General features: G+C 68.6%; 216 protein-coding genes and 4 tRNA genes (2 of these 220 cut by a window edge). 89 read left to right on the top strand and 131 right to left on the bottom strand.

Features of this window, described 5'->3' with window-relative positions:
- A protein-coding gene (locus IE302_RS19415; protein ID WP_191255914.1) for a DUF2470 domain-containing protein crosses the window boundary here: on the top strand, positions 1-390 show its 3' portion. Its footprint begins 399 nt before the window's first position; 390 of the gene's 789 nt are visible here — the last part of the coding sequence; its start codon lies off the left edge, out of view; the stop codon is at positions 388-390.
- Here the strand turns inward: IE302_RS19415 and IE302_RS19410 are convergent.
- Positions 387-848 carry a PPOX class F420-dependent oxidoreductase gene (locus IE302_RS19410; protein WP_191255913.1) on the bottom strand — a complete coding sequence of 154 codons (462 nt, stop codon included), beginning with the start codon at positions 846-848 and terminating at the stop codon, positions 387-389. The two genes, IE302_RS19415 and IE302_RS19410, sit on opposite strands and share 4 nt — an antisense overlap.
- Positions 849-871: 23 nt before the next feature.
- Here IE302_RS19410 and IE302_RS19405 point away from each other — a divergent pair, with 23 nt between their 5' ends.
- The 3 genes from IE302_RS19405 (at position 872) to IE302_RS19395 (ending at position 3603) form a co-directional block, all read left to right on the top strand.
- The gene (locus IE302_RS19405; RefSeq protein ID WP_191255912.1) at positions 872-1669 is read left to right on the top strand and encodes a CPBP family intramembrane glutamic endopeptidase; all 798 of its coding nucleotides are present in this window, start codon (positions 872-874) and stop codon (positions 1667-1669) included.
- 13 nt (positions 1670-1682) lie between these two features.
- The gene (locus tag IE302_RS19400) at positions 1683-2894 is read left to right on the top strand and encodes an arginine deiminase (protein WP_077241282.1); all 1212 of its coding nucleotides are present in this window, start codon (positions 1683-1685) and stop codon (positions 2892-2894) included.
- Between the two features lie 157 nt (positions 2895-3051).
- Positions 3052-3603 carry a ferritin gene (locus IE302_RS19395; RefSeq protein WP_191255911.1) on the top strand — a complete coding sequence of 184 codons (552 nt, stop codon included), beginning with the start codon at positions 3052-3054 and terminating at the stop codon, positions 3601-3603.
- Between the two features lie 88 nt (positions 3604-3691).
- Here the strand turns inward: IE302_RS19395 and IE302_RS19390 are convergent, their stop codons facing one another.
- The 4 genes from IE302_RS19390 to IE302_RS19375 form a co-directional block, all read right to left on the bottom strand.
- Entirely contained in the window at positions 3692-4534 is an 843-nt protein-coding gene (locus IE302_RS19390) for a hypothetical protein (RefSeq protein WP_191255910.1), read from the bottom strand.
- Positions 4531-5043 (bottom strand): SigE family RNA polymerase sigma factor, encoded by a 513-nt coding sequence (locus IE302_RS19385; RefSeq protein ID WP_191256297.1) that lies wholly within the window; start codon positions 5041-5043, stop codon positions 4531-4533. Before IE302_RS19385 ends, IE302_RS19390 begins: the two co-directional genes overlap by 4 nt.
- Positions 5044-5247: 204 nt before the next feature.
- The gene (locus IE302_RS19380) at positions 5248-5601 is read right to left on the bottom strand and encodes a DUF952 domain-containing protein (RefSeq protein WP_191255909.1); all 354 of its coding nucleotides are present in this window, start codon (positions 5599-5601) and stop codon (positions 5248-5250) included.
- 80 nt (positions 5602-5681) lie between these two features.
- The gene (locus IE302_RS19375; protein ID WP_191255908.1) at positions 5682-6566 is read right to left on the bottom strand and encodes a DUF5926 family protein; all 885 of its coding nucleotides are present in this window, start codon (positions 6564-6566) and stop codon (positions 5682-5684) included.
- Between the two features lie 326 nt (positions 6567-6892).
- Between IE302_RS19375 and IE302_RS19370 the strand changes: the two genes are divergently transcribed.
- Positions 6893-7105 (top strand): hypothetical protein, encoded by a 213-nt coding sequence (locus IE302_RS19370; RefSeq protein WP_191255907.1) that lies wholly within the window; start codon positions 6893-6895, stop codon positions 7103-7105.
- Positions 7106-7167: 62 nt separating this feature from the next.
- Complete coding sequence (locus tag IE302_RS19365; protein WP_191255906.1) at positions 7168-8337, top strand: cytochrome P450; 1170 nt, start codon at positions 7168-7170, stop codon at positions 8335-8337.
- A gap of 38 nt (positions 8338-8375) precedes the next feature.
- Here the strand turns inward: IE302_RS19365 and IE302_RS19360 are convergent, their stop codons facing one another.
- From IE302_RS19360 to IE302_RS19305, 12 genes are all read right to left on the bottom strand, one after another.
- The gene (locus tag IE302_RS19360; RefSeq protein ID WP_191256329.1) at positions 8376-8531 is read right to left on the bottom strand and encodes a hypothetical protein; all 156 of its coding nucleotides are present in this window, start codon (positions 8529-8531) and stop codon (positions 8376-8378) included.
- Between the two features lie 27 nt (positions 8532-8558).
- Positions 8559-8831 carry a hypothetical protein gene (locus tag IE302_RS19355; RefSeq protein ID WP_191255905.1) on the bottom strand — a complete coding sequence of 91 codons (273 nt, stop codon included), beginning with the start codon at positions 8829-8831 and terminating at the stop codon, positions 8559-8561.
- Between the two features lie 74 nt (positions 8832-8905).
- Positions 8906-9844 carry a DUF4328 domain-containing protein gene (locus IE302_RS19350; RefSeq protein WP_191256296.1) on the bottom strand — a complete coding sequence of 313 codons (939 nt, stop codon included), beginning with the start codon at positions 9842-9844 and terminating at the stop codon, positions 8906-8908.
- A 35-nt stretch (positions 9845-9879) separates the two neighbouring features.
- On the bottom strand, positions 9880-10230 hold the full coding sequence (locus IE302_RS19345; protein WP_191255904.1) for a rhodanese-like domain-containing protein: 351 nt from the start codon (positions 10228-10230) through the stop codon (positions 9880-9882).
- Positions 10231-10277: 47 nt separating this feature from the next.
- Positions 10278-11909: a monocarboxylic acid transporter gene (locus IE302_RS19340; RefSeq protein ID WP_191255903.1), complete on the bottom strand. Its 1632-nt coding sequence runs from the start codon at positions 11907-11909 to the stop codon at positions 10278-10280.
- Positions 11906-12250, bottom strand: coding sequence for a DUF485 domain-containing protein (locus IE302_RS19335; protein ID WP_191255902.1), 345 nt, complete (start codon positions 12248-12250; stop codon positions 11906-11908). The genes IE302_RS19340 and IE302_RS19335 overlap by 4 nt, the downstream gene beginning before the upstream one ends.
- A gap of 139 nt (positions 12251-12389) precedes the next feature.
- Positions 12390-14180, bottom strand: coding sequence for a sodium/solute symporter (locus IE302_RS19330; protein WP_191255901.1), 1791 nt, complete (start codon positions 14178-14180; stop codon positions 12390-12392).
- Positions 14181-14211: 31 nt separating this feature from the next.
- Positions 14212-14736 (bottom strand): hypothetical protein, encoded by a 525-nt coding sequence (locus IE302_RS19325; protein WP_191255900.1) that lies wholly within the window; start codon positions 14734-14736, stop codon positions 14212-14214.
- A 6-nt stretch (positions 14737-14742) separates the two neighbouring features.
- On the bottom strand, positions 14743-15579 hold the full coding sequence (locus IE302_RS19320; protein WP_191256295.1) for a LytR/AlgR family response regulator transcription factor: 837 nt from the start codon (positions 15577-15579) through the stop codon (positions 14743-14745).
- Positions 15580-15751: 172 nt separating this feature from the next.
- Positions 15752-16711, bottom strand: coding sequence for a glycoside hydrolase family 16 protein (locus IE302_RS19315; RefSeq protein ID WP_229907849.1), 960 nt, complete (start codon positions 16709-16711; stop codon positions 15752-15754).
- A gap of 187 nt (positions 16712-16898) precedes the next feature.
- A complete protein-coding gene (locus IE302_RS19310; RefSeq protein ID WP_191255899.1) occupies positions 16899-17744 on the bottom strand; it encodes a S49 family peptidase in 846 nt (281 codons plus the stop codon).
- 19 nt (positions 17745-17763) lie between these two features.
- Positions 17764-19059, bottom strand: coding sequence for a histidine kinase (locus IE302_RS19305; RefSeq protein ID WP_191255898.1), 1296 nt, complete (start codon positions 19057-19059; stop codon positions 17764-17766).
- A 169-nt stretch (positions 19060-19228) separates the two neighbouring features.
- On the opposite strand from IE302_RS19305, the gene IE302_RS19300 reads away from it, so the two are divergent.
- A complete protein-coding gene (locus tag IE302_RS19300) occupies positions 19229-20353 on the top strand; it encodes a serine hydrolase domain-containing protein (protein ID WP_191255897.1) in 1125 nt (374 codons plus the stop codon).
- Positions 20354-20431: 78 nt separating this feature from the next.
- Here the strand turns inward: IE302_RS19300 and IE302_RS19295 are convergent, their stop codons facing one another.
- The 3 genes from IE302_RS19295 to IE302_RS19285 form a co-directional block, all read right to left on the bottom strand.
- Positions 20432-21295 carry an Fpg/Nei family DNA glycosylase gene (locus IE302_RS19295; RefSeq protein ID WP_191255896.1) on the bottom strand — a complete coding sequence of 288 codons (864 nt, stop codon included), beginning with the start codon at positions 21293-21295 and terminating at the stop codon, positions 20432-20434.
- A gap of 32 nt (positions 21296-21327) precedes the next feature.
- The gene (locus IE302_RS19290; RefSeq protein ID WP_005161585.1) at positions 21328-21768 is read right to left on the bottom strand and encodes a hypothetical protein; all 441 of its coding nucleotides are present in this window, start codon (positions 21766-21768) and stop codon (positions 21328-21330) included.
- Between the two features lie 105 nt (positions 21769-21873).
- A complete protein-coding gene (locus tag IE302_RS19285; protein WP_191255895.1) occupies positions 21874-23418 on the bottom strand; it encodes an RNA polymerase sigma factor in 1545 nt (514 codons plus the stop codon).
- A gap of 197 nt (positions 23419-23615) precedes the next feature.
- On the opposite strand from IE302_RS19285, the gene IE302_RS19280 reads away from it, so the two are divergent.
- Together IE302_RS19280 and IE302_RS19275 are read left to right on the top strand one after the other, a co-directional pair.
- Positions 23616-23688: transfer RNA gene (locus IE302_RS19280), tRNA-Gly, on the top strand.
- Positions 23689-24001: 313 nt separating this feature from the next.
- On the top strand, positions 24002-25759 hold the full coding sequence (locus tag IE302_RS19275) for a hypothetical protein (RefSeq protein ID WP_191255894.1): 1758 nt from the start codon (positions 24002-24004) through the stop codon (positions 25757-25759).
- On the opposite strand, the gene IE302_RS19270 is transcribed toward IE302_RS19275, so the two are convergent.
- The 6 genes from IE302_RS19270 to IE302_RS19245 all read right to left on the bottom strand — a co-directional run bounded on the left by IE302_RS19270 (position 25756) and on the right by IE302_RS19245 (position 29000).
- A complete protein-coding gene (locus tag IE302_RS19270; protein WP_005161591.1) occupies positions 25756-26043 on the bottom strand; it encodes a YiaA/YiaB family inner membrane protein in 288 nt (95 codons plus the stop codon). The genes IE302_RS19275 and IE302_RS19270 overlap by 4 nt on opposite strands.
- Before the next feature lie 66 nt (positions 26044-26109).
- A complete protein-coding gene (locus tag IE302_RS19265; RefSeq protein WP_191255893.1) occupies positions 26110-26592 on the bottom strand; it encodes a DUF4262 domain-containing protein in 483 nt (160 codons plus the stop codon).
- A 49-nt stretch (positions 26593-26641) separates the two neighbouring features.
- Positions 26642-27043: an immunity 7 family protein gene (locus IE302_RS19260; RefSeq protein WP_191255892.1), complete on the bottom strand. Its 402-nt coding sequence runs from the start codon at positions 27041-27043 to the stop codon at positions 26642-26644.
- A 38-nt stretch (positions 27044-27081) separates the two neighbouring features.
- A complete protein-coding gene (locus IE302_RS19255) occupies positions 27082-27621 on the bottom strand; it encodes a DUF2716 domain-containing protein (protein WP_191255891.1) in 540 nt (179 codons plus the stop codon).
- 188 nt (positions 27622-27809) lie between these two features.
- The gene (locus IE302_RS19250) at positions 27810-28418 is read right to left on the bottom strand and encodes a hypothetical protein (RefSeq protein ID WP_191255890.1); all 609 of its coding nucleotides are present in this window, start codon (positions 28416-28418) and stop codon (positions 27810-27812) included.
- A gap of 75 nt (positions 28419-28493) precedes the next feature.
- Positions 28494-29000, bottom strand: coding sequence for a hypothetical protein (locus tag IE302_RS19245; RefSeq protein ID WP_191255889.1), 507 nt, complete (start codon positions 28998-29000; stop codon positions 28494-28496).
- Positions 29001-29228: 228 nt separating this feature from the next.
- Between IE302_RS19245 and IE302_RS19240 the strand changes: the two genes are divergently transcribed.
- The 6 genes from IE302_RS19240 to IE302_RS19215 all read left to right on the top strand — a co-directional run bounded on the left by IE302_RS19240 (position 29229) and on the right by IE302_RS19215 (position 37445).
- Positions 29229-30434 carry a hypothetical protein gene (locus tag IE302_RS19240; RefSeq protein ID WP_191255888.1) on the top strand — a complete coding sequence of 402 codons (1206 nt, stop codon included), beginning with the start codon at positions 29229-29231 and terminating at the stop codon, positions 30432-30434.
- A 142-nt stretch (positions 30435-30576) separates the two neighbouring features.
- Positions 30577-31902 carry a flagellar basal body-associated FliL family protein gene (locus IE302_RS19235; RefSeq protein WP_191255887.1) on the top strand — a complete coding sequence of 442 codons (1326 nt, stop codon included), beginning with the start codon at positions 30577-30579 and terminating at the stop codon, positions 31900-31902.
- 3 nt (positions 31903-31905) lie between these two features.
- Complete coding sequence (locus IE302_RS19230; RefSeq protein WP_191255886.1) at positions 31906-33249, top strand: methyltransferase; 1344 nt, start codon at positions 31906-31908, stop codon at positions 33247-33249.
- Positions 33246-35147, top strand: a complete 1902-nt coding sequence (locus tag IE302_RS19225; protein WP_191255885.1) for a glycosyltransferase family 4 protein — start codon at positions 33246-33248, stop codon at positions 35145-35147. Before IE302_RS19230 ends, IE302_RS19225 begins: the two co-directional genes overlap by 4 nt.
- Entirely contained in the window at positions 35140-35679 is a 540-nt protein-coding gene (locus tag IE302_RS19220) for a hypothetical protein (protein ID WP_229907848.1), read from the top strand. Before IE302_RS19225 ends, IE302_RS19220 begins: the two co-directional genes overlap by 8 nt.
- Positions 35676-37445 (top strand): glycosyltransferase family protein, encoded by a 1770-nt coding sequence (locus IE302_RS19215; protein WP_191255883.1) that lies wholly within the window; start codon positions 35676-35678, stop codon positions 37443-37445. The genes IE302_RS19220 and IE302_RS19215 overlap by 4 nt, the downstream gene beginning before the upstream one ends.
- A gap of 344 nt (positions 37446-37789) precedes the next feature.
- Here the strand turns inward: IE302_RS19215 and IE302_RS19210 are convergent, their stop codons facing one another.
- From IE302_RS19210 to IE302_RS19185, 6 genes are all read right to left on the bottom strand, one after another.
- Entirely contained in the window at positions 37790-38518 is a 729-nt protein-coding gene (locus tag IE302_RS19210) for a Crp/Fnr family transcriptional regulator (RefSeq protein WP_191255882.1), read from the bottom strand.
- The gene (locus tag IE302_RS19205) at positions 38518-38679 is read right to left on the bottom strand and encodes a hypothetical protein (RefSeq protein WP_191255881.1); all 162 of its coding nucleotides are present in this window, start codon (positions 38677-38679) and stop codon (positions 38518-38520) included. Before IE302_RS19205 ends, IE302_RS19210 begins: the two co-directional genes overlap by 1 nt.
- 563 nt (positions 38680-39242) lie before the next feature.
- A complete protein-coding gene (locus IE302_RS19200) occupies positions 39243-39911 on the bottom strand; it encodes a response regulator (RefSeq protein WP_191255880.1) in 669 nt (222 codons plus the stop codon).
- Positions 39908-41032, bottom strand: a complete 1125-nt coding sequence (locus IE302_RS19195) for a sensor histidine kinase (protein WP_191255879.1) — start codon at positions 41030-41032, stop codon at positions 39908-39910. Before IE302_RS19195 ends, IE302_RS19200 begins: the two co-directional genes overlap by 4 nt.
- A gap of 58 nt (positions 41033-41090) precedes the next feature.
- Complete coding sequence (locus IE302_RS19190; RefSeq protein WP_229907847.1) at positions 41091-41954, bottom strand: hypothetical protein; 864 nt, start codon at positions 41952-41954, stop codon at positions 41091-41093.
- Positions 41955-42017: 63 nt separating this feature from the next.
- Positions 42018-42851: a helix-turn-helix transcriptional regulator gene (locus IE302_RS19185; protein ID WP_191255878.1), complete on the bottom strand. Its 834-nt coding sequence runs from the start codon at positions 42849-42851 to the stop codon at positions 42018-42020.
- A 108-nt stretch (positions 42852-42959) separates the two neighbouring features.
- On the opposite strand from IE302_RS19185, the gene IE302_RS19180 reads away from it, so the two are divergent.
- The 3 genes from IE302_RS19180 to IE302_RS19170 are packed head-to-tail and all read left to right on the top strand — an operon-like array spanning position 42960 to position 45833.
- Positions 42960-44390, top strand: a complete 1431-nt coding sequence (locus IE302_RS19180; RefSeq protein ID WP_191255877.1) for an MFS transporter — start codon at positions 42960-42962, stop codon at positions 44388-44390.
- 53 nt (positions 44391-44443) lie between these two features.
- The gene (locus IE302_RS19175) at positions 44444-44962 is read left to right on the top strand and encodes an RNA polymerase sigma factor (RefSeq protein WP_191255876.1); all 519 of its coding nucleotides are present in this window, start codon (positions 44444-44446) and stop codon (positions 44960-44962) included.
- Complete coding sequence (locus IE302_RS19170) at positions 44955-45833, top strand: VOC family protein (RefSeq protein ID WP_191255875.1); 879 nt, start codon at positions 44955-44957, stop codon at positions 45831-45833. The genes IE302_RS19175 and IE302_RS19170 overlap by 8 nt, the downstream gene beginning before the upstream one ends.
- A gap of 233 nt (positions 45834-46066) precedes the next feature.
- Here the strand turns inward: IE302_RS19170 and IE302_RS19165 are convergent, their stop codons facing one another.
- From IE302_RS19165 to IE302_RS19155, 3 genes are all read right to left on the bottom strand, one after another.
- Complete coding sequence (locus IE302_RS19165) at positions 46067-47830, bottom strand: gamma-glutamyltransferase family protein (RefSeq protein ID WP_191255874.1); 1764 nt, start codon at positions 47828-47830, stop codon at positions 46067-46069.
- 32 nt (positions 47831-47862) lie between these two features.
- Positions 47863-48027 (bottom strand): hypothetical protein, encoded by a 165-nt coding sequence (locus tag IE302_RS19160; RefSeq protein WP_229907846.1) that lies wholly within the window; start codon positions 48025-48027, stop codon positions 47863-47865.
- A gap of 103 nt (positions 48028-48130) precedes the next feature.
- A complete protein-coding gene (locus tag IE302_RS19155; protein WP_191255873.1) occupies positions 48131-49324 on the bottom strand; it encodes an FAD-dependent monooxygenase in 1194 nt (397 codons plus the stop codon).
- 114 nt (positions 49325-49438) lie between these two features.
- On the opposite strand from IE302_RS19155, the gene IE302_RS19150 reads away from it, so the two are divergent.
- Positions 49439-50017: a TetR/AcrR family transcriptional regulator gene (locus IE302_RS19150; protein ID WP_191255872.1), complete on the top strand. Its 579-nt coding sequence runs from the start codon at positions 49439-49441 to the stop codon at positions 50015-50017.
- 66 nt (positions 50018-50083) lie between these two features.
- Here IE302_RS19150 and IE302_RS19145 read toward each other — a convergent pair whose 3' ends face one another.
- Positions 50084-51394 (bottom strand): UDP-glucose dehydrogenase family protein, encoded by a 1311-nt coding sequence (locus IE302_RS19145; protein ID WP_191255871.1) that lies wholly within the window; start codon positions 51392-51394, stop codon positions 50084-50086.
- A 160-nt stretch (positions 51395-51554) separates the two neighbouring features.
- Here IE302_RS19145 and IE302_RS19140 point away from each other — a divergent pair, with 160 nt between their 5' ends.
- Entirely contained in the window at positions 51555-52313 is a 759-nt protein-coding gene (locus IE302_RS19140) for an SDR family NAD(P)-dependent oxidoreductase (protein ID WP_191255870.1), read from the top strand.
- Between the two features lie 69 nt (positions 52314-52382).
- On the opposite strand, the gene IE302_RS19135 is transcribed toward IE302_RS19140, so the two are convergent.
- The 3 genes from IE302_RS19135 to IE302_RS19125 form a co-directional block, all read right to left on the bottom strand.
- On the bottom strand, positions 52383-53057 hold the full coding sequence (locus IE302_RS19135) for a class I SAM-dependent methyltransferase (RefSeq protein WP_191255869.1): 675 nt from the start codon (positions 53055-53057) through the stop codon (positions 52383-52385).
- Between the two features lie 119 nt (positions 53058-53176).
- Entirely contained in the window at positions 53177-53785 is a 609-nt protein-coding gene (locus tag IE302_RS19130) for a PadR family transcriptional regulator (protein ID WP_191255868.1), read from the bottom strand.
- An 81-nt stretch (positions 53786-53866) separates the two neighbouring features.
- Positions 53867-55549 carry a TM0106 family RecB-like putative nuclease gene (locus IE302_RS19125; protein ID WP_191256292.1) on the bottom strand — a complete coding sequence of 561 codons (1683 nt, stop codon included), beginning with the start codon at positions 55547-55549 and terminating at the stop codon, positions 53867-53869.
- Between the two features lie 54 nt (positions 55550-55603).
- Between IE302_RS19125 and IE302_RS19120 the strand changes: the two genes are divergently transcribed.
- A complete protein-coding gene (locus IE302_RS19120; protein ID WP_005161672.1) occupies positions 55604-56068 on the top strand; it encodes a DUF6474 family protein in 465 nt (154 codons plus the stop codon).
- Positions 56069-56363: 295 nt separating this feature from the next.
- Here the strand turns inward: IE302_RS19120 and IE302_RS19115 are convergent, their stop codons facing one another.
- From IE302_RS19115 to IE302_RS19100, 4 genes are read right to left on the bottom strand one after another with little or no spacing between them, the layout of a single operon-like run.
- Positions 56364-57323: a glycine betaine ABC transporter substrate-binding protein gene (locus tag IE302_RS19115; protein WP_191255867.1), complete on the bottom strand. Its 960-nt coding sequence runs from the start codon at positions 57321-57323 to the stop codon at positions 56364-56366.
- 1 nt (position 57324) lies between these two features.
- A complete protein-coding gene (locus tag IE302_RS19110; RefSeq protein WP_191255866.1) occupies positions 57325-58101 on the bottom strand; it encodes an ABC transporter permease in 777 nt (258 codons plus the stop codon).
- Entirely contained in the window at positions 58098-59282 is a 1185-nt protein-coding gene (locus IE302_RS19105; protein WP_373308007.1) for an ABC transporter ATP-binding protein, read from the bottom strand. Before IE302_RS19105 ends, IE302_RS19110 begins: the two co-directional genes overlap by 4 nt.
- Positions 59269-59916, bottom strand: a complete 648-nt coding sequence (locus IE302_RS19100; RefSeq protein WP_191256291.1) for an ABC transporter permease — start codon at positions 59914-59916, stop codon at positions 59269-59271. The genes IE302_RS19105 and IE302_RS19100 overlap by 14 nt, the downstream gene beginning before the upstream one ends.
- A 293-nt stretch (positions 59917-60209) precedes the next feature.
- Between IE302_RS19100 and IE302_RS19095 the strand changes: the two genes are divergently transcribed.
- The 4 genes from IE302_RS19095 to IE302_RS19080 all read left to right on the top strand — a co-directional run bounded on the left by IE302_RS19095 (position 60210) and on the right by IE302_RS19080 (position 63148).
- Entirely contained in the window at positions 60210-60710 is a 501-nt protein-coding gene (locus IE302_RS19095; protein ID WP_191256290.1) for a hypothetical protein, read from the top strand.
- Between the two features lie 72 nt (positions 60711-60782).
- Positions 60783-61556, top strand: coding sequence for a YcnI family copper-binding membrane protein (locus IE302_RS19090; RefSeq protein WP_191255864.1), 774 nt, complete (start codon positions 60783-60785; stop codon positions 61554-61556).
- A complete protein-coding gene (locus tag IE302_RS19085; RefSeq protein ID WP_191255863.1) occupies positions 61557-62120 on the top strand; it encodes a copper resistance CopC family protein in 564 nt (187 codons plus the stop codon).
- Positions 62117-63148 (top strand): CopD family protein, encoded by a 1032-nt coding sequence (locus tag IE302_RS19080; protein WP_191255862.1) that lies wholly within the window; start codon positions 62117-62119, stop codon positions 63146-63148. The genes IE302_RS19085 and IE302_RS19080 overlap by 4 nt, the downstream gene beginning before the upstream one ends.
- Here IE302_RS19080 and IE302_RS19075 read toward each other — a convergent pair.
- Positions 63145-63741 carry a dihydrofolate reductase family protein gene (locus IE302_RS19075; protein ID WP_191255861.1) on the bottom strand — a complete coding sequence of 199 codons (597 nt, stop codon included), beginning with the start codon at positions 63739-63741 and terminating at the stop codon, positions 63145-63147. The two genes, IE302_RS19080 and IE302_RS19075, sit on opposite strands and share 4 nt — an antisense overlap.
- A 198-nt stretch (positions 63742-63939) precedes the next feature.
- On the opposite strand from IE302_RS19075, the gene IE302_RS19070 reads away from it, so the two are divergent.
- Positions 63940-66030, top strand: coding sequence for an ATP-binding protein (locus IE302_RS19070; protein ID WP_229907844.1), 2091 nt, complete (start codon positions 63940-63942; stop codon positions 66028-66030).
- Positions 66031-66242: 212 nt separating this feature from the next.
- On the opposite strand, the gene IE302_RS19065 is transcribed toward IE302_RS19070, so the two are convergent.
- Positions 66243-67181, bottom strand: a complete 939-nt coding sequence (locus IE302_RS19065; protein ID WP_268246762.1) for a phosphotransferase family protein — start codon at positions 67179-67181, stop codon at positions 66243-66245.
- Positions 67141-68559, bottom strand: coding sequence for a helix-turn-helix transcriptional regulator (locus tag IE302_RS19060; protein WP_191255860.1), 1419 nt, complete (start codon positions 68557-68559; stop codon positions 67141-67143). The genes IE302_RS19065 and IE302_RS19060 overlap by 41 nt, the downstream gene beginning before the upstream one ends.
- Before the next feature lie 318 nt (positions 68560-68877).
- On the opposite strand from IE302_RS19060, the gene IE302_RS19055 reads away from it, so the two are divergent.
- Positions 68878-69252 (top strand): hypothetical protein, encoded by a 375-nt coding sequence (locus IE302_RS19055; protein ID WP_191255859.1) that lies wholly within the window; start codon positions 68878-68880, stop codon positions 69250-69252.
- A 13-nt stretch (positions 69253-69265) separates the two neighbouring features.
- Positions 69266-69679 carry a hypothetical protein gene (locus IE302_RS19050; protein ID WP_191255858.1) on the top strand — a complete coding sequence of 138 codons (414 nt, stop codon included), beginning with the start codon at positions 69266-69268 and terminating at the stop codon, positions 69677-69679.
- 312 nt (positions 69680-69991) lie between these two features.
- Here IE302_RS19050 and IE302_RS19045 read toward each other — a convergent pair whose 3' ends face one another.
- Positions 69992-71248, bottom strand: coding sequence for an MFS transporter (locus tag IE302_RS19045; RefSeq protein WP_191255857.1), 1257 nt, complete (start codon positions 71246-71248; stop codon positions 69992-69994).
- Entirely contained in the window at positions 71241-72563 is a 1323-nt protein-coding gene (locus tag IE302_RS19040) for a GH1 family beta-glucosidase (protein ID WP_191255856.1), read from the bottom strand. The genes IE302_RS19045 and IE302_RS19040 overlap by 8 nt, the downstream gene beginning before the upstream one ends.
- 126 nt (positions 72564-72689) lie before the next feature.
- Here IE302_RS19040 and IE302_RS19035 point away from each other — a divergent pair, with 126 nt between their 5' ends.
- Positions 72690-73334, top strand: a complete 645-nt coding sequence (locus IE302_RS19035) for a TetR/AcrR family transcriptional regulator (RefSeq protein WP_191255855.1) — start codon at positions 72690-72692, stop codon at positions 73332-73334.
- 402 nt (positions 73335-73736) lie between these two features.
- Here IE302_RS19035 and IE302_RS19030 read toward each other — a convergent pair whose 3' ends face one another.
- Positions 73737-74921 carry an amino acid deaminase/aldolase gene (locus IE302_RS19030; RefSeq protein WP_191255854.1) on the bottom strand — a complete coding sequence of 395 codons (1185 nt, stop codon included), beginning with the start codon at positions 74919-74921 and terminating at the stop codon, positions 73737-73739.
- Between the two features lie 101 nt (positions 74922-75022).
- On the opposite strand from IE302_RS19030, the gene IE302_RS19025 reads away from it, so the two are divergent.
- Positions 75023-76327, top strand: coding sequence for a D-arabinono-1,4-lactone oxidase (locus tag IE302_RS19025; protein WP_191255853.1), 1305 nt, complete (start codon positions 75023-75025; stop codon positions 76325-76327).
- A gap of 11 nt (positions 76328-76338) precedes the next feature.
- Here IE302_RS19025 and IE302_RS19020 read toward each other — a convergent pair whose 3' ends face one another.
- The 5 genes from IE302_RS19020 to IE302_RS19000 all read right to left on the bottom strand — a co-directional run bounded on the left by IE302_RS19020 (position 76339) and on the right by IE302_RS19000 (position 83521).
- Positions 76339-77286, bottom strand: a complete 948-nt coding sequence (locus tag IE302_RS19020) for a ribose-phosphate diphosphokinase (RefSeq protein ID WP_191255852.1) — start codon at positions 77284-77286, stop codon at positions 76339-76341.
- Between the two features lie 61 nt (positions 77287-77347).
- Positions 77348-77998, bottom strand: a complete 651-nt coding sequence (locus tag IE302_RS19015; RefSeq protein ID WP_191255851.1) for an NAD(P)H-binding protein — start codon at positions 77996-77998, stop codon at positions 77348-77350.
- 19 nt (positions 77999-78017) lie between these two features.
- Positions 78018-78668, bottom strand: coding sequence for a hypothetical protein (locus IE302_RS19010; RefSeq protein ID WP_191255850.1), 651 nt, complete (start codon positions 78666-78668; stop codon positions 78018-78020).
- Between the two features lie 351 nt (positions 78669-79019).
- Positions 79020-81290 (bottom strand): serine/threonine-protein kinase, encoded by a 2271-nt coding sequence (locus IE302_RS19005; RefSeq protein WP_191255849.1) that lies wholly within the window; start codon positions 81288-81290, stop codon positions 79020-79022.
- Complete coding sequence (locus IE302_RS19000; RefSeq protein WP_191255848.1) at positions 81281-83521, bottom strand: serine/threonine-protein kinase; 2241 nt, start codon at positions 83519-83521, stop codon at positions 81281-81283. Before IE302_RS19000 ends, IE302_RS19005 begins: the two co-directional genes overlap by 10 nt.
- A 118-nt stretch (positions 83522-83639) precedes the next feature.
- On the opposite strand from IE302_RS19000, the gene IE302_RS18995 reads away from it, so the two are divergent.
- Entirely contained in the window at positions 83640-84710 is a 1071-nt protein-coding gene (locus tag IE302_RS18995; protein WP_191255847.1) for an HpcH/HpaI aldolase/citrate lyase family protein, read from the top strand.
- Complete coding sequence (locus tag IE302_RS18990) at positions 84707-85561, top strand: HpcH/HpaI aldolase/citrate lyase family protein (protein WP_191255846.1); 855 nt, start codon at positions 84707-84709, stop codon at positions 85559-85561. Before IE302_RS18995 ends, IE302_RS18990 begins: the two co-directional genes overlap by 4 nt.
- Here IE302_RS18990 and IE302_RS18985 read toward each other — a convergent pair.
- The 9 genes from IE302_RS18985 to IE302_RS18945 all read right to left on the bottom strand — a co-directional run bounded on the left by IE302_RS18985 (position 85558) and on the right by IE302_RS18945 (position 94779).
- A complete protein-coding gene (locus IE302_RS18985) occupies positions 85558-86265 on the bottom strand; it encodes an Abi family protein (protein ID WP_191255845.1) in 708 nt (235 codons plus the stop codon). The genes IE302_RS18990 and IE302_RS18985 overlap by 4 nt on opposite strands.
- Before the next feature lie 200 nt (positions 86266-86465).
- Positions 86466-87845: an amidase gene (locus IE302_RS18980; RefSeq protein WP_191255844.1), complete on the bottom strand. Its 1380-nt coding sequence runs from the start codon at positions 87843-87845 to the stop codon at positions 86466-86468.
- A gap of 11 nt (positions 87846-87856) precedes the next feature.
- Positions 87857-88615: an SDR family NAD(P)-dependent oxidoreductase gene (locus IE302_RS18975; protein ID WP_191255843.1), complete on the bottom strand. Its 759-nt coding sequence runs from the start codon at positions 88613-88615 to the stop codon at positions 87857-87859.
- Positions 88612-90033 (bottom strand): aldehyde dehydrogenase family protein, encoded by a 1422-nt coding sequence (locus IE302_RS18970; protein ID WP_191255842.1) that lies wholly within the window; start codon positions 90031-90033, stop codon positions 88612-88614. The genes IE302_RS18975 and IE302_RS18970 overlap by 4 nt, the downstream gene beginning before the upstream one ends.
- The gene (locus tag IE302_RS18965) at positions 90026-90796 is read right to left on the bottom strand and encodes an ABC transporter ATP-binding protein (protein WP_191255841.1); all 771 of its coding nucleotides are present in this window, start codon (positions 90794-90796) and stop codon (positions 90026-90028) included. Before IE302_RS18965 ends, IE302_RS18970 begins: the two co-directional genes overlap by 8 nt.
- Entirely contained in the window at positions 90793-91539 is a 747-nt protein-coding gene (locus tag IE302_RS18960) for an ATP-binding cassette domain-containing protein (RefSeq protein WP_191255840.1), read from the bottom strand. Before IE302_RS18960 ends, IE302_RS18965 begins: the two co-directional genes overlap by 4 nt.
- Positions 91536-92348 (bottom strand): ABC transporter permease, encoded by an 813-nt coding sequence (locus tag IE302_RS18955; RefSeq protein WP_191255839.1) that lies wholly within the window; start codon positions 92346-92348, stop codon positions 91536-91538. Before IE302_RS18955 ends, IE302_RS18960 begins: the two co-directional genes overlap by 4 nt.
- Positions 92348-93292 carry an ABC transporter permease gene (locus tag IE302_RS18950; RefSeq protein WP_191255838.1) on the bottom strand — a complete coding sequence of 315 codons (945 nt, stop codon included), beginning with the start codon at positions 93290-93292 and terminating at the stop codon, positions 92348-92350. The genes IE302_RS18955 and IE302_RS18950 overlap by 1 nt, the downstream gene beginning before the upstream one ends.
- On the bottom strand, positions 93289-94779 hold the full coding sequence (locus IE302_RS18945) for an ABC transporter substrate-binding protein (protein ID WP_191255837.1): 1491 nt from the start codon (positions 94777-94779) through the stop codon (positions 93289-93291). Before IE302_RS18945 ends, IE302_RS18950 begins: the two co-directional genes overlap by 4 nt.
- A gap of 60 nt (positions 94780-94839) precedes the next feature.
- Between IE302_RS18945 and IE302_RS18940 the strand changes: the two genes are divergently transcribed.
- Together IE302_RS18940 and IE302_RS18935 are read left to right on the top strand one after the other, a co-directional pair.
- Positions 94840-95583, top strand: a complete 744-nt coding sequence (locus IE302_RS18940) for a FadR/GntR family transcriptional regulator (RefSeq protein ID WP_191255836.1) — start codon at positions 94840-94842, stop codon at positions 95581-95583.
- Between the two features lie 56 nt (positions 95584-95639).
- Positions 95640-96683, top strand: coding sequence for a patatin-like phospholipase family protein (locus tag IE302_RS18935; protein ID WP_191256287.1), 1044 nt, complete (start codon positions 95640-95642; stop codon positions 96681-96683).
- 86 nt (positions 96684-96769) lie between these two features.
- On the opposite strand, the gene IE302_RS18930 is transcribed toward IE302_RS18935, so the two are convergent.
- The 4 genes from IE302_RS18930 to IE302_RS18915 form a co-directional block, all read right to left on the bottom strand.
- Positions 96770-97372: a class F sortase gene (locus IE302_RS18930; protein WP_191255835.1), complete on the bottom strand. Its 603-nt coding sequence runs from the start codon at positions 97370-97372 to the stop codon at positions 96770-96772.
- Positions 97373-97375: 3 nt separating this feature from the next.
- Positions 97376-98041: a hypothetical protein gene (locus IE302_RS18925; protein WP_191255834.1), complete on the bottom strand. Its 666-nt coding sequence runs from the start codon at positions 98039-98041 to the stop codon at positions 97376-97378.
- Between the two features lie 551 nt (positions 98042-98592).
- Positions 98593-99633, bottom strand: coding sequence for a trans-sulfuration enzyme family protein (locus IE302_RS18920; protein WP_191255833.1), 1041 nt, complete (start codon positions 99631-99633; stop codon positions 98593-98595).
- Between the two features lie 60 nt (positions 99634-99693).
- The gene (locus IE302_RS18915; protein ID WP_191255832.1) at positions 99694-100569 is read right to left on the bottom strand and encodes a DNA-processing protein DprA; all 876 of its coding nucleotides are present in this window, start codon (positions 100567-100569) and stop codon (positions 99694-99696) included.
- Positions 100570-100917: 348 nt separating this feature from the next.
- Between IE302_RS18915 and IE302_RS18910 the strand changes: the two genes are divergently transcribed.
- Complete coding sequence (locus IE302_RS18910) at positions 100918-101583, top strand: phosphoribosyltransferase (RefSeq protein ID WP_191255831.1); 666 nt, start codon at positions 100918-100920, stop codon at positions 101581-101583.
- A 9-nt stretch (positions 101584-101592) separates the two neighbouring features.
- On the opposite strand, the gene IE302_RS18905 is transcribed toward IE302_RS18910, so the two are convergent.
- On the bottom strand, positions 101593-101943 hold the full coding sequence (locus tag IE302_RS18905; RefSeq protein WP_191255830.1) for a hypothetical protein: 351 nt from the start codon (positions 101941-101943) through the stop codon (positions 101593-101595).
- 189 nt (positions 101944-102132) lie between these two features.
- On the opposite strand from IE302_RS18905, the gene IE302_RS18900 reads away from it, so the two are divergent.
- Entirely contained in the window at positions 102133-103047 is a 915-nt protein-coding gene (locus IE302_RS18900) for a hypothetical protein (RefSeq protein ID WP_191255829.1), read from the top strand.
- 64 nt (positions 103048-103111) lie between these two features.
- On the opposite strand, the gene IE302_RS18895 is transcribed toward IE302_RS18900, so the two are convergent.
- Entirely contained in the window at positions 103112-106348 is a 3237-nt protein-coding gene (locus IE302_RS18895; protein ID WP_229907843.1) for a penicillin acylase family protein, read from the bottom strand.
- A 142-nt stretch (positions 106349-106490) separates the two neighbouring features.
- On the opposite strand from IE302_RS18895, the gene IE302_RS18890 reads away from it, so the two are divergent.
- Positions 106491-106865, top strand: a complete 375-nt coding sequence (locus IE302_RS18890) for an FKBP-type peptidyl-prolyl cis-trans isomerase (protein WP_191255828.1) — start codon at positions 106491-106493, stop codon at positions 106863-106865.
- 69 nt (positions 106866-106934) lie between these two features.
- Here IE302_RS18890 and IE302_RS18885 read toward each other — a convergent pair whose 3' ends face one another.
- The 3 genes from IE302_RS18885 to IE302_RS18875 all read right to left on the bottom strand — a co-directional run bounded on the left by IE302_RS18885 (position 106935) and on the right by IE302_RS18875 (position 108944).
- A complete protein-coding gene (locus IE302_RS18885; RefSeq protein ID WP_191255827.1) occupies positions 106935-107978 on the bottom strand; it encodes a helix-turn-helix domain-containing protein in 1044 nt (347 codons plus the stop codon).
- The gene (locus tag IE302_RS18880) at positions 107975-108586 is read right to left on the bottom strand and encodes a hypothetical protein (RefSeq protein ID WP_191255826.1); all 612 of its coding nucleotides are present in this window, start codon (positions 108584-108586) and stop codon (positions 107975-107977) included. The genes IE302_RS18885 and IE302_RS18880 overlap by 4 nt, the downstream gene beginning before the upstream one ends.
- A 275-nt stretch (positions 108587-108861) precedes the next feature.
- Positions 108862-108944: transfer RNA gene (locus IE302_RS18875), tRNA-Leu, on the bottom strand.
- 129 nt (positions 108945-109073) lie between these two features.
- On the opposite strand from IE302_RS18875, the gene IE302_RS18870 reads away from it, so the two are divergent.
- The 7 genes from IE302_RS18870 (at position 109074) to pknB (ending at position 118574) form a co-directional block, all read left to right on the top strand.
- Positions 109074-110336: an FHA domain-containing protein gene (locus tag IE302_RS18870; protein WP_191255825.1), complete on the top strand. Its 1263-nt coding sequence runs from the start codon at positions 109074-109076 to the stop codon at positions 110334-110336.
- 160 nt (positions 110337-110496) lie between these two features.
- Positions 110497-110964: an FHA domain-containing protein FhaB/FipA gene (locus tag IE302_RS18865; protein ID WP_007030429.1), complete on the top strand. Its 468-nt coding sequence runs from the start codon at positions 110497-110499 to the stop codon at positions 110962-110964.
- The gene (locus IE302_RS18860) at positions 110961-112355 is read left to right on the top strand and encodes a PP2C family protein-serine/threonine phosphatase (protein WP_191255824.1); all 1395 of its coding nucleotides are present in this window, start codon (positions 110961-110963) and stop codon (positions 112353-112355) included. Before IE302_RS18865 ends, IE302_RS18860 begins: the two co-directional genes overlap by 4 nt.
- Positions 112355-113833 (top strand): FtsW/RodA/SpoVE family cell cycle protein, encoded by a 1479-nt coding sequence (locus tag IE302_RS18855; protein WP_191255823.1) that lies wholly within the window; start codon positions 112355-112357, stop codon positions 113831-113833. The genes IE302_RS18860 and IE302_RS18855 overlap by 1 nt, the downstream gene beginning before the upstream one ends.
- Positions 113830-115293 (top strand): peptidoglycan D,D-transpeptidase FtsI family protein, encoded by a 1464-nt coding sequence (locus IE302_RS18850; protein WP_191255822.1) that lies wholly within the window; start codon positions 113830-113832, stop codon positions 115291-115293. The genes IE302_RS18855 and IE302_RS18850 overlap by 4 nt, the downstream gene beginning before the upstream one ends.
- Before the next feature lie 3 nt (positions 115294-115296).
- Entirely contained in the window at positions 115297-116604 is a 1308-nt protein-coding gene (locus IE302_RS18845; protein WP_191255821.1) for a protein kinase domain-containing protein, read from the top strand.
- The gene (gene pknB, locus IE302_RS18840; protein ID WP_191256285.1) at positions 116601-118574 is read left to right on the top strand and encodes a Stk1 family PASTA domain-containing Ser/Thr kinase; all 1974 of its coding nucleotides are present in this window, start codon (positions 116601-116603) and stop codon (positions 118572-118574) included. The genes IE302_RS18845 and pknB overlap by 4 nt, the downstream gene beginning before the upstream one ends.
- A gap of 46 nt (positions 118575-118620) precedes the next feature.
- On the opposite strand, the gene IE302_RS18835 is transcribed toward pknB, so the two are convergent.
- From IE302_RS18835 to IE302_RS18820, 4 genes are read right to left on the bottom strand one after another with little or no spacing between them, the layout of a single operon-like run.
- Positions 118621-119160 carry an AAA family ATPase gene (locus IE302_RS18835; RefSeq protein ID WP_191255820.1) on the bottom strand — a complete coding sequence of 180 codons (540 nt, stop codon included), beginning with the start codon at positions 119158-119160 and terminating at the stop codon, positions 118621-118623.
- Positions 119160-119804 (bottom strand): hypothetical protein, encoded by a 645-nt coding sequence (locus tag IE302_RS18830; protein WP_191255819.1) that lies wholly within the window; start codon positions 119802-119804, stop codon positions 119160-119162. The genes IE302_RS18835 and IE302_RS18830 overlap by 1 nt, the downstream gene beginning before the upstream one ends.
- Positions 119792-120604 (bottom strand): ATP-binding cassette domain-containing protein, encoded by an 813-nt coding sequence (locus IE302_RS18825; RefSeq protein WP_191255818.1) that lies wholly within the window; start codon positions 120602-120604, stop codon positions 119792-119794. The genes IE302_RS18830 and IE302_RS18825 overlap by 13 nt, the downstream gene beginning before the upstream one ends.
- Positions 120601-121245, bottom strand: coding sequence for an aminodeoxychorismate/anthranilate synthase component II (locus IE302_RS18820; RefSeq protein ID WP_191255817.1), 645 nt, complete (start codon positions 121243-121245; stop codon positions 120601-120603). The genes IE302_RS18825 and IE302_RS18820 overlap by 4 nt, the downstream gene beginning before the upstream one ends.
- A 111-nt stretch (positions 121246-121356) precedes the next feature.
- On the opposite strand from IE302_RS18820, the gene IE302_RS18815 reads away from it, so the two are divergent.
- A complete protein-coding gene (locus tag IE302_RS18815; protein WP_191256284.1) occupies positions 121357-122676 on the top strand; it encodes an FAD-dependent oxidoreductase in 1320 nt (439 codons plus the stop codon).
- A 293-nt stretch (positions 122677-122969) separates the two neighbouring features.
- On the opposite strand, the gene IE302_RS18810 is transcribed toward IE302_RS18815, so the two are convergent.
- Positions 122970-123632 (bottom strand): response regulator transcription factor, encoded by a 663-nt coding sequence (locus IE302_RS18810; protein WP_191255816.1) that lies wholly within the window; start codon positions 123630-123632, stop codon positions 122970-122972.
- Positions 123572-125407 carry a sensor histidine kinase gene (locus tag IE302_RS18805; RefSeq protein ID WP_191255815.1) on the bottom strand — a complete coding sequence of 612 codons (1836 nt, stop codon included), beginning with the start codon at positions 125405-125407 and terminating at the stop codon, positions 123572-123574. The genes IE302_RS18810 and IE302_RS18805 overlap by 61 nt, the downstream gene beginning before the upstream one ends.
- A 132-nt stretch (positions 125408-125539) precedes the next feature.
- Here IE302_RS18805 and IE302_RS18800 point away from each other — a divergent pair, with 132 nt between their 5' ends.
- The 3 genes from IE302_RS18800 to IE302_RS18790 all read left to right on the top strand — a co-directional run bounded on the left by IE302_RS18800 (position 125540) and on the right by IE302_RS18790 (position 127503).
- Positions 125540-126250 (top strand): ABC transporter ATP-binding protein, encoded by a 711-nt coding sequence (locus IE302_RS18800; protein WP_191255814.1) that lies wholly within the window; start codon positions 125540-125542, stop codon positions 126248-126250.
- A gap of 15 nt (positions 126251-126265) precedes the next feature.
- Complete coding sequence (locus tag IE302_RS18795) at positions 126266-127000, top strand: ABC transporter permease (RefSeq protein ID WP_191255813.1); 735 nt, start codon at positions 126266-126268, stop codon at positions 126998-127000.
- Positions 127001-127110: 110 nt separating this feature from the next.
- Entirely contained in the window at positions 127111-127503 is a 393-nt protein-coding gene (locus IE302_RS18790; protein WP_005161845.1) for an SCO5389 family protein, read from the top strand.
- A gap of 8 nt (positions 127504-127511) precedes the next feature.
- Here IE302_RS18790 and IE302_RS18785 read toward each other — a convergent pair whose 3' ends face one another.
- From IE302_RS18785 to IE302_RS18775, 3 genes are all read right to left on the bottom strand, one after another.
- Entirely contained in the window at positions 127512-128516 is a 1005-nt protein-coding gene (locus tag IE302_RS18785) for an LLM class flavin-dependent oxidoreductase (RefSeq protein ID WP_191255812.1), read from the bottom strand.
- A 105-nt stretch (positions 128517-128621) separates the two neighbouring features.
- Complete coding sequence (locus IE302_RS18780; protein WP_005161850.1) at positions 128622-128777, bottom strand: hypothetical protein; 156 nt, start codon at positions 128775-128777, stop codon at positions 128622-128624.
- Positions 128777-129895 (bottom strand): class E sortase, encoded by a 1119-nt coding sequence (locus tag IE302_RS18775; RefSeq protein WP_373308006.1) that lies wholly within the window; start codon positions 129893-129895, stop codon positions 128777-128779. The genes IE302_RS18780 and IE302_RS18775 overlap by 1 nt, the downstream gene beginning before the upstream one ends.
- Positions 129896-130090: 195 nt before the next feature.
- Here IE302_RS18775 and crgA point away from each other — a divergent pair, with 195 nt between their 5' ends.
- Positions 130091-130357: a cell division protein CrgA gene (gene crgA / locus IE302_RS18770; protein ID WP_005161856.1), complete on the top strand. Its 267-nt coding sequence runs from the start codon at positions 130091-130093 to the stop codon at positions 130355-130357.
- A 118-nt stretch (positions 130358-130475) separates the two neighbouring features.
- Positions 130476-130853 carry a PH domain-containing protein gene (locus IE302_RS18765; RefSeq protein WP_191255811.1) on the top strand — a complete coding sequence of 126 codons (378 nt, stop codon included), beginning with the start codon at positions 130476-130478 and terminating at the stop codon, positions 130851-130853.
- Here IE302_RS18765 and IE302_RS18760 read toward each other — a convergent pair.
- From IE302_RS18760 to IE302_RS18750, 3 genes are all read right to left on the bottom strand, one after another.
- Entirely contained in the window at positions 130838-131326 is a 489-nt protein-coding gene (locus tag IE302_RS18760; RefSeq protein ID WP_191255810.1) for a hypothetical protein, read from the bottom strand. The two genes, IE302_RS18765 and IE302_RS18760, sit on opposite strands and share 16 nt — an antisense overlap.
- A 100-nt stretch (positions 131327-131426) precedes the next feature.
- Positions 131427-132392, bottom strand: a complete 966-nt coding sequence (locus tag IE302_RS18755) for a rhomboid family intramembrane serine protease (RefSeq protein WP_191255809.1) — start codon at positions 132390-132392, stop codon at positions 131427-131429.
- 43 nt (positions 132393-132435) lie between these two features.
- The gene (locus IE302_RS18750) at positions 132436-132996 is read right to left on the bottom strand and encodes a peptidylprolyl isomerase (RefSeq protein ID WP_191255808.1); all 561 of its coding nucleotides are present in this window, start codon (positions 132994-132996) and stop codon (positions 132436-132438) included.
- Positions 132997-133085: 89 nt separating this feature from the next.
- Here IE302_RS18750 and IE302_RS18745 point away from each other — a divergent pair, with 89 nt between their 5' ends.
- A complete protein-coding gene (locus tag IE302_RS18745) occupies positions 133086-133799 on the top strand; it encodes a hypothetical protein (protein ID WP_191255807.1) in 714 nt (237 codons plus the stop codon).
- Positions 133800-133878: 79 nt separating this feature from the next.
- On the opposite strand, the gene IE302_RS18740 is transcribed toward IE302_RS18745, so the two are convergent.
- Positions 133879-134262, bottom strand: coding sequence for a nuclear transport factor 2 family protein (locus IE302_RS18740; protein ID WP_191255806.1), 384 nt, complete (start codon positions 134260-134262; stop codon positions 133879-133881).
- Here IE302_RS18740 and IE302_RS18735 point away from each other — a divergent pair.
- Positions 134218-134820 carry a TetR/AcrR family transcriptional regulator gene (locus IE302_RS18735; protein ID WP_308436890.1) on the top strand — a complete coding sequence of 201 codons (603 nt, stop codon included), beginning with the start codon at positions 134218-134220 and terminating at the stop codon, positions 134818-134820. The genes IE302_RS18740 and IE302_RS18735 overlap by 45 nt on opposite strands.
- Positions 134821-134926: 106 nt before the next feature.
- Here IE302_RS18735 and IE302_RS18730 read toward each other — a convergent pair whose 3' ends face one another.
- Both IE302_RS18730 and IE302_RS18725 read right to left on the bottom strand, forming a co-directional pair.
- Complete coding sequence (locus IE302_RS18730; protein WP_191255805.1) at positions 134927-135379, bottom strand: DUF6918 family protein; 453 nt, start codon at positions 135377-135379, stop codon at positions 134927-134929.
- A gap of 167 nt (positions 135380-135546) precedes the next feature.
- On the bottom strand, positions 135547-136071 hold the full coding sequence (locus IE302_RS18725) for a DUF2020 domain-containing protein (RefSeq protein ID WP_191255804.1): 525 nt from the start codon (positions 136069-136071) through the stop codon (positions 135547-135549).
- Between the two features lie 97 nt (positions 136072-136168).
- Here IE302_RS18725 and IE302_RS18720 point away from each other — a divergent pair, with 97 nt between their 5' ends.
- The 3 genes from IE302_RS18720 to IE302_RS18710 all read left to right on the top strand — a co-directional run bounded on the left by IE302_RS18720 (position 136169) and on the right by IE302_RS18710 (position 138904).
- Positions 136169-136891 carry a hypothetical protein gene (locus IE302_RS18720; protein ID WP_191255803.1) on the top strand — a complete coding sequence of 241 codons (723 nt, stop codon included), beginning with the start codon at positions 136169-136171 and terminating at the stop codon, positions 136889-136891.
- Positions 136891-137532 (top strand): pyridoxine/pyridoxamine 5'-phosphate oxidase, encoded by a 642-nt coding sequence (locus tag IE302_RS18715; protein WP_191255802.1) that lies wholly within the window; start codon positions 136891-136893, stop codon positions 137530-137532. Before IE302_RS18720 ends, IE302_RS18715 begins: the two co-directional genes overlap by 1 nt.
- A gap of 94 nt (positions 137533-137626) precedes the next feature.
- The gene (locus tag IE302_RS18710; protein ID WP_191255801.1) at positions 137627-138904 is read left to right on the top strand and encodes a M14 family metallopeptidase; all 1278 of its coding nucleotides are present in this window, start codon (positions 137627-137629) and stop codon (positions 138902-138904) included.
- Between the two features lie 3 nt (positions 138905-138907).
- Here IE302_RS18710 and IE302_RS18705 read toward each other — a convergent pair whose 3' ends face one another.
- Positions 138908-140095: a DNA glycosylase AlkZ-like family protein gene (locus tag IE302_RS18705; protein WP_191255800.1), complete on the bottom strand. Its 1188-nt coding sequence runs from the start codon at positions 140093-140095 to the stop codon at positions 138908-138910.
- A 59-nt stretch (positions 140096-140154) separates the two neighbouring features.
- Here IE302_RS18705 and IE302_RS18700 point away from each other — a divergent pair, with 59 nt between their 5' ends.
- The 6 genes from IE302_RS18700 (at position 140155) to IE302_RS18675 (ending at position 145205) form a co-directional block, all read left to right on the top strand.
- Complete coding sequence (locus IE302_RS18700) at positions 140155-141153, top strand: AraC family transcriptional regulator (protein WP_191255799.1); 999 nt, start codon at positions 140155-140157, stop codon at positions 141151-141153.
- Between the two features lie 10 nt (positions 141154-141163).
- Entirely contained in the window at positions 141164-142015 is an 852-nt protein-coding gene (locus tag IE302_RS18695; protein WP_191255798.1) for an ADP-ribosylglycohydrolase family protein, read from the top strand.
- A gap of 60 nt (positions 142016-142075) precedes the next feature.
- Complete coding sequence (locus IE302_RS18690) at positions 142076-143140, top strand: sensor histidine kinase (protein ID WP_229907841.1); 1065 nt, start codon at positions 142076-142078, stop codon at positions 143138-143140.
- Positions 143131-143790 (top strand): response regulator, encoded by a 660-nt coding sequence (locus IE302_RS18685; RefSeq protein WP_191255796.1) that lies wholly within the window; start codon positions 143131-143133, stop codon positions 143788-143790. The genes IE302_RS18690 and IE302_RS18685 overlap by 10 nt, the downstream gene beginning before the upstream one ends.
- 64 nt (positions 143791-143854) lie before the next feature.
- The gene (locus IE302_RS18680; protein WP_191255795.1) at positions 143855-144787 is read left to right on the top strand and encodes an alpha/beta hydrolase; all 933 of its coding nucleotides are present in this window, start codon (positions 143855-143857) and stop codon (positions 144785-144787) included.
- A 19-nt stretch (positions 144788-144806) separates the two neighbouring features.
- Positions 144807-145205 carry a MerR family transcriptional regulator gene (locus IE302_RS18675; RefSeq protein ID WP_191255794.1) on the top strand — a complete coding sequence of 133 codons (399 nt, stop codon included), beginning with the start codon at positions 144807-144809 and terminating at the stop codon, positions 145203-145205.
- Here IE302_RS18675 and IE302_RS18670 read toward each other — a convergent pair.
- The 17 genes from IE302_RS18670 to dnaA form a co-directional block, all read right to left on the bottom strand.
- Positions 145120-146592, bottom strand: coding sequence for a DHA2 family efflux MFS transporter permease subunit (locus tag IE302_RS18670; protein ID WP_191255793.1), 1473 nt, complete (start codon positions 146590-146592; stop codon positions 145120-145122). The genes IE302_RS18675 and IE302_RS18670 overlap by 86 nt on opposite strands.
- Positions 146589-146756, bottom strand: a complete 168-nt coding sequence (locus IE302_RS18665) for a hypothetical protein (protein ID WP_191255792.1) — start codon at positions 146754-146756, stop codon at positions 146589-146591. Before IE302_RS18665 ends, IE302_RS18670 begins: the two co-directional genes overlap by 4 nt.
- A complete protein-coding gene (locus tag IE302_RS18660) occupies positions 146753-148078 on the bottom strand; it encodes an amidase (protein ID WP_191255791.1) in 1326 nt (441 codons plus the stop codon). Before IE302_RS18660 ends, IE302_RS18665 begins: the two co-directional genes overlap by 4 nt.
- 84 nt (positions 148079-148162) lie before the next feature.
- Entirely contained in the window at positions 148163-148666 is a 504-nt protein-coding gene (locus IE302_RS18655) for a YbaB/EbfC family nucleoid-associated protein (protein ID WP_229907840.1), read from the bottom strand.
- 9 nt (positions 148667-148675) lie between these two features.
- Complete coding sequence (locus IE302_RS18650; RefSeq protein ID WP_191255790.1) at positions 148676-149710, bottom strand: hypothetical protein; 1035 nt, start codon at positions 149708-149710, stop codon at positions 148676-148678.
- 7 nt (positions 149711-149717) lie between these two features.
- Positions 149718-150089 (bottom strand): hypothetical protein, encoded by a 372-nt coding sequence (locus IE302_RS18645; RefSeq protein ID WP_191255789.1) that lies wholly within the window; start codon positions 150087-150089, stop codon positions 149718-149720.
- A gap of 167 nt (positions 150090-150256) precedes the next feature.
- Positions 150257-150329: transfer RNA gene (locus IE302_RS18640), tRNA-Ala, on the bottom strand.
- 36 nt (positions 150330-150365) lie between these two features.
- A complete protein-coding gene (locus IE302_RS18635) occupies positions 150366-150554 on the bottom strand; it encodes a DLW-39 family protein (RefSeq protein ID WP_020632660.1) in 189 nt (62 codons plus the stop codon).
- 368 nt (positions 150555-150922) lie between these two features.
- Positions 150923-150996: transfer RNA gene (locus IE302_RS18630), tRNA-Ile, on the bottom strand.
- Positions 150997-151043: 47 nt separating this feature from the next.
- The gene (locus IE302_RS18625; protein WP_191255788.1) at positions 151044-151730 is read right to left on the bottom strand and encodes a DUF3566 domain-containing protein; all 687 of its coding nucleotides are present in this window, start codon (positions 151728-151730) and stop codon (positions 151044-151046) included.
- 36 nt (positions 151731-151766) lie between these two features.
- Positions 151767-154289 (bottom strand): DNA gyrase subunit A, encoded by a 2523-nt coding sequence (gyrA, locus tag IE302_RS18620; RefSeq protein ID WP_191255787.1) that lies wholly within the window; start codon positions 154287-154289, stop codon positions 151767-151769.
- A gap of 52 nt (positions 154290-154341) precedes the next feature.
- The gene (gene gyrB, locus IE302_RS18615; protein WP_191255786.1) at positions 154342-156309 is read right to left on the bottom strand and encodes a DNA topoisomerase (ATP-hydrolyzing) subunit B; all 1968 of its coding nucleotides are present in this window, start codon (positions 156307-156309) and stop codon (positions 154342-154344) included.
- A 219-nt stretch (positions 156310-156528) separates the two neighbouring features.
- Positions 156529-157020 (bottom strand): DciA family protein, encoded by a 492-nt coding sequence (locus IE302_RS18610; protein WP_039916669.1) that lies wholly within the window; start codon positions 157018-157020, stop codon positions 156529-156531.
- A 273-nt stretch (positions 157021-157293) separates the two neighbouring features.
- The gene (recF, locus tag IE302_RS18605) at positions 157294-158448 is read right to left on the bottom strand and encodes a DNA replication/repair protein RecF (RefSeq protein WP_191255785.1); all 1155 of its coding nucleotides are present in this window, start codon (positions 158446-158448) and stop codon (positions 157294-157296) included.
- 26 nt (positions 158449-158474) lie between these two features.
- Complete coding sequence (gene gnd, locus IE302_RS18600) at positions 158475-159362, bottom strand: phosphogluconate dehydrogenase (NAD(+)-dependent, decarboxylating) (protein WP_191255784.1); 888 nt, start codon at positions 159360-159362, stop codon at positions 158475-158477.
- 39 nt (positions 159363-159401) lie between these two features.
- A complete protein-coding gene (gene dnaN / locus IE302_RS18595) occupies positions 159402-160535 on the bottom strand; it encodes a DNA polymerase III subunit beta (RefSeq protein ID WP_005154513.1) in 1134 nt (377 codons plus the stop codon).
- 923 nt (positions 160536-161458) lie between these two features.
- Positions 161459-163093, bottom strand: a complete 1635-nt coding sequence (dnaA, locus tag IE302_RS18590; protein WP_191255783.1) for a chromosomal replication initiator protein DnaA — start codon at positions 163091-163093, stop codon at positions 161459-161461.
- 602 nt (positions 163094-163695) lie between these two features.
- Between dnaA and rpmH the strand changes: the two genes are divergently transcribed.
- The 10 genes from rpmH to IE302_RS18540 all read left to right on the top strand — a co-directional run bounded on the left by rpmH (position 163696) and on the right by IE302_RS18540 (position 170339).
- Positions 163696-163839, top strand: coding sequence for a 50S ribosomal protein L34 (gene rpmH, locus IE302_RS18585; RefSeq protein ID WP_005154511.1), 144 nt, complete (start codon positions 163696-163698; stop codon positions 163837-163839).
- Positions 163840-163862: 23 nt separating this feature from the next.
- Positions 163863-164273, top strand: a complete 411-nt coding sequence (gene rnpA / locus IE302_RS18580; RefSeq protein WP_191255782.1) for a ribonuclease P protein component — start codon at positions 163863-163865, stop codon at positions 164271-164273.
- Positions 164274-164277: 4 nt separating this feature from the next.
- Complete coding sequence (gene yidD, locus IE302_RS18575) at positions 164278-164583, top strand: membrane protein insertion efficiency factor YidD (protein ID WP_016338357.1); 306 nt, start codon at positions 164278-164280, stop codon at positions 164581-164583.
- A 4-nt stretch (positions 164584-164587) separates the two neighbouring features.
- Complete coding sequence (yidC, locus tag IE302_RS18570) at positions 164588-165691, top strand: membrane protein insertase YidC (RefSeq protein ID WP_191255781.1); 1104 nt, start codon at positions 164588-164590, stop codon at positions 165689-165691.
- Positions 165692-165721: 30 nt separating this feature from the next.
- On the top strand, positions 165722-166279 hold the full coding sequence (locus IE302_RS18565) for a Jag family protein (RefSeq protein WP_007032243.1): 558 nt from the start codon (positions 165722-165724) through the stop codon (positions 166277-166279).
- A 235-nt stretch (positions 166280-166514) separates the two neighbouring features.
- Complete coding sequence (gene rsmG, locus IE302_RS18560) at positions 166515-167195, top strand: 16S rRNA (guanine(527)-N(7))-methyltransferase RsmG (protein WP_191255780.1); 681 nt, start codon at positions 166515-166517, stop codon at positions 167193-167195.
- Between the two features lie 64 nt (positions 167196-167259).
- Positions 167260-168189: a ParA family protein gene (locus tag IE302_RS18555; protein ID WP_005154505.1), complete on the top strand. Its 930-nt coding sequence runs from the start codon at positions 167260-167262 to the stop codon at positions 168187-168189.
- Positions 168186-169202, top strand: coding sequence for a ParB/RepB/Spo0J family partition protein (locus IE302_RS18550; RefSeq protein WP_191255779.1), 1017 nt, complete (start codon positions 168186-168188; stop codon positions 169200-169202). The genes IE302_RS18555 and IE302_RS18550 overlap by 4 nt, the downstream gene beginning before the upstream one ends.
- 64 nt (positions 169203-169266) lie before the next feature.
- On the top strand, positions 169267-169959 hold the full coding sequence (locus tag IE302_RS18545; RefSeq protein WP_308436888.1) for an HAD family hydrolase: 693 nt from the start codon (positions 169267-169269) through the stop codon (positions 169957-169959).
- Complete coding sequence (locus IE302_RS18540) at positions 169932-170339, top strand: hypothetical protein (RefSeq protein WP_229907838.1); 408 nt, start codon at positions 169932-169934, stop codon at positions 170337-170339. Before IE302_RS18545 ends, IE302_RS18540 begins: the two co-directional genes overlap by 28 nt.
- Positions 170340-170388: 49 nt before the next feature.
- On the opposite strand, the gene IE302_RS18535 is transcribed toward IE302_RS18540, so the two are convergent.
- Complete coding sequence (locus IE302_RS18535; RefSeq protein WP_191255777.1) at positions 170389-171339, bottom strand: D-alanine--D-alanine ligase family protein; 951 nt, start codon at positions 171337-171339, stop codon at positions 170389-170391.
- Positions 171340-171376: 37 nt separating this feature from the next.
- Entirely contained in the window at positions 171377-172696 is a 1320-nt protein-coding gene (locus tag IE302_RS18530) for an aminotransferase-like domain-containing protein (RefSeq protein ID WP_191255776.1), read from the bottom strand.
- A 195-nt stretch (positions 172697-172891) separates the two neighbouring features.
- Here IE302_RS18530 and IE302_RS18525 point away from each other — a divergent pair, with 195 nt between their 5' ends.
- Positions 172892-173536 (top strand): GNAT family N-acetyltransferase, encoded by a 645-nt coding sequence (locus IE302_RS18525; protein WP_007032251.1) that lies wholly within the window; start codon positions 172892-172894, stop codon positions 173534-173536.
- A gap of 383 nt (positions 173537-173919) precedes the next feature.
- Here the strand turns inward: IE302_RS18525 and IE302_RS18520 are convergent, their stop codons facing one another.
- The 9 genes from IE302_RS18520 to IE302_RS18480 all read right to left on the bottom strand — a co-directional run bounded on the left by IE302_RS18520 (position 173920) and on the right by IE302_RS18480 (position 185032).
- Entirely contained in the window at positions 173920-175068 is a 1149-nt protein-coding gene (locus IE302_RS18520; protein ID WP_007032252.1) for an N-acetylmuramoyl-L-alanine amidase, read from the bottom strand.
- A gap of 251 nt (positions 175069-175319) precedes the next feature.
- Positions 175320-175646: a thioredoxin gene (gene trxA, locus IE302_RS18515; RefSeq protein WP_005154472.1), complete on the bottom strand. Its 327-nt coding sequence runs from the start codon at positions 175644-175646 to the stop codon at positions 175320-175322.
- 41 nt (positions 175647-175687) lie between these two features.
- A complete protein-coding gene (gene trxB / locus IE302_RS18510) occupies positions 175688-176683 on the bottom strand; it encodes a thioredoxin-disulfide reductase (protein WP_005154470.1) in 996 nt (331 codons plus the stop codon).
- 164 nt (positions 176684-176847) lie between these two features.
- The gene (locus IE302_RS18505; protein WP_191255775.1) at positions 176848-177633 is read right to left on the bottom strand and encodes an RsmA family anti-sigma factor; all 786 of its coding nucleotides are present in this window, start codon (positions 177631-177633) and stop codon (positions 176848-176850) included.
- A complete protein-coding gene (sigM, locus tag IE302_RS18500; RefSeq protein ID WP_026467183.1) occupies positions 177630-178289 on the bottom strand; it encodes an RNA polymerase sigma factor SigM in 660 nt (219 codons plus the stop codon). The genes IE302_RS18505 and sigM overlap by 4 nt, the downstream gene beginning before the upstream one ends.
- Before the next feature lie 31 nt (positions 178290-178320).
- On the bottom strand, positions 178321-179880 hold the full coding sequence (locus IE302_RS18495) for a protein kinase family protein (RefSeq protein ID WP_191256278.1): 1560 nt from the start codon (positions 179878-179880) through the stop codon (positions 178321-178323).
- Between the two features lie 120 nt (positions 179881-180000).
- The gene (gene murJ, locus IE302_RS18490; RefSeq protein ID WP_229907887.1) at positions 180001-181737 is read right to left on the bottom strand and encodes a murein biosynthesis integral membrane protein MurJ; all 1737 of its coding nucleotides are present in this window, start codon (positions 181735-181737) and stop codon (positions 180001-180003) included.
- A gap of 617 nt (positions 181738-182354) precedes the next feature.
- Positions 182355-184511 (bottom strand): DUF6049 family protein, encoded by a 2157-nt coding sequence (locus IE302_RS18485; RefSeq protein WP_191255774.1) that lies wholly within the window; start codon positions 184509-184511, stop codon positions 182355-182357.
- Positions 184508-185032 (bottom strand): NUDIX hydrolase, encoded by a 525-nt coding sequence (locus IE302_RS18480; RefSeq protein WP_191255773.1) that lies wholly within the window; start codon positions 185030-185032, stop codon positions 184508-184510. The genes IE302_RS18485 and IE302_RS18480 overlap by 4 nt, the downstream gene beginning before the upstream one ends.
- A gap of 148 nt (positions 185033-185180) precedes the next feature.
- Between IE302_RS18480 and IE302_RS18475 the strand changes: the two genes are divergently transcribed.
- The 3 genes from IE302_RS18475 to IE302_RS18465 all read left to right on the top strand — a co-directional run bounded on the left by IE302_RS18475 (position 185181) and on the right by IE302_RS18465 (position 188895).
- The gene (locus IE302_RS18475; protein ID WP_191255772.1) at positions 185181-186602 is read left to right on the top strand and encodes a CCA tRNA nucleotidyltransferase; all 1422 of its coding nucleotides are present in this window, start codon (positions 185181-185183) and stop codon (positions 186600-186602) included.
- Between the two features lie 117 nt (positions 186603-186719).
- Entirely contained in the window at positions 186720-188027 is a 1308-nt protein-coding gene (locus IE302_RS18470) for a sensor histidine kinase (protein WP_191255771.1), read from the top strand.
- Positions 188028-188043: 16 nt separating this feature from the next.
- Complete coding sequence (locus IE302_RS18465; protein ID WP_191255770.1) at positions 188044-188895, top strand: class I SAM-dependent methyltransferase; 852 nt, start codon at positions 188044-188046, stop codon at positions 188893-188895.
- Between the two features lie 80 nt (positions 188896-188975).
- Here IE302_RS18465 and IE302_RS18460 read toward each other — a convergent pair whose 3' ends face one another.
- The 10 genes from IE302_RS18460 to IE302_RS18415 all read right to left on the bottom strand — a co-directional run bounded on the left by IE302_RS18460 (position 188976) and on the right by IE302_RS18415 (position 208246).
- The gene (locus IE302_RS18460) at positions 188976-190901 is read right to left on the bottom strand and encodes a TNT domain-containing protein (protein ID WP_191255769.1); all 1926 of its coding nucleotides are present in this window, start codon (positions 190899-190901) and stop codon (positions 188976-188978) included.
- 40 nt (positions 190902-190941) lie between these two features.
- Positions 190942-192030, bottom strand: a complete 1089-nt coding sequence (locus IE302_RS18455) for an ADP-ribosylglycohydrolase family protein (protein ID WP_191255768.1) — start codon at positions 192028-192030, stop codon at positions 190942-190944.
- 4 nt (positions 192031-192034) lie between these two features.
- The gene (locus tag IE302_RS18450) at positions 192035-194101 is read right to left on the bottom strand and encodes a YrhB domain-containing protein (RefSeq protein ID WP_191255767.1); all 2067 of its coding nucleotides are present in this window, start codon (positions 194099-194101) and stop codon (positions 192035-192037) included.
- A 72-nt stretch (positions 194102-194173) separates the two neighbouring features.
- Positions 194174-196420: an ADP-ribosylglycohydrolase family protein gene (locus tag IE302_RS18445; protein ID WP_191255766.1), complete on the bottom strand. Its 2247-nt coding sequence runs from the start codon at positions 196418-196420 to the stop codon at positions 194174-194176.
- A complete protein-coding gene (locus IE302_RS18440; protein WP_191255765.1) occupies positions 196421-197890 on the bottom strand; it encodes a TNT domain-containing protein in 1470 nt (489 codons plus the stop codon).
- A 37-nt stretch (positions 197891-197927) separates the two neighbouring features.
- The gene (locus tag IE302_RS18435) at positions 197928-198395 is read right to left on the bottom strand and encodes a hypothetical protein (RefSeq protein WP_191255764.1); all 468 of its coding nucleotides are present in this window, start codon (positions 198393-198395) and stop codon (positions 197928-197930) included.
- Positions 198392-205939: a WXG100-like domain-containing protein gene (locus IE302_RS18430; protein ID WP_191256276.1), complete on the bottom strand. Its 7548-nt coding sequence runs from the start codon at positions 205937-205939 to the stop codon at positions 198392-198394. Before IE302_RS18430 ends, IE302_RS18435 begins: the two co-directional genes overlap by 4 nt.
- A gap of 10 nt (positions 205940-205949) precedes the next feature.
- Positions 205950-206279, bottom strand: a complete 330-nt coding sequence (locus IE302_RS18425; RefSeq protein WP_005154422.1) for a WXG100 family type VII secretion target — start codon at positions 206277-206279, stop codon at positions 205950-205952.
- A complete protein-coding gene (locus tag IE302_RS18420; RefSeq protein WP_229907837.1) occupies positions 206279-206902 on the bottom strand; it encodes a YbaB/EbfC family nucleoid-associated protein in 624 nt (207 codons plus the stop codon). Before IE302_RS18420 ends, IE302_RS18425 begins: the two co-directional genes overlap by 1 nt.
- 54 nt (positions 206903-206956) lie before the next feature.
- Positions 206957-208246 (bottom strand): MFS transporter, encoded by a 1290-nt coding sequence (locus IE302_RS18415; protein WP_191255763.1) that lies wholly within the window; start codon positions 208244-208246, stop codon positions 206957-206959.
- A 208-nt stretch (positions 208247-208454) separates the two neighbouring features.
- Between IE302_RS18415 and IE302_RS18410 the strand changes: the two genes are divergently transcribed.
- Positions 208455-209036, top strand: a complete 582-nt coding sequence (locus IE302_RS18410) for a YqgE/AlgH family protein (RefSeq protein ID WP_039916602.1) — start codon at positions 208455-208457, stop codon at positions 209034-209036.
- Here the strand turns inward: IE302_RS18410 and IE302_RS18405 are convergent.
- Positions 209033-209455 carry an SdpI family protein gene (locus IE302_RS18405; protein ID WP_191255762.1) on the bottom strand — a complete coding sequence of 141 codons (423 nt, stop codon included), beginning with the start codon at positions 209453-209455 and terminating at the stop codon, positions 209033-209035. The two genes, IE302_RS18410 and IE302_RS18405, sit on opposite strands and share 4 nt — an antisense overlap.
- 65 nt (positions 209456-209520) lie before the next feature.
- On the opposite strand from IE302_RS18405, the gene IE302_RS18400 reads away from it, so the two are divergent.
- The 3 genes from IE302_RS18400 to IE302_RS18390 all read left to right on the top strand — a co-directional run bounded on the left by IE302_RS18400 (position 209521) and on the right by IE302_RS18390 (position 214533).
- A complete protein-coding gene (locus tag IE302_RS18400; RefSeq protein WP_191255761.1) occupies positions 209521-210672 on the top strand; it encodes an esterase-like activity of phytase family protein in 1152 nt (383 codons plus the stop codon).
- A gap of 170 nt (positions 210673-210842) precedes the next feature.
- Positions 210843-213689, top strand: coding sequence for a leucine--tRNA ligase (gene leuS / locus IE302_RS18395; protein WP_191255760.1), 2847 nt, complete (start codon positions 210843-210845; stop codon positions 213687-213689).
- 106 nt (positions 213690-213795) lie between these two features.
- Positions 213796-214533, top strand: a complete 738-nt coding sequence (locus IE302_RS18390) for a 3-oxoacyl-ACP reductase family protein (protein WP_191255759.1) — start codon at positions 213796-213798, stop codon at positions 214531-214533.
- A 1-nt stretch (position 214534) separates the two neighbouring features.
- Here IE302_RS18390 and IE302_RS18385 read toward each other — a convergent pair whose 3' ends face one another.
- Positions 214535-215254, bottom strand: a complete 720-nt coding sequence (locus IE302_RS18385) for a TetR/AcrR family transcriptional regulator (protein WP_191255758.1) — start codon at positions 215252-215254, stop codon at positions 214535-214537.
- Between the two features lie 17 nt (positions 215255-215271).
- On the bottom strand, positions 215272-215664 hold the full coding sequence (locus tag IE302_RS18380; RefSeq protein WP_191255757.1) for a hypothetical protein: 393 nt from the start codon (positions 215662-215664) through the stop codon (positions 215272-215274).
- A 189-nt stretch (positions 215665-215853) separates the two neighbouring features.
- On the opposite strand from IE302_RS18380, the gene IE302_RS18375 reads away from it, so the two are divergent.
- The 9 genes from IE302_RS18375 to IE302_RS18340 all read left to right on the top strand — a co-directional run bounded on the left by IE302_RS18375 (position 215854) and on the right by IE302_RS18340 (position 224607).
- Positions 215854-216402: a YbaB/EbfC family nucleoid-associated protein gene (locus IE302_RS18375; protein WP_191255756.1), complete on the top strand. Its 549-nt coding sequence runs from the start codon at positions 215854-215856 to the stop codon at positions 216400-216402.
- A gap of 24 nt (positions 216403-216426) precedes the next feature.
- Complete coding sequence (locus IE302_RS18370) at positions 216427-216765, top strand: hypothetical protein (protein ID WP_191255755.1); 339 nt, start codon at positions 216427-216429, stop codon at positions 216763-216765.
- Complete coding sequence (locus tag IE302_RS18365; protein WP_191255754.1) at positions 216758-217768, top strand: histone H3 family protein; 1011 nt, start codon at positions 216758-216760, stop codon at positions 217766-217768. Before IE302_RS18370 ends, IE302_RS18365 begins: the two co-directional genes overlap by 8 nt.
- 17 nt (positions 217769-217785) lie before the next feature.
- The gene (locus IE302_RS18360; protein WP_373308005.1) at positions 217786-218940 is read left to right on the top strand and encodes a DUF6346 domain-containing protein; all 1155 of its coding nucleotides are present in this window, start codon (positions 217786-217788) and stop codon (positions 218938-218940) included.
- Positions 218941-219053: 113 nt separating this feature from the next.
- Positions 219054-219269 carry a hypothetical protein gene (locus IE302_RS42785; protein WP_229907836.1) on the top strand — a complete coding sequence of 72 codons (216 nt, stop codon included), beginning with the start codon at positions 219054-219056 and terminating at the stop codon, positions 219267-219269.
- A 50-nt stretch (positions 219270-219319) separates the two neighbouring features.
- Positions 219320-220195, top strand: a complete 876-nt coding sequence (locus tag IE302_RS18355; RefSeq protein WP_229907835.1) for a hypothetical protein — start codon at positions 219320-219322, stop codon at positions 220193-220195.
- 318 nt (positions 220196-220513) lie between these two features.
- Entirely contained in the window at positions 220514-221374 is an 861-nt protein-coding gene (locus tag IE302_RS18350; RefSeq protein ID WP_191255752.1) for a ribokinase, read from the top strand.
- A gap of 68 nt (positions 221375-221442) precedes the next feature.
- Positions 221443-223077: a phosphoenolpyruvate--protein phosphotransferase gene (gene ptsP, locus IE302_RS18345; protein WP_191255751.1), complete on the top strand. Its 1635-nt coding sequence runs from the start codon at positions 221443-221445 to the stop codon at positions 223075-223077.
- Between the two features lie 111 nt (positions 223078-223188).
- Positions 223189-224607, top strand: coding sequence for an MFS transporter (locus IE302_RS18340; protein WP_191255750.1), 1419 nt, complete (start codon positions 223189-223191; stop codon positions 224605-224607).
- Here IE302_RS18340 and IE302_RS18335 read toward each other — a convergent pair.
- Positions 224604-225278: a DUF1707 SHOCT-like domain-containing protein gene (locus IE302_RS18335; RefSeq protein ID WP_191255749.1), complete on the bottom strand. Its 675-nt coding sequence runs from the start codon at positions 225276-225278 to the stop codon at positions 224604-224606. The genes IE302_RS18340 and IE302_RS18335 overlap by 4 nt on opposite strands.
- Positions 225279-225362: 84 nt before the next feature.
- Between IE302_RS18335 and IE302_RS18330 the strand changes: the two genes are divergently transcribed.
- The gene (locus IE302_RS18330; protein WP_229907834.1) at positions 225363-226394 is read left to right on the top strand and encodes a hypothetical protein; all 1032 of its coding nucleotides are present in this window, start codon (positions 225363-225365) and stop codon (positions 226392-226394) included.
- A 1-nt stretch (position 226395) separates the two neighbouring features.
- Here IE302_RS18330 and IE302_RS18325 read toward each other — a convergent pair whose 3' ends face one another.
- Positions 226396-227053, bottom strand: the 3' portion of a protein-coding gene (locus IE302_RS18325; RefSeq protein ID WP_191255748.1) for a response regulator. 5 nt of this gene lie beyond the right edge of the window; 658 of the gene's 663 nt are visible here — the last part of the coding sequence; its start codon lies off the right edge, out of view; its stop codon occupies positions 226396-226398.

The raw sequence follows: 227053 nt of genomic DNA, 5'->3' as shown, positions 1-227053 counted from the left end.
CTGCTGGACGTCGGGCACGGCCTGACCCTGCTGAGGCTGACCCCGGCGTCGCTGGTCCTCGCCGACGCCGAGGGCACGCACTCGCTCCGGCCGCATATGTTCAGCGCCGCGCCGCCGGACCCGTTCCACGACTACGAGGCCGCGTGGCTGCGGCATCTGGAGACCGACCACGCCGACGTCGTCCAGCAACTCGCCAAGCACGTGCCCGCCGAACTGCGCGACGGCTGGATCCGGCCGCTCGGGCTGGACCGCTACGGCCTGCGGCTGCGGGTCGAGGCCGACTCCGGCGACCACGACGTCCGGCTCGCGTTCTCACGTCCGGTCGAAGGCCCGCAGCAGCTGAGCGGTGAGATCCGCAGGCTCGTCGGTTGCCCGTATTCGTTCGGCTAAGCGAGTTCCGCGGGAAAGCCGCCCTTGGCGACCGGGCCCCACGATTCGATGGTGACGCGGATGATGCTCTTGCCCTGCTTCACCATCGCTTCGCGGTACTCGTCCCAATCGGGGTGCTCACCCGAGATCGCGCGGAAGTAGTCGACCAGCGGCTCGACCGAGTCGGGCAGGTCGAGCACCTCGGCGGTGCCGTTCAGCTGGACCCACTGGTCGTTCCACTCGTCGGACAGGACGCAGGCGGACACCTTCGGCTCGCGCCGGATGTTGACCACCTTCGCGCGCTTCGGATACGTGGAGATGACGAGGCGGCCTTCGGCATCGGTCCCGCAGGTCACCGGGGAGAGCTGCGGGCCGCCATCGGCCTTGGTGGTCATCAGGATGGCGCGGTGACGGGTGGACAGGAAGTCGACGAGCGCGGCCCGGTCGACGGTTTCGTTGGTCGCGATACTCCTGGGCATGACCCGACGGTAGCTTGTGCGGGATGAGCTGGCTGCGTCCCGAACGCCCGGCGCTGCCGGAGTTCGTGGAGGACCCGGCGCGCCGTCGCGCGATCGTCATCGAACTCGTCGTGGTCTTCGGCATCACCCTCGGCCTTTCCGGGCTGCGCAGCCTGCTGTCCCTTGTGGACTCGCTGCTGCAGCCGGTCCCGCTGGCGCAGCAACAGGCGCAGCTCAACGTCCCCCAGGCGACGCTGAGCCTGGTCGACCTGCTCAAGCAGCTCCTGAGCGCGGGACAGCTGGTCGGCTGGGGCGCGCTCGGGCTGTACCTGTTGTGGCGCGGCGGGATGAAACTCGCGGAGATCGGGCTCGACAAACAGCGTCCCGGCCGCGACGTCGTCCACGGTCTCCTGCTCGCCGCGGTGATCGGGATTCCGGGGCTGGGGCTGTACTTCCTGTCCTACAGCCTCGGGTTCAGCCTGTCGGTGCAACCGTCCACTTTGGGCGAGACGTGGTGGCGGCCGATCACGCTGACGTTGTCGGCCTTCGGGAACGCGTTCGCCGAAGAGGTGCTCGTCGTCGCGTACCTGCTGACCAGGCTGCGGCAGCTGGGGCTGCGCGAGAACACCTCGCTGGTCGCGTCGTCGGTGCTGCGCGGGTCGTATCACCTGTATCAGGGATTCGGCGGTTTCGTCGGCAACGTCGTGATGGGCCTGGTGTTCGGCAGGCTGTGGCAGAAGACGAACCGGCTGTGGCCGCTGATCGTGGCGCACACCGCACTGGATTTCGTTTCCTTCGTCGGATACGCGCTGCTCAAGGGGCGAGTTTCCTGGCTTCCCTAGCTAGTGTGAAACGGTGATTGACGAGACGACTCCACCCCGAGTTGACAGCGAAGTCGGCCCCCTGCGCGCGGTATTGCTGCACCGGCCCGGCAACGAGCTCAAAAGGCTCACGCCTCGCAACAACGACCAGCTCCTGTTCGACTCCATCCCCTGGGTGGACCGGGCTCAGGAGGAACACGACGCGTTCGCCGAGGTGCTGCGCGGCCGCGGTGTCGAGGTGCTGCTGCTGGCCGACGCGCTGCGCACGGCGCTCGGTGACACCCGCGCCCACGCGGCCGGCGTGCACGCGGCCGTCGACGAGCGGCGGCTCGGTCCCGATCTGGCCGATTCGCTGCGCTCCCATCTATCGAGCGTCTCCCCCGCGGTGCTGGCCGAGGTCCTGATGGCGGGGATGACCTTCGAGGAGCTGCCCGCCGCCGAGGGCGCCTCGCTGGTCCGGCTGATGAACCACCCGAACGACTTCGCCGTCGATCCGCTGCCGAACCTGCTGTTCACCCGTGACTCGTCGGCGTGGATCGGCAACCGGGTCGCGGTCTCCTCGCTCACCATGCCCGCGCGCGTCCGCGAGACCGCCGTGCTGGACCTGATCTACGCCTACCACCCGTGGTTCCGCCACGCGGCCCGCGCGTACGGCGCGCATTCGGCGCCGATCGAAGGCGGCGACGTCATGCTGCTCTCGCCGGGCGTCCTGGCCATCGGCGTCGGCGAGCGGACCACCGCCGCGGGCGCCGAGTCCCTCGCCCGGTCGGTGTTCGCCGACGGCATCGCGCACACCGTGCTCGCCGTCCCGATCCAGCAGACCCGCGCGACCATGCATCTGGACACCGTCTGCACGATGGTCGCGGCCGACGCCGTCGTCATGTATCCGCTTTCCCGCGATTCCCTGACCGCGTTCACCATGCGCCCCACCGACGACGGTTCGGTGAAGGTGGAAGGGCCTGCCCCATTCCTCACCGCGGCCGCCGAAGCGATGGGAATCGACCGGCTCCGCGTCATCGACACCGGACTCGATCCGGTCACCGCGGAACGCGAGCAATGGGACGACGGGAACAACACCCTCGCGCTCGCCCCCGGCGTCGTCGTCGGGTACGAACGTAATGTGGAAACCAACGCCCGCCTGGCGGAGGCCGGTATCGAGGTACTGGCCATCACCGGCTCCGAGCTGGGCTCCGGCCGCGGCGGGCCGCGCTGCATGTCGTGCCCGATCCGGCGCGAAAGCATCTGAGAAACACATTAAGTAAGCCTTCCCTAATTGATCGCAATTAATTAGGGAAGGCTTACTTAATTAAGGTGGACCTATTGTCGGTAATGGTAACCTAATAGGGGGGAGATCACCAGGAAAAAGTGGAAATCGAATAGGGACATGACGTATCTTCGAATACATGGCCCTCACCAAGAAGCAACCGCGCTCGAAGTTCTACGAACTGCTGCAGGCGCAGATCCACAACGAGTTCAACGCCTCCCAGCAGTACATCGCGCTGGCGGTCTGGTTCGACGCCGAGGACCTGCCGCAACTCGCGAAGCACTTCTACAAGCAGTCCGTCGAGGAGCGGAACCACGCGATGGCGCTGGTCCAGTACATGCTGGACACCGACCACCATGTGGAGATCCCCGGCACCGGCGACGTCCGCAACGACTTCTCCGACGTCCGTGAGCTCATCGAGCTCGCGCTGCAGCAGGAGAAGGACGTCGCGACCGACATCCAGCAGCTGGCCAAGGCCGCCCGCGCCGAAGAGGACTACATCGGCGAGCAGTTCACGCAGTGGTTCCTCAAGGAGCAGGTCGAGGAGATCTCCCAGATGTCCACGCTGCTCAACATCGTCAAGCGGGCCGACGGCAACCTGTTCGAGGTGGAGAACCACCTGCACCGCGAATCCGTCGGCGACGGCGGCGCCGACTCGAGCATGCCCCCGGTCGCGGGCGGCGCGCTCTGACGCACTGACCAACGCTCCCACCACAGGAAAACCCGGGCTCTCCCCCTTGGAGCAGCCCGGGTTTCCTTTCGCGTGGACGGCCTCAGCCTCAGCTGAACTGGCAGTCCTGGTTGTTGCTGGTCAGCAGGATGCTGACGGCCGAACCGTCCTTGGCCACGGAGATCCGGTACGCGCTCACCGCGCTGGCGGGCGCGACGTACGCGCCGCCGTCCTTGGTGGTGCCGGGATAGGCCGCGAGGATGTCCGCCTCGGTCGAACCGACACCGATCCCCTCCGGGGTGTGCACCGTGCCCGACGGGTTGATGACGGTGATCCCCTCGGCCTCGGTCAGCGAAACCGACGCCGGCCCCGGAACGACGGCCGTTCCCTCCGCGTAGCCGTACGTGCAGGTGCCCCGGACTTCTTTCGCCCGCAGCGGACCGGCGGTGGCCTCCGCCTCGGACTCGCTCATCCCGAGCCGGAGCTTGCCGAAGCCGGCGGCCGTCAGCAGCGAGCCGGTGGTCACCTTGCCCTGGGCGGGCGGCTTCGTGGCGGCGGTGCTCTTCGGCGGCTTGACGGGCCCGTCGGAGGCCGTCGAATGCATCGGCGTGGACGTCGTTTCCGACGGCTGCGTGGGCGGGGACTCCGGCGGCACCGAGCTCCCCGGCCCCGGCAACGGCAGGCTCGACGAGGCCGCGCCCATGGTGAGCTGGTCGCCGGGGAAGGCCGCGCCGTTGTCCCTGTCGTGGATCGTGAAGACCGTGAGCCCGCCGCCCACCATGATGACCGCGGCGGCCATCCCGCTCGTGGTCTGCATCAGCTGGCGGCGACGACGGCGGCGACGGGCGCCCGCGACGATCGTCTCGGGATTCAGCGTGGATCCCGCGCCCAGCCGCTCGTCGGAGAACAGGTCGCGCAGCTTCTGCTGCACGTCCTCTTCGGACATGTTCATCCCGCTTCCCTCCCTTCGTCCTTGGGCTCGAACAGCGCGAGCTTCGTGCGCAACGAGGCGATCGCCTTGCTCGCCTGGCTTTTGACCGTGCCCTGGCTGACGCCGAGCGAATCCGCGATCTCCGCTTCGGACAGCCCCTCGTAGTAACGCAGGACCATCACCGCGCGTTGCCTCGGCGGCAGCGCGCGTAACGCCTGCCACAGCGGCTCGTGCTCGAACGGGTCGGCCGGACTGTACGGCTGGGTGTCCGGCAGGTCGGCGACCAGGCTCTCCCGTTTGGTCCGGCGCCAGCGGCTGATGTGCGCGTTGGCCATCGAACGGCGGATGTAGGCCATCGGGTCGCCGGTCTTGTGCTGCACGTAGGACCAGCGGGAGCCGATCTTCTCCAGCACGGTCTGGACCAGGTCGGCGGCGTCGTGTGGATTCCCGGTGAGGGCGTGCCCGTACCTGAGCAGGCCCGGAAGGCTGGCCTGCACGAAGTCGCCGAAGTCGGTGAGCTCGGCAGGCACGGCTCTCCCTCGGCTCTCGCCGTCCCCCCAGACGTCCGTCCCCGGGATGACCGTCGCGGCAGCGGTCACCGTATCGCCTCCTCCCGGGGTCACGCGGCCAGGTTCGCCTGGCTCACCTCTTCCGAAACGCATGACCGCCCCCACAGGTTGTCTCTCGCCGCGAACACTTTCGGGAGACGCCCGGCCGGATGAGGAGTTGCCTGCTCAACGTCTCGACACGGACTCGGGAATTCTGAACGAACCGTCCCCCTGAACAGGGAATTCGTGCACGGCCACCACGGCGTTACGGGGTATCGGACCGTACACGTGCGGGAACTGGATCGCGGCCGGATGCGGCGGGTCGCCGTCCTCCCAGACGACGGGCGCGCCGACGAGCGCCGGGTCGATCTCCAGCAGCAGCAGATCGGTGCGGCCGGCGAACACGGCGTTGGCCGGGATGTGCGCGGTTCCCGGGTCCGAGCAGTGGATGAAGCCGTCGGTTTCGAGGGACGCGGCGGTGTAGACGCCGCCTTCGGGCACCGCGGCCCAGTCGCCCTCGGGGCAGATATGCAGGATCACGCGACCATCCTCGCGCAATTCGTCCTCTGGATGCGGTGGTTGCGCGGGCAACTACCGCATCCAGAGGACGAAACGCGAGATCAGCGGATGGTGAGCTGGCGGCCGATCAGGCCGTCGCGCGAGCGGCGCTCGGCGGCGTTGAGCGGCTCGGAGTCGAGGGACTTCAGCGCGGCCTCCAGGCGGACGCCGAGCTGGTCCTTCGCGTCGGCCCATTCGCGGGCGTGGGCCTCGGGGTCGAGGTCCCACACCGGGACGAGCAGCCCGTGCGCGCGGAACGAACCGGCGTAACGGGAGCCCTCGCCGAGGCCCAGCTCACCGGCCGCGGACAGTCGCGCAAGCGCTTGCAGCAGCAGGTTCTCCGGTTCGGGGCGGACCCAGCGCAGGTGCGCCTTCTCCCCGGCGAGCACCCAGTAGGCACCCGCGCCGAGGCGCTCGGTCGGCATGATCGCCGCGTTCGCGCGTTCGAGGGACAGCGCGACGTCGCCGCTCGCGTCGGCGTCCTCGGGCAGCCACCAGGCGAAGTCGTTGTAGAGCGTGGCGTCGAGTTCGACGGTCGTGTCGAGCAGGTCCTGCAGACGGGCCTTCTCGTCGGCCGTCGGCGGCGTCGTGGTGTCCGGCACGGACAGGACGTCACCCTCCTTGGCCTCCAGCACCCACTGGAGCGCGCGGCCGAGGTCGCGGCTGATGTCCGAGGACCGGGTCTGCACCTGCATGCCGACGTAGCGCTCGCCGTCGGACCGGACGAAGGCGGCCGCCGCCATCGGCAGCACCGTGCCGAGGGTGACCTTCTCGCCGGAGCCCGCCAGCGTGAGCGCCGCCGTCGCCGAAGGGACGAACTCGCGCAACGCGATCAGCTCGGTCTCCGCCGCGAGTCCCTCGAAGGGCTGGCCGACGAAGACGTCGCGCACCTTCGGCTTGCGGTCAGAGGTCGTCTTGGGACCCTTCTTGCGCGAACCCTTGCCCACGTCAGCCTCCTCAAGCTCGGTTCGAAACGCTATCGCGGGAAGGACGCGGGCCTCGTAAGACCCCCGCCCTTCCCGCGCGCGATCAGGACCGCGAGGCCGGCGGGGTCGGTGACGAAACCGTCGTGGACGACACCCCGCCGCCCACGGGATTGACCGGATCGGCCGGTTTCAGCGGCCGTTCGTGTATCACGCAAACGTGCCTGAAAACGGTTGTCATCATCCGGACGATCGAATCGCGGGTGATCAGCCTGCCGTTTTCCCCGCACCGCACCGAATACTCGATCTCGGCGCCATACCGGCGTCGTCGTGCGGAGAAGGGATCACAGATGAGCACCTCGAAACGCCGGGCCGCGCTGGCCGCGTTTCCCGTGGCACTCGGGCTGATGCTGGCCGGCCCCGCCGTGGGCACGGCTTCGGCCGCGCCACAGTCCGACTCGACCGTCCAGGCCCGCCACTGCCTGCTGCTGTGCGTCGGTCACCACCACGGTCACCATCACCACGGCATCGGCCTGCACCTGGGACTCTGGCTGCATCTGTAGCTCCCTTGCCGCGCCGGGGCCGACCACCCCGGCGCGGCACCCGGCCGGGTTACAGTCGGCGGGTGTTCAACCTCGCCGACCCGGCCTTCCTCGCGAATCCGTATCCGTCCTTCGCCCAACTCCGCGAGCGCGGCGAAGTGCACCGGCACGACGGCCTCGGCATCGCCGTGGCGGTGTCGCACGCGGCGTCGGCCGCCGTCCTGCGGCATCGCGGGCTCGGGCGGATCTGGCAGGACGCGCTGCCGGTGGAGCGGTTCGCGTCGTTCAACCTGCTGCACCGCAACTCGCTGCTGGAGAACGAGCCGCCCGCCCACACGCGGCTGCGGCGGGTGATCGCGGGCGCGTTCGGCCGCGGGCACGTCCAGCGGCTGCGGCCGATGGTCGCCGAACTCGCGGACGGCATGGTCGACGCCCTCGCCGCCGAGATCGCCGAGACCGGTTCGGCGGATCTGCTGGCGCACCTCGCGCAGCCGCTGCCGGTCGCGGTCATCGCGGAGTTCCTGGGCGTCCCGGTGACGGACGGGCCGAGCATGGTCACATGGTCGAACCACATCGTGAAGATGTACGAGTACGGACTGGCCGAAGACAAGCGCGACGCCGCCGAGGCCGCGGCCGCGGAGTTCGTCGACTACCTGCGTGACGTCGCGAAGCGGCGCGCGGACTCCCCTGGCGAAGACATCGTCAGTGACCTCCTGCGCAGCGAACTCACCGAGGACGAGCTGGTCGCGACAGCGGTCCTGCTGCTGATGGCCGGGCACGAGGCGACGGTGAACGTCATCGGGAACGGCGTCAACGCACTGCTGACCCACCGGGACCAGTGGGAGCGGCTGGTGGCCTCCCCGGAACTGCTGGACCCGTGCGTCGAGGAGCTGATCCGCTTCGACGCGCCGCTCCAGCTCTTCGAACGGACGGCGACCGCCGACGTCGAGATCGCCGGATTCCGGCTCGCCGAGGGCGAGAAGATCGGCGCGCTCCTCGGCGCCGCCGCGCGGGACCCGAAGGTGTTCGACCGGCCCGACACCCTCGACATCGGCCGCACGCCGAACGCGCATCTCGGCTTCGGCATGGGCATCCACTACTGCGTCGGCGCCCCGCTCGCGCGGGTGGAGATTGCGGCCGCGCTGACGTCGCTGGCCGGGAAGCTGCCCGGCCTGGAGCTCGCGGAGACACCGGAACGACGGCCGGAGTTCGTGATCCGGGGCCTGCGCTCGCTCCGCGTCACCACGCGATAGCAAAGGTCCCTTGCTCTCCCGGCGCGCAAGTCCGCAGGTCAGCGGGCAGAGGCGGCGGGGTAGAGCGTGAAGTGGGAGACGTGCACCGGCTTGATGTGCTCGAAATGCCGACGGTCCACCGTCGCCACCTCGACCGTCTTCAGCCTTTCCGCGGTGGCCACGACCGCCGCGTCCACCACGATCGGACGTGCCATCGATTTTCGCTTGTCCCCGTCGTGAACTCAGGCGACATCCTGGCCGCGCACCACGGCCTTCACGCGCTCGGACGCGTCGGCGGGAAGATCGAACATCCCCAGGAACGACGGCGGCGAGTACGGCTTCGACGTCTCGTCCGCGACCGGCTCAGGCCTGCGGATTCCGTGGCCGGCGAGCCTCGTTTTCATCCCAGGTGAAAAACGCGCCGTAGCGGACGGCTTGTACAGACCGAGCACAGCAGACCTGGCCCGGCCGGCCTCCCCGGCAGGCAGGTCGTACTTCTGCTGCTCGCTGCTCATGCCCCATGTTACAGACCGATCAGCCTTCGGAGGAGTGCGTAGATCCGCATTCAACAGTTGGTGGAAAAGTTGCGTCAGCGCACTGAGGAAGCGGGGCGGTCGCGGCGTTCCGGGTCCGGAGCGCCCTCCACCTTCAGCACGCGAAGCAGGCGAAGGCGCTTCTCAGCCACAGGCGCGAGCAGACCGGACATGCGCTTCACGAGCAGCGCCGTCACCACCGCCAGCCCGGCCGCCGCCAGATCGGTCAGCGCGATCAGCACGACGCCGTCGGCCAGCGCCTGGACGCCGTCACGGAACCGCCACACGATGACGAGCGCGAGCAGCACCCAGTTGAGCGCCCAGACGCCCCACCAGGCCAGCACGAGCCGTGACGGCTTCGGCCGCGTTTCCCGGGTCCGGCGCAGGACGGCGTGTTCGAGTTCGGCGACGATCGGCAGCACCATGATCAGGTTCACCACCGGCACCAGCACGAACACCAGGACATGCCACAGCCGCCTCGGCGGGACCTCGCCGGAGGCGTCCGCGGCGGCGTGCCTGGCCACGAGCAGCCACCACACGGTGAGCCCGGAAGGCAGCAGCGAAAGAATCGTCGTGAGCAGGCCCGCGGTGATCACGAAGCTGTCGGACACCGACACGACGGACGTCGACAGCGCGGAGTCGCGGCTCTGCACGAGCAGGACGTAGCGCCAGATCTCCGCGGCCGACGCGATGACGGCGAGCGCGGCGAAGGTCCACAGCACCGGCAGGAGACTGCGCGTGATGACCCGCAGCCGTTCCCCGGCGGTGACCTCGCCGGACGCCGTCCCGGGGACCGCGGTCGGGCGGCGCCAGACCAGGTTCGGGAAGCCCCAGCGCGGCGGGACCGGGTAGGACGGCGGACCGGAGTAGCGCTCGGCCACGGGTTCACGCCGCCGCGGCCAGGCGCCGGGAGGCGGCGAAGCGACCCAGCGGACGCGATAACGCGCCGGCTGGGGCCGCGGCTGCTGCATCGGCGCCGGACGCACCGGCGGCACCGGGGTTCTCGGCGGGTAGTGGCCTGGCTGCACGGTTACAGCACTTCGGGGTCGACGCCGGGATGGTCGCCGACCATCGGGCGCCCCTCCTGGTTCCAGGAACCCATCCCGCCGGCGACGTTCACCGCGTCCCAGCCGCTCGCGTTGAGCCACGCGGCGGCGCGGGCGGACCGGCCGCCGCTGCGGCAGATCACGTAGACCGGCTGGTCGTCGGGCAGGTCGTCGAGTTCGCCGACCCGCGCGGGCAGTTCACCCATCGGGATGTGCTTGGCGCCCGGCGCGTGCCCGGCGGCCCACTCGTCGTCCTCACGGACGTCGAGCAGCGCGACACCGTCCTTGGGCAGATCACGGACGGCGACGGTCGGGATGTCAGCAGGGCTCACCACCGTTCCATCCTCGCATCCCGGCCCGTTGCGCGCGCGTGAAGAACAACTCAATGCTGAACGGCTTTTTCCGCCCCGGCGCCGGTGAGGGAACGAACCTCCATCTCCGCGTACTTCTTCTGGTCGTGGTCCTTCGAGAGCACGGTGCCGAGCCAGCCGAGGAAGAACGCGACCGGGATCGAGACGATGCCGGGGTTGTCGAGCGGGAACCAGTGGAAGTCGACGCCCTGGATCATCGAGGCGCTCTTCCCGGTCTTGGCGTCGACGGGCTTACCCGAGACCGCGGGCGAGAAGATGATCAGGATGACGCACACGATCAGCCCGCCGTAGATGCTCCACAGCGCGCCCTGGGTGTTGAACCGCTTCCAGAACAGCGAGTACAGGATCGTCGGCAGGTTCGCCGACGCCGCCACCGCGAACGCCAGTGCCACCAGGAACGCCACGTTCTGGTTCTTCGCGAGGATCCCGCCGACGATCGCGAGCGCCCCGATCACCAGCGCGGTGATCCGCGCGACGCGGACCTCGCTGTCGGGGTCGGTCTTGCCCCTCTTGATCACGTTGGCGTAGACGTCGTGCGCGAAGGACGCCGACGCCGTGATGGTCAGGCCCGCGACCACCGCGAGGATCGTCGCGAACGCCACCGCCGCGATGAACCCGAGCAGCACCGGGCCGCCCAGTTCGAGTGCCAGCAGCGGCGCCGCCGAGTTGGTCGTCCCCGGCGCCTTCGCGATCACGTCCGGGCCGACGAGCGCGCCCGCGCCGTAGCCGAGCACCAGCGTGAACAGGTAGAAGATGCCGATCAGCGCGATCGCCCAGACCACCGAACGGCGCGCGTCCTTCGCGGTCGGCACCGTGTAGAAGCGCATGAGCACGTGCGGCAGGCCCGCGGTCCCGAGGACCAGCGCGATGCCGAGCGACAGGAAGTCGAGCTTCGTCGTGCCGGTCTTCCCGTACTGCTTGCCCGGTCCGAGCAGCGCCTCCCCCGCCTTGCCGCCCTTGTCGACGGCCGCCTGGAACAGGTTGGAGAGGTTGAAGCCGTACTTCCCGAGCACCCACAGCGTCATCGCGAACGCGCCCGCGATGAGCAGGACGGCTTTGATGATCTGGACCCAGGTGGTGCCCTTCATCCCGCCGATCAGCACGTACAGGATCATGATCACGCCGACGACGGCGATCACCAGGTCCTGGCCGAGGTTCCCTTCGATGCCGAGCAGCAGGTTCACCAGGCCGCCCGCCCCCGCCATCTGCGCGAGCAGGTAGAAGAACGAGACGGCGAGCGTGGAGATCGCGGCCGCCGCGCGGACCGGGCGCTGCTTCATCCGGAACGCGAGCACGTCGCCCATGGTGAACTTGCCGGTGTTGCGCAGCAGTTCCGCGACCAGCAGCAACGCCACCAGCCACGCGACGAGGAACCCGATCGAATAGAGGAAACCGTCGTACCCGTTGATCGCGATCGCACCGGCGATACCCAGGAAAGACGCCGCGGAAAGGTAGTCGCCGGAGATCGCGATCCCGTTCTGCGGCCCGGTGAACGCGCGTCCGGCGGCGTAGTAGTCGGACGCGGTCTTCGTATTCCGGCTCGCCCGGAAAACGATCACCAGCGTGATCGCGACGAACACCGCGAAAATGGTGATGTTGAGCGCCGGATTACTGCCCTGGACGCCCGCTGCCAGCGTTTTCACCGTTCGGTCCCCTCGATCTCGTGCCGGATCTTGTCGGCGAGCGGATCAAGCTTTCGGTTCGCGTACCGGACATAAAGGCCGGTGATGACGAAGGTGGACACGAACTGCAGCAACCCGAAGACCAGGCCGACGGTGATGTTGCCGAAGAGCTTGGTGCTCATGAACCCGGTCGCGTAGTCGGCGAGGAGCACGTAGAGCAGATACCAGAGGAGGAACAGGGCCGAGACCGGGAAAACGAATACCCGGAGCCGTCGTCGCAACTCGGTGAATTCCGGACCGGCCTGCACTTTTTCCCAGTCGGATTCCGGATCGGACCCGAGGCCTTGATCGGTATCACTCACTTCGGACCTCCCATCTACCGCACCATCCGGTGATTTCGATGTCACGGAAGATCATGCCCCTCATGGAGCGCGAGAGGGGCAATCCATTTGAGTGAACGGGACGACTCTGCGTAGAGAGTCGAACCTCGAAAGAGTGACTTTACTTGCGGTGGCGTCCCTTACCGGTGGTCCGCGTCTTCTCTTCGGCCTGCCCGAACCGGGCGACCGCGCGATCGCGCATGAACCCGAGCGGATCGGGCGCGTGCAGCCGAAGCATGACGCCGTGGACGTCGTCCGGCCGTCCGTACCCGGTCGCGCGGCTCACCACGTAGGTGGTCAGGAACGCCGCCGGCACGGTGATCAGCGCGGGCTGGTTCGAGAACCACGGCGCCCAGCCGCCGGTGTACTTGCTGACGATGTTGACCACCAGCGCGGTCAGCACCAGGCCGCCGCCGACGAGCATCCCGGCCAGCGCGCCCGGCCAGCTGAGCTTGCGCCACCAGACCCCGAGCAGGAGCAGCGGGCTGAACGTCGAAGCGGCCAGCGCGAACGACATCCCGACCGAAAGCGAGAGGTCCTCCGACGGCAGCAGGACCGCCAGCGCGACCGGGATCAGCGCCACGATCAGTGTCGCCAGCCGGAAATCGCGGACCCGGCCGGGCAGCACGTCGGTGGACACCACCCCGGCCACGCTCACCAGCAGCCCGGAGGAACTCGACAGGAACGCCGCGAAGGCACCGGCCGCGGTCACCGCGCCCAGGATCTGCCCCCCGATCCCGGGGAGGACCGCGGACGGCAGCAGCAGCACGGCGGCGTCGGTCTTCCCGGTCACCAGCAGTTCCGGGACGTACATCCGCGACAGCGCGCCCAGCAGCGTCGGAAACAGGTAGAACAGCCCGAGCAGGAGGAGGACGTGCACCGTCGTGCGGCGCGCGGCCTTGCCGTCGGGGTTGGTGTAGAAGCGGACCAGGACGTGCGGCAACCCCATGGTGCCGAGGAAGGTCGCGAGGATCAGCGAATAGACCTGCAGCAGATCGGTGAGACTGCCCGAACTCGGCCGCAGCCAGTCGCCGTTGGACGTGGGCGCGTCGCTGACCACCGGGACCGGGGTGCCCGCGGTGAACTTCAGCGTCGTGCCCTTGGCGACCTTGTGCCCGGCCTCCGGCGTCCACACCGCGAAACCGTTGGCCCGCGCGCCTTCCACCTGGCCGTACGCCTCCAGAACGGTCACCGAAGTGACCTTCAGCGTGACGTCGGCCTGCACCGAGACCGTGGTGTTCTCGGGGAACGCCGGCGGGGCGGGCTGTCCCAGCGGGCGCGCGCCGCCCGGCGGGCCGGCGCCGAGGAACACGATGCACAGGATGAACGTCGGCACCGCGATGGCGAACAGTTTCAGCCAGTACTGGAAGGCCTGGACGACGGTGATGGCCCGCATCCCGCCCGCGATCACGTTGAACCCGACCACGCAGGTCACCAGGATCGCGCCCGCCCAGGCGGGCACCGGCAGGATGGTCGCCAGCGTCAGCCCGGCGCCCTGCAGCTGCGGGACCATGTAGAGGATCCCGATGAACACCACGAACGCCGTCGAAACCCGGCGCAGCATCGTCGAACCCAGCCGCATCTCGACGAAGTCCGGCAGCGTGTACGCGCCGGACCGCCGCAGCGGCGCGGCGACGAACAGCATCAGCGCGAGATAGCCCGCGGTGAAACCGATCGGGAACCACAGCGCGTCGGCGCCGTCCTTGAGCACGATGCCGGCGACACCCATGAACGAGGCGGCGGACAGGTACTCACCGGAGATCGCGGCGGCGTTGCGCCGGGAACGCACGGTGCGCCGGGCGACGAGGAAATCGTGCGTGCTGACGGCCGACCGGGAGGAGCGATGTCCCAGGTAGAAGGTCAGGACCGCCACCAGCACGATGCCGGCCATGGCCCACGGATTCAGCTGCACAGGTGGGATCCTCGCATGTGCAGCTCCGCAATCAGTTCTCGATCATGTCAACGAAGTCGCGTTCATGACGTTCGGCGAGCCGGTTGTACCAGAGCCCGATGCCGAACAGGAACGGAAAGGGCGCCACCCCGAGGATCAACCACGGCAACGGAATGCCCACGACGATCACTCGTCCGAAGGACGGGATCAGGTAGAAGAGCACCGGAAGTGAACACAACGTGACCATCACCAGTAGCGCCAGCAGGGAGGCCGTCCGCAGCTGGATCTTCACCAGATCCCGGACCAGGAGTTTTCCCCAGCTGGTCTGTTCTTCGAGTTCGACCCGGGACCTGAGGGTGCTCGTGGCCTGTCTCGGATCGGCGAGGATCACCCGCTGCCGCTTGGGTTTCGCGTGATGTTCGGGTTTGGCCTGTTCGTGCTTCGGACCGGTGGGCGCGCCGGGCACGGGCTCGACGGCGGCGCCCTCGGGCGGCGCGGGTTTTTTGGTCCTGCCCTTGCCGAGCGTCGGGTCCGGTTCGCGAACCCCGTTGACCCGCCGGTAGAAGTCGTCGGTCATACGCCGCTACGTCGACCGGTTGGCGCCGACCAGCCGGTCCTTGAGCGCCCGCGTGTGGCGGCGGCTCACCGGCAGCACCTTCTCCTCGTTGCCGATCACGACCTGATAGCCGCCCTGGCCCATGCGCAGCTCGGTGATCAGCGGCAGCGAGACCAGGAACGACCGGTGGATCCGGACGAAACCCGCCTTCTCCCAGCGTTCTTCGAGCTGGGCGAGCGGAATGCGGACCAGGTGGCTGCCGTCGGTGGTGAACAGCCGGGCGTAGTCACCCTGTGCCTCGACCCAGCGGACCGAAGAACGCGGGATCAGCTTCGTGGTGCCGGCGAGTTCGACCGGGATGACCTCGTCGTCGTTCTTGACCAGCCCCGGACCGCCCTCCTGACCGTACTGCGGGGCGGCGTTCGCGGCGAGTTTGTCGATCACGCGGGTGATCGCACGGTCGAGCCGATCCTGTTGGTACGGCTTGAGCACATAGTCGAGCGCGCCGAGGTCGAAGGCGTTGACCGCCTCTTCCGCGTGCCCGGTCACGAACACCAGCGCCGGCGACGGGCGCAGCGCGGCGAACACGCGGGACATCTCCATTCCGGACAGGCCGGGCATGTCGATGTCGGCGAACACCGCGTCCACGATCGGCAGGCCCCGGGCCTTGCGATCGGCCAGCCTCGGGTCGTCGGCGGACAGCAGGCGCAGCGCCTCCGAAGCGTCGATGGCCGGGTAGACCAGGGCGACGTGCGGACTGTTCCGGAGACAGTGGACGAGTTCGTCTAGCCCTTTGGGCTCATCGTCCACCGCCAGGACAATGAGCTTCCGGGTGTCATCGTGAGCACTCACAGTGAGACGCATCCTGCCCATTGCCGGGTTCCTTGTCCAGCCCGCTTCACGAAAGTCGAACGAAAAGGACGGCACCGGCACCCCCGCGCCCGGGGTGGCCGGTGCCGTCATCTTTTCCGGTGACACGAACCGCCTCGCCGTGCCACATCTCTCCCTTCACCGGGTGAAGGAAACCGGTCGGCGTTCAGGCGCCGCGGGTCAGGACGGTGACGTAGTCGACGAGCATCGGGTGTCCCGGCGCGATCCCGGGTCCTGGCGTCGTGGTGCCCGAGTTGTTGTTCGGGAACGCCCCGCCGATCGCGAGGTTGAGCAGCACGAAATAGCCCGCGTGGTTGGTCATGTTCGCCCAGGTGGTCGCGTCGACCTGATTCTGGGCGACCGCATGGAACTGCTGGCCGTCGACCAGCCAGCGGAACACGTTGGGACTGACGCTCGTGTCCCATTCGAACGTGTAAGTGTGGAACGCGCTCTGGCAGCTCGCGCCGGGGCAGGCCCGGCTGCCGACGAGACCGGTGGTCTCGTTGCACGGGCCGCCGGGGTTGACGCCGCAGTGCAGCACGCCCCAGACCGAATTGATCCCGTTGACGTTCTCCATGATGTCGAACTCGCCGACGGCGGGCCAGTTCCAGTAGTTGCCGCGATACGGCGAGCCGAGCGCCCAGAACGCGGGCCAGTAGCCGAGTGCCGCGCCGCCGGTGACGTTCGGCATCTGGACGCGGCCTTCGATGCGGAGCGCGCCGCCCTGCGGCGGTTTGAAATTCGCCCGCTGAGTCTCGATCCGCGCCGACGTCCAGTTGCCCGCGCCGTCACGCAGCGGCGTGATCCGCAGGTTGCCGGAACCGTCCTGGGCGAGGTTGGCGGGGTCGGCCGTGTAGTTCTGGATCTCGCCGGTGCCCCAGTTGGCCGGGCCGCCGGGATACGCGTGGCCGGTGTCGATGATCCAGTTCTCGTTCGAGGGGAGCGAACCGGCCGCACCGGTGAAGTCGTCGGTGAACACGGTGGTCCAGCCGGACGGCGGGGGCGGGACGGCGGCGGCCGCCGGGAAGGCCAGGGGGACGGCCAGCAAGGCCGCGCCGAGCGCGGAACCGAGCGCGGTCTTCCAGCGGCTCCGGCTCGTGTTCCGGCGGGGATAATTCACGGACATCGGACCTCCTCGTCAACGCTGTCGAGGTTTGTTGCCGTTCACAACAAAGCGGTATGTCCGATATGAGACCTGGTCTGAACCACCTAGGCCTACCACCATTCGGGTGAACCCCACGCGGCCGCACGCGCAATGAAGGGGCCTTTCATCGCAAATTTTGCGATGAAAGGCCCCTTCATTGCGCGTGGGGTCAGAGGCCGAAGCGGCTCCAGGCGGCCTTGTGCTGGACGGCATCGAGCAGCGCGCTCGCCGCGGCCGGGGCGCCGATGCCGAGCCGCGCCAGCAGCGGCTTCTTCGGTTCGGCGACCGAGATCTCGGCGTCCGGGTACCGCTCGGTGATCACCTGGCGCAGACTGCCGACGCCGTCGATCAGGCCGAGTTCGACCGCGCGGGCGCCCAGCCAGACGTCCCCGTTGAACAGGTCGTCGGACCCGGACAGCCGCTCGCCCCGGCGTTCGGTGACCCAGTCGACGAACAGGTCGTGGAGCTGGCCGTGCATCTTCTTCAGCCACTCGACGTCTTCCGGCTTCTCCGGGCTGAACGGGTCGAGCCGGGACTTGTTGGCGCCCGCGGTGTGCAGCCGCCGCTCGATGCCGAACCGCTCCAGCAGGCCGGTGAACCCGAACCCGCCGCTGATCACGCCGATGGAACCGACCATCGACGTCCGATGCGCGTAGATCTCGTCGGCGGCGCAGGCCAGCCAGTACCCGCCGGACGCGGCGACGTCCTCGGCGAAGGCCAGGACCGGCACGTTCTTCTCGTCGGCGAGCTGGCGGATCCGCTCCGCGACCAGGCCCGACTGCGTCGGCGCCCCGCCCGGCGAGTTGATCTGCAACGCGACGGCCTTCAGCCGCTCGTGCGCGAACGCGCGGGTCAGCGCCGATTCGACGGCGGCGAGGTTGATCGACCCCCTGGCCAGGGGTGAGGGGGTCGGCGTGATCACCCCGTGCAGCTTGACCACGGCGACGACGTCCTTGCGCTCACCCCGTTCGCCGATCATCGGGAGACGGGAGGTCAGCTTGTCCGCAACGCTCATACCCCCAGGTTACCGACGTTCAGGAGGGCAGCACGCCGCTGCGCGAACCGCTCACCCCGCTGGACTCGTTCGAGCCGCCCTGGGGCGGGACGGCGGCGCTGTCGGCGGAGAAGTCCGGCAGGTTCGGCCGCACGCCGGGCATGAACTTCGGCACCCGCAGGGTCACCTTCATGCCGGCGCCGGGCGCCGTCTCGACCATGAGCGCGTAGTCGCGGCCGAACACCTGCTGCATCCGCTGGTTGATGTTGCCGAGGCCGACGTGCGCGCCCGTGCGGTGCTGGCTGCGGAGGTCCGCGAGCTTGGCCGGCTCCATGCCGATGCCGTCGTCCTCGACGCTGATCAGCGCCTCGGCGCCGTAGTCCTCCGCGATCACCGTGACGCAGCCGCCCGAAGGCTTCGACGCGAGACCGTGTTTGACCGCGTTCTCCACCAGCGGCTGGATGATCAGGAACGGGACGACCACCGAAAGCACCTCGGGCGCGATCTTCATCCGCACTTCGAGCCGTCCGCCGAACCGGGCGTTCTCGATGGTCAGGTACCGGTCGATGTTGCGCAGTTCCTCGGCGAGCGAGGTGAACATGCCCGACGTCCGGAACGAGTAGCGCGTGAAGTCCGCGAAGTCCTGAAGCAGCTCTCGCGCTTCCTCCGGGTCTGTCCGGATCAGCGACGAGATGGTGTTGAGCGCGTTGTAGACGAAGTGCGGCGAGATCTGCGCGCGCAGCGCCTTGATCTCCGCCTGCTGAAGCTGGTTCTTCGATTCGTCCAGGCGCGCGAGCTCGAACTGGGTGCAGACGAACTGCGCGACCGCGTCGGCCATCTGCACCAGCCGCCCGCGCGTGCGCCCGACGACCAGCAGCGCCGCCTCGGTCTCGCCTTCGACGATCAGCGGGACGATCACCGCGGTCCGCATCCGGCAGGTGCCGCGGTGGTTGCACGGCATCTTGTCGTGCGCGACGACCTCGCGGCGGTGCTTGCGGATCGCGTTGCCGATGGCGTCGACGAGGTCGACGTAGTGGTCGTTGGCCTCGCCGTCCCACGACAGCAGCGTGCCCTCGCTGTCGGTGATGCCGACGGCGACGCAGTCGAGCATCTCCAGCAGCTGGCTGGTGATCTTGTCGGCGACCTGTTCGTCCAGCCCCTCGCGGAGGTCCGGTGTCGCCTTCGACATCCGGTGGACGGCCTGCAGGACGGCGTTCTCGACGATGCTCGCGGGACGCCTCAGCTTGATCAGCAGGACGACGACGAGGATCGCGAGCAGCAGCGCCACACCCCACGGGATGATCTGCGCGATCTCGAGCCCGGACACGGCGTCCATGCTCTGCGCTCGACCAACCGGGTGCAAGGTTTGCTCCCCACTTTCCGTTGAGTTGTGACAACCGAGGGTGGGGCCGACCCTACCCAAGACCGGGGTGTTCTCCCCATGGTCACTCCCCGTGGCGCGGAGAAGACTGTCCGCAGGCAATCGCTTCCGGGGGAGGAACACAATGCGCGGATCGGGGAAACTCGCGGCGGGCGTGCTGGCGGGGGTCCTGCTGACGGGCGCGTCGGCGGGGACGGCGGCCGCGGCCGGGGATCCGGTGCGCGCGGCTGTCGGGGACCTGGTCGCCGAAGGGGGTTTCCCGGGAGCGGTCGCCTTCGTCCGGAACGGTGAGGCGGTCTCGCGCTTCGGCGCCGGGTACGCGAACCCGGCCACACGCGAAGCCGCGGGGCCGCATCACCGGTTCCGGATCGCCAGCAACACCAAGGCGTTCGTCGCCACGGTCGTCCTGCAGCTCGCGGGCGAAGGCGCGCTTTCGCTCGACGATTCGATCGAGCGACGGCTGCCCGGTGTCGTGCGTGGACCGGGCTACGAGCCGGGAAAGATCACCTTGCGCATGCTGCTGAACCACACGAGCGGCGTGCACGATCCGCTGGATCCGCACTTCTTCGACCCGTACCTCGTGCGGGGGAACCGGGCGTACGTCTACCCGCCGTCCGAGGTGATCCGGCGGTCGCTGATCGATCCGCCGTCGTTCGCGCCCGGCACGGAGACGGACTACTCGAACACGGGCTATCTGTTGCTGGGCAAGGTGATCGAGAAGGTCACGCACAACGATGTCCGCGAGGAGATCCAGCGGCGGATCCTCGATCCGCTCGGCCTCGGCCGGACGTCCTTTCCGCTGCGGTCGCCGTTCCTGCGCGGCCCGCATCTGCACGGATACGACCTGAGCGGGCAGGACATGACCGTGTTCAGCCCGTCGTACGACTGGACCGCGGGCGCGATGGTCTCGACCGTCGACGATCTCGCGACGTTCCATCGCGCGCTGCTGGCAGGACACCTGCTGGAGCCCGCGCAGCAGGCCGAACTCGAGCGGCTCGTGCCGTCCGGCGAGTTCGGGGCGTACGGCGCCGGCGTCGAGACGCTCAACCTGCCCTGTCCGGGTGGGCCGAAGACGGTCTGGGGCAACACCGGAGCCGGGCCGGGGTTCTACAGCGTCTCGATGAGCACCGAGGACGGCTCGAAGCAGATCGTGCTGGCGCTCAACGTGTACGACCTGGCGAAGGATGTGGCACACGAGAACCCGCTGCCGCGCAGCTCGCTTCCCGCGGTCGCCGCCGCCCTCTGCTGATCCCCGCATTTCGTCCTCTGGATGCGGTACTTGCGTGCGCAAGTACCGCATCCAGAGGACGAAATGCGGGGTGGCGGGTCACTTCAGCAGGCGCGACATCCGCCGGTCCGCGAGGGGTTTCCCGCCGGTCTGGCAGGTCGGGCAGTACTGGAAGGACTTGTCCGCGAACGAGATCTCGCGGATCGTGTCACCGCAGACCGGGCACGGCAGCCCGGTCCGCGCGTGCACCCGCAGCCCGGACCGCTTCTCGCCCTTGAGCCGGGCCGCGGACTGGCCGACCGAGCGCGTCACGGCACTGGTCAGCACTTCGCGGATCGCCTCCGAAAGCCCGTCGAGCGCCCCTTCGGACAGCTTTCCGGTTGTGGCGTAAGGGGAAAGCTTCGCCCTGTGCATGATCTCGTCGGAGTAGGCGTTGCCGATCCCGGCGATCAGCGACTGATCGGTCAGCGCCGTCTTCAGCCGCTCGGTGCGCCCGGCGAACAGCTTTTCGAGCCCCGTGCGGTCCAGCGAAAGCGCGTCCGGCCCGAGCCGCGCGATACTGGCGACCTCCTTCTCCGGGTCACGCACGATCCAGACCGCCAGGCCCTTCTTCGTACCGGCCTCGGTGAGGTCGAAGCCCGGTCCGGCGGCCGCGTCGAGGTGGACGCGCAGCGAGATCGGGCCCTTTCCGGGTTTGAGCGGCGTCGGCGACAACGCGTCGGACCAGCGCAGCCAGCCCGCCCTCGCCAGGTGGACGACCAGATGGAGATCCCCGGCGACGAGGTCGAGGTGCTTGCCGAACCGGCCGGCCCCGGTGACCTCGCGGCCGTGCAGCTCGGTCCACGGCGGTGTCGCCGTCTTCAGCACGCTGAGAGACGACACGTCGACACGGAAGACCGTCTTGCCCACCGCGTGTTCACGCAGGTGGTGAGCGAGCGCTTCGACCTCGGGTAACTCGGGCATGGCCCCAGTCTCGCGCGTTCAGGCCGCCGCGACTACTCCACCGGGTGCAACGGGCCGTCGAAATCCGGCAGCGAGTGCTTCTGGATGGTCTTGGTGATCTTCGAGACCTCGCCGCGCACGGTGAACATGCCGCGGATGGTGCCCACCCAGCGCTCGGACGGCCTGTCGCCCGCCAGATCGCCCTCGGTCTCGGCGACCACGGTCCACGGACGGCGCAGGATCCACCGCAGCGGGAAGAACAACGCGATCAGCAACAGCGCCAGCGGAACCCAGGACGGGATCATCACGTCGGCGGGTGTCCACATGATGAGCACGATCGCGAGCAGCGCCGTCACGGCGATCATCGCGATACCCGGGCCATAGCTGCCCGCCACGTCGTGCTCGAAATCGTCCGCAGTCGCGGGAGCACGCCATTCCATCTGGGCTCGGACCACCCAGTCACGGCCGTCCTCGCCGTGCACCAGCCGGTTCATTCAGTCGCCTCCCGCGCGGCCGCTCGCTCGTCGTGAGCGAGTTCCACCGTACCGTGATGGCGGCCGGATTCGCGAGAGTTCGGGGGCGATATGCCCGCTCGGGCGTTATGGGCACGTCGGGTAGTCGACACCCGGTTCCGGATAGTGAGAAGTGGGCTTCACCGGGCTCGGCTCGTCCTCCGACGGCTGATCGGACGACGTCCCGGTCGTGCTTTCGGGAGTGCCCGTCACCGGTGAAGAAGACCCTTCCGGGTCAGTCGTCGACTCCGGTGTGTCCGCCTCGGTGGAGTCCCGCGTCGTCGTCGTGGTCGGGCTCAGCGACTCTTCGGTCGGGTTGAGCGATTCCGGCGGAATGTCGTCCCGCTTCGAGGTGGTCTGGTTCGTGCCCGTGTCCGGAGGGACCTCGTTCCGCGGCGAGGTCTCCTGCAACGGCTTGCCCTCGGACTCCGACGGCGGCCGCGCGACGTCCCCGCCACCCAGCTCCTTCCGCGGCGTGCCCACACCGGGCAGGCTCGGCATGTCGGACACGCCGAGCTCGGCACTCGGCCCCCGCCCGGTCTCGGACGGCTGGGAACCCTTGCCGTGCAGCTTGTCCTCGGCGATCCGCTGCGGCGGGATCTCGATCGGCTGATCGTGCGCGGGCGGGGCGACCTGCGCCGGCAGCAACGCCAGCTCCGGCAGCCCACCCCCGGACAGGCCGACGGTGTGGGAGACATCGGTACCGAACACGGCCGGACCGGCCACGATCCCGACCGCGCCCGCGGCGGCCGTCGACGCCACCGCCAGACCGACCTTCACCTTCGACCCGAGCAGAAGACCCTTGACGGAAGCCGCGAACCCGGACAGTGCCCCGCTCGCGTGGGCCCCGACGGCCGCCGGCACCAGCAGCGCCACCACCCCGGCGTGCGCCCGCAGCGAGGAACAGACGTCACGCAGCTCGTCGTGCGTCGCCCGGCAGGACTGGCACGCGATCAGATGGGTCTTGATCCGGCGAGCCTCGGCCCCGGTGACACTGCCCGCGGTGAACCCGCCCAGCTTCTCCACCACCGCACGACACGAATCCGGCCCGCGGTTCACCGACAGATGCGCCTGCAGATACGCCGCCCGCAGCCCCTGCCGCGCCCGCCGCGCCAAAGCCGCCGTCGCGTTCGCGCTCAACCCGAAATGCGGCGCGACCATCGCCGGCTGCTCGCCCTCGACCTCCGTCTGCCACAACACCGAACGCCAGCGCTCCGGCAAACTCGTGAAAGCGGTCGTGATCAGCGAATGCTCGGCCGTACGGGCATGCGTGTCCGCCCCCGCCCCGGCCCGGAAAGTCAGCTCGTCGTCGCTCACCGGCACATCACGACGCGCCCCGTGCCACTCCCACGAAACCCGGCGGGCCACCGTCAGCAGATACGCCCGCACGTAATCCCGCGGCCCCGCACCCCGGCGCAACGCCTGAAGCACCCGGAAGAAGGTCTCGGCCGTGATGTCCTCCGCCTCCGACCGATCGGAGGCCAGACTGCGCGCCAACCGCCGCACCGCCGCGGCGTGAAGTTCGAAAAGCTCCCCGAAGGCGGCGTCCTCCCCATCACGGAGCCGCTGGAGCAATGCCTGCTCGTCGGATTCCGAGGCCGCCTGAAGCGGCACCGTGCCCTGCTCGGTCATCCGGCCAGGCACCTCCTCCCCGAAGGACTCACCATTCGGTCGAATGGGGACACCATACGGAGGTATGCAGCCGTCGTCACCCCTTGTACGCCAGGTGTGACACCGAAGCACCTGGAGGGGTGGGTCAAAACCGCTACAGACGGTCGGTGTATGGTTGTTCCACTGCTTCAAACGAGTGCTGAAGCAGAGAGTCACATGCGGATGTAGCGCAGCTGGTAGCGCATCACCTTGCCAAGGTGAGGGTCGCGGGTTCGAATCCCGTCATCCGCTCGCATGCGGGCGTAGTGTGTCCAGGGAACACCTGGACCGGGGCCTGCTCACCATAATTCCCGGGGGCCGAGCCCCCGGACCCCCACGGTGCCTCCACCTCACCTTCTCGGGTGGGTACTTTTGCCCGTGGGGTTTTTTGGGTTTTCTTCGCTGTGGTCTCTGATCTTGATGGTTACTACGTGCTACATGATCGGTGAGCGGGGTCACACGACCGTAGTAATTCGGATTTGTGCATATGTCGACCCGCTGACGACGGCCGTCACCTGGGCGTTCGGTACCTTGTGGACCGGATCTTCGAGGTGGGGAAAGACGGATGAGCGAGAGCGCGCGCGACGGCGGACCCGTCGCGACCATCGAAGCCGAGCAGCGGGCACCTGAGCCCGGCAAGCCCGCGAAACGAGGCCTGCTCGACAGACTTCCCTACTGGGCGCTCTGGGCACTGACCGCGGTACCGATCGTGCTGTCGATCGCCGAGGTCGTCCGCGCCCCCAAGATCAACCACGCCGACTATTGGGTCGTCCTCGGCCTGGTCGCCGACACGAACGGCAAGCTCGACGTCGCCCAGCTGTTCCACCTCTATCACGAACACCCGATCGTGCTGGTCGGCCTCGTCTTCTGGCTCGACGCGAAACTGTTCGCCGGGACGCAGCCCCCGCTCGGCTTCCTCAGCGTCGTCCTCGCCGCCGGCATGTTCGCCGCGCTGTGGAGCATGCTGCCCCGCACCCTCACCGGCCTGCGCCGCGCCGGCGTCGTCGCCGGACTCTCCGGCCTGGTGTTCTCCGCGGGCACGGTCGAATACTTCGGCGACGGCATGATGGGCGTCCAGTGGCTCCTCGGACTCGCCCCCGCCGTCATCGCGATCGCCTTCGCGCACCACGGCAAGCTCGTCCCCGCGTTCCTCTTCGCCTTCATGGGCAGCCTCGGGCACGGGGTGGCCTTCCCGGTCTGGATCGTCCTCGCGCTCGTCCTCTGGCTTCGCGGCGAGAGCCGCGTCAAGACCGCCCTGCCGCTCGGCCTCGGCCTCGTCGTCTTCATCCTCTGGCGCGTCGCGCCGTGGCCGCCGAGCTACCAGAAGCCGAATGTCGTCGGCGCCGACACCTACCTCGGCGCGATGACCAGCACCATCGGCCAGTCCTGGTCCAGCAAATCCCCCGATCTCGCGTTCCTCGCGGGCGCGCTGACCGTCGGCCTCTTCGGTGTCCTGATCGTGGCGGCCGTGAAGCAGCGGCTCGCGGCCAAGACCGAGGACTTCACCGGCGTCCCTGACGGCCCGGCGCCGGTCGCGGCCGTCGCGGGCTGGTTCGGGCTCGCCGCCCAGGTGACGCTGAACGGCGCGATGATCGGCGTCAGCCGGGGCGGCTACAACGCCACCGAAGGCATGTCCTCCCGCTACGTCGGGATCGGGCTGCTGGGCGTGTGCGCGGTCCTCGTCCTGCTCGTGACCCGCGGCCCGCGGGCGGTGCGGCTCAAGGCGATCCCGCTGGCGCTGGTCATGGCGCTGTGCGTCTACGCGATCGGGAACACGGCCGCGGGGGCGACCCGCTACCGCTACGCGTACCAGCCCGTCCTCGGGGTGGCGATGCAGGTCAACGCGGGCTCGGTGATCACCAAGATGTACGCCTACACCGACTTCCTCGACCAGGAACGGGCCATGGGCATCTACCCGTTCACCCCCGACTTCACCCTGGGGTGCGGCGCGGGCGGACCGGAACTCGGGACGACCGTCGACCTCGCCAAGGCCGTCGAGCTCAAGGGCCCCGGCTACGGCACCAAGGACACCGCCGGCGCCGTCGACGCCGTAACCGTGACCGGGGACAAGCAGATCGACGGCTGGGCGCTCATCGGCGGCAGGCAGGCCCAATGCATCCTGATCGCGGACGGCGCGGGCAAGATCGTCGGCGGCGGCACGGTCGGCCTCCCCCGCGACGACATCTCGCAGTTCATGAAGGGCACCGGCCGTTCCGGCTGGCAGGCCGTCGCGGCCCCCGAGGTCAAGGACGCGGTCGTCCTCGCCTATCTCGACGGCACCTACCACCGCATCACGACGTTGAAGGACGCCGGGAAGGGCTAGGCCGCTTTGAACGGGTCGTGCTCGGCGAGGAGTTTGTCGACGCGGGCCTGATCGACCCTGCCGACGACGGAGTTCTCGTCCTGCCGGTCACGGATGCACTTGGCGAGCGTGAACGCCGACGTCGTCAGGAAGAGCATGCCGAGGGCGAGGAAGCCGCGGACCCAGCCGTCGACGGGCAGGTACCAGATGCCGACGACGACCGCTAGCAACGCCAGACCGAACGACAGAGCGGCCTGGACGAAGAAGGCGACGGTGGTGGGCGGCGCAGCGGAGGTTTTCGTCATGGGTACCAAGGTCGCGCCGGGCACCTCATGATGTCTTGAGTACGGCTACTCAAGAAGGGTTGCGATTCAGAACTCGTGGTCGTCCGCGATCGGCGGCCCGGACGGGAACAGTCCATTCTCGTCGGGCAGACACACCACCAGTACCGAAAAATCTTCCCCCCGATAGAAGTTCACGGCCTGCTGCACATACTCCGAATAGAGATTCTTGGCCAAGGAACGGAAGCAGACTTTCTTGCCTTCCAGAACAGAATCCGATCGGCTCATGTTCCCGAACTCTGCACCGGCTCTCACCAGTGCGACCAGATTGTCGATGATCGCGAACTCTGTCGAGATTTCGAGCCCCACGACCAAGAACTCGGGATGCCCCAGCGAGTGTTCGAGCCCGGTCGTATAGCTGAAGTCCGGCTCATCGGCATCTTCCGAGAAGACTCCGACTTTATGGTAGCCATGGTCTCCAATGTCGGATATCAGACGCACAGCCTGCGGAATTCCGGCCACCGAGCGCTTTCGATCGGTACCGCAAAGAGCACATGAGTCGTCATGCCGCATGCTGGTCACCCACTTGTCCGATCGTCCTCGAAGGCAGCAGGCAGAGGGCTCAGAACTCGTAGCCGTCCAGCACGGTCGGGGCGACCGGGGACAGGTGGTCGTCGCCGCGTTCGGTGACCAGGCCGCGGGCCATCCGGTACACCTTGAACTCGTTGTCATGCTCGGGGTCCTGGTCGTCCCAGACGTGCAGGAGACCGTAGGAGCCGGGTGCGAGGTCGCCGACGCGGGTGAACAGGTCCACCAGCTCGGGCCCGATCGTCGTGCCGTGCTTGTCCATGCCGCCCAGGTGCAGCACCGGCACCCCGGCGGCCCAGCGCAGGTCCACCAGATCGCCGTCGTCGAAGTCCCGGACGGCGCGATGCACCCGCTCGACGATGCGCTCGAGCAGCGCCGCGTCGTCGTCGCCGGAAGGGCTCGCTTGGATGGTCACCCACCCGTGGTATTCGAACACCCGCCTCAGTTTAGGCAGGTCCGCTCGCCGGACGGTGGTCAGCCCGCCATCGCGGCCGGTGCCCCGTTACGGCGCAGGGCGTTCTTGAAGACCTGCTCGCCGTGCTTCTCGAAGGCGGGCATGAGCTTCTCGCCGTAGACGCACAGGGTCCGTTCCCAGGGGTGCCCGAGCGTGCCGAAGCGGAAGTCGTTCGCGAGGAACATGTGATAGTCCGTGCGCGGGAACACCGGGACCGGCCACGGGTCGAGCGCGGCGTGCCGATGCGGGTAGAAGCGGTACGACTGGTGCTGCCAGTGCAGCACCCAGACCCACTCGTCCTCGGCGACGCAGTCCTTCAGTGCCGAGAGCGCGACACGGGCGACGTCGTTCTGCTCGACGGCGTACGGGCCGAGCCGGAACTCGGCCGACGCACGGTCGAGGCCGCCGGGCGCGAGATCCCACGCGACGGAGGGAGCCGGTTCACGGAAACCGGGCCAAGCGTGCGCGTAGGTGCTCGGCCAGAACGCGAGCTTGTCGTAGACCCAGTACCAAGCGGGCTCATCTGCGACCCTGGAGATGGCTTCCCAAGCGTTGTTCACGAGCGACCCTCGGTGGTTCGGCCGGTTAAGACTGGGAAAGCTTCGTGTTCAGGGCCTGAGTTGTCCAGCTCGTGGGCATACTCCGCGAAACTGTCACCTGATCAGGTGTCTTGCGCCGCCACCGGAACCGTGAGAATGACGGTGCGTGAACGGCGAGCCCGCCAAACGGCGGGCTCGCCGTCGTTCGATCATGCGGCCGCCTCCCAAAGGCTCATGAAGGCCGAAGCCTCACTCCGGACCCACGGCTTCACCTTGTCGCGGTCTCGCGGTGACAACGCGAATTCCTTCGACCGGCGGACGTCGATCACCAGCGGGCGCCCACCCGGCCGCAGGTCGTCCATGGTCTGTTCGAGCAGCCACAGCACCATCTGCGCCGCGTCCCGGCTCAACGGCTCCTCCTTGAAGTAGAGCCAGGTCGCGTAGACGGGGCCGTCGCCTTTCCGCAGGCCGAGGTGCGGGTTGATGCCCACTTCGAGGGCGCCGAGCCGCCATCGTGACCGGCCGACCTCGGCGAGCCGCAGGTCACGCCGCCCCACGTAGCGCAGCCAGCCCTCGGCGATCTCGGTGTAGTGCGGCCGCGTGCGCTCGTCCGCGTTCTCGACCAGCGCCCGCAGTACCTCGCGATCCCGCCCCGAGATCCGTCCGGCACGGATCGCGTTCGCGGCGCGGAGGTAGAAGTTGAACCCGCCCCGGGCCGGGTCCTCGTACTGACGGCGCCAGCGCCGGACGAACGAGGAACGCGAGGGACCCGAGCTCGTGCTGTACCCCACGAACGTGGGCAGGGTGATGTAGGCCATCCGTGTCTGCCTTTCGCCGCTGTTCCTGCTGTACAACGACCATTTTAGAACACATGTACGACAGAAAACGGGGCTTTACGGGTGACGTGGGGAAGGAGGCCACGGGCCTTCGAGCAGTTCGGCCGACTCCTCGAGGATCGGCACCTCGCAGACGTCCCTCGGGGTGAGGTCGGTCGGGATCCAGCTGTCGAGCATCGCCGACCAGCGCGTGATCCCGCGCAGCGACGACGGAGACCCGAGCAGCTCGCCGACCTCGCTGACCAGCGCGCCGCCGGCCGCGGGCGAGAGACGGCCCTCGACCATCGCGGTCAGCCAGCCGTGGATCAGCGACCAGCGGGCGGCCGTCGGATCGGCGGGCAGTTCGAGCTCGAGTTCGTCGACGACCTGGGTGAACGCCTTGTCGACGGCGTCTTCGGCGGAGGATTCGAGCCCGGCGAGCAGGGCGAGGGAAGGGGTGTCGAGTCCGGCGACGATCGCGTCCAGACCGGCCTCGACCAGGTGGGAGGTGCGGACGTCACGTCCGGCGAGCCTGCCGATGGCCAGCTCGCGCAGTACCTCGCGACACGCGTCGACTTCCGTCACCCGGGACTTCCCACGTCCGCCACCGTACCGGCGAAGGGGGCCTTGCCCGCATCTCACGCGGTGAAAGACGCTTTCGCCACGTGTCATGCGGGGAAAGTCCCCTTCACCCGCCGCAAGATCGGTGCTGGACCAGGTCGTGAGTGGACGCGAGAATGTGGAAAGACCACATCAACCACCCATAAGGGTGCATGCAACACTGGCTGCCCACACCCGGCGGCAGGGGGCTGAATGAGCTGGCAAGACGAGCTTCGACTGCTGGACGTCGAGCTGGCCGCGGGTCGTATCGGACACGCCGAACACCGCCGGAAACGCGACGAACTCCTGGCGGAGGCCTCCGGCGGGACGATGCCGTCGCCGGTCCCTTCACCGTTGCGGCGCCCGGGCGGGGAGTGGCACAGCGCCAATCCCGCCGCGCGGCCGGTCGAGCAGCCGACCGTCACGGTCCAGCAGCCGCCGCAGTTCCAGCAAACCCAGCCGTACCAACAACAAACGCAGCCGTACCCGCAGCAGACGCAGCCGGTGCACACGCCGCCGCCGGTGACCGTCGAGCAGCCCAAGCCGCCCGCGGAGAAGAAGACCGCCATCCCGCGGATCGCGGACCACAAGACCACCGCGCCTTCTCCCGCCGACATCAATCCGACGGTCTACCTGCGCGCCGAGCCGCCGCCGGTGAGGGACAGGCCGCCGGCCCGCCAGCCGAACCGACCGCTCCCGCCGCTGGCCCCCGAACCCGGCCCGCGCCACCACGCTCCTCCCGAGGACCACCAGGACTACGCGGTCGTCGGCAAACGCAAGCCGACCTGGCTGTTCATCGGCGCCGGCGTGCTGGTCGTGCTGGCGCTGATCATCGGCGGGACGCTGTGGCTGGGCTCGTCACAGTCCTCGAACGTCGCCGACCAGCCGCCCGCGCCGAGCGTCGCCGCGCCGCCGGACGGTCTCGCGCCGTCGGGCCCGCCCAACAGCACCCAGACGCCGTTGGAAGACCGGCTGCCCGCGCTGCCCGGGACTCCGTCGAAGGACAACTCGACGATGTCGGTCGTGAAGGGTGTCGAGCTCAACCTCTACTCGAAGGCCGCGGGCGACTACCTCACGTCGAAGAACGTCGCGTCCGTCACCTACAAGGGTTCGAACGAAGGTGCGAACAGTTACCTCGTCCTGGTGATCCCGGCCAACGACCCGAAGGACGCGGCGGCGATCGTCAACTACTTCCGGGAGAACTCGGTCAACGCCGGACTACGCGAACAGCGCGTCGGCGATCGGCTCGCGCTCGTCGGCGCGAACCAGAACGGCCAGCTCAGCGGCGTCGGTTACGTCTCGGGGACGATGGCCGTGACCACTTGGGTCTCCCAGCCGCTCGGCGGCGACCCGCAGGCGCTCGACACCCGCCTGGAGCAGACGCTGACCTCGTTGGACACCGTTCTCCCGGCGAGCTGAGACGCACAGGTCGCGGGGAGATCACGATTCGACCCGCGAGGGCGCAGCCAGTCCGGGCAGTGCAGAATGTGCGAGGTCACCGCAGTGGTGGTATCGCGACGGCCGGGAGCCTTCTCCCGCATTGATTCGGATAAGGGGGCCGGTGGTGTCCTGGCAGGAAGAGCTGCGCAATCTGGACGAAGAGCTCGCATCTGGACGGCTCTCCGCGGACGATTACCGGCTCCGCCGTGACCAGGTCCTGTCCTCGGCGGTCGCGTACGGCGACCCCGCCCAGCAGCAGGTCCAGCAGCCCGGCCAGCAGCCGCAGCAGCCCTTCCAGCAGCAGCCGCCCGCGCAGCCGCAGCAGCAGGCGCCGCAGCAGACCGGTCAGCCCAACAGCGCCGACTCGACCCAGATCATCGCGCCGGTGAACCAGCCGCCGCAGAACGGCGAGGCCGAGCGCACCCAGGTCGTCCCGAACTGGCAGCAACAGCAGGCCGACCCGAACCGCACCCAGGTCGTGCCGCCGATGGCGTCGCCGCCGGGTGGTTTCCCGCAGCAGGGACAGTCGTCCCCGGCGGGCGGCTTCCCCCAGCAGGGCCAGGCCTCGCCCGCGGGCGGCTTCCCGCAGCAGCACCAGGGTTACCAGCAGCAACAGCCGCAGCAGCAGGGCTGGACCGACACCGACGCCAGCCCGCCGTGGGGTGGTTCGGACTTCCCGCCGATCTCGCCGGTCGGCAGCACGGAGTGGGTCAAGCAGGGCCCTGAGCTGTTCGAAGACAAGCCCAAGGGCAAGGGCGGCAAGATCGCCATCATCGCGATCGTGGCCGTCCTGGTGCTCGCCGGTCTGGGCGTCGGCGGTTACTTCGCCTTCTCCGGCGGCGGCGACACCCCGCCGGACCCGACGGCCGCGCCGCAGTCGAACCAGCCGCCCGCTCCCCCGACGTCCTCAGCCAAGCCGAAGACGCCCGAAGAGCTGCTGTTCGAGAAGATCCCGGAGCAGTCCGGCGACGAGGACCAGAAGAGCGGCGTGATCACGGCGGCCCAGCTGGCCGAGATCACCGGCATGGAGAAGGGCGAGGCGGATCTGGTCATCGCCGCCGGCGTGAAGCAGGTCGCGTACCGGGGCTCGCAGAAGCAGCCGGACGAGACCGGGCCGCAGCCGGCGAAGATCTCGATCACGGTCATCCCGCTGACCAGCCCCGGTGCCGCCGGTGACCTGGTCAAGCAGCTGCGCCAGTTCCAGACGAGCAACGGCTTCGTGCAGATCACCGAGCCGCTGCCGGGGATGCCGCCGAAGCTGAACTTCCAGAAGAAGATCGACGGGGACAAGGGCAGCTACCGGGGTACCTGGATCAGCGGCAACAACATCGTCCGGGTCGACATCCTGCAGAACCCGCTCGGCGGGGAAGAGGGCGAGAAGGCGCTGAGCGGCACGTACCAGCGTGCGGTGAAGAAGACGCTGGAAAACTACGCCGTCACCAGCTGATCGATGCCTGCTGAGACGGCACGGCTGCTCACGACCCTGCTTTCCCTGGCCGAAGACACCGGTTCGCTGTCCGACGAACTGCACTTCGCCGGCTGGGACACCGCCGAGCGTGCTCCGCTCGATCACGGCGCCGCGAACGTCCTCCGGGCGCTCGTGCTGCCGAAGGCTGCGCGGGTGCTGGAGGTCGGTGCCGGTTTCGGCGGGCTGACGCGGTATCTGGGCGAGGTCGCGGCGACGGTGGACGCCGTCGAGGCCGATCCGGTCCGCGCCGCCGCAGTGCGGTTCCGCACCCGCGGCCTCGCCACCGTGAAGGTGCACGACAAGTTGGTCCCCGGCGCCTACGACCTCGTCGTCGTCCAGCAGCCGTACGCGACGCGGAACCTGCTGTACTGGGTTCGCGAGCGGCTGTCCCCGACGGGTGCTCTCGTGGTGTTGACGGCTTCGCGCGGTGTCGCCCGGACGCTCGCGGCGGCGGGCCTCGAAGTGCGGCGTGAGCTGCTCTGTTCTCCCGGTCACGAGGTCGCCCGCGCGGTGCGCGGCGCCCAGATCGACACCGAACTGCCGCGGCTGTCCGCCGCGATCGCCGGCGGTCCCTCGAACGGTCTCGCCCTGCTCTGTGGTCCCGGCGCCGCCGCGCTCTGGCCCCCGTACCGGCTCGCGACCTACTTCAACACCGCCGAGCGCGCCGCGTTCGCCTGCACGCGTGCCGACGTCGTCCGCACCGGGGAGGGCGCCGAGGTCCGCCGCGTGCCGCTGGTCCCGTCGCCGCCGGTCGGCGGGATCTCGGTCGGGCCGTGCGCGGACAAGGTGTACGACGCCCCGACGATGGTCGAGGTCCTGCTTGACGAGCCGGAACGGGTCGCGGAACTGCTCACCGGATGGCGGGATCTCGTCCGCGCGGAGGCCTCGCGCGGGGTCGAGGCGCTGTGGGATCTGGTGCCGCACAACGTCCTCGTCGACGGCGCGAGGCTGCGCCCGATCGACCTCGAGTGGCGGAACGCGGGCGCCGGGGTGTCCGAAGTGGTCGAGCGCGGAGTGCTGGTGCTGGCCGACAAGCTCGCGGACGCGGGCTGGTCCGCGGCGGCGGACGGCGGCTCGATGCGCGATCTGGCGGGCTGGCTCGGTGTGCTGATCGGTCTCCATCCCTCCTTTGTGGACAGTGCGATGGAGCGTGAGGTCGCCTTCTCGACGATCGCCTCCAGCGGCACCGTCCACGGCACGGCAGAGGTGCGGGAGGCCATCGCCGAAATCTGGCGAAAGCGCCTGGCGAGAACCGTCCACGAGTACCGTTCAACGAAGGTCGGCGCCGGTGTGGCGACGAACGAAGACGAGGTAGCGAAGCGATGACGAGCCTGCATACCGCCGGCATCCTGACCCCGGACCGGCCGGTCGGGCACCTGTTCGAGCTCCGGGGCTGGACGACCGGGATCAGCCGGATCGACGAGATGTCCGTGTCCATCGCGGACGTCGAGGCGAACCTGTTCCCCGAGCCGTGCCCCGGCGCGCCCGAAGGCACCTTCGGCTGGCGTGCGGTCCCGGCCACCTGGGTTCCCGCGGGCACGCAGGACATCGTCGTCACCGGCCCGGACGAGCGCGTGCTGAACCAGGCGACCGTCCACGTCGGAACGCTGCCGGGCGAAGAACCGCTATGGCTGGGCGAACTCGAAGCGCCGAAGCAGGGCAAGGTCACCGAAGGACACGTCGTCTACGTGACGGGGTGGGCGATGCTGCAGGGCCGCGCGCCGAGCCTGATCGAGGTCATGGTCGAAGGCGGTGGCACGGTCAGCGCGCGCACCCGCCTTCCGCGCAAGGACGTCCCCAAGGAATTCCCCGGATTCGACGACGCCGCCGTGAGCGGTTTCGAGGCCTGGGTGCCCGTCGACCTCCCGTACGGCGAAGAGCGGACGCTGTCGCTTCGCGTCCGGTACCGCACCGAAGGCGTCGGCGAGGTCGTGTCGGCGAAGCGCACTTTCACGCTTCGCAACCCCGTCGCGGACTTGGACGACGCCGAACTCGCCGACGAGCTGGCCGGTGACACCGCCCGCGCGATGGCGCGCGTGAACATCCCGACCGATCCGAAGCACGTGCTGGTGTTCACCCACAGCCTCGGCGTCGGCGGCGGGCAGCTGTGGCTGCAGGAACTGCTGAGCCGGATGGTGACCGACCACGGCTGGCAGGTCAGCCTGGTCAGCGAAACCGACGGGCCGCTGCGCGCGGACTGCCACGAACTCGGCATCCCCGTGCACGTCACGACGCACTACCGGAACCAGACGGTGCCTGCCTACGAAGGTCACGTCGCCGAGCTGGCGCGCTTCGCGAAGTGCTCCGGAGCGGGCGTCGCGCTCGTCAACACTCTCGGCGGCTTCGTCGGCGCGGACGCGGCGAAGCGGGCCGGGATGCCTACGGCGTGGGTCATCCACGAGAGCTTCTCGCTGCCCGCGTTCGCCTACCAGAACTGGGGCCCGGTGAAGCCGCCCGCCGCGGTGTGGAAGCGCTGGGAGAGCACGCTCGGCGAGGTCGACAGGCTGCTGTTCGTCGCGGACGCGACGCGCGAGATGTTCCTCCCGTACAGCAAGCCGGAGCGCTGCCGGACCGTCCGCTACGGCACGCCGATGCACAAGTTCGGCGGCCGGACGCGGTCGGAGACGCGGCGGCAGGCGCGGAACATGCTCGGCTACTCGCCGGACGACATCGTGCTGGTCAACATCGGCATCGCGGAATCCCGCAAGGGGCAGGCGCCGCTGATCTCCGCGATGGAGCGGATCCACAAGATCCACCCCGAGGCGAAGCTTTCGATCGTCGGCCTGCACCCGTCGCCGTACGGGCTGGCGATGGAGGAATCCGTCGAGCGCGCCGGGCTGGAGAAGTCGGTCAACCTGGTGCCGATCCAGCCGGATCCGCTGCGCTGGCTCCAGGCCGCGGACATCTTCGTGAACAGCTCCGACATCGAATCGCTGCCGCGGTCGATCCTCGAAGCTGTCTGCTGCGGCATCCCCGTCGCGGCGACCGACGTGTTCGGCGCGCGGGAGATGATCGTCGACGGCGAGACGGGCTGGCTGTTCGAGACCAACGACGTCGACGCGCTGACGGCGGCGTTGCTGCGTGCGCTGGGCACGCCCGCCACGCGCCGCCGTGAGATGGCGAAGGCCGCGCACGAGAAGCTGTTGCCGTGGCTCGACCCGGCGGGTTACGCGCGTGAGTACTCCGAAATCTTGACCGAACTGAGTGGGGGCGTTCATGTCTGACACCGACATTCCCGGCCGTGTCCAGGCCGAGCTGACCCGGCTCCGGGCCGAGCGGCAGGTCTTCACCGCCGAACAGGACCGGCTGAAGGCCAAACTGGCCGACACCGAGCACGAACTGCGCGAGGCCACCGCCGCCGCGCCGAACGAAGGCGAGTCCGCCGCTGTGGACCAAGAGCTCGCCTCGCAGCGGGAAGAACTCGATGTCGCGAAGGCGCGGCTGCGGGCGCTGGAGGCCGAGGTCCTGCTCGCGCACCAGCAGCGTGATTCGCTGCGCGCGGAGCTGAAGACCTGCCGCGAGGAGCGGGACAAGCTGCGGCTCGCGCTGCTCGACGCCGAACTCGTGGTGTCGGCGGGCGTCGTCGACGCGGACGTCCTGCCCGGTGGCGAACCTTCGGCCGACCGGCAGCGGCTGCTCAACGCCGAACGGCTCGCCGCCGAGATGGCCAGGGAACTCGACGCCACCCGCCGCACCGTCAGCTGGCGGGTCACCGCGCCGCTGCGGGTCGTGCGGAAGAAGATGGACCGGCCGTGACCGAACTCTGCTTCGTCTCGGCCGAGGGCGGTTCCGCCTTCATGGAGGAACTCCTGGAGGTGGTCGCCGACGCCGTGCGCACGGCGGGCGGCAAGGCCAGGACCGCGATCGGCAAGTACCCCGAGGCCGGGAACGACACGGTGTACGTCGTCGTCCCGCACGAGTATTTCGTGACCGCCCCGGACTCCGACTTCCCGACCGCCGAACAGTGCCGCCGCACCATCGGGTTCTGTGTGGAGCACCCCGGGACGGCGACCTTCGAGCGCAACGCCGAACTGCTCTCCATCCTGGGCGGCGCCGTCGACATCAACACCGATTCGACCGCCGAGCTGCGGCGGCGCGGGATCACCGTCGAGCATTTCCAGCTCGGCTACAGCCCGCTGTGGGATCTGTGGGGCGGCGACCTCGACAGTCCGCGCGACCTCGACGTCACCTACCTCGGCACGGCCGAGCGGCGGCGTTCGGTGCTGCTCGGTTCGTACGCGCGGGAGCTCGCCGGGCTGCGGACGCGGCTGCTGACCCCGCCGCACGAGCCGATGACCACCGCCCGCGTCGACTTCCTGCCTGGCAAGGCGAAGTTCGAGCATCTCGCGCGGTCGCGGTTCCTGCTGAACCTGCACCGCGAGCAGAAGCAGACCCTGGAGTGGGTGCGGACGCTCGAAGCGATGACCAACGGCTGTGTGGTGGTCAGCGAGACGTCCGCCGACGTCGAACCGCTGGTCCCCGGCGAGCATCTGGTGCTCGCGCGGCCGGAGGCGCTGGGTTCGGTCGTCGCCGCGCTGGCCGACGAGCCCGAACGTGAACGGCATCTGCGTTCGGCCGCCTACGGTTTCGTGAAGTCGCTGGACATGACGGCGTCCGCGCGGCGGCTGATCGACCTGGCGGCCTCGCTGGGTTCGACGCCGGCCGCGGACATCGCCCCGGCACGGGCGCTGGCCACGAGCCTGCGGAACCCCGAGAACGCGCTGGCCGTCGACACCCCGTCGTTCGACGCGCGGTTCGCGGGCGACCGGTCCACCGGCGGTCCGGCTTCGGCCCGCGGGACGGCGTTGTCGGCACGGATCGCGCAGCGCGCGGCGGGCGCGCGACGGGTCGCCACCCGTCGCTGGGAGCCCGCGGCTGCTTCGTCGGCGGGCACCGCCGACGTCGACGTGCTGATCGTGCGCCGGACCGGTGAGGTCGACCCGGACGAGCTCGCGAACGACCTGCTCACCGGCAGCGTGACCCCGCGGAAGGTGCTCGTCGGCGAGGACGGCGTGCACCCGTGGCCGCGGCCGCGCCCGTACGACGTCCTGCTGCACGACACCCCACTCGGCCGCGGGTTCACGCGGAACTCGCTGCTGGAGCGTTCGGCGGCGTCCTGGCTGCTGGTGCTCGACGGCGGGATGCGCGCTTCGGAGTTCCTGCTGGAGCGGTTGCTGGCCGCTTCCGAGGGCGCCGACGTCGTGCACTGCCCGGTCGCGGATCCGGTGGACGGCCTGGTCGGCGCGTTGCCGCCGGAGGAACGGCGCCTGCGGACGCTGCCGTACCTGGGCAGCGGCTATCTGGTGCGGCGGTCGCTGGTCGACGAATTCGGCGGGTGGAACTCCGAGGTGCTGTTCGAGGGCCTGGAGGATCACCTGTTCTGGCGGCGGGTCGCCTCGGCCGACCGGCCGGCGACGCTGGTGCAGCAGGTGCTGCTGCGCCGGTTGCGGCCGGATCCGGACTCGCGGCCGATGGACCTCGACCCGCATCGGGTGTGGGCGGCGGTCGGAAGCGCTCTGTAGGTCTCAAGCGCAATGAAAGGCCCCTTCATCGCAAATTTTGCGATGAAGGGGCCTTTCATTGCACGGGGAGTGGGCGTGGCGTTAGTCCGAAAGTGTGAGTTGGGCCGTGTCGGTGAACGACCTCCCCCGGTGATGCGCCTTATGGGCAGAGCATCGTTGCGTTGTCGGACGAGGAGGAACAGCCATGGCCTGGGAAGTCGCCCTGGTCGCCGCGCTGGCCGTCGTATTCGTCATACGGCTCGCGCTTCAGCTGAAGCGCGGCTGACATCGTCTTGCGCACCCCGCGGCGCAAAAAATGAGGAAGAACGGGGCTTTCCTCGCGGATTTCCCGGTGAAAGCCCCGTTCATCCCATCGCGATTCGACGGCCGATCCGCATCTGCGGAATCCGCCGCGGCCGGGCGGCAGGAGACGGGGAAAGCGGAGGGCCGTCCTCGCGCAAGCGTTTCTTCACGTGGATCGTCTTGTATCCGGTGGTCAAGAACCCCTCGTTCTTCAGTTTCGCCATCTCGGCGTTGACCGACGCCGCCGAGGCGCCGATCGCGGACGCGAGATCCGCGTGGTTCAGCCCCACGTCGATGACGACGCCGCTGTCACCGGGAATCCCGTAGAGCGCCTGCAGCCGGGTCAGGTACGCGGTCAACCGGCTCCGGACCTTGGCCGTCGCGAAACCCAGCGCGACGTTCCGCAGCCGCAGCCGGACGGCCAGGTCCACGGCGATCAAGGCCATCGCCTGCTTGTCGTCGTCGAGAAAACCGTGGAAGGCGTTCTGCGGGATCTCCAGCGCACGAACCGGTTTCGTGGCGACGAACGAGAGGTGGCTCGACCTTCTGGCCAGGCAGTCCTCGACGCCGAGGACGTCACCGGCGCCGAGCAGGTCCACGATCATCGGCGGCGTGCCGCCCTGTGCCGCGCGCAGCGCCTTCACGAAACCGGATCGCAGGATCAGCACCGGGGGCGTCGGGTCGCCCTGGTTGAGCAGAGTCGTTCCGGCCGCGTGGTCCACGTGCTTGCCGAGGTCGAGCAGCCGCTGGCGCTGCCGTTCGGTGACCGCCGCCAGGAAATCCCCGCCCATCAGCCGACCACCGCCGCGAACGCGTAGAGGATCGCCGGGAGTCCGGCCACGAGCGCGGCGACCGATCCGATGACCTTCGCGGGCTGGGCGACCCTTCCGGCGAGCAGAAGGCGGGTGAGGATCGCGGCGAAAACGATGTAGGCGAGAACGACGACGCCCACGGTGAGCACCAGAAGTGGATCAGATGTCTTTGCCGTCAATAGTAACTCCCAGTGAGAGAAGAAAGCGCGTCGAGTCCTTGCCCGGCAGGGTGAGAATCACGTCAGGTAGGTGACGTCGCCACGCGTCGTTCAGCCGGAGACTAGTGCTCAGCGCCATTGCGAGAAAGCAACACAGTCTCTGTCACCACTGTCCGGGGAGCGTTTTCGCGACGGAAAGTGACCGCCATTCCGCGCGACGGCCGAGCGGAAAATCACGCAGCGTGCACAAAGGCGAGAGGAGATTCGGCGCGGCACTCTTGGACTCGCGAGGAATTCAGCATTAGCAGTACGCGCGGATGATTTCTCATCGCCCGCCGGAATTCGGCGACGGCTTCACCGGTCCCCTGGTGGAGACGAAGATGAGACGGCGACGGCAGCCGAGACGGCCGCCCGCCCACGCATGCCCGGGACGTGCATCTGCACGTGCACTCCCCCGAATTAACGGAGTGTCAGCGTTACGTCCCACTTGACGACTCCCCGTGAGCGGCGGGATTTTTCCGCAATCTCAGCTTTTTGGGGGAACCTCACGGGCGGCGCGGGCTGACCAGGCCGGACTCGTAGGCCAGCACCACCAGCTGTGCCCGGTCGCGCGCGCCGATCTTGGTCATGATGCGGCTGACGTGCGTGCGCGCGGTGGCCGTCGAGATCACCAGATGCGCGGCGATCTCGTCGTTCGACATACCGCCGGCGACCAGGCCGAGGACCTCGCGTTCGCGGTCGGTGATCTCGCGGACGGCGCTCACGTCGATGCGGCGGTTCTCCGGCCGGTCGACGAACTCCGCGATCAGCCGCCGGGTCACGGTCGGCGCCAGCAGGGCCTCCCCCGCGGCGACCACCTTCAGCGCCCGCAGCAGTTCCACCGGATCGGTGTCCTTCAGCAGGAATCCGCTCGCGCCGGCGCGCAACGCCTCGTAGACGTACTCGTCGACGTCGAAAGTGGTCAGGACCAGGACCTTCACCCCGGCCAGCTCCGGGTTCGCGGTGATCCGCCGCGTCGCTTCGAGCCCGTCGACCCCGGGCATCCGGACGTCCATCACGACGATGTCCGGTTCGTGCTCGACGGCGGCCGCGACGGCCTGTTCGCCGTCACCCGCCTCGGCGCAGACCTCGAAGCCGTCTTCGGTCTCCAGCAACACGCGGAAACCGGCGCGCACCAGCGCCTGGTCGTCGGCGAGAACCACCCGGATCGTCATTCGTCCCCCTTGATCGGCAGATCCACGCGGACCTGGAATCCGCCGTCCACCACGGACGTCGTGAGCGCGCCCCCCAGCGCGGCCGCCCGTTCGGCCATCCCGCGCAGCCCGTGTCCGGGCGCGGGCTCGACGGCGCCATGGCCATCGTCGCGGACGAGCAGGGTCAGCGCACCGGTTTTCCGCTCGAACCTGACGTCGACCCCGCGCGCCTGGTTCGCGTGGCGGACCACGTTCGTCAGCGATTCCTGCAGGATCCGGTACGCGGCGCCGTCGACCGGGGCGGGCAACTGCCCCGGCTCGCCGTCGACGCGGACCTCCAGCCCGGTGGCCCGCGCGTGCTCGAACAACTCCTCGGCCTGCGCGAGGCTCGGCGCGGGCGCCTTGTCTTCCCCGGACCGCAGCACGGCCAACGTCGCGCGAAGGTCCTTCAGCGCCGAAGCGCTCGCTTCCTTGATGTTCAGCAACGCCTCTTTGGCCTGCTCGGGGCGTCTGTCGGCGACGTGCGCGGCGACCCCGGCCTGGACGTTGATCATCGCGAGGCTGTGCGCGACGACGTCGTGGACCTCGCGGGCGATGGTGAGCCGTTCCTGCTCGGCCATCCGGTGGCGGTGCTCGTCGGCCTGCTCGCGGCGGGCCCGCGCGGCGGCCAGCCCGTTGCGCACCGCCGTCCCGATCCCGACGACCGCGATCACCCAGACGACCCCCAGCCCGGCACGCACGTCGAAGGTGCCGAACCCGTGCCGGACGAACAGCACGATGCCTGCCGCCAGGAGCAGCGATCCGCCGGTGATGCTCGCGACGACCGGCCCGCGGATCTTCGTGAGCATGAACAGCGCGATGGTCGGCAGCACGATCGCCGGCCCGCCCGGGTTGCCCGACGCGTAGTAGCCCAGGGTCAGCGCGGACGTGAGCAGGAAGATCGGCATCGGGTACCGGTGGACCACCAGCAACGGCAGTGCGGTGGCGACCAGCCAGAGGACGCCGGACGTGGTCAGCGGCGGGGTGTCCGGTTGCCAGCGGGAAGCGCTGCTCGTGGCCCCGAGGACGAACCCCAGCGGCAGCACCACGCGCAGCACGCGGCCCACCCAGGGGCTCCACGGATACCGTTCTTTCAGCAGCACAGGACGAAAGCTACCCGGGGCGGAGGCGTACTGCGTCCGTTGAAAAGCGGCTTCCCGGCTACGCCGCGTGCGGTAGCCGCCGTAGGACCGAAGTCATCAGCAGGACCCCGCCGATCACCTGGACGGCCAGCACCGGAACGGCCAGTACCGGGGCACGATCCGCGGATCCCATGGCGAACGCGCCGAACAGGCCCCACGCTCCCGAGCCCGCCATGGCGCCGGCGCCGGTCCACACCAGCACCAGCCGCGGCCAGAACCTGCCCCGCGAAACGGTCGCCAGCGCGATCGCGGCGAGCAGGCCGAGCACCGCGATCACGGCGTCCTGGCCGCGGGCCGACAGGCCGCCGGAGCCGAACGCCCAGATCGTGTGGCCGATCGCGCAGACCACTGCGGCGACGATGCCGAGCTTGCCGGCCACGCCGATCGTCCCCGGCCGCACGGTGCCGGTGACGACGAACCACCAGCGGTCGCGGGCGTAGAGCACGAACGCGGTCAGCAGCAGGACACCCTGCCAGGCGAATCCGCCGTAGACGACGGCCCAGACCCAGTTCTCCAGCGGCATCTCGGTCAGCTGTGGTTTCGCGAGGTCGGCGACGATCACCGGGAGGTTCAGCACGATCGGCGCGAGCAGTCCGGTGCCGATCCAGATCGGGAACAGCACGAGCGGTGCGGGGATCCGGCGGCCCCAGGAGTAGGTGAACGCCAGTGCGAGCACCACCGCGACGACGTCCATCCCGCCGGTGAGCAGGTTCGCGAAGAGCATCAGGTCGGAGTCCACAAAGGACGGATCACGAAGGCCGAGGCTGCCGCCCGTGACCCAGGAGGCTTTGAGGGTCAGGTACGGGAGCGTGCCGAGGATCGCGGCGTAGCAGACGATGAGGCGGGAACTGGAGACCTTGGGGGAGGCCATGGCTGCGGTCATGCTCTCAGCGTCGGCGCTGACGCCGCGGAAAAACTCCCTCGCGAGCCTGGTCCGCCTCCCCCTTCAGAAGGAGCTGGGCAGTTTCGCCGCGGTTTCCTCGTCCGCCGGGGTCAGCGTCGCCAACGAGATTTCGGAACGCCGCCCGAGGTACAGGTAGGAGAACTCGAACCGCAGCAGGCCGACGTCCGGGTGCAGGTACCGCTTGAGCACGATCCGCTCGGTGGAGACGTCGTGTTCCTTCCACATTCGCTCGAAGACGTCGGACTCCTGACGCAGCCGCTTGACGAGGTTCTTCCACGCCGGTTCGGCGAGGTGTTCGGCCATCGCCGCACGGAAACCGGCGACCACGCGGGGCAGGTTGAGTTCCCAGTCCGGGAGCCTCCGCCGCCATTCGGGGTTGGTCAGGCACTGGATCAGGGTGTTGCGGTCCTCGAACGGGATCTCGTCGAGGCCGCCCATCAGCCAGTTGTAGGCCCGGTTGTAGGCGAGGATGTCGCAGCGCGCGTTGCGCACGCAGACCGGGAAGGGCTCCAGTTTCGCCATCATCCGGTGGACGTTCTCGCTGAGGAGCTTGCAGTCCTTCTCCAGCGGCGGCTCGGGCGCGCCGGCGAGGGTGAACAGATGCGTGTGCTCGTACGGGTCGAGCCGCAGCGTGCGGGAGATCGCGTCCAGTACCTGCTCGGACGCGTTGATGTCGCGGCCCTGTTCGAGCCACGTGTACCAGGTGACCCCGACCCCGGCCAGCTGCGCGACCTCCTCGCGGCGCAGTCCCGGCGTGCGACGCCTGCCGCTGATCGGCAGGCCGACCTGGTCCGGGGTGATGCGCTCGCGGCGGCTGCGCAGGAAAGCGGCCAGTTCGTGCCGTCGCACGTCGGCCACTCGCGAATCGACGGTCATGGTCACCTCATCAGGTTCGCAAAGCTCGAAGCCGGTTACCAGGTAGTGGTGGTACCAGGATAAACACACTCCTGGTACCAGGGTGGGGATCGGCCGATCGTGGTATCCATGACTTCGACGCAAGTTCCGGTGACGCCTGCGCGCGTCGCCGCCGGACCGGCCCTGACCTCTGCGGGCCTGTTCACCGTGCTGCTGGGGACGGCACTTCCCCTGATCGATTTCTTCATCGTCAACATCGCCTTGCCCGCGATCAGTTCCGACCTTCAGACCTCTTCGGCGACCTTGGAACTGGTGGTCGCGGCCTATGGGATCGCGTACGCCGTGCTGCTCGTCGTCGGCGGGCGGCTCGGCGACGCCTTCGGCCGTCGGAAGCTGTTCCTGATCGGATTGGCCTCGTTCACCGTCACTTCCCTGCTCTGCGGGATCGCGCCGACGGCGTTGACGCTGGTGTTGGCGAGGGCCGCGCAGGGGGCGGCGGCCGCGCTGATGCTGCCGCAGGTGCTGTCGATCATCCAGGCGACCACGACCGGTGAACGCCGGGCCAAGGCGCTGGGCTTCTACGGCGCGACAGCCGGGCTCTCGATGGTGCTCGGTCAGTTCCTCGGCGGGGCACTGGTCGCCGCCGACCTCTGGGGCACGGGCTGGCGGCCGATCTTCCTGATCAACGTTCCCGTCGGGATCGCAGGCCTGGTGGTCGCCAGGAAGCTGGTCCCGGAGAGCCGCTCGCGGAACCCGATCGGCGTCGACCGTCCGGGCACGGTCTTCCTGGCGATCGCCCTGGTGTCGCTGCTGCTCCCGCTGGCCGAGGGTCCGGTGCTGGGCTGGCCACTGTGGACGGTCGCGCTGCTCGTGGTGTTCCCGTTCGCCGCGGCCGGGTTCGTCCACGTCGAACGCCGGATGGAACGCCGGGGCGGTGTGCCGCTGCTGCCGCCGTCGGTGGTGCGGATGCCGAGTGTGCGGCAAGGGCTGTTGGTCGGTGTGCCGTTCTTCATCGGGTTCAGCGCGTTCATGTTCGTGTTCGCGGTGACGTTGCAGGACGGCCTGCACCTCGGCCCGCTCGGTTCGGGTCTGGTGACGGCGCCGCTCTCGCTCGCGTTCTTCGTGATGTGCCTGGTCAGCAGCCGGCTGGTGACGCGGTTCGGGCAGCGGGTGGTGGCCGCCGGGCTGTCGATCCAGCTGCTCGGGCTGCTGGTGCTGATCGGCACCGCTTCTCTGGAGTGGCCGGATCTGGGTGTGCTCGATTTCGCGCCGGGGATGCTGCTGTGCGGTCTCGGTCAGGGGCTCGCGATGACGACCGTGTTCCGGATCGTGTTGTCGAAGGTGCCGCCGGAGATCGCCGGGGTCGGCAGCGGGATGCTGACGACGTCGCAGCAGGCCGCGATGGCGCTGGGAGTGGCGACGCTGGGGACGCTGTTCGCGTCCGCCGGGGCGGGCCCGCTCGGGATGAAGGGTGCGTTCGTGCTGGTCATCGGGATCCAGGCGGTGCTGACGGTCGGCGTGATCACGGTGGCGCGGCGGCTGCCGGACCCGCGGATCTGAGAAAGTTCGATTTCACCCGTCGGAGTTGTGGCTCCCCGAGCGACGATGGGGATGTGACGGAACCACGGGTGCATCGGGACCCGGCCTTCGCGCTGCTTTCGCTGTACGAGACGGCGTTGCCGGAGGTCTACGGGTACCTGCTGTCCCGGTGCGGTGATCGCACCCTCGCCGAGGAATTGACGTCGGAGACGTTCCTCGGCGCGGTGAGGGCCTGTCGCAAGGAGTTCGCACCTCCAGTGAGCACCGGGTGGCTGATCGGCGTCGCCCGGCACAAGCTCGCCGATCACTGGCGGCGCAAGGAACGTGAGGAACGCGGGCTGCGGCTCGTCCACAAGGAGGAGTACACCGATCCGTGGGACGAGCGGCTGGACGCGCTCCTGGCGCGCGACGTGCTCGCGTCGCTCGGGGCGCATCATCGGGCCGCTTTGACGCTTCGCTACGTCGACGGCCTTCCGGTACCGGAGGTCGCCGCCCATCTCGAGCGCACGGTGCACGCCACGGAAGCGTTGCTCGTGCGGGCCCGTGCCGCGTTCCGGCGTGCTTACCAGGAGAAGGAGGGGCGCGATGTCTGATCCATTCGACGCGCTTCGCGCGCCCTCTCAGGCTGTGGATCCTGACCCGCTCTTCGCCGCCGAACTGCGCGACAACCTGCGTCGCGCCGTCCTGAACGGAGCCGATATGACACCTACGACGAACGCCGAAGTGCGTTCTTTGACGCCGTACCTGGTGGTGACCGACGCGCGTGCCGCGCTCGACTTCTACGTCGAAGTGTTCGGCGCGCAGCGCCGGGCCGACCCGGTCGTGATGGAGGACGGCCGGGTCGGGCACGCGGAACTGGCCATCGGGGACAGTGTGCTGATGTTCGCGGAAGAGTTCCCCGAACTGGGCATCGTCGTGGCGCCCGCCGGCGGCCCGCTGATCCGGGTCGAGGTCGCGGACGCGCACGCGTCGGCCGCACGGGCCGTGGAACTGGGCGGCGAACTGCGGCGTCCCGTCGCCGACGAAGGCCATGGGCTGAGTGGGGAGATCAAGGACCCGTACGGACAGCGGTGGCTCGTCGCGCAAGCGGCACCTTCTTCTCCTTCGGGCGCTACGCCGATCCGGCACGGCGAAGCGGGCTACTTCACCTTCCAGGTCCCGGACGATGCTCGCGCGAAGGCGTTCTACGGCGCCGTTCTGGGCTGGCAGTTCTCGCCCGGACGGGTCGAAGGCGGTTGGGGTGTCGAAGGTTCCGGCCTGCAGGGCGGACTTTGGGGTGGCCCGGGACGGCAAGTGGGCTGGAAGGTCATGTACGCCGTCGACGATCTCGCCGCCGCTCTCGACCGCGTGCGCGCCCAGGGCGGCCAGGCCGGCGAAACCGAACAGCAGCCCTACGGCCTGAGCGCCGACTGCGTGGACGACCAGGGCATCGAATTCTGGCTCTGGGAACAGCCGCGCTCTTGAGTCACTGCTCTTGAGTCACTAACCCCACCCCCCACCCGTCCCAGGGGGGCGACCCCGAAGCCAGTCTATCGCCGTTGAGGGGTCGGGAGGGGAGCTGACGTGAGTTGTCCACAGACGGGGGTCATTGTGGACAACCGGGGCACGGGCGAGAGGACGCCGTGCGCCGTGAAGGCCTCCTTCACTACCTTGAGGGTAGGGAAGGAGGCCTTCACGGACAGTCGGGCACGAGAGCGTCAGCGGCCGACGGCGTAGCCCTGCATTCCCCGAGCGTTCGCGGCAGCGCGGAGCACACCGCCGGAACGCGAAACGGCCGAAAGCCGCCCGAGCGCCCAAGGTCCGGCGTCGACGACGTCATGTCCGCGCGCGGCGAGAGCGTCCATTGTGGACTGACCGAGCCGCGATTCGACCACCAGTTCCCGCGGCGTCCACGAGCGCGGATAGAACGAACTCGGGAACGCGGTCGTATGCCACGCGGGCGAGTCGATCGACTCCTGCAGGTTCAGCCCGCCGAGCGTGTGCGCCAGCCAGAAACACAGCTGCCACTGGTCCTGCTGGTCACCGCCGGGCGTCCCGAACGCCAGCACCGGCTCGCCGTCGCGTAGGCCCATCGACGGCGAAAGCGTGATCCGCGGCCGCTTCCCCGGCGCCAGAGAGTTCGGCAATCCCTGTTCCAGCCAGAACATCTGCCCACGCGAGTCGAGACAGAAACCGAGTTCCGGGATCGTCGGACTCGACTGCAGCCAGCCACCCGACGGCGTCACCGAGATCATGTTCCCGGCCGCGTCGACGACGTCGATGTGCACGGTGTCGCCCCGGGTCTCGCCCAGCGGCCCGACCGTCGGCTCCCCCGTCGCACCGGAGCCGGCTTCGAGTCCGCGCAGCCTCTCCAAGATCGCGGGCAGCCGCGGAGAAGGACCGCCGGGCCGGAGCTCGGCGGACGCTTCGTCGGTGATCAGGGCCCGGCGAGTTTCAGCGTACTCGCGGGAAATCAGCAACTCGATCGGCACGTCGGGCGAATCCCCGTACCAAGCTTCACGGTCCGCGAACGCCAGCTTCGCCGCCTCGACGGCCAAGTGCACGGTGCGCTCCGTCGGGATTCCGTCCACATAGGACAGCTCGTCGCGAAGGCCGTCCAGCAACCGCGCCTGCTGGAGCAGCGTGGGCCCCTGCGTCCAGGCACCCATCTTCACCAGGCCCCAGTCACCGAAGTCGACCTGCAACGCGTCCTCGTACGTCGCTTCCCAGCCCGCGATGTCCTCGCCGATGAGGAGACCGGCGTGATCGCGCCCGGAGTCGTCGCGGAAAGCCTTGCGGCTGAACGCTTCGATCGCCTCGGCGACGAAACCCTGCGACCACGCGCGACGTCCGGCGTCGATCTGCGCCTCGCGGCCGCTGACCGACTCGGCCTCGGCGACCAGCCGCTCCCACGTGTCCGCGAGCGCCGGGTTGCGGTGCAGTCCCTCCGCGGGCTTGCCGTCCGGCAGCCAGAGCGCCGCCGACGTCGGCCAATGCTCGGTGAAGAGGTCCTGGACCGCGCGGATCGTGTCGCCGACCCGGCTGACCAGCGGAATCCCTTTGCGCGCGTAGGAAATCGCGTAACCGAGCACATCGCGCAACGACTTCGTGCCATGATCCCGCAGGAGCAGCAGCCAGCCGTCCCACGCGCCCGGGACGGTCGCGGAGAGCAGGCCGCTGCCGGGGATCAGGTCGAGCCCGAGGTCCGCGAAGTACTCCGGCGTCGCCGCCGCGGGCGAGACTCCCTGACCCGCGAGGACTCGCGGAGTTCGATCCTTGGCGGTGACGAAGATGCCGGGGACCTGCCCCGCCGGGCCGCACAGATGCGGCTCGGCGATCTGCAGGACGAACCCGGCCGCCACCGCCGCGTCGAAGGCGTTGCCGCCGTCTTCCAGCACCGCCATGCCGGTGGCCGAGGCCAGCCAGTGCGTCGATGCCACCATGCCGTGGGTGCCGGCCAGTTCCGGCCTGGTCGTGAACACCAGCCAGATACTACGCCTTGCTAACTACTTTTTCAGTCCCAGCAGCTGAAGAGAACCTCGCCGAGACAGTCGGGCCGCCAGTACTGGACGTCGTAGTGGTTCTTCCAGCGCTGCGCCGTGGGGTCGATCGGCGCTTCGAGTTCGGCACGGGAGTACAACCGGTGGCAGGGAAGAAGCTCCCCCAGAACGGCCAGCAATCCCGGCTCGTCGACGAAAGTGATCGTTCCGAAAGTGATGAACGCGTCCGCGATACCGAGGATTGTGCCTTCCGTACTCCTTCCCAGCCCTCACCCACCGAAACTAGCGCCGAGTGGCGACAGGCGCGTCATAGTTTTCGAGCGTCGCCGCGTTCGCCGCGCGCGAGGTGATCCAGGTGAACACCCTGGTCATCGGCTTCGAACCCAGCACCCGGTACATGAAGTTCCGGTAGCCCAGCACGAGCCGTGACGTCGGGATGAGGAACGTGCCGATGCCGGCCGCCTGCTTCTGAGAGACCTTCACCGGTCCGCGCAGTTTCTCCTCGTACCGCGCGAAAGCGACCTCGTGATCGCCGTGCGCGGCGGCGAGCTCCCCGGCCAGGATGTACGCGCCCATCATCGCGAGCCCGGTGCCCGAACCGCCCGGGCCCGCGCACCAGGCCGCGTCACCGAGCAGCACGACCCGGCCGCGTGACCACTTGTCGAGGTGGATCTGGCTGAGCGAGTCGAAGTACAGCGCGTCGACGTCGCCGAGGCCTTCCAGCAGCGCCGGGACTTCCCAGCCGAAGTCGGCGAAGCGCTCGGCGACCAGGCGTTTCTGTCCTTCGACATCGCGCCGGTGCACGTCCACCGTGCCGGACGTGAAGAGGAAGCTGACGTTGAGAGCCGAGCCGTCGCGACCGCTGGCGGCCATCACGGTCCGGCCGGGGACGCTGCAGATCATGCCGAGGTGATCGAGCCCGAGGTGGTTGGGCACGGTGAAGCCCGCCGTGTGGAAGCCGAGGTCGGTCCGGAACTGCTCTTCGTCGCCGAACGTCAGCCGCCGGACGCCCGAGTGCAGCCCGTCCGCGCCGACGACCAGGTCGAATCTGCGCGGCTCGCCGTGGGCGAAGCTGACGTCGACGCCGTCCGAAACCTCGTCCAGCCCGGTGATCCAGTCGCCGAAGACGTACTCGACGTCGTTCTTCGTGTGGTCGTAGAGGATGCGCGTGAGGTCTCCGCGCGCGATCTCGACTTCGCCGCTGAAGAAGACCGACGGCATCTGAGCGACCTTCTTGCCGCGTGTGTCGACGATGACCTGCGCGCCCATCGCGGTTTCCTTCGCGCGGATGTCTTCGAGGATTCCCATGCGCTCCAGCAGGGTCATCTGCTCGCCGCGGAAGTCGACCGCGCTGCCGCCTTCGCGCAGCGCCGGGGCGCGCTCGACGACGGTCGGCGCGAAGCCGCGCTCGCGGAGCCAGAAGGCGAGGGCCGGACCCGCGATGCCGGCGCCGGAGATCAGAACGGTGGTCGTCATGGCTGCTCCCAGAGGTTTCGTGGTGATGGGAACGACCGTACGGCAGATTTGCACGCTTGGTCAAGCCGCTTGGTTAAACCATTTGGATAAACCGCGTGGTCTACGATCCCGGGCATGGGTAATCGCGAGGACCTGATGGCGGGCGCCATCCAGTGCTTGAGGGAAAAAGGCTGGTCACGCACGACGGTGCGGGACATCGCGACGGCGGCCGGGGTCAGCCACGCGGCGATCGGCTACCACTTCGGATCGCGCGAAGCCCTGCTGCTGACGGCGTTCTCCCAGGCGATGGACGACTGGGGCAAAGAGATCCAGGTGGAGATGCGGAAGGCTGTCGACCCCGACGCCTCACCGTCTGAGCAGTACGCCGCGTCCTGGCGCGCCATGATCGACTCCTACGGGCGGAACCGGCCGCTGTGGATCGCCTCGATCGAGGCGTTCACCCAGTCCGAGCATCACCCTGAGCTGCGGAAACAGCTCGCCGCGGCACAGCGCGAGGGACGTCGCGGGATGGCGGCGGGCATCCTGGGGATCGACGAGGACACGCTCACCGAGGCCGACGAGCGCCGGATCGGCGCGGTGGCGACGGCACTGAACTCGGGCATCATGCTGCAGCACATGCTCGACCCGGAGAACGCTCCGACGGCCGAGGAGGTCGTGGACGGGCTGTTGAAGCTCGTCTCCCTGGTGTCATGAAAGGGCCGTTCAGGACGAAAAATGTCCTGAACGGCCCTTTCATGACACCCGCGGGAGGCAGGTGGGTCAGGAGACGGCGACCTTCCGCCGCAGCGCCGCCCGCGGCCGCCCGACGCCCTGCCAAGACAGGCCGGCGTCCAGAATCCGTTGCGGCTCAAGGAGATTGCGGGTGTCGACGACCGAGTCGCCGTCCATCTGCTCGGCCATGTAGGTCCAGTCGAGCCGCTTGAACTCGTCCCATTCCGTCAGCACGACGACGGCGTCGGCCGCCTTGGCGACCTGGTACGGGTCGTCGACCACGGTCATCCCGGCGATCTGGCCGCCGACGGCGGGGTCGTAGGCGGTCAGTTCCGCGCCGAGCGCGCCCAGTACGGAAGCGACCGCGAGGGCGGGCGAGTCGCGCAGGTCGTTCGTCCCGGCCTTGAACGCCAGCCCGAGGACACCGATCCGCGAACCGGCGAGGGTGCCGCCGACCGCGCCGGCGATCTTCGCGACGATGCGGTCCCGCTGCGCGAGGTTCTCCTCGATCGCCGAGGTGAGCAGCGTGAAGTCGTACTGCACCGACTCCGCGACCCGCACCAGCGCGCTGGTGTCCTTCGGCAGGCACGAGCCGCCCCAGCCGGGGCCGGGCTTGAGGAACGAGCGGCCGATGCGCCGGTCGTAGCCCATGCCTTCGGTGACGAGGTCGATGTCCGCGCCGAGGCGTTCGCACAGTTCGGCGATCGAGTTCACATAGGACAGTTTCATCGCGAGGAAGCAGTTCGCCGCGTACTTCACCAGTTCCGCGCTGGCCGCGTCGGCGACGACGACCGGGGCGGCGAGGTCGGCGTAGAGGTCGCCGACCCAGCGGGCGGCGGCGACGTCGTCCGAACCGACGACGATCCGGTCGGGGCCGAGGAAGTCCTCCACCGCGGTGCCCTCGCGCAGGAACTCCGGGTTCGACACGACCGGCACGTCCGTGCGGCCGAGCATCGCCTGGATGCGCTTCGACGTGCCCACCGGGACGGTCGATTTGGTGATCAGCGCGCACCCCGCGGGAATGACGTCACCGATCTCGGTGGTCACGGCTTCGACGGCTCGCAGGTCCGCCGAGCCGCCCGCGCCCATCGGCGTCGGCACGCACAGGAAAACGGCCTCCGCGTCCCGGACGGCGTCGCGGGCGCCGACCACGAAATTGAGTCTCCCGCTGGTCAGCCCCCTCGACACCAGCTCGGACAATCCCGGCTCCAGGATGTCCACGCGTCCGGCGGAGAGCCTTGCGACCTTCGCCTGGTCGACATCGACGCAAGTGACTCGATGCCCCAGGCCGGCCAGGCAGGCCCCCGTGGTCAATCCGACGTAACCGGTCCCCACCACCACGATCCGAGCAGCGCTCATGCTGCTGAAGGTGACAGCCGGAGTTGACCTCCGAGCGAACGGAATGCTTCAGGCCCGAATACTCCTCACGACATGCCGCCCACCGACGTGAGACAACACACGCGCAACCCCGATGCGAACGAGCGTTAACCTAGACGCGGTTGTCGACGAAAGGGAGAACATGCAGATCACCGATACCGCGGCGCTCGTCACGGGCGGCGCGTCCGGGCTCGGCGGCGCCACCTCGAAGGCGCTCGCGGCGAAGGGCGCGCGGGTCTTCGCGCTGGACCTCGCCGGTGCCATCGCCAACGCCGAGCAGGTCGAAGGCGTCACCTACGTCGAGGCCGACGTGACCGACCCGGAGCAGGTGCGGGCCGCCGTCGCGACCGCCGCCGAGTCCGGGGTGCCGCTGCGGACCGTGGTGAACTGCGCCGGGATCGGGCCGTCCGCCCGGATCCTTTCGAAGAAGGGCCCGCACGACCTCGCCCTGTACGCGAAGGTCGTCCAGATCAACCTGATCGGCTCCTTCAACGTGCTGACGCTGGCCTCCGAGGCCATCGCGAAGACGGAACCGCTGGCCGACAACGCGCGCGGCGTCATCATCAACACCGCGTCGATCGCGGCCTTCGACGGCCAGATCGGGCAGGTGGCGTACTCGTCGTCCAAGGGCGGCATCGTCGGGATGACCCTGCCCGCCGCGCGCGACCTCGCGTCGCACGGGATCCGGGTGCTGACCATCGCGCCGGGCATCGTCGACACCCCGATGCTGGCGACGGTGAGTGACGAGTTCCGCGCTTCGCTGGCGGAGGGCGTCCCGTTCCCGAAGCGGCTCGCTCGGCCGGACGAGTACGCGCAGCTCGCGCTGTCGCTGATCGACCACGACTACCTGAACGGCGAGGTCGTCCGGATGGACGGGTCGCTGCGCATGGCCCCTCGCTGAGCCTCCCCCGCGCGACATGAAAGGCCCCTTCATTGCAAATTTTGCAATGAAGGGGCCTTTCATGTCAGTTCAGGGGCGGGTGAGGTGGACGTCCAGGCCGATGCCCGAGGTGGTGACCTCACAGGTCCGGAACGCCGTTTCGGCGACCAGCCCGCCGAAGTCGACCGGCGTGTAGGCGCGCCGCCGGAGTCCGACGAGCGCCTGCCGCACGCCGAGTCCCGCCAGTTTGCCGATCTTCATGCTCTCGACCTCACGCACGATGTCGCCGTCGGTCGCGTCGCGGTTCAGGTCCTGCACCACGGCCGTACCGCCCGGACGCAGCACGCGGTACATCTCGTCGAGCGCTTTCACCGGCCACACGAAGTTCTTGAACGCGGCCTGGCAGACGACGAAGTCGAAGGACTCGTCGTCGAACGGCATCGCCGCGACATCGCCCTCCCGGAACGAAGCCTCGACGCCTTGGGTCCGCGCGTACTCGCTCGCGATCTCGACGAACGTCGGCGCGACGTCGAGGCCGGTGACGGAGAACCCGAGCCGCGCCAGTTCGACGGCGAAGTAGCCGGGGCCGAAGGCGATCTCGAGGATCTTCGCGTCTTCCGGCAGGTCCGCGGTGAGTTCGCGGGCCTGCTTCCGCCAGAGTTCGAGCTGCGGTTCGGTGCCGCGCTGCCGGGCGTAGTTCCGCGCCAGCGCACCGCCCATCTCCGGCAGGATCTTGAACCGTTTTCTGTCCTTGATGTTCGACATGGTCTCTCCAGGTGTGTCTGCCCGGAGCCCGGTTATCCTCAAGGTGCCGTCTCGTGGCCGGGTTCCGGTTGCGGGATCGTCGCCCCGGTGAGGTGCTGCAACACCTCGCCGGGGCTCTTTCAACTGCGGGTGTCACTCCTTTCGGCCACCAAGGTCCGCCATTCGGCGAGACCGGGCATCGAGCCGGAAGTCAGTTCGTCGAGGACCGAGCGGACCCATTCGGCCTCCGCCGCGCGGATCGCCAGGTGGTACTCGACTTCGAGCAGCACCAGCCGCGGAATCTCTTCGAGAAGCCGTGCCAGTTCGGCGCGGGTCGAGACGATGTCTTCGTCGAGCGCCGCCAGCCGGGTACGGAACAGGGCGATCACCTCGTCCGGCCCCAGCCAGCCCAGCACCGACAGCCCGGCGACGAATTTCGGTTCTTCGGCCGCCACCTCACCGAGCAGTTCACGCAGCCAGTCGAGCATTTCGTCACGGCCCTCACCGGTGATCCGGTACACCGTGCGCTCGGGGCGCGCGCCGTCACGACCGCTCTCGGCGGCCTCGATGAAGCCGTGTTTCCGCAGGTTGCCGACGACCGTGTAGAACGAGCCCCATTTGATCCCCATGTCGCGGTCCTTGCCGCGGCTCTTCAGGATCGAGGCCATTTCGTACGGATGCATCGGGCGCTCGTTCAGCGTGGACAGGATCGCCAGCGCCAGCAGGTTCCCGACTTTCCGCCGCTTCACCACGCCTCCTCGTGCACGATTATTCGTCAACGAGTATCCGCAACGGCGCGAGAGAGCGCAAGTCTCTTGGCGACCGGGAGATCAGAGGTCGTTCATGTACGGCACGGACGTCTGCGCGTGGTCGGTCATCCAGTTCCGCAGCGCATGCGTCGCCAGGACGTCGTCCTCGTTGTAGCGCAGCAGGCGCTCCCGCTGGGCGTCGTCCGGGATCCCGCCGTCCATCCCGACCGCGTCGCGGTACCAGCTCATCGACGCCTCGCCGCCCGCTTCCGGATCGCGCCAGGCGAACCCGGCGACCGGGGCGATCACCTTGAGCCCCTTGCCGTGCGAGCACAGGAACTGGTCGGTGACACTGCGGAAGAGATCGATCCATTCGTCGGAGTCCACAAAGGACGCGATCTCGGCCTTCGTGGGAACGCCGGGGTATTCGCCGAACCGGTCGGCCGAACCGAAGAGCCAGCGGTTCTCGGCGAGCGCATTGTAGCAGTAGGCGCGGAAGGTCAGGCCCGCGGCGAGCGTGCGCTCGCGGACCTCGTTGAACCAGGCCCAGAACTCCGCGAACGACCGGGCCTCGTCCGCAGTCGGCAGCGGCTCCCACGTCGCGAAGGCCCGATAGCCCTGCTCCATCCCGATGTCCGCGCCGGTCAGCAGCGAACCCCACAGGTACGCGCCGGAATCACCGAAGCTCTCCATGTCGACGTCGACCTCGACGTCGCCGCGCGAGACCTCGACGCGGTCGACCTTGCGCACCATCGTGAGATCGGCGAGCCAGGCGCGCGCGAGGATGATCGAATCGGCGAAGGTGCCGCCGGTCCAGTTCATCGGCGGCGGTTCGTCGGCGGGGTCGAGCGCGGCCAGTTTGTCCACTGTGGACACCCCGGCACGGCGGAGCTCCATCGCGTCCTCGCCGCGGACGACCAGGCTGACGTCGCGGGTTTCGGTGAGCACGACCTCGCACGTCGGCCACCAGGGACAGCGACGGCATTCGAGGACACGGGACGGTTCGGCGAGTGCTTCTTCGCCTTCGGCGGCCGCGCTCGCGATGGCGAGCCTGTCGGCGAAGCGGCTCTGGTACTCCGTCAGCGCGCTCTTCCCGCCTGGCCAGGTCCCCGCGGACAGGTCGTGCCAGACGACGACGTCCGCGTCGAGTCCGATGACGCCGCCGATCGCGCGGTGCCCTTCGTGCTTCCCGAGCGCTTCGAGCATCCGATAGAGGTGCGCGAGCCGCATCTGGTCCCGCGGCTGCGAACGGACCTTCCGTGCCGCGTCCGGCAACCGGTTGGCCGGATCGAGATCGGTCATCACCGTGGTCGGCGCGCCCGCGCCGCGATCGGTGATGCGGTGGCGCACGACCAGCACCGGCACGTAGCCGGCACCGGTGTGGACCAGGAGTTCGGAGCCGCCGCGCCGGTGACCGGCGCGATCCACCGGCAGCAGCCCGCCCCAGATGTAGCGCGCTCCGGCGGCGAAGGCCTCTTCCGTGAGCTGCACACGCTCGGCGGCGGGGAGGTCGCGGGCGATCTTGACCCAGCCCGCGTCGGGGCCTGTCGCGTCCATGAGCCGCTGGACGATCGCGTCGCGATGCGCTGACGCGTCGGCGATCCGCTGCTGCGCGGCGGGGTCGGGCGGGGCGAGCGGGACCTCGCGCATCGCCGGATCGTGTTCCAGGTGCACGCGACGCCGGCAGCGGCTCACCGCTCCCGCGTCCAGTAGCACCTCGTTACTCACAGACAACACTCTAGAAGGCGACCGGCAAGCCGACATGCCCGCCACTTCGGGGACCAGTAAGTTCGTCAGTGACACAGCGTGGGAGGTGCCATGGCGCGCAAGGCCAAAGCCGTCGAGGGCGAAGGCAGGATCACCCCGAAGAAGGCGAAAAACGCCGTCGCGGTGGCCAAAGTGCTCGGTCCGGCCGTACTGCCGGTGATCGCGCCGTACGCCGTTCGAGCGGCGGGCGCCGCGCGGGAGCTATACGACCGTTATCAGGCGAAGAAGCTCGGCGTGGCCGTCGACCAGCTCGGCGAGTTCAGCGGACGCGGTGCCGCGCTGCACGCGCGGATCGCGGGACTGACGCAGGGGCTCGCGGAGCTGAAGAGGTCCGCGAAGGCGACTGACGCCGACGCGGCTTTCGCGAAGGACACTCAGGGGACGCTGGAGCAGCTCTCGGCGACCGTCCGCGCTTCGGAGCGGATGCCGGCCGCGCGGCGGAAGGCGGCGCACCGGGCCGTGGCCGGGGAGCTGGACCAGCTGGAGGGGAAGCTGCTGCACCGGCTGGGGATCTGAGCCTTCGCGCGGCCGCCCCCTCAAGTGCAATGAAGGGGCCTTTCATAGCAAAATTTGCCATGAAGGACGCTTTCATTGCACGGCCGCGACCTCCGAGCGGACCGGGACAGCGGCTAACTCGGCCGAGAACGGTCTCCCCAAGGGCGCCCCGCGCCCGACGGAGACTTCACCGTCGAGCGCCCTCTTTCGGGCCGAAGGCCCACGGAAACTCGATGAAGGGGCGCCCTCCGCACCCACCGTGAGGTGGAAGCGGAACGACGCCCCTTCGGCGAGTTTCCGTCAGCGCTCGACAGATTTAGCTGATGAACCCCTTCTTCTTCATCCACTCGTAGGCGACCTCGCCCTGGTCGCGGCCGTCGACGTCGACCTGTTTGCACAGTTCGATCATCTGCTGGTTGTCCAGCGCCGCGCCGACGGCTTCCAGCGGTCCGCGCAGTTCCGGGTGCTGCTTGAGGAAGTCCGTGCGCAACGTGGGCACGGCGTTGTACTGCGGGAACGCCTTCTTGTCGTCTTCGAGGACGCGCAGGTTGAGTCCGGCGATCCGGCCGTCGGTCGTGAAGATCTCGCCGATCGGGCAGGTCCCGCTCGCCACGGCCGAGTAGATCGTGCCGATGCCGAAGTTCTTGATCACCGGATTCTGGAACCCGTACGCCCGCACGGCGGCGGGGAAACCGTCCTGGCGGCTGGTGAATTCGGTCTCCAGGCAGAACACGTTCTGGTCGGGCTTCCGCTTGAGGAACGCCGCCAGGTCGGACGTCGTCTTCAGGTTGTTCGTCGCGCCGTAGGCCTCGGTGACGGCGAAGGCATACTGGTCGTTGAGCGGCGAGTAGTTCAGCCAGGTGACGCCGAACTTCGTCTCGTCGGCCGCCTTCGTGGCTTCGTACTGGGCTTGTTCCCCGCCGGGGACGGGGAGTTCGTTGCCCTGGTAGTTGATCCAGCCGGTGCCGGTGTACTCCCAGGTGACGTCGGTCTGTCCGGCGAGCAGCGCCTGCCGTGACGAGTTCGAGCCCTTGATGTCGGTCAGGTCGACGACGTCCGCGCCCGCCGCGGAAAGCGCCATTTCGGCCATGTAGCCCAGGATGATGTTCTCGGTGAAGTCCTTCGACCCCACCGTCACCTTGACGCCCTTGAGGGATTCGATGGGCTTGATCGACCCGGGTTCGATCTTGTACGGCAGCGCGGTGTTGACCTCGAGTCCGCACGCGGAAAGCGTGCCGCACAACAGGACCGCGCCCAGGATCGCTTTCAGTCGCATGTCAGCGCAGTCCCTTCGGTCCGAAGAACTGTTCCGCCACCGCGCCGAGCCAGTCCACCAGCAGCGCCAGTGCGACGGCGAGCACCGAGCCGGTGATCAGCACCTTCGTCAGGTTGAGCTTGTAGCCGGTGTCGATGAGCAGGCCGAAACCGCCGGCGTTGACGAACATGCCGAACGTCGCCGTGCCGACGGCCAGCACCAGCGAGGTCCGCAGACCGGCCAGGATCAGCGGGATGGCCAGCGGGAACTCGACCCGCCACAGCACGCCGGAGGCCGACATGCCGATGCCGCGGCCCGCGTCGATCAGCGCGGGGTCGACCTGCTGCAGGCCGACCATCGTGTTCCGCAGCACCGGGAGCAGCGAGTAGAACGCCAGCGGCAGCGCCGCGACCCACAGTCCGCCGGTCGCGCCGGTGACGATGAACCACAGCACCAGCACACCGAGCGCGGGCGCGGCCTGGCCGATGTTCGCCACCGCCAGGAAGACCGGCGCCGCCCATTTCGCCCAGGGCCGGGTGACGAGCACGCCGAGCGGCACCGCCACGGCGACCACGATCGCGGTGACCACGACGGTCATCGCCAGGTGGTCGCGCAGCGCGGTGAACAACCCGGCGGCGTTGAGGGTCTCCTTCTCCGTCGCGGTCAGGTCACTGGTGAACACCCAGATCAGGACCCCGAGGACGATCAGCAGGACCGCCGCGGGCTGGGCGAACAGCCGGACCCGCTCGGCGCCTCTCGACGAGGATTCGGTGGTGAACCCGGTATCGACGGCCGTCATGCGGTCACACCTTCCGCCGGGTTGTCGTCGGAGTGCTCCTCGCGCAGCTGCTGGATCGTCGAGATGACGGTGTCGAGCTCGATCGTCCCGGCGTACTCGCCGCGGGCGCCGGTCACCGGGACGCTGCCGCCCTCGGCGAGCATGGCTTCGAGCGCGTCCTGCAGCGTCGACTGCAGGCTGACCGAGTCGCGCAGCGGTTTGCCCGCGGTGGCCAGCGACGACGCCGCGGTCAGCTCGCGGACGTGCACCCACCGCATCGGACGGCGCCGCTGGTCGAGCACCAGCACGAAGTGCTTGCGCTGCTGGGTCAGCTTCTCGCGGACGTCCGACGGCGATTCGCCGACCGCCGCCGTCAGCGCGTCCTGCTTCAGCTCGACGTCGCGGACCCGCAGCAGCGTCAGCTGCTTGAGCGAGGCACCGGCGCCGACGAAACCGGCGACCGTGTCGTCGGCCGGGTTCGCGAGGATCGCGTCCGGGGTGTCGTACTGCAGGATCCGCGACTGGTTTCCGAGCACCGCGATCTTGTCGCCGAGCTTCACGGCCTCGTCGAAGTCGTGGGTGACGAAGACGATCGTCTTCTTCAGTTCGGTCTGCAGCCGCAGCAGTTCGTCCTGCAGGTTGCCGCGGGTGATCGGGTCGACCGCGCCGAACGGCTCGTCCATCAGCAGCACCGGCGGGTCCGCCGCGAGCGCCCGCGCGACGCCGACGCGCTGCTGCTGCCCACCGGACAGCTGACGCGGGAACCGGTCGCGGAAGTCGGCCGGGTCCAGCCCGACCAGGTCCATCATCTCCTCGACCCGGTCGTTGACCTTCTTCTTCTCCCAGCCGAGCAGCCCGGGCACCACCGCGATGTTCTGCGCGACGGTGAAGTGCGGGAACAGCCCGGCCTGCTGGATCGCGTAGCCGATGCGACGGCGCAGCGTGTCGACGTCGAGCTTCAGCGCGTCGTCACCGCCGATGGTGATGCGGCCCGACGTCGGCTCGATCAGCCGGTTGATCATCCGCATGGTGGTGGTCTTGCCGCAGCCGGACGGGCCGACGAAGACCACGATCTTGCCCGCGGGCACCACCATCGAGAAGTCGTCGACCGCCGGCTCACGGGTGCCGGCGTAGCGCTTCGTGACGTTCTCCAGCTCGATCTCGACGCCGGATACGGTTTCGGTCGGCTCAGCCACGGACACCCCTTGAGACGGTCAGACGGTTGATCAGGACGTAGACGGCGTCGAGGACCAGAGCGAGAACGACCAGGCCGAGCGTCCCGGTCAGCGCCTGGTTGAGGGAGTTCGTGCTCCCCGCGTTGGTGAGGCCGGAGAAGACCTCCGAGCCGAGCCCCGGGCCTTTCGCGTAGGCCGCGATGACCGCGATGCCCATGAGCATCTGCGTCGCGACCCGCATGCCCGCCAGGATCGCGGGCCAGGCGAGCCGCAGCTCCACCTTGGTCAGCACGCCGAACCGGCTCATGCCGATCCCGCGTGCCGCGTCGCTGACCGCGGGATCCACCCCGCCCAGTCCGACGATCGTGTTCCGCACGATCGGCAGCAGCGCGTAGAGCACGAGAGCGATGACGGTGGTGTTCGCGCCGAGGCCGAACACCGGGATGAGGAGCCCCAGGAGGGCGAAGGAGGGGACGGTGAGGATCGTGCTCGCCAGCGCCGTGGCCACGGCCGACCCGATCGGGCTGCGGTAGACGGCGACGCCGATCACCACGCCGAGCACGGCGGCCAGGATCGTGCACTGCACGACCGCGCTGACATGGAGGAGCCCCTGGAGGGCGAGTCTGTCCCACCGATCCGAGATGTACTCGAAGAGATTCATCGCGTGCTGGTTCTCCCGCCGCCTCTGGGTGAGACTCCTCACCCATTCGGAGTAGCTGTATCGGGAGCCTGACTACCCAGAACGCTCGCGGTCAAACCCCTGTTTACCGCCTTGTGTCCCGCAAACGTTCCCCATTCGGCCCAATCGGGCAACCGCACGCGCCGCCTCGACGGTGTCTTTTTCACTGCTCAACAGCCGGGAGGACATCGACCGCCCCGCCGGACGTCGAATACTCTTCACCCGTGAGTAAGGACAACCATCACCGAAGCGCGCTACGCGCCGTACGTGGTGGCTTGCTCGGCGTCAGTTCCGCGGCGCTCGCCGTGACCGCTCACGTGATCGGGGACGGCGAAGTACCCGATACGGCGATGACGTTGTTGCTCACCGTGCTCATCGGCTGGAACGCGGCCGCGCTCGCGGCGAAGGCGCGCGGCCCGATGGCCACGATCGTCGACCTCGGCGCCGGGCAGGTCGTGATGCACCTCGTGCTCAGTTCGCTGAGCAGTCACGAGCTCATACACGACGAACCCGCGCCGCTCTCGGGCGGGCTCGCGATGACCGCCGCGCACGTCGTCGCGACGCTGGTCACCGCGTTGCTGCTGGCCAAGGCCGACGGACTGCTGCTCGGCGTCCTCGCCTGCCTGCGCGCGCTGGTCCCGTTCATCCTCGGCGCCCTCCCGGTACCCGCCGCGACGGCGTCCCCGGTGCTCGCCCGTCCGGCGGGCCCCGGCCACCTCGTCCGCGTGGACCTCCGCCGGGTCCACGGCAGGCGTGGTCCGCCGCTGTTCTCCTGAACCCCAGTTCCATCCCCCGTAAATCCGGCGAGGTCCCCGAACCCGCCGATTCGTTCATGTTCAGGAGTTTCCGTGTCCAAGCACGTCTTCAAGCGCGCCGGTTTCCTCGCCGCCGCGATCGGCGCCGCCGGTCTGCTCTCGGCCGGGGTCGCCTCGGCCCACGTCACCGCCAACGTCTACGGCCCTCAGCCCACCAAGGGTGGCTACGGGTCGATCTTCTTCCGCGTCCCGAACGAGGAGAAGGACGCCGGCACCGTCAAGGTCGAGATCACCCTCAAGCCCGAGTACGCCCTCAGCTCGGTCCGCACCAAGCCGATCCCCGGCTGGAAGGCCGAGGTCGTCAAGACCAAGCTGCCCGCCCCGGTGACCACCGCGTCCGGCACGCAGATCACCGAGGCCGTCACCAAGGTCTCCTGGACCGCGGAGCCCGGCACCAAGATCGCCGCCGGTTCGACCGAGTTCCAGGAGTTCCAGATCAGCGCGGGCCAGTTCCCGACCAACGTCGACGCGATCGAGTTCCCGGCCACGCAGACCTACGAGAACAACAAGGTCGTCGAGTGGAACCAGCCGACCCCGGCCTCCGGTGAGGAACCGGAGCACCCCGCGCCGAGCGTGAAGCTCGCCGAGAAGACCGGTGACGGGCACGGCGGCGGCCACGGTTCCGACGCGAAGGCCACCGAGGAATCCCACGCCGCTTCTTCGTCGTCCGACAACACCGCCCGCTGGCTCGGCGGCGCCGGTCTCGTCGTCGGCGCGCTGGGCCTCGGCGTCGGCGCCGGTGCCACCCTGCGCGCCCGCCGCGCCACCGCTTCCGCCAAGAACGGCAACACCGAGGGAACCGAGTAAATGCGTAAAGCGATCGTCGCGCTGGCGATCACCGGGGTGGCGTGGCTCGCCACCGCCACCCCGGCGCTGGCGCACAACGTCCTGATCTCCTCGGACCCGGCGAAGGGCGCTTCGCTCGCCGCCGGGCCCGCGAAGGTCACGCTCACGTTCGACCAGTACGTCCAGAACGCGAACGTCAACCAGATCGCGGTCGTCGGACCGGGCGGCGGCCAGTGGGCCGAAGGCCAGGTCGAGGTCCGTGACAGCGCGGTGAGCGTGGCGCTGCGGCCGCTCGGCCCGGCGGGCGAGTACAAGATCGGCTACCGGATCCTCTCCGCGGACGGGCACGCCGTGACCGGTGAGGTGCCGTTCACCCTCACCGCCGCGGGCACCGGGACCCCGGCGAGCGCCGACGCCGCGCGCGGCACCGGCGGCCAGGCCGAGACCACCCCGGCGACCGGCGGCGAAGGCTCGTCCGGGGTGCCGATCTGGGTGTGGATCGCGGGCGCCGTCGTGCTGCTCGCCGTCGGACTGACCGTCGCGCTGCGCACCGGCGCGGGTGACAAGGAGAAGAGCGGGTCATGACACAGGCCGAGACCACCTCGCGCGCCCGCGTCGCCGTGCTGTTCTGCGTGGTGACGGCGGGCATCGTCGGCGCCCTGATCGGCGTCGCGCTGACGGCCACCGCCCCGGTCCCCGGGGTCGCGCAGGTCAGCGAGGCGGTCTCGGTCTCCATCCCGCTCGTGCGGGTCCTGCTGGACATTTCGGCGGTCGCCACGATCGGGCTGGCGCTGCTTTCGGTGCTGGTCGGCTACGACCGGCCGAAGCTGTCCGAGCCGATCATGCGGCTCGCGCGGCCCGCGAGCGTCGCGGCCGCGCTGATCTGGGCGACCACCGCGCTCGTCGCACTGATCCTGCAGACCGCCGAGTACCGGCCTGGTTCCAGCACGCTGTCGATGTCGGACGTCGGGAGTTACATCGCCGACGTCGGTGCCGGGAAGGCGCTGCTGATCGTCGCGGTGCTGGCCCTGCTGCACGCGGGACTCGGCATCCTCGCGCTGAAGCACGGCGAGAAGGTGCCCGCCGAGGTCCGCGTCGGCCTCGGCCTGTTCGCGCTGCTGCCGCTGCCGGTCACCGGGCACGCGTCGAACTGGAACTACCACGACTACACGATGATCTCGATGGAACTGCACGTGATGAGCGCCGTCGCCTGGACCGGCGGGCTCGGCGCGATGGCGGTGCTGCTCGTCGGGAACCGGACGCTGCTGGCGCACGCGCTGCCGCGGTTCTCCAAACTGGCGACGCTGTGCCTGATCCTCGGCGCGGCGACCGGCCTGTTCAACGGGCTGATCGAGATCTCGCTCAACCCGTCGCTCGGCTTCTGGGAAGGCGTCTTCACCACGCCGTACGGGCAGCTGGTGCTGCTCAAACTGTTGTGCACCGGGGTGATCGCGACCCTCGGCGCCTACACGCGGTGGAAGCTGATGCCGCGGATCGTCCGGCACGACCGCACGGCGCTGGCGGCCTGGGCGACGCTGGAACTGACCGTGATGGGGCTCGCGTTCGGCTTCGCCGTCGTCCTCACCCGAGCCCCGGTCGTCCCGACGACCTAGCTCTCGACGGCCGGGGCCTCGACGGCCGGGTTCTCGACGACATAGCGCAGGATCACCACGCCGTTCTCGAACGCGGCGGCCTCGACCGGCTTCAGGTCCCGCCGATCGTCGAAAAGGCGCGTCCCCTTGCCGAGCGCCACGGGGCTGACCATCAGCCGGAACTCGTCGACGAGACCGGCGTCCAGCAGCGACCGCATGAGCTTCAGGCTCCCCCACAGCCAGAGGTTCTTGCCGTCCCGCTCCTTGAGTTCCCGGATCGTGGCGGCCGGGTCACGCGTCACGGTCGCGGCGGGAAAATCGCCCCAGGGAGCGTCGTCGAGCTTCGACGAGGCGACGAACTTGGCGAGGCCGTTGACCTTCTCGCCGTACTCGCCCTGCTCTTCGGCGTAGGGCCAGTAGTCCTTGGCCATGGCGTAGGTGTTCGCGCCGAGGATCATCGTGTCGACCGAATCGACGAGCCCCATCACGCTCGCCTTGAACGCGGGCTCGGTCTTCTCGGAGAAGGGCTCCCCCGGCACGAAACCGAGCCCGCCGTCCTCTTCCGCGACGATGCCGTCGACGGTGACCCACTGCTGAACGATGAGCTTGCGCATGACTTGTCCTCCAGGCTCGTGCGGCCACGTCGGCCGCGATCACCCCGGGGACGACGCCGTCACGCCGGTCTCGACATCACCGCCGAAACTTTCCGGCAGCTGTGACACGCCTTGCTCCATCCGGCCGCATTTGGCCGGTTTCACTGTCCTGTCCGGACCTTCACCGGGATGCTCTACGCGATCGCTGGGGTTAACCCGATGAGGGGATGGAAAATGGGCGGCCCGTTGCCGGGTGACAGCGAAATCAGCACGCCACAGGTACCGCGCCAGCGATCGGCGGTCCGGCTCACCAGGCAGGTGAGTTCGGGACCCCGGCAGCTTCCGCCTGCGCCCGCGCATTTCACCAACCGCGCGGCCGAACTCGCCCGGCTCGAAGAGCTGCTGGCCCAGGACGACACCGACGGGCCGTCGGTGCACCTGATCAGCGGTCAGGGCGGGATCGGGAAGACGGCGCTGGCCACCGCGTGGGGCCGTCACCTCGGTGACCGGTTCCCCGACGGGCAGCTGTGGGCGGACCTCGGCGGGTTCAGCACCAACGGCCCGCTGTCGGTGAGCGAAGCGCTCGGCCGGTTCCTCCGGGCGCTGGGCGTCCCGCCGGAGGGGCTGCCCGCGGACGTCGAGGAGCTCACCGCCCTGTACCGCACGACGACCGCCGGGCGGCCGCTGCTCGTGCTGCTCGACAACGCGGCGTCGACCGATCAAGTGCTTCCGCTGCTGCCCGCCGACGGGACGAGCCTCGTCATCGTGACGTCGAGGCGTCGCCTGGGCAGGCTCCAGACCGAGCATCGCGCGAAGCTGATCGAGCTGTCCCCCTTCGGTTCCGCGCACAGCGCCGAACTGCTGGGACGCGCTGTCGGGGCCGAGCGGGTCGGCGCCGAAGCCGACCAGGCGCGGGCCATCGCCGAGTTGTGCGGCGGCCTCCCGATCGCCCTCACGACGGTCAGCGCCAAGCTGGCGGGGCGCCCGAAAATGTCGCTGGAGAAGATCGCCACCGAGCTGGGGAAGGAATATCGTCGACTGGCCACGCTCTCGACGAAAGAGGCGCAATCGGTGGAAGCCAGCTTCAACCTGTCCTACGACGAACTCCCCTCGGACGCGGCCGCGCTGTACGCGGCCCTCGGGCTCCACCCCGGTCCCGACTTCGGCGTCGGCGTGGCGGCCGCGTCGATCGCCGTCCGCCCCGAGGTCGCCGACGACCTGCTGGACCAGCTCGTCGACGTCGGGTTGCTGATCGACCGCGGCGACGACCGGTACACCTTCCACGACCTCGCGCGGCTGCACGCCAAGGAGAAGACGGCGGGCAACGAGTACGACCGCGACATCGCGCTGCGCCGCATGCTCGAGTGGTACCTGTTCACCGCCTCCGCGACCACGAACCTGACCGTCCCCGATCAGGATCCGATCCCGTACCGCTACGAGTACCGGCCGCCGTCGCCGGTCTCGTTCGGCTCGTCCGACGAGGAACTCGCCTGGCTCGAACTGGAGCGCGAGAACCTCATCGCCGCCATCGAAGCCGCCGAAACGTGGCAGCTGCCCGAGCTCGGCTGGCAGCTCGCCGCCGCGATGTGGCCGCTGTTCCTGCTGCGCAAGCACTACCCGGACTTCCTGCGGGTGAGCCAGGCCGGCATGCGCTGCGCGCGCACCTGGGGCAACGCGTCGGCGGAGGCGCTGATGCACAACCGCAGTGGCGCCGCCTGCCGCGGCACCGGCCGCTACGACGAAGCCGTCGGGCACTACACGGCGGGCCGAGAAGCCGCGCGGACGGCGGGAAACGGCGTCGTCGAGATCCGGTCGGTGGAAGGACTCGGCCTGGTCGCCCTCCAGCAGGGCAGGCTCGACGACGCGATCGAGCGGTTCACCGAGGACCATCTGCTCAGCGAGCGGCTGGAGCGACGGCACGACATCGGGTTGGCGCTGATCAACCTCGGCGCCACCCGCGTCCGCGCCGGACAGGCCGAGGCCGCGATCGCCGACCTCACCCGCGCCCGCGACGTCCTCGAAGGCGACGACTACAACGTGGCCCGCGCCCGGATCGAACTCGGCCGCGCCCTCGCCGTCACCGGGGATTTCGCGGCCGCGAAGGCCGAGCTCGAACCCGCCCGCGCCACCATGGAGGCGCGCGGGTCGAGGTTCGAGGTGGCCAGGACGCTGGCCGCGTTCGGCGAGATCGCCGAGGCCGAGGGCGATCAGGACGAAGCGCGGGGTCTCTACGACCAGGCTCTGCCGATTTTCGTCGGCCTCGGCCGTCCGGAGGCTGACGCTCTGCGTACGCGTTTGGAACAGCTGTGACCCGGCAGTACCGATCGATGCGCAGCTACCAGGTGAACTAAGCGCGCTAAATAACGGAGCGTAGCTGCAAGTTGCACATTTGGGGGAGCATTGGGCCAGGAGAAGTGATTAGCCCGGGCGAATTCGTCACCGTTTGATCGGCGAATTCGGGCAAGCGACGAGCGGTCATTCTTCATCGGCGAATGCACGTGCAGATGCGTTTCCCGGGTGACTCACCGATACCGGTTCCAGCGCGCGCCGGTACGCCCGTTCCGCAGATCGTCCAACCGTTTTCGCAGCTCATCGCGCACGCTGGGATGACTCCGGAGAATCGGGAGAACACTCGTGGTGAGCTTCAGTTCACGGATCGCGCGCAGTACCGGGAAGCCGGACCAGGTGGTCACGTCGAATCCGTACCGCTCGGCGAACACGCGATAGCGGGCAGGCGGATCACCGAACCGTTCATGGCCGACGGCGAGCGGCGTGAGATCCCATTCCGGCGGCCCGACACAGGACGAATCGAAATCACACAGCACCGGCCCGGCCGGTCCGGCGATCACATTCCCGGTGTGCGCGTCGCCGTGGACGAGGCCCCGCGGCAGGGGGAAGTCGAGCGTCGCGAGCGCGGCTTCGACCTCGGCGCAGCGGTCGAGCAGGAACCGCCGGTCACCGGCGGACAGCTCCTCCGCGTCCGAGACCCGGGCCCGGACCGCGGCGAACGGCGCCCATTCCGCCAGTCCTTCGGGGGGTTCGAGCGCGTGGACCCGGCGCAGCAACGCGGCGAGGTCGGCCGACCTCGGCTTCCGGCCGCTCGGCGGCACCTTCCACCAGACCGTCACGAGATGCTCGCCGACCGGCAACGGCTGGTCGACGCCGGGGAGCAGGCGGATGGCGGGCACGTCGTGCCGTTCGAAATGCCGCGCGACCCGGACGACCGTGCCGACGCGGTGCCGCAGCAGGGTGGAGCCGACGATCCGGACGACGAACGGCGCGCTCGCCAGCTCGTAGACGGCGTTGTTGGTGAACCTCAGCAGCCTCGCGCCTTCAGGGGCCACGCCCAGCAGTTCGCAGGTCCGCCCCAGGGCGTCGCGCAGCTTGCCGGGCGTGAACCGGCCGTCCCGCCCGGTCGGCTCAGGCGGCGTAGAAGGAGTTGAGGCGGTCGGCGAGGTCACGGGCGTCGGCGTTGTTCCGGCGGCGTTCCGCCTCGACCTGCAGCGGCCGCATCCGGTCCTTCACCCGCTCCGACTTGATGCCCTCGGCGCAGTCGACGGCCTTCGACCCCACCTTGGCGCCATGATCGAGATCGCCTTCGAGCAGGTGGTTCGTGGCCAGCGCGCTGAGCATGAACGTCTTGCTGCGGGCCATGTCGTCGTCGTAGGACTCGACGGCTTTGGTCAGCGCCGGGATCGCGTACTTGGTGTGCTCGGCGTTCTTCGCGGCGAGCACGGTGTGCACGGTGCCGATCATGGCGTAGACGTCGGTCTCGGTGAAGAACTTGACCCACGACTCGGCCTCGGCGAGGTTGGCGCGGGCGAACTCGTCCTTGCTCCGGCCGAGCAGCTTCACGGCCTGTTCCTCGTTGCCCATCATCGCGTAGGCCCACGCCTCGTTGGCGCAGAGCACGGCGACCGCCAGTTCGGAGCCCGATTCCTGGGCGGCGATCTGGCCGAGCTGGAACAGTTTCAGCGCGTCGTTCGGGGCGTCCTGGTGCAGGTAGACGCGGCCCATCCGGTAGAGGACGTTGGCCACCAGCGGGTGGTTGTCGCCCTGTTTGGCCAGGTCCAGCGCGTTGGCGAAGTGCCCGCGCGCGGAATCCATCAGGCCGGTGTCGAAGGACGTCCAGCCCGCCAGGCTGTGCAGGTCGGCCAGGGCGACGAACAGCCGGTTCTTGACCATTTCGGTGCCGTTGGACTCGAGCATCTGCTGTCCCCAGGACAGCTGCGCGACCACGGCGTCGCGGCAGAAACCGCCGCCGTACTGGTAGTCGAGGGACCGGAGCGCTCTGGTCGCGGCTTCCACCTGGCGGACGTCGGTCATGCCGATCCGCCCGGGGGCCGGCGTCTTCGCCGGCCCGGCCGACCACGTCCCCGATTCCGGACCGAACACCGCCGCACCCATCGTGACCTGGGCGGCGTGCGCGAGGAACCTCCGTCGCTTCACGGACTCGTCCTCCTCCGCCTGCTGGCCGTCGGCAGCGCCGACGACCTTTATCGCTGTCGCCTCGTCATAGGCGAGACCCATGTATCCCCGTGGGACACCCAGGCCGTCAGCGATGCGGGTGAGCACGTCGTACGCCATCACCTGGCGACCTTTGAGGATCTCGGACACCTCGGACTGCGACTGGCCGGTCATCGCGGCGATCTGACGCTGCGAAACACCGTGCTTGCGCAACAGCCGGTACACGGAGGAGATCTCCCGTGTCGCCAGTGCCGCCCGCATCTCCGCCTGTTCCCAGGCATCCGGCGGCACGGGGTGACTCTGGCGGCCCGAAGTGTTCGCGGAGTTCGCGTCCGAGCCGGCGACAGCGCCGCCACCGATACTGGCGTCCATTGCGCCCCCTCACAGTTCCGTTGGGGTCGAGAAACAGCGTAGGCACACCTATTCAACCGTGCGAAACACCGGATCGCCCGTCGTGATCGGCCCGGCAGAAGTCGTTTGACCGCTTACCGTGAAACCGCGTCCGGTCACCGCTATGACGGCGGTTCGACCTTCTATCGCACTCGGTTTCACATCACTGTAGTTGTCAGATCTCCGTGACCGACCAGCCACCGGCAGCGATCACAGAGAGCTACCAAGTCTCCGAACCCCCTACAGGTGCGGATACGCGGATACGAAGACGACGTGGAACGAGAGAGCGGAGAAGAGCCAGTGGAGTTCGTGGACTCGATCGCAACAGGCTCCATCCCCGCGGGACGGCCCGGTATGGCCACACGCCACCTGCGTGCGGCCGGCCCCGCCGGTCAGCAGGCGGTCGGCCTCGCCCCCGGCGCCAACCGCCCGGTCTCTCCGTCCGCCCCGGTCGACCCCCGTACCGCGAGCGTGCGCCGTTATGAAGGCGGACAACTGGTCTGGCGGGTGCAGTGCGGCGATCTCATCAGCCGCGAACGCGCCGTCACCGTGTTCGTCGAAGACAACCAGGTGGTTCTCGTCTCGCCGCCAGGAGAGACCGCGCGCCTGACGTCCGGCCAGCTCGGACAGCTCAGGGCAGCGCTCAACGAAGCCGCCAAGATGGCGGAAAGGTAACGGTGAGTTCTCCGTGGATCAGGTCCTAGGGCAAGTCCTCCGCAACGCGGTTTGGGAACGCCTCGACATGCTCTCCGATCTCGCGACCCGGGCCGACGCGCAGTCGCTCGTGTCGGTCGCCCGCTCGGAGCTCCCCCGGCTGACCGAAGGCTGGCGCGCGATGCTCCAGGCGCACGAGCCCGACGAGCGCGGGGACTGCCCCACCTGCTCGACCCGCTGGCACAAGTGCAAGGCCCCCTGCTCGGTATGGCAGGTCGCGCACGAGCACCTGGTCGCCGGTGGCCTCGCCCCCCAGCAGACCGCGGCCACCCAGGACCACCGGCGCGAAGCCCGCCGCCGTGTCCCGGGGCAGACCCGCGGCGTGAGCCCGGCCGAGACCACCGGCAGGCACGCACTGGTCAACCCGCGTCGTCCCATCACAGCTTGAAAAGCCGGCGAGTGACCGGCGGTCCGAGCGCCCCCTCGGCAACCACGCCACGATCTCGCCTTCGCCGGCAGCGGTTCGCGCGTACCCCCGAACGCGACGAGCCGCTCTCGGTAATCATCCCGGTCCCCACCGCGATTAATCGAAAATTGTCGGCAGAACACCTAGCGGACGCAGTAATCGGTCGCTAGATTCATGATCACAAACGCAGCGCGATATCCGCCCCCGAGGACCGCGCTGTCATCCCCCGAACCCCGCGGGCCGGTGCCGTTGCACTCCCCTCCCCCGACCGGCACCGGTCCGCGGTCTCCAAGCTCACCTGACCGTTTTCACCCGCGTGACCAGCACCGCGGCGATGACGGTGGACAGCGCCGAAGCCGCGAAGAGGCTTGGATACCCGCCCAGGTAGGCCAGGATCGGCGCGGTCAGCATCGGTGCCACCACCTGTGGCAGCGAATTCGCGATGTTGATGACCCCGAGGTCCTTCGCCCGGTCCTGCGCGGCGGGCAGCACCTGCGTGAGCATCGCCAGCGCGACGGCCATGTACGCGCCGAAACCGACTCCCAGCAGCGGTGACGCCGCGAGCGCGGCCGTCCAGTTCTGCCAGACGACCAGCAGCAGCGCGGCGACGGCCATCACCGCCGACGCGACGAGGACGTAGGGCTTGCGCCGTCCGGACTTGTCGGAGAAGTGCCCGGCGATGAGCGCGCCGACGATGAGGGCGGCGCCGTAGAGCCCCATCATGATCAGCAGGCCGGTGTCCGGATCTTCGTAGTGCACCGCGTCCTTCAGGAAGAACAGCAGGTAGAGCGTCCCGAAGGCGTTGCCGAGCCCGATCATGAAGTGGCAGCCCCACGCCCAGGCGAAGTCCGGATGCTGCCGCGGCGAAATCCACAGGTTCCTCAGCACGTCCCGGGTCCGGGCGGAAGGCCGGTACGCGACCGGCAGCCGCGCGTCCGGTGTGCGCAGGACGAACGCCGCCGCGCCCGCCAGCACGATGGCGGCGCACACCGCGTACCCCAGCGGGAGACCGGCGAGGTCGAGCATCACCACGACCACCACCGCGCCGAGCACGGTCCCGAGCATCTGGGCGATGCCGACCAGTCCGCCGACCTGGGCGCGCTGCGGCACGGGCACGCGGTCCGCGATCGCCGAGACGAGCATGGCGAGCATTCCGTTCAGGCCCGCCTGGACCAGGCACCAGCCGAGCACCATGACCGCGACGTTCGGCGCGAAGGCGAGGACGAGCAGTCCGGCCGCAGCGACCGCCGCACCGGCGGCCGTCCACGGGTGGCGACGGCCGCGGGCGTGGCAGGTGCGGTCCGAGAGCAGGCCGACGACCGGGTTGGCGATCAGCGCGACGACCGCGCCGACCCCGGTGACGAGACTGAACACGGCCTCTTTGTTGGCCGCGTCGAGGATTTCGGCCTGCTTCGGCAGGAGGACCTGGATGGGCGCGTAGACCCCGAGCCAGAGCGCGATGTTCGCGAAGAACAGCAGGCTCATCCAGCCCGCGCGGACCCGGGCGACCGGTTCGGCGAGCGCCTCGGGCAGCTCCCTGACCTCACTCATGGCGGATCAGTTTCCGGTACCAGCCGAAGGAATCCTTCGGTGTCCGCTGCTGCGTCTCGTAGTCGATGTGCACCAGGCCGAAGCGCGGCTGGTAACCCTTCGACCATTCGAAGTTGTCCATCAGGGACCAGACGAAGTACCCGCGGACGTCGACGCCGGCGTCCATCGCTTCGCGCACCGCGACGAGGTGGCTGTCGAGGAAGTCGATGCGCTCCGGATCGTGGACTTGCCCGTCCTCGGCGACGACGTCGTCGAAACTGCAGCCGTTTTCGGTGATGTAGACGGGTGGAAGGTGCTCGCGGTAGCGCTCGTGGAAGCCGACGAGGAGATCGCGAAGTCCGTGCGGGACGATCGGCGAAGCGTTGGTGGTCATCGGATATCCCTCGATCGCGCGAAGCTCGAAGGGAAGCGGATTGCCCTCACCGGGCGCGGCGACGCCCTGCGGCTCGTAGTAATTCACCCCGTAGAAGTCGAGCGGCTGCGCGATGGTGGGCAGATCGTCGGCGAAACCCGCCGGGAGATGTTCGACGACTTGTTCGGGATAACGGCCGAGGAGCACCGGATCCGCGTAAGTGCGATTGATGAGGGCGTCGATCCATTCGCCCGCGGCCTTGTCTTCCGGAGAATCGGAGGCGGGCCAGATCGGCGAATGATTGTTGGCCGTGCCGACGGAACGGGCGCCTGCCGCGCGGAGGGCTTGGACGGCGAGACCGTGCGCGAGATTCTGGTAGTGCGCGGTGGGCAGGGCGTCGAGCAGGAGGGTCTTGCCGGGGGCGTACTCGCCGATCGCGTATCCGTAGATCGACATGACCATGGGCTCGTTGAGCGGGATCCACATTTTCACCCGATCGGAGAAACGCTCGCCCAGGATGGCGGCGTACTCCGCGAACCGTTCGGCGGTATCACGGGAGAGCCAGCCACCTTTGTCTTCGAGCGCCTGTGGGAGGTCCCAGTGGAAGAGCGTCCCCGTCGGCGCGATGCCGGCGGCGCAGACCTCGTCGATCACTTCGTCATAGAAGGCAAGGCCTTCCGCGTTCGGCTTGCCTTCGCCGTCGGGCTGGATCCTGGGCCAGGCGAAGGACAGGCGGTACGCTCCGACGCCCAGGTCCGCCATCAGGGCGATGTCCTCGCGGAAGCGGTGGAAGTGATCGGCCGCCACCCTGGCATGCTCGGCCCGCGCGATCTTTCCCTCCGTTTCGGTGAAAGTGTCCCAAATGGACTGTCCCCGGCCGCCTTCCCCGGTCGCCCCCTCGATCTGGAAGGCGGAGGTCGAAACACCCCACAGGAAATCGGACGGGAAGGTCGGATTCTCCACCGGCTACGCACCTTTCCTCTTCAGACTCGGCCGAACATGAAAAGTTCTCAGATACTATGCCTTCACTCGACCGTGGGGAACCCCGTCGGCACGATAAAGTCGCAGATCAGCGAAGGAGGAGCCCGAGTGTCCGACATCCAGGCCGCGAGACCGCAAGCGGAGACGACTCCGCTCCGGCGGCAGCCCGTCCAGCAACGTAGTGCCAAGCGGGTGGAGCAGATGCTCGACGCCAGCGCCCAGTTGATCGACGAACTCGGTTACGAGGCCTTGACGACCACACTGATCGCGAAGCGCGCCGGGGTGGCCGTCGGGTCGCTGTACCAGTTCTTCCCCGACAAGCGGGCCGTCGTGCAGGCGCTGACGCAGCGCAATCTCGAACGGTTCGTCGCTTCGGTGTCGGAGACGCTGAACGAGCTCGCGCCCGAACACTGGTGGGACGTCGTGGACTCGATCCTCGACATCTATCTGGCGATGCACCGCGAGGTGCCCGGATTCTCGAAGGTCCACTTCGGTGACGTCGTGGACCGGCAGCTCCTGGACGAGACCCGCGACAACAACGCCGTCATCGTCGACGCGCTCACCGACATCCTTGCGGCGCGGATCCCGTCGGAACTGGACGACATCCGGTTCGCTTTGACGATCGCGAACGAGACGGCGGACGCGCTGCTGAAGCTGGCTTTCCGCCGGGACCCGCGAGGGGACGAGCGGATCGTGGCGGAGGCGAAGTCGGTCGTGAAGGGCTACCTGGCGAGCAAGTTCGGCGAAGCCTGAGATTTCGTCCGGTGTTGCCAATGTGGCATTGGGGGCGCTCAACGTCCCCAATGCCACATTGGGGGCATGCTTCGCCCGACACCAAGACAGGTCACCGGCTGCCCCTCAGGATGCCGGACATCCCGAAGGCGACCCTCGCGTCACCGGTGGATCCCCTCTGCTCCATTCGTGTCCACCAATGCCCGGTTCCCAAGCCTCATCAGTCACACAGTCCCCACCAACCACGTCTTCACTTACTCTGACCTGGCCTTATCCAGTTATCCACATAAGCTGTCCACACCCACCCACAGTTGTGGACAACCTCGCCCCTCCCACCTCGGTTCCCCCTTCCCCGACACCCCCTCCCGATACGCTGATGCGGGGCGCGCCCCCCAGGGATGGGTGGGGGGTGGGGTCGGGCGGTCAGCCGAAGTTTTGGGACTCGCCTCGGTAGGTGGGGACGGTCCGGTCGACGCGGTCACCGATGACGACGTGGTAGTGCGTGAAGCGTTCGGCGAGTTCCCCCGCTTTCGCGTGGCGCAGCCAGACGCGGTCGCCGAGCCGCAGGTGGCGGGCCGCCTCGCCGGACACGGGGGTCTGGACCTCGCCGGCGCCTTCGAAGCCGAGCAGCGAGAGACCTTCGGGCAGGTAGGGCGTCGGCTGCCGCGAAGACTCCGTTGGGCCTGAAGCGATGTAGCCGCCCGAGAAGAGCGTCGCGACCTTCGGCGCCGGACGACGGACGACGGGGAGTGCGAACATCGCGGCCGGGCGCGGCGAGAAGTGCGCGTAACCGTCGAAGAGGGTCGGCCCGATCAGACCGGAGCCCGCCGCGATCTCGGTGACCGCCGCTTCGGCACCGGTCGATTCCACGCTGCCGCTGCCGCCGCCGTTGACGAACTCCAGCTCCGCCAGCGCCCGCACCGCTTTCACCGCGGCCGCCCGCCGCTTCGCGATTTCCACAATGGACTTCCGCTGCATCCAGCCGATGGCGGAATTCTTGACGCCACCGCCCGCCGCGTCGCCGAGCCCGGCGATCTGACCTTCGTACGCCATCATCCCGACGAGCCGGAAACCCTTGCGGGACAAGATGGTCCGCGCCAGATCCGCGGCCTGTCGCGGGCTGAACACCGGCGAGCGCCTGGTGCCGATGTGCACTCCGGGCAGCGGCCGCCACGAAGCGTCGAGCTCCAGGCAGACACGGATTTCGGGATGGCCTTGTCCCAGCGCGGCATCGACGAGATCCAGGTGTTCGGGCGAATCGACCATGATCGAGATCGCCGCCCGCGCCCGGTCGTTCGCCGCCAGCCGCCGCAACGCGCCGTGATCGGCGGTCGGGTACGCCACCACGATGTCGTCGGACGTCCCCTGCTCGACATGCCAGACGGCTTCGGCGAGCGAGTAACACATGAGGCCTTCGAAGCCGGGCCGCGCGAGCACCCTCGTCAGCAGATACCGGCAGCGGACGGACTTGCTGACCACGCGGATCGGCTTGCCACCTGCCCGCCTCAGCAGGTCGGCGCCGTTCGCGTCGAACGCATCCAAGTCGACAACCGCGAACGGAGGATCCAGGTCCTTCGTCGCCAAGTCGTACACCGTCGCACTGGTCACCCGAACTAAGGTACGACAGAAGGGCTTGAAACGCGAATACTATTCACTTACTGTTTCGGCACTCGAGCATCTCAAGAGCGGACTTCACGAACGGTGGGCTCATGACTCGGTGGACCAACTGGGCCGGAACCGCGGCGGCCTCACCCCTGCGCGTGCACCGGCCGCGCGGCACGGAGGAGATCGCCGAGGCGATCGGCAGGTCCGTCGCGGACGGCCGTCGCCTGCGCCCGCTGGGCAGCGGCCACTCGTTCACGGCGATCGCCGCGGCCGATTCGGACGCCATGGATCTGACCGGCTGGACCGGGATCGCGTCGGCCGACGTCGCGAAAGGCCTGGTCACGGTCCGCTCGGGTACCACGCTCAAGCAGCTCAACGCCGAACTCGACGCGCTCGGCCTGGCGATGACCAACCTCGGCGACATCGACGCGCAGACCGTCGCCGGCGCGATTTCGACCGGCACCCACGGCACCGGCGCCAAGCTCGGCGGGATCGCCACGCAGATCGCCGCGCTCGAACTCGTCCTCGCCGACGGCACCGTGGTCATCTGTTCGGCGGAAGAACGCCCCGAACTCTTCTCCGCCGCGAGGGTCGGACTCGGCGCGCTCGGCGTCATCAGCACGGTCACCCTGCGGTGTGAACCGTCGTTCCTGCTCTCCGCCCAGGAACGGCCGGAGCCCCTCGAACAGGTCCTCGAAGGCTTCGACCGGTTCGCCGACGAGAACGACCACTTCGAGTTCTACTGGTTCCCGTACGGCAAGAACGCCCTGGTCAAGCGCAACAACCGGCTCCCGGCGGGCAGCGAGCACAAACCGTTGAGCAAGGTGAAGGAATTCCTCGACTACGAGATCACGGAGAACGTCGCGTTCGGCGGTCTCTGCCGTCTCGGTCGCGCGGTGCCGAAACTCGTGCAGCCGCTCGGCAAGTTCGCCTCGAACATCCTCTCCGCCCGCGAATACAGCGACACCTCGCATCGCGTCTTCGTGACGCATCGCGGCGTGCGGTTCGTCGAGTCGGAGTTCGCGATCCCCCGTGAATCGCTGCACGACGTCTTCTCCGAACTCCGCGCGTTCGTCCCGAAGCTGGAGAACCCGGTCGCGTTCCCGGTCGAGGTGCGCGTCGCCGCCGCGGACGACATCTGGCTGTCGACGGCGAACGGCCGCGACTCCGCCTACATCGCGATCCACCAGTTCGTCGGCATGCCCTACCGCGAGTACTTCGCCGGATTCGCGTCGATCGTCGGCGAGGTCGGCGGCCGCCCGCATTGGGGCAAGATGCACGACCTCGACGCGGCGACCCTTCGCTCGCGGTACCCGCGGTTCGACGATTTCTCGCGGGTCCGCAAGGAGGTGGACCCGGCCGGGGTCTTCACGAACACTTACCTCGACCGGGTCCTCGGAACCGTTTAGGCGGGGCAGACCTAGGCGGGTTCGAACAGTGCGCTGACCGACTCTCCGTTGTGGATCCGCCGCATCGCCTCCGCCAGCGCGGGCGCGATCGACAGGACCCGCAGCTTCGGGCTCTGCTCCTCCGGCGGGATCGGCACCGTGTTGGTGCAGACGATCTCCAGCACGTCGTCCTGCTCGCCGATCCGCTTCAGCGCGCCGCTGGAGAACAACCCGTGCGTGCAGGCGACGCGGATCGAGCGCGCCTTCAGTTCCCGCAACTTCGAGAGCAGCTCGATCACCGTGCTGCCCTTGGCGATCTCGTCGTCGAGGACGATCACGTCGCGGCCGGTGATCTCACCGATCACCGAGCTGATCTCGACCCTGTCGTCGGCGAAGCGCTGTTTCGCGCCGGCGGCGACCTGAACCCCGAGCAGCCGGGCGAAATGCGCGGCTTCCTTGGCGTTGCCGAGATCCGGCGAGACCACGGTGGTCTCGGAGAGGTCGTACTGGCGGAAGTGCTTGGCCAGTTCCTGCAACGCGTGCAGATGATCGACCGGGACGCTGAAGAAACCGTGCACCTGCGGCGAATGCAGCGTCATCGCGAGGACACGGTCGGCGCCGGCGGTCGCCAGGAGGTCGGCGACGAGACGGCCGCCGATCGAGATCCGCGGCGCGTCCTTCTTGTCCGAGCGGGCGTACGAGTAGTGCGGCATGACGACGGTGATCCGTTTCGCCGACGCGCCCCGCGCGGCGTCCAGCATCAGCAGCAGTTCGACGAGATGTTCCTGCACCGGCCGCACCAACGGCTGGATCAGGAAGACGTCGCGCTCGCGGCAGTTCGCTTCCAGCTGGACTTCGAGACAGTCGTTGGCGAACCGCTGCACCTTCACGGGATGCAGCGGAACACCGAGATGGGTGCAGATCTCTTCGGCCAGCTCGGGGTGGGCGCTGCCGCTGAAGACCGCGATGTCCTCGCGCAAGGACTTTCTCCGTTCACTTCACTGACGGATTACGTCCACACACTAGCCAGGAACAGGGCTTTCACAGAGCGGAAACGGCCTGAGAGATAGCAGTATCACCCGAGATCGCTTCGAGGACGCGGCCCGCCGTCGACGGATCGTCCAGCAACACGACGAGGATCGCGGCGACGTCCTGACGGGGAATCGGTCCGCGTCCGGTGGATTCGGCGATCAGGATCTCGCCGGTGCCTTCGTCGTTCGTGAGCTGTCCCGGCCGCAGGATCGTCCATTCGAGATCGCGGGCGCGCAGATCGTCCTCGGCCGCTTTCTTGGCCTTGAGGTAGATCCGGAAATCTTCCGGGACGTCCGCGGTCTCCCATTTGTCGGCTCCCATGGACCCGACCTGGATGTGCCGCCGGACGCCTGCCTGTTCCGACGCGGCCGCGAAGAGTTCCGCGGCCGCCCTGTCCACAGTGTCCTTGCGGGCCGTGCCGCTGCCGGGACCGGCACCCGCGGCGAAGATGGCGGCGTCGGCGCCGTCGAGCACCTTGGCGACGGCGTCCACATCGGACTTTTCCAGATCGAGGACGACGGCTTCCGCGCCCGCGGCCTCGAGGTCGGCGACGTGATCGGGATTGCGCACGATCCCCACCGCCTGATCACCGCGTGAAGCGAGAAGTTTCTCCAGCTTCAGCGCGATCTGTCCGTGTCCACCCGCAATGACTACTCGCATGGACCTGACGTTAGCCGGTTCAGTCGACTTCGGCAGGAAGCTCGGTTTCGCGCAGCAGCTGGTCGTAGACGATCTCGTTGACCAGGCGCGAGACCGGGTCCTCGTCCAGGATCATGCGCTCGCTGTGGCCTTCGAGGTCGAGGTCGGCGACCGCGTTGGGGTCGGCGGTGACGATGCCGAGGCCGTAGGCACGGGCACGCGGCAGGCAGTTGCCGACGTAGTCCTCCGTCAATACGGCGGGCGATGGGAGCACCATCGCGGCCTCGCCGTAGCGTGCGAACGGAACCGCGGAGGCCATCGCGGTGCGCCAGTGCCGGGCGACCGCGAGGACGCCGATGATCTCGGCGGCCGGCGCGGGTGCGGTCGCGGCCAGCTCTGGCCATGTCCAGGTGTCGACGGTGGCGCGATCGACGACGGGACCCATGCCCATCGCGATGCGCTCCGCGTGCACGTCGGTGCGGAGCCGGGCGACCACGCAGATCTTGCGGCCGAGCACGGTGGTCTCCGGCAAGACGATGCCGTTCCAGCCGAGCAGGGCCGCCGCCTTGCGCGAAAGCTCCTCGACGCTCGCGGGCAGTTCGATCGGCGGCACCACCCGGCTCGGCAGTGACCGGCTGCGCTTCGCGCCACCGGCGACCGTCGAGCTCTCCATGTTCGGTGTAGCCGCCACGTTCCGCCTCCTTCGAACCTGGTTTCCCTAAGGCTCTTCATCCCGTGCCACCTCGGTGGAAGCGGCACATGACCTGTCTAACAGGGCGGGGAGGCGGCGGCGCCGGACAACGCGAGTGGCTGCGATCGGCGGCGCCTTGCGATCGGTGACCGGTCGGTAGGCGGTCATTCGACTTCAGTCCGACCGTGCCGCCAACCGAGTGAGAACGAGGTAAGTGGTGTTACCGGTTGTCTCCGAACGGTCACGAGCACGAACTGACCGACAGCGAACAGTGGCGCGGCAAGGGAAGCAAAACGTTAGGCCATTCGGCCCAGCGAATGGTCATTCCACTGTGGACCATCGCAGGTCAGGTCAGGAAACCGTCGCGGTACGGAGGAGATCTTCGACGCCCGGCGTCCGCCACTCGTCCATCACGACGACTTGCCTGTCCGCAAGGAACCAGATCCGCTGAGTCACTCGCGTCTCACCGCTTCCGCCCGTCTGTCCACGAGGAACACACTGGATCGTCCACTCTTCATACGTCGCCTTCGCCCCGCCCACCGTTTCAGTGGTGGAAGCCGTCCGCTCGGCGTCACCCTCTTGGCGGAGGTCCTTGCGCCCGGCGGCGTTGCAGGCCCGGCCGCCCGCGCTGCGCCGGTAGAAACCGCCCGGCCGGTACGGCGGTTGTTCGGCGGACTGCTGGGTGTTGTCCGTGATCAGGACGTATTTGCAGTTGAAGTACTTCTTGGGGTCCGGACAGCCAGGAGCGACGAGTACCTTCTCCAGTCCCTGCGAGACCACGGTCCAGTCCTTCGGCAGGTGCAGGGTCAGCGCGCCGGCCGAGACGTCGGTGAGTCCTTGCGCGGGCGGGGCGGACGGCGTTCCCTTGACCGTCGTCCCGCTGGTCACGCCGTCGACGAGGGCGGGGTTCAGCAGATCGGCCACCTTGTCGTAGGGCAGCGTGTGGTCCTGGACCCCGCAGGCGGTGGTGAAGCCGAGGTCGGTCATGTTGACGGTGATCTCGACGGCCGTCGGCGCGAAGGCGAGCCACACCTTCGGCTCGTCGGTGAGGTCCGCCGACCGCAGGGGCCGGTACGGGAAGGTGCTGGTGGGGACGCCGCACTGCTCCTTGTCGGGCCAGATCCGCTCGGTGAGTTTCCGCATGCCGTCGTCCGAAAGGACACCGGGGGCGAACAGCTCGGCAGGCGTGAGCGCCCTGCCTTCCTTCAGGTCGACGGTCACCGTGGCTCGGCCATAGCTCCAGGTCGGATGCGGTTTGTTCTCCAGGTCATGGGTGTAGCGCACCGAGAGGTACCGATCGTTCTGCGAGCGCACGTCGGCCTTCGTGAGGAGTTTGTACGGGCCGCGTTCCGGCTCCAATTGGGCGGCGCCGGGCCCGGTTTTGCCGTTCCAGGCGTCGATCGGCGCGGTCAGGGCGTCGTTGACCCGCTTCAGCCAGGCCTGATCCGGCGACCCGGTCACCTCCGGATAGTCCCCGCTGTAGGCGATGTTCGTGCCGGGCACTGTCCCGGTCCTGGTCTTCATGGCGACCTTGAGCGCGACGGCCTGCTGAGTGGTCGGCGGCGGCTGCGGTGGCGGGGTGCTCGCGTCGGAGAAGACAACCACTCCGCCGACCACGGCAGCCGTCGCGGCCACGACCCCGATGGCGATCTTCAGCCCGGCCGCGATCCCGCCGGTCGACGCGGCCACCGCGCCCGTTCCGGCGGCGGCGACCCCGGGTGCGGCCGCCGTACCGGCGCCGAGCAGGACCAACGGCGTCGCCGCGACGAGCACGCCCGTCGCCTTCGCCAGCCGGGACCAGCCCTTGCGCTCCCAGTCTTCGCCGTAGCCCGCGCGGGCGACGCGTTCGAGTTCGCCGACGAACGTGAGCGCGTCGACCGGCCGTTTGGACGGGTCCTTCGCCATCCCCGCCGCGACGATCTCGTGCACCGGCTGGGGAACTTCGCCGAACGGGATGGGCGCGTGTTCGTGCAGCGTGCGCAGCACCTCGGTCTGTTCCGCCTCGTACGGGCGATGACCGGCGACGCACTGGAAGAACACGCAGGTCGCGGCATAGACGTCGGTCGCGGGCGAGGCCACGCCACCGGCCCACTGCTCGGGCGCCATGTACGCGGGCGTGCCGACGGACGGTCCGCGTTCACCCGCCAGGACGGCCGTGCCGAAGTCGACCAGCTTGCTCTCGCCGGTGTCGGCGACCAGGACGTTGGCCGGTTTGTAGTCACGGTGGACGACATTGGCGGAGTGCGCCGCGGCCAGCCCGAGCAGCGAGCCTTTCAGGACGGCGAGCGCGGCTTCGGGTTCGAGAGCGCCTTGGGCCTGGAGCACCGCGCGTAGTGAGACGCCGTTGATCGCCTCCATCACGATCGCCGCGCCCTGCTGCGTCTCGAAGAACTCGTACAGCTTCACGACGTGCGGGCTCGCGACGCGGTGCAGTGCCAGCGCCTCCTGGCGGAACGCGGCGAGATAGGCGGGCTCGGCGGCGAAGCGGGAGAAGAGGTACTTGATCGCGACGACGTGGCCGGTGTTGTCCTGGCGCGCGAGCACCACGCGGCCGAAGGTGCCCGTGCCGAGCTGCTCCAGCTCGGTGAAACCGGGCAGTCTCCACTCGTCGGTCAGTTCCATCGTGCCTCTTCCAGGATCTTGTCGAGGCCTGGAGTGTTCCATTCGTCCACGATCACGAGCTGCGTTTTCGGCAGGAACCACACTCGCTGGGTGACCGTGCCGCCTCCGGAGCAGGTGAGCCGCCACTCCTCGTAAGCGGCTTTCTTCGTCGCGACCGGTCGCAGGTCCTTTTTCTGCAAGATGGGTGAACCCTGCGTCTCGCCCGGCGCCCCGACGGAATGACACGGACGCGGGCCGTTGGACCGGTTGTACGGCTTGCCCGGTTCGTACGGCGGGGTGGCCGCGTCGACGCGGGAGTTGTCGCTGAAGACGACGCCCGCGCAGTGGAACGGCTGCATTCCGCCGTTCGAACACTGGTCGGCGGTCACCAGGTAGCGCTCGATGGGCGCGCTGGAGAGCAGCCACCACTTCTCCGGCGTGGTGATGGTGAAGGCGCCGACGTTGTCCTCTTTGGTCCGTTTGCCCTGCGTGCCGCCTCCTGCGAGGCCGAGCAGGTTCAGCACCGAAGGGCTCAGCAAGTCGGTCAAGCGGGCGTATTCGGTGGTGACCTCGGTCGGGTCGCAGACGCGCGGATAGCCGAGCGCGGAGCCGTAGACGTAGAACCGCATGCCGTTGGCCGTGGGCGCCGCCTGCACGATGGAGTCGTAGTCGAAGGTGTACCGCTCCGACATCGCCGTCGCCGGGAGGTGCTCGGGCGAGCTCGGCTTGTCCGAGAAGCAGTCGCCCGGCCTCGCCGAGTCGAGGATCCGGCCTTCGAGTGTCCGCATCCGCGCGGCGGTGCCGTCGACGTTGTCGAAGAGGTGCGCGGTGGAGATCTGCTCGCCCTTCGTCAGGTCGATGACGATCGGGCGGACGCTGAACCCGCCGTGGTTGCCGAACTGGACGGAGTCGATCGAGCGCTTGTAGACGACAGAGACCAGCTTGTCGTCCTGGCGCAGGATCTCGGCCTCGGTCTTCATGTGCGGGATGTCGCCGTCGGGTTCGCGCTGCGGCTGGTAGCTGTCGGGCCAGAAGTTCTCCAGCCAGCCGTCGATCGGCGCCATCAGCGCCTTGTTGACCCGCTGTTCGGCGACCTTGTCCCTCAGCCCGCTGATCCGGACGTATTTGCCGTTGTAGTCGAAGCCGTCGAACTTCTCGGTGCGGGTGAGGAGGTCGACCTTCATCGCGGAGAGCGTCGTGGTCGGCGGTGGGTCGTCGCCGTTGGTGTTGATCACCACGACCGTGCCGACGGTGACCGCGGTGGCGGCGGCGAGCGCGGCGGTCACCTTGAGGCCGACCGCGATCCCGCCGCCGGTGGTCGCCGCGACCCCGCCCGCCGCGCCGCCCGCGACGACCGGCGCGGCGGCCGTCCCGGCTCCGAGCAGGGCCAGCGGGGACAGCGCGACCAGGACACCGGCGCCCTTGGCGAGCCAGTGCCAGCCGTTGCGCTCCCAGTCTTCGCCGTACGCCTTCCGGGCGGACGACTCCAGTTCGGCGACGAACTCGGCCGCGCCCGACGGCCGCTGGGCGACGTCCTTCGCCATCCCGCGCGCGATGAGGTCGCGGACCGGTTCGGGAACCTCGCCGAACGGGATCGGGGCGTATTCGTGCAGTGTGCGCAGCACTTCGGTCTGTTCGGCCTCGTACGGCTTGTGCCCGGCGACGCACTGGAAGAACACGCAGGTCGCGGCGTAGACGTCGGTCGCCGGGGTGGCGATCCCACCCGCCCACTGCTCGGGCGCCATGTACGCGGGCGTGCCCGCGGCGACGCCGGCCTGCCCGGCCAGGACGGCGATGCCGAAGTCGACGAGCTTGCTCTGCCCCTCGCGGGTGACCAGGACGTTGGCCGGTTTGTAGTCGCGGTGGACGGTGCCCGCGGCGTGCGCGCCGGCGAGGCCGAGCAGCGAGCCCTTGAGGATGGCCAGCGCGGCTTCGGGTTCGAGCTTCTCCTGGCGGCCGAGGATCTCTTTCAGGGAGATTCCGTGAACGGCTTCCATGATGATGGCCGCGCCCTGCGCGGTCTCCACGAACTGGTGCAGACGGGCGATGTGGGGCCCCGAAACGCGGCTCAGGACGTGGGCCTCGTGGCGGAATTCGGCCAGCCGCAGCGGGTCCGCGGCGAACCTCGCGTACAGGTATTTGATGGCCACGACCTGCGCGGATTCGTCATGTCGTGCCAGGACGACCCGCCCGAATCCACCTTCGCCCAGCGACCCCATCTCGGTGAAACCCGGCAAGGCCCAGTCGTCCACAGATTCCTCCGCGATTCCCGATCGTGTCCCCTTGGAGGTGAGCTGCGCCGCAGCGGTTCCCCGCCTTCCGGGTTTAGGGTTACCCGTCGGTCACTTAGCCCGTTGCGATGGAGGAACGATGCGTTCGCCGAAGGATTTCTTCGCCCCGCTCGCGGTGGGGGCGCCGGAACCGCTCCGCCAGATCCCCGTGCCTCCTTCGCGGATGATCCACTTCTTCGACCCCAGCAACGAGAAAATGGCCGCCAAGGTCCCGGATCTCGCCAAGAAGGTCGACGTCCTGCTCGGCAATCTCGAAGACGCCGTGCGCGCCGACCGCAAGGAGGCCGCGCGGAACGGGCTCGTCGCCATCGCGAAGGCGACCGACTTCGGCAAGACGCAGCTGTGGACCCGCGTCAACAGCCTCGACTCGCCGTGGGTGCTCGACGACCTGATCACGCTGGTCACCGAGATCGGCGACAAGCTCGACGTGATCATGGTGCCGAAGGTCGAAGGCGCGCAGGACATCCACTACGTCGACAGGCTGCTCGCGCAGCTCGAAGCGCGGGCCGGGCTGACGAAACCGCTGCTGGTGCACGCGATCCTGGAAACCGCCAGCGGCGTCGTGAACGTCGAGGAGATCGCCGGCGCGAGCCCCCGGATGCAGGGCATCTCGCTCGGCCCGGCCGACCTCGCGGCCAGCCGCCGGATGAAGACCACCCGGGTGGGTGGCGGTCACCCCGGTTACCTGGTGCGCACGGACCCGACCGGCGAAGACCTGAACGCGGGACGCACGACGTACCAGCAGGATCTGTGGCACTACACCGTCGCGCGGATGGTCGACGCCTGCGCGGCGAACGGGATCCTGCCGTACTACGGGCCGTTCGGCGACATTCGCGACGTCGTGGCCTGCGAAGACCAGTTCCGCAACGCGTTCCTGCTCGGCTGCGTGGGTGCCTGGAGCCTGCACCCGGTGCAGATCGACATCGCCAAGAAGGTGTTCTCGCCCGCGCCCGAGGACGTGGCCTGGGCACGGCGCGTGATCGCCGCGATGGGCGACGGCACCGGCGCGGTGATGATCGACGGCAAGATGCAGGACGACGCCTCGGTGAAGCAGTGCCGGGTGGTCGCCGAACTCGCCGACGCCCTGGCCGCCGACGACCCCGAACTCGCCGCTGCCTACGACGCGGCCACCAAGGAGGCCTCCGCATGAACCCCCGCCGTTCCGTCCTCTACATGCCCGGCGCGAACGAAAGAGCGCTGGAGAAGGCCAAGACGCTCGACGCGGACGGCCTCATCCTCGACCTCGAAGACGCCGTCGCGCCCGACGCGAAGGAAGCCGCACGTGAACGCGTTTGCGCCGCCGCGTCGTCGAAGGAGTACGGCTCGCGCGAGGTGACCATCCGCGTGAACGGCCTCGACACCGAATGGCACGACGCGGACCTGCGAGCCGCCGCACAGGCGGGCCCGGCCGCGGTCGTGGTCCCGAAGGTGAACTCCGCCGCCGAGGTGCACAACATCGAGCGCGCGCTGGAACTCGGCGGCGCGCCGGACCACACGAAGATCTGGGCGATGGTCGAAACCCCGGTCGCGATGCTGCACGCCGAGGAGATCGCCGCGGCGTCCGAGCGGCTGACCGTGCTGGTCATGGGCACGAACGACCTGGCGAAGGAACTGCACGCCGAGTTCGTCCCCGGCCGCGCGCCGCTGCTGGGCGGGCTTTCGCTCGCGCTGCTGGCCGCGCGGGCGACCGGCAAGGCGATCCTCGACGGCGTCTACAACGACGTGAAGGACCTCGAAGGCTTCGAGGCGGAATGCCTGCAAGGGCGCCAGTTCGGCTTCGACGGCAAGACGCTGATCCACCCGGCCCAGTTGGAGCCGTGCAACCGGATCTTCGCACCTTCGGAGGAGGAGATCGCGCGGTCACGCAAGATCATCTCGGCGTTCGAGGAGGCGCAGGCGGCCGGGCAGGGCGTCGTGACCGTGGACGGGCGGATGATCGAGAACCTGCACGTGGAGAACGCGCGGCGGATCCTGGCGCTGGCCGACGCGATCGCCGGCTAGCTCGGACGTGCGGCCAACAGCCGTGCACAGGAACTGTTGGCCGCGATGTAGCCGGCTACCCGCGGCGAGATGAGCGCAGCGAGGTTCTGCACGTCTTTCCAGTGCTCTTGGACGTCGAGAGCGAGTAAGGGCTCGTGATGAGCGACACGGTTGCGCAGTCTGTGCAAGCGCTCGACGTGCTTGTCGACGTCACGACGGTCGGTCCCGGCTCGAAAAGCCAGGTGCAGGTAAGGAATCCAGAGCGGGTCGTGATGACGTCTCGCGGACAGATACCGCCAGAAGCCGAAGCTGAGCTCGGCGATCACCTTCCCGGGCGAAGGTGACGCGGTCGATTCAGCCGGACGCCTGATCTTCGGGGTCGCGTTCCTGATGGCTTCGGCCATCAGCCGCCGGCTCGTCTCGTTGACGTCGTACCGCGTACCGTTCGCCGCCTTCCGCCATCGAGACGGGAAGATCGTCGTCGCCTGGAAGACCCAATGTGCCGTCCCGGCCGCGACGGCGTTGCCCAGTGCCCGGTCATAGGCGTTGCGCAGGGCCACTTCCAGGTGGGACAGGTCGTGATGGAACGCCGCGGACACGGCCGCGTTCCACTCGTACAACCGCGCGGCCCGCTCTCGGTCCTGGTTCGCCGCTTGCAGGTAGACCGAGAACCTCGGCTTCGACAGCCAGGCTTCGATCCAGTCCTCCGCTCCGGCGCTGGTCACTCTCGGAACTCCTCTGCTAAACTGATCGGCGAATAGCCCCGGATGGCCCCTGACCTACTGGTCATGTCACCGGGGCTTTGATCTTTTCTGTTGCCGATCGGCAAGGCAAAGCCACCCGAGCTGACGCATTTAGTCCTCTGGATGCGGTCCTTGCGCACGACAAGGACCGCATCCAGAGGACTAAATGCGTGGGGTGGGGGTCAGGGCCAGGGGCGCGGGGTGGGGCGAAGGGTTTCGTAGGCGGCAGCGACGCGAAGGACGTCGAGGTCGGCGAAGCGGCGCCCGCTGATTTGCAGGCCGACGGGCTGGTCGTCGCTCGTGTAGCCGCAGTTGATCGAGACCGCGGGCTGGCCGGACATGTTGTACGGCACGGTGAACGCGATGTGCTCGAACGGGCGGCGCGGGTCGTTGGTCGGCGAGGGCCAGTCAGCGGGCGGGGCCGAGACCGGGCAGGTCGGCGACAGGACGACGTCGAAGCGTTCGGTCTCGCGCAGGGTCGCGACGGCGATGGCGTCGATCTGCGCGAAGCCGCGATAAGCGTCGACGCCGCTGACGTCGGCGCCGCCGGCGGCCCAGTCGGCGATGTACGGCAGCACCTTCGCGCGGCGGTCTTCGGGCAGCGCCGCCATGTCCGACCAGGCGCGGACGCGCCAGAAAGTGTCGAGTCCGTCGAGCATTTCGCGGCGCAGGAACGGCGAAACCGGCTCGACGACGGCACCGGCGGCCTCGAAGACACGTGCGGCTTCGGTGACGGCGGCGATCGTCTCCGGCAACACGGGAAGCCCGACGCCTGGGTCGAGGTGCAGCCCGATCCGCAGGCCTTCGACCTCACCGGACAGTGCGGTCCAGTCGAGCGACGAGGGCGGCAGCGAAAGGTGGTCGCGACCGTCCACACCGGACAGCACGCTCATCAGCAGCGCGGTGTCGGCCACGGTCCGCGTCATCGGCCCGGCGACGCGGCCGAGGAACGGCGGATCCACCGGTACCCGGCCGAAACTCGGCTTCAACCCGACCAGGCCGCACCAGCCGGCGGGCAGCCGGATCGAGCCGCCGATGTCGGTGCCGACGTGCAGCGGGCCGTAGCCGGCGGCCGCCGCCGAACCGGCGCCCGCGCTGGAGCCGCCGGGGGTACGCGTGGTGTCCCACGGATTCCGCGACGCGGTGTGGAAGCTCGACAGCCCGGACGTCAGCATCCCGTAGTCCGGCATGGTCGTCTTGCCCAGCAGGACACCGCCCGACTCGCGCACGCGAGCGCCCGCCGGTGCGTCCTCGGACGCGGGCGTCAGTGAAGTGGCGGCCGTGCCGAGCGGGACCGGGGTGCCCCGGGTCGCGATGTTCTCCTTGAGCGTCATAGGGACGCCGTCGATCGGGCCGAGCGGTTCCCCGGCGTGCCAACGGCTTTCGGACGCCTTCGCGTCTTCGCGCGCACCACTCGGGTCGTACGCGTAGAGCGCGTGCAGTTCGGGTTCGCGCGCCTCGACACGGGCGAGGACCGCTTCGGTGACCTCGACCGGCGACAACGTCCCGGCGCGGTATCGCGCGACCAGTTCGACGGCGGTCAGATCGGGCAACTCCGGCACGGCAGGGCTCCTCACGTCGCGGGCGGTTCGAAGCGGCCGTCGACCGCGGTCCAGCCGCCGTCCACCGCCAGCACGGAGCCGGTCACGAACGACGACGCGTCCGAGGCCAGGTAGACGACGGCGCCGGCGAGTTCGTCCGGACGCGCCCACCGGCCGAGCGCGCCCTTGGTCGCGTAGGCGTCGTACCAGTCCGGATTCGCTTTGATCTGCGCTGTCAGCGGGGTCTCGACGACGCCGGGCGCGATCGCGTTGACCCGCACCCCGGCCGGGCCGAACTCGGCCGCGGCCGTGCGGAACAGCTGCACCAGCCCGGCTTTCGTCGCCGCGTACGGTCCTTGTCCCGGCTCGACGGTGGTGCCGCGGATCGACGAGAACCCGACGATGCTCCCCCGCCCGCGCTCGACCATCCCGGCGCCGAACGCGCGGACGACCTCGAACGTCGCGCCGAGGTTCAGCGCGATCACCCGGTCGAATTCCTCGCGCGAGTACTCCAGCAGCCGTTTGCGCACGTTGGTCGCGGCGGTCAGCACGACCACGTCGACCTCGCCGAGTTCCTCCGCGGCTCGCGCGGCGGCGCCCTCTTCGAGCAGGTCGATCTCGTACGCCTCGCCGGCGCTGGTTTCCTTGGCCGCGGCGACGTCGCGGTCCGCGACGATCACCTCGGCACCGTGCGCGGCCAGGGCTTTCGCCGATTCGCGGCCGATCCCGCTGCCGCCGCCGAGGACGACGGCTCGCTTGCCGTCCAGCCGGAACAGGTTCTCGTAACTCACGGTCGCAGCACCGCCATCCTCGTCACGGTCAGTTCCTCGACCGCGAACCGCGGCCCTTCCCGCCCGATCCCGGAGTCCTTCACCCCGCCGTACGGCATGGTGTCGGACCGGAAACCGGGCACCTCGTTGACCACCACGCCGCCGACCTCCAGCTCGTCGAGCGCGCGGAACGCGGTCTTCAAGGAAGTACTGAACACCGAAGCGTGAAGGCCGTAGCGCGAGGCGTTGACCGCGTCGAACGCTTCGTCCACAGAGGACACCCGGCGGATACAGACGACGGGCCCGAAGATCTCCTCGTCCCAGCATTCGACGCCGTCGGGCACGTCGAGCAGCACGGCGGGCCGCCACACGGTGCCGTCGACACCGCCTCCGATCAGGCGCGCGCCGGCCGAAGTCGCCTTGTCGACCCAGTCCTGAACGCGCCTTGTCGACGCCGCGTCGATCAGCGCCGAGACTCGCGTCTTCTCGTCTCGCGGATCACCGGTGACGACCTCGCCCAGCCGCGCGAGCACCCGTTCGGTGAATTCCTCGGCGACGGCATCGACGACCAGTACGCGCTGCACGGAAATGCAGGCCTGCCCGGACGCGTAGAACCCGCCGCGCAGCACGGCGTCCGCGGCCGCGTCGAGATCCGCGTCCTCCGCGACCACCAGAGCCGCATTGGAACCCAGCTCCAGCAACGTCTTCGTGGGCGCCGCGTCGCGGGCGATCCGGTGCCCGACCAGCGCGGATCCGGTGAACGACACCGCGCCGGCGCGCCGGTCCGTGACCAGCGCGGAGCCGACGGCCGCGTCCCCGGTGACCAGCTGGACCATCGCGGGCAGGTCGGTCAGCGAGCGCACGAGATGCACCAGCCACAACGTCGCCAGCGGCGTCTGCGGCGCGGGTTTCACCACCACCGGGCAGCCCGCCGCGATGGCGGGCGCGATCTTGTGCGATGCCAGCAGCAGCGGATAGTTGAACCCGGCGATGCCGACGACGACCCCGATCGGCTTGCGTTTCCAGAACCCGACCAGCCCGTCGCCGGACGGCAGCAGGTCGAGCGGCACGGTCTCGCCGTGCAGCCGCGAGACCTCCTCGGCCGCGGCCTGCCAGGTGACGATCGTGCGCGCGACCTCGACCCGGCAATCCACCAGCGGTTTTCCGGTTTCGAGGACCAGGAGCTGCTCGAATTCGGAGCGCCGCGCTTCCAAAGCGGCCGCGACGTCGTTCAGCAGCGAACGCCGAGTACGCGACGGCAAGGCCGCGACCTGCTTGAACACCGCGACGGCCTCGTCGATCGCCCGCGTGGCCAGCTCCGGCGTTCCGACCGGCGCCCGGCCGATCTCGCTCCCGTCGTAGGGGAACAAGACCGGCTCGACGTCCACAGTGGACACCCAGCCATCGCCGATCGGCAGCCCCTCTGGGTAGTCAGCCATCGTCCCCTCCCCTCAACCGCGCCAGCTCGGCCCGCAGATTCGGCGCGGCCGCCAGCAATTCCCTGGTGTATTCGTGCTCCGGCGCGTCGTAGACCTGGTCGACGTCGCCCAGCTCGACGATCTCCCCGCGCCGCATCACCGCGACCCGGTCGCACACGTGCCGCACCACGCCGAGGTCGTGCGAGACGAAGATCAGCGTCAGCGAGTACAGCTCGACCAGCGACGCGAGCAGGTCGAGGATCTGCTTCCGCACCGAGACGTCGAGCGCGCTCACCGGTTCGTCCGCGATGAGGACGCTCGGGTTCGGCGCGAGCGCCCGCGCGATCGAGATGCGCTGCCGCTGCCCGCCGGAGAACTGGTGCGGATACCGCCCTGCGACATCCGAAGGCAGCCCGACCGCCTTCAACAGCTCCGAAACCCGCGCGGGATCTCGGCGCCCCAACGGCTCGGAAATGATGTCCCGGACCCGCATCCGCGGATCGAGCGAACCCATCGGATCCTGGAAGACGATCTGGAGTTCCGACCGCAGGAAGCCGAGTTTCCGCTCCGGCAGCGTGTCGACGCGTTTGCCCTGGAACGAGACGCTGCCCGCGGTCGGCTTGTCGAGCGCGGCCAGCAATCTGACCAAAGTGGACTTCCCCGATCCCGACTCGCCGACGATCCCGAAGCGCTGACCAGCCTCGACGTCGAACGAGACTCCGCGCAGGGCATGGACATCACGTCGGGTGTAGCGGCGTTCGAGGTCCCGAACGGAGATCATCATCGGCTCGCCTCCAGATCCGAAGCGGCCAAAAGCTTCTTCGTGTACTCGTGCTTCGGCGCGGTAAGCACCTCGCGGGTGGTTCCGGCTTCGACGATCTCGCCGTCCAGCATCACCAGCACCCGCTCGCACACCGACGCCACGACGGCGAGGTCGTGCGTGATGAACAGCAGTGCGCTCTCCCGCTCGCGGATGCCGTCGAGGATCAGTTCGAGGATCTGCGCCTGCACGGTGACGTCCAGCGCCGTCGTCGGCTCGTCGCAGATCAGCAGTTTCGGGTCGTTGGCCAGCGCGATCGCGAGGACGACGCGCTGCCGCTGCCCGCCGGACAGCTGATGCGGATAGGCACGGAAGGTGCCGGGCAACCCGACGGAGTCCAATAGCGACTCCGCCGCGGCGCGATGGTTCCTGCCGTCGCGGTGGATCCGCATCGGTTCGGCCACCTGCGCGCCGACCCGCATCGCCGGGTTCAGCGCGGTCATCGGTTCCTGGAACACCATCGACAGGTCGTTGCCCCGCAACCGCGACAGTTCCTTTTCCGGCGCGCCGAGCAGCTCGCGGCCGTCGAGTTTCACCGATCCGGAGGCGGCGAGCTCTTCGGGCAGAAGCCCCATGATCGACAACGCCGTCAACGACTTCCCGGAGCCGGACTCGCCGATCAGCCCGACCCGCTCACCGCGAGCGATGCCGAACGAGACGTCGCGGACCAGCCCGGAAATGCCGAGACCATGGACTTCGAGGGTCATAGCCGCGCCGCCAATCGGGGATCGAGACGATCGCGCAGGCCGTCGCCGAGCAGGTTGAAGCCGAGGACGGCGATGGCGATCGCGACGCCGGGCACGAGCGCGAGCCGCGGATGCAGGGTCAGGAACACCTGCGATTCCTGCAGCATGCGGCCCCACGACGGGGTCGGCGGCCGCGTGCCGAAGCCGAGGAACGACAACGCCGCTTCCGCGAGCACGGCGATCGCGAACGACACCGACGCCTGCACAATCAGCAGCCCGGAGATGTTCGGCAGCACATGCCGCGCCGCGATGTTCAGCCGCGACCGGCCCGCCGACCGCGCGGCCAGCACGAACTCGCTGCTCATCACCTGCAGCGTCCCCGAACGCGCGATCCGCGCGAACGACGGGATGGTCGCGATGCCGATCGCGACCATCGCGGTCAGCGTGTCCGCCCCGAACACCGCACCGAACATGATCGCCAGCAGCAACGCGGGGAACGCGAGCACGAGGTCGTTGACGCGCATGACGAACTCGCCCAGCCACCGCGACGACATCCCGGCGAGGATCCCCAGCGGCGTCCCGATCAGCGCCGCGATGCCGACCGCGACCACGCCGACGTACAGCGTCGTCCGCGCGCCGACCATGATCTGGCTGAGCACGTCACGGCCGAAGCTGTCGGTGCCGAGCAGGTTCGCGCCGCTGAACTCGTGCAGCCGGTTCGGCGCGTCGACCTTCACCGGGTCGAACGGCGTCCACACGAACGAAAGCACCGCGGCGAGCACGATCAGCGCGACCAGGACGCCGCCGATCACGAGGCTGCGATTGCGCATCAGGAACCTCGCAATCTCGGGTCGAGCACCGTGTACAGGACGTCGACCACGAAGTTCACCAGCAGCACGCCGACCACCAAGACCAGCACGATCCCCTGCACGGACAACAGATCCCGCGACGCCACCGAGTCGAGCAGCATGCTTCCCAGCCCCGGCAGCACGAACACGCGCTCGACGACGACGGCGCCGATCAGCAGCGTCGACAGCTGCAGGCCGAGCACCGTGACCACCGGCACGGAGGCGTTGCGCAGCCCGTGCCGGAACAGCGCCTGGAACGGCCGGAGTCCCTTGGACCGCGCGGTGCGCAGGTAGTCCTGGCCGAGCGTGTCAAGCACCGCGGACCGCACGTAGCGCGTGAGCACCGCGCCCTGCACGAGTCCCAGCGACAGAGCGGGCAGGACGAGACCGCGGAGGAATTCGCCGGGGTCCTGCACCGGCGGCGTCCAGCCACCGGAGGGCAGCCAGCGCAGCTGCACCGCGAAGATCTGCACCAGGATGATGCCGGCGAGGAAGGCGGGGATCGCGACACCGATCTGCGACAGCCCGGAAACCGCCGTGCCGTCGGCCTTCCGATGCCGCACCGCGGCGAACGTGCCCGCCGGGACGGCGATCAGCAACGCCACCAGCATCCCGGCCCCGACCAGCCACAACGTCACGCCGAGCCGGTCGGTCAGGGCGGGCCCGATCTCCTCGCGAGTGACGTACGAGCGGCCGAAGTCGCCGTGCAGGACACCGCCGATCCAGTCGAAGTACTGCGTCACCAGCGGCCGGTCGATGCCGAATTCGGCGCGGGTCTTCGCGACCAGTTCCGGTGTCGCGTTGACGCCGAGCGCGACCTGCGCCGGATCGCCCGGAAGCACGGCCATGAACAGGAACACCACGATGGACGCGACCAGCACACTGGCGACGAGGATCGCTACGCGGCGCACGATCTTGACGGTCATCGCGGCGCCAATCCCGTGAGATCGAAGGACTCGCTGACCTGGTTGCGGACGAACCCGGTCACCTTGTTCTTCGCCACGATCACGTTGGGGAACAGGAAGAGCCAGTCCGCGGCCGCGTCCTCGGACAGCCGCCGCGCGACCTGGCGCATCGCGCCGACCTGCTCCTGAGGCGTTCCGGCGTCTGCCTTCGCCAGCTCCCGCTGGACGTCCTTGCCGTCGTAACCCCAGTAGTACTTCGGCTTGCCGAAGGTGACGATGTCTCGGGCCTCGACGTGCTGGATGATCGAGAGGTCGTAGTCGTGGTCGGTGAAGACCTGCTTGAGCCACACCGCCGGGAAGTCCAGCGGCTCGATCGTCACCGTGACCCCGACGTCCGCCAGCTGCGACGCCACCACCTGCGCGGCCGACACGGCGTACGGCAGGTTCGGGATCCGCAGCCGGAGTGAGGGATTCGGCTGTCCGGCCTCGGCGAGCAGCGCTTTCGCCTTCGCGGGATCGAACGGATACGCGTTCGAGAGATCCTCGTACCAGGGATCCGTCGGCGGGACCATGCTGCCGATGAGCGTCCCGCGACCGGCCCAGGCCGTGTCCAGCAAAGCCTTCCGATCGATGGCGTACGACAGCGCGCGCCGGACCCGGACGTCGTTCAGCGGCGCGCGGGCGTTGTTGAACGCGAGCGTGACCTCGCTGTTCGTCGTGCCCTCGACGACGGTGAACCGGTCGTCGCTCTGGAACTGCGGGATCGAATCCGGCACGGTGATCGCGGAGATGACGTCGATCCCGTTGCTGAGCAAGGCGTTGTTGAGCGCGGTCGGATCCTTGATGTACTTGAGGACCACGGTCGAGTAGGCCGGTTTCGTGCCCCAGTACGCGGGATTCTGCTTGAGCACGATGGAATCGCCGCGCCTGCGCGAGGACACCGTGTACGGTCCGGTGCCGACCGGTTTGTTCGCCAGATCCGCGACGCCGGTCGGGCTGAACATCGCGCCGAGCCTGCTGGTGAGGCTGAACAGCCAGCCGTTGCTGGGTTTCGTGAGCACGACCCGCGCGTGATCCGGCGCGACGACGTCCACCCGGTCGACGACGTCCATTGTGGACTTGATCGAAACGGTCCAGTCGGTTTTGACGCGCATCAGGGAGAACTTGACGTCCTCGGCGGTGAACGGCGCACCGTTGCTGAACTTCGCGTTCTTCCGCAGCTTGAAGTCGTAGGTCTTGCCGTCTCCCGAGACCGTCCACGATTCGGCCAGCAGCGGCACGATCTTCGCGTCCGCGTCGAGTTTCACCAGGCCCTCGTAGACGTTGTAGAGCAAGGCCTGCGGGATGGCGGCGCCGTCGGTGCGGGTGAAGTCGAAGTTCGCGGGTTCGGCGGTGTAGCCGATGGCGAGCGTGCCGGGATCCTTGGCGACCGTGGCACTCGAACCGGCGGAGCAACCGGACGTCACCAGCAGCAACGCGAGGGCCGCCGCATGGATCCGGGCTTTCATCCTGCCCCCTGACCGGTAGACTGGTCTGACCAGTAAACCAGACGAGACGGCAGGGTCAAGATGGAATTCGAGCCGGTCGCCCCTGTCCGCGCGTACCAGCGCGTCGTCGAACAGATCGAGGAAGCCGTGTTCAGCGGCCGGATCAAACCCGGCGACCGGCTGCCGAGCGAACGCGAGCTGATGGTCCAGTTCGACGTCGGCCGCTCGACGGTGCGGGAAGCGCTGCGCGTGCTGCAAGCGGCGGAGATGATCCGCTCGCGGCCCGGCGACCCGCGCGGCCCCGAGGTCCTGGCCGCCTCACCCGCCGCGTTGCACCGGTCCATGCACCGGCTGGCGCGGGCCGACCACCTCGGCCTGTCCGAACTCCTGCAGTTCCGCATGGTCCTCGACGGTTCCGCACATCTGCTCGCCGCGCAGCTCAGGACCGAAGATCACCTCGCCGAACTGGACGCGGCGCTGGAGGCGATGCGCGCGGGCGTCTCGAAGGGATTCGCGGAGTTCTCGCACGCGGACGTCGCGTTCCACGAAGCCATCGCCCGCGCGACGGGGAACCCGCTGCTGGTGATCAGCGGCGAAGTCGTCCGCGGGGTCGTCCTGGAACTCATCGAGGACAAACTGGAACACGCCGACGACCGGACCGCGTTGATGCGCAACTGGCTCACGCATCACGAAGAGGTGCTGGGAGCGATCCGGGACTCGGACGGCGAACGCGCGTCGAGGCTGGCCAAGCAGGCGCTCTACGACAACTACGCGGAATACGTACCGGAAGACCAACGCCACCTCTTGATACCTCTACTGTCGTAACGGTTCGTGGCGTTCGGGCGACTCACCCCCCTAGACTCGCTCACATGGGGGATGAAATGGAGCCCAAGAACCCCCGCCAAGGCGTCGGCCTGGCGCTTTCCGGCGGTGGCTACCGCGCGATGCTGTTTCACACCGGAGCCCTTTGGCGGCTCAACGAACTCGGCTGGCTGTCCAAGATCTCGACGTTCTCCAGCGTCTCGGGCGGTTCGATCGCCGCGGGCGTGCTCGCCCACGCATGGTCGGACTTGAAGTTCGAAAACGGTGTCGCGGGCAACTTCGACGACAAGGTCGTCGCGCCGGTCCGGAACCTGGCGCGCACGCGACTCGACATCCCGGTCACCTTGCGGGCCATGGCCGTTCCGTGGCGGAGCGCCGGCGAGGAACTCGCGCGGGTGTACGCGAAACACCTGTTCGGCGACTGCTGCCTCAAGGATCTGGATCCCGACGGCCCGCAGTTCGTCTTCACCGCGACGAACCTGCAGGACGGCGCGCTGTGGTGGTTCTTCCGGCAGAACGGGGCGCACGGGAACATCCCGCTCGCGACCGCGGTGGCCGCGTCCTCGGCGTTCCCGCCGATGCTGTCGCCGGTGGCGATCCACGATCCGCTGTCGACGGAGAAGGGCCGCAAGATCGTGCTGAGCGACGCCGGCGTCTACGACAACCTCGGCCTGGACCCGGTCGAAGGGCACGCGACGGTGCTGGTCAGCGACGCGGGCAAGCGGATGAAGGTCACGCCGAAGGTGCCGCGCGACTGGGGACGGCAGTTGCTGCGCGTCCTCGACGTGATCGACAACCAGGTCCGCGAACTGCGGCGGGGCGCGCTGCTGAAGTCGTACGTGGAGAAGGATTTCGCGGGCACCTATTGGGGTTCCTACGTCGACCTCTCGAACTTCGAGCTGGAGGACGCGCTGGACGCGCCTGTCGAGCTCACGCACGGGCTGGCGGAAACCCCGACGCGGCTGACGAAACTGCCGGAAGTGCTGCAAGAGCGGTTGATCAACTGGGGTTACGCGGCCTGTGACGCGGGGATGCGGAAGTGGGTCGATCCGGAGGCGGCCGCTCCCGGCGGGTTCCCGTTCCCGGCCTCGGGCGTCGGCTGACCCGGTCTCCCGACCCCGGATGTCATGAAAGGGCCGTTCAGGACATTTTTCGTCCTGAACGGCCCTTTCATGACACTTCTCGCTCGTCAGGCGACCAGGTTGGCGTAGACGATGATGTTGTCCTTGTAGCTGTGCTCTTCCTTGTCGAAGACACCGCCACAGGTGATCAGCCGCAGCTGCGGCTTGTCCGTGTTGCCGTAGACCGCGTCCTCGGGGAACTTGTCCTTGGGGACCTGGTCCTTCTTCTCGACCACGAACTTCAGGCTCTTGCCGTCGCTGCGGTCGACGAGCACCTCGTCGCCCGGGTTGACGTCCTTGAGCTTGTAGAAGATGCCCGGCTGCTTGTTGCCGTCGACGTGCCCGAGCACGATCGCCGGGCCGACGTCACCGGGTACCGGCGAAAGCTGGTACCAGGCGGCCTGCATCGGCTTCTTCGCCGAAGGGACGGCCATCTTGCCGTCCTTGTTGATCGCGACCGCGATCAGGTTCGACTCCGCGCCGATCTTGGGGATCTTCACGTTCGTCGGCCGGACACCGTCGAACGGCTTCGTGACCGGGACGGTCGATTCCGCCGGTGCCTGCTGTGCCGCGGGCGCGGGTTCGTCGGAACCACAACCGGTCAGCGCGAGGGAAAGGATCAGGGTGGCCGCGACCGCGCGACCACCCCGCCTCAGGAACTTCGTCGACATCGATCAGGCCGCGGTGGCGCCGAAACCGGTCTCGATGCCGCCCTTGGGGGCGTACTTGACCTGCTTCTCCGGCTTGCCCGGGGTGGCCGCGCCGCCGCCGATGGGCGACTCGAACTCGATGTCACCCTTGCCGGACTTGCCGTCGCAGGTCCAGGTGAAGGTGCTGGAGTTGCCCTTGAAGGACTTCTTGACCTTCACGATGTAGACCCAGTAGCGGCCGTCGTCCTCGGCCTGGTTGCTGTACAGGGTGTCGAAGTCCGGCGCCGAAACGTTCGACGGCTCGCCCGACGCGCAGGCGATGACCAGCGCGCCGACACCGTTGTCGCCGATGTAGCCCGCGCCGACGTTGTCGACGTAGGGCTCCTCCGGGTTCGGCGTGGTGGTGGGCTTCTCCGAGGTGGAGGTCGGCGACGGCTTGCCGGAAGTCGGCGTGCCGGTCGGCGTCGGCTCCTGCGAGGACGACGAAGCCGGGGCGCTCGGCTCCGGCGGGGCGGAGGTGACCTTGCCGCCGGTCCACGAAGGCGAGGGCGCCGTGGTGGGCGTCTCGCTCGACGAGGGGGTGGGCGTGGTCGTCGTTTCCTCCTGCGCCATCGCGGCAGGCGTCACGGCCAGCGAGATGACGGCGCCGGCCAGCACCGCGCCCGCGAGGCGGCCCAACGTCTTCTTCAAAGTGATCTCCCAGTGGAAAGCATCGCAACGCACGGTGACCCCCACCGTGCGACCACCCGGGGGAAATCCCACGTTCGGGTGACAGCGCGATACTGCCCGAAAAGTGCCGGTCTTCAGTAGCGAATGGACAGTGACAAGAACCACTGGGGAAACCGGTAACACCGGGGTGATCCTGCCCGATACAAGGGCCTGAATGTCGCTCAACAAAGCGGAAAACTCTCGGCGACGGGGCAATGTTAACACCCGAACGGCCGGAACGGTTGCGTCACGGAAGCATTTTTTCGGCGCTCTCCGAACGCCGGAAAAAGGGCGGTTTTCCTGGCGGGATCGGCCACTTTCCGCGACTTCCCGAGCCATTGTTACCACCCGGTTCACACGTTCGGAGTACCCCTTGGTGAAATCATGACCACTTGGGCGCGAAAGCCGGTGCTCGGCAACCCGAAGGTCACGATCAGAACACCAGGAGCAGGGCCACGGCGAGCGAAAGCGCGCCGAGGAGGCCGGCGACGAGCAGCCAGGGCTTCGGCGACATCCGCTTCCGGACCGCCCGGCTAGCCGAGCGCGGAAGCCAGATCCGTCCAGAGATCTTCCGGGTCTTCGAGCCCGACACTGAACCGGACGAGCCCGGCGGGCACATGGGCGTCACCCGCCAGCCAGGCACGCCGCTCGACCAGGCTCTCCACTCCGCCGAGGCTGGTGGCGGCCCGGATCAGCCGCAACGACCCGATGACCTTGTCCGCGGTCTCGGCGTCCGGGAGTTCGAACGCGATCATCGTGCCGGAGCCGGGATAACGCACCCGGGTGATCGCCGGATGGTCGACCAGCCGCGCCGCGAGCAGCGCGGCCGTGCGGGTCTGCTCGGCCAGGCGGACCGGCAGCGTCCGCAGCCCGCGCAGCGCCAGCCACGCTTCGAGCGCTCCCGGCGTCGCCCCCATCCGGGTCCGCGCGTCGCGCAGGTCCTTCGCGATGCCTTCGTCGGCCGCGATCGTCAAGCCGAGCAGCAGGTCGCTGTGCCCGCCGATGAGTTTCGTCGCGCTGTGCACGACGATGTCGGCGCCGAGTTCCAGTGGCCGCTGCCCGAGCGGGGTGGCGAACGTGTTGTCCACGGCGACCAGGCCGTTCGCGGCGGCGGCGATCGTCTCGATGTCGATGACGTCGAGCGTCGGGTTGGTCGGTGATTCGAGCCAGAGCAGGTCGGCGTCCGCGGCCTCGACCCACGCGGCCGTGTCGTCCGGCGCGACCTCGGTCACCACCACACGGCCGGTGCGGTGCGCGTGCGCGAGCAGGCCGCGGGACCCGGCGTAGGAGAACGTCGGGACGCAGACCTTCGCGCCGACCCGCAGTGTGTCGACGACGGCGCTGAGCGTCGCGATCCCCGAGGCGAACGCGGTGGCATGCCCGCCTTCGAGCGCGCCGATCGCGGCTTCGAGGGCCTCCCAGGTCGGGGTGCCGTTCTCCCGCGAGTACGCGCGATCGGCGCCGGCGTCGAAGGTGCTCGCCGCGACGATCGGCACGTTCAGCGGTTCGCCGGGGCCCTCCGGACGTCCGGCGGCGACGGCGAGGGTGCGGGGTGACCAGTCGTTCGTGTCCACCCCGCCACCGTAAACCGTGCCCTCGCGAGGCCCTTCGCCTTGGGACAGGCAGGGCCTCGGTCAGTCGAACAAGCGCTGCGCGCGGGGTGTTTCGGCCAGCCTACGCATCTCGGCGCTCAACGCGACCCTGTTTGCGATCCGACGGCCCCCGGCTCCGAGGAGCTTGCGATTTCCAGGTGGATCCGCGTGACGGAACCCGAGCACCCATAACGGCACCTGCGCACTGACTGCCGTCTCCCCAGCCCGAAGAGTTCCGCCGGTCTCCCCGGCTTCAACCACGATGACAGCATCCCCCAAGCCGACGATCACCTGGTTTCGAGTCATAGCGGCCCCCGCTGTCCAACTCTGCCCCGGCGGGAATTGAGAGACGACAAGCAGCCGATCGAGCGCTTTCTGAGGAAGATCTCGATAGGGGCGTTTCAACTGGAAGTTCAGGATGCCTTCCGCCAGAACGGCGACCGTCCTGCCTCCAGCCCGCAGTGCGGCCAGATGGCTCTCGGTGTCTACGCCCTTCGCGTAGCCGGACACGACGGATATACCGGCCGAGGCGGCATCCTCGCCACAGGCCCTCGCTGCCTTCAGGCTTTCCTCGGTCGCACTCCTTGCTCCGCAAATGCCCACGGCGTAACCGGAAAGCAGGTCGATGGCGCCGCGGTAGAACAAGACGGGAGGAGCTCCCTTCGCCTGACGCAAGCGCGCCGGGTAGTCGGGCTCATCGCAGAAGAGCACGTTCACACCCGCGGCACTCAGGGAATGAGCCAGCTTCTCCGCCTTGGCGATTTCGTCATCAGGAAGCTCACCTACCAGGCCTACCAAGGCACGACGCCCACGTTGCAGGAGAACCTTGGCGGCCCGCCGAGGGCCTCCCGCGGCCACCGGGGCGAGCACAGCAAGCATCAACCGCTCATGAACCGAGGTCGCCCCGTCGATCGTCATGGTGTTCTCTGCTTCGTGCTAGGCGTCTCCGACATCTCACCATCAGATACATATCGAACATCAGTTCGAGCATTTCAAGTGGCGGGGCGACTGTCAAGACGACAGGGCACGCCATGCGACACGCCGGACACGTTCACACACTGAGAGCGAAAGGACGTGGACACTGGGTAGCCCCTCCTGAAAGGGCATCATCTCTTGTCCCCGCCTTTAGGCCTGTTTCGGCCGAACTCACGAGGCGATCGCCTCGAAGACTGGTCCTGGGAACACGTGGGGCAGCAGAGGCTCTTGCTACTCCGGGGATCCGCAGAGATCGCGAAGCACATCCTGTCCGCGTTCCCCAGTGCCTACATGGTCCAGATCTACTCTCAGCACAGACCTAGATGGACACATCGACTCTTCGTTCCAGAGGAAGCCGATGTTGCACCTCTCGCAAAGTTGCTGCAAAAGGTCTTGGTACTCCGGGTACCGAATGAGCTCGACGGAGCCATCGCCCTGGACTTCTACAACCGACCCGCCCCTCCTCCGTCGACAGGTTTGCAATACACCGACACCGCGAAGCTGATCCGCATGGTCAAGTATGAAAACCGACAGCGAAAGATCAGCGAGGTCAGGGAAGCAGGCAAGCGCCTCTCGTCTTGCATGGCAGACGTAGTGAAGAGTCATGATTGGTTTCAAACCACAAGCTTGATCATCGCCGCTCCGGGGCACACACGAGCCACGGTGTCTGCCAGCGTCCGGATCGGTCATACGATCGCTCACGAGTGCGAGCTTCCCCAGGAGCAGGTTCTCAGCAGCCGGGAGTGGCGGAAATCCGCGAAAGACATGACGTCCGCCGAGCTCGCGGGCCTACTGGACGAGTACACGGTTTCAAGCGACCTGACCGGGCGATGCGTTCTGCTCGTCGACGATGTGTTCCACACTGGCAGCACCTTGAGGGGGCTCGCAGCCGCAGCACGACGCGCCGGCGCCACGACCGTGCTCGGCTTGGTCGCCGCAAGAACCCTCAGCCTCTGAGCTTGAGGTTCAGAAGCCGGCGTAGCCCGCTGAAACCGGCACCGAGCCTTCAGCGGGTACGGCTTTGACCAGCTGCCGAAGCACATCTCGAATGCGGGACATATCCGCCTTTGGAGGCAGAGACCTCGTCTGAGCGATGTCGAGCAGCTCACCTAGCAGAGCGGGGTGGCTCTGCAGAATCGCCCCTCCTACCGACACCAGCGCCAAATGGTCGACTGCTCGACGCAGGTCTTCGGCAGCAGACTCGATCAGTACACCGTCTGCGACGGCGTACTCAACCACGTCGCGGGCGACCAGCAGAGCAACGCCGGGAAGGCGGTCTGCAGGGGTGAGCTGCGCCGATAGCTCCCGCACATCCATGCTCACTCCTTTGCCATCACCGAAATGGATCTTGGTTCGACACCGAATATGAAACTACACTTGTTCGTATTTTAATACACCTACGGCTCGCCGGAGGCGGCCATGTCTTCTCGTCGAGGTCGGCCGCCCGGAAGTGGGCCACCTACGCGATTCACCTCGGACGAATCCTTCACGGGCACACCCACCTGGTTGGTCGACGACCAGCAGAACCCGGCCGAGGTCGCCGCTGCGTTTGCCCAGCAATCGTTGATCGCCAGGGTCCGACAGCTCCATGGCAAGGACTTCTCCGCAGCCGACGTCGCGCGACAGCTCGGCCGAGAGCCGGACGACCGGACCGTGGCAGATGTCTGGACTGGCCGACGCGCCATCGGGCTACCGATGCTGCTGGCTTTGGCCTTGGCGTTCGATGTGCCGCCTTTGCCTCACCTCGACACCGACGATCTGATCTCCCTGCTTCCCTCGGAACATCGTGGCTGGCTCGGCACCTGGAGACCGGGCAAAGGGCTTCCTGTTTTCACACCTGCGTTTCGTCCAGGCGGCGAGCCATCCTGGAATCTCGCGGCAGAGCATCTGTCCGATTGGTTGACCACCACTTCGAAGACAACTGCCTTGCACCTGGCGAACGATGAAGTCGCTACGCACGTGACCGCGAAGGCATTGGCCGACGCCGGTCTTCACACTGGACTAGCGTCGGTAACCAGCACCGGGCGAGGACTGCACTACGAGTCACAACCGGAGATCGACCTCACTGTCGTGTTCATGTCAGATCATGTCGGCTCGTCTCGTCGCGAACTGCTTGAACTGCTGCAACGACTGCTTAGCCTGCGAAAGCATGCTCGTGACAGGGCGATCGGCGTTCTTCTGATCGAACCTCGACTCCTTCAACGCCTTGATGTGCTGCTTCCGGGGTGTGCGGTCGCAAGTACGGGTGACACAGTTCGAGTACCACCAAGCACCTTGCAAGAGATCGAGCAGGCCGATCCGGGTTCTTTCCCACCCGAGATCGAGATGATTCTTCTCGCATCCGAGCGCAGTCCGACGGCCCACGCGACCTACATCTACGAAATATCCAAGGTCGAGTCTGTATCCACTCCACCGCGGTAGACCGTCCACACGAAACGGGTCCCTTCCTCGCGCCCGAGGAAGGGACCCGTCACGCATCGCGAAGCTAGTGGGCGTACACCTCGAATTCGTAGAGGGAGTAGCCGTACTTCGTCCCTCGCTGGACACCGGCCATCCGGACATAACGGTCATCGGTCGCCTCGAAGGCGACGTTGTCCTGCCCACCGTCTCCATCCACAATGGACGCCGCGTCGCGCCAGTTCGTCCCGTCGGACGAGACCTGCACCTTGTACGCCTTCCCGTACGCGGATTCCCAGTGCAGCACGACCCTGGAAACGCGCTGCACCGAACCGAGATCGACGGTGATCGACTGGTTGTCGCTCCAGTCGCTCGCCCAGCGCGTCGACAGGTTGACGTCGATCGCGTGGGACGGCGGCGAGTTGTACCAGCCGGTCTCGTGGCTGCTCGCGCTGACCGACCGGCCGGTGGCGAGGTTGGCGATGTTGTCGCCGCGCTTCGCCGGGAACTCCACGACCTGCTGGAAGGTCGGCCGGTTCTGGGTGCTCATCTTGTCCTGCGTGATCCCGCCGAGCGCGCGGTGGATGATCGTGTCGGCGCACCACTGGTCGCCCGCGCCGCAGTCGCCGTCACCGGGGTACACGGTGTTGGCGGGCTGCGCGGCCGCCTGCGTCAGGGAGTCGAGCAGCACCTGACGGCAGGCGTTGACGTCGCCGCCACCGCAGTACTTCACGGGCAGCGGACCGGCGACGTTCTGCCCGAGGACCGACCGGATGTCCTTGTGCACGTAGCCCCACCAGCCCGCCTGGTACGACGAACCCGCGTGCGGCTGGCCGACGTGCTTGCCGGGGACCTCGTTCTGCCAGCCGGACGGCGACTCGTTGATCTTCAGCACACCCACCATGGCGGCGTAGGCGGCGTCACCCATGCCGGGTTTGAACTGCGCGTTGACCAGCAGCGGCCACCAGGCGTCCATGATGCGGATCGCGTCGGCGTTCGCGTAGGCCTTGCTGCCCGGCGAGGTCTGCGCACGCAGGGCGCCCGCGGCCAGCCACGTCTTCAGCTTCGTCACCGCGTCCGCGGCCGGGCCGGTCACCGGTGCCTTGTCGAGCACCTTGAGCAGTTCCGGCAGCACCTTCTCGGCGCGGAGGTCGGCCAGCGCCGCCTCCTCCATGGCCTGCGTGAGGTTCACCCGCGTCACCTTGGTGCCGCTGGAGACCATCTTCTTGACCCGCGCGTCGATCAGATCGCCGCGGTGCACGGAACTCTTGTCCGCGCCGCTGGCCGCGTAGCCGTTGCTCTGCGCGTTGTTCCAGCTGATGTAGTAGTCCTGGTTGATCGACTGCGGATGCTGCGAAGACGGCGTGTAGTTCGCGAGGTTTCCGTCGGGATTCCAGCCCTGCCAATCGAATCCCGCGTCGGCCTTCACCGGCATCGCCGGGTCGACGTTCGGGTTGCGGACCGGGTTCGAGCCGGAGTTGAAGTACGCGATGTCGCGGGAGTCGGCGTAGAACCAGTTGTAGGTCTGGTTGACGTCGGCCGCCGCGGCCTGGAAGTCCTTCGCGGACTTGATCGCGTCCGGGTCGTTGAACTTCTGGAAGCCGATGATCGTGTCGATCTCGTGCTGGAAGGTCGACCGCAGCGAGGTGTACGCGACCGGTTTGCCGCCGACCAGCGCGCGGCTCGTCACCGGCCCGTACTTGGTGCGGAAGCTGCGCAGCGTGTACGACCCTTCGGCCGTCCCGTCGGCGATGGTGGGCTTCCAGGCGTTCTTGCGCTCGACGATGTCGAACGGCAGGCACTGGCCGCGGAACCGGTAGAAGCCGGAGTCCTTCGTCGGCGCGGAACCGTTCTGCTCGCACAGTTCGACGGCGTAGGTGTCGGTGATGTCCTGCGACGCCGAAGTCGCGCTCCACGAGTAGTCCTTGCCGCGGCCGAGCAGCACGTACATGCTGATGCCCGCGAAGGAGGCGCCGCGAGCGCTGATGCCCGGGCCCTGGAGTTCCTGCAGCATCAGCAATTGCGGCGCGAAGTAGCCGGCCTGCGGCCCGAAGACGGCGACCGGGTGACCGCTCGCGGTCTTGGCGCCGGAGACGACCAGCGCGTTGGACATGCCGTGCTTCTCCGACAGCATGTTCCCGGGCAGGACGCCGTCGTCGAAGATGCCGCGGACGGCCTTCTGGTCCTCGGGTGCGGGAACGTCCACCTTGGCGGGCGTCGCCGTCCCGGCGGAACCGGTCGGATCGAAGACCAGTTGCTGCCCGGTGACCGAACCCTTGTCCGGCATCGCGGCGCCCTGCGGATTCGCCGGCGCCTTGCCGTAGTCGAAGTTCTGTCCACTGTGGAGGGTCTTGACGGTCTCGGGGTCGTCCTCGGACCGGAGGCTCTTCCAGACCTTGTCGCCCTGTTCGAGTCCGTACTTCTCCTGCATCGCCATCTTCGCGATGGCGTTCTGCACCTCACCGCCACCGCCGGCGCCGAATTGCGCGCCGACGACGGCGGCGAGGACGACGAGGTCGGTCAGTTTGAAGGGCTCGATCGTCCCGGCGTTCGTGATCGCGTCGACGTGCCCGGTGAGGACGTACTCGCCCGGGAAGTAGCGGCCGCTGTGGGAATCGGAGATGTACTTGTTGACGCCCTGGACGTAGGCCTCGGCGTCGGCCTTGCCCTGCGCGCCGCGCGGACCGCTCGCCGCGGCGTTGTCGATCTGCTTCTGGAGTTCCTGCTCGGTGTAGGGCGCCGAGGCGAAGAAGCTCTGCTCGAGTTCGCGGTTGCCCTGCGCGCCCCCGGCGTACGAGGTCAGCTGGCCGCGGCCGACGCGGCGCATGATGTCCATCAGCCACAGCCGGTCCTGCCCAGCGGCGTACCCGGCGCCGAACATCGTGCCCGGCCGCGTCGTGCCGACGATCCGGGGAACTCCGGTCGCCTTGTCGCGGGTGATCGTCACGTCCGAGCGCGGGTTGATCGTGCTCTCGACCTGACCGGACTGGACCCCGTACGAGGCGTCGTTGAAGAACTGGTTGATCTTGTCCGTGGTCAGCGTCTTGTAGCCGTCGGCGAGGGAGGCGTACTTGCCGAGCTGATCGGCGGAATGCGCGGGACGGGTGCCGAACGCCTTGTGCGCCAGGATCTCGGCGAGGGTGGCGTTCCCCTTGGACCCGGGCGGCAGGATGTCGCCGCACTGGCCGCCGCAGTAGTCGTCGAGCGCGGCGGCCACCACGGAGTTCCGTGGGGCTTCGGCCGCGTTCGCCTGGAGTGCCGGAACGGTTCCCGCCACCAGCGTCAACCCCGCCAGCGTCGTCAAGACCCGTATGCCTCGTCGCATGAAAGACCTCCGTCGTCGGAGAGTGACGAGGCGCACACTACCCACGGGTATCCAAATTTGTGAAGACTATTCGCGTTCTTGCCACCGTTCGGCGGAACACTCGCCCTGCGAACCCAGGACCAGCGGATGTAGCTTTATGACCATGTCTTTGCAGAAGCCCCAGATCGACCGCCCCGAGGGGCCCGCACCCACCGAACTGAAGGCCACCGACATCTCGGTCGGCGACGGCCAGGAGGCGAAGGCCGGCGACACCGTTTCGGTGCACTACGTCGGTGTCTCGCACTCGACCGGTGACCAGTTCGACGCGTCGTGGGACCGCGGTGAGCCGCTTCGGTTCGGCCTCGGCGCCGGTCAGGTCATCCCCGGCTGGGACCAGGGCGTCGCGGGGATGAAGGTCGGTGGCCGCCGTCAGCTGGTCATCCCGCCGCATCTGGCCTACGGCGAACGGGGCGCCGGCGGCGTCATCAAGCCGAACGAGACCCTGATCTTCGTGGTCGACCTGATCGGCGTGAACTGACCCACTTCGATCGCGCGATGGGCCCCCGGGAGGACTCGATTCCCCGGGGGCTCGTTGCGCCTTTCAGATCTACACGGCCTGCAGTCGCCGCATCGGTCGAGTGAACGGGTTGTCCGCAGCGCCATCCGAGAAGCCCGCCAACTCGGCGATCTCTTCGTCCGTGAGGCCTTTGGCTCGCAACGTGTCCCCGATCGCCATGACGAGCTGCGGAGTCTCCGGAGCCAGCTGATCACCGTCCGGTTCGGTCGTCTTCCAGCCACGAGCGTTCATGGACTTGTAGAAGCTCGTACGGTCAGCTGCCGAAACCTGTCCGAGTGAGTAGGCCCGCTCGAACAGTGCCTGCATCGAGACTCCCCAAACTCGCTTCATGTCCCGTAGATGACCAAGGGTCACAGGACGCAGGTCCGGCTTGATCACGTGTGACGGCATCAAGAACTCGGCGGCGAACTCATTCGCTTCTCGCTCCGGATCCTCGGTCGCGATCCCGTTGTGGAGTACGAGATGACCGAGTTCGTGAGCCAGGGTCAGCCGTTTGCGATCGACCGGGGCGGCCGCGTTGATCAGCAGCACCGGGTGATCGCCGATCCACTGGGAAAGCCCATCGATACGGGATGTGCCGAAGTCCTCTTCCAGGATCACGCAACCAGCGGCTTCGAGCCAGCGGGCCAGATGCCGCACCGGCCCGACCGGCAGCCGCCATTGAGCGCGCACCATCAGAGCCGCCTGCTCGGGGGTCGTATCGATCGGGTCGAACGTCGGGACGGACTGCTCGGCCCGCATCGACACCTCTTCGAACAACACGGAAACGTGCAGCCGATAGGCGTTCAACCGCGCTTCCAGCTTCCGCCACGCTGAAGCTTTGGTCGTTCGCTGGCGCCTCATGTGCGCGTCGACGGCGAGCGCGCCCCGGACAGCGTGATCTCGAGCCAAAAACCGTGCCGATACACCCAACGACTCCGCGAGCCGGTTGACCACGTCGTCGTCAGGCATACGTTGATCGTTCTCGTAGCGGGACAACGCGGCCTGAGTGATCTCGGCCTTGGCGCACAAATCCGCCTGCGTCAGGCCGCGGGCGCGGCGAAGTGTTTCCAGCACATCGCCGATTCCACTCACGTCGCTTCGTCCTCCTCGTCTCGGGCCAAGGCCTCGTACAGGTCGATCTGGGGCAGCGACGGATCGACAGGAGTCCAGGTGATTTCCGTACCCAGGCCTCCGGATGCCTCAGCATCCACCTCCACAGCCCAGATCGCATCTTTGTCCAACCCGTCGCGCAGAGAGACGATGGTGCTGCCGATCACTCGCTCTTCGGGGTCCCAGCGGTAACCGAAGCCCAGGCGAACCTCCTCCAATCCTTCCAGAGCTTCGGACTGCGCCCAGAAGGCCAGTGCTGATTTCGTGGCATACGACCTGATGCGATCTCGGACCGTGTGCCGCTTCACACGAGCGCGGTACCGGAGACCCACCGTGACTTCACGAGTGACGCCCTGGTCCACCAGCTCGACCGAGTCGATGTCGGTGAGCCCTCGACGCAGGTGCGCCCAAAGCCGATCGTGGATCCAGTTCGAGAGGCCACGGTCGCTACTGTCCGCGACCCAGTTTGGGAAGGTGTCGCGATATTCAGCGAGATCCGCTCTGGTCGCGCTAGTGGCGTCGACCAGAGCGCTGACGACCTTGTCCCCGAGGTCGTGCAACACGTCCTCAGCCATGGGGTATGAAAACATGCCAGAAAATATACCGGCTGCGCACCCGCAACTACCAGCACAAACGTGTACTCAGGCCCCCACGAAAGCCGAAACCAGACGCTGACCGGACCCTGACCTTTTTTTCTTCTTTCTCCCCAGGCCAGGGCCGCCAGGCCCGAGGCCGGCCCCCAAGACCAACCGCCGCCCTAACGCACCGTGGGGGGTCCGGGGGGCTCGGCCCCCCGGGAACTGACGAGCGACGACAACACGAAAGAGGCCCCCGTCGCGCTAGCGAAGGGGGCCTCAACCAAGAGTGGGCGAGGAGGGAGTTGAACCCTCACGTCCTTTCGGACACACGGACCTGAACCGTGCGCGTCTGCCATTCCGCCACTCGCCCGAGTGCTTCGTTCTCTGACAGCTCGCAAAGCGTAGCAGGCGGTTTTGGCGGGTTTCACCGGGGGCCGTGTCCGACTGGCCGTACCCGGATAGGATCGACGGGGAAGCACACGTGTGAGGAGGTTGCCCGGTGGGCCGCGTTGAGCGCTTTGATAGGCGGCTCGAGAACCTCGTGGGCAATACCTTCGCGCGCATGTTCGGTGGCAACGTCGTCACGCAGGAAGTGGCGGTGGCGCTTGAGCGCGAGAGCGAGGAGAACGTTCGTGAGCTGGCCGGTGGTCGACAGCTCGCTCCCAACCACTACATCGTGTCGTTGGGGCAGGCTGATCACGAGCGCATGGCCGGAGACGAGCGTCGGGTCACCTCGGTGTTGGCGGAGGCGGTCAAGGAACACCTCGCCGAGCACGGTTGGGACACCTATGGTGACGTCGTAGTTTCGCTCGAGCGCAACGAGGCGCTGCATACTGGACAGTTCAAGACCCGTTCGTCCGTCGATCCCGACGTCAAGCCCCACGGCGCCGAAGGTTCGTCACGGTCGGCACGACCCAGCAACGCAGGAGACCCAGCAATGAGCCAGCCCCCCGGCTACGGCCAATACGACCAGGGTGACCCGTACGGCCAGCAGCAGGGCCAGTACGGCTACGGACAGCAGGCTGGCCAGCAGCAGCCCGGGTACGACCAGGGTTATGGCGGCCAGCAGCAGGGCGGCTACGACCAGGGCTATGGTGGCGGCGCTCAGCAGCCCGGCTACGACCAGTACGGCGGCCAGCAGCAAGGCGGCTACGACCAGGGCTACGGCGGCGGTGCTCAGCAGCCCGGCTACGACCAATACGGCGGTCAACAGCAGGGCGGCGGTTACGACCAGGGCTACGGCGGCGGCGCTCAGCAGCCCGGCTACGACCAATACGGCGGCCAGCAGCAAGGCGGCTACGACCAGGGCTACGGCGGCGGCGCTCAGCAGCCCGGCTACGACCAGTACGGCGGCCAGCAGCAGCAGGGCGGCTACGACCAGTACGGCGGCGGCCAGCAGCAGTACGGCCAGCCCGCCGCGGACCCGTACGCGCAGGGTGGCGGCTACGGCGGCCAGCCCGCGGCCGGCCGTCAGCTCACCGCGAGCCTTCAGCTGGACGACGGTTCGAACCGTTCGTACTCGCTGAAGCAGGGCGGGAACGTCGTGGGCCGCGGCCAGGACGCCGACTTCCGGCTCCCGGACACCGGCGTCTCGCGCCGTCACCTGGAGATCACCTGGGACGGCCAGAGCGCGACGCTCGCGGACATCGGTTCGACGAACGGCACGACCGTCAACGGCACCCCGGTGCAGACCTGGCAGCTGGCCGACGGCGACGTGATCCGCGTGGGCCACTCGTCTCTCGTGTTCCGTACGCAGGGCTGACCGGCGGGGTCCGGAGGGGGTATCGCAGAATTGCGGTGCGGGACCTGTGGTGGATCGGCACCTCGGGTCGTATGCGGAGAGCAAGGCTGTTCGGAGCCGACCATCCCGGACGGCACGGGCTCTCCGCGGCGTACAGGAGAAACGGGAGCGGACACAACAAGTGCCAGAGCTGGTCGTTCAACTCACCAGGGTGGGCTTTCTCGTGCTGCTCTGGCTCTTCGTGTTCGCCGCGTTGCGTGTCGTCCGTTCGGATCTGTACGCGGCCTCCGGGCTGCGCGTCGCCGTCCCGACGTTCGGTCGCAAGAAGAAGGAAAACAAGAAGCCGCGTGGCGGGAAGTCGCCTCAGCAGCTGCTCGTGACCCATGGTGCGCTGGCAGGCACCAGGATCGCCTTGGACGGCAGGCCGATCCTGATCGGCCGCGCCGACGACTCGACCCTGGTGCTGGACGACGACTACGCGTCGACCCGGCACGCCCGGATCGCCCTGCGCGGGGAGGATTGGTACGTGGAAGATCTGGGCTCGACGAACGGGACGTACCTGGACCGGGCTAAGGTCACGGCACCCCTCCGGGTCCCGCTCGGAGTCCCCATCCGGATCGGCAAAACGGTGATCGAGCTTCGCCCATGACTCTCGTCCTCCGCTACGCGGCTCGCAGCGACCGGGGCCTGGTGCGTTCCAGCAACCAGGACTCCGTGTACGCGGGTCCCCGCCTGCTCGCCCTCGCCGACGGCATGGGCGGGCACGCCGCAGGTGAGGTGGCCAGCAAGGTCGTCATCGCCTCCCTCGCCCCCCTCGACGACGACGACCCCAGCGACGATCTCCTCGCCCAGCTGCGTGAGGCCGTCCAGAACGGCAACGCGGCCATCGCCGAGCTCGTCCAGCAGGACCCGGACCTCGACGGGATGGGCACGACCCTGACCGCCGTGCTGTTCGCCGGTTCCCGGATGGGTGTCGTGCACGTCGGCGACTCCCGGGCGTATCTGATGCGCGGCGGGCAGTTCTCGCAGATCACGCGGGACGACAGCTTCGTCAACGAACTTCTCGAACAGGGCCGGATCACGCCGGAAGAGGCCGCGGTGCACCCGCAGCGGTCGCTGCTGCTGAAGGCGCTCACCGGTCACGAGGTCGAACCGAGCCTCACCGTGCGCGAGGCGCGCGCCGGCGACCGGTACCTGATCTGCTCGGACGGCCTGTCCGGCATGGTCAGCGACGAGACGCTGTCCGAGGCGATCCAGATCCCGGATCCGCAGGCCTGCGCCGACCGGATGATCGAGCTGGCGCTCAAGGGCGGCGGCACGGACAACGTCACGGTGATCATCGCCGACGTGGTCGACGTCGACTTCGGCGAGGACGCGCCCATCGTGGGCGGCGCCGCCGGTGACGGCAGTGACGAGTTCCACCAGGGCGACTCCCCGGCCGCCCGCGCCCGCGCGCTGACCCAGCCCGCGCCGCAGCCGCGGCCCGAGGTCCAGCCCCAACAGGAGGACCCCAAGGTCAAGCGCCGGAGGCGATTTCGCTGGCTGGCGGGAGCGGTGGTCGTCCTGATCGTGCTGGCCGCGGCGGCGATCGCCACGCGGTACTTCGTGCTGAGCCAGTACTACGTCGGCGAGGGTCCCGGCGAGGAGGTCGTGATCTATCGCGGCGTCCCGGGCAGCATCCTCGGCATCGACCTGCACGCCTACGAGCAGGGCTCGTGCCCGCCGGGCGGGCTGTGCACCGACAAGCTGCTGGTGCCCGCGCTGCAGGAGGACGCGCGCATCGCGGTGAAGAACGGCGTCAAGAAGGACAACCTCGACGACGCCCGCAAGTACATCGACGACTTCCTTCGGCCGCACAAGCAGCTGGCCGACTGCAAGCCGAACACCAGCTCGACTTCCACGCCGACCCCTTCGTCGGCGCCTCCGGCGTCTTCGTCGGCGGCTCCCCCTTCTACCCCCGCCTCGCCGAGTTCGGCGAACCAGCCAGCGGGGAGGGACTGCTCGACGCCGGAACCGGCAGCACCGGGGGGCGGTAACTGATGAGCACGCCGCTCGCCGATCCGGCTTCGGCCCAGTTCGCCACGAACCCTCCGCGCGAGCTGCCCAAGCGGCGCGGGACGGAGCTCGTCCTCCTGGCGTTCGCGACGTTCATCGTCACCATCGCGCTCGTGCTGGTGGAGGCGAACCAGGAACAGGAGCTGACCAGCTCGATCATCTGGCTGGGGCTGTCCTACCTCGGGGTGCTGACGGCGGCGCATCTGGCGGTCCGCCGCTGGGCGCCGTACGCGGATCCGGTGATCCTGCCGTGTGTCGCGCTGCTGAACGGGCTCGGCCTGGTGATGATCCACCGGATCGACCTGGCGCTCGCGGAACGCGCGATCCAGCAGGGCAAGGAGTACACGCCGGACGTCACCAAGCAGGTGCTGTTCACGGCGATCTCGCTGGTGCTGTTCGTGGTGGTGCTGATCGTGATCAGCGACCACCGCACGCTGACCCGCTACGGCTACACCTGCGGTCTGGTCGGCATCGTGGCGCTCGCGCTGCCCGCCGTGCTGCCGTCGAGCCTTTCCGAGGTCAACGGCGCGAAGGTCTGGATCAAGCTGCCGTTCTTCTCGATCCAGCCCGGCGAGTTCGCGAAGATCCTCCTGATGATCTTCTTCGCCTCGTTCCTGGTGACGAAACGCGACCTGTTCATGGTCGCGGGCAAGAAGATCGCCGGCGTCGAACTGCCGCGTGCCCGTGACCTCGGCCCGATCCTGATCGCGGCGGCCGCCTGCCTCGGCGTGCTGGTGTTCGAGAAGGACCTCGGCACGTCGCTGCTGTTCTTCGGGGTCACGCTGGTGATGCTGTACGTCGCCACCGAACGGATCATCTGGGTGGTGCTCGGGGTCGGTTTCTTCGCCGCGGGCGCGATCATCGCCTACAACCTGTTCACGCACGTCCAGCAGCGCGTCCGGAACTGGATCGACCCGCTCGCCACCTACGACGACGCCGGCGGCGGCTACCAGGTCGCGCAGGGCCTGTTCGGGCTCGGGACCGGCGGCGTCGGCGGCACCGGCCTCGGCGCCGGGCGGCCGGACATGGTCCCCGAGGCCAAGACGGACTTCATCACCACGGCGATCGGCGAGGAACTCGGTTTCATCGGCCTCGCCGCGATGCTGATGCTGTACCTGATCCTGGCGATGCGCGGCATGCGCAGCGCCCTCGCGGTCCGCGACACCTTCGGCAAACTCCTCGGCGGCGGCCTGTCGTTCGCCCTGGTCATGCAGATCTTCGTGGTCGTCGGCGGCGTCACGAACCTGATCCCGAACACCGGGATCACCGCCCCGTTCCTCTCCCGCGGTGGTTCTTCACTGCTCGCGAACTACATCCTGGTGGCCCTTCTGCTCCGAATCTCCGACGCCGCCCGCAAACCCGCGGTGCGGCCGAAGCCGCAGCAGCCTCAGGCGCCGCTCGCCGAAGCGCACACGGTGATGGTCCAGCGGCCGCCCGCGACCGGCGAGGGGAGCGCGTCGTGAACACCCCGCTCCGCAAGGTCGGCGTCGCCATGCTCGTCATGGTGGTGCTCCTGCTGGCCAACGCCACCTACATCCAGGTGGTCAAGGCCGACGACTACCGCACGGATTCGCGCAACCTGCGGGTGCTCTACGAGGAGTACTCCCGGCAGCGCGGCCTGATCGTCGCGCCCGACGGCTCCGCGCTCGCGAAGGTCGACCCGTCGAACGACAAGTACAAGTTCATCCGGACCTACGCCGACGGCCCGATGTACGCGCCGGTCACCGGCTACTACTCGATCAACTACGGCTCGGGCGGACTGGAGCGGTCCGAGGACGACGTCCTCAACGGTTCCGACCCGCGGCTGTTCGTGCGGCGCCTGTCGGACATGGTCACCGGCCGCGACCCGCGCGGCGGGAACGTGCGGCTGACGATCAACCCGGCCGTGCAGAAGGCCGCGTACGACCTGATGACGCAAAAGGGCTACACCGGTTCGGTGGTCGCGCTCGAGCCGAAGACCGGGCGCATCCTGGCCATGGTCTCGACGCCGTCGTACGACCCGAACAGGCTCGCCTCGCACGTCGGCAAGGAGCAGATCGCGGCGTGGGGACAGTGGCGCGACGATCCGAAGAAGCCGATGCTGAACCGCGCGATCTCGGAGACCTACCCGCCCGGTTCGACGGCCAAGCTGCTGGTGACCGCGGCCGCGCTCGAGAACGGCAAGACGGCGGACATGCCCGTCAACACCGCGCCGAACGTGAAGCTCCCCGGCACCCAGACGACGCTGGAGAACTACGGCGGCGCGGCCTGCAAGGGCAACACGCTGAAGGAGGCGCTGCGGTACTCCTGCAACGTGCCCTTCGCCGAACTCGCGGGCGAACTCGGCAAGGACAAGCTGAACGCGACCGCGCAGAACTTCGGTGTCGGCGAGGACCTGACCGTGCCGATGCGGGTCGCCTCGTCCACCCTCGGCCCGCTGGACTCGCAGGCGGCCCTGTTCCAGAGCGCCATCGGGCAGCGCGACGTGCGCCTGACGCCGATCCAGGACGCGCTGCTTTCGGCGACCATCGCGAACAACGGGATGGCGATGAAGCCGCAGCTCGTGGAGTCGCTGCTGGCGCCGAACCTGTCGACCATCGAGGACTACAAACCGAGCGAGCTGACCGGCGACGCCGCGCTGTCCAGCGCGAACGCCGCGATCCTGCGCGACATGATGCTCGCGTCGGAGGAGAACACGAAGGGCGCCGGCAAGCGCGGCGACATCCAGATCGCCTCCAAGACCGGCACCGCCGAGCACGGCAACGACCCGAAGAACACCCCGCCGCACGCCTGGTACACCGGGTTCGCGCCGGCGATGGACCCGAAGATCGCCGTCGCGGTGGTCGTCGAGTCCGGTGGGAACCGCGGGCTCGAAGCGACCGGTGGCACCGTGGCCGCGGAGATCGGCCGCGCCGCCGTCAACGCCATGCTCGGGGGTGGATAGCGGATGCTGTCCTCGGGTCAGCTGCTGGCCGACCGGTACAAGCTGACGAACCGGATCGCCGTCGGCGGGATGGGCGAGGTCTGGCAGGCCAGTGACACGCGGCTGGACCGGACGGTCGCGGTCAAGATCCTGAAGGCGGAGCTGTCCGGCGACGCCGAGTTCCTGCACCGGTTCCGGACCGAGGCGCGGATGACGGCGTCGCTGAACCACCCCGGCATCGCCGCGGTGCACGACTACGGCGAGACGGTCGCGGACGAGCTGTCGATCGCGTATCTGGTGATGGAGCTGGTCGAGGGCGATCCGCTGGCCGCGATCATCACCCGCGAGGGACGGCTGAACGCCGAGCGCACCCTGGACATCCTGGAGCAGGCCGGTAACGCGCTGCAGGCCGCGCACGAAACCGGTCTCGTGCACCGCGACGTCAAACCGGGCAACATCATGGTCACCCCGGCCGGGCAGGTGAAGATCACCGACTTCGGCGTCGCGAAGGCCGCCGACGCCGCCCCGGTGACCAGGTCCGGCATGGTCATGGGCACCGCCCACTACATCGCCCCCGAGCAGGCGCTCGGGCACAACGCCGAACCGGCGAGCGACGTCTACTCGCTGGCCGTGTGCGGCTACGAATGCCTCACCGGGCACCGGCCGTTCCTTTCGGAGAACGCGGTGACGGTCGCGATGATGCACATCCGCGATCTCCCGCCGCCGCTGCCGCCGGACGTACCGCCGGGCGCCCGCGCGGTCATCGAGGCGACCCTGATCAAGGATCCGAGACAGCGGTACAACAGCGGCGGCGAGTTCGCGGCCGCGGTGGCGGCGGTCCGCGCGGGCCTGCCGCTGCCGACGCCGTCGGGGCTGGTCAACGTGGCGTATTCCGCGGGTCAGCCCGTGCTGCCGCAGCAGGCGCCGCCGGGACCGCATTCGCCGTCGAACCCGATGGTGGCGGTCGGACCGGCGTCGCATCCGGCGATGCACCCGGTCACCGGCCCGCCCCCGATGGCGGTCCGTCGCCTGCCCGGCAGACGGCCGCAGTGGGGCTGGTGGGTGCTGCTCGCGGTGATCCTGATCGCAGTACTGGTGGCAGGAGCCTTCCTCATCGTGAGACTGGTCGGTTCGGGCAACGGACAGCAGTCAGGCGGCGTGGAAACGAGTGAACAGGCACCGGCTCCGGGTAAGAAGCCTGTAGGTCCTGCGCCGACGTCCGCGTACCCCGCGGCGCCGACGGAGGGCAGCACCGAGGAGTCGGCCGGGCAGGCGAATCCAGGAATGATGAGCAGCAAACCTTGGACGGAATGGAACGGCACGCAGAGATGAGCACACCAAGACTGCTCAGCAACCGCTACGAGCTGGGCGAGACGCTCGGCTACGGAGGCATGTCCGAGGTCCACCACGGCCACGACGTGCGCCTGGGCCGGGAGGTGGCGATCAAGATCCTGCGTGCCGACCTGGCGCGGGATCCCCAGTTCCAAGAACGTTTCCGTCGCGAGGCACAGAACGCGGCGGCCCTGAACCACCCGGCGATCGTCGCCGTCTACGACACCGGCGAGACGAACACCGAGTTCGGCCCGCTCCCCTACATCGTCATGGAGTACGTCGAAGGACGGACTCTGCGGGACATCGTGAAGACCGAAGGCCCGATGTCGCAGAAGCGGGCGATGGAGGTCATGGCCGACGTCTGCGCGGCGCTGGACTTCTCGCACCGGCACGGCATCGTGCACCGCGACGTCAAACCGGCGAACGTGATGATCACGAAGAACGGCGCCGTCAAGGTGATGGACTTCGGCATCGCGCGCGCCATGCACGACGGGCAGTCCGCGATGACGCAGACCGCCGCGGTGATCGGCACGGCGCAGTACCTCTCGCCGGAGCAGGCCCGCGGTGAGTCCGTCGACGCGCGTTCGGACGTCTACGCGGCCGGTTGTGTGCTGTACGAACTCATCACCGGCGAGCCGCCCTTCACCGGCGACTCCCCGGTGGCGGTGGCGTACCAGCACGTCCGGGAGGACCCGAACCCGCCGTCGTCGGTGAACCCGGCCGTGGCGCCGGAGCTCGACGCCGTCGTGCTCAAGGCGCTCGCGAAGGGCCCGGCGAACCGGTACCAGTCGTCGGCGGAGATGCGTTCGGACCTGGTCCGCACGCTGTCCGGCCAGCGGCCGTCCGCGCCGATGGTGATGTCGGAGGACGAGCGCACCCAGGTCATGGACTCCGACCGCCGGGTGCCGCAGCGCTACGACCAGTACGAGGAAGACGACGAAGACCCGGCCGCGAAGAAGAAGCGCCGCGCCTGGCTGATCGCCGGGCTCGTGGTTTCGCTGGCGGCCATCGTGCTGCTGATCATGTGGCTGCTGGGCGCGTTCCAGGACACCGGGGCCGACAGCAAGGCGATCCCGAACGTCCTCAACCAGAACGAGGCCGCGGCCACGGAAACCCTGCGCAGTGCAGGCTTCAACCGACTGGAGACCAAGAAGGTCGCCTGCACCGGTGAGGCCGTCAACGGCCAGCCCTCCTGCGACGAGAACGACATCGACAAGGTCATCGCGATCAACCCGAACCAGGGTCAGGTCGTGCCGACCACGGACAAGATCACGCTGACCGTCGGCACCAAGCCGGGCAAGGTCAAGGCGCCGGATCTCAAGGGCAAGACCCAGGCGGAAGCCCTGACCGCGCTGACCGAAGCCGGTCTGAAGCTCGGTGTGATCACCGAGGAAGAGAACGACGACCCGAACAACGCGGGCAAGGTCCTGTCGCAGAACCCGGCCGCGCAGGCCGAGGTCGACCAGGGTGCCAAGGTCGACATCACGGTCGCGAAGTCCAAGGAACTGAAGACGGTCCAGAACTACAAGGGCAAGACGCGCGCCGAAGCGGAAGCCGGGCTGAAGGCGGCCGGGTTCAGCCCGTCGGTGACCACCGCGAGTTCCGACCAGCCCAAGGACACGGTGATCGACCAGACCCCGAACGGCGGCAAGCTCGCCGTCGGCAGCGTCGTCAAGCTGACCGTGTCGGACGGCAGCCAGGAGACCTTCGACATGCCGAACCTGAAGGGCATGACCGAGGACCAGGCTCTCCGTCAGCTGCAGCAGCTGGGCTGGAGCGGTACTCCGAACACCCAGGCCGACAAGAACGGTGACCGGGACCTGGCGGGCAAGGTCAGCAAGACCAACCCGCAGGCCGGGACGAAGATCGCGAAGAACGCGCCGATCACGCTGTTCATCGTCGAAGACGACGACTCACCGACGTCGAGTTCGCGATCCGGTATCCCGGGTCTCCCGGGTGGCGGACAGTAAGACAGCTCGACGAAGGGCCCCGCACGGTTTCGTGCGGGGCCCTTTCTCATGTCAGCTGTGCGAGAAGTCCTTCGTAGGCCTGCTGGATCCGTCCGGCGCTGGTGTGGACCACGGCGGCGTTCGGTCTCGTGGCGACGAGCGCCACGAGACGGTCGTACATCGCCGCCAGCTGCCCGGGCCCGCCCGACGTCTCGTGCGCCTCGACGTGCTCGGGCTCGGCCGCCTCGCGCGTGCGTTCGGCGAACCGGCGGAGCACGTTTTCCTTGGTGTCGAGGAGCACGATCTCGTGGAACCCCGCGGCGGTCTCGGCGGCTAGCGCTTCGAGTCGTTCGAGGAAATCGGCGCGGCCGAGGAATTGCGGGACGATCACGTCGTGGCCCGCGAGCAGGTGTGTCCGCGCGGCGCTCGTGGCGAGTTCGCGGGCGAGCCTGCCGGCCTTCGCGGTGTCGTCGCGCCAAGCGCCGAGCAGGCCGCGGATCCGGTCGATGTCGAGGTTCAACGTGAACGGGTGGTCTTCGGCGTAGAGCCGGGCGAGTGTCGACTTCCCGCAGGCGGGCGGCCCGTTCAGCGCGATGAGACGCGGCATCAGGCGTTGCGGCGGAGCAGGAACCCGACGGCCGTCGCGCTCGCGAGCAAGACGGCGATGGCCGCCACCACGGCCACCGTGAACGGACCGGTCAGTGGTTGTTGCGAGGTCAGCGCGCGCAGCAGCGGGTTGGCCAGTGGCAGCCATTTCACCAGGAGCACGGCCGCGAGGGCGAAGATCGCGGCCAGCACGGACCAGCCGACGCGCGGGATCAGCAGCCGTGAGCAGGGCAGGCCGATCGCGATCCCGAACAGCGCGCACACCGCGTGCGCCGCGGCGCCCAGGGCGAAGGTGCCGATCGTGAAGCCGCCGGTCCGGAGGCCCGACCAGAGCACCGTGACGAGGATGAGGACGACCGCGCAGCCGAAGACGGCCAGCGTGGCGCCGCCGAGGACCGATCGCCAGCGGCGGGCGTGGCTGAAGGTCACCAGCCGCTGGACCGGGTCCTCGACGTCGAGCATGGCGATCGTCAGCCAGCACGAGACCACCAGGAGCGAACCCGCGCTGATCCCGTACTGCGGCAGCAACGGCGACTTCGGATCCGTGTAGAGCACGGTGTTGACCGCGATGTAGGCGAGGATCGCGGGAAGGTAGCGCTGGGAATGGCCGAGCAGCGCGAGGTAGTAGCGGGTCATGGCGAGCACGGCGCGACCTCCCGGACCGAGAAGCCGCGGTTGAGCGCGCGCAGCAGGACGGCGTCCGTGTGCCCGGCTTCGACCGTCAGGACGATCTTTTCGCCATCGGTCACGGACTGGCGGACGCCGGGTTCCGCCGACCAGTCGCCGCCGGGCCCGTGGAGGACGATCCTTGTCGCGTTCTCGGTTTTCGCGACCGTTTCGACGCGGGTCAGGAGGCCGGCGTCCATGCGGTAGACGTCGTCGGCGTGGGCGTGCACGGCGGCGGCGCGGTGGTCGGTGAAGACGACGCTCGCGCCGCGTTCCTTGGTCTCGGCGACGAGTTCGCCGAGCACCGTGTGGGCTTCGACGTCGAGACCGGACCAGGGTTCGTCGAGGATCAGCAGTTCCGGCCCGGCCAGGACGGCCTGGGCGAGGCCGACCTTCTGGGCGTTGCCCTTGGACAGGGTCCGCAGAGGCGCGTCCGGTCCGCCGACCAGCGCCAGCCTGTCGAGCAGCGCGTCGATGGCCGACAAGTCGACATGCCCGTCGATGCGGGCCATATGCCGCAGGTACGCCCTGGCGCTCATCCGCTGTCCCGCCGGGAAGCGGTCGGGCAGGTAGCCGACCCGCGGGTTGCCCACGACGGTTCCCGAGGTCTCGCGGGAAAGGGCCGCGAGGATCCTGAGCAGGGTCGACTTCCCGGAGCCGTTCGAGCCGAGGACGCCGATCACGCGCCCCGCCGGGACGTCGAGTTCGACGTCGGCGAGCACGGGCTCGCCTCGTCCGTAGCGCTTACCGACTCCTTCGAGCCGGATCAGCGAGGTCACGCAGCAGCGGCCTTCTGCAGCGCGCGGGTGGCCTGTTCGAGCTCGTCGACCGTGACGTCGGGGACCGGGTGCCCGGCCGAAGCCAGCCAGTTCGCCAGCATCCGGTGCCCGCCTTGGGTGAGCACGGACTCGGGGTGGAACTGGACGCCTTCGAGCGGCAGTTCGCGGTGCCGCATGCCCATCACGACACCGGACTCGGTGCGGCCTGTGATCTCGAACACGGCGTCGTCGATGGTTTCCGGCAAAACGGTCAGCGAGTGGTACCGCGTGGCGGTGAATTCCGCGGGGAGCCCGGCGAGGACTCCGTCGCCCGAATGGTGGACTTGACTGGTCTTGCCGTGCAGCAGTTCCGGGGCGCGGTCGACGGTGGCGCCGAAGACGACACCGAGGGCCTGGTGGCCGAGGCAGACGCCCAGCATCGGGATGCGCTCGTCGGCGCATTTGCGGATGACGTCCATGCTCTGACCAGCACGTTCCGGGGTTCCGGGGCCGGGAGAGACGAGCACCGCGTCGAACTCGCCGAGCTTGTCGAGCTCCACCACGTCGTTGCGCCAGACGGTGCAGTCGGCGCCGAGCTGGGCCAGGTACTGGACCAGGTTGTAGACAAAACTGTCGTAGTTGTCGACGACGAGCACGCGCATGGAGCCAGCTTAGCGGCTCCCACCAGGTGGACCGTACGCCAGATCACAATGATTGTTAGGGCAACCTAACTTACCGTGGTAGGGGTGAGCCGTTCTCTTCGTGTAGCCATCGTGGGTGCCGGTCCGGCCGGTATCTACGCCGCCGACATCCTCGACAAGTCCGACGCCGACGTGACGATCGACCTGTTCGAGCGCATGCCGGCGCCGTTCGGGCTGATCCGGTACGGCGTCGCGCCCGACCACCCCCGGATCAAGGGCATCGTCACCGCCCTGCACAAGGTCCTCGACAAGCCGAACATCCGGCTGCTGGGCAACGTCGACTACGGGACCGACCTGAAGCTCGACGATCTGCGCCAGTTCTACGACGCGGTGATCTTCTCGACCGGCGCCATGGCCGACCGCGCGCTCGACATCCCCGGGATCGACCTCGACGGCAGCTACGGCGCCGCGGACTTCGTCTCCTGGTACGACGGGCACCCGGACGTGCCGCGGACCTGGCCGCTGAACGCGACGTCGGTCGCGGTCCTCGGGGTCGGGAACGTGGCGCTCGACGTGGCCCGTGTCCTCGCGAAGACCGCGGACGAGCTGCTCAGCACCGACATCCCGGACAACGTCTACCAGGGGCTGAAGGCCAGCCCGGTCACCGATGTGCACGTGTTCGGGCGCCGCGGCCCGGCCCAGGCGAAGTTCACTCCGCTGGAGCTGCGGGAGCTGGACCACTCGCCGAACGTCGAGGTCATCGTCTACCCGGAGGACATCGAATTCGACGAGGGCAGCATCGCCGCGCTGCGGGCGTCGAAGCAGATCGACATGGTCGTGAAGACGCTGCAGGAATGGGCGATCCGCGACCAGGGCGACCGGCCGAAGCGGCTGCACCTGCACTTCCTGCACTCGCCGTGCGAGATCGTCGGCGAGGACGGCAAGGTGACCGGGCTGCGGACCGAGCGCACCGAACTGACCGGTGACGGCAACGTGCGCGGCACCGGCGAGTTCCACGACTGGGACGTCCAGGCCGTCTACCGCGCCGTCGGTTACCTGTCTTCGCATCTGCCGGAGATCCCGTTCGACCACACCACCGGGACCGTGCCGAACCAGGCCGGCCGGGTGCTCGACATCGACGAGGACCAGGTGCCGGGCGTCTACGTGACCGGCTGGATCAAGCGCGGCCCCGTCGGCCTCATCGGCCACACCAAGGGCGACGCGGCCGAAACGATCGCGAGCCTGCTGGCCGACGCCGACGGCCTCACCGCCCCGGCGGTGGACGACCCCGACGCGATCCTCGGGTTCCTCACCGAACGCGGCGTCCCCTTCACCACCTGGGAAGGCTGGGGCAAACTCGACGCCCACGAGAAGTCGCTCGGCGCCCCGCACGGCCGGGAACGCGTCAAGGTCGTCGAACGCGACGAAATGACCCGCGTCTCCCGCTCTTAACTCACTTACCCAGCCCCCCACCCGTCCCAGGGGGCGGCCCCGAACCCAGTCTATCGGCTGTGAGCGGGAAAAGGGCTGGTCAGCGGGGGTTGTCCACAGCCGGGAAGGGTTGTGGACAACCTGTCTGGAAAGTCATGGAGGGCCTCACCTGTGTGGGGTCCTTCTTGGCGTTCAGGGAGAAGTGGGTCGTGAGTGGCAGTCGGGACAAGGCAAAGCGTTGTGAAAGCCACTTTCACAACGTTGAAGGTTGTGAAAGTGGCTTTCACAACGTCCGAAGCCGGCACCCGCACCACTCACGAGCCGCCTGACCCCAGATAGGCCAGGACAGCGAGAACGCGGCGGTTCGTGTCGTCCGAAGCGACGATGCCGAGCTTCGCGAAGATGTTCGCGGTGTGCTTCCCCACCGCCCCCTCGCTGAAGTGCAGCCGTCCGGCGATGGCGGCGTTGGAACAGCCCTCGGCCATCAAGCCGAGCACCTCGCGTTCGCGCGGCGTCAGCGCGGCTAGCGGGTCGGAAGCGTTGCCCGCCACCAGTTTCGCGATCACCTCGGGATCCATCGCGGTCCCGCCGCCCGCCACGCGCCGCACCGCGTCGATGAACTGGTCCGCGTTGAAGACCCTGTCCTTCAACAGATATCCGATCGCGCCGGCGCCGTCGGCCAGCAGTTCCCGCGCGTACAGCTGCTCGACATGTTGCGACAGCACGAGAATCGGCAGTCCGGGGATGTCGCGCCGCACCGCCAACGAGACCTGAAGACCCTCGTCGGTGAGCGTCGGCGGCATCCGGACGTCGACGACCGAGACGTCGGGCCGATGCGAACGCAGCGCCCGTTCCAGCTCCGGCCCGGTCCCGACCGCCTCGACGACGTCGAAACCGTGCGCGGTCAACAGATGCGTCAAGCCGTCTCGGAGGAGGTACTGGTCCTCGGCGACGACGCATCGGGGTCGAGCTGACACGGGATCTCCATAAGCACCTTCGTCGGCCCGCCGAGCGGGCTGGTCAGAGCAAAAGTACCGTCGAAGGTGCCCAGTCTGCGCTCGATCCCGCGAATCCCGCTGCCCCGCGCCGCGTTCGCGCCGCCCTTCCCGTCGTCGGTCACCTCGATCCGCAGCAGACCGTCGTCGTACCCCAGCTCGATCGACACTTTTCGCGCCTCACCGTGTTTCGCCGCGTTGCCCAGCAACTCGCAGACGGCGAAGTAGGCACACGCCTCCGCGGGCTGCTCCAGCCGCGGCAGGTCGCCGTTCACCGAAGCCCGCAGCGGACTGTCCAGCGCCATCGCCCGCACGGCGTCACCGAGGCCGCGCTCGGACAACACCGGCGGGTGAATGCCGCGCACCAGCAGCCGCAACTCGGTCAGCGTCTCGGACGACGTCTGCCGCAGCTCAGCGGCCAGCCGTTTCGCCGCGGCCGGATCGCTGTCGATCAGCGCTTCGACGGCACCCAGCTTCATCCCCATCGCGACAAGGCGTGACTGAACCCCGTCGTGCAGGTCCCGTTCGATCCGCCGCAGCTCGGCGGCCTGCGCGACCGACGCGTCCGTCCGCGTCTGCTTCAACCGTTCGACGCGTTGTCCCAGCCGCGAAGCCTCAGTCGGTCCCAGAAGCAGCTTCGCGAACTGCGCCCCCTTACGAGCCAGCCACGGCGTCGCGACCAGGCCGGCGGCAAAAGCCGCCACGACCACCGGAGTCATCGCGAGCGCTTGCCAGTGCGTGGTCGCCTCGGGCAGACCGATCATCGACCATGAGGTGTCCGTCCAGCCGGCGATCGGCCGCCAGACCCACAGCGCCAGGAAACCCCAGAGACCGAAGAACACCAGCGCCGCCGTCGGCACCGCCATCAGCGACAACACCACCGAGTTGACCACCGCGGCGGCCATGTCACGCCAGGTCGCGCGGTCACGGATCGCCCAGCGGCAGCGGTCGAGCCGCGCGGGCCACCACGGTGTGTCGTACAGCTGCCGCCCGCGCTGGTACATCCCGTCCGCCCGCGGCACGGGGAACGACGGCTCCGGCAGATACGGCCGGTCGATCCGGACGCCGGTCCAGTTCTTGGCCTCGCGGCGCAAGGTGTCGGTCACCGACCGGCCGGCGACGACCAGCGTCGGGAACAGCGGCGCGAATCCGACGACCAGCACGAGCAGCGTCGGCACCACCATCGCGAGCTGCGCGATCGACAGCCCCGCCAGGCCCAGCTGGAAGCCGAGGGCCTTCAGCCTCGTCTTGACCCAGCCGTCTCCGGAACGAGCCGGGCGAGGCCCGAGCCACCACCGCGTCCACTGCCCGTACAGCCGGAGCGCACTCGGCCCGGCCAGCAGAACCGCGGGCACGAGCAGCAGCCCGGCCAGGGGGTTCCACAGCTGCCAGCCCAGGTCGCGGCCGGTCGCCGGGTCGTCGGAGATCCATTCGAACCGTTTGGTCCACCGCAGGAACCACGACCGCTTGTACAGGCTGTTCCCGTCGCGGTACCAGCCGTCGCGCTCACGTTCCGGCTCCGGCGGGGCGGGCCGGTACGGCGGCTCGACCTCGATACCGCACCAGCGTCCGGCCAGCCGCCGGGTGAGCGCGGCGCGGGGACGGGTCCCTTCCAGGGCCAGCGTGTACGCGAAGACCAGACCGACACAGAGCAGGCAGAAACCCACCAGTTCGAGCAGGAGATCGAGCCAGCTCACCAGGGCGAGGGCCGCGAGCACGAAGCCGCGGCGCACCGAGGTGAGGTACTTCCGGATCATGCGAGAAGTCTCGCGCACCCACCGGCCGGAAGGCAGTGACCGCAGCCCCACGAAGGGGGTGGGTCCAGCCCCACCCTGGTTGGGGTTCCAGCGCCATTCTGGCCGAACCCGTTGCGCCATAACGTTTTTCGCATGCCACTCATCGAAGTCACCAACCTCCGCAAGACGTACGGAGAGCACGTCGCGGTCGACGACGTTTCGTTCCACGTGGAACAAGGCGAGATCTTCGGGATCCTCGGGACCAACGGCGCCGGCAAGACCACCACCGTCGAATGCCTCCAGGGGCTGCGCAAGCCGGACTCGGGCGGCATCTCGGTCCTCGGCCTCGACCCGGGCAAGGATCACGCCGCCCTCCGGCAGCGCCTCGGCTCCCAGCTCCAGGAGAGCCGCCTGCCGGAAAAGATCAAGGTCCACGAGGCGCTCGATCTCTACGCGTCGTTCTACGCGAACCCCGCCGACCCCGCCGACCTGCTCGAAAAGCTGGGTCTCACCGGGCAGCGGGACAAGTACTTCGGCAAGCTTTCCGGCGGTCAGAAGCAGCGTGTCTCGATCGCGCTCGCGCTGGTCGGGAGCCCCGAGGTCGCCGTCCTCGACGAGCTGACCACCGGACTGGACCCGCACGCCCGCCGCGACACCTGGAAGCTCGTCGAGGCCGTCCGCGACACCGGCGTCACCGTCCTGCTCGTCACGCACTTCATGGACGAGGCCGAACGCCTCTGCGACCGCCTCGCGATCTTCGACGCCGGGCGCGTGGTCGCCACCGGCAGCCCGGCCGAACTCCGCGACCGCGCCGGGAAATCCACTTTGGACGAAGCCTTCGTGACCCTGACCGGCCGCGACTGATCCAGGAGACGAGAAATGAACACCCTCGCCAAGATCACCCTCACCGAAACGAAAATCGCCCTCCGCACGCCGGGATTCGTCATCGGCGGGCTTGTCCTGCCGACGGCCATCACGGCCGTGCTCGGGGTGATCCCCGGCATTCGCGCGGAGAGCGGAACAACGTCGGGCTTGCGCTTCCTCGACGCCTGGGTGCCGTCGATGATCGTGCTCACCATGGCCATGATGGGTCTGCAGGCGATCCCCGGGATCATCGCGTCCTACCGGGAACAGGGCATTCTCCGCCGCTTCGCCACCACCCCGGTGCACCCGGCCCAGCTGCTGGTGGCGCAGCTGATCATCAACGTCACCGTGACGATCGGCGGGGTCGGCCTCCTCCTCGTGACGGCGGGTGCCGTCTTCGACGTCCCCAGCCCGCGTCACCCGGCTGGCTTCCTGCTGACGTTCGTGCTCGGTACGACCGCGATCTTCGGTCTCGGCCTGATCGCCGCGGCGGTCGCCAAGACCAGCCGCGCCGCGGGCGGGATCGCGATGATCGCCTACGTCCCGATCATGTTCCTCGGCGGCGTCTGGCTGCCGCGTCCGTTGCTTCCGGAGGCCATCCGGGACATCGGCGCGTACGTCCCGCCGGGTGTCAAGGCCATGGAGGACGCCTGGACCGGCACCGGCGCCCAGCCGCTGCAACTCGCCGTGTTGGCGGCTTTCGCGGTGGCCAGTTGTGTCGTGGCGGCGAAGCTTTTTCGCTGGGAGTGACGACGGCTTCCGCCAAAGTGGTGATGATGATCGTTTTCTCTTGTGACTCCGGCCGCGGATGGGTAGTCAGGTAGACGGCCCACGTTCACTGTGTCTCTCTCGGAGGTCCGATGTCTCTGGATGTATCGCCCGCGCTGCTGGAGAAGGCCGAACGCGGGGAGGTCTCCGACGCCGAATTCGTCGCCTGTGTCCGGGAATCCCTGCCCTACGCCTGGACCGTGATCACCGGTGTCATCGCCGAGGCCGAGGGCGCGGCCGACGGGTTCGCCGACAACGAGACGCCGCCGCCGAGCGAGGCCGAACGCGGCCAGCTGCTGCGGGCGCTGGCCTCGGACGCCATCCGCGGCGGGCTGGAACGACACTTCGGCGTGAAGCTGGCGTTCCAGAACTGCCACCGCGTCGCCGTGTTCAAGAAGTCCCAAGTGGACAGTGACCGCTACCGCGCGTTCGTTTCGGTGCGCGGCCAGCTGCTGAACCAGAGCCCGGAACTCCGCGACTGCTAGCCGGGAGCTCATCGGCGCAGCGCGGGTAGTACCTCTTCCCCGATCCGCGCGATGTTTTCGAGCGTTCCCTCCGGCGTACCGGACGCTTCCACCATCATGATCACGTGGGAGACCCCGGTGCGCCGGAGGCTCGTTCCCAGCTTGTCGACGCAGTACTCCACGCCGCCGATCGGATGCATCTCGCAGAGCCGATCGGTGTAGGACACCGGATCCTTGTCCAAGCCACGCTTGCCATTGAGGTAGACGTGCCCGGCGAAACCCTCCTTGAGGGAGCCCGGCAACGCCGACCGCACGACGTCCAGCGCGTCGTCCCCGACCTGGCACATCACCGTCGAGACGTGCCCGGCGGCGGGATCTCCGTACGCGGCAAGGGTTTCGATCTTGCCTTCGTCGTCGGTGTGCAGGCCGAGCAGCATCGGCAGCCCGCGATCGGCGGCGAGCCGGACCGCTCCGGAACGAGCGTCACCGCAGGCCACGACCATGCGCGGGGCGCGCTCCGGCCGCGGCACCATCGGCACCTCACGGAACGCGAAGTGGTCGCCCTCGGCCGAGACGGTCTTCGACGTCATGGCCGCGAGCAGCAGGTCGAGGCTCTCTTCGAACCCCGTTTCGTACCGGGACGCGCCGGTGCCGAACACCTCCAGGTCCTGCCACGGCCCACCGCGGCCGACGCCGATCCGCAATCGTCCGCCGGAAACCGCGTCGAGCAGCGACCATTGCTCGGCCAGTGCCACCGGATGCGCGATGGACAGCACGCTCACCGCGGTGCCGACCGCGATCCGCTCGGTGCGGCCGAGCACGTGCGCGGCGAGCGTGATCGCGGACGGGCACACGCCGTACGGCATGAAGTGGTGCTCGGCGAACCAGACGTCGTCGAAGCCGGCCCGCTCGGCGGCGATCGCGGCGTCGACCGACCGGCGCAGGACATCGGCGTCCTCCTGCCCGGGAAACCGCCCCGAGACGAGGAAGACCCCAAACCGCGGGTCTACTGGACGCAAATCGAACTCAACCACAAGGTCTCCCCAAGGGCGCTCGATGAAGGGGCGCCTCCGCTCTCAACCTGAGTGGGAAGCGGCCCGGCGCCCCTTCGGCGAGTTTCCGTCAGCGCTCGACAAAAATTACTGGACGCTCACTTCGTTGAACCACAAGCGCGGCTCGAGCCATGGGAAGACGACGAACATCAGCAGGGCGACGATCCCGAGCGCCAGCACGACCGCCGTCGCCAGCTTCACCGCGAACGGGCCCGGCAGCTTGCGCCAGATCCAGCCGTACATCAGCGCGCCTCCGAGATCTTGGGCAGTAGTTCGGCGTAGGAGCCGACCTGGTTCTTCGGCACCTGCTGGGTCAGCACCGAGTGGATGATGAGCCGTTCCTTCGCCGAGAACTGCGGGTGACACGTGGTCAGCGTGAGCAGCGAGACCTGCTCGGCCTTCGGCAGGATGTCCGGGTCCTTGTACGGCACGGGGTTCACCGTGTCGCCCTTGGTCGGGAACACGATGCGGCGGCCGTTGGTCTCCCCGTAGGGGCCGCCGTCGACGGCGTTCGGGTCGCGCAGCGTCCCGACGTTCTTGCACTTCGGCTGGGCGCCCTTGCCCGCGGCCCAGCCTTCGACCTCGTCCTTGTACGGCAGCACCTTGTAGACGTAGAAGTCGGTCTGCGTCTCGATGACGATCTGGTCGCACGAGCCGAGGTTGTCGAGGTCGTTGAACGGGGCGCCCTTGCCGACGCGGTGCCCGGCGACCGCGAAGTTGCCCGGCTCGCCCGGCAGCGCGGTGCCCTTGTAGTGCCCCGGGCCGACTTCGAGCGCGGCCTCGGTGGTGCCTTCCTGGATGGTGAAGTTGAAGTCGGCGCCGAACACCGGGATGTGGATCCTGGCGAACGCCTTCCCGTCGACCAGCTCCGGATGCAGCTGGCGGTCCTTGCCCCACTCGCCGTCCAGTTCCGTGCTCGCCTCGGACTGCTTGCCCGCGGAGAACAGGTCGGTCACGTAGACCTCGTAGACCATGAACAGCAGCACGACCAGGCCGGCGGTGATGAGGAGCTCGCCCACTGTGCGGATGGCGACGCCACCCTTGCCCAATTCCCGCGGCGGCGGGCGCTCCTCGGTCGCGACGCCACCGCCCACCGGCTCGAAGATGACGGTCTCTTCGGTCGACCCCGGCGGCGGTACGGGACGACGTCGAGGCGGGGGCGCGTCGGTCCGGCGGCGCGGAGGCGGCCCGTCGAACGACCTGCCCTCCGGCGGCCTCCGGCGGGGCGTCGGTGCCTCTCCCGGAGCGCGACGCGGCGAAATTCCTTCCTCCGGCCTACGCCGGGGGGCCGGACGGCCCTCGCCGGGTGGGCGTCCGGAGTACCGCCGACGGTCCCCGCCCGGCTCTTCCCGCTCAGCCACGCAAAGCTCCTCAGTCTCGAACCAAGCCGCAGTGTCGAACCGTCTGTGACACCATTGTCACAGTGCGGGAAATCGACCGGTCCCGGACGGTGCCCAGCGGCGCTCGTTTACGTTAACGTGTGCACGTGGCGCTGGTTGCGCACCCGAAAGCGGGTCATCGCCACCAGGGATGCCGAACAGTACGCGAGGAACACGATGCCGAAGTCCAAGGTCCGCAAGAAGACGGCGTACACCCCGCCGACCGACCGCCGCACGCCGGTGAAGGTCAAGGCGGCGGGCCCGTCGAACCTGTTCTACAAGATCGTGATGTTCGGCCTCATGCTGATCGGCCTGTTGTGGCTGGTCGTGAACTACATCGCGGGCGACAAGATCCCCTTCATGGCGGATCTGGGCAACACGAACTTCGCCATCGGCTTCGTGCTGATGATCGCCGGGCTGCTCATGACGATGCGGTGGCGGTGAGCATTACCCCGGATGGCGGCTTGACGCCGAATCACACCGGTGTGACTCATCCCCAGTGTGGATAACCTCTGTGGATAACTACCCCACCTCCTGGGCGCCGCAGCAGAACGTTGTGGTAGTGGCTTGGGCGATCACCCTGTTGTTGCTGGCAGGGGTGGCGTGGCTGGTCATCGGCGGCGACGTCGGCGGCACCGTCCTCACCGGGGTCGCGATGCTCTCCGTGGGCGCGCTCGCGCTGCACGGCACCCTGCTCCGTCCCCGGCTGGCGGCCGGTCCCGACGGAATCCTGGCCAGGACCGTCGGCGGCGCGCACCGCTACTCCTGGTCCGAAGCCCGGCTCCGGCTGCGTACGACGCGGCGGTTCGGCCGGGACTCGGTGACCCTCGAGGTCGAATCCGGCGAACACCTGCTGGTGTTCGGCCGGATCGACCTCGGCGAGGACCCCAGGGACGTCCTGGACGTCCTCACCGCCCTCAAGGGTCAGGCGTTGTCGTAGTAGTGGACGTTGCCGTCAGGGCCGTGTGACCAGCCCGGAACGGCCGGTCCGACCGCGGGCGGCGCGTACTCCCCGAAGATCTCGTACGGCGAAGCCGGCGAGCAGATCGGGTTGATCTTGACGACGCAGTTCCGCAGGGACCCGCTGAACTTCGCTTTGACATGCCGCGGCCGCTGGTCCTCGACCACCGCCTGGCCCGCGGTGATCTCCCAGCCGGTCGCCGCGCCCGGCCCGGTCGTGCCGACGGTCTGCGTCGCCGCCGACGAAGTGACGCCTGGGTCTCCGAAGCAGATTTTCAACGCCGAATCGACGTAGGCGACACGCAGCGTGATCGCGCTGCCCGAGCCGAGGAAATAGCGTTTGGTGTAGGTCTGGCAGGTCTCGGCGGCTTGACCGGCCTGCGCGACCGATGGCGCCAAGGCCGACGCCATCACGGCGACGGCGGCGAGAACTGCTGCTTTCCGAATCTTCATCTCAACCCCCAAGTTGATGATGTTGATGATCAACCTGAAGGTACCCAATGATGTTGCTTCCCCACCGGGTTTTCGCATAACCCACTCGGGGGAAGCGCGCCTACTGGCGGTAGCAGATGTAGACGGACTGCCCTTGATACGGGGTGAACTGGCAGAACGCGGCGGAAATCGTCTGGGAGTCCTTCCAGGCGATGAGCCCGATGATCGCCACGACCACGATCGCGATCCCGCCGATCTGCCAGCGGAGCCTGTCCTTTTCCGGGGCGTACAGGAGGGCGAAGGTCGCCAGAAGCCCGGCGACGAAGCCACCGGCGTGCGCCAGGATCGAGATGTTCGGCACCTGGAACGAGATGAAGACGTTCAGGCCGAGGATGACCAGCAGCCAGGTCGGGTTGAGCCTGAGCTTGATGACGATGACCGTGTACGCGCCGATGAGCCCGAAGATGGCACCGGACGCGCCGACCACGGGAGGGGCGCCGAGGTCCGTGAAGACCAGGCACGCGGCCGAGCCGCCGAGCATCGACACGAAGTAGAGGACCGTGAACGGAACGCGGCCGAGGGCGGTTTCCAGCGGGCGGCCCACGAACCACAGCGAGAAGGCGTTGCTCGCGATGTGCAGCAGGCCGAAGTGCAGGAACCCGGAGGTGAAGATCCGCCACCACTCGTTGTTCGCGAGCGTCGGCGCGTTGTCCAGATTGCCGAGCTGGAAGAACTCCGAGATGTTGTTGCTCGTGAGGCTGCCGGCGAGGGCGACCGTGACGAAGAAGAGGACGACGTTGATCGCCAGCAGGGCAGGCGTCACGACGACCGCGCGGGGCTGCTGCGCACCGGCGAGGGTGCGCGCGCCGTAACCGGCGTCGCGGTACTGCTTCTGCTGGACGCGGGCCTGCTGGCGGCCCGCCTGGACGCAGTCGGTGCACTGGAAGCCCACGGCGGCTTCGCGCAGGCAGTCCGGGCAGGCCGGACGCTCGCAGCGCGAACAGCTCAGGCCGGTCGGCCGGTTCGGGTGCCACCAGCAGCCGGGCATGGCGGCCTGCTGGTACTGGGGATTCGGTGGTTGGCTCACGATGCCACCAACCTACCGAAATCCCCCGTAACCGGCTCTGCGATCAGCCTTCGCGGCTGATGGTGACCTTCTCGATGACGACGTCCTGCAGCGGACGGTCGGCCGGACCGGTCGCCGTGCGGCCGATCCCGTCGACGACGTCGCGGGAGGGCTGGTCCGCGACCTCTCCGAAGATGGTGTGCTTGAAGTTCAGGTGCGTCGTCGGCGCGACGGTGATGAAGAACTGCGAGCCGTTGGTGCCGGGTCCGGCGTTGGCCATGGCCAGCAGGTACGGCTTGGAGAACTGGAGCTCCGGGTGGAACTCGTCGCCGAACTTGTAGCCGGGACCGCCGCGGCCGGTGCCGGTCGGGTCGCCGCCCTGGAGCATGAAGCCGTCGATGACGCGGTGGAAGATCGACCCGTTGTAGAACGGGCCCGAGTTCTCGCCCTGCGCGTTGGGCTGGGTGTACTCCTTCGTGCCCTCGGCGAGCCCGACGAAGTTCGCGACCGTCTTCGGCGCGTGGTCGGGGAACAGGTTCAGGTTGATGTCACCCTGGTTGGTGTGCAGAGTGGCCTTCAGCGCGCCACCAATGAGGGATCCCTTGCTTTCAGTCACGAGCTTCATCGTGCCATCTGCGGCAAGATCTGGGGAAAAGGGGCACGATAGGTTACAAGCAACGAAGCAGAATCAAAACGATTGATGAGGTGAAGGCCATGACCCGGGCCGCAGATTCGGTGAGCGAGTCGGCGAAGGCCGGCGCGCTCGGCCTGCGCAAACGTGCTGTCGAGGCGGGCAAGGAAGCCACCGCCCACGCCGTCGAGGTAGCCGAGCAGAAGCTCTCCGAGAGCGCCGGTGAGATCGCTAAGACCAGCCGTCGCGCGCGCAAGAAGCTCGCGAAGAAGACGGAACTGACCCGCAAGGAGCTCAAGCGCAGCTCGAAGGCGGCTCGCAAGGAGGCGCTGGCCAGGCTTTCCGAGATGCGGAAGCCGGGCCGGAAGGCACGCAAGGCCGCCATCCTGGCCGCGAAGTCGGCCGGCGAGTCCAAGCGCCGGGGCAAGAAGGACTTCAAGGCCGCGAAGAAGGACTTCAAGGCCGCGCTCGTCGAGGCGAAGACCGCTGCCAAGGGGACGCGCAAGCGTCGTCGCTGGCCGTGGGTCATCGGTATCGCGGTCGTCGGTGCCGGTGCCGCCTACGCGCTGCGTTCGAAGCAGGAGCCGCCGGTCGCGCCCGCGCCGCCGAAGGCTCCGCCCGCTCCCCCCGCGAAGCCCGCCGCTCCGGCCGCGGCCGCTCCGAAGCCCGCCGCCGCGAAGCCCGCCGCTTCCGGTCCGGCCGGGGGTTCGGGTGCGGCCAAGCCCGCGGCTCCGAAGCCCGCCGCCCCGAAGAACGGGCACCAGGCTTCGACCAGCTCCGCTGACAAGAAGAACTGAGAACTACCGCCTAACCTCTTCTTCTGCTTGTCGAAGGGCCGTCCAGGGCCGCCGCACACCCGGCCCCTGGGCGGCCCTTTCACGTCTCGGGGACGGTGCGGGTGAGCATGTTCCCCCGGCGCATCCGGCCGTCCTGGGTGAACTGCCCGAAGAAGTAGACCTCCAAAGTGAGGTCCCTCTTGCGGTTCGTCACGCGCAGAGTGCTCCGCGCGGCGATCCGGTCCCCGTTCGCGACCGCTTCGTGCACTTCCCAGCGCCCGGTGGGCCGGTTCTTGCGGACGGGGCGGGCGTGCTCGATGAGTTTGTCCCGGTCCATCCGGTGCCCGTCGGCGATCTGCACGATGTCCGGCGTGTGATAGCGGTCGACGATGACGCCCGCGTCTTCGTCGCTGTTCACCAGGTCGTCGTGGAAGGACCGGTGGAAATCCGCGATGAACTTCTTCGGGTCGGTGAAGGGCTCCATGGCGCTCCTGCTCCAGCAGGGGCCTCGATCCTGGACGCGGCGCTCCGGAAACTCGGCAGCGATCCCGACGCGGGCATCGAAGCCATCGCGGCCGACGCGGGCGTGACCCGGCAGACGGTCTACGCCCATTTCCCGTCACGAGGGGAACTGCTGGCGGCGGTGCTCGACCGGATCACCGAGGAGGCCGTCGCGGAAATGGACGCCGCGGACCTCGACGACGGCCCGGCGGCGGACGCGCTGATGCGCTTGCTCGAAGCCGCCCGCGGAACGTTCGAGCGGTATCCCGCGCTGCTCCGGAAGATCAATTCCGTTCCCACGGGCGCGGACGACGACGCGCGACGCCATTCACCGGTCACCGAGAGGCTCGAACGCGTCATCCGGCGCGGCAAGGCGGCCGGGGAGTTCGACGACCGGTTGCCGACCGGCTGGCTGGTGGCGGTGGTCGTCGGTCTCGGTCACGCCGCCGGCGCGGAAGCAGGCTCCGGCCGGATGTCCGGCGAGGAGGCGGCGGACGCGCTGCGCACCAGCCTGCTCCGCGTACTCGGCGCGACCCCTTGAAACGCGAAAAAGGGGCGCCCTCCACTCCCAACAGAACGTTGAAAGCGAACGGCGCCCCTTAGGCGCTTCAAGTCAGCGTGATTCGATCACGCTTCGCGCGATCGAATCACGCGTTCGCCGCGTGCTTGTCGATCAGCTGGCCGAGGCGGGGAAGGGCCTCCTCGACGTTCTTCTTGCCGTTCGGGCGCAGCTTCGAGTAGACCTTCTTGATGCTGTCGCGGCTGCTCTTGTCGGCGCGCGAGTCGGTGACCGACAGGAGCGCGTCGGAGGCCTCGTCGCCGCGGCCGACCAGGTAGGCGCCGAAGTCGTTGCCGCCCTTGGCCTTGTAGTCGCCGTAGAACGGCTCGAGGGCACCGGCGAAGTCGTCGAGCAGGGTGTCGACGGCGGCGGGGATGATGCCCGGCTTGATCTTCTTGACGGCCGCGAAGCCGGTCTTCACGACGGCACCGGAAACGCCGCCCTTGTCCGAGACCTCAGCGTCGACGAGGCCTTCGAAGTCGGTCACGACCGCCGGGCGACGGCTGGAGTCGAGCAGGATTTCCTTGAGGGTTGCAGCCACGAAACTCGTCCTTTGTCCTATGGGGAGAAATTGATCTTTTGCGCCGCCGAGCCACACCGCAAGGCGGCCTCCGCCGGATCTGGCGTCGCGCTGGTCCCGCGAACCGTCGCGCGTGCGGCACAGGGTAGTACAAGATCAACTTCACTCTGACGTGTGGATACCACTACCTAGAGCTTAAGCTCACCGATAGCCTCCTTCGCCACCGTACGTGCCTTGATGCTCTGCTTCTGGTTGGTGGTCACGACTACCGCGTTCCTGCCCTTCGCGACGGCGTAAACGGCGCCCTCCCCGGAGGGTTGGTAGCCGCCCTTCCAGCCCGCCGGTTCGTCGGCCGGGTTGGAGGTGTCGATGGGTGCCGCCTGATCGACCATCGCCTTGGCCACGGCGGGTTCCCCGACGTACACGCGCACCGTGAGCTGCAGTTTCCCGCTGAGCGCGTAGAAGAAGCAGGCCGGATGCGGCTGGTCCGCCGAGGTCTTGACCTTGGAGACCTTCTGCCCGTTGGCGTCCGAGACGAACTCGGTGCCGAGATACGGGCACGGGCCTTTGCCGGTGGGTTCCGGTGCGGGCGGGACCTGGGGCGCCGGAGTGTTCGACGGCGTGGGCGAACTCGCCGCGGGCGGCGGCTGTTCCGTCGGCCCGCAGGCCGCCAGCAGCGGCACGACGAGCGGCAAGATCAGAAGACGTCGCATGATGGTCCAGTGAAGCAGATCGGATCACCGCGTCGTCGCATCCATCCGCCCTGTTCATGCGACGATGGCCGTGCGTAGCGGTCTTCAGGAGGCATCAGTGCTCACCAAGGAGCAGTACCTGGGTGCGGTGGCAGAGCGTATCCAGCGCAGCGGGGGCAGGCTGAACACCGTCCAGATCGGCCCGAGCGCGGCCGTCGTGGGCCTGTTCACCGAGTCGGTGATGATGTCGACGATGAACTACTGCGTGGTCGCGGCGGCGATCCCGGAGGTGACCGCGCCCGCGTTGTACGACTTCACCGGGCTGGCGACGCAGCACGCGCGCGCGAACGTGATGGGCACCGTCGGCTGGACGGCCGCTTCGGTGGTGATCGCCGGGCTGATCGGTGACCGGGTGTATCCGGACGCCGCGCAGGCCGCGTCGGCGAAGTCCGGCAACCAGTTCGGCGGCGAGACGCGCATGGTGGCCGTCGACGTCTCGGCGGCGCAGATGTACGCGTTCGTCGGCGGGAAGCTCTGGGGCGCGGCGGTTCAGGGTTCGGTCAACGCGAAGCTGACATTCTGTTTCCCGCAGCCCGCCGAGGTCTATCAGCAGGTGCAGTGGCAGCAGTCGCAGGGCCAGCAGCCGCCGATGCCGCCGGGACCGCCGATGCCGCCGCCCGGTCAGCAGCCGCCTCCCGGCTGGCAGCCGCAGCAGCCCCCGCCGCCGCAGTACCCGGTCGGGCCGCCGCCCGCGCAGGGTCCGCCGCCGGGTCAGCATCCGCCGCACTATCCGCCGCCCGCGCCCGGCTATCCGCCGCATCAGCGTCCGCCGGGGTACTGATGGAGCGCACGCTGCGCGGCTGGCCGTCGTTTCCCCGGGAGCTCCCGGAGTTCGACATCGAGGCCGCGCCGTCCGGTCCTCGCGAGCTGTTTCTCGAATGGCTCGACGAAGCCGGCGAACACGTCCTGGCGCCGCATGCCGTCACTCTGTCCACAGTGGACGCCGATGGGGTGCCGGACGCGCGGGTCGTGATCCTCAAGGACGTCGACGGCGACACCTGGGCGGTCGCGACGAGTTCCGAAAGCCCGAAAGGTGTTCAGCTGGCGAAGAATCCGTTCGCCGCGCTGACGTTCTTCTGGCCGGGACGAGGTCGCCAGATCCGGCTGCGCGGCCCGGTGGAACTCGCCGCGCCCGAGGTATCCGCGGCCGATTTCACCGCACGCCCGCCCGCTTCCCGGGTCGAGGCGTTCATCGGCAGGCAGTCCCAGGTGCTGGAGGATCCGGCCGATCTCGACCGCGCGGCCGAGGAAGCGCGCCGGTGGGTCGAGAAGAACCCGGACGTGGCACCGGAAACCTGGACCCGCTATCTGGTGACGCCGTCCGAAGTGGAGTTCTGGCAGGCGAGCCACGATCGACGGCACAAGCGGCTCCGCTACCGGCACGAAAAGGACATCTGGGTCAAAGACCGTCTCTGGCCGTAAACGGCAACTGGGAACGACGATCGTCGGGTTGTCGTGGATGATTCACTTCGGCGACGGTGAACGCCACCTTGTCCCCAGATCGTTCGGAGGCGAAATGTCCACACGCCGTCGCATTTGGGGCGCCTTGGCCGCCACAGGGCTCGCCCTGTTGGCCGTCACGACGCCCGTCGCGAGCGCACAGACCGGCGACCCGGCGAGAGGGTTGTACTCGGTGGAGGGCGCGAACGACTCCGCGAAGCGCACCGCCGTCGCCCGCACCGGTGTCGACGTCGCGGGCTCTCGCGGCGGCGCGCTGACCATCGTGGCCACGCCCGATCAGGCCGCGAGCCTGCGCGCGAACGGGTTCAGCCTGAAGCCGCTCGGCGATTTCGACAGCATGCTGAAGCAGCGCAGTGCCCGGGCGGGCACCGCGGCCGTCGCGGGCGACTTCCCGCCGGGCGACGAGGCGTACCACACCTACGCCGAAACGACCGCTGAGCTGCAGAAGGCCGCGAAGGACCACGGCGACATCGCGACGCTGTCCAGCGTGGGCAAGTCATACGAGGGCCGTGAGCTCAACGTGCTGAAGATCAGCGACAACGCGGCCAAGGACGAGGACGAGCCCGAGGTCCTGTTCACCTGCAACCAGCACGCGCGCGAGCACCTCACCACCGAGATGTGCCTGCGGATCGTGAACCGGTTCACCAGCGGATACGCGAGCGACCCGGCCATCAAGAAGATGGTCGACGAGCACGAGATCTACGTGATCCCGAACGTCAACCCGGACGGTTCCGAGTACGACATCACCGGCGGCGAGTACCAGGGCTGGCGCAAGACGCGGAAGCCCGTGCCGGGCAGCAGCGCGGTCGGCACCGACCCGAACCGCAACTGGGACTACAAGTGGAACTGCTGCGGCGGGTCGAGCAACAGCCCGTCCGCCGAGGACTACCACGGTCCGTCGGCGTTCTCCGAGTCCGAGACCAAGGCGGTCGCGGACTTCATCGACTCCCGGGTGGTCGGTGGCGCGCAGCAGATCAAGGCGCACATCGACTTCCACACCTTCTCGGAACTGGTGCTCTGGCCGTACGGCTACACGAAGGACGCGACCGACACCGGCCTGAACGAAGAGGAAGCGAAGCGCTTCGCCGATGTCGGCAAGCAGATGGCAGGCACCAACGGCTACACGCCGGAGCAGTCCAGCGATCTGTATGTCACCGACGGCGACATCAACGACTGGGCGTGGGGCAAGCACAAGATCCTCAGCTACACCTTCGAGATGTACCCGAAGGACGGTGGGCTCGACGGCTTCTACCCGCCCGCTTCGGTGATCCCGGAGCAGACCGCCCGCAACGACAAGGCCGTCGACATCCTGATCAACGAGGCGAAAGCCTGATCATCATCGGGAACTGAGATCGGCCACTCGCGACGCCCGGCTCTTCGGCGAATCCAAGCTGAAGCTCCGGGCGTCGCCCAGTCGGTCACGGACGAATTCCTGGGTCTCCGCGACCGTCTCGCGCAGCGCGGCGTCCTCGTCCCCGAAGAACCGGTAGACGATCTTGTTCGTCTCGGTGTCGAACTCCCACAGGCCGGCGAAGCGGCCCCGGTCGACGATCAGGTGGCTCGGCGGGTCCGGGTGGCCGCCCAGCGTCTCCCCCGCGCGGCCACCCGGCACCGGTCGTTCGACGTCGGCGTCGTCGAGCAGCCGCGACATCTCGCGGTGCAGGAGATGGATTCCGTCGATCCCGGCGAGCAGCGCGTACGACGGCTTCGACGGCACGGTGAAGGCGGCGAACTCGTCCGAGAGCTCCTTGGACATCAGCAGATCGGTGCCGTCGAGCGGGACGAGATCCAGCGGTTCCACGGCCTTCTTGGCGTGCGCCGCGGTGAAACCGGAGAACCAGCGGAAATGCTTGAGTGACGCCGGAGCGGCCCACGAGAAGTACCGCCGCGCCAGTTCCGTCCGCGCGGTGTCCATATCGGACAGTGCGCCGCGCGGGGACGGCGTCCAGCGGACATAGCCGTACCGCTGCTGGTCCAGCCGTCCGTTGACCGGGACCCGGCGGATGTCGCCGCGCGACTGGAGCAGGCCGAGCGCGAGCGGCAACGTCGTGGTGGTGCCGCGTTTGCGGCCCGCCTCCCCGAGGGTGCGCACCGCGGTTCCGGCGGCGTCCTTGATCGCGGCCGGGCCGAGCGGTTCGGCGGACGCTTCGAGCAGGTCTGCGACGGTGACGCACAACTGCTCGACCTCGGCCTGCGTGACGCCGAGGTACTTCTCCGCGGCCGCGAGTTCGCCCGCGGGCGCCGCGGCTCCGACGGTCAGGCCCAGTTCGAAATCCGCCGAAGGAAGGACGTAGGTGCAGCCGCGGGCCGAGGGCAGTTCGTGGATGGCGAGCCGGGCGACGTCCGCGTCGACCGTCGCCCGATCGAGGCGGGCCCTGGCGAACAGCCCGAGATAGGGCGCGGAACCGCCGACCGAGCGTATCCAGCCGGTCCGCTCCAGCACGTCGGCCGCCGGTGACCCGTGCAGCGATCCGTCGAGACCTTGACGATGTGCCCACCACGCGCGCAGCTTCTCGGTCGCCATGACTCCACGGTATGGGTATTCACTGACACCACGCAGGCTGAGCCTGGCACGATCGGCTGGTGCGCAAACGGTTCTCGGAAGGCTCTCCGATCGCGTCGACGGTGGTCACCGGCGACGACTTCGGCGAACTCGAGCACACCTTCCAGGCGTTCCTCGCGCCGGACTCGGTCAAGCTGCACACCCCCGCGCCCACCGGATCCTTCGACATCTCCCAGCTCAGCGGCCTCCGCATCCCCGGAATCGACCCCGGCGGTCTCTCGGTCTACGAGCTGACGCTGGACTCCGACGTGGTGCTGCAGGGTGAGGAGACCCCGGACGCGTACACCGTGGTCGTCACCCTCGGCGGCCGGAGCCAGGTCCGGATCGACGGCGAGATCGTCCCGTCACGGCATGTCGTGACCGGTCCGGAGACGCGGTTCCAGACCACCTACGACCATCCCGACATCCTGCTGCTCCGCATGGGCAAACAGCTGATCGCGGACACGATGCGCGAGCGGCTCGGTGAGGCGCCGACGTCCACGCTGCGGTTCGATCCGCTGATCACGTCGAGCATGGACCAGTGGCTCACCCTGCTGCACACCTTCAGCGAGACCGCCGCGTCCGGCCTGTTCGACCGGTCGCCGCTGGCCGCCTCGCATTTCGAAAAACTCCTGCTCCACGGGCTCCTCGACACCCAGCCCCATTCGATGTCCGGCAATCTCGCCGAAGAACGGTCGCGGCCGAAATCGACGGCGGTGCGCCGCGCGATGACCTACTGCGAGGAGCACGCGGCCGAACCGGTGTCGATCGGCGAGCTGGCGATGGCCGCGCGGACCAGCGTGCGCGCGCTGCAGATGGCGTTCCGGACGGAACTCGGGCTGACGCCCCTGGAATATCTGCGGCGAATCCGGCTCGACCACGTGCACCACGACCTGCTCGCGATCGCGCAGGGGCGCGCCGAAGGCACCGTCACCGACGTCGCGCTGCGCTGGGGTTTCACGCATCTCGGCCGGTTTTCCGGTCTCTACCGCGACGCTTACGGCAAACTCCCTTCGGAAACGGCACGACTCACCGCCTGAAGGGGTCCGGATGCTGGTCGAACTGGCCATCGGCGACGCGTACGGGGGCTCCTTCGAGCACGCGTACCCGAGCTTCGTCGCCGAGCACAACACGCTGACCGGTTACGTGCCGCATCCCGGCCAGCTCGGCGTCCCGGCCGGCCGCTACACCGACGACACGCAGATGACGATCGCGATCGCCGAACTGCTCGTGTCCGGACGCCGGTGGACACCGCCGCTGCTCGCCGAGCAGTTCGTCCGGGCGTATCACCGCGATCCGCACGACGGCTACGCGCCGCGTTTCCATCAGCTGCTCAGTGAGGTCCAGGACGGCGAAGAGCTGCTTCGACGGCTTCAGCCGCAGAGCGACAAGAGCGGGGCGGCCATGCGCGCCGGGCCGATCGGGCTCCTGCCGACCGTCGACGACGTCCTCTACCACGCGAAACTGCAGGCCAGGATCACGCACGACACCCCGGCCGGGATCGCCGCGGCGCAGGCGGCGGCGCTCGCCGTCCACTACTGCCACCATCGCCTCGGGCCGGTGTCCGAGGTCGCGCGGTGGGTCGAAGGGATCCTTCCCGAGGACGTCGGGCACGGCGGCTGGGCGCGGCCGTGGTCGGGCAAGATCGGCCCGCAGGGCTGGATGAGCGTCCGCGCCGCGCTGACCGTGCTCGCCGCGGGCGGCGGCCTCGCCCGGATGCTCCACACCTGCGTCGCGTTCACCGGCGACGTCGACACCGCGGCGACCATCGCGCTGGCCGCCGCATCCCGTTCGCCCGAGGTGGCGCAGGACCTGCCGCCGGTGCTGTGGCGCGACCTGGAGAACGGCGAGTACGGCCGCGACTATCTGGCGAGACTCGACGAGCAGCTGCTGCGCATCTGACGTAGGCGAGATCCACAGAACGCGGACGTGTCCGTGGACTCGTTTCGGCAGACTGGGCCGGTGAAGTGGCTGATGCGGAGCGGCGTGGCAGCCGGTTGGCTCGCGGTGAGCGCGGCGCTCGTCGTCGGCACGGCGAATCTCGAACCCGGTCACGGAGAACGCCCGGTCGACGCGCTCGGATACACCGTCGTCGCGCTCGCCTGTGTCACACTCGCCGGTGTCCGGCGATGGCCGACGGCGACAGCGGTGACGGAAACGTTTGCCCTGCTGTTCTACCTGGGGTTCGGCTATCCCGACGGTCCGGTGTTGTTCGCCGGGCTCGTGCCGTTGTTCGCGCTCGGAACCCTTCGCCCGCGAAAGCGCGCGTACGCCGTCGCGAGCGGAATGGCGGCGACGGTCGTCGGCACGAACCTGGTCACCGCCGGGGTGGGCGTCATCGATCTGGTCTTCGTCGGCTGGGCAGGCGTCGCGGTCTTCGCGGCCGACGCGCTTCGAGGACGCCGTGAGCGGACAGCGGCCGCGGAACAGGCCGAACGCGATCGCGTCCTCGGCGAGCGGCTCCGGATCGCACGGGATCTGCACGACAGCGTGGGTCACGCGATGGCCGTCATCAACGTCCAGTCGGGCATGGCCCGGCACGTGCTCGACGAGCATCCCGAAATGGCGAAGGAAGCGCTCGAAGTCGTCCGCACGGTCAGCGGCACCATCCTCGACGAACTGAACGCGATGGTGCGGCTGCTGCGCGAGGACAGCGCCCCGCTCCGGCCGTCACCGGGTCTGGCGGATCTTCCCGCCCTGGTCGCTTCGACGAATCGGGCCGGCCTGGTCGTCACGCTGGCACTCGATGCTCCCGGGATCGGGCAGCCCGTCGCCGGCGCGGTGTACCGGATCGTCCAGGAGTCGCTCACGAACGCCGCGAAACACGGGGCTTCCGGTGCCGAGGTGACGGTGACGGCGAGCGAGGACGGCCTGCGGCTCGACGTGCTCAACGAGGTCGGCGAGCCTGGCAAGGACGTCCCCGGTGCCGGGATCATCGGCATGAGGGAACGGGCGCAGGCGACCGGCGGCACGCTGACCGCGCGCCGCGAGGACGAAAGGTTCCGGGTGAGCGCGCGATGGCCGTGATCAGGGTGGTGCTGGCCGACGACCAGCTACTCGTGCGGTCCGGATTCGCGGCGTTGCTGCGCGTGGAAGCCGGGATCACCGTGGTGGGCGAAGCGGACGACGGCGAAGCGGCCGTGGCCGTGGTCGCGGAGACCAGGCCGGACGTGGTCCTGATGGACGTCCGCATGCCCGGGATCGACGGGATCGAGGCGACCCGCCGGATCGTGGCCGACGACCGGCAGGCCGGGGTCCGCGTCATCATGCTGACCACCTTCGACCTCGACGAGTACGTTTTCGACGCCTTGCGCGCGGGCGCCAGCGGGTTCCTGCTCAAACACACCAAGCCCGCCGACCTCGTCGAAGCGGTCCGGGTGGTCGCCGCGGGCGACGCGCTCCTCTCGCCGAGCGTGACGCGGCGGCTGATCGCGGAATTCACCACGCGGCCCTCGCGTCCGATGCCCCGTGCGGAGGGTTCCGCGTTCACCGAACGGGAGCACGAGGTCGTCCAACGGGTCGCACAGGGCATGTCGAACGAGGAAATCGCGCGGGAGTTCGTCATCAGCGCGGCGACGGTCCGGACGCACGTCAGCCGCGCGATGGCGAAGGTGAACGCGCGCGATCGCGCACAACTGGTGGTGTTCGCCTATCGAAGCGGGCTGGTGCACGTTTGACGTAGCCGCCGATCTCCACAGCGGCACGACGACGCGACCCCGGGCCGGGACCGAAGCTTTCCTCATGAAATTCCTTGCGAAAGCGGTCTTGCTGGCCGCGGTCCTTTCTCCGCTGGGCGCCACGACGGCGGTCGCCACCGAACGACCGGCCCGCTGCGCCGAACAGCGGTTTCCGGTCGAGGTGAACGGCGAACGGCGGATCATCGCGGGCGAACTCTGCGTCCGGGGCAGGCTCGGCGCCCGCACCCCGCTGCAGGTGCTGCTGCACGGCGGCACCTACGACCGCGCGTACTGGGACTGGCCGTTCCAGCCGCGGCGATACTCCTATGTGGACAGTGCGACGCGGGCAGGGTACGCGACGCTGAACCTCGACAGGCTCGGCTACGGCCGCAGCAGCCGCCCGGATCCGGAGAGGCTCGACTTCGCCGCCGGCGGGGACGCCGTCCACCAGGTGGTCCGGCAACTGCGGCCGCGGTTCCGCACGATCATCCTCAATGGACATTCGATGGGCGGACTCGTCGCGGAACGGGCCGCCGAACGGGGCGGGGTCGACGCCGTGATCGTCAGCGGCATCCCCCGTGACCGGCCCGGTGCGCGCGACAAGGCCGCGTCGCCGTTCCATCCCGCCGAACAGGACCCGAAGTTCGCCGGGAAGCCGTGGGCTCGCGGCTACCTCACGACACGTCCGGGCGTGCGCGCGCAGACCTTCCACCATCCGGGTACCTACGACCCGGCGATCATTCCTTTCGAAGAAGCCCTGAAAGACACCGTGGCGTCGGCCGAACTCCGCTCGGTGGGACCCGGCGCCACGAAACGATCGGCACCGAAGGTCCCGACCGCGTACGTGCTCGGCGAGCACGACACGCTGGTCTGCGGGGGCGGCGACTGCGGCGCGGACGAGATCGTGCGTGGCAGCGGCCACTCGATCAACACCAGTCTCGCCGCGCAGAGTTTCTACCGGTGGACCTTCACCTGGCTCACTCGCAAGTTAGGGTAACCTAACTTAGACTGGTCTCATGACTTCCTTGACGCCGGTTCGCGAGGCCGCCGACCATTTCGGGCTGGCGATCTCGACCCTGCACTACTGGGAGCGCCGCGGGCTGATCACCGCTTCCCGCCGCTCGGGACAGCGGTATTACGACGACGACCAGCTGTATCGCATCGCGCTGATCAAGCACTGGCGGCGGATCGGCGGGCTGGGCCTGTCCAAGATCACCGAACTGCTCGCCGAACAGCACCGCTGGCGTGAGGTGGTGGCGGGCCAGCTCGCCGAGATCGAACGGGAGCGTGCGCGGCTCGACACCGCGCACGACTACCTGGTCGAGCTCCTCACCTGTCGCCGTGAGGGGAGCCTTGAAGACTGCCAGTGGTTCCGTGACCGGGTCGACCTGCCCGCGCACGCGGTGGCGAGCTGAGTCCCGGCATCGCGACCGCCGCGACCACGGCCGCCGCCACGAGACAGACGGCGGAAGCGAGGAAAGCGGCGGTGTAGCCGTGTACCTGCGCCTCTCCCGTCGAACCGCCGGTCTGCCAGGCGGCGGTCACCGCCGCCGCGAGCGCGGTCAGTCCGGCGAGGCCGATCGCGCCGCTGGTCTGCCGGACCGTGTTCAGCAGACCGGCGGCCAGGCCGTTCTGCTGCTCCGGCACCCCGCTGGTGGCGGCCACGGTGATCGGGGTGAAGGCCGCGGCCGTCCCGAATCCGAAGACCATCCCGGGCAACAGCACGGAAACGACGTACGAGGCGTGCGGACCGGTCAGCGCGGCGACTCCGGTGAGACCCACCGCGCCGATCGCGCAGTACAGCGCCGTCGCGCGCCGGGGTCCCAGCCGCACCGACAACCCGCCCGCCGTCCGCGCGCCGGCGAACATCGCCACGCCCACCGGCAGATACGCCAGTCCGGCCCGCAACGGCGAGTACCCATGGACGTCCTGCAGGTACAGCGAAAGCAGGATCGGGCTGGCGAGGAAACCCAGCCCCAGCAGGAAGATCACCACGTTGCCGCTACTGACCGAACGCAGCCGGAAGATCCCGAGCGCGACCAGCGGTTCGTCGGCCCACCGATGCTGGTGCACCAGGAAGACGCCGAGCAGGGTGAGCCCGCCGAGCAGCGGCAGCAGGACGGACCCGCTTCCCCAGCTCATCGCCGAAGACCGCATCACCGCGTAGACCACGCCGACGAGTCCCGCCGTCGACAGCACCGCGCCGAGCACGTCCAGCCTGCCGCGCGGGCGGCTTCGATCCTTCGGCGGCAGCACCGTGGCGGCGGCGACGGCCACCACCCCGATCGGGATGCTGACGAAGAACACCCAGCGCCAGCCCGCCCATTGGGTCAGCAGTCCGCCGATCACCGGCCCCGCCGCGGCGGCGACGGCGCCCATCGCGCTCCAGGTGCCCAAGGCCCGCGCGCGGCGGGCGGGTTCGGTGAACGTCGTGGTCAGCAGGGACAGCGTCACCGGCATCAGCAACGCGCCGCCGAACCCTTGCACCGTCCGGGCGACCAGCAGCGTTTCCGGTGAACCCGCCAGCCCGGCGGCGAGCCGCGCGACGGTGAACAGGCTCATGCCGAGCACGAACATCCGCCGTACCCCGAATTCGTCGCACAGCCGGCCGCCCAGCAACAGGAACCCGGCGAAAGCGAGCGTGTACGCGTTCACCACCCAGGTCAGCGCGCCGGCGGAGAACCCGAGGCCGAACCGGATAGCGGGCAGGGCGACGGAAACGATCGTCGCGTCGAGGATGACCACGAACGATCCCGCGCAGGCCAGCGCGAGCACGGTGCCTTCACCGGGACGGCGCGTCATGCCCGCCCTCCGTTCGGCACCGGCGCGACTTCGCGGTCCATCGGCACCGCGTACAGGGAATCCACTGTGGACAGCCAGCGCAACCGGGCCAGCGCTCGTTTATCGGACTCGTCAGCAGGGAGTTCCGCCTTGGCCAGCAAGAGATCGAGCAGCTCCGGGGTCATCGCGCCCCCTGGATCGCGTCGCCGACCCGCAGGACGGTCGCCTCGTCGAAAAGGCGGCCCGCCAGCTGCAGGGACAGCGGCAGACCGTCACCGGTCTTCCCCATCGGTACGGCGAGCACCGGATTCCCGACGCCGTTCCAGTACGGCGTCGTGATCTTCTCGAAGACTTCCGCGTTCTGCTGCCCCGCATCGTCCGGGACGTCTTCGAGCAGCGGAGCGCCGATCGACGCGACCGGACTCGCGATCACATCGACGTCGTCGAACAGGCGCGCCAGTTCCTGTCGCACCGCCTGCCGAACCCGTTGTGCCTGCACGTAATCGGCGCCGGACACCAAGGCGCCCGCCGCGAAGATCGCTCGCGCCGAGACGCCGAAGTCCGGCCATCTCGTGCTCAGCCCGGCCCGGTGGTGGGCAAGGGCTTCGCAGCTCGCGGTGACCAGCACCGCGGTGGTCAGCTCGCTCCAGTGCGGCAGCGCGACCTCGACCAGCGTGGCCCCCAGGTTCTCCGCGACGGAGAGCGTTTCGTCGAAAGCGGGGCCCAGCGCGGGATCGGCGTCCTCGGGGAAGTGGTGTTCCCGGACGACCCCGATCCGCAACCCCGCGAGGTCACCGGTGAATTCCGGTGCCACGAAAGGAACTTCGGCGATGACCTCCAGCAGTGCCGCGCAGTCGCGCGCGGTGCGGGCGAGCGGACCGACCCGGTCGAGGGTGTGCGCGAGCGGCACGCACCCCGCCCCGGAGACCCGCCCGTAGGTCGGCATCAATCCGGTGACACCGCAGAACGCGGCGGGCATTCGGATACTGCCGGCGGTGTCCGTGCCGAGCCCGGCGAAGAACATCCCGGCGGCGATCCCGCTCGCCGTCCCCGAACTGGATCCGCCCGCCCATCGTCCGGTGTCCCAGGGATTCCGCGGGATCGGGAACGGTTTGGCGCGATCCGGGACCCCGCAGCCGAATTCCATCGTCGAGGTCTTCCCGACGATCACCCCGCCCGCGTCCTTCACCCGCGTCGTCACCGCCGCGTCGAGGCCCTGCCCCCAGTCGAGCACGACACTCTGCGCGGTCGTCGGCCCCTCCGCGACGGCGATGAGATCCTTGACGCCCAGCGGGATTCCCTGCAGCGGACCGCGATCGACACCGGCCGCGAACGCCCGGTCCGCCCGTCGCGCCGACGCCAGCGCCTGATCCGGGAACCGGGCGATGTACACGCCGAGTTCGTCTTCGGCGGCCAGCGCGCGTTCCGCCAATTCGACGCTGGTCACTTCTCCGCGACGCAACGCCTGCCCGGCTTCGAGTACCGAGCCCCCGTGTTCTGTCCGCACGACAACCCCTCCGGTCCGGCGGCGCCGATCTGGCGCCGCCGGGACCAGGGTGCAAACTGAAGCGCGGTTGAGCGCAAGGCCGTACTACCAGGAAGGGTTGTACCGCAGGCCTTGCTCGTAGTACTGGTCGTCGGATTCCGCCGGTGCGGACCGCTCGTCCTGGTCCGGCCCGGCCGGTTCTTCCGAGCGGTCCTTGAGTACGACGTTCTCCGTCTCCGCCGGCGCCCGGCGCGGCGCGGGAGAAGCCGTTTCGCCCGAGTCCTGGTACGCCGGGGAGAACCCGAGCCGCCAGCGGAGCCTGTCCGTGATGTACCCGGCGTTGCCGATCGGCGCCATCAGCTCCGCGCTGCGTTTCGCGGATCCTTGCTGCGCTTCCTGGTAGGTCCGCATGACGGCGTCCGCGATCTCGGCGGGTGACATCCGCGACGCGGCGTCACTCACTCTGAGCCGCGTCATCACGCCGTCGGTGTTGACCGAAACGGAAACGGCGCCGTCCGGCGAAGACGCGTCCACCGACAAGGCGGCCAACGCTTCGAGCATCGCTTGCCGGTCGGCGGGCGGCTTCTTGGGCGCCGGTTTGTCAGCCACGATCCTCCATCAGTCCGTCGGCAGCGGTGACAGTTCCATCGGCGGCTGCTCGATCTTGCCGTCGTTCGAGATGTCGACGTTCTTGTCCCGGACCCGCTTTTCCGTTCCCTTGTCGGTGTTCTCCGTTTCGAAGTTGCCGGGGTCGAAGGTCTCGCCCGGGCTGACGTCCGGCGGATCGGGGATGATCGGCAGGTTGTTGATCTCGACGTTGATCTTCGAAATCAGGGACTCGGTCGCCCGGAACATGCTCTCCCGGATGTTGACCACGCCGTCGTGGAAGCTGTTGTAGATGGATTCGGGGCTGTCCCCGACGATGTCGGCCTGCACGGTGGCCGCGGTGGCGAGCCCGGCACCGGCCGCGGCGCCGGCGACCTGGACCCCGTTCGCGGTGGTGAAGAACGCCGCCGCGGTGAGGCCGCCCGCCGGTGGCACGGCCGCCACGAGCAAGGCGGTGACAGCGGCCGCGAAGGTCGCCGCCAGCGCCTTCTGCAAGGCGGATTCGTCTTGCCGTTCCTTGTCGTCCCGGTACTTTTCCGCGGCGGTCAGGTAGGAGGCGGCCAGGTTGCTCAGGTCGCCCCGTGCGGTCGCGATGGCGTCGCGCGCGGCGACGATGTCTGCTTCCAGCACGGTGAGTTTGGTGCCGACCCGGGCATAGGTGTTCACCAAACCCTGGATGTAGCTCTTGGCGCTTTCGGCCCCTTCACCGCGCCACTTGAGAAGCAGGGCCAGCGACCGGTCGAGCGGCGCTTTCGTGTCCTGGAAGGAGTTCCAGAGACCTTCGTAGGCCTCGATCATGGTCTGCAGGCTGTTCTCTCCGACGAGCTCGGCGTCGGAGAACTCCACGAAGAAGTCGCGGACCTGTTCTTTTCGCCCGCCGCTCCAATCGACGTCGCCGCCGAAGAACTGCATGAAAAGGAGATCCGTCGCGGCGAGGGCCTTTTCGGCACCCGCGGTGAGATCGTCGGAGATTCCCTCGAGAAGTTTGGCGTTTCCGTCCTCTTCGGAGGTGGTCTCCGCGTCCAGTGCGTTGAAGTACCCGTCCATCCCCGCGCTACCCCTGTTCCCCGTTTGCCACGCGGTTCATCCGCTGCTTGTTGTCTTCGTCGACGGACTCGTAAAGCTCCGCGACCCGCGCCAGCGCGTGGCTGGCGTCCTGCGTGCTCTGGTGCAGCTTCGCGAGCATCTTCTCGACGGCGGCGCGGTGTTCCTCGTAGGCGGCCGAAACCCCGCGCATGCCCAAGGACTTCCCGAACGCGGTATCCGGCGCGAACATGCCGGGGAGGAAGCCGCCCGTGAGCGGGTCGGGAGCGGGCACGTCCTGCCCTCTCACCCCGGTGTGCGCGGTGCTGACGATGTCAGCGGCTTTTCCCAGTTCCTTGCTCGACGCCCTGAGATCGTCGAGGTCGGTTTCGAAACCGATCATGATTCCACCTCGCTGTCCGGATTTCCACCCCCATGTAAGCAGCGTTGACTTGGCTGAGAGCACGACTTCGCGATCCGGATCGGGTGACGAACGTCACCACGTCGTCGCGCGAAAACAAAAGAGCCCTGTTCGCGTTTTCACGCGAACAGGGCTCTCCGAGGAACGAGTGGAGCTGAGGGGAATCGAACCCCTGACCCCCGCCTTGCAAAGGCGGTGCTCTACCAATTGAGCTACAGCCCCGGGTCGCAGGCGATCATGATAGCCGCCTGCGCCGAATCAGTTGTTGCGGGACGCGTCCGCGGCCTTGGTCGGGGCGCTTCCGTTCGTGGAAACGGAGCCGAGCGGGCGCTCGGTCGGCGCGGTGGCCTCACGCCAGAGGTCGGCCTCGGCCTTGGCGGCCTTGTTGCGCTTGATCACGAACAGCACGCCGCCCGCGATGACCGCGAGTGCCAACAGCTTCTTCATCAGAAGCCCCCTCTTCCTGCCGAGTTGCTCCGCTTACCCACCGATGCTACTGCACCCGGCTCCTCACCACCCCAGCCCCCACGTTCCACGTGGAACCAAGAACAAGAACCCTGCCAGAACTAGAAACCCGACAGGGCCCACCCCCATCAACCCCCACGCCCCCAACTCTCTCCCCACCTACTGCTATGGGCCCGCCAGGGCCCGAGCCCCACAACGGCCACCGCCGCTACAACGGCTACGCGCCCAAACGATGGGGGGTCCAGGGGGGCGGAGCCCTCCCTGGCGGGGGTCTGGGGGTTCGACCCCCAGAAACGAAAACCGCCCGATCCGGGTTCGCGCTGTCAGCGAACACAGACCGGGCAATCGGGTGGGCCCACCAGGACTTGAACCTGGGACCTCTTCGTTATCAGCGAAGCGCTCTAACCGCCTGAGCTATGGGCCCGAACGAGGAGAAGATTACAGGACGCCTTTCGGCGTCCTGCAACCGGGTCACTCTCGTTCGGAAAGGGTTACTTCGAGGCCTCCGGCGAGGTCGGCGGAGACGTTGTAGATGAACGCGCTGACGGTGGCGAGGGCGGAGATCAGCACGATGTTGATGGCGCCGAGGATGGCCGCGATCCCGAAGACGCGGCCGGCGCTGATCAGCGGGTCGGCCGGTGCGTCGGCTCCTTCGCCGCCGACGAGCGACGAGTAGGTCCCGTTGAGTTTGTCCCAGACTCCCATGCCGTCGAGGACGGTGTAGAGGACGCCGACGGCGACGAGCCACACGAAGAACAGTGCGACGCCGAGGACGAGGGACAGTTTCAGCACCGACCAGGGGTCGAAGCGTTTGATCTGCAGGCTGGCGCGACGCGGTCCGCGGCCGGGGCGGCGGAGCGCGGTGGGGGCGGCGCGGGTGCGGGAGGCGGACGGGATGGCGGAGGGGGCGGGTTCGCCCTCTCCGCTGTCGCCGAAGAGCCTCTTCGCGGCGGTGCCGCTTACCCCGTGGTAGTCGGTCACAGCTGTCGCGTCCTGCTTCGGTTCCGAGTGGGCCACGTCTTCGGTGGCGACCGAAGACACCGAGACCGTCTGCTCACTGGAGCCTTCGGGTTCCCCGGCACCGCTGTCACGCTGCCAAGGTGGGCTCGACGAGCCCGCCTTCGCGCCGCCTGCTTCGGGCTTCTCGGATGGTGTCACGAGGTGTCAGTCCTTACCCAGTACGTGGGGCGTCGTCTACTGCTCCGACGCCGGGGTCTCTTCTCCTTCAGTACTACCTGCAGTGGCGACGTCTGAGGGCTCGTCCGCGTTGCGTGCGACCGCGAGAAGAGTGGTTCCTTCGTCGAGATTCATCAGTCGCACTCCCTTCGTCTGCCTGCCTGCCTTGCGCACCTGCCCGGCCGAAGTGCGGATCACCCCGCCGCTGGAGGTGATCGCGTAGAGCTCGTCTTCGGCGTCGACGATGACCGCGCCCACCAGCCTGCCACGTTTCTGGTCGTACTGAATGGTGAGCACACCCTTGCCGCCGCGGCCTTGGACGGGGTAGTCCTCGGTCGGGGTGCGCTTGGCGTAGCCGCCGCCGGTGGCGACGAGGAGGAACTTGTCCGGCTGGACGACGTTGATGCCGAGCAGTTCGTCGCCGTCGTTGAACCGCATGCCGAGCACGCCGGAGGTGGCGCGGCCCATGGGGCGCAGGGCTTCGTCGGTGGCGTGGAAGCGGATCGACTGGCCTTCGGCGGACACGAGCAGCAGGTCGTCTTCGGCGGCCGCGAGGACCGCGCCGACCAGTTCGTCTCCTTCGCGCAGGTTGACGGCGATGAGGCCGCCGGCGCGGTTGGAGTCGAAGTCGGTGAGCTTGGTCTTCTTCACCAGGCCGCGGCGGGTCGCGAGCACGAGGTACGGGGCGACCTCGTAGTTCGGGATCTCGATGACCTGGGCGATCTGCTCGTCGGGCTGGAACGCGAGCAGGTTCGCGACGTGCTGGCCGCGCGCGTTGCGGTTGGCCTCGGGCAGGTCGTAGGCCTTGGCGCGGTAGACGCGGCCCTTGTTCGTGAAGAACAGGATCCAGTCGTGCGTGGAGCAGACGAAGAAGTGCTGGACGATGTCGTCCTGTTTGAGGGTCGCGCCCTGGACGCCCTTGCCGCCGCGTTTCTGCGAGCGGTACAGATCGGTTTTCGTTCGCTTGGCGTACCCCGTGCGGGTGATGGTGACGACGACGTCCTCGACCGCGATGAGGTCTTCGACCGAGACCTCGCCGTCGAACGGGATGATCTTGGTGCGCCGGTCGTCGCCGTACTTGTCGACGATCTCCTGGAGTTCCTCGGCGATGATCGTGCGCTGCCGCTCGGGCTTCTCGAGGATGTCCTTGAGGTCGGCGATCTCGAGTTCGATCTCGGCCAGGGTGTCGATGATCCGCTGCCGCTCCAGTGCCGCGAGGCGGCGGAGCTGCATGTCGAGGATCGCGGTGGCCTGGATCTCGTCGACGTCGAGCAGGCTCATCAGGGCGGGTCGGGCCTCTTCGGCCGAGGGCGACCGCCGGATCAGGGCGATGACCTCGTCGAGCATGTCCAGTGCCTTGACCAGGCCGCGCAGGATGTGGGCGCGTTCCTCGGCCTTCCGCAGCCGGAAGCGGGTCCGGCGGACGATGACGTCGATCTGATGCTTCACGTAGTGCCGGATCATCTGGTCCAGGCGCAGCGTGCGGGGCACGCCGTCGACCAGGGCCAGCATGTTGACACCGAAGTTCTGCTGCAGCTGCGTGTGCTTGTACAGGTTGTTCAGCACGACCTTCGCGACCGCGTCGCGTTTGATCGTGACGACGATCCGCATCCCGCTGCGGCTGTTGGATTCGTCGGCGATGTCGGAGATGCCGGTGAGCTTGCCGTCACGGACCAGGTTCGCGATGTTCTCGACCAGGTTGTCCGGGTTGACCTGGTACGGCAGCTCGGACACGACCAGGATCGTGCGGCCCTTGGCGTCCTCTTCGACCTCGACGACCGCGCGCATGCGCACGGAGCCGCGGCCCGTGCGGTACGCGTCCTCGATGCCGGAGGTGCCGAGGATCATCGCCTTGGTCGGGAAGTCCGGGCCCTTGATGCGGACCAGCAGCGCGGCGAGCAGCTCGTCGTCGCTGGCCTCGAAGTTCTCCAGCGCCCATTTGACGCCGTCGGCGACCTCGCGCAGGTTGTGCGGCGGGATGTTGGTCGCCATCCCGACCGCGATTCCGGAACCACCGTTGACCAGCAGGTTCGGGAACCGCGACGGCAGGACGTCGGGCTCCTGGGTGCGGCCGTCGTAGTTGTCGGAGAAGTCGACGGTCTCTTCTTCGATGTCCTGCAGCATGTGCATCGCGAGATGCGCCAGCCGGGACTCGGTGTACCGCATGGCGGCGGCGGGGTCGTTGCCCGACGAACCGAAGTTGCCCTGGCCGTCGATCAGCGGGTACCGCAGCGACCACGGCTGCGCGAGCCGCACCAGCGCGTCGTAGATCGCGGAGTCACCGTGCGGGTGGTAGTTGCCCATCACGTCGCCGACGACGCGGGAGCACTTGTTGTACCCGCGGTCGGGGCGGAAGCCGGAGTCGAACATCGAGTACAGCACGCGGCGGTGCACCGGCTTGAGGCCGTCCCGCACGTCCGGCAGCGCCCGCGACACGATGACGCTCATCGCGTAGTCGATGTAGGAGCGCTGCATCTCCTGCTGGATGTCGACCGGTTCGATCCGGTCGTGGTCCGGAGCCGGCGGCAAGGTTTCCGTCATGAGGTCCTTCTCGTGGGAGCAGTCCTAAAGGGACAAAAGAGAGCGGGGACGGCTAGACGTCCAGGAAGCGAACGTCCTTGGCGTTGCGCGTGATGAAGGAGCGGCGCGCCTCGACGTCCTCGCCCATCAGGACGGAGAACAGGTCGTCGGCCTGCGCGGCGTCGTCCAGGGTGACCTGGCCGAGCAGCCGGTTCGCCGGGTCCATCGTGGTCTCCCACAGCTCTTCGGCGTTCATCTCGCCGAGACCCTTGTAGCGCTGGATCGCGTCGTCTTTCGGCAGCTTCCGGCCGGCCTCGACACCCGCCTGGATGACGGCGTCGCGTTCCCTGTCGGAGTAGGCGTACTCCGGGTCCTGACGCGGCCACTTGATCTTGTACAGCGGCGGGCGCGAGAGGAACACGTGCCCGTGCTCGATCAGCGGCGGCATGAACCGGAACAGGAAGGTGAGCAGCAACGTGGTGATGTGCTGGCCGTCGACGTCGGCGTCGGCCATCAGCACGATCTTGTGGTACCGCAGCTTCTCGATGTCGAACTCTTCATGGATACCGGTGCCGAGCGCGGTGATCAGCGACTGGACCTCGGTGTTCTTGAGGACGCGGTCGATACGGGCCTTCTCGACGTTGATGATCTTGCCCCGGATCGGCAGGATCGCCTGGTACATCGAGTCGCGGCCTTCCTTGGCCGAACCGCCCGCCGAGTCACCCTCGACGATGTAGAGCTCGCATTCCGACGGGTTGGTCGAGCGGCAGTCCTTGAGCTTGCCGGGCAGCCCGCCGATCTCCAGCGCGCCCTTGCGGCGGACCAGGTCGCGCGCCTTGCGGGCGGCCATCCGCGCCTGCGCCGAGGAGATCGACTTGTTGATGATCGTCTTCGCCTCGGTGGGGTTGCGCTCGAACCAGTCGGCCAGCCACTCGTTCGACGTCTGCTGCACGAACGTCTTGGCCTCGCTGTTGCCCAGTTTGGTCTTGGTCTGGCCTTCGAACTGCGGCTCGGAGAGCTTGATCGAGACGATCGCGGCGAGACCCTCGCGCACGTCGTCACCGGAGAGGTTGGCGTCCTTCTCCTTGAGCAGCTTCTTCTCGCGCGCGTACGCGTTGACGACGCGGGTGAGCGCGGCACGGAAGCCCTCTTCGTGCGTGCCGCCCTCGTGCGTGTTGATCGTGTTGGCGAAGGTGTACACCGACGGCGTGAAGCCGTTGTTCCACTGCATGGCGACCTCGACCTCGAGGCCGGTGCCCTGGGCCTCGAAGGAGATCACGGACGCGTGGATCGGGTCCTTGCTGCCGTTGATGTGCTTGACGAAGTCTTCGAGACCGCCCGGGTAGCAGTAGGTCTTTTCCTTGACCCGCGCCGCCTGGCCGGAAGCGTCCGCTTCGGTCTCTTCGTCGGCGACGCGCTCGTCGCGCAGCGAAAGGGTCAGGCCCTTGTTGAGGAAGGCCATCTCCTGGAGCCGCCGGGAGATCGTCTCGAAGTTGTACGTCGTGGTCTCGAAGATGTCGCCGTCGGCCCAGAAGGTGATCGTGGTGCCGGTCTCGTCGGCCGGGCCGAGGTCCTGCAGCTCACCGGGGATCTGGTCGGTGTACTCCTGGCGCCAGCTGCGGCCGCCGTACTTGACCTCGGCGGTGAGCCTCGTCGAAAGCGCGTTCACCACGGAGACGCCGACGCCGTGCAGACCACCGGAGACCGCGTAGGAGTCGCTGTCGAACTTGCCGCCCGCGTGGAGCACGGTGAGCACGACCTCCAGGGTCGGCTTCTGCTCCTTGGGGTGGATGTCGACCGGGATGCCGCGGCCGTCGTCGACGACGCGCACCCCGCCGTCGGCCAGCAGGGTAACCTCGACCTTGGTGGCGAAGCCCGCCATCGCCTCGTCGACGGAGTTGTCGACCACCTCTTGGACGAGGTGGTGGAGGCCGCGTTCACCGGTGGAACCGATGTACATACCGGGACGCTTGCGGACGGCTTCGAGACCTTCGAGCACCGTGATCGACGACGCGTTGTACTCGCTCTTGTTCTCGGTCACAGGCGTTGATTCTCCTCGTCTACCCCGAGCGGAAGCTCGCTCGTCTCCAGTGTACTTGGCCGCGTCCGCAGACATGCGGCAAGGACACCCCTGATTTGCTCACAGGCGCGCTAATTCGTTCGAAGAAGAGTCTTGACTCATCCGAAGCACTCTGAGCGGCTTCTCGGGGCTTTGGCGGCACGGTCTCCGAAGCACAGACGCGGCGAAGCGCAAGTCGGGTCAGCCGTACGTGTCACGCGGTCCACGCCCCGGGACGTGCCGCGGCCCTTTCCGCCAGCTGGGCGCCGTCGGCCCCTGTATCCGCATCTTCTTCACCACGCCGTGTCCGACGCCTTTCGCGATCTTCGCCAGCAGCTGACTCTGAAGCAGGCGAAGCTGCGTCGCCCACGCCGTCGAGCTGGCGCGCACGGTCAGTTCGCCGTCCTTCAGGGCGACCGGCTGCGCGTGTTCCGCGACCTCGTCACCCACGAGCCGAGCCCAGTGGCCGAAGACCTGACCGTTGGCCAGCCGCGTGTTCCAGCCACGGTCGACCGCGATCCGGGACGCGAGCCTGCCGAGCGGCTGCGGGTCGCGGATGTCGGCGCCCGGTCCTGACCAGCGCCGACGTCGCGAACTCTGGCCGTTCGCACCGGACCCTCCTCCGGTGATACGGCCACGACGCACGCCTGGTTCAACTCCGCGCGCCTTCGCTTTGGCTTTCGCGGCGTCCAGGGCGGCACGCGCGAGGTCACGACCGGTAGTCGAGCCCTTGCCTTCGGTATCGGTTGGGCCGTTCGATACCGGAGCCTGTTCACTCTGCGTGTCGAACAAGGCTCCCTCACTCGGGTTACCGCCCGAGCGGGGGGTGTCAAGCCGCTTATCAGGCCCCTTGGTCACGCGGGGCGATAACGCGTTCACGGTGTTATCCACACTGTCCACAGGTTTGTCCCCAGATCGGTGGGCAACTGCTGTGGCGCCGATCACCCGGGGTGTCCGCCGCGCGGATCACCCTCGGTTGATCTCACCATCTGCCACGAGGAATCGGGCCCCGGCCAGTTCGGCGGGTACGTCCTCGTCCACGGCGGCGGTCACCAGCACCTGCTCGGCACTCGCCGCCACCTCCGCCAGCCGGGCCCGGCGGCGCCGGTCCAGCTCGGCGAACACATCATCCAGCAGAAGCACCGGTTCCCCGGCCTCGCCACGCAGGAGCTCGTAGCTTCCCAGACGCAACGCGAGGGCGAACGACCAGGACTCCCCGTGGCTCGCGTAGCCCTTCGCGGGTGCTTCGCCGAGGATGAGATCGAGCTCGTCCCGATGCGGGCCGACCATGCTCACCCCGCGCTCCAGCTCCAGGTTCCGCGACCGCTTCAAGGCCTCGACCAGCACTTCCTTGAGCACTGCTTGGTCGGCGCGAGGACCGTCCGGGGTGCCGTAGCCCTCTGGCATCGCTTCGCCCAGGCTCGACCTGTACGCGATCTTCGCCGGTCTCGAATCGGGCGCGACCCCCATGTACGCGGAGGCCGCGTACGGCGCGAGGTCCGCGATGAGGTTGAGCCGGGCGGCCAGCAACGCGGCCCCCGCCACCGCCAGGTGGTCGTCCCAGACGTCGAGCGTCGACAGCGCGTACGGGTCTTCACGCCCCGTACGACGCTTGCCCGCCGTCTTGAGAAGCGCGTTCCGCTGCTTCAGCACCTTCTCGTAGTCGGCGCGGACCCCGGCGTACCGGGGCGCGCGCAGCACGAGGAGTTCGTCCATGAACCGGCGCCGTTCCCCGGGATCCCCGCGCACGAGTGCCAGGTCCTCCGGGGAGAACAGCACCGTGCGCAGGATCCCGAGCACGTCACGCGGCTTGCCGACCGCGCCGCGGTTGACCCGCGCGCGGTTGGCCTTGCCGGGGGTGATCTCCAGCTCGACCGTCAGTTCGCGGTCCTCGTTGACCACCGCGACCCTGATCAGCGCGCGTTCGCACCCGTGCCGCACCAACGGTGCGTCGGTCGCGACACGATGCGAACCCAGGGTCGCGATGTAGCCGATCGCCTCCAGGAGGTTCGTCTTGCCGCGGCCGTTCTGTCCGACGAGGACGGTCGGGCCGGGTTCGAGCGCGAGATCGGCCAGTGGCCAGGACCGGAAGTCGGTGACCTGGAGATGTCTTAAGTACAACCCGTCTGCCTAGTGGCCGGCCGTCGTCACTGGACCTTTTTCACTGCGTGGCCGCCGAACTGGTTGCGCAGCGCGGCGACGGCCCGCATGGCGGCGGAGTCCTCCTGGCGCGAGGCGAACCGCGCGAACAGCGCGGCCGAGATGACCGGCGCCGGGACCGCGTTGTTGATCGCCTCTTCGAGGGTCCACCGGCCTTCGCCGGAATCCTCGACGTAGCCCTCCAGGTCGTCGAGCTCCGGGTCCTCGTCGAGCGCGCGGACGAGCAGGTCGAGCAGCCACGAGCGGACGACCGTCCCGCGCTGCCAGCCCTTGATCACCGCGGGCACGTTCTCGACGACCTTCGCGGCTTCGAGCAGCTCGAAGCCTTCGGCGAAGGCCTGCATCATGCCGTACTCGATGCCGTTGTGGATCATCTTCGCGTAGTGACCGGAGCCGACGGCGCCTGCGTGCGAGAAGCCCTCTTCGCGCGGGCCCTCGGGACGAAGCGCGTCGAAGATCGGCATGGCCTTCTCGACGTCCGAAGCCGCGCCGCCGACCATCAGGCCGTAGCCGTTGTCCTTGCCCCACACACCACCGGAAACCCCGCAGTCGAGGTAACCGATCTTCTTCGCGGCGAGGAGGTCGCCGTTGATCTTGTCGTCGGTGTACTTCGAGTTGCCGCCGTCGATCACGAGGTCGCCCTCGGACAGCAGGTTGCCGAGCTCCGCGACGGTCTGCCGGGTGGGTTCACCGGCGGGCACCATGATCCAGACGATCCGGGGACCGTCCAGTTTGGACACCATGTCCTCTAGTGACGTGGAGTCGGTGACGTCGGGGTTGCGGTCGTAACCGATCACCTCGTGACCGGCCGCACGCAGCCGCTCACGCATGTTGAACCCCATTTTGCCGAGGCCGATGAGTCCCAGCTGAGCCATGAAGATCCCCTTTGGTGCGAAAGAAAAACCGACGACCGGTCAGCCAGGGAGGCGGACCGGCATCAGCAGGTACAGGTAGCCGGGGACGACGTTGCCCTCTTCGTCGGCGGGCTTGATCAGCGCCGGCCGGTTCGGAGTGGTGAACGTCAGTTCCGCGCGGTTCGCGTTCAGCGCGCCGAGCCCGTCGACGAGGTAACCCGGGTTGAACGCGATGGTCACCGGCTCACCCTCGTAGTCGACCTGAAGCTCTTCTTCGGCCGAACCCTCGTCGTCGCCGCCGGCGGAGAGCCGCAGCGAACCGTCCTTGAACTCCAGCCGCACCTGGGTGCCACGCTCGGCGACCAGCGAAACACGCTTGATCGACTCGGCGAGCGCGGAGACCTCGATGACCGCGCGCGACGTGTGCTGCGCGGGCAGCAACTGCCGATACGGCGGGAACTCCGCGTCGAGGAGGCGGGTCGTCGTGTAGCGGCCGGAGCCGGAGAGGCCGAGGAGGCCCTCACCGCTGGCGAGCGCGAGACGGATCTTGGACCCGCTGGCGCCGAGTGTCTTCGCGGCTTCGGCGAGCGTGCGCGCCGGGACGAGCACGGCGGCGTCGGACAGGCCCTCGGCAGGCTCCCAGGTGAACTCGCGCATCGCGAGCCGGAACCGGTCGGTGGCGACCAGGGTCAGCGAGGAACCGGAGATCTCCAGCCGCATGCCGGTCAGCATCGGGAGGGTGTCGTCCTTGCCCGCGGCGACGACGACCTGCGTGACGGCCTGGCCGAAGGCGTCGCCGGTGAGTTCGCCGGCGAAGGCGGGCTGGGACGGGAGCTGCGGGTAGTCCTCGACCGGCATGGTCGGCAGGGAGAAGCGCGCGGAGCCGCAGGTGATGGTCGCGCGGGCGCCGTCGACGGAGATCTCGACCGGCTGCGCGGGCAGTGACTTGGTGATGTCGGCCAGCAGACGGCCGGAGACCAGGAGGCGGCCGCCGTCGGCGATGGTGGCCGGGACGCCGACCGTGGCGGAGACCTCGTAGTCGAATCCGGAGACGGTGAGTGCGTCACTCGTCCCGTCGGATCCCGCATCGAGCAGGACACCGCCCAGCACCGGGACCGGAGGCCGCGACGGGAGGCTTCTCGCCACCCACGCGACGGCGTCGGCCAGCCCGTCACGCTCGACGCGGATCTTCATGCGCGCTTCCTTTCGACAGCCGAGCCCCTGACGGCTCGAAAGCTCAACGGGTCACCTCGGCCGGAGAGCGCGATGGCCAGGTGCCTCGCAGGTGTGTTCGGTCCGTGCGAGGACGCGAACGCACGTCGACACGCAGACCAGGTGCAGGGACCCACGTTAGGCCGTCCCGGGTGTCCGCGTCACCTCGGCCTCCCCTTGCTTTTGTCGACAAGACGACACGGCTCTCCGGCTGTCCCCAACTTCGTCCTTCGCCTGTTTTTGTTTTGTTCTCTTCTAGAGAAGAAGAAAAGACAGCAGTAGTAATAGGTGTTGTGGATTGTGTGGACAAGGCTCGTTCGCGCAGGTCCGGGCGCCTCGAAGGCTGTGGACTCCGGGTGTGTACGGACGGTGGACAGCTCGGGTCGTCCGTGGATGGTTTCGGGCCACGCTCGATCTGTCCACAGTCATCCACAGTTGTCCCCACGGTTATCCCCAGTTGTGCGGCGATTTGTACCCAGGGGCTGTGGGTCCGGTTCGTGACCGGAATCGCTCGGGAGAGTGATCCGAGCAGCTCGCGTCACCCTTGTGCACAAGATGTGGGCAACCTGGGGACAGTGTGTGGATCATGGTGTGGAAATTCTGTGGATTGCCTGTGAGTGCGATGTGGACGGAAACCCGATCACCGCTGGTCCCTCGTCCGCCGGAGTTGTGCACAAGCTACCCACAGCATGTGGATTCCTTTGTACACAAGGGAAAATTCAAAAGTGCGTGTACGCACGTACCGCGTCTTTCACCACGTTCGTGGTGTCGTTCAGGTACCCGGCCTTCGCGGCTCTAAGCGTCCTTCTGACCTCTTTGGACGGCCGTGCGAGCCGGAAGAGGGCATGAAGAAGGGGCTCCCACCTGGACGGTGAGAGCCCCTGAAAGCCTTGTGTGCTAAGGGATTACTGGCGTGCGCGCTGTTTGATCCTGGAGGTCAGCTCCTGGACCTGGTCGTAGATGCGCCGTCGTTCGGCCATCTCCTTGCGGATCTTCTTGTCCGCGTGCATGACCGTCGTGTGGTCGCGGCCGCCGAAGGTCTGCCCGATCTTCGGCAGCGACATGTCCGTCAGTTCGCGGCAGAGGTACATCGCGATCTGACGCGCGGTCGCGAGCGCCTTCGTCTTTCCGGGCCCGCAGAGATCGTCGAGGGTCACGTCGAAGAACTCGGACGTGACACCCATGATGGTCGGCGCGGTGATCTCCGGCGCGTGCGAATCCGGGATGAGGTCCCGGAGCACGATTTCGGCGAGCGCGACGTCGACCGGCTGCTGGTTCAGCGACGCGAAGGCGGTGACGCGGATGAGCGCGCCTTCGAGTTCCCGGATGTTCGCCTCGACGCGCGAAGCGATGAACTCCAGGACCTCACCCGGAACCGCGAGCCGGTCCTGCGCGGCCTTCTTGCGAAGGATCGCGATCCGCGTTTCGAGTTCCGGCGGCTGGATGTCGGTGATGAGGCCCCACTCGAACCGCGTGCGCAGCCGGTCTTCCAGCGTTTCGAGGCGCTTCGGCGGGCGGTCGGAGGAGACGACGATCTGCTTGTTCGCGTTGTGGAGGGTGTTGAAGGTGTGGAAGAACTCTTCCTGCGTACCTTCTTTGCCTTCCAGGAACTGGATGTCGTCGACGAGCAGGATGTCGATGTCGCGGTAGCGGCGCTGGAAGGCGACCTTGCGGTCGTCCCGCAGCGAGTTGATGAAGTCGTTGGTGAACTCTTCGGTCGACACGTACCGCACGCGCATGCCGGGGAACAGCCGCTGGGCGTAGTGCCCGACGGCGTGCAGCAGGTGGGTCTTCCCGAGTCCGGACTCTCCCCAGATGAACAACGGGTTGTACGCGCGCGCCGGTGCTTCGGCGACGGCGACCGCGGCCGCGTGCGCGAAGCGGTTCGACGCGCCGATGACGAAGGTGTCGAACGTGTATTTCTCGTTGAGCTTCGTCTTCGACGTCTGCGGCTGCGCCGGCGCGGTGTAGGGCTGACCCGCGATCGGCTGGCCGGAGAACGTCGGCCAGATCTCGGTCACGGCGGCGAGGGCCTCGCCCTCTTCGTCGACTTCTTCATCGCTGTCGTCGCCATCGTTCAGGCTGTTGTCCACCGGCGGCCGCTGCCTCGGCGGCCTCGGCTTCGGAGGCTCGGGCCGGGGCCTGGTCGGGGACAGCATGCCGTCACCGTCGGGCAGTGGTGGGGTACCCGGCACCGGGCCGGACCCGTTTTCCACCCGGCCGGGTGAAGGGTCGTAGCGAGGACCGGGAGCGGGAGGCGGCATCGAGGTGTGCGTCTCGGTGCTGTCGACCTTCACCGCGAGGGAGACCGCGCGGCCGAGCCGGCGCGAGAGGGCTTCGGTGATCGCGCCGCGGAGGGCGCGTTCGATCGCTTCCTTGGCGAAGTCGCTGGGAGCGGCGAGGAGCGCGGTGCCGTCGAGCAGGCCGATCGGCCGGGTCACCCGCATCCAGGCGCGCTGCTGCGGGGAGAGGGTGCCATCGGACAGCTCGCGCACGACCTGTTCCCAGATGACGCCAAGATTGTGCTGGTGATCGGACACCTGCCTGACTCCCCTCCCCTCATTCGGTGCGTGCGTGAGATCACTCAGCGGCCCGAAACGCCGGGTCGAGCGTCATCATGGCCCGATCGGCTCATGCGCACAGCAAATATCCACATAGTTGTCCACAGCTGTGCACTAATGTACGGCGACCCGCGGTGAGCCCACCTGCGGGATCGACGTATGCCGACGGGACGCCTCCACATCCCCAAGGACACCCGGGCGCCTGCACCGTTCCACCTCGGCGAAAACCCGGGAGGGGCACGCTAACAAGCCCCGCTCGTTGCCACAAGGCGTCCTCGCGCGCAAGCATTTCACGGTGTACGGCGTGTTGCCATTCGATGCCCTCGCGTCGTCGGTGATCACTCTCCCGGTACGGTCGCGGTCCGTGGTCGAGGGGGTGCCTGCCGGGCCCTGGCGGTGGGTGCGTACCCTCGTAAGGTCTCCCGTATACAGCGGGGGCGTTTCGCGTGCCCACGTTGTCGTCGCTCGACGTGACGAGGCCACACGTTGGTAGGAGACACCAGAGACTGCCGTGCGTCAGCACGACACGCCAGGAACGGGTCGAACCGTTCCCGGCGGCCGAGAAACAGGAGAAGTTAGTCGTGAGCAAGGGTAAGCGCACCTTCCAGCCGAACAACCGCCGACGCGCCCGGGTCCACGGGTTCCGGCTGCGGATGCGGACCCGCGCCGGCCGGGCCATCCTGGCGGCTCGCCGTCGCAAGGGCCGCGGCGCGCTGTCCGCCTGATCCGGCCGCCGTCGAGGGACGTCGTGCTGCCGGTCGCCGCACGGTTGCGGCGCAGTGAGGATTTCCGTGCCGTGATGCGGCGTGGGGCCAAGGCAGGCAGGCGCCGCCTCGTCGTCCATGCGTTGACCACGGACCCGTCCGATGCCGCCGAAGCGGCGCGGGCGGGTTTTGTGGTGAGCAAGGCCGTGGGGAACTCGGTGGTCCGCCACCGGGTGAGCCGCCGGTTGAGGCATCTCATTTCCGACCGGATCGGAACACTGCCGCCCGGGAGCTCGTTGGTGATACGGGCACTACCACCGGCCGCGGACGCGTCCAGCGCGGAACTCGGCTCGGACCTCGACGCGTCTTTGCGGCGTCTCGGGTTGTCCGGGCAATCCGCCGTCGCCGGGAAGTCCCGCGAGACGCGACCCCCCGACAACGGATCAGCGGTGTAACGGCATGCGAGCCACCGAGAACGAGACCACCGAAGACGCCCGGCCCGGCCCGGTGGCATGGGTGCTGCTCCTGCCCATCAAGCTGTACCGCAAGGCGATCTCCCCCTTCCTTCCTCCGGCGTGCCGGTTCTACCCGAGCTGTAGCGCGTACGCCGTCGAGGCACTGACCCGGCACGGCGCCGGCCGCGGCACCTATCTCGCGGTCCGGCGTTTGCTGCGCTGTGGCCCATGGACCATGCCCGGCCGCGATCCGGTACCCGAGACGTTCTCGTGGCGCCACCGCCGACCTGAAACACCGATCGAGGAGTAGCTCAGTGCTCGACTTCATCTACTACCCCGTGTCCTTCATCTTGTGGTGTTGGCACAAGGTCTTCGGGTTCGTGCTCGGCGAGTCGAACGCGATCTCCTGGATCCTCGCGATCATCTTCTTGACGTTCACGGTCCGCGGCATCATGTTCAAGCCGTTCGTGAACCAGGTCCGGTCGATGAAGAAGATGCAGGACTTCGCGCCGGAGATGAAGAAGATCCAGAAGAAGTACGCGAACGACCGGCAGCGCCAGGCGATGGAGATGCAGAAGCTCCAGAAGGAGCACGGCGTCAACCCGCTGGGCAGCTGCCTGCCGATGCTGCTGCAGATCCCGGTCTTCATCGGTCTGAACCACGTGCTGCGGATGTTCACGATCAACCCGTACGGCGGCCCGAAGACCGAGAACTACTTCTTCACCCAGGCCGGTGTCGAGTCGTACGTTCACGCGAAGATCTTCGGTGTCACCCTCGGCGACGCCATCTACACCGGCGTCGGGGTGGTCAGCGGTGGCAACACGGTCGCCGGTTTCCACTGGGGCGTCGCCCCGGTCGCGATCCCGCTGATGATCGTCGCGAGCATCGCCACGCACCTCACCGCGCGTCACTCGGTCCAGCGTCAGAACCCCGAGTCGGCGACCCCGCAGACCGCGATGATGAACAAGCTGACGATGTACATCTTCCCGCTCGGTGTCCTCGTCTTCGGTGCGCTGTTCCCGGTCGGCCTGCTCTTCTACTGGCTCGCGAACAACGGCTGGACCCTGATGCAGCAGCGCCTCGTCTACACGCGGATCGACAAGGAAGAAGAGGCCCGCAAGGAAGCCGAGAAGGAGAAGCGCGCGAACCTCGGCCCGAAGCCGGGCCAGAAGCCGACCGCGCCGCGCCCCGGCCAGAAGCCCGTCCAGCAGAAGAAGAACAAGCCGTCCTCCACCGGTCAGGTCAAGAAGGCGGGCTCGCCCCACGGCTTCGCCCAAACCGGTTCCGCCACCGCGGAGAAGAAGGACACCAAGAACGCATCAGCCGAGCCGACGACGAACGGCTCGAAGGAGAGCGGCGCGGACACGCCCGGTCTCATCTCGGACTCGACTAAGAAATCGGGCCGGAAGCGTCGCTGACGCCGATCCGGGCTGGAGAGGAGACCAACAATGGCGGAGACGATCGACACGATCGACGCCGAAGAGAACAGCGCGGCCGAGGTCGAAGGCGCCGCTGAGGAGACCGCTCGCAAGGGAGGTGTCGACGACGACGTCCTCGTGAAGGAGGGCGACATCGCCGGCGACTACCTCGAGCGGCTGCTCGACCTTCTGGACTACGACGGAGACATCGACCTCGATGTCGAAGCGGGCCGCGCGATCGTCAGCATCGACGGTGGCGAGGATCTGGAGAAGCTCGTCGGACCGCGCGGCACCGTCCTCGAGGCGCTGCAGGAGCTGACGCGGCTGGCGGTCCAGCAGGAGACCGGCTCACGGAGCCGCCTGATGCTGGACATCGCGGGCTGGCGCGCGGACCGTCGCGAGGAGCTTCGCGAGCTCGGCCGCTCGACCGCGGAGACGGTGGTCTCCTCCGGCGAGCGGGTCCGGCTTCAGCCGATGAGCCCGTTCGAGCGGAAGGTCGTGCACGACGCGGTCGCCGCCGTCGACGGCGTCAAGAGCGAGAGCGAAGGAGAGGACCCGAAGCGCCGGGTCGTCATCTTCCCCGCCTGACGGATTCTTTGCGCGAAGCGGCCCGCCGGTCATCCGGCGGGCCGCTTCCTTATATACAGGGGTCGCTCGCGAGCGACCCCTGGTGCGAATTACACGCGTGGCGTTTCACGTGAAACGCGCGAGGCGAGTGGAGTTGTCCACAACTTCGGTCTGTCTCCCCGCTTTGCGGTCGACGTCATGGACAATCAGTCGGAGCGCGTTTCACGTGAAACGGCGTCGAGGTTGAGGAGAGAGAGTGGGCTTGGACGGGGTCGCCGCATCGGTACGGAGTGCGGCGTCGGAAGTATTCGGAGACCGCGTCGAGCAAGCCATCGGCTACGTCGAACTGCTGGAGCGCCACGGCGTCGAGCGCGGGCTCATCGGACCCCGTGAGGTCGACCGTCTCTGGGAGCGGCACGTCCTGAACTCCGCCGTGATCGGTGAGCGGATCCCCGACGGCGCGCGTGTGGTCGATGTCGGGTCGGGTGCCGGGCTTCCGGGTGTACCGCTCGCGATCAGCCGACCGGACCTCGATATCGTTCTGCTCGAACCGATGGCCCGCCGGGTCGACTGGCTGGCCGAGGTTGCCGAGAAGCTGGAACTCCCCATCACCGTTGTCCGCGGGCGCGCGGAAGAGCGGCAGGTACGCGAGGAGCTCGGTGGCGCGGATGTCGTCACCGCCCGGGCGGTCGCTCCCTTGGCCCGGCTCGCGAACTGGTGCCTCCCGCTCGTGCGCTCGCAAGGATCTCTGGTCGCCCTCAAAGGAGCGAGCGCCGGAGAGGAAATCGAACGCGATCGCGCCGCCGTCCGGAAGGCAGGCGGCGGCGAGCCGGAAGTCTTCGAGTGCGGCACGAAGGTGCTCGAAGTCCCCAGCACGGTCGTCGTGATCCACCGCCTGCCCCCGAAGCCGTCGCGCCAGCGCGGCAGGCGCAGCTAGTCCGGTTCCACGTGAAACAACGCAGAACGACTCCAACGTCTAATACAGAGGAGGCTCGAGACCGGTGACTCCCCCACCGTCCGACCCTGCGAGCACTGGCCACGAACTCGGCTGGACGCCCATCGCTGAAGAAGCCGTCCGCGCCGCCAGCGTGCTGCACCCCAAGGAGGGCGCGCTCCCCCGGCCGAACCGCCGGCGCGTGCTGACGGTCGCCAACCAGAAGGGCGGCGTCGGCAAGACGACGAGCACGGTGAACCTCGCCGCCGCCCTGGCCGTCCACGGGCTCAAGACGCTCGTGATCGACCTCGACCCTCAGGGCAACGCGAGCACCGCGCTCGACATCGACCACCGGTCCGGCACGCCCTCGATCTACGAGGTGCTGATCGGTGAGGTGTCGCTCGCGGAGGCGGCGCAGCAGAGCGAGCAGTCACCCAACCTCTACTGCGTGCCCGCGACCATCGACCTCGCCGGTGCCGAGATCGAACTCGTCTCCATGGCGTCCCGCGAGATGCGGCTCAAGGAGGCGCTCTCGTCCGAGATCCTCGACGAGATCGGCGTCGACTACGTCTTCATCGACTGCCCGCCGTCGCTCGGTCTGCTGACCGTCAACGCGATGGTCGCCGCGCAGGAGGTGCTGATCCCGATCCAGTGCGAGTACTACGCGCTCGAAGGTCTGGGGCAGCTGCTGAGCAACATCGAGCTCGTTCAGGCGCACCTGAACCGCGAACTCAGCGTCTCCACGATTCTGCTCACCATGTACGACGGCCGGACGAAGCTGGCCGATCAGGTGACGAACGAGGTCCGGAACCACTTCGGGGACACTGTGCTGAAGACCGTCATCCCGCGCAGCGTGAAGGTCTCCGAGGCGCCCGGATACGGGCAGACGGTCCTCGCGTACGACCCGGGTTCCCGGGGCGCGATGAGCTACGTGGACGCGGCGAAGGAGATCGCGCAGCGTGGGGTGGAGATGAAAGAAAGGAGCGGTACGGCATGAGCGAGCGCAGAGGGGGGCTCGGGCGCGGGCTCGCCGCCCTGATCCCGACGGGCCCGCCACCGGGCTCCGCGGCCCCCGCCGAGAACGGTTCGACCGCGGTCCCCGCTCCCCCGGCCGGCTCGTCCGGACCGGAGGACAAGGGCTGGTTCGCGGCCAACGGTGCGGCCGGTGTTCAGGGCGGAACGGTCGCGGGCGCGGTCTACCGCGAGGTGCCGGTCAGCCAGATCAAGCCGAACCCGAAGCAGCCGCGGCAGGTCTTCGACGAAGACGCGCTCAACGAGCTGGAGCACTCGATCCGCGAGTTCGGGCTCATGCAGCCCATCGTGGTCCGGGAGCTCGGCACCGACGAGTACGAACTCGTCATGGGCGAGCGGCGGCTGCGCGCGTCTCAGCTGGCGGAGCTGGAGGCGATCCCGGCGATCGTCCGCCAGACCGCCGACGAGGCGATGCTGCGCGACGCGCTGCTCGAGAACATCCATCGCGTTCAGCTCAATCCGCTAGAAGAGGCGGCCGCGTATCAGCAGCTGCTCGACGAGTTCGCGGTCACGCACGAGGAGCTGGCCGGCCGGATCGGGCGCAGCCGCCCGGTCATCACGAACACGATCCGCTTGCTCAAACTCCCCCTCGCGGTCCAGCGACGGGTCGCGGCCGGGGTGCTTTCGGCGGGCCACGCGCGGGCGCTGCTCTCACTCGAAGACGCCGACAGTCAGGAGGAGCTGGCCGCGCGGATCGTCGCCGAGGGCATGTCGGTCCGCGCGACCGAGGAAGCCGTCACGCTCAAAAAGAGCGAGAAGCCGGCCAAGCCGAAGCCCGCTCCCCGCAAGCCGATCCAGGCTCCCGGTCTCCAGGAACTGGCGAACCGGCTTTCGGACCGCTTCGACACTCGCGTGAAGGTCGACCTCGGTCGCCGGAAAGGCCGGATCACGCTCGAATTCGGCTCGGTGGACGATCTTGAACGCATCGTCGCGCTGATGGACGAAAATCAGGCAAAACAGACACGTGAAACCGATTAGGGATCACCCCGGGTCGTTTTGTCACGGTGACGATAGCTGTGTGATGACAGCAGTGTGACGCTGAGTGCTTGAACTGGGGGCAAGTGTGAAGGGACTCTTCGGCGGTCGAAATCCGCGCGCGGTGGTCTTCGACTGCGATGGATTGCTCATGGACACCGAGCCGTGTTGGTCGGTGGCCGAGACCGAACTGTTCGCGCGGCAAGGTCTGCCGTTCGGTTCGGACGAGAAGGCGTTGGTGATCGGCAAGTCGCTCCCCGCCGCCGCCGACGCGATGGCGAAGGCGTTCGACGAACCCGGCGGCGGCACCGAGATCGCGGACGAGTTGCTGAGGTTGGTGACCGAGGTCGTGACCGCGAAAGCGGAGGCGATGCCCGGCGCGCGTGAGTTGGTCGAACTGACCGCCGCCGCCGTTCCGGTCGCCGTCGCGAGCAACTCGCCCCGAGCCCTCCTGGACGCCGCGCTCGCTCGCGGCGGACTTTCGGAAATGTTTCCCGTGAAACTGGCCGCCGACGAAGTGACGGCGCCGAAGCCGGATCCGGAGATGTACCTGACCGCCTGCCGCCTCTTGGACGTCGAGCCCGCCGACGCGCTGGCGTTCGAGGACTCGATGACCGGTCTCCGGTCGGCGCGGACGGCCGGGATGCCCGTCATCGGCGTGCCCACTTTGAAGCATCAAGACTTCCCCGCCGATGTCGTGATCGGCTCCCTGCGCGATGAGGAGCTGTTGGCGTGGGTGAGTGGATGGCCCCGGCGATGAGCGGCCTGCCCTTCGTCCGCTTCCAGAGCCCGACCCGCAACGAGCGTGGAACCTTCACCGGGGTCTTCGGTCTCGTCAACAACCTCGCCCGGGCCGGACACCTGACCGCCGAGCAAGAAGCCTTCCGCCGGGCGAACAACGACTGGTACGACGCGAACTTCATCAACCCGGCGCACACCGATCCGAGCGTCTACGACGCCGCGGTGAATCCCGGGGCCGCGGCGTGGTTCAAGGCGAGCGCCCAGGTCTTCATCGAGCGGGTCGACGGCTATCTGGCGATCCTCGAGACGCACGGGATCCCGTGCGAGACCGTCCGGTCGGCGGATCCGGGCCGGATCATCTACGAGGACGAGTACCAGGTCGTCGTCACCGGGAAATGAAGAAGGGGACTCGCCCGCGGTGGGCAAGTCCCCTTTCGTCGAACCCGGTTCAGCTCTTGCGGGAGATCGCCCGTCCGACGAGGTCGGCGAAGACCGAGCCGAGGGTGGCGCCGGCGGCCTCGATCGCCACGGGCACGATCGACGTCTCGGTCAGGCCCGGCGACAGGTTCGCCGCGAGGAAGTAGACCGTGCCGTCCTCGGCGACCACGGCGTCGGTACGCGAGATGTCGCGCAGCCCGAGTTGCCGGTGCACGGCGACGGCCAGTTCGCCGACCGCCTTGGCGGCGTCGTCGCTGATGCGAGCGGGTGTGAAGAAATCGGTCAGCCCGGCGGTGTAGCGGGCCTTGTAGTCGTACACGCCGCTCTCCGGCACGATCTCGACCGCGGGCAAGGCTTCGGGACCTTCTTCGCCTTCGATGACCGTCACGGCCACCTCAACGCCCGATACGAACTTCTCGGCGAGAACGGTGTCGCCGTAAGCGAAGCAGCCGACCATCGCGCCGGGCATCTCCGAGGCTTCCTTGACGACCTGGGCGCCCAGCGCCGAACCGCCCTGGTCGGGCTTGAGGATCAGGGGCAGGCCCAGCGTGTCGACCATCGCGTCCAGCACGGCCTGCGCGCCGAGTTCGCGGAAGGTGCTGTGCGGCAGCACGACCCAGTCCGGCGTGGTGAAACCCGCGTCGGCGACGAGCGCCTTGGCCGTCGGCTTGTCCCACGCGCGGCGGCAGCCCGCCGAGCTGGTGCCCACATAGGGCACGTCCAGCATCTCCAGCACGGTCTGCACAGCGCCGTTCTCCCCCTCCCCGCCGTGAAGGGCGACGATGGCCGCGTCGGGGCGCTGGGTGCGGAGGCGTTCGAGCAGACCCGCGTCGGTGTCCCATTCCTCGACGGTGAGGCCTTCCGCCCGCAACGCGACCGAGAGCCGGCGCCCGGAGCGGAGGGAGACATCGCGTTCGTGGGAAAGCCCGCCTGCGAGTACGGCAACGGTGCGGTCGACCACCGAGGACTCCTTTTGTTCTTGGGGGACGTCCGGCCGATCAGACCGTGTCCGGAGAGGGGTTCTGCGGCCCCGAGATCGAGCGTGGGCTCACGTTACCGAAGGTACGCGCGAGGTCCATTTCGGACTCGAGCACCGCGGCGAGCCGCCGGACGCCCTCGCGGATCCGCTCCGGCGTCGGGTAGCAGTAGGAAAGACGCAACTGTCTGCTGCCGAAACCATCTGCGTAGAAGCCGGTTCCGGAGGCATACGCGACCCGGGCCGTGACGGCCCGCGGCAGCATCGCCTTCGTGTCCACGCCTTCGGGGACGGTCATCCAGACGTAGAAACCGCCGTCGGGTTTGGTCCAGCTGCACCCGGTGGGCATATGTTGTTCGAGCGCGGACAGGATCGCGTCCCGGCGCTCCCGGTAGTTCTCGCGGAAGGTCTTGATCTGCCCCATCCAGTCGTGAGTCGCGAGGTATCGCGACACGATCAACTGGTTAAGCGTCGGCGGACAAAGCGTCGCGGACTCGGCCGCGAGCACGAGTTTCTCCCGGACGGCGTGCGGCGCGAGCACCCAGCCGACCCGCAGGCCGGAAGCGAAGGTCTTCGAGAATGAGCCCAGGTACACGACGTTGTCGGGGTCGATCGAGCGGAGCGCCGGGTACGTCTGCCCGCTGAAGCCGAGCAGGCCGTACGGGTTGTCCTCGACGATGAGGATGTCGTTCTCCCGGCAGATCTCCACGATCTCCGCGCGCCGCTCGACGGCCAGCGTGACGCCGCCGGGGTTGTGGAAGTTGGGGATCGTGTAGAGGAACTTGACCCGGCGGCCGGCTTTCCGCGTCTCCGCGAGCGCGGCCCGCAGCCCTTCGGGGACCAGGCCGTGGTCGTCCATCGCGACGTGGACGACGTCCGCCTGGTAGGCAGCGAAGGAGCCGAGCGCGCCGACGTACGACGGCCCCTCGGCGATGATGACGTCGCCCGGGTCGCAGAACAGGCGGGTGACCATGTCGAGGCCCATCTGCGAGCCGACCGTCACGACGACGTCGTCCGGGTGGGCCTTGATGCCTTCGAGGGCCATGATCTCGCAGATCTGCTCGCGCAGGGCCGGGACGCCGTGCGCCGAGCCGTACTGCAGCGCGACCAGGCCTTCTTCGGCGATGAGCTCGCCGACCTGCGCGGACAGCGTGTCCAACGGGAGCGCGGCGAGGTTCGGCATCCCGCCGGCGAGCGAGACCACCTCGGGGCGACTGGCCACCGCGAACAACGCCCTGATCTCGGAAGCAGTCATCCCGGCCGTACGCGCGGCGTAGCGGTCGAGATGAGGGTCGAGGTTGTGACGGCCGGGCTCCGGCCGGACAGGGCGATTCTCGGTCATCAGGTGTTCACCCGTGCTTCGAAGTGGACATAGTCGCTACCGACTGGTAGTTCCATCGAGTGTAACCACCCTCCCTTGAGGGGCCCTGGCCTTCCGGTGTTCATCACATCGGCCTATCCTCGGTCGAGACCCCTTCAGCGAGCCCTGCTCGGGACAGGGCTGCGTCGGGTGTCGTCCGTTCAGGGAGGTTTGTCTGTGTCGCGTCGCGTCGTGGGCGTAACCCTGGACAACCTCGAGCATCTGCCCAAGAGCTGCCGCCGCTGCGTGTACTGGGAGCTGGCGCCGCATATGAAGGCGCAGGCCGAGGAATACGGCGCGACAGAGGTCGAAAAGGAAGCCTGGGTCTCCAGCGTGCTGTTGGAGTGGGGTTCCTGTGGCCGGATCGTCTACAGCGACACCTTGCCCGTCGGTTTCGTGCTCTACGCGCCGCCGAACGCCGTGCCGCGTTCGCTGGCCTTCCCGACTTCGCCGCCCGGACCGGACGCGGTGCTGCTGACCGCCTTCCAGGTGCTCCCCGAATTCCAGGGTGGCGGGCTCGGCCGGATGCTGGTGCAGGCCGTCGCGAAGGACCTGACCAAACGCGGGGTCCGCGCGATCGAAGCCTTCGGCGACGCCAAGCCCGACGAGACCGACCCGGACGGCGGGCACAGCTGCGTGCTGCCCGCCGCGTTCCTGCAGAGCGTCGGGTTCAAGACCGTGCGGCCGCATCCGCGGTGGCCGCGGCTGCGGCTGGAACTGCGGTCGGCGATCTCGTGGAAGGAAGACGTGGAGGCGGCCCTCGAACGGCTGCTGGGCCAGGTCTCCATCACGACCGCCGAACCGAGCCTGGGCCGCGCCTGACGTCGTCCCACCCTTCCCGCCCGTTCTGGACGGTCACCTTCCGCTTGCTATGAAAGGCCCCTTCCTTGCAAATTTCGCAAGGAAGGGGCCTTTCATAGCGTTCGTGTGAGGCGTTCTAGCAGAGTTTCCGGGTGCGCGCAGCAGCCACCCCCCGCCCTGGGGACAGCTGTGGGTAACCCGCCGAGTTATCCACAGATCGCTGATAGGAGCGGTGGAAAATCTGTGGATGGGTAGGCTGGACCTGGGGACGCCCCCCGGGAAGGGCGGGGGCTGCGCGCCGGATGGATCTACGGGTGGCGTGGTCTGGAGCGGGGGCACACAACCGGTTGTGCCGAGCGGCTCGGCAGCGGGATGTGCGCCCGCGTGCGGGTGTGGAGGACTGGCTACTCCGCTTTGGCGAGTTCGTGGGCCAGGACGTCCGCGAAGGTGAACGTGCCGGTCGGCTGGTCCCCTTCACCGAGGAGGTAAAGGCGCTTCACGGCGACCAGGATGCCTTCGGCGACGACGTCGCGGAAAGCCGGGTCGGCCAGTTTGCGGCTGTCCTCCGGGTTGGTCAGGTAGCCGATCTCGATCCGCACCGCGGGGCAGCGGGTGCGGGTGAAGATCTCCCAGGTCTTGTAGTGCGTGCGGCAGTCGAGCATGCCGGTGCGGGCGGCCAGCTCGCGCTGGATGAAGCCCGCCAGCAGCTCACCGACGGTCGACGTGGTGCCGTTGCCGGTGCCGAAGTGGAAGCTCGCGACACCCTGCGCCTTCGGCGAGGGGTTCTTGTCGTTGTGCAGCGAAAGGAACAGGTCGGCGCCCGCCTCGTTCGCGAACTTCGCCCGGTCGCCCTCGCTCGGGCTCTGGTTCGGGCCGCGCGAGATCAGCGCCTCCATGCCCGTGGCCTGCATCCGGCCTTCGAGCCGCCGCGCCAGATCCCAGGCGATGTCCGCCTCACGCAGGCCACCCGCGACGACGCCGAGGTCCTCGCCACCGTGGCCCGGGTCGATCACGATGCGCTTGCCGCGCAGCCGCGGGCCCGCCTGGCGCACCTGCTCCTGCTCACGCAGGAAAACGGGACGGCCGCCGCGGGCACGCGGCGACGAGAGCCGGTGCAGCTCGCGGATGGTGGCCGGACCGCACATGCCGTCGGCGACCAGGCGCATGTCGCGCTGGAAGGTCTTGAGCGCGCGTTCGGTCTGGGGGCCGAAGTGCCCGTCCGGGCGGCCGGCGTCGAAACCGAGTTCGGTCAGCCGCTCCTGGAGCGCGAAGACGTCGTCACCCTGCATGGGGGCGGAGAACATGTAGGTCAGCGGGCGGCTGCCGAGGTGGAAGCCCGCGCCGCGAAGCGCCTGGTAGGTCGCCGGACCCACCAGACCGTCGGTGATGAGCCCACGGCGCTGCTGGAAGGCGCGCACGGCATGTTCCATCGCCGTGTCGAAGACCTCGTACTCCCCGGATTCGGTCACCGGCGGGAGCAGCTCCATCGCCGCCAGCGTGGACCTGATCTCGGCGACGTCCGGTCCGGCGTCACCGCGGCGGAGTACCCGCATGCACTCCTCGCTCTTCCCTTTGGGGCACCGATCGAGCTCGATGCACGACTTTGAAAACCCTGCGGGGCGAACCCCGGTGCTCTATTGTGCCCTGTGAACTCTCGGTGAGCGCGGAGGCCCGGTCGGTGCGTCAAGTCCCCGTTCGGGGAACCCGTCCAGGCGTCGCCGTAACACTACGATGTACCCATTCCGCGCAAAGACAAAACCCGGAGCCTGGGCAGGCCCCGGGTTTCGGCAGGTGAAACGCGAGATCAGAGGACGTCGGCGAGGTCCGACAGCAGCGCGGCCTTCGGCTTGGCGCCGACGATCTGCTTCACCGGCTTGCCGCCCTGGAACAGGATCAGCGTCGGGATCGACATCACCTGGTAGTCACGCGCCGTGTTCGGGTTGGCGTCGATGTCGAGCTTCGCGATGGTCAGCTTCTCGCCGTTCTCCGCCGCGATCTCCTCGAGCACCGGGGCGACCATCTTGCACGGACCGCACCAGGTGGCCCAGAAGTCGACCAGCACGGGCTTCTCGCTCGTGAGCACGTCGTCGACGAACGTCTTGTCGGTCACCGTCACGGTGTTGTTGGCCATGGTGTCTCCTCCTGGGGGTGGTGAACTCCGGTGCGGGAAAGTCAGTTGGTGGTGGCGCCGTAGCCGCCGCCGACCAGCTCGGGTGTCTCCTGAGCGGTCTCGACGCCGGCGTGCTCCGCCAGCCATCGTTCCGCGTCGATCGCCGCGGCGCAGCCCGAACCGGCGGCGGTGATCGCCTGCCGGTACGTGCGGTCGACCAGGTCGCCTGCCGCGAAGACACCGGGAAGGTTCGTGTACGAGGTCCGGCCCTTGGTGAGCACGTAGCCGTCCTCGTCGAGGTCCACCTGACCCCGCACCAGTTCGCTGCGCGGGTCGTGACCGATGGCGACGAAGAACCCGGTCACGTCCAGCTGGGACTCCTCGCCGGTCACCGTGTCCTTGAGCTTCAGGCCCTCGACCTTGCCCTCACCCTCGACGCCGGTGATCTGCTTGTTGAGCGCCCACTTGATCTTCTCGTTCTCGCGGGCGCGCTCCAGCATGATCTTGGAGGCGCGGAACTCCTCGCGGCGGTGGACGATCGTGACGGACTTGGCGAACTTCGTCAGGAAGGTCGCCTCCTCCATCGCGGAGTCGCCGCCACCGGCGACCACGATGTCGTGGTCGCGGAAGAAGAAACCGTCACAGGTGGCACAGGCCGAGACACCGCGGCCGAGCAGTTCCTGCTCGCCGGGCACGTTCAGGTAGCGGGCCGCGGCGCCCATCGAGAGCACGACCGCGCGGGCCGCGTAGCGCTTGCCGTTCGCGACGACGTACTTGACGTCACCGGTCAGCTCGACGGACTCGACGTCCTCCTGGCGCAGGTCCGCGCCGAAACGCTTGGCCTGCTCGCGCATCTCTTCCATGAGGTCGGGACCCTGGATGCCTTCGCGGAAGCCGGGGAAGTTCTCGACCTCCGTCGTCGTCATCAGCGCACCGCCGAACTGAGTGCCCTCGAACACCAGCGGTTCGAGCTGCGCGCGTGCTGCGTAGACAGCGGCGGTGTATCCCGCAGGACCCGATCCCACAATGATCAGGTTCCTGATCTCCTCGGCAGCCACCCGTGACCTCCGCTCGTAGTGACCTGTTCACCAGGCTCAACACGATCGTAAGGGCCGGTGTTCCCGGAGTGACCGGTGCTACCTCTCCTGCCTTGCGGCGGTGATAGCAAAGGTCCCCTGCTCCCGCCAAGGGAGCAAGGGACCTTCGCTAACGCCGCTACCGCTTACTTCTGGCCGATGATCTTGTCGAAGAGGAGGGACGGCTTGCCCGGGCCGCAGTCGGCCCCGAAGGCGACGATGCGGAACTGGGCGAGCTTGCCTGTGGTGTAGATCACCATCACGCCGTCCTTGCCCGCGACGTTCACCGGCCGGATGCCCTCCGGCCGCACGTCGGGGTCCAGTCCGGCGGCCTCGACACAGGCGTCCAGCTTCTCCTCGGTCTTCAGCGAGCCGAAGTCGCGGACGCCGATCGCCTTGCCGACGAGCGCTTCCGCCCCGCCGCCGTCTCCGCCGACCGAAGGGCCGTTAGGAGCGGGCGGGGGCTGCGCGACGCCGCCCGGTGTCGACTGCTGGGTGGTGGGCACGACTATCGCGACGGCGGCGATCGCCGCCGCGGCCACGGTCGCTATCCCCGCGCCCCAGCCGATCCGCTTGTTCCGCCGCCGCCGTGCGGCCGCGAGGTCCACCACCGGGGCGACCTGCGCCTGCTGCCCCTGAGGTGCGCCTTGAAAGGCAGGCGACGACCGCATCTCGGCGGCCAGCGCCGCGTCGATCCGGGCCGCGTACTCGGCGGGCATCGGTGCGACCGGCTCGTTCGCGAGTCCCGCGAGATCGGCCGTGGTCGCTTCGAGTGCTTCGATGATCGCCAGTGCTTCGGGGTCGGCGTTCACCAGCGGCCACAGTTCGGCCGCCTCTCGCTCGTCCAGTACACCTGCGTGCAGGTCGGCGAGCACATCGACAGACCACGGCGGACCGACGGTCCCGCCGATCCCCCTGCTCTCGTCTGTCATCTTCCCTCCCCGTCACCCGGCGTGCCCTGAGGACGCCTGGCACCCCGTTCCGGGGTAGCGCGCTCTCGTTTGCTTTCGTGAGTTGGGACGTTCGCAATCGCATCGGGGTTCCGTAGATGTCCGAGAACCTTCGCGAGCTTTCCGCGACCTCGGGCACACCTGCTCTTCACCGTGCCCTCGGCGATGCCGAGCATCTTCGCCGTCTCGGCGACGGAGTATCCCTCGACGTCGACCAACACGATCGGGGCACGCTGTTCTTCGGGAAGCTGGTCGAGCGCTTCCTTGACCACGAGACTCGTCTCGCGCTCGGACATCGAGTCGCGCGGCGAAGCGGGTTCGTTGAACTGCCCGGTCTCGGGCAGCGGAACGGTCGGTCTGGCCTTGCCCCGCCGGATGCGGTCGAGGCACGCGTTCACGACGATGCGGTGCAACCACGTCGTGACCTGCGATTCGGCTCGAAAATTGCCCGCTGCGCGGAACGCGGAGATGAACGCGTCCTGCAGGGCGTCCGCGGCTTCTTCCGGATCCCGCACGGTGCGCAGGGCCACCGCCCACATGCGGTCTCGATGTCGCTGGACCAGTTCACTGAACGCGTGCGGGTCACCCGCGGCATGCGCCGCTATGAGATCCGCGTCCGTTGGAGCTGCAGCTGTCACCCGAGAGAGCCTACTGAGTCGGTGTCCGGGGTCACCCCGCAGGCAGGAAGGTCAGCTCTTTCAGTTCGGTGGCGAACTTGCCGTCGCTGTCTTCACCCAGCTGAGTGATCCAGACGATGAAGTACTGACCCTGTTGCGGCTGCTGCAACGCGATGGTCGCTTCACCCTCCGCGAGATCCCCGGCTCCGACGACCTTCGTCTCGTCGAGCTTCGGGTTCTTCTTGTCGGCGGAGCGGATCTCGACCTTCGAGCCCGGGCTGCCCGAGTCGATCTTGATCTGGCTGAGGTTGATCGGGTCCTTGAAGGTCACGACCAGCCCGACGCCCTTCTTGAGGACCGGGAACTGCTCGTCGTAGTCGTCGGTCTTCCACACGGTGCCCGGGTCGCCGTCGGTCGCGTTCTTGGCGCGGCCGGGGCTGTCGCCCTTGCTGCCCGGGTTGAACACGGTGACGGCCGACGGCTTGACCGCGGCCCCCACGGTGGGAGCCGGCGGCGGCTGCGAGGGCGGCGGCTGCTGGCCGGGTGCCGGCGGAGCGGCCGAAGACGACGACGCGGCGACGTTGATCTGCGGGCCGCTGGACTTCGATTCGCCCTGGAACAGGTTGATCAGCATCATCCCGCCCCAAGCGAGGATGACCACGGTCGCGACGACCAGCACGGTCACGCCGAACGCCAGCTTCTTGCGCCGCGCGACGTCCTTGACCGGCTTCTTCGTCGTCCAGACGGTGCCGTCGGCCTCGGCGGGCGCTTCTTCCTCGCCGACGGCCTTGATCAGCTGGGTGCGTTCTTCGGCCTCGGCGACCTGGTCCAGCACGCGCAGGATGGCCGCGCTGGTGCGGATGCCGCCGTGGCCGCCGTCCTCGATGGTGCGGACGGCGAGCGAGGACAGCTCGACCGGGACCGTCGGGACCAGCGAACGCGGCGGGATGACCCGCCCGGTCGGCGCGTGCGGCGCCGCCGGGATCGCGGCCGGACCGCCGGGAAGGGCCCAGCGGCCGGTCAGCAGCAGGTACAGGACAGCGCCGAGAGCCTTGACGTCGTCGCGAAGGGTCGCTTCGGGCAAGGGACCGGGGAAGGCGAGCTTCAGCGCGCCGTCCGGGGTGAGCCGCAGGCGCTGCGGGTGGTCGAGGCCGAGGACGAGACCGTTCTGGTGGGCGTGGTCGACGGCTTCCGCCAGCGCCTGCACCATCCTGGCCGCCGCGGCGGGCGCCACCGGGCGCTGCGCCACGAGGTCGACCAGGTCGCTGCCCTTGGTCCATTCCGCCACGACGACACCGAGCAGACCTTCGCTCGAGGTGACGCCGCTGCCGAGACTCAGCACGTCGAGGACGCGCGCGACCCCGCCGTGGCCGAACTTCGAGGCGTGCGCGGCACGCTCCAGCGTCCGGCGCGCGAGCCTCGCGGCCTCCGCGTCCGCGGGGTCGCCGACCAGCAGCGTCAGCGCGACATCCCGCTTCAGCTGCCCGTCGCGGGCACGCCAAAGATGCGCGGCCGCCCGCTCGTCCACCCCGAACTGTGCGAGCAGGCGATACCGGCCGTCACCGACGACCCGGCCAGGGGCCAGCGACCCGCCTTGGGCACGAACGCCCACCTGGCTCGCCTCCCCTGCCTGTTCGCTCCGTCTCGTATCCACCGCACTCTCCCGCGTAGCTCCCGCCCCGAGGGTACCCAGAATACGACCCGTGAACGCGCGCCATCCGTGCGTGAATCGTTATCGCCGCTTGATCAACCGGGTGATCCTCGCCGTGGCGGGCTTCAATTCCTCGACCTTCAAGGCCATGAGCACGCCGAACGACACCACGATCCCGACCACCGTCTGCAGCAGAAGTTTCACCCAGGCATGGAAAGTAGGCCCGAACGAGTCAGGAACGATCTGGCCGGCGAGCCAGGCCGCGCCGACCCCGAGCACGCTCGCGACGACCGTGAAGAGGATCACCCCGAGGACCCGCTTGCTCCGCAGGTTTCCGAGGGTCACCCACAGCCAGACCTGACCGAGGATCGCGCCGACGACGAACGTGAGGCCGTTGACCATCATCACGCCGAGCACGATGTTGTCCGGCGACAGCAGCGCCGGGCACAGGTACAGCAGCGGCACCTTGACCACGGTCATCACGATCATGATCAGCACCGGCGTCCGCGCGTCCTTCATCGCGTAGAACACCCGCATCTGGAGCATGACCAGCGCGTACGGCAGCAGCGCGAACGCGGAGATGGCCAGCGCCTCGCCCAGCCGCGTCGCGTCCTCGACCCGGCCCTTGCCCAAGGTGAACAGGGCGATACCGACCGAACCGCCCACCACGGTCATCACCGCGGAGATCGGCAGGAGCGTCACCGTCGAGATCCGGGAGGCGTACGAGAGGTCGCCGATCAGCTTCTTGTGGTCGCCGTCCGCGGCCGCGCGGCTCATCCTCGGCATGATCGCGGTCAGCAGCGACACGCCGATGACGCCGTACGGCAGCTGGAAGAGCAGCCAGGCGTTGCTGTACGCGGTCACACCGCCTTGCGAACCGCTGGTCAGCACGCGGGTCGTGATCGTGTAGCCGACCTGGCTGACCGCGACGTAGCCGACGGTCCACAGCGCGAGCCCGCCGAACTCCTTCATGCGCTTGTCGATGCCCCAGCGCCACTTGAACTTGAATCCCGACCGCAGCAGCGGCGGGATCAGCAGCACCGACTGCGCCACGATGCCGGCGGTCACGCCGAGGCCCAGCGTCAGCACCTTGGGGTCGGTGATCGACACGGGGTTCGTGGAGATGTCGCCCGGCATGATCCACACGACGAGGATCGTGAAGATGACGACCAGGTTGTTGATCACCGGCGCCCAGGCCGTCGGGCCGAAGATGTGCTTCGCGTTCAGCATCGCCGAGAGCAGCGCGAACACGCCGTAGAAGAAGATCTGCGGCAGCAGCAGGTACGCGAAGGCGGTGACCAGGTCGGGGTTCGCTTGCCCCTTGTCGTCGACGTAGAGCTTGGTGATCAGCGGCGCCGCGAAGACGGCGACCGCCGTCCCGACGACGAGCAACGTGCCCGCCACCGTGACCAGCCGCTGGGTGTAGGCCTCGCCGCCGTCCTTGTCGTCCTGCGACCGCACGAGCAGCGGGACCACCAGGCTGGACAGCACGCCGCCCATCAGCAGTTCGAAGATGATGTTCGGCATCGTGTTGGCGACGTTGAACGAGTCGTTCTCCACCTGGGCGCCGATGGCCGCGACCAGCAGCAGCTTCCACGCGAAACCGGTGATGCGGCTGATCAGCGAGGCGATCGCCATCCGGCCGCTGGACTTCGCGATGGACGGCGTCTGCGCCGGGGCGGCGACGTCCTGTTCACCGGTCTCGCCCGGCCGCGGTTTGACCAGCGGCGCGTCCTTGATCGCAGGCATGACCTGCGTGGCGAGCTGGTCGTACGGGCGGAGGACGTCGGGGTCGGCGACCGGCCAGCGCGACCCCATCGGGACGCCGGGGGTGCGCGGGATGAACCGGGTCGCGTCGGGTTCGTCGCGCCGGTCGACCTGCCACGGGCGGACCGGTGGCGGCTGGCGGCGCCCGCGATGCGGCGGTGGCGGCGTCTGGTGCGGGGCCTGATGCGACCCCGGCGGCGGTCCGGACGGACGGCGCTGCGTCGGATTCTGTGCCGGGTTCTGGGTCGGCTGCGGCAGCGGCGGCCCCTGAGGGGGCGGGACCTGCTGACGGCGGGTCGGCGGGGGCGCCTTGCGCGGCGGTGCCTGGTTCTGGGGTGGCCTCAGCCGCCGTGTCTCGTCGTCCGCGCGGCCCGCGGTCCGCTGACGCCGGTTGTCCGGCGGCTGCTGAGGAGGCGGCGGCGCCGCACGACGCGGGCGCTCGCCGCGCTCGGGCGGGAGCTGCGGCGGCGGTTGACGACGCTCCGGACGGCGTGCCGGACCATCGGTGCGACGGGGCGGTGGCGGAGTGCCTTCGCGCCGGGGACGGCCTGCACGCTCGGGCGGTACACCCGGCTCTCTTTCCAACGTGCGCCCAATCCTCGGTGCTCGACTACGTGATGCCCGGTGGCATCGTTCGACCCAGGGTAATCGGCAACGCCCGGAAACACTTAAACCTGTGCGTCCTGGGTCACACGCGGGGGAGTTTCGTTCGCCCGATCGGCTCGCGAGTCCTTGATCCTCCGGTAGATCCGGCGGGACGAGAGCAGCAGCAACGCGCCGGCCGCGGTGACGGTGATGATGATGGTGATCGCGCCGTACTCGGTGGAGGTCAGTTCGAACCGCGCGGCGGAGCCGAGCGGGGTCCCGTCGGGGGTGGTCAGTGCCACGTCGACGCTGAACCGGCCCGCCCGCAGCGCCTCGATCGGCAGCAGCCGGTTGCGGGCGCTGTTGGCCGGGACCATCTGCGCCTGCAACTGGGTTTCGTCGGTCGCTCGCAGGCCGACGTTGTTCCTCAAGGCGACCTGGACGTCGACGCCGACCGGCAGGCTGTTGGTGATGAACACCGGCAGCGGTGACGCGCCGGAGGCCAGCGCGATCGTCTGCTTCGGCCGTTCGACGGTGACCTGGCTGCGGATCGCGTCGAGGTCGCCGCGGGCGTTGCCGGTGACGGTCGCGGCGTCGGCGCCGCGCCACGAGGTCGAGGCGGCCCGGACGAGCGCCAGCCGGACCGGGGCGATCACGTCGGCGGGATTCACTCGTTTGGTGGTGTCCATCGTCATCGCGGACGAGAGGCTGAGCGTCTCGTTGTCGATCTGGGACATCTTCGCGGTGACGTCGCCGCTGGTCGCCGTCGTCAGGTCCTGCGGGGCGTAGTTGACCGACGCCGTCCCGGACGGGCTTTCCCCGAGCAGTTCGGACAGCGGGGTCGCCTTGACGAGGCCGGCGGCGTAGAAGTCGCCCATCCGCTCCAGGAACGTGGTGAGGTCGGTGCCCGACGCGGCCCAGTGCCGCGGCGGCGCGACCAGCATCCGGGAGCGTTCCTGGCCGGACGCCTGGCCGCCGAGCCCGGCCCGGAAGGCGATCGCGCCGAGGCCGTTCTGAGTGCCCCCGGCGCCGTTCAGGGCGGACGTGATCAGCGTGTCGACCGGCTGCGCGCGGAGGTTCGTTCCTTCGATCGTGACCCCGCCCGAAAGCGGGGAACCGGACTGAAGCTTGCCGGAGTCGGTCAGCACGGTCTTGACGCCCGTCTTGCCGATCGCTTCGAGCGTCTGCGAGTCGAGGGCGCCGCCCGGCCAGAGCACGCCGTCCTGCGGCTGGATGCCGAGCAGGTTCTTGATCGTCGCCGCGCCGCCGACCGCGCTCCCCAGGAGCGCGGTGTCGGTGGCGTCGCCCGCCCTGACCTTCGTCAGCGCGGCGAGGTCGGCGTCGGCGAACGGGAGGGTGACCACGCAGCGGCCCGCGACCAGCGCCTTCAGCTGGCCGAGCCAGTTCTTCGCCGTCTCGGCGCCCTTGCCGGGAGCGGGCCCGCCGCCGGTGGCGACCTGGTAGCCCCGGGACATCCCGTCCACGGTCGCGACCAGGTCGGGGTCGATGGCCAGGCACAACGACGACGAGACCTTCGTGTCGGCCTCGGCCGCGCGCGCCGCCGCGACCAGCGAATCCAGCCGTCCGCCCGCGGCCAGTTCGTCCGCCAGCCGCTCGTCCGCCAGGGTCAGCGGGCCGCCGAGCGGGGACGAGACGACGTGCACGGTGCTGTTCGCGATCGGCCACAGCAGGCTCGCCGACGGCGGCGACGACGGACGCGTCGCGGGCGCCTTGCCTGGCAGGCCGAGCACCGGCATCAGCAGGCTGACCGCCGCGAGCCGTTCCGGGCCGCCGAACTCCGGGGTGCCGTTGACGTTGACCAGCAGCGGGTACACGCCGGGCTTCGAGAACTGCAGCTTCGAGGACTGGCCGAGCGGGATGCTCAGGTTCAGCGCCGCGCTCTGCCCGGCTTCCAGGGCGTCCGGTTCGAGGTCGACGAACTCGGTCGCCGACTGGTCCTTGAACTTGCCGCCCGCCAGGACGTCGCCGATCTGCTGCTCGCTCTGCAGCCGGGTGCCCTGCTGCAGCCGGACGCTCAGCTTGCTGATCGGCCGGTCGCCGATGTTGGTGACGCGGCCGGTGACGGTGAGCGAAGTCGAGCTCGTGGTGATCACGCGGGGGTTCAGCTGATCGAGGTCCACGCGCAGCCGGGGCTGCTCCTGTGCTTGCGCGACCGCGCCGAACAACGCGGGCAGGGCCAGGAACAGGATCGACAGGACAGTGGCGGCAAGCCGCTTCACTCAGGTGCTCCCTCGGCGGTGTGCTGTTGCTGCGCGAAGAGTTCTTTCGCCTTCCGGACCAGCTTGCGCTCGTCGGAGTAGGCGAGGGTGGTCTCCAGGTCGGCGAGCGGTACCCAGGCGACTTCGGTCACCTCGACATCTTCGTCCGAAAGCTCGCCGCCGGTGGATTCCAGGATGAAATGGTGCACTGTCTTGTGCACCCGGCGTCGCTCGGCCACGAACCAGTAGTCGATGGTGCCGAGGGGCTGCAGAACGCGCGCGGAGATGCCGGTCTCTTCCTTGACCTCGCGCACCGCGGTCTGCTCCACCGTCTCACCGTCCTCGATGTGGCCCTTGGGCAGCGACCACAGCAGTCTGCCGTGCCGGTCGAGCCGCCCGATCAGCGCGGCGTGCGTCCGCTCGGCGTCGACGACGAGACCGCCGGCCGAGGTTTCGTCGACCGTGGTCAGCCGCCGTCCCCGCCTGCGCCTCCGCCGGCGGCCCGGCTTCGAAGCGCCGGAGCGGCCGGCTGATCCAGACATGCTGCGATGCTAGAGCAAACGGCGGTACGGGTACGCTGGCTCACCGTGCCCGTGTTGGGCCGGGGCAGAGTAAGTACATCCAAATCGTGGTGGGATTGTCGTGAACAAGGTGGTCGCCGGGCAGGCGATTGCGGGGAAGAGCACTGCGATGCAGAACGCTGTGACGGAGCTGATGCGCATCTCCCCGCTGGCGGACGAGCTCGCGAAGCTCTTCGCGAAGGCGGGGTACGGCCTGTACCTGGTCGGCGGCAGCGTCCGGGACATGATGCTCGGCAGGCTGTCGAGCGACCTCGACTTCACCACCGACGCCCGGCCGGACCAGGTGCTCAAGATCGTCAGCGCCTGGGGCGACGCGGTGTGGGACGTCGGCATCGCGTTCGGCACGGTCGGGGTGACCAAGCAGGGCATGACCCTGGAGATCACCACGTTCCGCGCCGACAGCTACGACCGCGTCGGCCGCAACCCCGAGGTCACCTTCGGCGACAGCATCGAGGGAGATCTGCTCCGCCGCGACTTCACGGTCAACGCGATGGCGATCGACCTCGCGAACCAGACCTTCGTCGACCCGTACGACGGGCTCCAGGCGCTGCAGGACCGGGTGCTCGACACGCCCGCGACCCCGCAGGAGTCCTTCGCCGACGACCCGCTGCGCATGCTGCGGGCCGCGCGGTTCTCCGCGCAGCTCGGGTTCACCGCGGCGCCGCGGGTGATCGACGCGATGACGTCGATGGCCGAGGAGATCGAGCGGATCACCGCCGAGCGCGTCCAGGCCGAGCTGTCGAAGCTGCTGCTGGCGGCCGACCCGCGGCCCGGTCTCGAGCTGCTGGTCGACACCCGGCTCGCCGACCACGTGCTGCCCGAGGTGCCCGGCATGCGGCTGGCGATCGACGAGCACCACCAGCACAAGGACGTCTACCAGCACTCGTTGACGGTGCTCGCGCAGGCGATCGATCTGGAGAAGTCGCACGAGCCGACCTCTGAGCCGGATCTGATCCTGCGGCTGGCGGCGCTCCTGCACGACGTCGGCAAGCCCGCGACGCGCGAGTTCCAGCCGGGTGGCGGCGTGAGCTTCCACCACCACGAGGTCGTCGGCGCGAAGATGGCCCGCAAGCGTTTGCGCGCCCTGAAGTTCTCGAAGGAGATCGTCCAGGACGTCAGCCAGCTCGTGTTCCTCCACCTGCGGTTCCACGGGTACGGCAAGGGTGAGTGGACGGACTCGGCGGTGCGGCGCTACGTCACCGACGCCGGCGACCTGCTGCCCCGGCTGCACAAGCTGGTGCGCGCCGACTGCACCACGCGCAACCGCAAGAAGGCGGCCGCGCTGCAGGCGACCTACGACGACCTCGAAAAGCGGATCGCGGCGATCCAGGCGCAGGAGGACCTCGACCGGGTCCGGCCGGACCTCAACGGCGAGGAGATCATGCGGATCCTCGGGCTCAAGCCGGGGCCGGACGTCGGCAAGGCGTGGAAGCACCTGAAGGAACTGCGGCTCGACCGCGGTCCGCTGGAGCACGACGACGCGGTGGCCGAATTGAAGAAGTGGGCCGCCGAGAACGGCATCGGGGCCTAGCGGGCCCGTTTCGTCACGGATTTCCGGTCATCAGCTGAGATAAACCCCGTTGGTCTCTGGATCCATACGGCGTAACCCGAGATACTCCTGCCGGTGCTCCGGGCAGGGGGAAATTCCATGGCGAAGCGGCCGTCCAGTTTTCTGGTGACGCTGCTGCGTCGTGGCGCGCCCGCACTGGCCACGGCGACGAGCGAGCTGTCCGACGAGGTCGGCGATCCGACACCGATGCGGGCGCTGCGGCGGATCCAGCAGATGAACGGTCCCGTCGACACGGCCTATCGCGACAACCTGCTGCTCAGGGCCGCCCGCTACGTCGCCCTCGTCCCGCTGGTCTACCGGCTCTTCGCGGTGCCTGCCACGTTCGCCGGTTACGTCTCCACGCACGGCATGATCGGGATCGGCCCGGTCGGGCTGGTGGCCCTCGGCTCGTTCGCGCTTTCGCTGTACGGGATCCGGTGGATGCTGCGTTCGGCGCCGTTCCGCCCGCAGCACGCCGTCCGGCTGCTGGCCCTCGATCTCGCGTTCACGCTGCTCGCGCCCTTGGCCGTCGGCGCGCTCGTGCCCGCCTCGGTGTTCACCGAGGCGATGGCGGTGCCTGGCAAGCACCTGCTCGGCGAGGTCGCGCTGCTGGCACTGGCGCTGGGGATGCCCGCCGCCGTGGCGCTGGCCGTCGTCAGCTTCCCGGTGCGGATGCTCGCGTCGCTGTTCGCCACCGGGCACGCCGCGCCCGGCGACGCGCTGGCCACCTTCCCGTCGATGCTCGGCGTCCTCTTCACCGCGAGCGGCGCCCTCGTCCTGATCGGGCTCGGCACCCGGCTCGCCCTCGCGTACGGCATCCGCAACGGCCGGATCGCCGAACGCGCCCGCCAGCACCGGATCCTGCACGACTCCGTGCTGCAGACCCTCGAAGCGATCGCGCTGGCCAACCACGGCGACCCGGCCGAACGGCTCGCCGAGGTGCAGCGGCTGGCGCGAGCGCAGTCGATGGAACTGCGGCAGACGATCGAGAACGAGGCTTCGGAACGGTCGGAGGCCGGATCGCGGCCGCTGGGCGAGAAGCTCGCGTCGCTCGCGGCGGAGATGGCGCGCGACGGGCTGCGCGCCCAGCTCGTGATCGCCGAACTCGACGACGACACGCTCTCGGAGGTCCGGCAGATCGCGATCCGCGACGCCGTCCGCGAGTCCCTGCGCAACACGCTCAAGCACGCCGGGACGGACAAGGTCGTCGTGCGCGTCGAGGAGCAGGAAGGCGGCGTCGCGGTGATCACCCGCGACCACGGCGCCGGGTTCAGCCTCGACTCCCGGCCCGCCGGTTTCGGGATCAGCGAGTCCATCACCGCCCGGCTGAACGAGGTCGGCGGGACGGCCAGGGTGGAGTCGGCTCCGGGCAATGGCACCAGAGTCACCCTCTGGGTGCCGTTCTGACGGTAAACAGGAGAACATGAAGAAAACGGACGTCCTGGTCAAAGCGCTCATCGCGTACCGCGAGGGTGACCAGGCCAAGGCAGCGGACCTCGCCGAACGTGCCGGATCCACGCTCGGCCTCGAACTGCACCGGTACCTGACCGAAGGCGGCGGAGGAGGTGTCTACGACCAGCCCGCCGCGTTCACCGCGTTCATCCGCGGCGGCGGGAACGTCAAGCTCTATCGGCAGCTCAGCGCCATGCTCGCGCGCCGCTACGGCAGCGTCGGTTCGCTGCTCGACCTCGGCTGCGGCGACGGGCTCGCCGTCGTCCCCGCCCTCGAACAGGCGGATCGGCAACCGGGCCGGATCGACCTGGTCGAGCCGTCGAGCGCGCTGCTCGCCGAAACCCGCAAACACCTCGACGGCACCCACGGCCTCCACACCTGGGACGCCACCGCGCAGGAGTTCCTCGCCCGCGAGGACGACAGGCAGTGGCAGCTGACGCAGTCGACCTTCGCGCTCCAGTCGATCCCGACCGCCGAGCGCACCGAGGTCCTGCGGGCGCTCCGGCCCCGTACGTCGTGCCTGGTGCTCGCCGAATTCGACGTGCCCGAGTACGACGAAGACTCCGACGAGTACCTGATCTCCCTGGTCACGCGCTACGAACGCGGGATCTCGGAGTACGGCAAGGAGGCGTCGCTGGTGGCGCAGGGGTTCCTGCTGCCGATCCTGCTGGGCCTGGTCGAACCGGGGGCGGGCCGGACGAACTGGGAGCAGCCCGCCACCGACTGGGCCTCGCAACTGAAGGAAGCGGGCTTCACCGGCATCCGGATCGAGCCGCTGGCGGACTACTGGTGGTCTCCCGCGGTGCTCATCACCGCTTCCTGAGTTTGGCCACTACCGCGTTTCGTCCTCTGAATGCGGTCCTTGCACACGCAACTACCGCATTCAGAGGACTAAACGGGGCACTAAACGCGGGACAGCGCGCCGGCTTCGAGATGCTGGGCGAGCGGCCGGGGCAGCACGTAGGCCACGGCCCCGCCCGGCGTCCCATTCCACGGCGTGGTGACGCCGGTGACCACGCGCAGCGGCCGCAGGACGCGGTAAAGGCGGCGCTCCCGTTCGCGGTCCGCGGCCAGTGACGTCTCGGCGAACCGTGCCGTTTCGGCGTGCACGAGGTTGCCGGTCTCGTTCCCGAACCGCTGTACCGTGGTGCCCGCCGGCAGGACGACGATCCGCTTGCGGCGGAAGAAGTTCAGCGGCGGCTCGCCCCGCAGCGGCAGGATCGGCCAGTCGGCCGGGTTGTCGGCCTCCTCGCTCGCGCCCACCGCGGCCCGCGCCGGGTACAGCAGCAAGGTGCCGAGGAAGAACCGCGCAGCCTCCTCGATTTTAGCGAACGCCACCGGCTCGTCCGTCGGCGGCCGCGAGACCTCCCAGCCGTTCTCGGCGCGGCGCAACGTCCAGAGACCCGGCTCCGGGACCGCGTTCGCGCCGATCCGGTAGGCCGTCGGCGCGACCCCGTGCTCGGCCAGCCGCTGGTACAGGACCTCCAGCACCTCGGCGGCCCGGATGTCGCGGACCGGTTCGCCGTCGCGTTCGACGCGGGAGCGGACGCTTTCGTCCGGCAGGTCCGCGGCGGTCTGCGGCGGCCGCGGCTTGCCGACGATCTCCGCCTCGGCGGTCGCCCGCACCAGCTCGCCGACCAGCGGCGGCCGGAACCCGGCGGCCCGGATGTGCTCGACCAGGTCCGGTTCCGGCGGCACCCCGTACTTCCGCAGGTAGTGCGGGACGGCCGCGGGCCAGATCCAGACGCCGTCGGTGTGGAAGGCGTTCGGTACGTCCGGCGGGCCGTTCGGGGTGAAGATGTCGGGCTGCGGACCCGGCCGGGACAGCGCCACCGGCGAGCGGAAGAGATAGTCCAGGACGCCGCGCATCAGGTCCGGCGGCACCGGCGGCCGGTTGACGACCGGTCGTTCGCCCTCGTTGTGCGCGTCGGCGACCTTCGCGTGCCGGAACTCGACGTCCAGCGGCAGACCGGCCTTGGCCGAGAGCCACGCCGGGACGTGCTTCTTGTCGCGCGGGAAGATCGCGAGCTCGGTCGCGTACGCGCGCGGAGACGGTTTCCCGCCCTCGTTCGGCGCGATCCGCCAATTCGGTTCCTGGTCGGCGTCGAAGTCGAAGTCGAAATGCGATTCCGAGTCCAGCGTGAAGGTGCCCTGGAACCAGGTGCCGGTCTCGGGCTGGTGCATCGCCGCGCGCAGCCGCGCGAACAGCGAGCCGAGCTCCGGCGGGGCCGCGAGGGACACCGACACCGGGCCGTTGCCCTCGTCGCCGACCGAGCGGACCTCCAGCTCCGAGTAGTCCCCGACCTGCCGGAACTGGGCGCCGACCCGCTGCCAGCCCGGCGGCAGCACCCGCAGCAGCGTCCGCCCGATGGCGCGCAGCAGCGGCGGCTGGTCGCCCGTGCCGATCTCGGGCCGGGCCTCCGGCGACTCGACGAAGTCGTGCCTGGTCTGCCACAACGCCGTCAGCGCCGAAGGCGAGGCCGTGGTCGAGAAGTCCGTGAGGCCCAGTTCGGCCGCGCGGGCCGCGTCCTCGCCCGCCCAGCGCAAGGTCAGGTCGCCGCCGCCGGTCTGCGGCGCGATCTGGAAGTGCTCGTCGTCGAACCGGCCGTACGACTGGAGGCTGAAGGTCACGCCGACCTCGCCGTTCAGCACCACACGGGCGGGCCGCCCGTTCCAGTCGCGGTCGAAGCCCTCGGGCGCCGCTTCCCCCGGCGGCGCGATGAGCAGCAACGTGCCGTCCTCGGTCGACCGCTGGGCCGCGAAGACGGTGTCCCCCCATACGGCGTACAGGCCATCCGGCCGCTCCGCCGCTTGAACCCGGTAACGCACTCTGTGTCCCCTCCCCGAGATCCCCAAACCGGAGGTCAATCTAGTGGGCCGGATAGCGGGTGTACCACCGGTCGTCACCCGGGGCGTTCCCGCCGAACTCCGCGAGCGCGTCGTCCGCCAGCCAACCGATGACCTCGGCCAGTTCCAGCTTCGCCAGCCAGTCCGTGTTGAGCTCTTCTTCCCCGTACATCGCGCCGACGAGGTTTCCGCAGACCGAACCCGTCGAGTCGCTGTCGCCGCTGTGGTTCACCGAGGCGAGCAGCGCGGTGTTCGGGTCGCTGGTGGCCAGTGCGACGTAAACCGACATGGAGAGCGCGGTTTCGCCGACGTTCCCCTGGCCGAGCGTCTCCAGCCTCTCCGGCGTCGGCGTCCCTTTCTCGGCCAGCGCGAGCGCCTGGTCCAGCGCGACGCTCTGCTCCTCGTGCCCCTGGTATCGCTCCAGTTCGGCACGAGCGGTCGCGACGGCGTCGAGCAGCGGTTTCCCGGTCAGCAGTTCGCGCACGATCACCGCGAACGCGCCCGACGAGAGATAACCGCTCGGGTGACCGTGGGTCAGCGCCGCGCTCTCGGCGCCGAGCCGGAACACCTCGGCGAGGTCGTCCGACCACAGCGCGACCGGCGCCGCGCGCATGATCCCGCCGCAGCCCTTCGAGTTGTTCACCGGCTTGTCCAGGCCGGCGCGCACGCCGGTCTTGCCGTACGCCTCCAGCTCGCTGAAGCAGGTCAGGCCGGGCGCGCGACGGCTGAAGAGCTCACGGTTCGTGATCAGCCAGCCGTCGGGTTCCGTGCTCGTGTTCTCCGGGCCGCGTGCCCGCTCCCACGAGACGCCCTGGGTGTGCAGCCAGCGCTGGTAGGCCAGCTGGAGCGACTGCTCGACGGGGACGGTGCCGTGGTGGGCCCTGATCAGGCCTTCCAGGGTGAACAGCGTCATCTGGGTGTCGTCGGTGATCCGCCCGATCCCGCCGTACGCGGGGATGAGGTCGGTGATCCCGGCGGGCCCGGCGATCTCGCGGATCCGGTCGATCGAGTCGAACTCGGTCTTCGCGCCGAGCGCGTCGCCGATCGCCCCGGCGTACAGGCTGCCGCGCAGCCGCGACCTGGTCGCCGGTTCCTGAAGCCACTCGCGCATTTCTCTACTGTTCTCCTCGTGGGTACCGGTTCGCGTCCCAGCGCCGCAGCTCCTCGGGTTCGCGGGTCAGGCCGAACCGGTTGAAGTAGTAATAGGCGTCGCCCGCCATGGCGTCGACGGCACCGAGGTCGGAGTACGCGGCGAGCCAGGACTCCGGCAGGCCGGGCACGGTGAGCCTCGCCCCGACCATCGCCCCGGTCAGCGCCGCGGTCACCACGCCGCCGCGGGCGGCCAGTGCCAGCGCCGCCTCGGCGTCGTACCCGCGTTTGGCGGCGGCGAACAGCGCCCTGCCGAGAACCGAAAGCGGCGTCCGGCCGTCCCCGATGCTGTCGAACTGTTCGACGTCGTCGCCGTCGATGTCGTTCCTGAGGTCGAGCACGGTCTTGACCAGGTCGCCGACCTCGCCGCTGTACTCGTCGAAGCCCGCGAGGAAGTTCGCGACCGCGGGTTGGCCGTTCCGGGCGGCCAGCTGCGCGCGGAACACGTTCACCAGCAGTTCGGCGCCGTGGACGACCTCGTGGCCCGCCGCGGAACCGACCAGCTCACGGACCACCTTCATCGCGTAGAAGGTGCTGTCGGCGGGACCCTGCGTCCCACCGGTCACCGTCGCGGCGAGCGCCGTCGCCAGCATCGCCGAGAACTCCGCGGGGGGCGGTCCGGCGGCCGCGGTCGCCTTGGCGACCCAGCCCTCCGGCCGTCCGCCCGCGGGCAGCGACGCCGGGATCTCGGATTTGTCCGGGGTCGCGTCCAGGCCCCGGATCACCGACTCGGTGTGGAACAGCAGCTGCCGGGTCAGCCCGCCCAGCGGCAGGCCGTCGGCGGGATCCGCGCCCGAGCCGAGCGCGTCACCGATCGCGAAGCCGACGTACGCGCCGACAAGCCGCGGGTACGCGAAGCTGCCGACAGGGATCGTCGGGTCGTAGAACTTCCCGAACGTCCAGGCGCTCGGACGCGGTTCGCCGTCGTCGTAGAAGTGCGTCACCAGGCCGGCCGCGAAGAGGTCTTCGGGCAGCTCGGGCAGCGGACGGCCGTCGTACTTCGCCCGGGAGTGCTTGAACGCCAGCGTCGCGCCGCGGCTGTAGCGGACGAGCTCGCCGGTGCTGAGCGGACAGCCGTTGTCCCTGGCCTGATCGGCGAGGTTCGCCAGGTTCGCGGTGGCCGAGCCGAGGTCCTGGCCGTACTCCTCCTGGAGTGCCTTGCGCGCGTCCTTGTACTCCTGGCCGAAGTCCGCGGGATGCCCGATGGACTCCGGGCGTTCGGTCCCCGCGGGGAGATCGAGGTCGGCGACCTGCCGCAGCGTCTCCGGGTAGACGTTGAAGGTCTCCGGACGCCCCGGGTTGACCAGCAGGCCGACGCCGGGGGTGTCCTTGCCCCGCCGCAGGAGCACACGGGGCTGGATCCGCTGCCACAGCGTGTACTCGGACGGGACCTGCGCTTCGGAGGTGTAGACGACGAACCGCACGCCCGCGTCACCGAAGTCGCGGACCTGCAGATGGCCGTCCTTCGCCGGGGCCAGGACATCGAGGTCCAGCATCCAGTGGACGAACTCCTCCGGCGTGATCCACTCGACGCGGAGGTAGCCGAGCAGCGCCTCGACCGCGCTTTCCGGCGCCGGACGGCCGGAGAACCGCGGCCCGGGCCGGTGATCCGGGTTCGCGCGGACCGCGCCGGTCGGCTCGCCGTAGAGCGTGTACTGCTCCCAGCGCAGGATCGCCGCCTTCGGCACCGGCATCCCGGGGACCACGGCCGGATCGAACTCGGGGTCGGCGACCTCGGCCCAGCGGGTGAACGCGTCATCGGTGGCACTGTCGCCGCCCGCCGCCGAAACCGCCATCAGTTCCAGGTCGAGCCGGATCTCGCCGCCGTCGTCCGGGACGAACGCGACCGGGCTGGGGAACAGGCCCGCGCCCGGATCGGTCCCGTCGAGCCAGCCGACGGTGTTGTAGGTGACGTTCCAGCCGTCGGTCGCGCGCACGACGTACTCGCGGCGGACCCGCAGCGCGCCGGTCCCCTCCCCGCCCCTGTCCGTCAGCCACTCCTCGACGCGGCTGACGGCTTCCTCTTCGTTCATCGTCCCCATTCTGATTCCCTGTTGGTGAACCCGCGATCGCGATCGACACCTGCCCGAGGCAGAATTACCGGCTCACCAGCGGGGATACCGCTGGGCCCAGCCGTCGACCTCGTGCAGCGCGGAGTGGCGGTCGAAGTGCCAGAAGGCGTCCGTGGCGATGTTCTCCACCAGGTACCGCAGTTCCAGCTGCTCGACCCACTTCTGCGGCAGCCCGGGGATGCCGGTGCGGGCGCCGAGCAGGGCACCGGCGATGGCACCGGTGATCGCGCTGCGGCCCGAGTGGTTGACCGCCCGCAGCAGCGCCTGCTCCGGGTAGTTCTCGAAGCCGGACAGCGCGGCGAACGCGCGGCCCAGCACCGAAAGCGTGCCCTTGCCGTCGCCGATCAGCTCCGGGACACGCAGATCCGGCAGACCGTGCTTGCCGAAGAACGGCACCGATTCCGCGACCATGGCCTTGAGATCCGCCCAGACCGGTCCCCGCTGGTGCGGGTTCTGCTCGTCGAAGATCTCCCGGGAGGTGTTCCAGATCGGGTAGCTGAACGCCTCCGACGTCAGCGCGGGCTCGAACAGCCAGGTCAGGTACGTCGCCGCTTCGACGTCGATCTCCCCGGGATGGGTGACCGAGACGAGGTCGCGCACCGCCTGGCGGACGCCGCCGCTCACCGCGCTCCCCGGTCCCGCCGACGTCATCGCCGCCGGCAGCGCCGCGACCAGCGCGTCCGGTCCGCTCATCGGCATCGCGGTCGGCGAGATCGTCGCCAGCGCGTGGTAGGCGTTCAGTTCGGCGTCGTCGGGAGTGCGGCGGACGCGGAGCTCCGGCACCTTCACCAGCCAGCCGTCGGCGTTGTCCAGTGGCGCGCCCTGGGTGTGCAGCCAGCGCATGAGCGAGTTCCGGGCGACCGTCCCGAGCGCCTGTTCGGCCTCGCGGTTCTCCGGCTGCTCGCGATGCGGGCTGCGGATCACGGCCTCGGTGTAGAACAGCAGCCGCTGGGTGAGCGGCCCGATCCGGCCGGGCAGGTCGAACGCGACCGGCAGGTCGGTGACGCCGTCCGGACCGTAGGTGTTGTGGATCTCGTCGAGCCGCATCCGGTCGACGGCCGCCCCGAGCGCCTCGCCGAGCGCGAAGCCCACGAAGGCGCCCGTGACGCGCTGCCAGCCGTAACGCGAGCTGGAGCGGTCCCGGTCGAAGTACTTGCCGAAGGTGTCCAGACGAGGCTCGATCTGTCCCTCGTTGTCGTAACCCGGCGCCAGCCCGTTCGCCCGCAGGTCGTTCGGGCGCCCGCGCGGCGGCTCCGGCCGCCTGAGCCGCGCCAGCCACGACTGGCCGAGGACGGTCTTCTGGCATTCCTCGGCGGTCAGCTCGAAACCGCGCCGCCGGGCCCGTTCGGCGGCGGCCAGCGGCGGCTTCACCGGTTCGGGCAGGCCCATCTTCGCGGCGGTGTCGGCGGCGAGGGCCTCCAGCTCCGGATCCGCCTCCGGGCAGCGTTCGTTGACGTCGACCGCCGCTTCCCGGCGCGGGAACCGCTGGGCGGTCTCGGCGAGTTCGGCGCCGCTGACGTCCTCGAACGTCGCGGGCCCACCGTTGATCACGAGGTTCGGCGGGCTCTCGTACCCGGCAAGGGTGGCGATGTCGACCTTCCAGTACCCGTGTTCGCGGGACGGGAGGTTCCTGGTCGAACTGAACACCCTCAGCTCGGCGCGTTCCTCGTTGAAGTAGAACCGCTCGGTCTTGCCCGAGGCCAGGTCCAGCGGGACGTAGACCTCGCAGCGCAGCAGGCCGATGAGCAGCTGTTCCCTGGTCAGCCAGCCGACACTGGCGAACGACAGCAGGGTTTCGAGCCGGTTCTCCGGCTTCGGGTAGCCCCGGCGGACGGGACCGGCCCGGTACTCGGGGTTCTCGCGCTCTTCCCCGGTCTGCACGCCTTCCGCGTTGACCTTGACCCAGCCCGCGACGACCGGCGGCGGGACCCCGAGGTCACCGAGCCCGGACTTCGCGTACTCGGGGTCGACGACCTCGCGCCACGCCTCCTGGCCGGGGAACGCGACCGGGACGCTGAGGCCGCCGGGCTGCGGATGCGCCTGGCGCAGTTCGCCGTCCGGTTCGCGGACGATCACCGACGGCGGCGGGAAGATCTCCTTCTCGGAGTGACCCTCGTCGAGGAAGGCGATCGTGTTGTAGGGGACCGACCAGCCCTCGGGGATACGCAGGACCTTTTCGTGGTCGACACGCAGGCCGGCGCCGCCCGGTTCGGACACGTCCGGACCGTGGACCGCGCGAAGCCACTCTTCGACCTTGGCTACCGCTTCCGCCGATTCCACCTACTCGATCCTCTCCAGGCTGCCGTCGGACACGTGCTCGGCGATGGTCCTCGGGAGCACGTAGGCCACCGCCCCGCCGGGCATGTTCGCCCAAGGGACGGTGACACCGATGATCACGTGGAGCGGGCGTCGCAGCCGGTAGGTCCCACCGACACGCTCCCGTTCCAGCGGCAGGGACGTCGTGGCGAACCGTACCCCTCCGTGGTGAACCAGATTGCCGGTTTCCTCGCCGAACCGCAGTACGACCGTACCGGCGACCATCCGGCTGACGCGCTTGTTGCGGAGCAAGGTGAGGGGAGGCTCACCCGGCGCGGCGCGCAGCGGCCAGTCGGCGAGTTCCTTCGCGGTCTCCAGCGGCGTCTCGTGTCCGGCGGTCATCCTCGCCGGATGCAGCAGGACCGCGCCAAGGAGCTGATGTGACGCGTCTTCGAGCTTGTCGAAGTACTTCGGCGACACCGGGGCGCCGTCCGAGTAGGCCGCGACCTCCCAGCCCTTCTCGGTGAAGTTGAGGCACCAGGCGCCGTCCGCGCGGTCGCCGATGCGGTACGCCTCCGGCCAGACGGCGTGCTCGCCGAGCCTGCTGACCAGCACGACCAAGAGTTCTTCGTCGGTCAGGACCGGATTCGGCGACGTCTCCAGCTCCGCGGCGATGTCGCCGTCGGTCTTCTTGACGTCGGACCGCCCCGGCTTGGGTCTCGGCTTGCCCAGCAGATCCGCTTCCGCCGTCCGCCGCACGAGATGCTCGACGTACGGCGGCTGGAACCGCTGGCCGCGGATGTGCGCGACCAGGTCCGGCTCCGGCGGGATCCCGTATTTCCGCAGGTAATGCGGCACGGACGCGTGCCAGATCCAGGTTCCGTCGGTGTGGTAGCTCTCCGGGACGTCGCCGTCGGCGTCCGGCTCGAAGATGTCCTTGCCGAGACCGCTGCCGGAGAGGATCGCCGGTTCGCGTTCCAGGTACTGCGCGACCAGCGGCGCTTCGGCTTCGTCGAGCTCCGGTCTGTCCACCACCGGCGGCTCGCCCTCGGTGTAGGCGTCGACGATCCGCGCGTGCCGGAACTCGACGCGCAACGGCAGCTGCGCGCGCAGCCGCCACCAGTCCGGGATGTGCTCGTCCTCGCGCGGGAACGCGGCCAGCTCGTCCCGGTGCGCCGAGGTCGGCGGCGCCTCGGTCCACGCCGGTTCGTCGTCGAGGGTGAAGTCGAAGTCGAAGGTGCCGTCGGGCTTCAGCGTGAACCGCGACTGCAACCAGGTGCCCCGGCCGATGGCGTACATGCCGGTGCGAAGCCTGCCGAAGAGCTCGTTCAGCTCAGGCGCGGGCGTGAGGTTGTGGCCTTCGAGTTCGGTGTGCTCCCCGGCCTGCCGGAAATCGGCGACCGCGGCGTGGGCGGGGTCGGTGATACCCGCCAGGATGAGCCTGCCGATCTGGACCAGCAGCCCGCGCTGTTGCTCGGAAGTCAGTTGTTCCACGTGAATCATCGCGCCCGGTTCGGCCGGCTGAGCGGGCTCATTCCGAGTCCCCTTCCTCCGGTGGTTCGTATTTCGGGAAACGCGGCTCCGCCCGGAACGACGGCGGCTCGCCGGCGGCGCGGCGGGCCAGCTCGTCCTCCCACATCTTGAAGGTGCGCTTGCGCAGCGACTGGATCAAGGCCACTTCCTGCGGTTCCAGGCCGCGGTCTTCCCGGTCGGCCTGGTCGTACAGGCCGTCGATGGTCTCGTAGAGCGCGAAGATCGGCCCGGCGCCCTTGAGCTCGTACGCACGGGCGCGCTCGGTCTCCTGGACGAACTTCTCTTCGGGCACCTTGCTGATGTCCGAACTCGCCATCGCCCACATGACCTCGCGCACATGCTCCGGCTTCTCGTCGAACTCGCCGGTGCGCGAGTTGAGGAGGTAGCCGGTCAAGCCTCCGTCGGAGGTCGACTCGACGCGGTAGGTCTTCCCGAAGTACTTGTAGAAGGACGGGGTCTGGATCACGTGTTCTCCTCAGGCGGCTTCGGGAGACCGTTGCGGAGTCCGGTCATGAACTTGTCCCGGACCCGGTCCATCAGCGCCGATTCGAGCAGCGCCTGCTCCGGGGTCAGCCGCTTCTTGTTGTCCTGGTCCAGTGTCCGGTTGTACGTCGGGAAGTCCCGGCGGACCTCGTACAGCGCGTGTTCGTACGCCGAGACGGTGTCGATGTGCCGCAGGTGCAGCCGCAGCTCGGCGACGTGCCCGTTCGGCAGCCGGACGTTCATCTGCAGGTCGCGGTAGCCGCTGTCCTGCGGGTTCGCGAACCGGTCGTCGAAGCTGACGATCTTCAAGGTCCCGTCGGCCACGACAGCCGCCAGCGCGTTGTAGACGTCGGCGACGGAATCGAACTGGATCTTCGCCCCCACCAGGTCGGTGAGTTGCGACGCGTCGCCGTCGTAGCCCGCGATCTTCGCCTTCGCGCGATCGTCGTCCTTGACACCCGGGCGGCCCGACGCCTCGCCGTTGTTGTCGGCGGCGATCCGTTCGGCGATCCGGTTGAGATCTCCCTGGTTCTGCGGCCACGCCTGCCGTTCGGCGTCGAGGAACTCCTGGATCTTCACGGGATCGCCGCTGTGCTCGGGGTCGAATCCCTTGTGGAACTGATGCTTCGGGTTCGCCGCGTCGGCGATACCCGCCGCGGCGTCCGAGATGTCCCGCTGCTCCTGGGTCAGCGGGGTCTCGCCCGGTCCGGCCTCGTGAACCTCGTTGATCATCTGGTAGCCGCGTTCCTCGACGTCACGCAGAGCGTCTTCGAGGATCGGGATGGCTTCCGGGTGCAGCAGCAGGCTGCCGATGGTCATCGGGTTGTTCAGCAGCGAGGCCCGCAGGTACGCGTTGTCCGGGTGTTCCATCAGCCGGACGAGTTCCGGATGCGCGGGCAGGTGCTCGCGGATGTAGTCCCGCATCGGCCCGACGTCGTGCTTGACCCCGTTCTCGTCCTCGTGGACGGCCCGCTTCTCGTCCGGGTCGAGCCCGTCCACCCGGGCGGCCACCTCGGGATCGTTCAGGAACCGCTCGACCTCGGCGCGGGCGGCCGGGTCCACGTTCTCGGGGCCGTCGTGCGCCATCCCGTAGCCCCCGTCGCGCGGCGGCGTCACGATCGGACGGCCGTCCGGGCCGATCCGCGACGGCGACACGTCGGGCGTGTCCTCCCTGGCGAACGCGATGCGCGGGTCCACCGGCTGATCCGGCCGCGCGAACGCGATCCGGGGGTCGACGGGCCGTGTCGCGGCCGCTTCCGTCCGCGTCGTGTGCCCGTCGGTGTGCTGCCCCGCGTGCTGGGCCGGGCCCTCCGGGACGCCGACGTGCATCAGCTTCACGCCCAGCGGCGGCTGCGGCAGGTTCATCAGCGCGCCCGACTGCGGGTCGATGAACGCGACGCCGTCCCGCGTGTTCGCCACCATCGCGACGTGGCCGCGCTCGACGCCGTTCTCGTCGAGGTACTTCACCGCCACGACCGCGTGGTGATCGGTCGGCATGCCCCGCATCTCGCGGATGACGGTGTCGTAGTCGGCGCGGTCGGAGAACTGCCCGCCGAACCGCTCTTCGACGTGCTCCAGCGTGCCCCGGCTGTCCATCTCGTGCATGAGCAGCGGTTCGGCCGTCGAATCGATGCCGTTCAGCCGGTCCATGTACGCGCCAGGGGTCCGGGTGCAGTTGGACCGGTAGCCGTTGTCCAGCGCGTCGGGGTCGTTGAAGTGCGGGTTGACCTCGCCGAGCCTCGGGTGCCGGTCGGCGATGTACGCGGCCTGCTGCGCGGGGCTCGCCGAGCCTGCGTGGATCGCGGGTTCGCTCGGCGGGTTCGTCGCGACCGCCAGCGACGAGTAGTCCCGCTCGGGGACCGGCAGTTCCATCGTGTCGTCGGTGGCGCCGTGGTCCTGAGCGGGCTGTTCGCCGTGCTCGGGGCCCTTGTCGGCGTCCGCGACCCCGTGGTCCGCCGGGTTCTCCGCGGTGATGGGCGGGGTCTGCGGCTCGTCGAAGCCGCCGAGGCGCGCCATCGACCGTGCCTGGGCGAGGCGGGCGAGTTCGGGTGCCTCCGCGGCGTGCCGGGCCCGCCGCTCGTCCATCTTCTGCTTGGCGGTCTCGGGGTCGAGGTAGCGCGGGTCGCCTGGGGTGACCTCTTCGGCGTGGATGACCCACTTGGGCCGGTCGACCAGCGGCGGAGTCTTGAACTCCTTGCTGTGCACGTAAAGCTGCGTCGCCGGCTTGTTGATGGACTCGTTCTCGCCCGGGTTCTCGGCGAGCGACGAGACGTCCTTGCCCGTCTTCGAGACGATGTGGATCTCGACGTCTTCGCCGAACTTGGACTTCGTGTCCGGCGACGTCTTGATGGTCGCGCTGGTCATCGTCGGTTCGGGGACGGTCTGGCCGGGTTCGTAGTGCGCGGCCATGATCTCGGCGGCGCGCATGTCGCCCTTGGTGTCGATGCCGCGGATGGCCTCGCCGTGGAAGTCCGGCAGCTCGTTCAGCGCGCCGACGATCGCCCGGGTGCTGCGCTGGGCGTTTTCGAAGCCGGGGTGCGACTCGCCGAGACGGTTCGCCTCGTTGATCGCGTACGCGTGTTCGCGCGAGTACGAGTAGATCGCTTCGGCCGCTTCGGGAGAGACGCGGTCCTTCAGCGGGCTGGCTTCGAGCCTCCTCTGCGCCTTCTCGCGGGCCTGCTCGGCGAGATCCGCGTTGTCGTAGCGGTCACGGAGACTCTTGTGATCCTCGGGCGAACCGCGGAAGTTCTCGTCGTTGACGTAACTCTCGTCGTGCCGCGCGGGTGCCTCTTCGGTGCCCTTGAGCCGCTCGCTGATGTCGAGTTCGGTCTTGGGCGCCTGCTGCTCGTCGGGCCGGTCCACCGGCGGCGGTTCGGCGTCGCCGCGCAGCCGGTCGGCCGTCGACTGGGGCGGCGCCTCGGCGCGCGTCTCCGGCCCGGTCCCGGTGTGTGTCTCCGCGGGGGTTTCGCTGTGCGTCCGCTGCGGTGCTTCCGGCGCTTCCGGGGTGTGGGCGTGCGGAGCGTCGCCGCCGCCCATCGGCATCGCCTTGATCGACGTCGGGTTGTCGGGCAGCTGCGCGAGCCGTCCGGTCATCGGGTCGGCGAAGACCACGCCGTGCGGCGTGTTGACCGCGGCGACGATCCGGGTCTCGATCCGGTCCTTGGACCGTGGCGAGCCCTCCGGCGCGTCCGGTTCGGCGGCGGCGTGATGCTCGAACGCGACCGCGGTCCGCGCGCCGACGGGACGTTCGCCCAGTTCACGGGCGATGTCGCCGAAGCCGTTCCGATCCGACCACTGCCCGCCCAGCCGGTCGCTGACGTGCTGCAGCGGCGAACCCTCGGTCGACGGCCCGGCGACGGCGTCGCGACCGTCCATCCGGTTCTCGAACGCGACCAGCGCCTCGGCCGAGTTGGTCTGGTAGCCGTCCTTCCACGATTCGGGCGCGTAGTAGTTGCGCGTGTTGGCCTCGCCGATCGCCGGGAGCTCGTCCGCGAGCAGCCGCACCTGCTGATGCGGGGTCTCGGTCGAACCGGCGTGGATGACCGGTGTCCCGCCCTCTTCGAGCGGTTTCGCCAGCTCGGACCAGCCGCCGTCGGGGGCGTGTTCCCTCGGCGGCGTGGGAGCCTCCCGGTCGGGGAGGTCGGCGGCGTCGGTCCAGCCGCCGTTGCCGTCGGAGACCTTGGTCTCGAGACTCGCGATGCCCTTGCCCTGGAACAGTTCCGGGCGGTCACGGCGCAGCTGGGCCTCCGCGTCGGCCTCCTCCTGAGCCAGCCTGTCCCGCTCGGCGCTGTTGAACTCGCGCCGCTCGGCGACCTTCTGGTTGACCTCGTCCGGGCTCAGGTGGCCGTCGTCACCGGCGACGACCTCTTCGCATTCGACGACCCACTTCGGCAGCTCGCTCGCCGTGCCGTCCTTGACCCGTGCCTGGTAATCGGGGTGCTCGGGATGCCCCGGACCGAACTTGACGTCGGTGACGCGAAGCTGCGTCGCCGACTTCATGAGCACTTCGCGCTCGTGCGGCCTGGAAGCGAGGTCTTCGATGTGGCGTCCGGTCTTCGACTGGATGCGCATCTCGACTTCACCGGTGAAGGTGCTGCGCGGATGCTCGGCGGTGACCCGCGACGCGCTCAGCATCTGCGGGTCGACGATGACCTGCCCCCGGGTGTGCGCCTCGAGGAACCCGCGGATCGCGCTTTCGTTGCCGTGGAAGTTCACCCGCCGGGAGACGAGTCCCTCGTACGCCGGCATTTCGTTGAGGCCGGAGGTGATCGCCTCGATATGGGGCCGGAGCGCGTCCAGCTCCGGGCCACCGTGACGCTGGGCGTGCGTGATCCGCTCGGCCATGTCGCTTCGCGTGTAGCTGTGCACCGCGTACGCGCCCTGATCCGACATGTCCTTGACGCGCTGGTCCGGGTGCTTGTCGCGCTTTTCGAGTCCTTCGCGATGGACCTGCTCGGCCCGGGACTCCCCGGTGCTCTTGTCGAAACCACGCACGTCGAGCTGCGTTTCGCCGAGCGCGCGGTAGGCCGCGGGGTCGTCGGTGTGGAAGTCCGGATCCGTCAGGTACGGCTCGTCGATCGTCGAACCGAGGTCGTCGGCCGCCTTGTCGTCGGGCGTGACGTCCTCGGGCGCCTCGGTCTCGTGGTGAGTGTCGGTGTCCTTCGGGGTCTCCGTGTCCTTGGGCAGCTCCGTGTCCTTGGGCGCCTCGACGTCCTTGGGCAGGTCGGTGTCCTTGGGCGGGTTCCCACCGTGGTCCTGGGGTGCCCGCTGAGGCGCGGGCTCCGCCGGACGCACGGGCGCGGGCGGCTGCGCGGGCTGCTGCGGCGGACGCTGCGGTTGCTGCGGTTGCTGCGTCCGGTCCTGAGGCGTGCGGTCCGGCAGACCCGCGTATCCGTCCTGACCGGGACGCGGCGCCGGGACCTGCGGCGGGCGCGGCGGCTGCTGACCACCGAACCGCGGCGGCCCGTCGCCGGGCGGCATCGGACGGCCGGGCTGCGGACCCGGACGTCCTGGCTGACCCTGCTGGCCCTGCTGACCCGGGTGGTGCCCGGGCGGAGGCGGCGGCACGGGACCGCGATTGCCGGGGAACGGGCCGTTGCCCGGATGCGGCGGTCGCGGCGGAGGCGGCGGATGGCCCGCCGGGCCACGCTGACCGGGATGCTGACCCGGGTGCTGCCCGGGCGGCGGAGGCGTCTGCGGACGCGGCGGGACACCACCGTTCGGGCCGGGACCCTGTCCCGGCCTTCCCTGGTAACCCTGGGGCGGCCCCTGCTGAGGTCGCGGCTGACCGTGCGGACCCTGCTGCGGCGGGCCCTGCGGCGGTTGCTGGGGACGCTGCCGCGGCCCGCGATCCTGCGGAGGTCCGCCCTGACCGGGGTGCCGGGGCGGGGGCGGGGGCTGCGGTCCGGTGGGACGCGGGCCCATCGGACCCGGCTGACCCTGCGATCCCCGGGGTGGCATCGGTCCTCCGCCACCACCGGGAGGCGGCGGCGGAGGCGCGAAACCGCCCTGCGGGCCTTGCTGCATCGGCTGGCCCTGGAAGGGCGCCGGGCCGGGCTGCTGGTCGAAGCGCGGCTGCTGCGGTCCGCCGTTCCCGGCCAGACCGGCGGCCTGGACGCTGTCGTTCGGCCTGCCGGGCCGCGACGGATCGTGCCCGGGCGGGGGAAATCCACCGGGCGTCGGGCCGTTGCCCGGCGGGTTGCCCCCGGGCGCCATGCCGTAACCGCCCGACGGCGCCGACGTGCTCGGACCCGGGTTCGACGCCATGCCGTACCCGCCGGAGGACGACCCGCCCGAACTCGACGGCGCGCCTGTCGAAGCGGGCGCGCCACCAGTTGAGGAAGGCGCACCGGAGGAAGCGGCGGGCGGCATCCCGCCGGACTGCGACGGACCGGAAGCGGGACTCGGCGACGGACTGGCCGCCGGTGCCTGGGCAGGGCTCGCCGCGGGTGCCTGCGCCGGTGCCTGAGCCGCCGCGGGTGCCTGTTGCTGGTTCGCGGCCGCGGCCTGGTGCTGCTGACCAGAGCCGTTGTCCGCGGCCGCCGCCGGAGCGTTGTGATGGGTCTGCGGCGCGCGCTGACCGTCGCCGGTGTTCGCCGGGGCGTCCGCCGGACGTTCGGGAGCCTGCGTCGACGACTGGCTGACCCGGTCGCTGTCCGCGGCCCGCTGCGGGCCGTCGTCGGAAGCCGGCGTGTGATGTTGCTGGGAAGCCTGCTGAGGCGCCTGGCTCCCGCCGTCCGAACGCGGCTGTCCCTGGGACTGTGACTGGGACTGGGACTGGGACTGCGCCGGCGAATCCGACGATCCCGACGAACTCCGCGGCGAGGAATCGCCATCAGAGGACGAATTGCGAGCCGACGAGTCGCCGCCCGAGGAATCGCCGGAGGAAGAGTCGCCATCAGAGGACGAATTGCGAGCCGACGAGTCGCCGCCCGACGAGTCACCAGCCGACGAATCGCCATTAGAGGACGAATCGCGGCGCGAAGGCGTCCCGGAATCCCCAGAATCCCCGGAATCCACGTCCGGCGTCGAGGGACCGTCGGCGTCCGGCGTGGCGCTCGGCGTGTTCGCGGTGCGGATGTCGCCGATCTGGCTCTTCGCCCCGTCGACACCGCCGCCCACGGCGCCGCCGGAAGCGCCCATCAGGAGGTCCTTGGCCGAAAGCTTGTCCAGGTCACCGGTAACGGCGGCCTGTCCGACCGTGCTGGCGACGCCTTCGGCCGCGCCGCGCACGGCACCCCGCGCCGCGCTGTCGACGATCTGGCCGCCGACGCTGTCCGAGAGTCCCTTGGTGGCGCCCTTGCCGATACTGCTGCTGCCCGCGCCGACGACCCCGTCGACGGCGCCGCTGATCGCGGAATCCTTGGTCTTGCTGAAGTCCCAGCTGTCGCGGTCGCCCTTGGCCATCTGGAGACCCTGGATGCCCGCGTCCATGGCGAGGTTCATCGCCGTGTTCTGCAGGACTTCCTTGCCGATCTTCTTCAGGCCCTCCTTGAGAAGCTTCTCCAGGAGTTCCTTCGCGACCTTCTTGAAGCCTTCCTGCGCGAGCTTCTGCATCAGCTGGCGGAAGATCATCTGGACGGTCATGCGGGTGGCGATCTGCGCCGGCGCGATCCCGGCCGTCGAGCCACCGAACGTCACCGCGGCGGCCGCGATCATCGCGACGATCTGCGCGGCCAGGATCACCAGCGAGATGATGATCATGTACTTCGTGTACTCGACGTCCAGCGCGGTCGCGTTGCACGAGTCGCCGAGCGCCTTCGAAGAATCGGCGAGCGACTTGAAGTACGCCTCGTCGCCCTCGACGAACTTCTTCCAGGCCTCGGCGAACTTCTCCGCGCCCTGACCGCTCCAGCCGCCGAGGACCTCGGTGGCGCCCTTGGTCGCGGTGTCGGCGATCGGCTGGATCGCCTTCGAGGCGTTGTGCCAGGCGTCGCGCAGTTCGCGGAGCTTGTCCTCGTCGCCTTCCGGCCAGCTTTCCCCGACGACGATCGGCAAGAGCCACTTGACCGCGTCGGGCATCTCCATACCCACGGCGCTAGACCTTCTTGTCCAGCGTCGTCTTGATCTCTTCCTCGGCGTTCGTGAACGCGGTCATCGACCGTTCGACGTTGTGCTGCATGCCGCGCAGCGCCTCGACGATGTTCGCGAACCCCTCGGACGACCCTTTCGCGCCAGGCTCGTAGTCCTTCGCGAACTCCTTGCCGGCGTCGTCGTTGCCCCAGCACTGGCCCAGCGAGTTGATCGCGGCCATCAGTTCCTTGCCCGCGTCGTCCAGCTGATCCGCGGCGATCCCCAATTTGGCCGCGGCCGTCTTGACCGCGTCCGGATCGGCGGTGAACCCGCCGCCACCCCCACCGTTCGGCATCAGACTCCCCTGGTCAGCCAGCTCGAAGGCGGCTCTTCCTCGTCATCGTCCTGTGTCTGACGCACCCGTTTGGGAATCGGTTTCGGCGTCGGCGGCGCGGGCGGGGCGACAGGAGGTGGCGGCGGCGGGGCGTCGTCCTTGCGCAGCAGCGGGTCTTCGAAGTCGTCGTCGGACTTCTTCGGCGCGGCCGGCTCCTCCTCTTCCGCGAGGAAGTCCGGGATCGACGGCATCAGCCCTTGCAGTGAAGGCGCGCCCTCGATGAGGTCCGAGAGATCCGGCAGGCCTTCGGTGATCGGGGCCATCAGCTCGGCGACCTGCTGCTTGACCTGCAGCGATCCCTGGCGCACCAGCGTCAGCACGGTGTTGGCCAGCTGCGCGGGGTTGGTGCGCTCGAAGGCGTTCGGCTGGATCTCGAGCTTCGCGAGCGTGCCTGTCGCGTCGATGGTGGCGCGGACGAGACCGTCCTGCGAGACCACCGTCGCGGAAGTCTGCGAAGCGGCTTCCTGCGCGTCCCGGAGCTGGGCCGTCTGGCGCTCGAACTGTTCGAGCAGCGTGTCGACCTGGTCCTTCATGGCGGCGTTGCGCGCTTCGAGGCGTGCGCTGTCGTCACCGGCCGTCGTCACTTGAGCCCCCGCGAGTACTGGATCCGGGCATACGCCACCCGGTGTCGGTAAGCGTCACCCTAATGCCAACTCCCGTGCCGTATCACTCGTTCTCCGTTTTCGCACCGCGAGCAGGTGACCGGCGGCCCCGGCCAGGTAGAGGACGGTGGCCGCGATCAGCAGTCCGGACGATCGGCCGTCGTCCGGGATCACCGTCGCGGCCAGCGAGACCGCGGCGACCTGGGTGATGTTGAACAGCGTGTCGTAGAGCGCGAAGACCCGCCCCCTCGCCTCGTCGGCGACGTCGAGCTGGACCGACGAATCGACACAGAGTTTCAGGACCTGTCCGGCGCCGGTCACCAGGAACGCCGCGAGCAACGCCGTCGGGACCACCATCGGCAGCCCGAGCGCGGACTGCGCGACCGCCGCCAGCACCAGCGCGCCCAGCACGACGCGGAGCCTGCCGAACAGCCGGATCAGCCGGGCGGTCAGCAACCCCGCGACCAGGATCCCCGCCCCGGCGAACGCCGCCATCTGACCAAGCCCTTCGATGCCGGCGCGGAAGATCCCCGCGTCGGTGAAGTGATTGCGCATCAGCAGCACGGTCACCAGCAGCGAGATCCCGTACGACGCGCGATGGGCGAACAGCGCGATGAACCCGGCCGTGACGCTGGGCGTGCGCCAGGCCGCTTTCGCGCCGTCGGACAGGCCGCGGACGACGGCGAGGGCCGGATTCGACGGCTCGTCGACCGTCGACGGCCCGAGCAGCCCGCGCTCGAAGCCCGCGGCGAGGATCGCGGCGCCGATCCCGCCCAGCGCGGCGACGGCGGTGACCCACGCGGAACCGGCGTTGTCGGCGCCGGTGAGCTCTCGGAGGCCGATCGCGCAGCCGCCGCCGACGACAGCGAGCACCGAACCCCATGTCGCCGCGAAGGCGTTCGCGGCGACCACGGACTTCTCTTCGACGACGTGCGGCAGCGACGCGGACAGGCCGGAGCCGATGAACCTGGAGACGCCTTCGGACGCCAGTGCCAGCGAGAACAGTCCGATCCCGGCCGCTCCCGTGCCCACGGCGACGGCCGTCGCGAGGATGGTGAAGGACCGCAGGAGGCTCGCGAAGATCAGGACCTTCCGGCGGTCCCAGCGGTCGAGCAGCGCGCCCGCGAACGGCCCGACGACCGAATAGGGCAGCAGCAACGCCGCGAACCCGCCGGCCATGGCGAGCGCGTCGGCGGCGCGTTCGGGGTTGAAGAGGACGGCTCCGGCCAGCCCGGCTTGATACATGCCGTTGCCGAAATGCGCGGAGAACCGCGTGTACAGCAGACGGCGGAAGCCGGGATCGCGGACGAACGCCCTGGTTGTCACGCGGGAAGCCTAAAGAAGGTGGTCGGTGCGCTTTAGGGTCGCCTCTCGGCGGCTATGCGCAGTGTGGCTCCAGCCGGACGGTATTCCACAAAGGCGGTTCTTCAGTGAGCCCGGGGGACACGGAAAGCACACCGACCTCTGTGTCCAACGGTGCTCGTGATGCTGTTGTTCCCTGGCCGGACGATTTGTCTCCACTCGAAGTGGGATCATGGCGGACGTGCCAGCGGACGCCGAGGTCGAACCGGGAACGCTCCTGGTCGCCGCCCCCACGATGGTCGATCCCAACTTCCGGCGGACCGTCGTGTTCGTCATCGATCACCGGGACGAGGGAACGCTCGGCGTAGTGCTCAACCGGCCGAGTGACGTCCCGGTGTACGACGTGCTGCCCAACTGGGGCGGGCACGTGGCGGAACCGCAGTCGGTGTTCGTCGGCGGTCCCGTCGAGAAGAAGACGGCGTTGTGCCTGGCCGCGTTACGGACCGGTGAGACGGCGTCCAGCGTGCCCGGGGTGATCGCCGTCCGCGGTCCGGTCGCGCTGGTCGACCTCGACACCGATCCCGAGATGCTGGTCCCGAAGGTGCGCGGGGTGCGGGTGTTCGCCGGATACGCGGGCTGGGACTCCGGCCAGCTGGCGAACGAGATCGAACGCGACGACTGGGTGATCGTCCCGGCGCTGCCCAGCGACGTCCTCGCTTCGCCGCACCACGACCTCTGGGGCCAGGTGCTGCGGCGTCAGGGCATCCCGCTGGCGCTGCTGGCCACCCATCCGGGAGACCTCCAGCGGAATTAAGCGGTGGCGGTGTCGGCCTTCTTGAAGACGCCGCAGGTCCCGCAGGCGCAGCCACTGCATCCGGCGGGCCGCTCCGGCTCGGGCTCGGGCACCGTCGCGGCGGCGCGGTTGCCGAGCACTCCCCCGCCCGCGACCAGGGCGACCATCCCGATCACGCCCACGAACGAGGCGAGCAGCAGCCCGAACGTCGTCGGCATGACCAGCGCGGCGATCCCCGCGAGCACGGCGATCACGCCGCCCGCCAGCGTCGGGAGCCCCGCGACCTTGTTGCCGAGGCGGAAGGCGTCGTCGCTGCGCAGGGTGGCGGCGGTGCGCACGCCCGCGCCGCGGTCACGCGGCAGCTTCTCGCGCAGACCGAGGAAACCACCCCAGGCGACGAGGACACCCAGCACGATCGGAACCAGCGCTATGACGAACACTCCACGAGGATAAGCGTGACGTCCCGGCAACCTGCCGGATACCCTGGTCGACTGTGCTACAGGCCATGTCACGCCGAGTCATAGCAACCGCCCTGATCGGGGCCCTTCCGCTCACCCTGATGGCGGCACCGGCCACCGAAGCGGGCCACCGTCCGCTTCGCCTCATCGGGGAACAGATCGTCCCGAACTTCCTGCCCTACGAGGGCACGATCGTCGGCGGCCTGTCCAGTATCGACTTCGACCCCCGCACCGGTGAATACGCGCTGATCTGCGACGACCGGTCCGCCATCAACCCGGCGCGGTTCTACACCGCGAAGTTCTCCCTCGACGCCAAGGGGCTCGGCCCGGTCACCTTCACCGGCACGAAGCCGCTCCTGCGTCCGGACGGCACGCCGTATCCGCCGCTCGCGAAGAACGACCCCACGCAGCCGCCGAACATGCAGACCATCGACCCCGAAGAGCTGCGCGTCGACCCCTGGACCGGCCAGTACGTCTGGTCGCAGGAGGGCGAGCGGTCGGCCGCGGCGCGGATCGACCCGTCGATCCGCGAGGCGAAACGCGACGGCTCCTACGTCCGCGACCTGCCGATCCCCGCCAACGAAAAGATGACCGAGACGACGGGGCCGCGGCAGAACCTCGCCCTCGAAGGCATCACCTTCGCCGGTTTCGGCTCGCTCGTCGCCAGCTCGGTCGAGGGGCCGCTGTTGCAGGACGGCCCTGAGCCGACCACGACGTCAGGCGGCCTTTCGCGCATCACCGTGCAGTCGCGCTTCGGTCCTGTCCTCGCGCAGTACGCGTACCCGCAGGAGAAGGTCTTCGCGGCCCCGAACCCGCCCGGCGGTTTCGCGACCACCGGCGTCTCGTCGCTGCTGGCCGTCGACCAGGCCGATCCGACGCGCTACCTGGTGATGGAGCGTTCGTTCGTCACCGGCGTCGGCAACAAGATCCGCATCTACGCCATCGACACCAAGGGCGCCACGAACGTCGCGAAGATCCCTTCGCTCGGCAGCGCCGAGAAGGTCAAACCGGTCAAGAAGCGCCTGCTCGCGGACCTCGCCGACTTCAAGCTGTCCACTGTGGACAACGTCGAGGGGATGACCTGGGGGCCGCGCCTGCCGAACGGCGAGCGCAGCCTGGTGCTGGTCAGCGACAACAACTTCTCCGCGACGCAGGTGACCCAGTTCATCGCTCTGGCGGTCCCCTCGGAACGGCTTTGACCAGGGCGTTAAACTGGACTCATGAACACGGCTCGGCTGCTCCTTAGCCTGCCGCGCTGAACTCGGCAGATCGGCCGGGACCAGCGCGGCGACCCCTCATGCCCTCCGGGCTGGGGGGTCGAGTTGTTTCTGGAGTGGCTTGACGTGGATGAGCACGGAGGATTTCGGCGATGAACCAGGCGAGCGAAGGCGCCGACTCGGCCCCTCAGCACCGCTACACCGCGGAGCTGGCGGGCCGGATCGAGCAGCACTGGCAGGACTACTGGTCCGACCACGGCACCTACCACGCACCGAACCCGGTCGGTCCGCTCGCGGACGAGAGCGGCGAGGTCCCCTCGGACAAGCTGTTCGTCCAGGACATGTTCCCGTATCCGTCGGGCGCCGGCCTGCACGTCGGGCACCCGCTGGGCTTCATCGCGACCGACGTCTTCGCGCGGTACCACCGCATGATCGGCCGGAACGTGCTGCACACGATGGGCTTCGACGCCTTCGGCCTGCCCGCCGAGCAGTACGCGGTCCAGACGGGGCAGCACCCCCGCAAGACGACCGAAGAGAACATGGAGACCTACCTGCGCCAGATCCGGCGCCTGGGTCTGGGCCACGACGAGCGTCGCCGCATCTCCACGATCGACCCGGACTACTACAAGTGGACCCAGTGGATCTTCCTGCAGATCTTCAACTCGTACTACGACGAGAAGGCGGGCAAGGCCCGGCCCATCGTCGAGCTGGAGACCGAGTACGCGCAGGACAAGCGCCGCACGCCGGACGGCCGTAACTGGTGCGAGCTGACCCGCGCGGAACAGCTGGAGATCATCGACTCGCACCGTCTGGTCTACATCTCCGAGGCGCCGGTGAACTGGTGCCCCGGGCTGGGCACGGTGCTGTCGAACGAAGAGGTCACCGCCGACGGCCGCAGTGAACGCGGCAACTTCCCGGTGTTCCGGCGCAATCTGCGTCAGTGGATGATGCGCATCACCTCCTACGCCGACCGCCTGGTCGACGACCTGGACCTGCTGGACTGGCCGGAGAAGGTCAAGTCCATGCAGCGCAACTGGATCGGGCGTTCGCACGGTGCGCGCGTGTCGTTCGATTCCGGTGACAGGAAGATCGAGGTCTTCACCACCCGCCCGGACACGCTGTTCGGCGCCACCTATCTGGTGGTCGCGCCCGAGCATCCGCTGGTCGACGAGCTGACCGCCGCGACGTGGCCGGAAGGCGTCGACGCGCGCTGGACCGGCGAGGCCGCCACACCGGCCGAAGCCATCGCCGCCTACCGTGCCGCCGCGGTGCGGAAGTCCGAATTGGACCGTCAGGAGAACAAGGAGAAGACCGGCGTCTTCACCGGCTCCTACGCGGTGAATCCGGCCGACGGCAAGGAAATCCCGATCTTCGTCGCCGACTACGTCCTGATGGGCTACGGCACCGGCGCGATCATGGCCGTCCCCGGCCAGGACGCCCGCGACTGGGAGTTCGCCGAGAAGTTCGGCCTGGAGATCGTCCGCACGGTGCAGCCGTCGGAAGGTTTCGACGGTAAGGCGTTCACCGGCGACGGACCGGCGATCAACTCCGGGTTCTTGGACGGCATGGGCGTCGACGAGGCCAAGAAGACGATGATCGGCTGGCTGGAGGAGCACGACCACGGTCGCGGCACCGTCCAGTACAAGCTGCGCGACTGGCTGTTCTCGCGCCAGCGTTACTGGGGCGAGCCGTTCCCGGTGGTCTACGACGAGGACGGCCAGGTCCACGCGCTGCCGGACAGCATGCTGCCGATCGAGCTGCCCGAGGTCGCCGACTACTCGCCGGTGACGTTCGACCCGGAGGACAAGGACAGCACGCCGTCCTCGCCGCTGGCGCGCGCCACCGACTGGGTCGAGGTCGAACTGGACCTGGGTCAGGGCAAGAAGACCTACCGCCGCGACATCAACACCATGCCGAACTGGGCGGGTTCCTGCTGGTACCAGCTGCGGTACCTGGACCCGACCAACCCGGACGTGTTCGTCGCGCCGGAGAACGAGGCGTACTGGGTCGGCCCGCGTCCCGCCGAGCACGGCGTCGAAGACCCGGGCGGCACGGATCTGTACGTCGGCGGTGTCGAGCACGCGGTGCTGCACCTGCTGTACTCGCGGTTCTGGCACAAGGTGCTGTTCGACCTGGGCCACGTGTCGTCCAAGGAGCCGTACCGGAAGCTGTTCAACCAGGGCTACGTCCAGGCCTACGCCTACACCGATTCCCGCGGCGTCTACGTCCAGGCCGATCAGGTCGAGGAGCGTGACGGCAAGTTCTTCTTCGGCGAAGAAGAGGTCAAGCAGGAATACGGCAAGATGGGCAAGAGCCTGAAGAATGTCGTGACGCCGGACCAGATGGCCGCCGACTACGGCGCCGACACCTTCCGGTTCTACGAGATGTCGATGGGCCCGCTGGACGTTTCGCGGCCGTGGGCGACCAAGGACGTCGTCGGCGCGCAGCGGTTCCTGCAGCGGCTGTGGCGCCTGGTCGTCGACGAGGAGACCGGTGAGCTGCGGGTGTCCACAGTGGACGCGACGGACGCGGACCGCAAGCAGCTGCACAAGGCGATCGCCGGTGTCCGCGAGGACTACGCGGAACTGCGGTTCAACACGGCCGGCGCGAAGCTGATCGAGCTGAACAACCACGTCACCAAGGCCTACGGTGCGGCCGACGCCACGCCGCGGGAACTGGTGGAGCCGCTGGTGCTGATGCTGGCGCCGCTGGCCCCGCACCTGACCGAGGAGCTGTGGAAGCGCCTGGGCCACGCGGATTCCCTGGTGCACGGGCCGTTCCCGGTCGTCGACGAGAAGTACCTGGTCGAGGACTCCGTGGAGTACCCGATCCAGGTCAACGGCAAGGTGCGCTCCCGGATCACCGTGCCCGCCGACGCGGGCAAGGACGCCGTGCAGGCGGCCGCGCTGGCCGACGAGAAGGTCGCCGCTTTGGTCGGCGACGGCACCCCGCGCAAGGTGATCGTCGTGCCGGGACGCTTGGTCAACATCGTGCTGTAGCCAGGTGACCGCTGTGACACCAAGACCGATTTGCGCCAGCGTCGAGGGTCATGAGGCGATTCGATGGAGTTGTTCAAGGACAACGAAATCGAACGGAGAACACCGCATGACCCTCGACGGCAAGGTGGCTTTGGTGACCGGCGGCAGCCGCGGGATCGGTGCCGCCACGGCGATCCGGCTCGCCGAGGACGGCGCCGACATCGCGCTCACTTATCAGAACAACGCCGAACTCGCGGCCGGCGTCGTGGACAAGATCAAGGCGCTTGGCCGCCGCGCGCTGGCGGTTCAGGCCGACAATGCCGACGCCGCCGCTCTGGTGTCCGCGGTCGAAACGACGGTCGCCGAGTTCGGCAGGCTCGACGTGCTGGTCAACAACGCGGGCGTCGGCTTCGTCGGCCCGCTCGACCAGACGAGCCTGGAGGACATCGACCGCGTGCTCGCGGTCAACGTCCGCGGTGTCTACGTGGCCACGCAGGCCGCGGCCCGGCACCTCGGCGAAGGTGGGCGAGTGATCAGCATCGGCAGCTGCGTTTCGGACCGTGTGCCCGGTCCCGGGATGTCGCTGTACGCGGTGAGCAAGACCGCGCTGCTGGGCCTGACCAAGGGCCTGGCCAGGGAGCTCGGCCCGCGCGGCATCACCGTGAACATCGTCCACCCCGGCCCGACCGACACCGACATGAACCCGGCCGACGGCCCGTACGCCGCCGACCAGCGGAGCCTGACGGTGTCCGACCGCTACGGCTCGCCGTCGGAGGTCGCCGCCACCGTGTCGTTCCTGGCACGGCCGGAAAGCGCCTACGTGACCGCGACGACCGTTTCGGTCGACGGCGGCCACGCGGCGTAGCTCAGTCGATGGTCAGGCCGATCTCGCGCGCGAGATCGGCCAGCATCGCGTCGAAGAGGACGTCCGGTTTCGAGAACGGGATCGGATAGTTGCCGAAGACCTCGAGCGTGACGTGCCCGTAGAGCCGGGCCCAGAACTGGATCATCAGGTACGTCACGCCGAGGTCGAGCTTCTCGAGCGGGAACGTCTCGCCGGATTCTTCGAGTACGGCCAGCAGTTCCCCTTGGAACGACGTGAGATCGTCGCGCAGCTCGGCGGGGACCACGTCGTTCGACGGCGTCACCAGATCGTGCATCGCGAGCACCCGGCCCGCCGCCGCGAGGAAGATCCGCCCGAACGGTTCGCCCAGCCTGCTCAACGTGTCGTCGCCCGCGGGCGACGCGAAGACCAGCGTGAACTCCTTGGTGTGGGTCAACGCCCAGCGCCGGAATCCCTTGCAGATGGCGAAAAGCTGCAGCGCGCCCTCGTCCGGCAGCTGCGCGATGTCCTCGGCCAGCCCGGCCGCGAGATCCGCGACGACGTCCGCGCGAAGGTGCTCGACCAGGTCGTCACGCGAGCCGTAGTAGCGGTACAACGCCGGCGCCGTGATGCCGAGCTCGCGCGCGATCGCCCGCAGGGTCACGGCCTCCGGCCCCTGCTCGACCAGGAGCGCCCGCGCCGTCCGCCGGATGTCCTGATCGGTCGCGGCCCGCTCGCGACCCCTGCGGCCGGTGTTGTTCATCCGGGCATTCTAGGTGGTCAGTGCGCCTTTACCGCGGAACCGCCCAGAAGGCGAGCCTGGAGCCCCGTGAGTGGCCGGAGCGCCAGGAAAATCGGAACGGCCATCCCGGCCGCGATCAAGAAGTGCACGATCCACGCGCCCGCCAGCGTCGGTCCGCCCCAGGTGCCTTCGGGATCGCTCCCGGTCCAGAAGAGGCCATAGGTCGCGATGCGCCCGACGAGATAGAAGAGCAGCAGCGCGAGCAGGAACGCGACCGCACTCGGCCCGAACGCCGCCACGAACCGCGGCCGTCCCCCGGTCTCCCGCCCCAGCCACCGCCGCGCGAGCCCGCGCTGGACCTTCGCACCACCGAGATACCCCGGAAGTACGAGAAGCGCGTAGATCGCGCGTTTCCAGTCCGAAATCGTCATGCCCGGTACGGTATGGGTCGCTGACCAGCGCGAACACCGGGAAAGCCACCACATCGGGTAGGGGAAACCGGAGGTCCTGTGGTGATCCACACGACCGGGGTGTGGATCACCGCGAAACGTTCCCCGATGTCAGACGGGTATGCCACACTCGGTCGCCGAACGGCTACGACGTGAACAGGGGAGGTTCGCGTGTCGAACCCTGAGCAGCTTTTCGCCGATTTCGAGGCCAAGCTGGCCGACGCCCAGCGGAAGGCGAATCAGATGCGCACCGAGATCGAAGGCGTCTCGGTGTCCGAACGCAGCAAGGACGGCCAGATCTCGGTCAAGGTCAACCACGCGGGGAACCTGGTGGGCCTGGAGATCGGCCCGTCGGTACGGGACAACCCGGCCCTCGCGCAGGAGATCCTCCGCGTCGTCCAGAGCGCCCAGAGCAAACTGGCGAGCGCGATGCAGGCAGGCGTTCCGTCCATCGCGGGCACCGAGACCATGAACGAGCTGGTCAACCAGCTGCACAACGAGTACCCGGAACCCGAACCGACGGGCTACGTCGAGGGCGGTCACCAGGCCGTGGACGAGGACGACCGCTTCGTCAACGAAGACGAACTCGACGCTCCTCCGCCCCCTCCTGCTCCGAAGCCGCCCGCTCCTCCGGCCCAGCCCGCGCCGCCGCGTGCCGCGCGCAGGCAGCAGGCGGACCACGAGGACGACTACTTCACCGGCGGCGACTTCCTGCGCTGAGCGGGTACTTGAGGGAGGGAAATCATGGGGCAGCCACAAGGCGATCAGGGCTTCAACGTCGATCCGGTGCAGATCGACGAGCACGCCAAACAGGTGGAAGAGACGCACGAGCATCTGCGGGTCGCGCTCGACGCGGACAGAGATCGTGTGGACATGTTGGCCTTCGGGCTGATCGGCAACATGTGCGGGATGCCGTTGATCTGCAACAACCTTTCGGAGAATGTGCGAGAGGCTCTGCAGTCGGCGATCTCGGCAGGTGAACACCATGTCGCAGCGGTACGGAAGTGGGCTGAGGTGCGTCGGGTGACCGAGCAGGATGCGATCGACCTTCTGAAGCGGGCAGAGCAGGTGGAACGTGGCTGAGAACGACGTCCTCAAGAACGCCAAGGGCGAAACGGACGCCGAAAAGTACAAGGTGGACAACGCGCTGGAAGGTGCGGGCGCCGTCCAGGATGTGTTCGGTGGCGCCGAAAAGCTCTTCAATGGTGATTGGACTGAGGGACTTCTCAGTCTCGCGGGAGCCGTGCCGGATATCGTCGATGTCATCAAGAACCCCCTGGAAACCCTGATGAGCTGGGGTTTTGGGTGGATCATCGAACACGTTGACTTTTTGAAGGAACCGCTTAACTGGGTCTCCGGTGACCAGGACGCCCTAGATCTCGAAGTGCAGAAATGGCTGGAGGTCGGCAAGTACGTCAAGACAACGGCCGAGGCACTGACCGATGAGGTCCAAAAGAATTGTATGGAGTGGTCAGGCGCCGCGGCTGACGCGTATCGCTCCTACGTTCAAAAGCAGCTTAACGGGTACCGGGAAATCGTACGGCTCGCCGAGCGCGCCGGGAACATCATCAACATCTGTAAGACAGTGCTTTCGGTGGTTCGAACGATCATCCGCGACCTGATCACCGACACCCTGGCGAAGATCGTCATGATCATCGCCAGGTACCCGCCGCCGGCCTACCCCGCCGCTTTGGCGGCCGAGGGTGTTCCCTTCGCGATCGAAAAAAGCACCGAAGCCATGACGTGGGCTGAGAAGCTGATGCGCGTTCTCCTGCGCGCGAAGTCCATGTTGATGGACTTCTACAAGAACGTCGGCGATCTCCTCAAGAAGGGCGACGTGTTCGAAGGCGCGGGAATGGGGGCGTTCTGGGAGGTGGTGAAGGAAACAGGAAAGACGGCCGTCAAAGAGGTGGTCAAGAGCGCGTCGGAAGACAAGGCGCGAGACCGGCGAGAGACGACCATCAACGCCACCGGCGAACCGAAGCCGTCAGAGAAGGCGAACGGAGCAGTCGGCTCCAGGCGCGCTACCGGGCAGGAGCCGATTTTCGAGCAGCCCGGAACCCGACGCATATCCGGGTCGATCTAGTGAACAACGGTCTTCTGATGACCGGGTACGAAGCCGTTCCCACAGTCACGCGCAGGTCCCCAGGGAAGGTGGTCGTTGCCACCCTCGGTGTGCTCCTCTACGCGCTGATCTGCTGGACCCTCATCGGCCGCGGGATGGTGTCCGACGGTGAAGAGGGAACGGGCGGGCTGGCCGATATGGCGACGGCGAAGACTTGCGAGGAGGTAGGGCCGCTGAGCATCGCCGGGATCGGCTACTACTGGGTCTGCGACATCGATGTCCGCCCGTATTTGTCCCGGTACAGTGAGAAAGTGGTGGCGGCCCGGTCGTTCCCGGACGAGTTGACGCCGGCCGATATCGGTAAGTCGGTCCGAGTCAAAGAGGTCGGTAGGTACTACGCGCGGGATTTCAAGAGCGATGTTCCGTGGTGGAGCGTCGCACCTATGGTCGGTGGGTTCGTGGGGTTGGCGCTGTTCGCCCACTGGCGACGGAACAAACGTTTCCGCAAACCTGCCACCGAAGCACCCGTGACCACCTCGCTTTCGCTTTCGTCAGTTCGCCCGCTGGGTGGTGTGGCGGCTCCTGCCGGTCTGCCCGCGACGGCATCGAGAACAGTCACCCCCAACGACTGGTCGTCGGCGAAGTTCTGGCGCATTTGCGGGGTGATCTTCGTGGTCGCCGTCATCTCCGGGGTCGTGGGTTTCACCGCGGACCGCGGAACGGAGCTCCGCGAAGCGACCGTGACGATCGCGGCGATCGGACTCCTCTCGCCGGGATTGCTTTGGTTCTGCACTCCAGCGCGCTGGAAAAAGGCGAGCTGGTGCACCACGTTCACGGTGTCGGTCAAGGGAATTCGCTGGTTCCGCCGTGACAAGGCGACCTTCGAGGTGGGCTGGGACGAACTCCGCGAGCTTCGGTTGACCACTGTCACCGACGGCAAACGCACCTTGCGGATGATCGACTTCTTCCCCCTTGACGATGAGTTCGCGAAGCGGCATCGAACGTTGAAGGGGCTGTGGGAAATCGGGGCGAACCTCGATGGCCGTCCGCTTCCACCCGTCGTGGACGGCTACAGGGTTCCTGAGGCGTTCAGTGACGCCGCGTTCGCCGAAATCCGGACCGCGATGACCATGATCCGGCCGGACAAGCTGAGCGAGTATCGAGGTACACCGCAGAGTGCGCGTTTCTCCTGAAATCGATGGGATCCGAGGAGTGCGGTGAAGTTGGCGCCGAAGGACGTCAAGCAGGTCTGGCCGGTTCTCGAACGCGACACGGAAGTCGCCTTCGAGACCCCGGGAGTCATGAAATGACCGACGAGCGGTTGGTGATCTCACGAACGCCTGGGGTCTTCGGTCATCTGGTGCTGGTATTTCTCTTCGGCACGCTAACCGTCGTCATGGCGTTCGGGGTGATCGGGGACTACAAGCTCGCGGTGCGCATTGTCGCCGGTGTCCTATGCGCGGTGTTCATCTACTGCGGCACTATCGAGTTCCGCAACTACCGCCCCCTGACGATGAGCTGATCTTCGACCCGGCCGGGATCACTCGCGTCAAAGACGGCGTGGTGGCCTGGATGGCACAGTGGTCGGACATCGACAAAGTCTTCCTGAGCCTCAAGTTTCGCGAGTACAACCCGAACCGGCGCGGATCCGACGAGTTCCAGTTGGTCATCCGCCCGGGATCGGATTTCGATGCCCATGCCGCGGGGCTCGCCCGGGAACCCGATGGTGATCTCCAGGTAGCGGATATCGACCTCAGACCTCGTGATGCGGAGCGGCTGCTGCCTTTTCTCGTGAAGCACGTGGATGTCGCGATCGAGGACGACAACACCGCGGTGCGGACCGTTCCCGACGAACCGGTGGTGAACGCTGCCCGCGAGGAAGCACTCGACGTCGTGGAAGACGCGGTGAAGATCCATGTCAACGGATGGGACAAGCGCAAGCTGTGGGCCTTCCGGTTCGCCGCCCTGATGATCGAAGTCTGCGCCTTGGCGATCGCCGCCGCGACCGCGGGCACCGCGGTGCGAGTGTGTGCGTTGGTGGTGCTTTTCGTGCTCTTCGCGGTGACCATGGTGGTCGAAGGGCTTGAGGGCGCAACGCACGAGAAGAAGCAAAAAGTCGTGCTGGAACTCAGGTCTCGCGGCTTCTACCTACGGACGTACGGCAGCTTCGTCGGGGTGTGGTGGCACGAGATCGACGCGGTTCGCTGGGGCGTCGACCACGGCTCCACTTACCTGGACTTCCTGCCGAGTTCGGACATGTTCGCGGTTCGTCACCCGCGTCTGGCCGAGCTGACCAAGAGCAACCCGTACGACGACGAGTCCGAAAGACTCGAGGGCGGGTGGTATCGGTTGGCGCGACCGTTCTCAGTGAACGCGCGACGCGAGTTCGAAAGCAGCATGCGGAAATCGGAACGTGTGGAGTTGCGGGAAACGGCCGTAGTGGCCTAGGCGCCCCGTCGAAACGGGGCGCCGCCGGCGCCGATCACTCGGGGGGCTACGTGATCGACGCCGGCGACCCGATGCCCTGCTCCCGTACTCAGTTCGGGACCGGGGCAACGTCACCGCGTGGACGCGGCAACGCATCTCAAGAGCGGGCGTGATCGCCGAAGTGACGCCCGAGGGAATGTTATCCCCCGAAAGAGTGACGGCGTTCCGCTGCTCGCCTGATTGTCGCATTACGCGCCGAGAAAGTTACAAAGTTCTTCACATCTTTGCCCGGAGAAGGGTCATGACCGGACAACTCCTGGTCATGGCATGGTCTCCTCCATGACTTCTCAGGTGCTGGTCATCGGGTCCGCCAATGCCGATCTCGTCGTCCCGGTCGACAGGCGACCCGGTGGTGGCGAAACCGTACTCGGTGGCGACACGATCTTGTCGCCGGGTGGCAAAGGCGCCAACACGGCGGTCGCCGCGGCCAGGCTCGGCGCCGACGTCGCGTTGCTCGGGGCGGTCGGCGACGACCCGTACGGCGATCTGCTCAAGCGTTCGCTGGCCGAGTCCGGGGTGAACACGGATTCGGTGCGCACGAGCGACCGTCCGACCGGGATCGCCTACATCACGGTCACGCCCGACGGTGAGAACTCGATTCTCGTCTCCCCCGGCGCCAACTCCGCTTTGCGGCCCGAGGACGTCGATCTCGACGGCGCCGAGATCGTGGTGCTGTCGCTGGAGATCCCGCTCGAAACCGTCGAGCGGGCCGTCGCGAAAGCCGTCGAAAAGGGCGTGAAGACGCTGCTGAACCTTTCGCCTGCGGCCGAACTTTCCGCGAAGACGCTCCAGGGACTCGACGTCCTGTTGGTCAACGAGCACGAGGCGGCGTTCCTTCTCGGTGGCGAGGCGGACTTCCCGAAGCTGCTCGACCTCGGTCCGAAGGCCGCTGTCGTGACGCTCGGCGCGAAGGGCGCGGCGGTGGTGACCGCGGACGGCGTGACGAAGGTGCCGTCGCCGAAGGTCGAAGCCGTCGACACCACGGGTGCCGGTGACGCTTTCGCGGGGGCGCTCGCCACCGCGCTCGCGAAGGGTGAGGAGCTGGCCGACGCGGCGCGAAAGGCGGTGAAGGTGGCGGCGATCACCGTGACCCGTCAGGGTGCGCAGCCGTCGTATCCCACAGCATCCGAACTGGAATGATGTCTTCTTCTGTGTTGTGCTGTTGGCTATGAGCCAGGTCACGCCCCCTATGAGATATGGTCTAGACCATGCCGTCTGAGTCACTGACCGGGGTCGCCGTCAGTCCCGGCCGCGCGAGCGGTCCTGTCGTCCGAGTCGCCGAACCCCTCGGCGAACCCGCGAGCACGCCGGCACCGGCCGATCCCGCCGCCGAGGCCGCCCGCATCGACCCGGCCGCGCAGATCGTGGCGGCCCGGCTCGAGAAGCTGGCCGAGACCGCCACCGGCGAGGCCGCGACGATCCTCATCACCACCGCGGCGATGGCGGCCGACCCGGCCCTCGTGTCCTCGGCGGAGCAACTGGTCAAGGACCAGAACCTGCCCGCGCCGCGCGCGGTGTACCAGGCGGCGGGGAAGTTCGCCGACGCGCTCGCCGCCGCCGGCGGCTACATGGCCGAGCGGGCCCGCGACGTCCTCGACGTGCGCGACAGGCTCGTCGCCGAGCTGCTCGGCATCGCGCCTCCGGGCGTTCCCGATCTCGACTCGCCGAGCGTGCTCGTCGCGCGCGACCTCGCGCCCGCCGACACCGCCGGGCTCGACCCGGACAAGGTCCTCGCGCTCGTCACCGAAGAGGGCGGCCCCACCAGCCACACCGCGATCCTCGCCCGCGCGCTCGGCATCCCCGCCGTCGTCGCGGTCCGCGGAGTCCTCGCACTCGACGCGCAAGCGCTTGCGGTGGACGGTGACACCGGCGTGATCGAGGTCGCGGACCCGGACGCCGAGGTCGTCGCGGCCGCCAAGACCGGCGCGATCGACTGGGACGGCACCGGCGCGACCTCCGACGGACATCGCGTGAAGGTGCTCGGCAACGTCGGTTCCGCCACGGACGCCCAGGCCGCCGCCGAAGCAGGTGCCGAAGGGGTGGGCCTCTTCCGTACCGAGTTCTGCTACCTCGACGCCTCCGCCGAGCCGACTGTCGAAGAGCAGCGCAAGGCCTACACCGCCGTGCTCACGCCGTTCCGCGGCAAGCCGGTCATCGTCCGCACCCTCGACGCGGGCGCCGACAAACCCCTCGCCTTCCTGGAGCCCGACGACGAGCCCAACCCGGCGCTCGGCGTCCGCGGCCTCCGGGTCGCCTTCGACCGGCCCGAGATCCTCGACCGCCAGCTGGAGGCCATCGCGGGTGCCGCGCAGGACTCCGGCGCCGAGGTTTCGGTTATGGCGCCGATGGTCGCCACCGCGGCCGAAGCCGCCTGGTTCGCCGAGCGCGCCCGTGCCGCCGGGATCGCTCGCGCGGGAGTGATGATCGAGATCCCGGCCGCAGCGCTGACCGCCCGCGAGATCCTCGACGTGGTCGACTTCGTCTCCGTCGGCACCAACGACCTCGCGCAGTACACCTTCGCCGCGGATCGCCAGCTCGGCGCGGTCGCCAAGCTCAACGACCCGTGGCAGCCCGGGCTGCTGCGCCTGCTCAAGGTCATCGGCCAGGCCGCGAAGGACACCGGCAAACCCGCCGGTGTCTGCGGTGAGGCCGCCGCCGACCCGAGGCTCGCGCTGGTCCTGGCCGGGCTCGGCCTGACCAGTCTTTCGATGAACGCGCCCGCGGTGCGCGCGGTCGGCGCGAGCCTGGCCGCCACCACGCTGGCCGAATGCGAGGCGCTGGCCGAGGCGGCTTTGGCGACGTCGGACCCGGTCGAGGCGCGGGCCGCCGCCGCCAAGCGATAGCAAAGGTCCCCCGCTCTCCCGATCTGAAAAAGATCGGGAGAGCCTGTCGAAATCCGGTCCACCACTTCGACGCCTTGGTGAGAGACACCGAAGCGACGAAAGGACCGGACGATGACGACCACCGAGACCCCGACACGGGCGGGCACCCGGGAATGGGTCGGGCTGGCCGTGCTGGCCCTCCCCACCTTCCTGGTCTCGCTCGACGTGTTCGTGCTGATCCTCGCGCTGCCGAAACTCAGCCAGAGCCTCGGCGCCGACAGCACCCAGCAGCTGTGGATCATGGACGTCTACGGCTTCATGATCGCCGGGTTCATGGTCACCATGGGCACCGTCGGCGACCGCGTGGGCCGCCGGAAACTGCTGCTCGTCGGCGCGACGGCGTTCGGTCTCGCCTCGGTGCTGGCGGCGTTCTCGACCAGCGCGCTGATGCTCATCGCCGCCCGAGCGATCCTCGGGATCGCCGGTGCGACGCTGGCGCCGTCGACGCTCGCCCTGATCAGCAACCTGTTCCCCGACAGCCGTCAGCGTTCCCTCGCGATCGGCATCTGGGCCGGCTGCTTCACCGTCGGCGCGATCGTCGGTCCGATGGTCGGCGGCGTGCTGCTGGAGCACTTCTGGTGGGGTTCGGTGTTCCTGCTCGGCGTCCCCGCGATGGTCCTGCTGCTCATCGTCGGCCCGAAGCTCCTGCCCGAGTACCGCAACGAGAACGCCGGCCGGCTCGACCTGGCGAGTGTCGCGCTTTCGCTGGTCACGATCCTGCCCGCGGTCTACGGCATCAAGGAACTCGCCCGTGAAGGCGTCCACGTGATCCCGGTGGCCTCGCTCCTGATCGGCCTTGGCTTCGGCGCGGTGTTCGTGCGGCGTCAGCGAGTCCTCCCGGACCCGCTGATCGACCTGAAGCTGTTCCGTGTCCCCGCGTTCGCGACGGCGCTGGGTGGCATGTGCGCGTTCTCGATGCTGGGCGGGACGACCATGCTCTTCGTCGCACAGTTCTTCCAGATCGTCCTGGAGCTTTCACCGGTCGGCGCCGCGCTGGCGTTGCTGCCGGGGATGGTCGCGGCGACCGTCAGCTTCCTGGCCGCCCCGATCCTCGCCCGCCGCTTCCGGCCCGCCGCCCTCATCGCCACCGGGTTGGCAGGCGCGATCGCCGGATTCCTGCTGCTGACGCAGGTCGAGCCCGGAGCAGGTCCGGTGCTCCCGTCGATCGCGTTCGCCGTCACCTGCCTGTGCGGCGGCCCGCTGGTCACCCTCGGCACGGATCTGGTCGTCGGCTCGGTACCGCCGGAGAAGGCCGGTTCGGCGGCCTCGCTTTCGCAGACCGGCAACGAGTTCGGCTACGCGCTGGGCATCGCGACCGTCGGGACGCTGGGCAACGCCGTCACCCGGGCGAAACTCGCCGACGCCGTTCCCGCGCACGAAGCCTTCGCCAGCGGGATGCACGTGGTGTCCGGGCTGGCCGCGCTGGTGCTCGCCGGGATCGCGTACTTCGTGCTCCGGCACCTCCGGCACGTGCGCCCGGTCGGTGCTTAGGCCCTGTCCTGCCCGAAGAAGCCCCGCCGCGGGTACTTGATGATCAGCGCGCCCCCGTGCACGCGCCCGGTGATGACGAACCGGGGCGTGCCGGGGCGGCCGTTCGACTGGGTCCGGTCGTCGAGGTTGCCGAACTTGATGTCGGTGATCGAGTTGGTGTCGACGGCGGCGTTCTCGGGGATGGTGATCTCCACCGGGCCCCATTTGGCCTGGAGGTCGATGTGCACCACCGGGTACCGGATCTCGGCCTGGGAGAAGTCCAGTTTCGTGGCACCGTACTTGTTCCGGACCACCATCGACTCCGGGACCAGCCAGTTCCCGTTGCGCTGCAACGCCGAGTACTTGCCGTTGAGCTCCATGACCTGCCCGGACGTCCGCGAGTAGGCGTGCTGAGCCGGCGGCGCCCACGGGTTCTGCTGCTGACGCGGCACCATTCCCGCTTCGGGATGCACCAGGCCCGGCAGATCCGTGAGCACCGCGTTCAGCTCACCGCGGGTCTTCGAGGCGAGGGCGCGGTCGGTCCGCTCGGTGAACTCGTCGAGGTTCAGCATCCCGAGGCCGATCGCCTTCTGCAGCACTTCGACGACGTGTTCGCGCTCCGCGTCGGAGACCCGGATGTCCCGTCCGGTCAACGGCTTGGTTTCGGTCGTCGGCTGCTCTTCCTCGCCCATGCCTGGAATGGTAGAACCGGATCTCACGCGCGAGATCGGGGAAATACCCTGAACAGACCCGCATTTCTCCCCTGTGCCGCCGTAGTGGCGGCAGTCCTGGTGCTGGCCGGGTGCACGGCGACCCCGCAACCCGCGCCCGCCCCGCCGGAGCCGACGAGCCCGCCGCCGTCGAAACTCGACGGCATCCCGGTGGACTACACCGGATTCCGCTTGATCATGGCGACGTCACCGCCGTCGATGCTCGACCCCGCCAAGGGCGTGACCACTCCGCTTCCCGGTGCGCCGTCGGGCGACCGGGTCAACGATGTCATCCGCGTCGGCAAGTTCCCGGTCGTGCTGTCGGCCGGCCGCTGCGGGCCTTCCTGTCTGGAGCCGTCCGAGGTGTTCGTCTACGGGGATCCGAAGAACGAGCCGTGGAAGCTGGGCAAGGCGCGCAGCGTCGCCCCGTCGGCCGACGAGACCGGTGTCTGGCTGATCCGCGACGACGGCAACGACCTCTGCCGCCTCCAGTTCGTCTCGCTCCTCGGCGCCGAACGCGGCCGCGGCCGTCCGGCGAGCTGCACGACGGCGGTGCGCCGGGAGGTGCCGCAAGGCCTGCTGATCACGGTGAACGCCGGGACGGCGACCGCGGAGGACGTGCTGATCGACCCCGCCACCGGCCGCGCCGTGCACCAGTTCCCGCGCGTCCTCGCGATCACCAAGGACCGGATGCTGCTCGCCGAGCTGACCGAGTTCTCCGTGTTCGACCTGCGCAACAGCCAGCGCACGCCGGTCCGGTGGCCGGTGACCAACGGCAAACCGGGGCAGGTGGTGCCGAGCCGCGACGGGTACAAGGTGGCCGTCCTGTTCGGCGATCCCGCCTGGCAAGGGACCAGTACGCAGACCGCCGACGTCTGGGTGCTCGCGCTCGACACGCTGACCTGGACGCGCGCGCCCTCGATGCCGATCGTGACCCCGCTCAACCGGGTCGCGGTCGAATGGTCCGAGGACGACGCCCTGGTGCTCGTCACCGACGTGGTCGCGAGCTGGTGGCTCGACCGGCCACAGTGGACGATCGCCAAGACGCCGCTGCCCGCCGAGCGGAACCCTTCGGCGGTCACCATCGCCCAGGGCTGAGCTATTCGTCGGCGTCGAGCCCGTGCTCGATGGCGTAGCGGGCGAGTTCGACCCGGTTGTGCAGCTGGAGTTTCCGCAGCGTCGACTGGACGTGGTTCTCCACCGTCCGATGCGAGAGCACGAGCTTCTCGGCGATCTGCCGCGCCGTCATCCCCTTCGCGACCAGGCGCAGGACGTCGGTCTCGCGTTCGGTCAGCCGCGGCGGCGCGGGTCCGTCGTCCGGGGCGTCGGCCATGCGCCGGTATTCGCCGAGGACGAGCCCGGCGAGCCCGGCGGTGAACACCGGATCCCCCGCCGCCGTCCGCCTGACCGCGTCCACCAGTTCGCTCGCCGAAGCCGATTTGACCAGGTAACCGGACGCCCCGGCCTTGACCGCCTCCAGGACGTCGCTGTGCTCGCCGCTCGCGGACAGCACCAGCACCTTGGTCGACGGCAGCTCCGAGGTGATCTCGCGGGTGGCGTCGACGCCGGACGTCTCGCCGAGATTGAGGTCCATCAGCACGACGTCCGGTGCGACCGTGCGCGCGATCCGCAGCGCGGCGGGCGCGTCCGGAGCCGTGGCCCGCACGTCGAAACCGTGCTCGGCGAGGTCGCGGGCGACCCCGTCCCGCCACATCGGGTGGTCGTCGACCACCATCACCGAGATCTGAGGCGCGTCG

Source organism: Amycolatopsis oliviviridis (assembly GCF_014654365.1).
Taxonomy (GTDB): domain Bacteria; phylum Actinomycetota; class Actinomycetes; order Mycobacteriales; family Pseudonocardiaceae; genus Amycolatopsis; species Amycolatopsis oliviviridis.
The sequence above is the reverse complement of the archived record's forward strand: the minus strand, read 5'-3'. Positions and strand labels throughout refer to the sequence as shown.

Excerpts from the sequence above, each read along its gene's own strand:
- IE302_RS18990 (WP_191255846.1), top strand. The coding sequence starts at position 84,707 with ATGAACCCCCGCCGTTCCGTCCTCTACATGCCCGGCGCGAACGAAAGA.
- IE302_RS18400 (WP_191255761.1), top strand. The coding sequence starts at position 209,521 with ATGTCACGCCGAGTCATAGCAACCGCCCTGATCGGGGCCCTTCCGCTC.
- IE302_RS19135 (WP_191255869.1), bottom strand. The coding sequence starts at position 53,057 with ATGTCGAACATCAAGGACAGAAAACGGTTCAAGATCCTGCCGGAGATG.
- IE302_RS18820 (WP_191255817.1), bottom strand. The coding sequence starts at position 121,245 with ATGCGCGTGCTCGTCGTCGACAACTACGACAGTTTTGTCTACAACCTG.
- IE302_RS18880 (WP_191255826.1), bottom strand. The coding sequence starts at position 108,586 with ATGTTTTCATACCCCATGGCTGAGGACGTGTTGCACGACCTCGGGGAC.
- IE302_RS18860 (WP_191255824.1), top strand. The coding sequence starts at position 110,961 with ATGACTCTCGTCCTCCGCTACGCGGCTCGCAGCGACCGGGGCCTGGTG.
- IE302_RS18725 (WP_191255804.1), bottom strand. The coding sequence starts at position 136,071 with ATGCGACGTCTTCTGATCTTGCCGCTCGTCGTGCCGCTGCTGGCGGCC.
- IE302_RS19155 (WP_191255873.1), bottom strand. The coding sequence starts at position 49,324 with ATGACGACCACCGTTCTGATCTCCGGCGCCGGCATCGCGGGTCCGGCC.
- IE302_RS18955 (WP_191255839.1), bottom strand. The coding sequence starts at position 92,348 with ATGCGCAATCGCAGCCTCGTGATCGGCGGCGTCCTGGTCGCGCTGATC.
- IE302_RS19120 (WP_005161672.1), top strand. The coding sequence starts at position 55,604 with ATGGCGCGCAAGGCCAAAGCCGTCGAGGGCGAAGGCAGGATCACCCCG.
- IE302_RS19075 (WP_191255861.1), bottom strand. The coding sequence starts at position 63,741 with ATGCGCAAGCTCATCGTTCAGCAGTGGGTCACCGTCGACGGCATCGTC.
- IE302_RS18965 (WP_191255841.1), bottom strand. The coding sequence starts at position 90,796 with ATGATGATCTCCGTTCGGGACCTCGAACGCCGCTACACCCGACGTGAT.
- IE302_RS19390 (WP_191255910.1), bottom strand. The coding sequence starts at position 4,534 with ATGAACATGTCCGAAGAGGACGTGCAGCAGAAGCTGCGCGACCTGTTC.
- IE302_RS18670 (WP_191255793.1), bottom strand. The coding sequence starts at position 146,592 with ATGACGCGCCGTCCCGGTGAAGGCACCGTGCTCGCGCTGGCCTGCGCG.
- IE302_RS18945 (WP_191255837.1), bottom strand. The coding sequence starts at position 94,779 with ATGAAAGCCCGGATCCATGCGGCGGCCCTCGCGTTGCTGCTGGTGACG.
- IE302_RS18970 (WP_191255842.1), bottom strand. The coding sequence starts at position 90,033 with ATGGCTGACTACCCAGAGGGGCTGCCGATCGGCGATGGCTGGGTGTCC.
- IE302_RS18450 (WP_191255767.1), bottom strand. The coding sequence starts at position 194,101 with ATGAACGAAGAGGAAGCCGTCAGCCGCGTCGAGGAGTGGCTGACGGAC.
- IE302_RS19190 (WP_229907847.1), bottom strand. The coding sequence starts at position 41,954 with ATGACCGCAGCCATGGCCTCCCCCAAGGTCTCCAGTTCCCGCCTCATC.
- IE302_RS19355 (WP_191255905.1), bottom strand. The coding sequence starts at position 8,831 with ATGAGCAGCGAGCAGCAGAAGTACGACCTGCCTGCCGGGGAGGCCGGC.
- IE302_RS19320 (WP_191256295.1), bottom strand. The coding sequence starts at position 15,579 with ATGCGTCTCACTGTGAGTGCTCACGATGACACCCGGAAGCTCATTGTC.
- IE302_RS18650 (WP_191255790.1), bottom strand. The coding sequence starts at position 149,710 with ATGGACGGGTACTTCAACGCACTGGACGCGGAGACCACCTCCGAAGAG.
- gnd (WP_191255784.1), bottom strand. The coding sequence starts at position 159,362 with ATGGCTCAGCTGGGACTCATCGGCCTCGGCAAAATGGGGTTCAACATG.
- IE302_RS18800 (WP_191255814.1), top strand. The coding sequence starts at position 125,540 with ATGCCACTCATCGAAGTCACCAACCTCCGCAAGACGTACGGAGAGCAC.
- IE302_RS18740 (WP_191255806.1), bottom strand. The coding sequence starts at position 134,262 with ATGGAGCCCTTCACCGACCCGAAGAAGTTCATCGCGGATTTCCACCGG.
- IE302_RS18475 (WP_191255772.1), top strand. The coding sequence starts at position 185,181 with ATGCAGAACGCTGTGACGGAGCTGATGCGCATCTCCCCGCTGGCGGAC.
- leuS (WP_191255760.1), top strand. The coding sequence starts at position 210,843 with ATGAACCAGGCGAGCGAAGGCGCCGACTCGGCCCCTCAGCACCGCTAC.
- IE302_RS18910 (WP_191255831.1), top strand. The coding sequence starts at position 100,918 with ATGGTCCAGATCTACTCTCAGCACAGACCTAGATGGACACATCGACTC.
- IE302_RS19360 (WP_191256329.1), bottom strand. The coding sequence starts at position 8,531 with ATGGCACGTCCGATCGTGGTGGACGCGGCGGTCGTGGCCACCGCGGAA.
- IE302_RS19180 (WP_191255877.1), top strand. The coding sequence starts at position 42,960 with ATGACTTCGACGCAAGTTCCGGTGACGCCTGCGCGCGTCGCCGCCGGA.
- IE302_RS18680 (WP_191255795.1), top strand. The coding sequence starts at position 143,855 with ATGAAATTCCTTGCGAAAGCGGTCTTGCTGGCCGCGGTCCTTTCTCCG.
- IE302_RS19140 (WP_191255870.1), top strand. The coding sequence starts at position 51,555 with ATGCAGATCACCGATACCGCGGCGCTCGTCACGGGCGGCGCGTCCGGG.
- IE302_RS18645 (WP_191255789.1), bottom strand. The coding sequence starts at position 150,089 with ATGATCGGTTTCGAAACCGACCTCGACGATCTCAGGGCGTCGAGCAAG.
- IE302_RS19125 (WP_191256292.1), bottom strand. The coding sequence starts at position 55,549 with ATGTCGGCTTGCCGGTCGCCTTCTAGAGTGTTGTCTGTGAGTAACGAG.
- IE302_RS19285 (WP_191255895.1), bottom strand. The coding sequence starts at position 23,418 with ATGACCGAGCAGGGCACGGTGCCGCTTCAGGCGGCCTCGGAATCCGAC.
- IE302_RS18480 (WP_191255773.1), bottom strand. The coding sequence starts at position 185,032 with ATGTCTGGATCAGCCGGCCGCTCCGGCGCTTCGAAGCCGGGCCGCCGG.
- IE302_RS18520 (WP_007032252.1), bottom strand. The coding sequence starts at position 175,068 with ATGCGGGTACTCCGCCGCGGTGACGCCGGACCGGACGTCGCCGAGATC.
- IE302_RS19295 (WP_191255896.1), bottom strand. The coding sequence starts at position 21,295 with ATGCCCGAGTTACCCGAGGTCGAAGCGCTCGCTCACCACCTGCGTGAA.
- IE302_RS18665 (WP_191255792.1), bottom strand. The coding sequence starts at position 146,756 with ATGACCCCGGAGCTGCTCGATCTCTTGCTGGCCAAGGCGGAACTCCCT.
- pknB (WP_191256285.1), top strand. The coding sequence starts at position 116,601 with ATGAGCACACCAAGACTGCTCAGCAACCGCTACGAGCTGGGCGAGACG.
- IE302_RS18790 (WP_005161845.1), top strand. The coding sequence starts at position 127,111 with ATGTCTCTGGATGTATCGCCCGCGCTGCTGGAGAAGGCCGAACGCGGG.
- IE302_RS19290 (WP_005161585.1), bottom strand. The coding sequence starts at position 21,768 with ATGAACCGGCTGGTGCACGGCGAGGACGGCCGTGACTGGGTGGTCCGA.
- IE302_RS19200 (WP_191255880.1), bottom strand. The coding sequence starts at position 39,911 with ATGACGATCCGGGTGGTTCTCGCCGACGACCAGGCGCTGGTGCGCGCC.
- IE302_RS19370 (WP_191255907.1), top strand. The coding sequence starts at position 6,893 with ATGAGCACCTCGAAACGCCGGGCCGCGCTGGCCGCGTTTCCCGTGGCA.
- IE302_RS18635 (WP_020632660.1), bottom strand. The coding sequence starts at position 150,554 with ATGAAGAAGCTGTTGGCACTCGCGGTCATCGCGGGCGGCGTGCTGTTC.
- IE302_RS19405 (WP_191255912.1), top strand. The coding sequence starts at position 872 with ATGAGCTGGCTGCGTCCCGAACGCCCGGCGCTGCCGGAGTTCGTGGAG.
- IE302_RS19410 (WP_191255913.1), bottom strand. The coding sequence starts at position 848 with ATGCCCAGGAGTATCGCGACCAACGAAACCGTCGACCGGGCCGCGCTC.
- IE302_RS18950 (WP_191255838.1), bottom strand. The coding sequence starts at position 93,292 with ATGACCGTCAAGATCGTGCGCCGCGTAGCGATCCTCGTCGCCAGTGTG.
- IE302_RS18425 (WP_005154422.1), bottom strand. The coding sequence starts at position 206,279 with ATGCCGAACGGTGGGGGTGGCGGCGGGTTCACCGCCGATCCGGACGCG.
- IE302_RS19210 (WP_191255882.1), bottom strand. The coding sequence starts at position 38,518 with ATGGGCGGGGATTTCCTGGCGGCGGTCACCGAACGGCAGCGCCAGCGG.
- IE302_RS19070 (WP_229907844.1), top strand. The coding sequence starts at position 63,940 with ATGAGGGGATGGAAAATGGGCGGCCCGTTGCCGGGTGACAGCGAAATC.
- IE302_RS19145 (WP_191255871.1), bottom strand. The coding sequence starts at position 51,394 with ATGAGCGCTGCTCGGATCGTGGTGGTGGGGACCGGTTACGTCGGATTG.
- IE302_RS18430 (WP_191256276.1), bottom strand. The coding sequence starts at position 205,939 with ATGGAGATGCCCGACGCGGTCAAGTGGCTCTTGCCGATCGTCGTCGGG.
- IE302_RS19240 (WP_191255888.1), top strand. The coding sequence starts at position 29,229 with ATGAGCTGGCAAGACGAGCTTCGACTGCTGGACGTCGAGCTGGCCGCG.
- IE302_RS18995 (WP_191255847.1), top strand. The coding sequence starts at position 83,640 with ATGCGTTCGCCGAAGGATTTCTTCGCCCCGCTCGCGGTGGGGGCGCCG.
- IE302_RS18930 (WP_191255835.1), bottom strand. The coding sequence starts at position 97,372 with ATGTCGACGAAGTTCCTGAGGCGGGGTGGTCGCGCGGTCGCGGCCACC.
- IE302_RS18890 (WP_191255828.1), top strand. The coding sequence starts at position 106,491 with ATGTCTTTGCAGAAGCCCCAGATCGACCGCCCCGAGGGGCCCGCACCC.
- IE302_RS18780 (WP_005161850.1), bottom strand. The coding sequence starts at position 128,777 with ATGTACGGCTGGATCTGGCGCAAGCTGCCGGGCCCGTTCGCGGTGAAG.
- IE302_RS18760 (WP_191255810.1), bottom strand. The coding sequence starts at position 131,326 with ATGAAGATTCGGAAAGCAGCAGTTCTCGCCGCCGTCGCCGTGATGGCG.
- IE302_RS19300 (WP_191255897.1), top strand. The coding sequence starts at position 19,229 with ATGCGCGGATCGGGGAAACTCGCGGCGGGCGTGCTGGCGGGGGTCCTG.
- IE302_RS18960 (WP_191255840.1), bottom strand. The coding sequence starts at position 91,539 with ATGACCCTCGAAGTCCATGGTCTCGGCATTTCCGGGCTGGTCCGCGAC.
- IE302_RS19315 (WP_229907849.1), bottom strand. The coding sequence starts at position 16,711 with ATGTCCGTGAATTATCCCCGCCGGAACACGAGCCGGAGCCGCTGGAAG.
- murJ (WP_229907887.1), bottom strand. The coding sequence starts at position 181,737 with ATGGGGTCGCGCTGGCCGGTCGCCGACCCCGACGTCCTCCGCCCGTAC.
- IE302_RS19015 (WP_191255851.1), bottom strand. The coding sequence starts at position 77,998 with ATGCGAGTAGTCATTGCGGGTGGACACGGACAGATCGCGCTGAAGCTG.
- IE302_RS19230 (WP_191255886.1), top strand. The coding sequence starts at position 31,906 with ATGCCTGCTGAGACGGCACGGCTGCTCACGACCCTGCTTTCCCTGGCC.
- ptsP (WP_191255751.1), top strand. The coding sequence starts at position 221,443 with ATGCCGTCTGAGTCACTGACCGGGGTCGCCGTCAGTCCCGGCCGCGCG.
- IE302_RS18940 (WP_191255836.1), top strand. The coding sequence starts at position 94,840 with ATGGAATTCGAGCCGGTCGCCCCTGTCCGCGCGTACCAGCGCGTCGTC.
- IE302_RS18505 (WP_191255775.1), bottom strand. The coding sequence starts at position 177,633 with ATGACAGACGAGAGCAGGGGGATCGGCGGGACCGTCGGTCCGCCGTGG.
- IE302_RS19325 (WP_191255900.1), bottom strand. The coding sequence starts at position 14,736 with ATGACCGACGACTTCTACCGGCGGGTCAACGGGGTTCGCGAACCGGAC.
- IE302_RS18750 (WP_191255808.1), bottom strand. The coding sequence starts at position 132,996 with ATGAAGCTCGTGACTGAAAGCAAGGGATCCCTCATTGGTGGCGCGCTG.
- yidD (WP_016338357.1), top strand. The coding sequence starts at position 164,278 with ATGCGAGCCACCGAGAACGAGACCACCGAAGACGCCCGGCCCGGCCCG.
- IE302_RS18705 (WP_191255800.1), bottom strand. The coding sequence starts at position 140,095 with ATGGCGACCGAGAAGCTGCGCGCGTGGTGGGCACATCGTCAAGGTCTC.
- IE302_RS18835 (WP_191255820.1), bottom strand. The coding sequence starts at position 119,160 with ATGCCGCGTCTCATCGCGCTGAACGGGCCGCCCGCCTGCGGGAAGTCG.
- IE302_RS18355 (WP_229907835.1), top strand. The coding sequence starts at position 219,320 with ATGGCACAGTGGTCGGACATCGACAAAGTCTTCCTGAGCCTCAAGTTT.
- crgA (WP_005161856.1), top strand. The coding sequence starts at position 130,091 with ATGCCGAAGTCCAAGGTCCGCAAGAAGACGGCGTACACCCCGCCGACC.
- IE302_RS19005 (WP_191255849.1), bottom strand. The coding sequence starts at position 81,290 with ATGGAACTGACCGACGAGTGGAGACTGCCCGGTTTCACCGAGCTGGAG.
- gyrA (WP_191255787.1), bottom strand. The coding sequence starts at position 154,289 with ATGACGGAAACCTTGCCGCCGGCTCCGGACCACGACCGGATCGAACCG.
- IE302_RS18370 (WP_191255755.1), top strand. The coding sequence starts at position 216,427 with ATGGGGCAGCCACAAGGCGATCAGGGCTTCAACGTCGATCCGGTGCAG.
- IE302_RS19220 (WP_229907848.1), top strand. The coding sequence starts at position 35,140 with ATGTCTGACACCGACATTCCCGGCCGTGTCCAGGCCGAGCTGACCCGG.
- IE302_RS19250 (WP_191255890.1), bottom strand. The coding sequence starts at position 28,418 with ATGGCCTACATCACCCTGCCCACGTTCGTGGGGTACAGCACGAGCTCG.
- IE302_RS18795 (WP_191255813.1), top strand. The coding sequence starts at position 126,266 with ATGAACACCCTCGCCAAGATCACCCTCACCGAAACGAAAATCGCCCTC.
- IE302_RS19080 (WP_191255862.1), top strand. The coding sequence starts at position 62,117 with ATGACACAGGCCGAGACCACCTCGCGCGCCCGCGTCGCCGTGCTGTTC.
- IE302_RS19085 (WP_191255863.1), top strand. The coding sequence starts at position 61,557 with ATGCGTAAAGCGATCGTCGCGCTGGCGATCACCGGGGTGGCGTGGCTC.
- IE302_RS42785 (WP_229907836.1), top strand. The coding sequence starts at position 219,054 with ATGACCGACGAGCGGTTGGTGATCTCACGAACGCCTGGGGTCTTCGGT.
- IE302_RS18935 (WP_191256287.1), top strand. The coding sequence starts at position 95,640 with ATGGAGCCCAAGAACCCCCGCCAAGGCGTCGGCCTGGCGCTTTCCGGC.
- IE302_RS18550 (WP_191255779.1), top strand. The coding sequence starts at position 168,186 with ATGAGCGAGCGCAGAGGGGGGCTCGGGCGCGGGCTCGCCGCCCTGATC.
- IE302_RS18350 (WP_191255752.1), top strand. The coding sequence starts at position 220,514 with ATGACTTCTCAGGTGCTGGTCATCGGGTCCGCCAATGCCGATCTCGTC.
- IE302_RS18895 (WP_229907843.1), bottom strand. The coding sequence starts at position 106,348 with ATGCGACGAGGCATACGGGTCTTGACGACGCTGGCGGGGTTGACGCTG.
- IE302_RS19060 (WP_191255860.1), bottom strand. The coding sequence starts at position 68,559 with ATGGACGCCAGTATCGGTGGCGGCGCTGTCGCCGGCTCGGACGCGAAC.
- IE302_RS18470 (WP_191255771.1), top strand. The coding sequence starts at position 186,720 with ATGGCGAAGCGGCCGTCCAGTTTTCTGGTGACGCTGCTGCGTCGTGGC.
- IE302_RS18390 (WP_191255759.1), top strand. The coding sequence starts at position 213,796 with ATGACCCTCGACGGCAAGGTGGCTTTGGTGACCGGCGGCAGCCGCGGG.
- trxA (WP_005154472.1), bottom strand. The coding sequence starts at position 175,646 with ATGGCCAACAACACCGTGACGGTGACCGACAAGACGTTCGTCGACGAC.
- IE302_RS18685 (WP_191255796.1), top strand. The coding sequence starts at position 143,131 with ATGGCCGTGATCAGGGTGGTGCTGGCCGACGACCAGCTACTCGTGCGG.
- IE302_RS18465 (WP_191255770.1), top strand. The coding sequence starts at position 188,044 with ATGAAGAAAACGGACGTCCTGGTCAAAGCGCTCATCGCGTACCGCGAG.
- IE302_RS18335 (WP_191255749.1), bottom strand. The coding sequence starts at position 225,278 with ATGGGCGAGGAAGAGCAGCCGACGACCGAAACCAAGCCGTTGACCGGA.
- IE302_RS18410 (WP_039916602.1), top strand. The coding sequence starts at position 208,455 with ATGGCGGACGTGCCAGCGGACGCCGAGGTCGAACCGGGAACGCTCCTG.
- IE302_RS18745 (WP_191255807.1), top strand. The coding sequence starts at position 133,086 with ATGACCCGGGCCGCAGATTCGGTGAGCGAGTCGGCGAAGGCCGGCGCG.
- IE302_RS18715 (WP_191255802.1), top strand. The coding sequence starts at position 136,891 with ATGGAGCGCACGCTGCGCGGCTGGCCGTCGTTTCCCCGGGAGCTCCCG.
- IE302_RS18530 (WP_191255776.1), bottom strand. The coding sequence starts at position 172,696 with ATGACCGAGAATCGCCCTGTCCGGCCGGAGCCCGGCCGTCACAACCTC.
- IE302_RS19115 (WP_191255867.1), bottom strand. The coding sequence starts at position 57,323 with ATGCGACTGAAAGCGATCCTGGGCGCGGTCCTGTTGTGCGGCACGCTT.
- IE302_RS19310 (WP_191255899.1), bottom strand. The coding sequence starts at position 17,744 with ATGAGCGTTGCGGACAAGCTGACCTCCCGTCTCCCGATGATCGGCGAA.
- IE302_RS18340 (WP_191255750.1), top strand. The coding sequence starts at position 223,189 with ATGACGACCACCGAGACCCCGACACGGGCGGGCACCCGGGAATGGGTC.
- dnaN (WP_005154513.1), bottom strand. The coding sequence starts at position 160,535 with ATGAAGATCCGCGTCGAGCGTGACGGGCTGGCCGACGCCGTCGCGTGG.
- IE302_RS18385 (WP_191255758.1), bottom strand. The coding sequence starts at position 215,254 with ATGAACAACACCGGCCGCAGGGGTCGCGAGCGGGCCGCGACCGATCAG.
- IE302_RS19305 (WP_191255898.1), bottom strand. The coding sequence starts at position 19,059 with ATGGACGCCGTGTCCGGGCTCGAGATCGCGCAGATCATCCCGTGGGGT.
- IE302_RS19185 (WP_191255878.1), bottom strand. The coding sequence starts at position 42,851 with ATGACCGTCGATTCGCGAGTGGCCGACGTGCGACGGCACGAACTGGCC.
- IE302_RS18565 (WP_007032243.1), top strand. The coding sequence starts at position 165,722 with ATGGCGGAGACGATCGACACGATCGACGCCGAAGAGAACAGCGCGGCC.
- IE302_RS18455 (WP_191255768.1), bottom strand. The coding sequence starts at position 192,030 with ATGCGCGAGTGGCTTCAGGAACCGGCGACCAGGTCGCGGCTGCGCGGC.
- IE302_RS19270 (WP_005161591.1), bottom strand. The coding sequence starts at position 26,043 with ATGACGAAAACCTCCGCTGCGCCGCCCACCACCGTCGCCTTCTTCGTC.
- IE302_RS19265 (WP_191255893.1), bottom strand. The coding sequence starts at position 26,592 with ATGCGGCATGACGACTCATGTGCTCTTTGCGGTACCGATCGAAAGCGC.
- IE302_RS19045 (WP_191255857.1), bottom strand. The coding sequence starts at position 71,248 with ATGAGTGAGGTCAGGGAGCTGCCCGAGGCGCTCGCCGAACCGGTCGCC.
- IE302_RS19275 (WP_191255894.1), top strand. The coding sequence starts at position 24,002 with ATGAGCGAGAGCGCGCGCGACGGCGGACCCGTCGCGACCATCGAAGCC.
- IE302_RS18905 (WP_191255830.1), bottom strand. The coding sequence starts at position 101,943 with ATGGATGTGCGGGAGCTATCGGCGCAGCTCACCCCTGCAGACCGCCTT.
- IE302_RS18675 (WP_191255794.1), top strand. The coding sequence starts at position 144,807 with ATGACTTCCTTGACGCCGGTTCGCGAGGCCGCCGACCATTTCGGGCTG.
- IE302_RS19150 (WP_191255872.1), top strand. The coding sequence starts at position 49,439 with ATGGGTAATCGCGAGGACCTGATGGCGGGCGCCATCCAGTGCTTGAGG.
- IE302_RS18710 (WP_191255801.1), top strand. The coding sequence starts at position 137,627 with ATGTCCACACGCCGTCGCATTTGGGGCGCCTTGGCCGCCACAGGGCTC.
- IE302_RS18695 (WP_191255798.1), top strand. The coding sequence starts at position 141,164 with ATGCTGGTCGAACTGGCCATCGGCGACGCGTACGGGGGCTCCTTCGAG.
- IE302_RS18845 (WP_191255821.1), top strand. The coding sequence starts at position 115,297 with ATGCTGTCCTCGGGTCAGCTGCTGGCCGACCGGTACAAGCTGACGAAC.
- IE302_RS19395 (WP_191255911.1), top strand. The coding sequence starts at position 3,052 with ATGGCCCTCACCAAGAAGCAACCGCGCTCGAAGTTCTACGAACTGCTG.
- IE302_RS19225 (WP_191255885.1), top strand. The coding sequence starts at position 33,246 with ATGACGAGCCTGCATACCGCCGGCATCCTGACCCCGGACCGGCCGGTC.
- IE302_RS18915 (WP_191255832.1), bottom strand. The coding sequence starts at position 100,569 with ATGACGATCGACGGGGCGACCTCGGTTCATGAGCGGTTGATGCTTGCT.
- IE302_RS18360 (WP_373308005.1), top strand. The coding sequence starts at position 217,786 with ATGACCGGGTACGAAGCCGTTCCCACAGTCACGCGCAGGTCCCCAGGG.
- IE302_RS19100 (WP_191256291.1), bottom strand. The coding sequence starts at position 59,916 with ATGAATCTCTTCGAGTACATCTCGGATCGGTGGGACAGACTCGCCCTC.
- IE302_RS18855 (WP_191255823.1), top strand. The coding sequence starts at position 112,355 with ATGAGCACGCCGCTCGCCGATCCGGCTTCGGCCCAGTTCGCCACGAAC.
- IE302_RS19110 (WP_191255866.1), bottom strand. The coding sequence starts at position 58,101 with ATGACGGCCGTCGATACCGGGTTCACCACCGAATCCTCGTCGAGAGGC.
- IE302_RS18805 (WP_191255815.1), bottom strand. The coding sequence starts at position 125,407 with ATGATCCGGAAGTACCTCACCTCGGTGCGCCGCGGCTTCGTGCTCGCG.
- IE302_RS19170 (WP_191255875.1), top strand. The coding sequence starts at position 44,955 with ATGTCTGATCCATTCGACGCGCTTCGCGCGCCCTCTCAGGCTGTGGAT.
- IE302_RS19025 (WP_191255853.1), top strand. The coding sequence starts at position 75,023 with ATGACTCGGTGGACCAACTGGGCCGGAACCGCGGCGGCCTCACCCCTG.
- IE302_RS18380 (WP_191255757.1), bottom strand. The coding sequence starts at position 215,664 with ATGACGATTTCGGACTGGAAACGCGCGATCTACGCGCTTCTCGTACTT.